We start from the raw sequence: 230,686 nt of genomic DNA, 5'->3' as shown, positions 1-230,686 counted from the left end.
GGTATTAAAGAGGCTATTATTTCTAAAAAAATAACTGTAGGAGAAAAACTGCCTTCAAAAAGAAAATTAGCTGATTTTTTAAACATTTCCCAAACAACAATTGAAATTGCCTATGCTCAGCTATTAGCTGAAGGCTATATTATGTCCAAATCACGTATTGGCTATTTTGTAGAAGAAATAGATGAACTGCCCTACATTCAACAAGATACTATGGCATCCATTAATGAATATCCTAAGAAAAAGTCTTACAAAATCGATTTTAATCCAGGATCTATTGATATCGATGCTTTTCCATTTCAAACATGGAGAAAGTATGCAAAAGAGCTTTTTGACGATACCTCAAAGGAGCTATTATTAACAGGGGAACCACAAGGTGAACTGTCTTTACGCACAGAGATTGCTAATTATTTATATCAATCCCGTGGTGTTGTATGTCACCCTGAACAAATTGTTATTGGTTCAGGGACGGAGCAGCTCCTCCCTATGATTCTCCGTCTTTTTAGTGAGGACACTAGCTTTGCATTAGAAAACCCAGGATACCCTGCCGTCCATCGAATGTTTTCCCAGCATAAACGAAAAGTTTACCCAATTGCAGTTGATGAAGAGGGCATAATTATTCATGATCTTGAAAAAACAAATGCGAATGTTGTGTATATTACACCCTCACATCAATTCCCAACTGGGGCTGTATTATCTGCTACAAGACGAGCACAGGCTTTAAATTGGGCAGCACAAAGCACCTCTCGCTATATTATTGAGGATGATTATGATTCGGAATTTCGTTATGCTGGAAAACCAATTCCTGCCCTACACGCATTAGATCGAAACGATAAAGTGATTTACATGAGTACTTTTACCAAATCTTTAATGCCATCCTTGCGAGTAGCTTATTTTGTACTTCCACCTAAACTACTTGCCACTTATAACGATGTCTTTAATTATTACTCTTCCACTGTGCCTCGTTTTGATCAGCATATTGTAGCAAATTTTATGGGTGATGGGCATTTTGCAAAGCACCTCAATCGTATGCGTAAAATTTATCGTAAAAAACATGATAAATTAACTTCTATTTTAGAAAAATATTCATCATCCATTAACATTACTGGTGAACAAGCGGGTATGCATATTTTATTAGAGGTTCAACACACATTTTCAGAAAAACAATTACAACAGCTCGCCTCTCAAGCAGAGATCGGTATTTATCCATTATCAGCCTATAGACTAGATCATTATGAATCTTCACAAGCTCAATTTTTATTAGGTTTTGGAGGGATTCCCGTACAAGCAATCGAATCATCCATTGAGCAGTTGATGGATTGCTGGAGCATACAAAAAAATGACCCATCTACGTAGATGGGTCATTTTATATTAAGTCTCAATTAATTGAATTTGATAATGCTCAAACCAAGTATGAATTTGCCCTAGATAAGCTAAAAGCTGGGGACCTGCCATTAACTGCCCATACCATGGAACCTTAAAAGAGCTACCTCCCGATTCAATTAACTCCGCAAGCTTTTGTCGTTCAAATAGTTCATGCAAGATTGAATTTTTATCATGTAGAATTTCCTTCAACCATTTTTGCACTCCTGCTGTATAGACAGGATGATATGTTTTTGGATAAGGATTTTTTTTACGATATAACACTTCATTCGGCAATAGATGTGCCATTGATTTTCGAAGTAATCCTTTTTCTATTCCATCCAAATTCTTCATTTCCCACGGAATATTCCAGGCATATTCTACAAGCCGATGATCTGCAAAAGGGACACGTACCTCTAAACTTGCCCCCATACTCATACGATCCTTCCGCTCTAATAATGTTTGCATAAACCATAGCATATTTAAGTAGGACATTTCGCGATGCTTTGCCTCTGCTAGACCTTCTCCATCTAACAAAGGAACTTCAGCTATTGTTTGTGTATATAGTTGTTGTGCATAGGCTTCAATTTTTAATTTGTTGTTCCACTTCTCTTGGAGTAATGCACTTCTTTCAGACAATGAACGTATCCAAGGGAAACCAGTAGTCCTATCTTTAAACCATGGATAACCACCAAAAATTTCATCTGCACACTCTCCTGATAGCGCTACAGTAAATTCCCTTTTTATTTCCCGACAAAACCATAATAACGAGGAATCCACATCTGCCATACCTGGGGAATCGCGAACAATGACCGATTCTACTAATAAATCAATTAACTGTTGCTGGGTGATTTCCTCTGCGTGGTGAGCTGTCTTGAAAGTTTCTGTCATTTTTTGAATCCAGTACGTATCTGTGGAGGTTTGGAAAGAATGTGGGTTAAAGAAGCGCTCATTGTCTTCATAATCAATAGAATACGTATGCAATTGCTGGCTTTGCTGTTGGAATCTATTTGCTGCTATGCCTGTGATAATACTGGAATCTAGTCCTCCTGAAAGAAACGTACAAATGGGTACATCCGAAACTAGCTGACGTTCAATAGCATCCGTTAACAAAAAACCAACATGTTCAATCGTTTCTCCTAATGTTTCTTCATGTCTACGGCTTTGTAGCTGCCAATACGGCCAACTTCTTAAACCTCCTTCTCTAGAGAATCGCATAGCATAGCCAGGTCGTAATTCTTTAATATTTTGAAAAAGGGTTTTACCTGGCTCTCTAGAAGGCCCTACAGCCATCATACTTGCCAACCCTTCAACATTTACACATGCTTGAACCGTAGGGTGTGCTAGCAGAGCCTTCACTTCAGATGCAAAAAGTACACCATCTTGTTGCTCTGTATAATACAAGGGTTTTACGCCTAGTCGGTCTCGACACAAAAATAAAGACTGCGTTTGCTCATCCCAAACACCGAAGGCAAAAATACCATTTAGAAATTCTACACACTGCTCTTTCCATTCAATATAGGCAGTTAATAGTACTTCAGTATCCGATTGTGTTGTAAAGCTGTGCCCTCTTTTTTGAAGTTCCTTACGTAGCTCCTCTGTATTATAAAGTTCGCCATTATATGTAATGACATAGTTCAAACCATCATGGATTTTTTTCATTGGCTGTTTGCCACCGATTAAATCAATAACAGCCAACCGTCGATGGCCAAATGCAATATGCTCACTACACCAAATATTTTCATCATCTGGCCCTCTCTTATTTAATGTTTGCGTCATCGATTTTACTATTGTGTCACTTGTTCTTAAGTCCTTTTGAAAACTAGCCCAGCCTGTAATACCACACATTTAGCCACATCCTTTCGCCTATTAGCGTATGCTATAGCGTGTAAAAATGTGAAAAAGCACATGAATGCTTACGTACATTCATGTGCTCGTATTTAAATATTAAAACAATCCACCAACAAAGTCTGTAATGCCACCCCATAAATTACCGAAGAAGTTACCTACACCTTGGAAGAACAATGAGATACCGCTAGCACGCTCTACAGCCTCTGTTGTGACAACATCGGATGAAATATCCTTGCCATCGATAAAGCCGTAATCTGTGCCTTCTGTGCGTTCAATAACGACCTTTCCTACAACAGTGCCTTTTTTAACGTCTGCCTCTAAACTCTTTTTATCTAAAACCAATGTAGGTTTATATAAGTCTTTATCAGAAGACTTAATCATAAATGAAATTGGTTCTTTTACTGCAATCGATACTTTGTCTTCTTTACCTTTTGTCACTTTAACTGTTTTTTGATCTTTGAATGTATAGTTCCCTGGTAAAATTTCTTGCTTTGAGAATTGTGAAAAGCCGTAGTTAAATAATTTCGCTGTGGCATCAAAGCGAGCTTCATAGGACCCTTGTCCATTTGCATCAACAGCCTTCATTACAACTGCAATCAAACGAGTACCATTGCGCTCTGCAGTACCTGTGAAGCAGTGACCTGCAAAGTTTGTTGTACCTGTCTTTAATCCATCTACACCTTGATATTCATACACTAACCCCGGTAACATAAAGTTCCAGTTAGACATTTTAATTGCATCTTCTGTCCCTTCACGGAATGTCTTTTTTGCAATTTTAGATGTCTCTAATACCTTTGGGTGATCTTTTAATAAATGATATGCTAATTTTGCTACAGATTTTGCAGGCATCACATTTTCATCTTCTGGTCCTGTGCCTGATGGATGCATACCAAATAAATCAGCATTATTAAGACCAGTAGCATTGACAAATTTATAGCCCTCTAAACCAAGTTCTTCTGCTTTTTTATTCATTAACTTTAAAAATTCAGTTTCAGAACCTGCGATCGTTTCAGCAATGGCTACGGTTGCTGCATTTGCTGAATAGATTGCCATTGCCTCGTATAGCTCACGAATCGTATAAGTGCCATCTCTACGTAAAGGTACATTACTTAATGCACGATTTTGAGACATACGATACGTATAATCTGTTACGTGATATTCTTGATCCCACTTAACTGTCCCTGCATCAATCGCGTCCAATAACAGGTATTCAGTCATCATCTTTGTCATACTTGCAATACCTAGTGAAGTATCTGCATTTTGTTCAAATAAAATTTTCCCTGAATCTGCATCAATTAAAATCGCAGCATCCACTGTTAATCCTAAATCTGTTTCCGCATTTGCATTGGCAGGAATACCTGCAAAAATACTAAATAATAAAACAGGAATTAGGAGTAAGCGTAATACGGTGTTCATTTTCTTTTTCACCTTTAAAGCCCTCCAAAAAATAATCTTGTCCTCGACATTTTATCATAGATAACAACAAACGTGTTGACTCTCTACCATAAAAAAATGCTCTCGCGCCATCTTTGTAGACGATGCGAAAGCATAAAAGTTGCAAGTAATATATTACATGGAATAGTTTGGTGATTCTTTTGTAATCTGTACATCATGTGGATGTGATTCACGTAGACCAGCACCTGTCATTCTAACAAATTGTGCATTCTCGCGTAGGTGCTCAAGATGTGGAGCTCCACAATAACCCATACCAGCGCGAATACCACCAATCAGTTGGTAGATTGTATCAGCTAATGGTCCTTTATAAGGAAGACGGCCTTCAATACCTTCAGGTACTAATTTTTTTGCATCCTCTTGGAAGTAACGATCTTTAGAGCCTTTTTCCATTGCGCCGATAGAACCCATACCACGATAAACTTTAAAGCGACGTCCTTGGAAGATTTCTGTTTCTCCAGGAGATTCAGATGTACCTGCTAGAAGTGAACCAAGCATTACAACGTTGCCTCCAGCTGCTAGAGCTTTGACGATATCACCAGAGTATTTAATACCACCATCAGCAATTATTGTTTTACCTAGCTCACGAGCTACTGTAGCACATTCATATACTGCTGTAATTTGTGGTACACCTACACCTGCTACAACACGTGTAGTACAAATAGAACCAGGACCGATACCTACTTTAACAACATCTGCTCCTGCTTCAAATAATGCACGTGCGCCTTCTCCTGTAGCAACATTACCAGCGATGATTTCTAGCTCAGGGTAAGTCTCACGGATTGAGCGAATTGTTTGTAATACGCCTTCTGAATGACCATGGGCTGTATCGATTACAACAATGTCAACTTGTGCTTCTACAAGCTTCTCAATACGTACCATCGTATCTTTTGATACACCAACTGCTGCGCCTACTAGTAAACGGCCATGTGTATCTTTCGCAGCATTCGGGAATTCAATCACTTTCTCGATATCCTTAATTGTAATAAGTCCAGTTAATCTACCTTCTTCATCTACAATTGGAAGCTTTTCGATTTTATATTGTTGAAGAATTTTTTCAGCATCCTCTAAAGTCGTTCCAACTGGAGCTGTAATCAAATCTTCTTTCGTCATTACATCTTCAATTTTTAAAGAGTAGTCAGAGATAAAACGTAAATCACGGTTTGTAATAATTCCTACTAGCTTTTGATTTTCCATACTATCAACAATAGGAACACCAGAGATTCGGTATTTACCCATTAGATGCTCAGCATCGAAAACTTGATGTGTCGGAGTTAAGAAGAATGGGTTTGTAATAACACCATTTTCAGAACGTTTTACTTTTTCTACTTGTTCAGCTTGCTCATCAATCCCCATATTTTTATGGATAATACCGATACCGCCTTGACGTGCCATAGCAATCGCCATTTTAGACTCTGTAACTGTATCCATACCTGCGCTGACCATTGGGATGTTTAATTTAATCTTTGGTGTTAATTGAACAGATAAATCAACATCTTTCGGTAGTACTTCGGAATGAGCTGGTACTAATAATACATCATCAAAAGTTAAACCTTCTTTGGCAAATTTAGTCTCCCACATTTTCGTAACTTCCTCCTATAGTTAAAAGAATATTAATTGTAAGATTAACAACGTGGACTGCTACTGTCAAGGAACTTATAAAAGAAAGACAATTCAGATTTTTAACAAACAACAATTAAGATAAACAATACAAATAATTAACTACATTTTCGAGGCATTTATTTGCATTTTTTAAATTCAAAAACACATTAGAACAAACTCTTTAGTAAAGTTAAAAGTTATCAAGAGAAAATAAAAAACAGTCAGCACACAGCTGACTGTTTTGTTTGCCTAGCGACGTCCTACTCTCACAGGGGGAAGCCCCCAACTACCATCGGCGCTAAAGAGCTTAACTTCCGTGTTCGGTATGGGAACGGGTGTGACCTCTTTGCCATCATCACTAGACTTCATCCATTTTTTCATTTTTCCACCTCTGGTGACTTTATCCGTAAATAATTTAACCCACTCCACAAAAAGGCTCAACAGGTTGGTGGTTCTCACCACCAAAAGCACCACACCCCACGCAAAAACAAGTTTTTGCTGATTTGTGTTTTAAATCATGTAATTAATGAACTGTATTTATATTATATAATTTTGAATTATATTGCAGAGATTCGTGATAGATTCGATAGTGAATCTATCACGAATTGTCAATGATTCAGTAATGACTATTTTTTTTGAAAACATCTATTTACTTGGCGCGTGAATCTATATTAGATTCGTCATTTGATGATTGCTGATTCGTATAGTGAATCGTGATTTTAGTATGATGAATCTAATGGCGATTCGTCATAAGGTGCAGAATAGAGAGCACGAAAATATATTGTTTGTTTAGGAAGGTGAATAAGGTGTGTTATGGCCAAAATTCAGGTTTATGTTAATGACCATGTGTCTGAAAAAATAAATGCTATTGCTGTGCAAAGGCGAGCAGAGGGAGCAAAAGAGAAAGATGTTAGTTATTCAAGCATTGCCTCTATGTTGCTTGAGTTAGGATTGCGAGTTTATGAAGCGCAGATGGAACGAAAAGAATCAGCGTTTAATCAGGCAGAGTTTAATAAACTTCTTCTTGAGTGTGTTGTAAAAACGCAGTCAACGGTGGCAAAGATTTTAGGTATTGAGTCTCTTAGCCCTCATGTTTCCGGAAAACCGAAGTTTGAATATGCCAATATGGTTGAAGATATCAGAGAGAAGGTGTCGGTTGAGATGGAAAGGTTCTTTCCAAAAAATGATGATGAATAAAGTGAAATAAATTTTGACTTTGTTCAAATATCATGGTTTTTGATGGTATCAAACTGATGACAATAATCAGAATAATTAGTATATTGATTATGTGGTTAATGCCACGTTAAAAATTGAAACTGAAAATCGCCGATGCAGGGAGCAGCCACTCCCTGCATCGACTGTCCATAGAATCCTTAGAGGAGGTTCCTATGTGTGCGATGGATCGTAGAGAAAGAGCACTCATCAGTCAATTGCATTTCCCTCATAGTCTTGGAGAGGCTATTTCGTTTTTAAAATATCCAGTATGTGTCCGCTTCGAGGATGGTTCTTTTATTCAGGAAAATAACCGCTTTGAAAAACTTATCAGATCGTCATTTAATTCATGTGATGAATGGTTTGATAGTTTAACGTTGGAATGTAAATTACAGTTATCCAGAGCAGAGATTGAATCATGCTCTTCAGTTTATGGTGTAAATTGTAATAATGACATATTACTTAATAATATGTTATGGAGTGTGATCATAGAAAGTGTTATCACACCATGCGGCTATTTCTTTATCTGGAGATTTATTTGGGTAGCAAATGATAATCTGTCATCGTTTGTTGTGTCTAAATACACCAATGAATTAATTGTACTATCTGATGAATATGTAGGCATTGAGCCATATCTGATAGGGTTTAGCCATCATTATTCATCAGCAAAGATGAACATCACTGTGTCTAAATCAAAGAAGAAAACCATGAAATTATTTAAACGACATGGATTTAGTTCTAGAGATCTCTGGTTGGATGAAATGATTAGAACAGAAAAGATACTTCCTTTATATGCTAAAGTAAAAGAAATATTGGGAAGATAGGCTGTTAACTTATTGTTACTTTGCGGGAACCATTGGTTCCCGTTTTTGTTAATATAATTTACTCTATTTTTGTTTTCATTAAAGATGATTTATATGATTATATTTTATTATCTCAAGTAATTATGCGGAGGAAACGTGAGCAGAGGGAGAACCAGAGCCGCACCGGGTAACAAAGTCTTATTAATACTGGATGAGACAACTAATCAGAAACTTTTAGCAGCTAGAGATCGTAGCGGAAGAACAAAAACTAATGAGGTGTTCATTAGACTAAAAGATCATCTCAATCGTTTTCCAGACTTTTATAATGCATCTTTAGTAAAGGAGGAAGCTGAAAGCATAGACGATATATAAAGAGTTTTATTTTTCACTATCAATATTAAACAGAGGAATCATATGGACGCCGTTTTAAGTGTTCAGGGTGTTTCTGCGCCCGTCAAAAAGAAGTCGTTTTTTTCTAAATTCACTCGTCTGAATATGCTTCGCCTGGCTCGCGCTGTGATCCCGGCTGCTGTTCTGATGATGTTCTTCCCGCAGCTGGCGATGGCCGCCGGCAGCAGTGGTCAGGACCTGATGGCAAGTGGTAACACCACGGTTAAGGCGACCTTCGGTAAGGACTCCAGTGTTGTTAAATGGGTTGTTCTGGCTGAAGTTCTGGTCGGTGCGGTCATGTACATGATGACCAAAAACGTCAAGTTCCTGGCCGGTTTTGCCATCATCTCTGTATTTATTGCTGTGGGTATGGCCGTCGTTGGCCTCTGACAGGAAATAAAACGATGTCGGGAGACGAGAATAAACTTAAGAAAAAAAGAAATTTGATTAGCTCAAATTGTTTTGCTGGCATCATGTTTGATGTCCAAAATTTTTGTTTTGTTCACTAACCGAAGCTAGTTACTTAAAACTTTATTGATTACGTTTTGCTTGTTCAGTTTTCAAGGTTCATGTTTCTTTATTTCGTTGTCACCTCTTGGCGACTTATACATAATAACATCGATTATTCATGAAAGTCAACACTAAATCATAAGTTTTTTTAAAGAGATTCATTTTTTATTTTAAATTTTAGAAACGAGGTTATCATTATGGTCCGTAAAACGTTGATTTCACTGCTTTTAATCGTAACGCTCTTTGCCTTTTTAAAGCCTATAAATTCAACGATGATTTCTGTATTTAATATTGCGAATGCACCAGTAGTGGTCACGAAGGGACATTATGGCACATCTCTTATTGTAGAGATTTCTTTCTCTGATGACTCTCTATTAGAATGGCTCCAAACGGTGAAGGAGCCTTATCCACTTCTACTTTTAGATGCTGATTGGATAAAACGGTCACCCGATCATTTAAAAATTATCCAACAACGCAAATTGCCTACAGGATTACTTGGGCCTGATGATTCAGTAGAAGAACCCGTTGACATTGCGCTCATCCAAAAGGATATTGATACTTATGAAAAATATTTAAAAGAAAGACCTTTATGGTTTGCTACCCGAAATCACCAATATTCACAGGATTTACAGAAAGCCTTATTCCAACAACAAATGAATTTATTATCTCCTTCTCTTATTTGGCAAGGTGAGAAAACTCCAAAATTACAAAAAGGTGATTTTGTCTTTTTCCCGCTCCATCAAAATAATCAAATATCCTTTAAAGAGCTTAACATGCTAATACAACAGCATAAGTTTATGTCGATTGAAGAAAATATATTCGGTTATAAGGTTCAAACTAAAAAAGCGCCATAAAAAAATTGCCTCCACTTCAGTGAGGCAATTCTTTTTTTTCCTTATGCATTTTTAGCCTGTTCACGACGAGCTTTACGTCGTGCTTCTAATTTTTGACGATCTTCATCGGATTTTGCATTATATTTAGGTAATACTAATAATTGATACGCATTAACCGCCAATAATGGGAATAATAAAAGCGCAACATACTCATTAATATTTTCGTCGCGACCCATCAATGCAATTGTCCATTCCAACGTTGTAATGACAATCATAAAGAATAGTGCCGAAATCATTACATGTTTTTTCCCTGTTAATTTTACTTTTTGAACAGCTGTTGCTATTGCCCCAAATATGAGGACAATTAATAATCCTACATAGAACAACCAGCTTTGCCCATCCTTCACACCAGGAATAAAGCGGAAGAAAATTATATCGAAAATCGTTATGGCAATTAATACCAGCTGTACCCAATTCCATAATGTCAGTGTTCTAAAAATATTAACACCTACCTGATGAAGTGTTAAATAAGCAAAAAAGCCAGCTTGCGCTATAACACTCATTGTAAACCCTAAGAAAACCATCCATAAAAGTCCAGCGAAAAACTCACCCCATTGACCGTTTGCTATGTATGGTTGGAAGAATTCCCAGCGAATAAATAAACTAAAAACTCCGTTGACTGCACCACCAACGAGCATTGCAAAGAAGAAAAACTTTGCCCAATTTCGTATCGTCACAACTAAAAGTCCCCCAATTTCTCAATATATCTGTCCTTATTTTATCAATGCCTTGTTAAAAAAGCTATTTCTCATCCTAACCAATACATAAAGTCCTGAGAAATGTGAACAATAATTGAAAGAGTCTATCTAGAGAAAGGACTGATTGTCGATGCGAAAATTCACCTTATTACTGATTCTAATGCTTTTTCTTTCTGCCTGTTCACAAGATAAAACCTCTACCATGTCCTATGATGAAATAAAAAAAATCATGATTGACTCTTTACAAACAGAGGATGGTAAAAAGGCATTGCGACAGCTTTTAGAAGAGCCGAGTTTCCGTGAGCTCTTGATTTTAGAGCATGATGAAGTGAAAAAGGCTACCGAGGAAACTTTACTTTCCAAGGAAGCAGAAGACTTTTGGAAAAAAACCTTTGAAGATCCAAAGTTTAAAGAAACTGTTGCGAAAAGTATGCAAAAACAGCAACAGGATATTATGAAGAACTTAATAAAAGATCCGACTTTCCAAAAGGATATGGAGGCATTTTTCGGGCAACCCGATATGCAAAAGCAGTTGGAGACTATCCTTAAATCATCCAATATGCGCAAGCAAATGGAGGAAGTTGTAAAGGAAACGATCGAAAGCCCTTTAATGCAATCTAAATGGCAGGAACTTATTAAGAAAAGTGGCGAAGCAGGTTCATCAGGAAGTGGCGATAAGAAAGAAGCGAGTGGCGATAGTGGTGGCGGATCGGATAAGGGACAAAAAAGTACCGAGTAACCTTGGTAATGTAAAAACGGATTTCCCCATAAAACTGGTGGAAATCCGTTTTTTATTATTTATTTAATTTATCGATGATTTTCGTCGCGATGTCTAAATAAATTTGTCCTGTTGTATGTTTTTCAGCGTATACAGAAGGAGCAAAATCTTCATCTGTCCAATCTGGTTGCCCAAGCGGGATTTGTCCAAGCAACTCTGTACGTAGTTCGTCAGCTAGCTTTGGTCCTCCTCCTTGCCCAAAGACAAATTCTCGGTCACCTGATTTAGATTCAAACCAAGCCATGTTTTCGATAACTCCTAAAATTTCATGGTCTGTTTGAAGCGCCATTGCCCCTGCACGAGCTGCAACAAATGCTGCTGTTGGGTGTGGAGTTGTTACAACAATTTCTTTTGATGATGGCAACATTTGATGGATATCTAATGCAACGTCACCTGTGCCAGGAGGTAAATCTAATAATAGATAATCTAATTCACCCCACTCAACATCACGGAAGAATTGATCTAATACTTTACCAAGCATGGGTCCGCGCCATACGATCGGTGCGTTATTTTCTACAAAGAAGCCCATTGAAATCATTTTTACCCCAAAGCGATCTACTGGGAAAATACGATTATCGACTACCTTAGGCATATCCGTTACACCCATCATATCAGGTACACTAAATCCATAAATATCTGCGTCAATTAAGCCGACTTTCTTTCCTAGACGAGCTAAAGCAACAGCTAAGTTAACTGATACTGTCGATTTACCAACTCCACCTTTACCAGAAGCAATTGAAATTACTTGGACTGTGCTTAATGGAGATAAAATATCTTGTGCTTCCGACTCTGTTGCTGTGCCACGGAAGCTTTGCAATTTTTCTGTTGATAGTTCTTCAAAACGAATACCAACCGTGTTTACACCTGCTTCTTTCAACACCTCAACAACTTTCATTTGTAGTTGTAATTGTTCCGGTGTATTCAGTTTAGCAATGGCAATTTTTACACTGACATGATTTTTTTCTTCTTTTATTGCTACGTTCGTAATACCATCTGTTTCTGCAAGCGATTTATGTAAAAATGGATCTTGTAGTTGTCCCAGTATTTCTCGTACTTGTTGTTCAGTAATCACGACGAACACTCCCCTTATATTGTCTCAATATTAGTATATCATAATGATTTGATTTACGTTGTAGATGTTGCTCTACTCAATTTTGGCTAATAAATAGTCTTCTATACCTTCAACTATGGCATCTGCCATTTTTTCTTGATAGTTTTTGTCCACTAATAATGCTCGTTCCTCATCATTACTAATAAAACCAGTCTCCACTAAAGCTGCAGGTACTTCCGCTTTCTTCAATAAATAGATTTGCTTAATAGACAATGCTTCACGGTCTGTATTTTTTAAATTAGTGCGAATGGATTGTTGAATACTCTTGGCAAGAATCTCTCCGTCAGCATGTCCTTCCTTATGGTAAAATACCTGTGCGCCACGCCATTTTGTTTCAGGTATGGCATTTGCATGAATCGTTATAAATACATCAGGCTTTTCCTTTTCCACGATATCCTTTCTTAGGAAGATATCTTGCTTTTTCCGTTCTCTCATTGTTCCATATTTTTCTGATGGCGCATGCTCATCGATTACATCACCATTTTTTGTTCGTGTCATTATAACCGTTGCGCCTTTTTTCTTTAATTGCTTCTCTACATGCTGAGCAATTGCAAGTGTAATATCCTTTTCAATCACTTCGCCCTTTGAAGCTCCTCCGTCCTCACCACCATGCCCTGCATCAATGACAATTTTTATGCCACCAAGTGGGTCCGGTAAGAAGAAGTTACGGTCCGAAGCATTTGTTTCATATGCCACGACCACTATACTCATAAGCATAATTACTCCTAGTGCAAGCCAGCGCTTCACCCATATACACCACCCTTTTACATTTAGTGTACGAAATTAGTGGATGAACTATGCCAGAAAGTAAAAAAAACTCCCAAGTCACAAACTTGAGAGTTTTCAATTTCTTCTATATTAAGGGAGGAAGAACAATTTTATTGGTTTGTAAAAGTAGGTTTGAATTCACCTGTATATGGCTCATGCTCTACAAATACAGTTATATCATTGCCATCTTTGTCTTTACCTGTTCGTTTATACGTGAACTTCTTATCGTTGATTTCTGTAATTTCAAGAGCTACACCATACTTATTATCACCGACAGAAACATGCGCTCTTATTTTATTATCATGAATGACATTAAAGTAACCATAGTCTCCACGACTTTCACCTGTTTCAGGATTAAAGAACTCATATTTATTTGTATTTGCGTCATACTTTGCAATGCTGATGAAATTTGAATTGAATTCTGTTACATCATTACCCGCTTCATCTAACACAACGGTTCCATGCCACAGTGTATCAGCGAGAATTTTATCTCCGTCAACGTCTGTAACAATTTGACCTGTAGAAGCATCTAACGTTTTATCGGAATCAGTAAATGCCAGTTCTTTTTCTTTATATGGAATATGTTCCACGAATACTTCTACATCATTGCCTGCAGCATCTTTACCCATTCTCTTATAAGTAAAGATACTATCGTTGAGCTCAGTGATCTCGACAACTGCTTGGTAGTTTTTTGATTCGGAAATTAATATTCTTTGTTTCCCATCATTTGTGATAAAGAATGTCCCTTTATCCTCACGGCTTTTACCTGTAGCCACGTCAAAGAATTCATAATGACCTGTCTGGGCATCATATTTTGCTAAGCCAATGAAGTTTGCGTTCTCCGCAGTTAAATCATTGTTAGCTTGATCATAAACTTTTGTACCTTGCCAATTCGTACTATTTAGAATGTTAGCCATTTCTTGTCCCTTTGTTAATTGCTCTTTGGTAGTATTATCTGTTGCAGCACTTTCTGTTTTAACTTCCTCACTATTCGTCGTATTGCCTTTTGCAGGTTCCTTATCTTGACATGCTGCAAGTAATGCAATTGCTGCAACAGATACTATTAATAATTTTTTCATACCTACTTACCTCCGTCGGTTAGTTTATATTTTGAGTTACTTCAAACCCATAATGACCATTTTTTAAAATGAAAGGTTTGTTGTACCTTCTAAAAACTATATTAAAGTGGAGTGTTAAACTCCCTCTAAATAATTTCTTAAAAAAACATAAACTTATACGAAAATATTTTTAATATATATTAAATCTGCACACTAATAGTGAGTTTTGTAAAAAAGATACTTATTTTTTTACATATACTTAATTTATAGGTGAACGACACTTCTCACAAACGAGTATCTCAACATTATTAATTATAGGAAAAAGCTAAGCCTAGCTATCTTTTTAATAGTACTCGTACAATTCACTCCGTGTTACCATATTTGTATAAACGGAAAAGTAGGCTACAGTGATATACCACTAGTCATTTGGCCTTTTAACTAAAGAAAAGAGGGTGGAAAAATGAATGATCAATTAATACTTTCAGCAGCGAACGGTGATACTGATAAAGTATTAGTACTTCTGCAAAATGGCATCAATATTAATACAACGGATCGGTATGGAAGAACCCCTGTCTTAGCTGCAACTTATAATAATCAGGTGGATACTGTGAAGGTGCTCATTCAACATGGTGCTGATATTAATATTAGAGATAATAACCTTGAGAACGTACTTTTACATGCAGGGGCATCAGGCTATTTAGAAATCGTTAAACTTGCTATATCTGCAGGGGCAGATACAAAGCTAACTAATCGCTTTGGTGGAATTGCCATTATCCCTGCATCCGAACGGGGACATGTTGAGGTGGTCCGAGAGCTACTTAATCATTCAGACATTCATGTCAATCACATTAATAATTTGCATTGGACAGCTCTATTGGAGGCAGTCATACTAGGCAATGGCGGGGAGAAACATCAAGAAATTGTACAATTATTGGTGGATCATGGTGCTGATATAACTATTGGAGATCGAGATGGTGTTACACCATTACAGCATGCAATAAAACTAGGCTTTTATGAGATTGAGCAAATTTTAAAAGAAGCAGCATCCGAACGAAATAACAGTTAACACTATAGGAGGTTTTTTCATACTTTTCTAGATGTCCTCACTTCGGAATTAGCTGTTTCATAAGAAATAACGTTAAGCAATCTTTGAGGTTACTTCACAGATTGCTTTTTATGATGGAATGACAAAAAGACTCTTTCCTCGAAAGTAGAAAGAGTCTTGGGGTAGATGTTTAAGTTTAAGTTTAAGTTTAAGTTTAAGTTCAAGTTTAAGTTCAAGTTCTGAAAGGGGCGTGCTTGAAGGATTTTATAATGTTTCATATAGTTTTTTCAGTTAGCACGTTTTCAAACATAAAAAAACCCTGTCCCATAAAAATGGGGCAGGGTTTGAAAATGCTGATATTAACGTTTTGAGAACTGAGGTGCACGACGAGCGCCGCGAAGACCTGGCTTTTTACGTTCTTTCATACGTGAATCACGAGTAAGTAATCCAGCTGATTTTAATGCAGCACGGAAATCTGGGTCTACTTGAAGTAGAGCGCGAGCGATACCGTGACGAACAGCACCAGCTTGACCAGTGTATCCACCACCATTAACGTTTACGTGGATATCATAGCTTCCTGTAGTTTCAGTAGCTACTAATGGTTGTTTAATTACTTCGCGTAATGCAGCGAATGGTACGTATTCTTCGATTTCACGTTTGTTGATAACAATTTTACCTGTACCTGGTACTAAACGTACGCGAGCTACAGAGCTTTTACGGCGACCAGTGCCGATGTATTGAACTTGTGCCAAAGTAATATCCTCCTCTTAATTTATATTATCCGCGAAGCTCGTATGCTTCTGGTTTTTGTGCAGCATGTGGATGCTCTGTTCCAGTGTAAACATTAAGTTTAGTGAACATTTTGCGACCTAAAGAGTTTTTAGGAAGCATTCCTTTAACTGCTAATTCGATCATTCTTGTTGGGTACTTATCTAGCATTTCACCAGCAGTACGTGTTTTTAAACCACCCGCAAATTGAGTGTGGTGACGGTATAATTTACCCTCTAATTTGTTACCAGTTAAATGGATTTTGTCAGCGTTGATGATGATTACGTGATCACCTGTGTCAACGTTTGGTGTGAATGTTGGTTTATGTTTACCACGTAAGATTGCAGCTACTTCAGAAGCTAAACGTCCAAGAGTTTGGCCTTCTGCATCAACTACTAACCATTTACGGTCTACTTCGTGACCTTTAGCCATGAATGTTGTACGCATGTATATATCCTCCTAATCGATTCGATTACCGTTATTTTTCATTAGACTACACTATAAGTTTCGGGGCTTATTTGTGGTGGTAATGAAAATACCATCTGTTATCATATAATGAATGACTTTTAAAGTCAAGCAATTTCATTAAACACCTGGTGAAGTTGTTCAGAATTGTAGAACGCCACTAATAGAACACTTTTTCTAAGTATAGCCCTTGTGGTGGAGCGGTTTTTCCCGCCTTATCACGATTACCTGAAGCAACTACCTGGGACACATTGTCAATCTTACGTCGACCTATCCCAACCTCCCAAAGAGTACCTGCAATAATACGTACCATATTATATAAGAAGCCATTCCCTTCAATCACCATATGTAGCTCTTCGCCATGCCATTCAAATTGTAACGATGTTACTGTGCGTACTTTATCTTTCACGCTTGTATTCGCCGCGCAAAAACAAGAAAAGTCATGTGTACCAATAATAGCCTTAGCTGCCTCTTGCATCGCCTCTACGTTAGGTTTGACCCCATTTGTCTCCACAGTATAATATCTGCGGAATGGACTTTGGATAGGCTCACAAGACCAAATATAGCGATATCTTTTTCCAGCCACGTCGTAGCGTGCATGAAAGTCATGTGCCACTTCCTCAACCGATAATACTCGAATATCTCTTGGCAGCTGCACATTCAAAGCCTTACTATATTTTTCTGCTGGAATGGCAAGAGGTGTGTCGAAATGCACTGTTTGCCCTGTCGCATGTACCTTAGCATCTGTACGACCACTTGCAGTTACCTTAACCTGTTCTCCCTTATGCATAATGGCTAGAACACGCTCAAGCTCAGCCTGCACTGTGCGTTCCCCTGGCTGTACCTGATAGCCCGAAAAAAGTGTACCATCATAGCTTATAATTACTTTTAATCGTCGCATATAGCCTACTCCTTTAACTTCTATAGAAGAATAGCAATACGCCTATTGCTACTAATAACACAATCGCAAATGTGTCCCCCATATCCCATTTTAACCTACGGTACCTAGTGCGTCCTTCACCACCGCGATAGCCTCTTACTTCCATCGCTGTTGCTAAATCCTCAGCTCGTTTAAATGCACTGACAAAGAGAGGCACAAGTAATGGTACTACTGCCTTTATACGGTCCTTAATTGGTCCAGATGATAAATCAGAGCCCCTTGCCATTTGTGCCTTCATAATTTTATCCGTCTCATCCATTAAGGTTGGAATAAAGCGTAATGAGATGGACATCATTAAAGCCAATTCATGTACAGGTACTTTTATTGCTTTTAATGGATTCAGTAGAACCTCGATACCATCAGTAATAGAAATCGGTGATGTAGTTAACGTTAAGATTGACGTCATAAATACTAATACTAGAAAACGAATTGAGATAAATATTCCTCGCCTAATCCCTTCGTCATAAATCGTAATGAATTTAGATTCAAACACAGGGACGCCTTCCTTCGTCATAAAAATATGGAGAAGGAATGTGAAGGCCATCAAAAAGAGTACTGGTTTGAGTCCATTTATTAAAAAATATAGACGAATGCGCGATACTAATACAATCAGTAGTGTGAATGCGAGTAACATAGCATATGTCACGGTATTATTGGCTAAAAACACAATAATAATAAAGGCGAACACAAAGATCAGCTTTGACCGCGGATCAAGCTTGTGAACGGGTGAATCACCAGGTAAGAAGCGACCAAAGATCATTTTTTCCATCATGACTCTGCACGCTCCTCTCTAAGTGCTTGAGCAATTTCCACAGCAAGCTCTTCCTCTGTTAAGCAAACTTTAGAAAAGGAATGCCCCATCATATGCTCAATCTTTTGTTGGAAGCGGACAATACGTGGTGGCTCTAAACGGAAATTCTTTAATGTTGCAATATCTTTAAAAATAACCCGTGGTGATCCACTTAAGACATTCTTTCCTTCATGCATGATCACAATATTATCTGCATATCGAGCTGCATCCTCCATACTATGGGTTACTAGAATGGTTGTAAGATGACGTTCTTGATGGAGCTGATAAAACATATCCATTATTTCCTTTTGACCTCGTGGATCAAGACCTGCTGTGGGTTCATCTAAGACAATAACCTCAGGGTCCATTGCCAAAACACCTGCAATCGCTACTCGACGCATTTGACCACCTGATAAATCAAACGGTGATTTATCCAAAACGTTATCTGGTAAACCGACTAAGTTGACAAGTTCTCTAGCACGAGCTTCGGCCTCCTCCTCTGATATACCAAAGTTCATTGGGCCAAACATAATGTCCTTCAACACGGTTTCTTCAAATAGTTGATGCTCTGGAAATTGAAAGACAATACCGACCTTTTGTCTTACAGCTTTTAAATCCTTTGCTTTTTTCCCAGCTACAATAAGACGATCTCCTATATGTACTTCTCCTGAAGTAGGTCTTAGAAGCGCGTTAAAATGCTGCAAAATCGTTGATTTTCCAGAACCCGTATGGCCAATTATCGCTTGATAAGTATGAGATGGAATGCCAAAATCCACATCGAATAATGCCCGTTTTTCAAAGGGTGTACCTTGTGCATAGGCATAGCTTACTTGTTGAAGTTTGATGTCCATAAATCATTCACCAACTCTTGTTCTGTCATATGTTGCCCCATTAATGGAACACCTTCCTTTTGCAATAGCTTTGATAACTTCAAGGCAAATGGCAAATCTAGTCCAAAATCAACTAGCTTGTCCCCAAGTGCAAAGATTTCAGCAGGTGTACCTTCTGCAAATTTCTTACCATCATTCATAAAAAGAATACGATCCGCTAACATTGCCTCTTCTAAATCATGGGTAATAGATAAAACTGTTAATCCTGTTTCTGCACGTAATGTTTGAACCGTTTGTAACACCTCTGCACGCCCCTGAGGATCTAACATGGATGTAGCCTCATCTAAAATTAAAAGCTTCGGCTTTAATGCAAGTGCGCCAGCAATGGCTACACGCTGTTTTTGTCCACCAGATAAATGATGTGGCTCATGGTCTAAAAACTGACTCATTTTTACCTGTTCGAGTGCTGCATGTACACGTTTCACCATTTCTTCAAAGGGGATCCCGTTGTTTTCTAAAGCAAATGCTACATCATCCTGTACCGTTGCTCCAACGAATTGATTGTCAGGGTTTTGAAAGACCATTCCCATTAAGGAGCGAGATTCCCAAAGATTTTCTTCATTCAAGGGTTCTCGCAATATTCGTACATCTCCCTGTTGAGGAAACAATAAACCATTCATCAGCTTGGCAATAGTGGACTTACCAGAACCATTATGTCCTACTATAGCAATCCACTCACCTTCTTCCACAGCAAAGCTAACATTTTCAACAGCATTACGACTATTTGGATTTTCTGGTGTATATGAAAAAGTTACATTATTTAAAGATAAAATTTCAGGCATATCTAGAACTCCTCTCCCTACGCTCAGCTCTACTAATTAACTTACACTTTTTTATGTATGAATTCTACTACAATCCGTATGTCGATAAAAGAAAAATACTACAATAACAACTCAAATTGATATTGGTTTAATAAATAACAAAATAACACCCATATATTAAAAAAAGCACCACAAATTGGCGCCATCTAATCTAATAAAAAAGCGCGCACCTCATTCGATAGAAATGCGCTAGTCGTTACATTTACAAGAAATATGGGTGCTCAAGCCCTTATTTCTCTTGAATGAGGTGCGGAGAGCTAAACGAGACGCCACACTAATAAGTGTCCGCTCATCATAACGCTCAGCTTAATTATTTGTCGTATAAATCATTTATAAAGAAAGAGGGTGGTGATTCCCACCCTCTTCACCACAAGTTTTCTCTTATGATTAAACTAGTTCAATCACAACAACAGGTGCACCGTCGCCACGACGAGGACCTACTTTAAGAATACGAGTGTAACCACCTTGACGCTCAGCATAACGTGGTGCAACATCATCAAATAACTTTTGAAGTGCAAATGATGTTGATTCGTTACCTTCTGCATCAGTCGTTGTTACTAGTTCACGACGGATAAATGCAGCAGCTTGACGGCGTGCATGTAAATCTCCGCGTTTACCTAAAGTAATCATTTTTTCAACAGCTTTACGTACTTCTTTAGCGCGAGCCTCAGTAGTTTCGATACGCTCGTTGATGATTAAATCAGTAGCTAAGTCACGTAACATCGCTTTACGTTGAGAACTTGTACGACCAAGTTTTCTGTAACCCATGGATGTTTCCCTCCTTTATAGAAAAAAATCTGATCTTGTTAGTTGTGTTTAAATCGCTTAGTCTTCTTTGCGTAATCCTAAACCAAGCTCTTCTAACTTCGCTTTTACTTCTTCTAATGACTTGCGTCCAAGGTTACGAACTTTCATCATGTCGTCTTCTGATTTATTCGCAAGTTCTAGTACTGTATTAATACCAGCGCGTTTTAAACAGTTATAAGAACGAACAGAAAGATCAAGCTCTTCGATAGTCATCTCTAAAACTTTTTCTTTTTGATCTTCTTCTTTTTCGACCATGATTTCAGCAGTTTGTGCCTCATCTGTCATGCCAACGAAGATGTTAAGATGCTCGGTTAAAATTTTTGCTCCGAGCGAAATCGCCTCTTTCGGACCGATGCTGCCATCTGTCCACACATCAAGAGAAAGTTTGTCGTAGTCAGAAGACTGACCAACACGAGTATTTTCCACTTGGAAATTGACGCGTGATACTGGAGTGTAAATAGAGTCGATCGGGATCACGCCGATAGGAAGATCCTCACGTTTGTTTTGATCAGCAGGAGTGTAACCACGGCCGCGTTGTGCATACATACGCATACGTAAATGACCGTTTTTAGCGATTGTTGCAATATATAGATCTGGGTTTAAAATTTCTACGTCACTGTCATGTGTAATGTCAGCAGCCGTAACTGTACCATCGCCTTTAACATCAATCTCAATAACTTTTTCTTCGTCAGAGTAGATTTTAAGAGCTAGTTTTTTCACGTTCAAAATGATTGAAGCTACATCTTCTACTACGCCTTCTACAGTTGAGAATTCGTGAAGAACACCATCAATTTGAATTGAAGTGACAGCAGCTCCTGGTAATGAAGACAGAAGGATACGACGTAAAGAATTACCCAAAGTGTTTCCATATCCGCGTTCAAGCGGTTCTACAACAAACTTTCCATATTTGGAATCTTCGCTGATCTCCACCGTTTCAATCTTTGGTTTTTCAATTTCGATCATTTTATTTACCCTCCTTCAAAACATCGAATGTATAGGTTCTTTCCATCATAGATTCGATCGTCAATGACGTATCGTTTATTATCTGCACAAGACAGTCTGTACAAAAAATGATGTTCTCATACAATATGAGACGCACCCATTACACGCGACGACGTTTTGGCGGACGGCAACCATTATGAGGAACTGGAGTAACGTCTTTAATAGCAGTTACTTCTAAACCAGCAGCTTGAAGTGCACGAATAGCAGCTTCACGACCAGCACCAGGACCTTTAACAGTTACTTCCAACGTTTTCAGACCATGTTCAAGGGATGTTTTAGCAGCAGTTTCTGCAGCCATTTGAGCAGCGAATGGTGTAGATTTACGTGAACCACGGAAACCAAGAGCACCAGCACTTGACCAAGATACAGCGTTACCTTGCATATCTGTAATCGTTACGATTGTATTGTTAAATGTAGAACGAATGTGTGCGATACCAGATTCGATATTCTTTTTCACACGACGTTTACGAGTTTGTTGTTTACGAGCCATGTTAAGAAGGAACCTCCTTTACCAATTATTTTTTCTTGTTCGCAACTGTTTTACGAGGACCTTTACGCGTACGCGCATTGTTCTTCGTATTTTGACCACGAACAGGTAAGCCACGACGGTGACGGATACCACGGAATGAACCGATTTCCATCAGACGTTTAATATTTAATGAAGTTTCGCGACGTAAGTCACCTTCAAGTTTGTAAGAATCTAATTGTTCACGGATTTTGTTTAACTCATCTTCAGTTAAGTCGCGTACGCGTGTATCTTCTGAAATACCTGCATCAGCTAGTACTTTCTGAGCTGTAGTTTTACCAATACCGAAAATGTACGTTAATGAAATTACCACGCGTTTGTCGCGAGGAATATCAACACCAGCAATACGTGCCATGTACGTTGTGCACCTCCTTTAGAATTAACCTTGTTTTTGTTTATGTTTAGGATTTTCACAGATTACCATTACTTTACCGCGTCGGCGAATTACTTTACATTTTTCGCAGATCGGTTTCACAGATGGTCTCACTTTCATCTAACCTAACCTCCTTAGTAGTCCGGAGCGCAAAAGATTATTTAAAACGGTATGTGATACGACCGCGAGTTAAATCATAAGGAGATAACTCAATAGTAACCTTATCTCCAGGTAGAATACGGATAAAGTGCATACGAATCTTACCAGATACGTGTGCTAGAATCACATGTCCATTTTCTAATTCTACCTTAAACATCGCGTTTGGCAAAGTCTCAACAACTGTCCCTTCGACTTCAATTACATCATCTTTCGCCATCTACTCTGTCTCCTCTCTATATGCAAATTAAAGTTCTCATCGTTACATCAAACGGATATCTGCTGCAACTTTAGAAGCAACCTCGTTTCAACATATGTTTGGATTGTATGAGAGATGTTTGAAAGACGCTCGTCTGGTTTCGCTTCACACAATCCACGGAATATACAGAACCAGTAAGGGCACTGAATCTCCCATGTTTACACGAATACCGGAATGTCTTGGATGAGATATTCATACCCGTTACACAGATGCTTCCACGAAACCCATTATACTCCTCCAAAAGGTATGTTGCACTTTTAAGAAGAAATATATACCGGGCACAATATGCTTTTGCAACTCTCAAAAAAATTATGTTTCGTTGTTGCTCCCGCATGCCTCCCGCGGAAGCAGTACTCTGCGCCCGGAGCCGGGTATCAGCTGCGGCTGCTCTGTAATAGAGCATCAAGATCAGCAAACACTTTGTTAATATCTTGCTGTCCATCTATATTAGTTAACACGCCTTTAGCTTGATAGAAATCAAGTAGAGGTTGTGCTTGTTTCATATTTACTTCCAGACGGTTCGCAACCGTTTCAGGATTATCATCTGCACGTGTATAAAGCTCGCCACCATCTTTATCACATTTTCCTTCCTCAGCAGGAGGATTGAAAATTAAATGATAGGATGTACCACAAGTTTTACAAATACGTCTACCTGAAAGACGAGCAATTAACTCATCCTTTTCAACTTGAATGTTTAATGTATGCTCAATAGCTTTACCTAGGTCAGCAAGAATGCTATCTAAGGCTTCAGCTTGAGGAACAGTACGTGGGAAACCATCTAATAAGAATCCTTTTTCACAATCAGGTTTAGCCAGTCGCTCACGAACAATACCAATCGTCACTTCATCAGGTACAAGTGCACCTTGATCCATAAACGACTTAGCTTGTAAGCCTAGTTCAGTACCTTCTTTAATTGCAGCACGGAACATATCGCCTGTAGAAATATGAGGAATTGCGTACTTCTCAACAATTTTATCTGCCTGCGTACCTTTACCAGCACCTGGCAGACCCATTAAAACGATATTCATTAGGAAATATTCCTCCCACAAAAGGTTTGCTGATTAAAGGAAACGATGGAACGTTCCCTAAAAACCAACATTATTTCATAAAGCCTTTGTAGTGACGTTTAACAAGTTGAGATTCTAGCTGCTTCATCGTTTCGAGCGCTACGCCGACTACGATAATAATACTAGTACCACCGATCTGCACTGAGGCAGGTAGATTCATAAAGTTTATGAATATAACCGGCATTACTGAAATAACAGTTAAGAAAATCGCGCCGACAAAAGTCAGACGATATAACACGCTTGTTAAATACGTTTGAGTGTTTTCACCAGGACGAATACCTGGAATATAAGCACCTTGCTTTTTCAAGTTATCTGCCACATTTTCTGGATTCACTTGTACGAATGCATAGAAATATGTGAATGCGATGATTAATGCCACATAAATAATCATTCCAACAGGTTTTGTATGATCAAACGTGTTGTTAATGAATGTTGTAACATTATTTTCACCGAAGAACGGAACTAACGTACGAGGTGTCATCAGAAACGCTGAAGCAAAGATTACAGGAATAACCCCTGCAGCATTTACTTTTAACGGTAAATGCGTTTGTTGACCACCAGTTTGTTGATTTCGCCCAGTAACTCGTTTTGCATATTGAATTGGAATTTTACGTAGTGCTTGTTGCACATAGATAACTCCAATAACAACCGCAAGCAAGATTAAAACAAGTAGACCAAGGATAATTAGGTTGATAAATAGCTTATCACCCGCACCCTCGATTTGTTGTGCATAGATTTGGTTGATACCTGTAGGTAATGCCGCAACGATACCTGCGAAGATTACAACAGAAATACCATTACCAACGCCATGCGCAGTAATTTGATCAGCAAGCCATACTAGGAATGCTGTACCCGCTGTTAATACAATAGAGATTATAACATATGTTAAAACCCCTTCTTCCTTAATCAATGACCCACCATACATTCTATTAAAACCAAATGACATCGCGAATGATTGAATAAAAGCAAGAATAATAGTAAAGTAGCGTGTAAATTGCGCAAGTTTACGTCTTCCGACTTCACCTTGCTTTGCCCACTCAGCAAATTTCGGTACTACGTCCATTTGCAATAACTGAACAATAATTGAGGCTGTGATGTAAGGCATAATCCCCATTGCAAAGATGGAGAAGTTCTTTAAAGCACCACCGCCAAAAGTATTGAGGAAACCAACGAGGTTAAACTCATCAGTTGCCTTTAATACATTAGCGTCAACGTTAGGTACTGGAATGAAAGTTCCAATACGAAAAACGATTAACATTAAAAGTGTGAAAATGATTTTATTTCTTATATCTCGAACACGCATAAAGTTAGAGATTGTCTGAAACATTAAATCACCTCAGTAGTTCCGCCGGCATTCTCGATTGCTTCTTTCGCTGAAGCTGAGAATTTATGAGCTTTGACAGTAAGCTTTTTATTAAGAGTTCCGTTGCCTAGAACTTTAATTCCAGCTTTTTCATTGCTCACGAGACCAGTTTCAAGTAATAATGCAGCAGTTACCTCTGCACCGTCTTCGAAACGGTTTAAAGCATCAAGGTTAACGATCGCGTATTCTTTACGGTTAATGTTCGTAAAGCCACGTTTTGGTAAACGACGGAATAATGGGTTCTGACCGCCTTCAAAGCCTGGGCGAACACCGCCACCAGAACGAGCGTTTTGACCTTTATGACCTTTACCTGCTGTTTTACCGTTACCAGAACCGATACCACGACCAACGCGGTTGCGTTGCTTACGAGAACCTTCTGCTGGTTTTAACTCATGCAGTTTCATAGTGGGTGGCACCTCCTTGTTCAATAATTGGAAATTAAATTTCTTTTACAGTAACTAAGTGAGCTACTTTATCAAGCATACCGCGAGTAGCTGCGTTATCAGCTTTCTCTACAGTTTGGTGTAATTTACGTAAACCTAAAGCTTCAACAGTTTTGCGTTGTGCAGGTTTAGTACCAATCACAGATTTAGTAAGGGTGATTTCTAATTTGTTAGCCATTATCTTTCCCCCCTTATCCTAATAGTTCTTCCACTGATTTACCACGTAATTTAGCTACGTCCTCTACGCGTTTTAATTCAGTTAAACCTTGAATTGTTGCACGCACCATGTTAATTGGTGTGTTAGATCCAAGTGATTTTGAAAGAATATCAGTAATACCAGCAAGTTCTAGTACAGCACGTACTGGACCACCAGCGATAACCCCTGTACCAGGAGCAGCAGGTTTGATTAGGATTTCTCCTGCACCAAAGCGACCTTGCACTAAGTGTGGAGTTGTTCCACCTACGCGTGGCACTTCGATTAAGTTTTTCTTCGCATCTTCAACAGCTTTGCGGATAGCATCTGGCACCTCTTGAGCTTTACCAGTACCGAAACCTACATGACCGTTTCTATCGCCAACTACAACTAATGCTGTGAAGCGGAAGCGACGTCCACCTTTAACAACTTTAGCAACGCGGTTAATAGTAACTACGCGTTCTTCAAGTTCTCCAAGTTTGTTTGCGTCAATACGACTCATGAAATGTGTCCCTCCTTCTTATTAAAATTCTAAACCGTTCTCACGTGCAGCTTCAGCTAAAGCTTTAACACGTCCATGATATAAGTAACCACCACGGTCAAATACTACAGCAGTAATATTTTTTTCCGCAGCGCGTTTTGCGATTGTTTCACCGACTTTAGTTGCTGCGTCAACATTGCTACCAGCACCTTCGAAACCATTTTCTTGAGAAGATGCGCTAACAATTGTTACGCCTGCTACGTCATCGATAAGTTGCGCGTAAATGTTCTTGTTAGAACGGAATACGTTTAAGCGTGGACGCTGAGCAGTACCCGAAATTTTAGAACGAACGCGAGCATGACGTTTTTTACGAACCTGATTTTTATCTTGTTTCGTAATCACAAGGGTCACTCCTTTCTAATGCTTAAGCTGCATTATTTACCTGTTTTACCTTCTTTACGACGAACATATTCGCCTTCATAACGAATACCTTTACCTTTATAAGGCTCTGGTGGACGAACGTCACGGATGTTAGATGCAAGAGCACCAACGCGTTCTTTGCTGATACCTTTAACAATGATCTTTGTATTTGAAGGAACTTCAATTTGTAGACCATCTTCAGGTGTGAACTCTACTGGATGAGAGTAACCTACGTTAAGTACAAGTTTATTACCTTGTAATTGCGCACGGTAACCAACACCGATAAGTTCTAAAGCTTTTTCGAAACCTGCAGAAACACCAGTAACCATGTTCGCAAGAAGCGCACGAGTAGTACCGTGGTTTGTGCGGTGTTCTTTTGAATCAGAAGGACGTACTACAGTGATTACGTTACCTTCTTGCTCAATTTTCATATCTTGGTGGAAAGAACGAACAAGTTCGCCTTTAGGACCTTTAACAGTAACAGTGTTGTTTGCATCAACAGTAACAGTTACGTTAGCAGGTACCTCGATAATTTTTTTACCTACACGAGACATTTAGCTGCACCTCCATTCATTTATTGCTAATTACCAAACGTATGCTAGAATTTCTCCGCCAACTTGTTTAGCGCGAGCTTCTTTATCTGTTAATAAACCTTGTGAAGTTGACACTAAAGCGATACCAAGACCGTTCAATACTTTAGGTACTTCATTTGTTTTAGCATATACACGTAAACCAGGTTTAGAAATACGTTTTAAGCCAGTGATAACGCGCTCGTTATCTTTTCCATATTTTAAGAAAATACGGATGATACCTTGTTTGTTGTCTTCCACGTATTCTACGTCACGTACGAAACCTTCACGCTTTAAAATTTCAGCGATTTCTTTTTTCACGTTGGAAGCTGGTACTTCTAACTTCTCGTGACGAACCATGTTCGCATTACGAATGCGAGTAAGCATATCTGCAATCGGATCAGTCATTGTCATTACATTTACCTCCTTCCCAAATTAGGGGATTACCAGCTGGCTTTTTTCACGCCAGGAATTTGTCCCTTATATGCAAGTTCTCGGAAACAAATACGGCAAAGTTTGAATTTGCGATATACTGAATGTGGACGACCACAGCGTTCACAACGTGTATACTCTTGCACTTTAAACTTTTGCTTACGTTGTTGTTTAACGATCATAGATTTTTTAGCCACGTTTTCGCCCTCCTTGTTTGATTACTTTTGGAACGGCATACCGAATTGTGTCAATAACTCGCGAGCTTCTTCGTCAGAGTTCGCTGTCGTTACGATCACGATGTCCATACCGCGTACTTTTGAAACTTTATCGTAATCGATTTCTGGGAAAATTAATTGTTCTTTAACACCTAGAGTGTAGTTACCGCGACCATCGAATGCTTTTTTAGAAACACCACGGAAGTCACGTACACGAGGTAGTGAGATAGAGATTAATTTGTCCAAGAATTCATACATACGCTCACCGCGTAATGTAACTTTAGCACCGATAGGCATACCTTCACGAAGACGGAAACCTGCGATCGATTTTTTAGCTTTAGTTACTACTGGTTTTTGACCAGTGATAATTGTTAATTCTTCAACAGCTGCATCTAACGCTTTAGAGTTTTGAACTGCATCACCAACACCCATGTTGATAACGATTTTCTCAACTTTCGGTAGTTGCATAACTGATTTATATCCAAATTTGCTCATAAGAGCTGGAGAAACTTCATTTAAATATTTTTCTTTTAGGCGGCTCATGTGTGTACCTCCCTTCTATTTATACTAATTAGTCGATTACTGCACCTGATTTTTTTGCTACACGAACTTTTTTACCGTTTTCGATTTTATAACCTACACGAGTCGGCTCGCCAGATTTAGGATCGATTAGCATTACGTTCGAAACGTGAATTGCAGCCTCTTGGCTAACAATACCACCTTGTGGATTCAATTGGTTAGGTTTAACGTGTTTTTTCACGATATTCACACCTTCAACAAGAACGCGATCTTGTTTTGGGAAAGCAGCAAGGATTACGCCTTCTTTGCCTTTATCCTTACCAGTGATTACCTTAACCTTGTCACCTTTTTTTACATGCATGCTGTCGCACCTCCTTGATTGGCACTGTCATGAAATTAAAGAACTTCTGGAGCTAGAGAAACGATTTTCATGAAGTTGCTGTCACGTAGTTCACGTGCAACAGGTCCGAAAATACGAGTTCCGCGTGGTGATTTATCATCACGAATAATTACACAAGCATTTTCATCAAATTTGATGTACGTGCCGTCTTTACGACGAACGCCTGATTTAGTACGAACGATAACAGCTTTAACAACGTCACCCTTCTTGACAACGCCACCTGGTGTTGCTTTCTTAACTGTACAAACAACGATATCACCGATGTTAGCAGTTTTACGGCCAGAGCCACCAAGCACTTTAATTGTAAGAACTTCACGTGCACCTGAGTTGTCAGCAACTTTCATACGACTTTCTTGTTGGATCACTTAGGTTACCTCCCTTCGGAAATTGGTTGTTCCGAAATAGTTATTAAATAATAACCGCTTTTTCTACAACTTCTACTAGACGGAAACGTTTAGTAGCTGATAGCGGGCGAGTTTCCATGATACGTACGATATCACCGATTTTCGCTGTGTTTAACTCATCATGAGCTTTAAACTTTTTAGAGTATTTTACACGCTTACCATAAAGCTTGTGCTTTTTGTAAGTTTCAACTAAAACAGTAACAGTTTTGTCCATTTTATCTGAAACAACGCGGCCCGTGTAAACTTTGCGTTGATTGCGCTCAGTCATACTTGAAAACCTCCTTTATCAGTTATTTGCACTGATTTCTCTTTCACGAATAACAGTTTTCATACGCGCGATTGCTTTACGCACTTCACGAATACGAGCTGTGTTTTCTAATTGACCAGTCGCCAATTGGAAGCGAAGGTTGAAAAGCTCTTCTTTCAGTGATTTCACTTTTAATTCTATTTCAGAAGTAGCAAGGTCACGGATTTCATTAGCTTTCATTAGATTCACCACCAGTTTCTTGACGTTTTACGATCTTACATTTAACAGGAAGTTTGTGTGATGCTAAACGAAGTGCTTCACGTGCAACTTCTTCAGATACGCCAGCAATTTCGAACATTACTTTTCCTGGTTTAACTACTGCTACCCAACCTTCAGGAGAACCTTTACCAGAACCCATGCGGACTTCTAGAGGTTTTTTAGTGTAAGGTTTATGTGGGAAGATTTTAATCCAAACTTTACCGCCACGTTTCATGTAACGAGTCATCGCGATACGAGCAGATTCGATTTGACGGTTAGTAATCCAGCTAGCAGTTTGAGCTTGTAAGCCCCATTCGCCGAAAGTTACTTCTTTACCGCCTTTCGCTTCGCCACGCATGTTGCCGCGGTGTTCACGACGGTATTTAACGCGTTTAGGCAATAACATATTATTTGCCTCCTTCCACAGATTTCTTCGTAGGAAGAACTTCACCACGGTAGATCCATACTTTAACGCCTAATTTACCGTAAGTAGTATCAGCTTCTGCGTGTGCATAATCGATGTCAGCACGTAGAGTATGAAGTGGAACAGTTCCTTCACTATAGTGTTCAGCACGCGCGATATCAGCGCCACCTAAACGACCAGATACTTGTGTTTTAATTCCTTTTGCACCAGCGCGGATTGTGCGTTGGATCGCTTGCTTTTGCGCACGACGGAATGATACACGATTTTCTAATTGACGAGCGATGTTTTCAGCTACTAGACGAGCGTCAAGATCTGCACGTTTGATTTCAATGATGTTGATGTGTACACGTTTACCAGTTAAATCGCTAAGGTATTTACGAAGATTTTCAACTTCAGTACCACCTTTACCGATTACCATACCTGGTTTCGCAGTGTGAATTGTAATGTTTACACGGTTTGCAGCACGTTCGATTTCTACTTTAGAAACTGAAGCGTCTTTAAGAGCCGTTTCAATATATTTACGCACTTTGATGTCTTCGTGAAGTAGAGTTGCATAGTCTTTTTCAGCGTACCATTTTGACTCCCAGTCACGAATAATACCAACGCGTAGTCCTATTGGATGTACTTTTTGACCCACGGATTAACCCTCCTTCTTCTCAGATACCACTAGAGTAATGTGGCTTGTGCGTTTGTTAATTGCGCTTGCACGTCCTTGTGCACGTGGACGGAAACGTTTTAAAGTTGGACCTTCGTCAACGAATACTTCAGAAACTACTAAAGAGTTGATGTCAAGATCGTAGTTGTGCTCAGCGTTAGCAACTGCAGATTTTAATACTTTCTCAACGACTGGAGACGCCGCTTTTGGAGTATGACGTAAAATTGCAACTGCTTCACCAACTTGCTTACCTCGGATTAAGTCTACAACTAGACGTACTTTGCGAGGAGCAATGCGTACTGTACGAGCGATAGCTTTAGCTTGTGTCATTAGGATTTACCTCCTCTCAAAATTAGCGTCTTGTTTTCTTGTCGTCTGCACCGTGACCTTTATAAGTACGTGTCGGTGCGAACTCACCAAGTTTATGGCCTACCATATCTTCTGTTACGTATACAGGAACATGTTTACGTCCATCATATACAGCAATCGTTAAACCGATGAAGTTCGGGAAGATTGTAGAACGGCGTGACCAAGTTTTGATAACTTGTTTTTTCTCAGAAGCCTCTTGCGCTTCCACTTTTTTCATTAAGTGGTCATCGACAAAAGGTCCTTTTTTCAAGCTGCGACCCATGTAGGAACCTCCCTCCGTGATTCCACCACGGCTCTCACATAGAACCGTAGTTTAACCACTTTATTTTTTACGACTACGGATGATAAATTTATCCGATTTGTTTTTCTTCTTGCGAGTTTTGTAACCAAGTGCTGGTTTACCCCAAGGAGTCATTGGTGATTTACGTCCGATTGGAGAACGTCCTTCACCACCACCGTGTGGGTGATCGTTAGGGTTCATTACAGAACCACGAACTTCTGGGCGTTTACCTAACCAACGGCTACGACCTGCTTTACCGATGTGTACAAGTTCGTGTTGTTCGTTACCAACTTGACCGATTGTAGCGCGGCAAGTAGCTAAAACTAAACGTACTTCACCAGATTGTAAACGAACGATAACGTACTTATCTTCACGACCAAGTACTTGCGCAGAAGTACCAGCTGAACGTACTAATTGTCCGCCTTTACCAGGTTTTAACTCGATGTTATGGATTGTAGTACCCATTGGAATGTTTGCTAATGGTAATGTGTTACCTACTTTAATATCAGCATCTGGACCAGAAACGATTGTTTGACCAACCTCTAGACCTTTTGGTGCTAAGATGTAAGCTTTTGCTCCATCAGCGTAGTTGATTAATGCGATATTCGCAGAACGGTTTGGATCATATTCAATAGTAGCAACTTTTGCCGGAATGCCATCTTTAACACGTTTGAAATCGATAACACGGTATTGCTTCTTATGACCACCACCATGATGACGAACAGTGATTTTACCTTGGTTGTTACGACCAGCTTTGCGTTTAGTTGGTTCAAGCAATGATTTCTCAGGCTTGTTAGTTGTAATTTCCGCAAAGTCTAATGACGTCATGTTACGACGACCATTAGAGGTAGGTTTATACTTTTTAATCGCCATTGTGTTTTCCCTCCTTCTTGAGTGTTCAAATCATAAATCCGTTAGGATTACATTTCGAATAATTCAATTTCTTTGCTATCAGCAGTTAGTTTAACGATCGCTTTACGACGTTTGTTAGTGTAACCACCGTAACGGCCTACGCGTTTGAATTTACCTTTGTAGTTAAGAACGTTTACTTTCTCAACTTTTACGCCAAAGATTTCTTCTACAGCGTCTTTTACTTGAGTTTTGTTAGCGCGAGTGTCTACTTCGAAAGTATACTTTTTCTCTGCCATAAGTTCTGAAGAACGCTCAGTAATGACCGGACGTTTTAAAATATCACGTGCTTCCATTATCCAAGCACCTCCTCAACTTTTTCTACTGCAGACTTAGTGAATACAACTTTATCATGACCTAATAGATCAAGAACGTTGATTCCGTTTGCAGTTAAAACTGTTACACCAGGGATGTTACGAGCAGATAATGCTACGTTTTCATCTAGGTCAGCAGTTACGAATAAAGATTTTTTCTCTAAAGAAAGATCTTTAAGGATTTTTGTGAATTCTTTTGTTTTTGGTGCTGCTAGAGTTAGAGCATCAAGAACTAAGAAGTTTTGTTCTACTACTTTAGCTGATAAAGCAGATTTAAGAGCTAAACGACGAACTTTTTTAGGTAATTTATAAGAATAGCTACGTGGAGTAGGACCGAATACGATACCACCGCCGCGCCATTGTGGAGAACGGATAGAACCTTGACGAGCACGACCAGTTCCTTTTTGACGCCATGGTTTACGACCACCACCAGCAACTTCAGAACGGTTTTTAACCTTGTGATTACCTTGACGAAGAGAAGCGCGTTGAGCAACTACTGCGTCGAATAATACTGCTTCATTTGGCTCGATTCCGAAGATCGCATCGTTTAATTCGATTTCACCAACTGAAGCACCTGTTTGACTAAGTACAGATACTTTTGTCATTCCTGTTTCCTCCTTTCCTTAAGTGATTACTTAGCTTTAATTGCAGTTTTTACTGTAACTAGAGCTTTTTTAGAACCAGGAACATTACCTTTAACAAGTAGTAAGTTACGATCTGTGTCAACTTTCACGATTTCTAAGTTTTGGATTGTAACTACATTGCCACCCATTTGACCAGGTAATTTCTTTTGTTTGAATACGCGGTTCGGAGCAACTGGACCCATTGAACCAGGACGACGGTGGTAACGAGAACCGTGGGCCATAGGACCACGAGATTGTCCGTGGCGTTTGATAACACCTTGGAAACCTTTACCTTTAGTAACTCCTGTTACATCGATTACATCGCCTTCTGCGAAAATTTCTACTTTGACTTCTTGACCAACTTCGTATTCTTCCACGTTCACGTTGCGGAATTCACGAATGAAGCGCTTAGGAGCAGTGTTCGCTTTTGCTACGTGACCTTGTTCTGGTTTGTTAGAAAGCTTAACGCGCTTGTCTTCGAAACCAACTTGAATTGCTTCGTAGCCGTCTGTTTCAACAGTTTTCTTTTGAAGAACTACGTTTGGAGTAGCTTCGATAACTGTTACCGGGATTAAATCGCCGTTTTCAGCGAAAACTTGTGTCATACCAATTTTTCTACCTAAGATTCCTTTAGCCATTTGTCACACCTCCTGTAAGTTTTAAAAGTTATATTGTTTTTACCATTAAAGTTTGATTTCGATATCAACGCCAGATGGTAAATCAAGTTTCATTAACGCGTCAACAGTTTGTGGTGTTGGGTTAACGATATCGATCAGACGTTTATGCGTACGCATTTCGAATTGTTCACGAGAATCTTTGTACTTGTGAACCGCACGAAGAATTGTGTACACAGACTTCTCAGTTGGAAGTGGAATCGGACCTGATACACTTGCACCTGAACGTTTTGCAGTTTCCACAATTTTCTCAGCAGATTGATCTAAAATACGGTGATCATACGCTTTTAAACGAATACGAATCTTTTGTTTTGCCATTATTTTCCCTCCTTCTCGCCTATTTTCTAGACATTCTCCACGAAAATTTTCCCACACACCGCCATGGCAAAGCGGCCGGGTGTGTCGGCAACCTCTCGCTTCATCGCAGTCAAAGACCAACATTCAACATTATATACAATAAAAAAAGAATAAGCAAGTCTTTTCGCTAAATTCTTTTAAATGTTGCAGATATTCTTAGTACTACTATTTCTTCGCTTTATTAAGCCGTTTATTAGTATATAAAATTTCTATACATATTGCAACACTTAAGGTTGTCATATCAACATTTTCGCACATTTCAAATAACTCTAAAAGAAAAGTAGTTTCTATTTAAATAGAAACTACCTCCTTATTATAGAAAGAACACACAGGCAATCCAACCAAACAGGATTAGTGGTATGTTAATGAAAATAAACGTAGGAACACAGGTATCCCAAATATGATGATGCTGGCCGTCAACATTTAGGCCTGCTGTTGGTCCTAATGTAGAATCGGATGCTGGTGAACCTGCGTCTCCTAAAGCACCTGATGTACCGATTAAGCATAATATCGCTAAAGGACTCATATCTAAACCTTGTGCTAGCGGAACAAATAGTGTAGCGATAATAGGCACTGTTGCGAAGGACGAACCAATCCCCATCGTTACAACTAATCCTATGACTAACATGATGAAGACAGCAAGACTTCTATTTCCTTCTAATAAGGTGAGTGAATTAGTAATTAAGCTGTCCACATCACCTGTTGCATTGATTACCGCCGCAAAACCATTTGCAGCAATCATAACAAAGCCAATAAAGGCCATCATCTTCATTCCCTCAGAAAGAATATCATCGGCTTCTTTCCATTTAAGGGCACCTGTAAAATACATAATCATAATACCTGCAAACGACCCTACAATCATTGAATCCGTTAACACTTGAGCGCATAGTGATACTACTAATGCCAGAGCTGTAGAAAACATAATAAATTTGCTGACGTTTATATTTAAAGATTCCGTCTCTACTTCTCTATGCTTATAATGTCTTGGCTTGCGGTATACAGCAAAAGCAATTATCAATCCGATTAGCATTCCTAATACGGGCATACCCATTGCTACAGGGACATCACGAGAAGATACAGCCATTCCTGCCTCTGACACTTGTGTAGCAACGATATCTTGAAAGATTGCTCCAAAACCAGCAGATACAAAACTATAAGTACCAATTAAGCCTACTGCAATCAACGTTGCGATTATACGTCGGTCGACTTCTAGCATATTTAAAATCTTTAAAATAGGAGGAATTAATAATGGAATGAAGGCAATATGAATAGGAATGACATTTTGAGATAAAATAGACATCACAAAAATAAGGAAGAAAATTAATACCTTCACAAGTCCTTTTCTATTACTTTCACCCTTTAATATTTTTAACACCCCCGCTATCATTAATTCGGGTATTCCTGTTTTGGCAATGGCGATTGCAAAACCACCAAGTAAGCCATAACTTAATGCAATGGTTGCTCCTGCCCCTAATCCTTCCGTAAATGATTGGACTGTTGACTCAATGCCCATCCCACTAGTTAGACCGCCTACAAATGCTCCTAAAACTAACGAGAGAACTACATTGATACGAAGCAAGCTTAATATTAACATAACGGCAACAGCCGCAATTACTGCATTCATTGTCACACTCTACTTTCATACACTAAATTACTAACATGTTAAACTTTATTATTCTGATAATTGAAAGTCAAGGTTTTTTGTAATTTCTATATTTTTGCACTAAAAAACAGTGTAATGATAACCACCACACTGTTTCCGAGTTTCTTCTTATTTAATTTTACAACGATTGACGTACAACCTTTTTATAATAGCCTACCGATAGAATGGCAAAAATCGTATATAAGGCTATATAACAGCACATTGCAATCCACAAGGGGGTTGTTAACTCTGTCCCAAATAAAAACCATCCTGACTTAACAGCAAAGTAGCTATGCAATAACCCAATAACTAATGGAACACCGAAATTAAAGGCCTGTTTCATATAAATACCCTTCATGATATCTTTTTCAGCAAAACCAATCTTTCGCAGGATTGTATAGGAATCACGTTCTTCCTCTGCCTCAGACATTTGTTTAAAGTATAGAATACTACCTGTGGTCATTAAGAACGCAAGCCCTAAAAATGCTGTTGTAAAGATGGTAAGACCCAATGATTCAATATTGTCTTTACGTTTTCCTTCATAGGATGATTGTGTATATTGCTTTGTCTCCCCTTTATCATCTACAGCCGTAATAATACCTGCATTTGATTGAATATATAATTTTTCTGCTGTTGCAATATCTTCTTTCGATTTTAAAGTTATTGTTGTTTGATGATGCCAAGGATAAAGAGCTGCCTGTGTAGTTAAACTTTTAAACATATCATCTGTCACAACAAAGATAGGTCCACCACCCCCAGCCGTTACAATACCACTTATCACACTTTTATCGTGGATATCAACGACATGAAAAGTTTCTTCAAGTTCTCCTGCAGATACTACTAAATCATGATCTTTCTCTAACGGGAACATTTCAGCCATATAACCACCATAGTTTGTTAAGATAACCTCATTTCCTGATAGCTTAGCCTCTGGAACACTCTGCTGATAATCTGAAAGCGGAATGGTATAAATTGTGCCTTCCATTGTATATAAAGGGTTATCCTGCTGTTTTTTAGACATCAATTGACCTACAGCAGCAGTTACTCCCTGAAGACGGTAGTCAATTTTATCATAAGCAATATTATTTTCCTCTAACTTCTCTAAAAACTCCTCCCCTTGCTCTTCAAGCAATATGAAATCACCTGGTACTTGGCTATATGCAGATGCTTCCGAGGAGTAGTAGGCGATATAGGAAAGCGTCGTCACGCCTAGAGAAACGCCTGTTAACACAGTGATTAGCGTTAATGACTTTGCATTGCTCTTCATGCGATGCATGATGGGCGTTAATGCTAATACATCCTTTATGGATAAATGCCCTGTTTTCTTTAGACGAATAGTATTCATAATAAACGCTACAGAGAAACGAAAAACAAGGAATGTTCCACCAATTGTAGTAGCTAAAATAATAATCATATTAATAAATAAATTACCAGCAGATTCGATATCGAACAGCTTTGTCGATGCATAGTAGCCATAAGCAATCAGTATAAGACCCAAAAAGCCAATAACCATCTGGAACGCACTAAAGCGTCTTACACGCTCATCTGCTTGTTTTGCTGCACTAAATAATGATAACAATGAAACATGATGAATCATCCAAGCCATCTGTATAAGAACGATGATCAATAAGATAGTAAATACAATCATCGACTGCAGTAAAGCTTGTGTACTAAAAGTCATGGTTACGAGAGCTTCTTTTTCAAGCACTCGAAGCAAAATCATTGCAAAGACACGAGAACTAAAGAAGCCTGCCAACATACCTATAATAACGGCTCCAACAAATAAGAGAATGTTTTCAATCGCTAATAAACGCACGATTAGCCCCTTAGTCATGCCAATCAGTTGGTACAAACCTATTTCCTTACTACGACGCTTCATAAATAAATGGTTTGCATACAGAACGAAGAACAAAACGATAAAATAAAGAATATAAGTTGCTGCCTTAAATCCTGCCGTAGCTGTTCCACTCATTTGAACAGCAGCCCACACCTCCGTATTATTTTGCAAGGTGACGAACGAAAAGTATAAGGTAACACTAAAAATAAGTGCAAAGAAATATAGATAGTAGTGCTTCATATTTTTCTTCATACTTCGAAGTACTAACTTACTAAGACTCATACCCGTCACCGCCTAGCACACTTTGTGTATGCATGATTTCTTTGAAAAAGGCCTGCCTTGTTTTATCGCCCTTATAAAGTTCACTATAGATAAGGCCATCCTTTAGAAATAACACACGTGTACAGAAACTTGCGGCTACAGCATCGTGTGTAACCATCATAATTGTCGCTTCTTTTGTTTCATTTATATTTTGTAGATTTTGAAGCAGGGCTGTAGCTGATTTAGAATCTAGTGCCCCAGTGGGCTCGTCTGCAAATACCAATGACGGATTGGTAATAAGTGCACGTGCAGCAGAGGTACGCTGTTTTTGTCCACCTGATATTTCGTTGGGATATTTATTTAAAATTTCCGTGATTCCCAACAAAGAAGTGAGTTCCTTCACTCGACTTTCGGCAACAGCTTTTGGTAACTTACTGATGGCTAACGGTAGAAGAATATTTTCTTTTACTGTCAAGGTATCTAATAAATTATAGTCTTGAAATATAAATCCTAGCTGCTCTCTTCGGAAGTTTGCTAAAGCCTTTTCTTTCATACCACGTAAACTATGACCGTTTATCTCAATAACACCTTCTGTCGCAAAGTCAATTGAGCATAAGACATTTAAAAGCGTTGTTTTACCAGAGCCAGAAGGTCCCATAATACCTACAAATTCTCCTCTATTCACTTCTACATCAATACCCTTTAATACTTCCTGAGCCGTTGATTTTTTTCCATACACTTTCTTTATTTTACGTCCTATTAAAACTGTCACTTCATAACGCCCCTTTCTATAGTTCAAGTGTACCCTGTCAAACCTAAACATTCGTGCGTTTTACATGACAATATAAAAAGGTAGGTGACATTTTCGTCATCTACCTGTTAGTTTCGCATATTCATTTTGTAAGGGGAAACGTAGTGTAAATAGCGAGCCTTCCCCTACTTTAGATTGAACATTAATACGAATACCAATTTTATGGGCTACATTAGATGCTAAATAGAGACCCATACCTGTTGATTGAGAGGATTCCCTTCCCGCTGTTCCTGTATAAGATTTTTGAAAAATTCTAGGTAAATCGTCTAAAGGTATACCCCTACCTATATCTTTAATATGTAGTAATGTAGCACCTGTAGAATCATATTCTGTAAAGATTGTTATCTCAGAATTTACTGGGCTATACTTGATGGCATTCGAAAGAATTTGTCGAATAATAAAAGCTAACCACTTGCCATCTGTCATAACCGTCTCTGTCAGTTCACCAATTTCAAAGCCAATGCCTTTTTCAAGACACCAAGCTTGCATCGCTCTGATTTCTTTATAAACAATGGGCTTCAGTTCAATCTCATTTAAATAATTATCTTTTTCAATAGCGTATAATCTTGTTTGATGCAGTTGTTGATCAACCAAAAGATGTAGTCTTAGCCATTCATTCTCTAATTTTCGACGTAGCTGTAAATCCTCAATATGTTCAAACATTAAATTAATGGCAGTTAAAGGTGCTTTTACTTCATGGACCCAAGCTAATAGCTCATCAGAATGCTCCTGTAATTGCACTTTGGCTTGATTTAACTCTAAATTCTTTTCAAAGAAGGCATCCTCCATTTTTTGAAAGTATACTTCTTGAAAAGGAGATAAAGCTAAACTATTTCTATGTGCATCATCAAGGTGGCTATCCATATTTCCCAGGAAATCTTTTAATTTCCCAACTTCGATGACATAGCGACACCAAAAAAAGAGTGTAAAACTTACAAGTAAACTAACGTTTACATACCCAATAGAAATTCCATTTAAACCAACATCTAAAGAAAATAGTACATTTAGAATTATCAGAGTAAAAATAAAAAATCCTATCCAAGCAAAGCGTTCTCTAATAAATAATAATAGCAACTTCCCTCACATCCCTCAGCTTACTGCCATATAACCAAGTCCTTTTTTCGTTAGTATTACCTCATGTAAACCAATATCCTCTAGCTTTGCACGTAACCGATTAACGTTTACAGACAAAGTATTATCGTTTACGAAACGTTCGTCATCCCATAGTTTTCTCATTAGCTCGTCTCTTGAAACGATATGATTAGCCTGCTCCACTAATATTCTTAAAATAAAAAGTTCATTTTTTGTTAAAGAAGCAATGGCACCATTATACATAATTTCACTTCTCGCATAATCAATTATGGCATCGTTAAAACGTGTAACATCCATTTTTTCTTCAACGTAATCATAGGTTCTACGTAAAATAGCCTGTGCTTTTGCGAGTAAAACTTCCATATGAAAAGGCTTTTGAATAAAATCATCAGCCCCCATTTGCATAGCCATCACCATATCCATCGGGTGATCTCGGGAAGAAAGAAAAAGGATTGGCACTTTGGATAAATGACGAATTTCACGACACCAATGAAAGCCATCATAGGCAGGCAATTGAATATCAATTAGCACGAGATGGGGCTTCTCCTCTATAAAGTCATCCATCACCTTCTGAAAATTTTTAGGTCCAACCACGTTTAGTGACCACTGCTCAAAACGTTCTTGAATCATGCTAAAAATAGAAGGATCATCTTCAATCAGCAAAATTTTCATGTCCATACTTAGTTCCCCTTTCCCTTTAATTATTTACGCTAGAGGACATGCTTGTTGTTATGTACACATACACTAATTAAAACTCTAATTTTCCTTTATTTTAACACAAAAAACCAATCTGTAGGCGTCCCTACAGATTGGTTAGAAATTAGCGAAAGCTAAAATTATTTTTGGATAGAAGCAACTACGCCAGCGCCTACAGTACGGCCACCCTCACGGATAGAGAATTTAGTACCTTCTTCAAGAGCGATTGGAGCGATAAGTTCAACTGTCATTTCGATGTTATCACCAGGCATTACCATTTCAACGCCTTCTGGTAAGTTACAGATACCTGTTACGTCAGTTGTACGGAAGTAGAACTGAGGACGGTAGTTAGAGAAGAATGGAGTATGACGGCCACCCTCTTCTTTTGATAAAACGTAAACTTCAGCTTTGAAGTTAGTGTGTGGAGTAATTGAACCTGGTTTAGCTAATACTTGACCACGTTGGATTTCTTCACGAGCAACACCACGTAGTAAAGCACCGATGTTGTCACCAGCTTCAGCATAGTCTAATAATTTACGGAACATTTCTACACCAGTTACAGTAGTAGATTTAGCTTCTTCAGCGATACCGATGATTTCAACTACGTCACCAACTTTAACTTGACCACGTTCAACACGGCCAGTTGCAACTGTACCACGACCAGTAATAGAGAATACGTCCTCTACTGGCATCATGAATGGTTTGTCAGTTTGACGTTCTGGAGTTGGGATGTAAGAATCTACAGCGTCCATTAATTCAACGATTTTTTCTTCCCATTCTGGTTCACCTTCAAGAGCTTTAAGAGCAGAACCTTTGATTACAGGAATATCGTCACCTGGGAAGTCATATTCAGATAGTAGGTCACGGATTTCCATTTCTACTAATTCTAATAATTCTTCGTCGTCAACCATATCACATTTGTTCATGAATACTACTAAGTATGGAACACCTACTTGACGAGATAAAAGAATATGTTCACGAGTTTGTGGCATTGGGCCGTCAGCAGCAGATACTACTAAGATACCGCCGTCCATTTGAGCAGCACCAGTGATCATGTTTTTAACATAGTCAGCGTGTCCTGGGCAGTCAACGTGTGCATAGTGACGAGTTTCAGTTTCGTATTCTACGTGAGAAGTATTGATTGTGATACCACGTTCTTTTTCTTCTGGAGCGTTATCGATATCAGCGTAAGATTTAGCTGTACCACCCATTTTTTTAGAAAGAACTGTAGCGATTGCAGCAGTTAAAGTAGTTTTACCATGGTCAACGTGTCCGATTGTACCAATGTTAGCATGCGTTTTAGAACGGTCAAATTTTTCTTTAGCCATTAGAGATTGCCTCCTCAAAATTGTATGTTTTAGATTTAAAATTTATAGAATGAATGCTGATAGAGAACGGGCCCATCCCCTATCCTGCAATCATAGCTTACAAATTAGTTATACTTTATGCAAGATGAAATTTCAATTATTCACCTTTATTTTTTTTGATGATATCTTCAGAGATTGATTTTGGTACTTCTTCATAATGATCGAATACCATTGAGAATACACCACGACCTTGCGTTGCAGAACGTAAAGTTGTTGCATATCCAAACATTTCTGATAGTGGAACCATCGCACGAACAACTTGAGCGTTACCGCGAGCTTCCATACCTTCTACGCGACCACGGCGAGAAGTGATGTTACCCATGATATCACCAAGATATTCTTCTGGAATTACAACTTCAACTTTCATCATAGGCTCTAAAAGAACTGGACTACATTTTGATGCAGCAGCTTTAAGTGCCATAGATGCAGCGATTTTAAATGCCATTTCGTTTGAGTCAACATCATGGTAAGAACCATCGAATAATTTCGCTTTGATGTCGATTAATGGGTAACCAGCGATTACACCGCGGTCAAGCGAGTCACGAAGACCTGCTTCTACAGCTGGAATATATTCACGTGGTACTACACCACCAACGATAGCATTTTCGAATTCAAAGCCTTTACCCTCTTCATTTGGAGAGAACTCGATCCATACGTCACCGTACTGACCACGACCACCAGATTGACGAGTGAATTTACCTTGAACTTGAGCAGAGCCACGGAATGTTTCACGGTAAGATACCATTGGAGCACCTACGTTAGCTTCTACTTTAAATTCACGGCGCATACGATCAACTAAGATATCAAGGTGAAGCTCACCCATACCTGAGATAATTGTTTGACCAGTTTCTTGGTCTGTATGTGCACGGAATGTTGGATCTTCTTCTTGTAGTTTTTGTAAAGCTTGACCCATTTTATCTTGGTCAGCTTTTGATTTTGGTTCTACAGAAAGAGAGATAACTGGTTCTGGGAACTCCATAGACTCAAGGATAACAAGGTTTTTCTCTTCACAAAGAGTGTCACCAGTTGTTGTATCTTTAAGACCTACAGCAGCTGCGATATCACCAGCAAATACTTTTGAAATCTCTTCACGGCTGTTAGCGTGCATTTGTAGGATACGACCTACACGTTCACGTTTGCCTTTTGAAGAGTTTTGTACGTATGAACCTGATTCAAGAACACCAGAGTACACACGGAAGAACGTTAATTTACCTACGAATGGGTCAGTCATAACTTTAAATGCTAAAGCTGCGAATGGCGCTTCGTCTGATGATGGACGTTCAGTTTCATCACCATCTGGAGTTGTACCTTTAATAGCAGGTACATCAACTGGTGATGGTAAGTAGTCGATAACTGCGTCAAGCATTTTACGAACACCTTTGTGTTTGAATGCTGTACCACAGATTACTGGATAGAATTCTACAGCGATTGTCGCTTTACGGATAGCCGTTTTAAGCTCTTCTTTTGTAATTTCTTCACCAGCAAAGTATTTTTCCATGATTTCTTCGTTAACTTCAGCGATTGCTTCGATTAACTTCTCACGGTATTCTTCAGCTTGCGCTTGGAATTCTTCAGGAATTGGTTGACCTTCACGTAATGCTGTACCTTCTTCGTTATCGTAGTAAGTTACATCCATTTCAACTAGGTCAATAATTGCTTTGAACTCATCTTCCGCACCAATTGGTAATTGGATTGGATGAGCATTTGCTTGTAAACGCTCGTGTAAAGTACCTACAGAATATAGGAAATCTGCACCCATTTTATCCATTTTGTTAATGAATACGATACGTGGTACACCGTAAGTTGTAGCTTGACGCCATACAGTTTCTGTTTGAGGTTCAACACCAGATTGAGCATCAAGTACAGTTACTGCGCCGTCAAGTACACGTAAAGAACGTTCTACTTCTACAGTGAAGTCTACGTGTCCAGGAGTATCGATGATGTTTACGCGGTTGCCTTTCCATTGAGCTGTTGTCGCAGCAGAAGTGATTGTGATACCACGTTCTTGCTCTTGCTCCATCCAGTCCATTTGAGAAGCGCCTTCATGAGTTTCACCGATTTTGTGAATCTTACCTGTGTAATAAAGGATACGCTCAGTTGTTGTTGTTTTACCAGCATCAATGTGAGCCATGATCCCAATATTACGAGTATTCTCTAGTGAGAATTCGCGTTTCATTAGGTATTTCTCCTTCCATATTGGGCTTATGCTATGTTTAGATTACCAACGGTAGTGAGCGAATGCTTTGTTCGCTTCTGCCATTTTGTGCATATCTTCACGTTTCTTAACTGATGCACCAGTGTTGTTAGAAGCATCAAGGATTTCGTTAGCTAAACGCTCTTCCATAGTTTTTTCACCACGAAGACGAGAATAGTTAACTAGGTAACGAAGACCTAAAGTTGTACGACGTTCTGGGCGTACTTCAACTGGTACTTGGTAGTTAGAACCACCAACACGGCGAGCACGTACTTCAAGAACTGGCATTACGTTATTTAGAGCAGCTTCGAATACTTCGATTGGATCTTGACCAGAACGTTCTTTAACTAGTTCGAACGCACCGTATAAAATCTTTTGAGAAGTACCTCTTTTACCATCAATCATCATTTTATTGATTAAACGAGTTACTAGTTTTGAATTATAAATTGGATCTGGTAACACGTCACGTTTGGAAACAGGACCTTTACGAGGCATGTGTTTTCCTCCTTTCATTGAGTAAATATATTGTGGGATTTAAATTATTTTTTTTCTTTAGGGCGTTTTGTACCGTATAAAGAACGTGATTGCATACGACCGTTTACACCAGCAGTATCAAGAGCACCACGAACGATATGGTAACGAACACCCGGTAAGTCTTTTACACGACCGCCACGGATAAGAACAACACTGTGCTCTTGTAAGTTGTGGCCTTCACCAGGAATGTACGCTGTAACCTCGATTTGGTTAGTTAAACGTACACGAGCGTATTTACGTAACGCTGAGTTTGGTTTTTTAGGCGTCATTGTACCTACACGAGTACAAACACCACGTTTTTGTGGAGATTTAACATCAGTTAAAGATTTTTTAAATGAGTTATATCCTTTGTTTAACGCTGGTGAATTTGATTTCGTGATTTTAGATTTACGAGGCTTACGTACCAATTGGTTAATTGTAGGCATCGATTTTTCCTCCCTTCATTCCTTCTTTTTTTAATACCACACATCCAGGTGGTTCATTTTTTGGGTAAAAACAAAGTCTTTGTGCATTTTACACAAAAACTACTCTACAGTAATCGCAACTACCGCAGCTCCAACGTGGATTCCACAGGCTTTGCCCAGTTCCTTTTTGGACTCAACAAGAATAACTGGTATACCGATTTCTCTCGCGAAAGATATGGCCGAATCGGTTACCCAATTGTCTGCATCAAGTGCCACAAAAAGTTCTTTCACTGAACCAGCTCGCATTGCTTTTACTGCTTGCTTTGTACCTATGATTGTTTGACTAGCCCTTACTTTATCATAAGACATTTACATATCCTCCGAAGTACAGACAGTTAACTATCAACCTTCAATATATTATCATTACTCATTTACACTGTCAACTAATATCTTGAAAAAGTCCGAAGAGATGATGAAAATATGCATCTCTTCGGCCTAATTTAATGTTTATTCAGCAGAAACGACTTCTGTGTCAAGCTCATCTTTTTCGATGCGGATTTGACGATAACGTTGCATACCAGTACCTGCAGGAACAAGTTTACCAATAATTACGTTCTCTTTTAATCCAAGAAGCTCGTCACGTTTACCCTTAATTGCTGCATCTGTTAACACACGTGTTGTTTCTTGGAACGATGCTGCAGATAAGAATGATTCTGTTTCAAGAGAAGCTTTTGTAATACCAAGGATAACAGGACGACAAGTTGCAGGGTTTTTGCCATTCATCACAGCGTCTACGTTTGCCTCTGTGAATTGGTGGATGTCTAATAATGAGCCAGGTAGTAATTCTGTATCTCCAGCTTCAATTACACGCACTTTACGAAGCATTTGGCGAACCATTACCTCAATGTGTTTATCCCCAATTTCTACACCTTGCATACGGTATACTTTTTGAACTTCTTTTAATAAATATTCTTGAACAGTTGAAACGTCTTTGACTTTTAGCAATTGTTTTGGATCGATAGAACCTTCTGTTAAAACTTGACCACGTTCTACATTATCACCTTCGATAACTTTCAAACGTGCGTTATAAGGTGCTTGATACTTACGAGTTTCTACGTCACCTTGAATTGTAATTTCTTTTAAGCCTTCACGAATTTCTGTGATATCTGAAACCGTACCAGCAATTTCTGAAATAACAGATTGACCTTTTGGATTACGTGCTTCAAAGATCTCTTGGATACGTGGAAGACCTTGTGTAATATCATCACCGGCAACCCCACCTGTATGGAATGTACGCATTGTTAACTGTGTACCTGGTTCACCGATTGATTGAGCCGCAATAATACCAACTGCTTCCCCAACTTCAACCTTCTCACCTGTCGCCAAGTTCATGCCGTAACATTTTTTACAAACGCCGTGTTTTGTATTACATGTAAATGCTGAACGGATTGTCACTTCTTCAATACCCGCCTCGATAATTGCACGAGCGATATCTTGGTCGATTAAACCGTCTTTTGCAAGAATTACTTCACCAGTTTCAGGGTGGAAGATAGTTTTCTTCGTATGACGACCAACAATACGTTCATCTAGAGCTTCAATTAACTCTGTGCCTTCCATTAATGCACCAATCGTTAAGCCACGGTCAGTACCACAGTCATCTTCACGAACGATAACATCTTGTGCAACGTCAACAAGACGACGCGTTAAGTAACCTGAATCGGCAGTTTTTAGGGCTGTATCGGCAAGACCTTTACGAGCACCGTGAGTTGAGATGAAGTACTCTAATACTGTTAAACCTTCACGGAATGAAGATTTGATTGGAAGTTCGATAATACGACCAGCCGGGTTGGCCATCAGACCACGCATACCAGCTAGCTGAGTAAAGTTAGATGCATTACCACGGGCACCTGAATCAGACATCATGAAAATTGGGTTTGTTTTCTCAAGTGACTTCATCAGCTTCGCTTGAATTTCATCTTTTGCAGCACTCCAGCTTGAAATAACGCGATCATAACGCTCATCCTCAGTAATGAAACCACGACGGAATTGCGCTTGAACTTTATCTACTTTCTCTTGAGCTTCTGCTAAAATTTCACCTTTATCAGGTAATACCACGATATCAGATACACCTACAGTAATACCTGCACGTGTTGAATATTTGAAACCTAGGTTTTTCATACGGTCAAGCATTTTAGATGTTTCCGTAATGTGGAAACGTTTAAATACTTCAGCAATGATATTTCCTAAGAATTTCTTACGGAATGGGTTTACAACAGGTACTGATGCAAAGTATTTACGCAATACAGCTGTACGTTGTGCATCAATTTTCCCTTTTTCATCTAAATTATTATAAGCACTATCTGATTCAAGCTCTTTAAGTGTTTCTTCATCAATTGTTAACTTAGCAAAGTATTTTTCTGGTGTTACTTGCTCTAAGTTGAAATCAGTTGGCTCATTAATATAAGGGAATGATTCTGGCAAGATTTCATTAAAGATTACTTTACCGACAGTTGTTAATAAGAACATATTATTTTGTTCTTCAGTGAATGTCGGATTATTTAATGAACTTGCTTTAATTGCGATACGTGTATGCAAGTGTACATGACCTGTATCATAGGCAATTAAAACTTCATTTGGACCATAGAAAACAGTACCTTCACCGCGTGCGCCTTCACGTTCAAGTGTTAAGTAGTAGTTTCCTAATACCATATCTTGAGAAGGTGTTACAACAGGTTTACCGTCTTTTGGATTCAAGATGTTTTGTGCAGCAAGCATTAGAAGACGAGCTTCAGCTTGAGCTTCAGCTGATAATGGTACGTGAACCGCCATTTGGTCACCATCAAAGTCAGCATTATAGGCTGTACATACTAATGGGTGAAGACGAATAGCACGACCTTCAACTAGTGTTGGTTCAAATGCTTGAATTCCAAGACGGTGAAGCGTTGGTGCACGGTTTAATAATACTGGATGCTCACGGATAACATCTTCTAAAACGTCCCATACGTCGTTATTTAAACGCTCGATTTTACGTTTAGCAGATTTAATGTTATGAGCAAGACCACGCTCTACTAATTCTTTCATAACGAATGGCTTGAATAATTCGATAGCCATTTCTTTTGGTAAGCCACATTGGTACATTTTTAAGTTTGGACCTACTACGATAACCGAACGACCAGAGTAGTCAACACGTTTACCAAGTAGATTTTGACGGAAACGACCTTGTTTACCTTTCAACATATGTGAAAGGGATTTTAATGGACGGTTACCAGGACCTGTTACAGGACGTCCACGACGACCATTATCGATTAATGCATCAACAGCTTCTTGTAACATACGTTTTTCATTTTGTACGATGATGCTTGGAGCACCTAAATCTAATAAACGTTTTAAACGGTTATTACGATTAATTACACGACGGTATAAATCGTTTAAATCTGAAGTCGCGAAACGACCACCATCTAATTGCACCATTGGACGAAGCTCTGGTGGAATAACAGGTAGTACATCTAGAATCATCCATTCAGGTGAGTTTCCTGAGTTACGGAAAGATTCAACAACTTCTAGACGTTTAATGGCACGAGTACGTCTTTGACCTTGAGCAGATTTTAACTCCTCTTTTAAAGATTGTGTTTCATCTTCTAGGTCGATTTTACCTAATAATTTTTTGATTGCTTCTGCACCCATTGATGCTTCGAATGTATTACCGAATTTTTCACGGTATGCACGATACTCTTTTTCAGAAAGTAATTGTTTACTTTCTAAATTAGTAGCACCTGCATCGATCACAACGTATGAAGCGAAATAGATAACTTCTTCAAGAGCACGAGGTGACATATCTAAAATTAGACCCATACGGCTAGGAATACCTTTGAAGTACCAGATATGAGAAACTGGTGCTGCTAATTCGATATGTCCCATACGTTCACGACGAACTTTAGCACGTGTTACTTCAACGCCACAGCGATCACAAACTACGCCTTTATAGCGTACACGTTTATATTTCCCACAGTGACACTCCCAGTCCTTAGTTGGACCAAAAATACGCTCACAGAATAAACCATCTTTTTCTGGTTTTAGTGTACGGTAGTTAATTGTTTCAGGTTTTTTAACCTCTCCATATGACCAAGAACGAATCTTGTCAGGTGATGCTAAACCAATTTTCATATATTCAAATTCATTAACGTCTATCAAGGAGCCTACCTCCCTCTAGTATAGGTCTTTATAAAGACTCTTTTACGCAGCTCGATAATCGTTTGCAAAGATTGCCTCTTTGGCAAAGGATTAGAAATAGAATGATTTATTAAAAGAAAAAGCCAGGCAGGGCGTTAAATCCTGCCCGGCTAATTTGAAAAATAAGTTTGACCAGATTCACATTTGTGAATTTGGTTTTCCATTATTCAAAAGACTCTACTGGCTCTTCTTCTGTATCTGGCTGTGGTGCAATGTTAAGTGCATCAGCTGGCTGAAGATCGTCTTCTTCGTCTAAATCGCGAAGCTCTACTTCTTCATCATTAACTGTTAACATCTTAACATCCATACCAAGAGATTGAAGTTCTTTAATCAATACTTTGAATGACTCAGGAACACCTGGCTCTGGTACACTTTCACCTTTAACGATGGCTTCATATGTTTTCACACGACCAACAACGTCATCAGATTTAACCGTTAAGATTTCTTGAAGTGTATACGCAGCACCATAAGCTTCAAGTGCCCATACCTCCATCTCACCAAAACGTTGTCCACCAAATTGCGCTTTACCACCAAGTGGTTGTTGCGTAACAAGTGAGTAAGGACCAGTTGAACGTGCATGAAGTTTATCATCAACCATGTGAGCTAGTTTGATCATATACATGATACCTACTGATACACGGTTATCGAATGGTTCACCAGAACGTCCATCATACAGGATTGTTTTACCGTCACGGTTCATGCCAGCCTCTTCCATTGTTTCCCAAACGTCTTCTTCATTAGCACCATCAAATACTGGTGTTGCCATGTGAACGCCTAGGTAACGAGAAGCCATACCTAAGTGTAACTCTAAAACTTGTCCGATATTCATACGGGAAGGTACACCAAGTGGATTTAACATGATATCAACAGGCGTGCCATCTGGCATGAATGGCATATCTTCTTCTGGTAAGATACGAGAGATAACCCCTTTGTTACCATGACGTCCGGCCATTTTGTCCCCAACACGAATTTTACGTTTTTGAACAATGTAAGCACGAACTAATTGGTTAACACCTGGTGGTAATTCATCGCCATCTTCACGGTTAAATACTTTAACATCAAGAATGATACCGCCAGCACCGTGTGGTACACGTAATGAAGTATCACGAACCTCACGAGCCTTTTCACCGAAGATTGCATGTAATAAACGCTCTTCAGCCGTTAATTCTGTAACCCCTTTAGGCGTTACTTTCCCTACAAGAATATCACCGTCACGTACTTCCGCACCGATACGGATAATACCACGTTCGTCTAGGTTACGAAGTGCATCTTCTCCGACGTTTGGAATATCACGAGTGATTTCTTCTGGTCCAAGCTTTGTATCACGAGATTCTGATTCATATTCTTCAATATGAACAGATGTATAGACATCGTCTTTTACAAGGCGCTCACTCATAATAACAGCATCCTCATAGTTAAAGCCGTTCCAAGTCATGAAGGCAACCAGTACGTTACGTCCAAGAGCTAGTTCGCCTTTTTCCATTGATGGACCATCTGCTAAAATGTCACGAGGTTTCACACGTTCGCCTACTTTTACAAGTGGGCGTTGGTTATATGAAGTACCTTGGTTAGAACGAATGAACTTCTGTAATTTATATTTTGTTAAATCGCCTTTAACCTCTTTGCCGTCTACAACTTCAATGCGGCGTACATGGATAGAGCGAGCTTCAACATGCTCAACAATACCATCATACTTCGCTACTACAGCTGCACCTGAATCACGCGCATCAACATGTTCCATACCAGTACCAACGAATGGTGCTTCTGGGTTAAGTAGTGGAACTGCTTGACGTTGCATGTTGGCACCCATAAGTGCACGGTTCGAGTCATCGTTTTCTAAGAACGGTATACATGCAGTCGCTGCAGAAACAACTTGTTTAGGAGATACATCCATGTAGTCCATTTGTGCTTTATTGAATACCGTGTTATCACCACGGAAACGACCTACTACTTCATCATTTGCAAAAGTACCATCTGGATTTAACGGTGAATTTGCTTGTGCTACATAGTAGTTATCTTCTTCATCAGCTGTTAAATAATCAATTTGCTCCGTTACTCGACCTGTTTCGTGGTCAATACGACGATAAGGTGTCTCAATGAAGCCAAATTTATTTACTTTGGCAAATGAAGATAATGAGTTAATTAACCCAATGTTTGGACCCTCTGGTGTCTCGATTGGACACATACGACCATAGTGAGAGTAGTGAACGTCACGTACTTCGAAGCCAGCGCGCTCACGCGTTAAACCACCAGGACCTAATGCAGATAGACGACGTTTATGCGTTAACTCTGCTAATGGATTTGTTTGGTCCATGAATTGTGATAATTGAGAGCTTCCGAAGAACTCTTTAATGGACGCAATCACTGGACGAATATTGATTAATTGTTGTGGTACGATCGCAGCTGTGTCATTAATTGACATACGCTCGCGTACTACACGTTCCATACGAGACAAACCGATACGGAATTGGTTTTGTAGTAACTCACCAACAGAACGTAGGCGACGGTTACCTAAATGGTCAATATCATCTGTTGCACCTACTTGATAAAGTAAGTTAAAGAAATAGCTTACTGAAGATAAAACATCAGCAGGTGTAATATTCTTCACTTCTTCATCAATGTACGCATTACCAATAATATTGATTTCTTTTTGCGCTTCATCCTTTGGAGCATAAATCTTAATAGATTGGATGGTTACATCATCTTCAAGTACTCCACCGACTTGTGATAAAGTGCGGTAACCAATACCTTTTGATGAATCTTCTAGGTAAGGTAGAATTTTATCTAAAGTACGACGATCTAGTACTGTACCTTTTTCTACTAAAATTTCGCCTGTTTCTGGATCTACAAGCGTTTCAGCAATCGTTTGGTTGAATAAACGATTTTTAATGTGAAGCTTTTTATTCATTTTGTAGCGACCAACATTCGCTAAATCATAGCGTTTAGCGTCGAAGAAACGAGAGTATAATAAACTCTTCGCACTTTCTACTGTTGGTGGCTCACCTGGACGTAAACGTTCGTAGATTTCTAAAAGCGCTTTTTCTGTACTTTCAGAGTTATCTTTTTCTAACGTATTACGTAGATACTCGTTATCACCGATAATATCGATAATTTCTTGATCTGAACCAAAACCTAATGCGCGTAGTAACACTGTTACTGGTAGCTTACGAGTACGATCAATTCGCACATAAACTACGTCTTTCGCATCAGTTTCATACTCTAACCAAGCACCACGGTTTGGAATAACTGTAGCTCCAAAGCCCTTTTTACCGTTTTTATCAGTTTTATCATGGAAATACACACTTGGTGAACGAACTAATTGTGAAACGATAACACGTTCAGCACCGTTGATAATGAACGTACCTGTTTCTGTCATTAACGGGAAATCACCCATGAAGACATCTTGTTCTTTCACTTCGTCTGTTTCTTTGTTGTAAAGACGTACTTTCACACGTAATGGAGCTGCGTAAGTAACATCTCGCTCTTTACACTCATCAACATCATATTTAGGCTCACCTAATGAATAATCGATGAATTCTAATGAAAGATTACCTGTAAAGTCCTCGATCGGCGAAATGTCACGGAACATTTCACGTAAACCTTCTTCAAGGAACCACTCGTAAGACGCCGTTTGAATCTCAATCAGATTTGGAAGCTCAAGCACCTCTTTAATACGCGCAAAGCTTCTACGCTGGCGGTGTTGTCCGTACTGAACTAGTTGACCTGTCAACTCATTCACCCCTCAATAAAGCGATATTAGGTCTTTGCAAAATCATACAAATAGTGTATGATTTCGAAAGACAAAAAGAAAACGAGTCTTCAAAAAGATCTCATTTTCGGTTAACTAAACTTATCTTGGCAAGTATACCCATATTAAAACAATTCTATACAAAAAGGGCATACGACCTCAAAATAATATTTTTGCATTGTATCATATTATCATAGCCGATTTGTCAAGTCAATAAATTATACATATTTCATTTATTTTTTTGCGCGTACTATCCAGTACCCTTTTTTCTTTTCTACTACATCGACTTCTGAAAACTTTTCTTCTAAGTAACTTACTGTCGATGGCGCTCCTTGTTTCTTCTGAATGACTACCCAGAGCTCACCCGAAGACACTAGCCGATCGTAAGCTCCATCGTAAAAGCGGAAAATCGTTTCCTTCCCCGCACGAATTGGTGGATTCGTTAAGATAGCTGCTGCATCTACATCTTTATCAACCATCGATAGGCCGTCACTCACAAATATTCGCACATTTTGAACACCGTTCACTTGCGCATTTTTTTGCGAAAGCGCAACTGCACGTTCATTAATATCCATCATAAAAACGGTACGGTCTGGATTAGCTTTGGCAATCGATAACCCTATCGGCCCGTATCCACAACCTACATCAAAAATCGCACCATCAATATCAGGCATTTGAAAAGCGTCTATTAAAACACGGGATCCAAAATCTACTTCGCTTTTACTAAATACACCAGCATCCGTTTCAAATGAAAACGTATGCCCTAGTAACTTGAATGTCCAGTGACGTGGTTTACTTTCAGTTTGAGGCTTACTTGTATAATAGTGATCTGACATTTTCACGCCTCCTCAGAATGAAGAAAAAAGCTCGCCAAAATGACGAGCTTTCCTTTTGTTAAAAAGTAACGCGAGATTACTTAACTTCTACAGATGCGCCAACTTCTTCAAGTTTAGCTTTGATTTCTTCAGCTTCATCTTTAGAAACGCCTTCTTTAAGAGCTTTAGGAGCGTTATCTACTACTTCTTTAGCTTCTTTAAGACCTAAACCAGTGATTTCACGAACCACTTTGATTACTTTGATTTTTTCTGCACCAGCAGATGCTAATACTACGTCAAATTCTGTTTTTTCTTCAGCTGCAGCAGCACCGCCAGCAACTACTGCTACTGGAGCAGCAGCTGTTACACCGAATTCTTCTTCGATAGCTTTTACTAAATCGTTTAATTCAAGAACTGTCATAGCTTTGATAGCTTCTAAGATTTGCTCTTTATTCATTATAATTTCCTCCTAATTGGATAATGTTTTATTTTTTTGCGATCAGGCCGCAGAAGTATTAGTGCGTACTAAATTACGCGCCTTGTTCTTCTTTTTGTTCTGCAACAGCTTTTGTTGCAAGTGCGAAGTTACGCACTGGAGCTTGAAGTACAGATAAAAGCATAGAAAGTAGACCTTCGCGTGATGGAAGTTCTGCAAGTGCTTTAACATCTTCAACAGAAGAGATAGTACCTTCAATAATACCAGCTTTAATTTCTAAAGCTTCGTTTTTCTTAGCGAACTCGTTGATGATTTTAGCAGGCGCTACAACATCTTCATTTGAGAACGCAATTGCGTTAGGACCAACTAATACGTCGTTGATTCCTTCAAGGCCAGCAGCTTCAGCAGCACGACGAGTTAAAGTGTTTTTGTAAACTTTGAACTCAACGCCAGCTTCACGAAGTTGTTTACGAAGCTCTGTTACTTGTGCAACATTAAGACCACGGTAATCCACAACTACTACAGAAGCAGCGCCTTGGAATTTTTCAGTAATCTCTTGAACTTGTACTTGTTTGTTTTCGATTGCTTTGCTCATGATGACACCTCCTATTAGAATGGGTCATTTATACCGACAAAAGAAAAGCCTCCGAGTCAAATAGACACAGAGGCTGAAAGTCATCATCTTTAAATAAGAATCTGAATTCCGATGTCCTCGGTAGGAACATTAAGTGACAAGTCACTCCTACTGTCTACGGTACAAATGGATAATTCACAACAGCAACTATAGTATCACGTATAGCCACTATCGTCAATACATATATATAAATTATTTTACTACTACGTTAGAAGCGTCAATTTTAACCGCTGGACCCATTGTAGTTGTAACATTTACAGATTTCATGTAAGTACCTTTAGCTGCAGCAGGTTTTGCTTTTTGTACTACATCAAAAACAGCTAAGAAGTTTTCTACTAATTTTTCTGCTGAGAAAGAAACTTTACCGATAGGAGCGTGGATAATACCAGCTTTATCAGCACGGTATTCTACTTTACCAGCTTTGATTTCTTCGATAGCTTTTGTTACATCGAAAGTAACTGTACCAGTTTTAGGGTTTGGCATTAAACCTTTAGGTCCTAATACACGACCAAGTTTACCAACTTCACCCATCATGTCAGGAGTTGCTACGATTACATCGAAGTCAAACCAACCTTGTTGGATTTTTTGGATGTATTCTGCATCGCCTACATAGTCAGCACCAGCTGCTTCAGCTTCTTTAAGTTTTTCACCTTTTGCAAATACTAATACACGTTGAGTTTTACCAGTACCGTTTGGTAGCACTACTGCACCACGGATTTGTTGGTCGTTTTTACGAGTATCAATACCTAAGCGGAAAGCAACTTCTACAGTAGCGTCGAAGTTTACTGTGCTAGTTTTTTGAGCAAGTTCGATTGCTTCTTGTGCAGTGTATAGTGCGTTACGATCAATTAATTTCGCTGCATCTTGCAGTTTTTTACCTTTTTTAGCCATTATATATTTCCTCCTTGATTGTGGTTATAGCGGATTTTACCTCCCACGAATAAAGGTTGCGTGTTCACAAAGAAACTTCGCAACCTTCCAAAAAACAAAACATCAAGTAAATGGGATTAGTCTTCGATAACAATACCCATGCTTCGTGCAGTACCTTCAACCATTAACATAGCAGCTTCTACTGAAGCAGCGTTAAGGTCTGGCATTTTAGTTTCAGCGATTTCGCGAACTTTATCACGTTTAACCGTTGCCACTTTTTTACGGTTTGGTTCACCAGATCCAGATTGGATACCAGCTGCTACTTTAAGTAGAACTGCTGCAGGTGGAGTTTTTGTAATGAAAGTGAAAGAACGATCCTCGAATACTGAAATTTCAACTGGGATAATAAGACCAGCTTGATCAGCAGTACGCGCATTAAATTCTTTACAGAATCCCATGATGTTCACACCCGCTTGACCTAATGCAGGACCAACCGGTGGAGCTGGGTTAGCTTTACCAGCAGGGATTTGAAGTTTAACAACTTTAATAACTTTTTTAGCCACGAGACACACCTCCTTAAGTCCGTGATGTGGTAATTGGGTTGCCCCTCCCACTCAATATCTGTCTGTCAGCTAAGTGCCGATAACATTAAAATTATCATTACAGACGTCAAACAAAAGTATGACAGTCTGACCTATGAAATGATACCACTTTTAATTTTTTTAAGCAAGTAGTAATTAACAAAATCTGCGAAACATCTACCAATTTGCATGTAAAGTTCTATTCTTAGAACTATAATTTTTGAACTTGTTCGAAATCTAGCTCCATAATCGTTTCGCGACCAAACATATCAACCGTCACTTTAATTTTACCTTTTTCTGTGTCAATTTCTTCAACACGCCCTTGGAAATGAGCAAACGGCCCTTCTAATACTTCTACTGCTTCACCAACAGTAATGTCCACTTCAACAACTTTATCAGTCATACCCATTTGTTGCAGTAAACGATCTGCTTCTTCAGGTAATAACGGTGTTGGTTTTGCTCCTCCACCTGATGAACCGATAAAGCCCGTAACACCAGGCGTATTTCGAACTACATACCAAGAGTCATCTGTCATGATTAACTCTACTAACACATAACCAGGGAAAACTTTACGCATCATTGTACGTTTTTTTCCATCTTTCATTTCTGTTTCTTCATGCTCAGGAACAATCACACGGAAGATTTTATCTTGCATTCCCATTGTTTCTACACGTTTCTCTAGGTTTGCTTTTACACGGTTTTCATACCCTGAATACGTATGAACAACATACCAATTTTTCTCCATAACTACTAGGACTCCTCGTCCGTCCCTCCCTTACAAATAAAAGTGAAAATGAATCGCGATACGCTCAATGCATTTTTACTCTTTTCACAAACATCTCATTAGAAAAATATAGCTTTCGCTAATTGCTTGCGAAAGCTCGATGATGTATACCGAAACTAGCATAGTCATCTATCGCTACTATCATACTCTCCTAGTAGTATTTATCATAATGAGGAGATTTTACTGCTTTGCGCTTCACTTCACCCATCTCATCGATCCAATTTAGATGGAGTTTTCTGCTGAATGAAGATAAAACAAACGAAAAAACCCGTTATTGCAATGGACGGGCTATTTCAAAAATATGCTATTTACTAAATTATAAATCTAAGTACCAGCGGAATAATGATGAAATACCTAAGTCAACTAACACAAAAAATAAAGCCATAATGACAACAGTTGAAATTACAACGACTGTATACTTCGTCAGTTCTTTACTTTTCGGCCAGCTTGTTTTGCGCATTTCTGACATTACATCGCTGAAAAAGCTTTTGATCTTGCCCATTCTAGCTTAACCTCCGAATCAATCAAATCTGTCTATTTACATATCATTTTATAGCGTTTGTTTATGCATTGTATGTTCATTGCAGTGTGAGCAAAATTTCTTTAATTCGAGACGTACAGTTGAACCTTCTTTAGCTGGGAACGTGTAATTTCTCGAACCACATTTCTCACAATTTAGCACGACTTTTTTTGCCATATAATCACCTTTTTCGGCACTTTGTCTTTTTAAGACTAACACCTATATTTGTCAATGTCAATAAAGGCCTATATAGGCTAAGACATTTCCTCAAGGACTAAATGACGTTCTAATTTACGTTTAACCCGCTGCAATGCATTATCGATAGATTTCACATGACGATTTAATTTGGCGGAAATTTCATGATAAGACTGACCGTCTAGATATAAGGCTAAAACTTGTAGCTCTAATTCACTTAAAATCTCACTCATCTTTTCTTCTAAATATCCAAACTCTTCTCTATGAATCATCAATTCTTCTGGATCATCCATAATAGCACCCGTTAGTACATCCATAAGCGTTCGGTCTGACTCTTCGTCGAATATAGGCTTGTCCAAAGAGATATAGGAATTTAGAGGTATATGCTTTTGCCTAGTAGCTGTTTTAATAGCTGTGATAATCTGTCTTGTAATACATAACTCTGCAAAAGCCCTGAATGATGCAAGCTTATCTCCTTTAAAATCACGAATCGCTTTATATAAGCCTATCATGCCCTCTTGTACGATGTCTTCCTTATCTGCTCCGATTAAAAAATAGGATCTTGCCTTCGCTCTTACTAACAAACGGTATTTCGTAATTAAATAATCCAACGCATCTGTATTACCTTGATGCACCATTTCAATAAGCTCTTCATCATTGAATCGTTCAAAATCTTGTGTCACTTGTACAATGCTATTTTTAAACATGGTATCACCTCAGCCACAACAGATAATTAGAAACAGTATAACGGAATTGGAAAATATGCGTCAATCAATCATTTCAACCCTCGTCGCCATTTTTCAAAGGCGAGCGCAACATCTGGCTTTAATTCTATACGAGAAGGCGGCTTACTTTCTTGCTTCCGCTTCACATCATGGGTAATTTTATGTTGGATAATACTTGTATCAATTTCTAGCTCTCTTGCCGATTTCCTTAAGGCACCATTCCCAAATATAACACTTTGCTCTGCCATATCAGAAGTTGCTACATGAATTTGTACATTTCTTGCCTTTAATTCATGTGTCATTTTTTCAATACGTTCATCTGCTGTTTCATTTTTTCGTGTATAAATGACTTCTACATCATTTTCTATATAAGATTGCTCTACTCCTGGTACAAGATGTGCGTCAAAAACAATAATTACACGCCAACCCATTGCTGCTTTATATTCAGCCATGAGTTCTATCAACCTTCTTCGCGCATCCTCAAAATTCGTATCACGCAATGGTCGCAGCTCTTTCCAAGATCCAATCATATTATAGCCATCAACAAGCAAAATGTTTTTCATTGTTACTCAATCGCTTCTTGACGTTTACGATACACTTCGTACATTAATAAAGCCGCTGCTACTGATGCGTTCAGTGATGTGACATGCCCAACCATCGGTAAGTGATATAAAAAATCGCATTTTTCTTTTAATAAACGCCCCATCCCTTTGCCTTCACTACCGATAATGATAGCTAATGGTAATGTTGCATCCATTTTTCGATAATCTGCAGATCCCTTTGCATCCGTCCCTGCAATCCATATACCGCGTTCTTTTAATTCATCTATTGTTTGAGCAAGATTGTTTACACGTACAACTGGAACATGTTCAATCGCTCCTGTAGATGCCTTAGCCACTACCGCTGTTAAACTCACTGATCGGCGCTTAGGAATAATAATACCATGTGCTCCTATAGCATCAGCCGTTCTCATAATAGACCCTAGATTATGAGGATCCTCTAACTCATCTAAGATTAAGAAAAAAGGATCTTCCTGTTTATGAGCTGCTGCTGCAAATAAATCCTCAAGTTCAGCATACTTATAAGCGGCAACAGAAGCAACGATTCCTTGATGATTAGCACTTGTTAATTGATCAACTTTCTTTTTTGGAACAAATTGAACGATGACACCACGTTCGCGGGCTAGATCTAGCAGTTCATTGACGCCAGACTTTTTTACTCCTTCTGCAATCCATACTTTATTCATATCGCGGCCTGAACGAAGTGCTTCTAACACTGGGTTTTTACCGGCAATAATTTCACCATTCTGTTCTGCCATTATTTAGACACTCCTTTTGATTCCTCGATTATTTGAATAGCATATGCAATGATTTCGTAGACGCGTTCTAGTTCATTCAATAAATATAAACTACCAAGCACCGCCTCAAAGCCTGAGCTATTACGATAGGTTTGGACATCCGTATTTTTTGGTACAGAGCCGGATTTGGCATTGCGTCCACGACGGAACACAGCCAATTCCTCCTCTGTTAAATAATTTTCATCCATCATGCGATGAACGATCATCGATTGCGCTTTTGCTGAGACGTAGCGAGTTGCCTCTCGATGTAGTGTGTTAGGTTTAACACGACCAGAGCGTAGCAAGTATTCTCGGACCTTTTGTTCCAATACGGCATCACCCATATAGGCTAACGCCAGCGCTTTTAATTGTTTAACATCTTCATTGCGAAGTTTATCCAACTTAATTACCCTCGTTTCCATCTAGTTCCTTGTCGTGTATCTTCTAAAATGATACCTTGGGCTTGCAAATGGTCACGGATTTCATCAGATCGAGCAAAATCACGATTTTTACGTGCCTCGACGCGCTCTTGTAGTAATGCTTCAATTTCTTCGTCTAATAGTTCTTCTTCTTTTGCAAATTCAATACCTAAGACGTCACCTAATACTTCAAAGGTTTCAATAAAGGTTTCTAATACCTTCTTGCAAGTATTGGCTTCATTTAAGTAAATATTAGCAATACGAGCTACTTCAAATAATACAGAAATAGCGTTGGCTGTATTAAAATCATCATCCATTGCCTCTTCAAAATGCGCTTTTTGTTCCGCAATTTTGTTCAGCCATTCTTCTGAATGATCACCTAAGCTTACAGTAGTCGTAAGGCGATGCTTCGCATTGTTGTATGCTGTACGAATGCGCTCTAAACCTGACGCAGCAGCTTCTACTAGGTCCTTCGCAAAGTTAATTGGATGACGATAATGGACAGATAACATGAAGAAACGTAATATCTGCGGGTCAATTTGTTTACGGATATCATTCACAAGAATGAAATTCCCAAGAGATTTGGACATCTTTTCATTATCAATATTAATATACCCGTTATGCATCCAATAACGCGCAAATGTTTTATCATTGTGTGCCTCTGATTGAGCAATTTCATTTTCGTGGTGAGGGAAAGTTAAATCCTGCCCACCAGCATGAATATCAATAGTATCTCCTAAATGTTCACGAGCCATTACAGAACACTCAATATGCCACCCTGGACGACCATCTCCCCATGGGCTTTCCCAGAATATCTCACCTGGCTTAGCAGCTTTCCATAAAGCAAAATCTAGCGCATCATCTTTTTTCTCGCCCGCTTCAATACGAGCACCGATTTTTAAATCGTCAACTGATTGGTGTGATAATTTACCGTAGCCATCAAATTTACGAGTACGGTAATACACATCTCCAGCAGACTCATAAGCGTAGCCCTTTTCAATTAGCACTTGAATAAATTGAATGATATCGTTCATATGCTCTGTCACGCGTGGATGAACATCCGCTTTTTTGCATCCCAGTGCTGTAACATCTTCAAAATAGGCTGCAATAAAACGCTCAGTTAATTCATGCACTTCTTCACCTAGCTCGTTTGCTGCTTTAATAATTTTATCGTCTACATCCGTAAAATTGGAAACAAACTTTACATCATAGCCTTTATACTGAAAATAACGACGTACTGTATCATAAACAATTACAGGGCGTGAATTCCCAATATGGATATAGTTATAAACCGTAGGACCGCAGACATACATTTTTACCTTGCCCTCTTCTAGCGGTACAAAGGTTTCTTTTTGTCGTGTTAATGAGTTAAAAATTTGAATACCCATTGTATTTCACTCTCCTTTTCTGTTGAATAAAAAAGCGCCCCTATCACTCCTAAAAGGAATGACAGAGACGCTCGATTTGCGTGGTTCCACTCTGATTGAAGACAAAAAGCCTTCCACTTTGGACATCCATTAACGGGGATGACTCGATAAAGCCTACTCTCGTTCAGCTTTATGCTCAAAGGTGCATTTCAGTTTTGCCTAGGCTCAGACCACTTTCAGCCGATGATGGTCCTCTCTTAAGAGCATGCGCCACTTACTTCTCCTTATCAACGCTTTTTCAATGTAAATACATTTTACAACGAACGAATGAATTGTCAATAAATTTATCTTTATTGTGCAAATTTTTCTACACGGTCAATTGCTTTCTCTTTACCAATTAAACAAATGGCGTTCGGCAACTCTGGCCCATGTGTTTCACCTGTTGTTACAACACGGATTGGCATGAACAGATTTTTACCTTTATGACCAGTTGTCTTTTGTACAGCTTTAATCGCAGCTTTTACTGCATCTGGTGTAAACTCTTCTAGCTCTTCCAATTGTGCTTTAAATGCCGCCATTACTTCAGGTACTTGCTCTCCTGCTAAAACCTCTTTTGCTTCTTCATCATATTCAATATGGTCGTTAAAGAATAGGCTAGATAATTCGACAATTTCTGCACCAAAGCTCATTTGGTCGTGATAAAGCGCGATTAAATCCGTCGCCCAAGCATGTTGCTCTGCAGTAAGCTCTTCAGGTAATAAGCCTGCTTTTTGTAGGTGTGGTAAAGATAATGCTACCACTTCTTCCAAAGACAATTTTTTAATATATTGATTATTCATCCATGTTAGCTTTTGTTTATCAAACATAGATGGTGATTTTGAAAGACGTTTTTCATCAAACATTTTGATAAATTCTTCTTTTGAGAAAATCTCTTCTTCTCCCTCTGGAGACCAACCAAGTAGCGCAAAGAAGTTAAACATCGCTTCAGGAAGATAACCTAAATCTTTATATTGCGTAACAAATTGAATAATCGATTCATCACGCTTAGATAGTTTTTTACGGTTTTCGTTAATAATTAAGGTCATATGACCAAAGCGTGGATATTCCCAACCAAATGCATCAAAAATCATCATTTGCTTTGGTGTATTTGATAAATGCTCCTCACCGCGGAAAACGTGAGAGATTTCCATAAAGTGATCATCTAAAACAACTGCATAGTTATATGTTGGAATACCATTTGCTTTTACAAGTACCCAATCACCAATATCTTTAGACTCAAATGTAACTTGTCCACGAACTAAATCTTCAAATTCATATGTTACATTTTCAGGTACACGCATACGGATTGTGTATGGCTCACCTGCTGCTTCTTTAGCAGTGATTTCATCTGCTGATAAGTGGCGACATGTACCATCATAAGTAGGAGCAGCTACACCTCTTGCTTTTTGTTCTTCACGAGATGCTTCAAGCTTTTCAGAAGAACAGAAACACTTATAGGCTACACCTTGCTCTAATAGTTTTTCAGCGTGTTCTTTATAAATATCAAGACGTTCCATTTGACGATAAGGCGCATAAGGTCCACCAATATCAATGGACTCATCATATTCAATACCTAACCATTTTAGGTTATCTAGCTGAGATGCTTCTCCGCCCTCTACATTACGTTCAATATCCGTATCTTCAATACGTACAATGAATTTACCGTTATGATGTTTTGCATATAAATAATTGAATAATGCTGTACGCGCTCCACCGATATGTAAATAACCTGTTGGAGATGGCGCGTAACGAACGCGAACTTCTTTCGTCATAATTAAAAGCCTCCTAAATTTTCGATCAAAAATTGACTTTGTTCATTTTACCACTCTGTTACAGGAAATAAAAGCGGGGTTCATCCACATTTATTTCTTGATCAATAGAATTGTTGCCATTGCCGCAATACCTTCCTCGCGACCTGTAAAACCTAATCGTTCAGTTGTAGTTGCTTTAACATTTACCTGTGAAGGCTCTGCATGTAATAATTCAGCGATACGTTGTTGCATCTGTCCAATATAGGGGGCCATTTTAGGACGCTGTGCCATAATGGTACAATCGACATTCCCTAGAGAATAACCCTTATCCTCAACAATCTTCCAAATGTACGCTAATAATTTTGCTGAGTCTGCGTCCTTAAATGCAGGGTCTGTATCTGGAAAATGACGGCCAATATCTCCTTCTCCAATTGCTCCTAGAGCTGCATCTGTGACAGTGTGTAAGAGAACATCCGCATCTGAATGTCCTACTAGTCCTTTTTCATGCGGAATGGTAATGCCACCAATAATTAATGGACGACCTTCTTCAAATGCATGTACGTCAAAACCTTGTCCAATTCGAAACATATTCATCTTCCTTTAATTAATATTTAACATTATCATATCAAAATTTGTCCTAGGTTGTTTGAAAAGCGCTTTAATAATTATCCTCCTATAGCAGTAATGGGCAGTTTAGAAAGCTTCACTCTCTAGACTGCCCCACATTCTTTAAATATGATACTCTATATTTTTCATTTGACTGTTGCTAATATTCGGAGATGGCTGTGAATTATAGACACGTGAATAAGGGGGAACAGAGTGTGTTAGCCAAATATTACTCCCTAAGACGGAATCGTGCCCAATCGTCGTCTCGCCCCCTAAAATAGTAGCACCAGCATAAATGACAACATTGTCAGCAATATTTGGATGACGCTTAATGCCCTTAATTGGATTACCATTTTCATCTAATGGGAAGCTTAGTGCCCCTAATGTTACACCTTGATAAATTTTTACATTCTTACCGATAGTACAAGTTTCACCGATAACGACACCTGTTCCGTGGTCAATAAAGAATGATTCTCCTATTGTAGCCCCTGGATGAATATCGATACCCGTTAATCGGTGCGCATATTCTGACATAATTCGAGGCACAATTTGTACGCCCATTTCGTATAATTCATGTGCGATGCGATGAATATAAATAGCCACAATAGATGGATAGCTTAGCAAAATTTCCTCTGTGGAAAGAGCTGCTGGGTCACCATTATACGCCGCTTGAATATCTGTTTGTAGCACTTGGCGAATGGCAGGAAATCGATTAATCAAATTCATAACAATTTTGTCTGCTTGTTCACGGCAATACTTCTCGCAATTGGCAGGATCACTGTCCTCCATATTATAAAATAATACTTTTTCGATAATATCCCGCAAATCTAATGCTGTTTCACGCAGCTTATTACTGCAAACTACGTTCACCCTTGTTTCATCAATAGGTCTTTTCATATAAATGCCAGGAAACAGCACCTCATGGAAATTATCGATTATTTTTATAACCCGATCCCGTCCATCAAAGCCTATTGAGTTGTCAACGTCGATGTACTGTTTATTTATACTAGTTAATGAACCTGTAATTTCTGGAACCTTTTGATTTAACCAATCATTTAATGACACAATAAACACCCCTCACATCTTTTCATCTATTCTATTACCTTATTAATCATATATCCACTATTTCATTTTACACGTAAAACGATCACAAATGGATAAACCCACTTTATTGGAGCTATTCCAACTTTTTATTCTCTTCCTAAGCCTTCGCTTCTAATTCGACTAGCAAAATGTCATTAGTATCATACATATATGGATGAACAGATTTGGCATTGTGACCATACAATTTTCCCCAACCAAAACAAATAAAAAAGACTATCCATTCTCAAAAAACTACGAATGAATAGCCTCATAAATAATATTTCTTAATGATTGTATGAGCCACGCTTACGCAAGATTGCCTCACCAAATACTAAGTCTTCTTGTGTTGTCATTTTTACATTTTCATAACTACTTTCTACGATGTGTACCTGATGTCCGAGACGCTCCATTAGCATTGCCTCATCTGTCCCAAGAAAGCCTACTTTTTCAGCTACGTCCTCTGCTTCCATAATTAATTCAAAACGGAATGCTTGTGGAGTTTGCACCATCCAAAGGCTTTCTCGATCAACCGTTTCCTCTATAATGCCATTCATTGATACTTTTTTCATCGTATCTTTCGCACGAACCCCTGCAATTGCTGCACCGTGATGATGCGCGTTCTGTACAAGCTTTGCAATGATATCATGCGTAATAAACGGGCGAGCTGCGTCATGGACAAGCACAATATCTACCTGTTGCATCTCTTTCATGCACGAATGAACCGAATGCTGTCGCTCAGCACCCCCATCAGGTAAACCCTTCACTTTGGTAATTCTATAGTCTTCTAGCATTTTTTGAATAAATCCACGTTCTTCTGGTTTTACAGCGAGCCAAATACCTGTGCAAGCGGGATCATGTTGAAACACTTCTAGCGTGTGTACCAGAATAGGTTTCTCTAAAAGCTTTAAAAATAATTTATTTTGCCCTGCACCCATACGCTTCCCACTTCCGGCAGCAGGTAGAACCACTTCATATTGCATTTTCCCACATCCTAATCGTCCTTCGGCTTAGCAAATATCATACGACCTGCCGATGTTTGCAGCACACTAGTAACTGTAACTGTAATTGCCTGTCCGATATAACTACGACCACCTTCAACCACAATCATCGTACCATCATCTAAATAGGCAACTCCTTGGTTATGCTCTTTACCATCCTTTATAACCACAACCTGCATATCTTCACCTGGTATAACTACAGGTTTCACTGCATTCGCTAAATCATTGATATTTAACACTTTTACATGATGGAGCTCACAGACTTTATTCAGGTTAAAATCGTTCGTAACAATGCATGTATCATTGCCCATTTTTTTTGCAAGACGAACAAGCTTTAAATCTACCTCTTGTACATCTTCAAAATCCTCGTCCGTAATTTCAACTTTTGTCTTACGCTCATCTTGTAATTTTTTTAAAATATCTAAACCACGCCGACCTCTTGTGCGCTTTAAGGTATCGGAAGAATCAGCTATATGCTGAAGCTCTGTGAGCACAAATTGAGGTACAACTAATATACCCTCAATGAAGCCTGTTTCAGAAATATCAGCAATTCGACCATCGATAATTACACTTGTATCTAGCAGTTTGTAGCTTCCACGAACCTCCTGAGCTTCAGCACCTTCAGCAGCTTTTTTCTTCGTATTGGTACTACGTAATGTAAAAAGCTGTATGAGCTCATCTCTTTTTCTAAAACCTAGACGGAACCCTAAATAGCCTAATACAAATGACAGGATAATAGGGAGGACTTCCGTAATAACAGGGAATTTTACACTATCAATAGCAAAGCCTAAAAAGTAAGCGACAATCAACCCAATTATTAAACCAAACGTTCCAAATAATAAATCTCCGATAGGAACCTTAAACAGAACTTCTTCCATCCAGCTAATGAGCCTTACAAAGTAATCGGAAAATGCAAAAGATAGTGTAAACAGTAAAAGTGCGCCTAGAGCTACTGATACATAAGGATTATCTAGCCAAGGATTAGATGATAAATGAAGCAATTCGTATAATGGCGGTAAGAAAACAAGGCCCAATGCTCCTCCAATCAGTAAAAACGCAATTTGAACAAATTTTTTCACAAGCTGTCACCTCCTAATTGTTAGTTAAGATTATACATAGTTTACGGTAGAAAATCTTTCATGAGCTCAGTCAAAATCTCATTATTTTTGATGTTGTGAAACAAGGATAAGATAGTTATACAAAATTTTACAAACTTCTATTTTGTTCGTACTAGATGAAATCCTTTATTCATTCATCAGCTATTATTTAGGACGTTTATTCTTTTATATGAGTTTCCGATATTAGCATTAAAAATGAAGGAAAATGCATGTCAGAATAATATCCAACATGCACAACCTCCTTTATAACTCTCTAAAGCATGCATTTAGTGCATCTTTAATCGTTTCTACACCAACAATTTCAATTCCCTGCGGAAATTCCCAACCACCAATATTCGAAGAAGGAATGAAAGCTCTTTTAAATCCAAGCTTCGCCGCTTCAATGACTCGCTGTTCTATACGTGATACCCGACGGACCTCACCTGTCAGTCCGACCTCACCAATAAAGCAATCCGTTGCACGCACTGCCTGATCCTTAAAACTAGATACAATGCTTGTCAACACCGCTAAATCTATTGCTGGCTCATCCAGCTTGACACCACCAGCAACTTTAATATATGCATCCTGAGCTTGTAGCATGAGACCCATACGCTTTTCTAGTACAGCCATTAGCAATTGTACTCGATTTTGATCGACACCTGTGGCCATACGTTTAGGATAGTTAAAGCTTGTAGGCGTAACTAAGGATTGAATTTCAACAAGAATTGGCCTTGTCCCCTCCATTGAGGCTACAATAGTTGACCCCGCCGCACCTTGTGACCGCTCCTGTAAAAATAACTCAGAAGGGTTTAGCACTTCCTTTAACCCACCTTGAAGCATTTCAAATATAGCAATTTCATTTGTAGATCCGAATCGGTTTTTTTGGCTTCTTAAAATACGATGATTATGATGTCTCTCCCCTTCAAAGTACAGTACAGTATCCACCATATGCTCTAAAATACGTGGCCCTGCAATTTGTCCCTCTTTTGTGACATGTCCTACTAGAAAAATAGCAATGCCTTTTGTTTTAGCGATTCGCATCAGCTCAGCTGTACATTCACGAACCTGTGAGACACTACCTGGGGCGCTTGTTACTTCTGGATGAAAGACGGTTTGTATGGAATCGACAATGACAAATTTAGGTTGTACTTCATCAATAGTTTGGTTTAAAAACTCTAGGTTTGTTTCGGAGTATATGTAAAGCTCTTGAGAAATCACTCCTAAACGCTCTGCTCGTAATTTCGTTTGACGAATAGATTCCTCTCCAGATATATAAAGTACGCGATGCCCTTTATTCGAGAGTAATGCGGAGACCTGTAATAGTAATGTTGATTTCCCTATTCCAGGATCGCCCCCAATTAATACTAGAGAACCAGGTACAATGCCACCGCCTAATACGCGATTGAGTTCGCCCATTTCTGTTGCTACACGCGATTCTTCAGTAGCTTCCACTTGGTTAATCGGGATTGCCTTTTGAGTAACTGTAGCAGAATGTTGAAAAGCTCCACGTGGACCTTTAGCAACCATTTCTACTTCTTCCACCATTTTATTCCATTCACCACACCCAGGGCATCTTCCCATCCATTTAGCAGATTCATAGCCACAGCCTGAACATACAAATTTCGTTTTTTTCTTTGCCAAATTGCTTTCACCTCGAATATTTGTTCTTATCCTTAATTGTACAGAAAAAAAGACAGCTTGGCACTTAAAGCCTTACTGTCTTTCCTTGAAATTATTTAGAGATGGATACTCCCTCTTTTTTCTTTACAACAAACTCATCGTTTACGTAATCAATGACAACCTGATTACCCTTTTCTACATTACCTTTTAGTAATTCTTCTGATAATCGATCCTCTACTTGTTTTTGTAATGCACGACGTAGTGGACGAGCACCATATTGAGGGTCATAGCCTTCTTCAGCAATTTTTTCAAGTGCTGCGTCAGTCAGCTCTAACGAAATGTCTTGCTCTTTCAAGCGTTTTGTTAAAGCATTGCCCATCATTGCAATGATTTCTTTTAAGTGCTCTTTTTCTAATGCGTGGAAGACAATCATTTCATCGATACGGTTTAAGAATTCTGGACGGAATGCTTTTTTCAATTCTTCTAACATCGTACCCTTCATGTCTTTATGTTTAGACTCTGCACCGCCTACATTAAAACCAAGGCTCTTTTGGTATTTTAATGCATCCGCACCAACGTTTGAAGTCATAATGACCACTGTATTGCGGAAGTCTACTACACGTCCCTTAGAGTCTGTTAAACGACCATCTTCAAGCACCTGCAATAGAATATTGAATACATCAGGGTGTGCCTTTTCAATTTCATCTAATAAAACGACTGAATATGGCTTACGGCGAACTTTCTCTGTCAGTTGGCCACCATCATCGAAGCCTACATAGCCTGGAGGTGAACCTACCAAACGAGAAGTCGAATGTTTCTCCATATACTCGGACATATCAACACGAATCATCGCATCCTCATCGCCAAACATTACTTCAGCAAGTGCTCTTGCAAGCTCTGTTTTACCAACGCCTGTAGGTCCTAAGAAGATAAATGAACCAATTGGTCGTTTTGGATCTTTTAAGCCTGCTCTTGCACGACGTATTGCACGAGAAATCGCTTCTACTGCTTCTCCTTGCCCTACTACACGTTTGTGTAACTCTTCTTCAAGCTGTAATAACTTCGAAGATTCTTCAGAAGCAATTTTAGCTACTGGGATTCCTGTCCACATTGAGACAACTGCTGCTACATCATCCACAGTCACTTTAGATTCGGCTTTACCTTGCTCTTCTTTCCAATTTTTTCGAGTAGCTTCAATTTCATCCTTCAGCTTTTGCTCTGTATCTCTTAGCGCTGCTGCCTTTTCAAATTCTTGACCTGATACGGCTGCATTTTTTTCAGAACGAACATTTTCAAGCTTATCCTCAAGCGCCTTTAAGTTTGGTGGTACTGCGAATGAGCGTAAGCGTACTTTAGAACCTGCTTCATCGATTAAGTCAATCGCTTTATCTGGTAAGAATCGATCAGAAATATATCTATCACTCATTTTTGCCGCTGCTTCAATCGCTTCATCTGTAATTTTCACACGGTGATGCGCTTCATAACGATCGCGTAAGCCTTGAATAATTAGAATAGCCTCTTCCACTGTCGGCTCATCCACTTGGATTGGTTGGAAACGACGCTCTAAGGCTGCATCCTTTTCAATGTACTTGCGGTACTCATCAAGTGTTGTGGCACCAATACATTGAAGCTCCCCACGTGCTAAAGATGGTTTTAAGATATTTGATGCATCAATCGCACCTTCAGCACCACCCGCACCAATTAATGTATGCAATTCGTCAATAAATAAAATGATGTTGCCTGCTTGGCGAATTTCATCCATCACTTTTTTCAAACGATCTTCAAATTCTCCACGATATTTTGTACCTGCCACAACTGTCCCCATATCTAGTGTCATTACACGTTTGTCACGAAGGATTTCTGGCACTTCGTTATTAATAATTTGCTGTGCCAATCCTTCAGCAATCGCTGTTTTACCAACACCTGGCTCACCAATCAATACAGGGTTATTTTTCGTACGACGCGATAAAACTTCAATAACTCGTGTAATTTCCTTGCTTCGACCAATAACAGGGTCTAATGTACCTTCACGTGCAATTTGGGTTAAATCACGTGCTAGGCTATCTAATGTAGGTGTATTGGCAGCTTGAGCTGCTTGTTGGCCAGATTGTGCATTATCATTATTACCTAATAGCAATAATACTTGCTGGCGAGCTTTATTTAAACCGACTCCCGCATTGTTTAAAACGCGAGCTGCCACGCCCTCACCCTCACGTATAAGCGCCAATAATAAATGCTCTGTGCCGATATAGGAGTGACCTAATTTACGTGACTCATCAACAGATAATTCAATTACCTTTTTAGCTCTTGGCGTATAATGAACGATTGGACCGACATCTTCTTTGCCCTTACCCACTAATTCTTCAATGCCAGCTTCAATCATTTGAGGACTAATATCAATGGCTTCTAACGCTTTCGCAGCAATACCGCCGCCTTCACGTATAAGCCCTAATAGAATATGCTCTGTACCGATAGATTCGTGCTTCCAACGAATAGCCTCTTCCTGAGCAAGCTGTAATACTTTTTGCGCGCGTTGTGTAAAACGATTAAACATCATATAAATCCTCTCCTTTTTCCCCATTTATAGGCTTATTCGCATGTTCTTGAGATAATGTCTCACGAAGCATCTCCGCTCGTACACGATCCCGTTCAGCAGGTGGTAATGCCTCACCTGCATAGTGCTGTAAAAAACCTGGTTGCATACTAACAACACATTCATTTAAAGTCGTTGCTTGTATACCATCAATCAATTGTAAATCTACTCCTAAACGAACATTAGATAGGCAAGTAGCAGCTTCCTCACTTGTTAAAATTCTTGCATGTGTAAGGGTGCCTAAAGCTCGATATACGCGATCTTCTAGCGCAAGCTCTGCCTTTTCCATTAATTTACCTCTTGCATGCCGCTCTTTTTGAATAATCTTTTCGGCGACACTTTGTATATCTGCTAAAATATCTTCCTCTGTCTTCCCAAGTGTAATTTGGTTAGACACTTGATAAACATTCCCTAAATTTTCGCTTCCTTCACCATATATACCTCTTACAGTCATTCCTAAGCGTGTCATGGCATTTATAATTTGATTCATTTGCCCAGTTAATGTAAGGGCGGGTAAATGCATCATGACGGATGCTCGTAGACCCGTACCAATATTCGTTGGACAGCTTGTTAAATAACCAAAAGTATCTCGAAAAGCATACGGTAATACTTTCTCTAGGATACGATCAATCTTATTTGCTTGTTCATAGGCACTTTGAAGTTGAAAACTTGCTGTCATACATTGAATGCGTAAATGATCCTCTTCATTCACCATAATGCTAACGGATTCGTCTTCAGAGAGTAGTATAGAGCCCACTTGCTCTTTTTTAGCCAGTTGCGGGCTAATCAAATGCTTTTCTACAAGAATTTGACGCTGTAAAGGGGTTAAATCCTTTATAGCAAAATAAGCATAATCATTTTGAAGAGTTGGGCTATCGCTGATTGCATGTGTAACGGCCTGTTCCACTTGCAGTGCCTCATTTTCTGAAAACGCTAATGGAAAACGATAGCCATCTAAATTTCGTGCAAGGCGGATCCGTGTACTAATGACGATATCTGAGTAATCATCTTTGATATGCATCCAAGTTGGTGTCGCACGCTCTAAAAACGATTCAATCATCATGTCACATCACCACCTTCAAATTGTAGATGCTTCTCTAGCTCTTTGACTTCATCACGTAGCTTCGCCGCTTCTTCAAACTGTTCTTCATCTACGGCGGATTTCATACGCTTGCGGATATCTTCTATTTGCTTTTTAATAACATACACATTACTGCGAGCACCAGGCATTTTTCCAATGTGTTGTGGACCTGCCTGAATACGATTAAAAAGCTTTGGCAAATGATCTCCAAATGTGTCATAACAGCTTGGGCACCCGAATTTTCCTTCTTTTAAAAATTGCTTATACGAAAATCCACATTGTGGGCATGTTTGCTGTTGTGGTTGTACCTGTTGTTTTTCCCCCACCTTTTGCCATGTAGGAGAGCCAAACCAGTTAGACAATAACTGTTGAATAGATACTGGCTCTTGTTTAAACTCTGCATGAAATGGATGGAATTGTGAGGCGCAGACGTCACAATAATGATGCTCTACTTTTTGCCCACTTTGAACTTGTGTTACTGTAACTGTCGCATTACGTTGTTTACAATGTTCGCATATCATTTCCATCACCTCACTATTTTTGTTGTTCGTATTTTATTGTTGTCAGCATTGCTCGCAATATTTTTGATCGAATGACATCTCTTAATGGGAGATGCAAGTCGATCGTGGAGCGATCAATTGCTGCTAACATTAATTTCGCTTCTCGCTTGGAAATTACCTGCTCATCAATGAGTCGATAAACCAAATCTTCTGCCATTGTTTGTGATGCCCCACCTTCAATTTGCCTGAGAACATCGTCGATTAAATCAATCTGTGAATTCGCGCGGACACGTAAAATTCGAATGTATCCACCACCACCACGTTTGCTCTCAACAAGGTAACCCCGCTCGGCAGTAAATCTTGTATTAATAACATAATTTATTTGTGATGGTACACATTGAAATTTATCAGCGATTTCACTACGTTTAATTTCAATATGCCCTTCTCCACCTAATTCAAGTACTTGCTTTAAGTAACCCTCTATGATGTCTGATATATTACGCATTTTAGGAATACACCTCGCTTGCTTCACTGACTTTGACTATCTTTGACTTTCTTTGAGTATATTATACAAAACGCTTGAAAAAAATTGCAATGATTTCGCCCATAGAAAAGTGGAAAGTCTTGAAAAAGGCTTTTTAAGAGCCGAAAAGAGCCCTTTTTCGATTATTTGTTTACGGTTTAATAATTTCCTTATACACCTAATGTACCCTTATTCGTCATAGAAAAAACGCAAGCATATGCAACTAGCATATACTTGCGTCTATGAAAATTATACCCAGCGACCAACAATTGGATAACGCCAAGGTTCATCAGACAATGCTTTTACGATACCGATGATCGGTACCACAAATACCATAATGCCGAAAATGATTAAAAATGGTAAGCCAATAAGGACAAAGCTTAAACCAACAGAGATAGCAATTAAAACACCCATGACAATTTGGAATAGCAGTGCTTGAATAGAAATTGCCTTTACTTCCTCATCCGAACTAATTAAAAAGAAAATAATGGGCACTAACCATGGCGCAAAAAATGCACTTGCGTGTATGATTACTTTAGACCATTTAGTCTCCATCTATATCAACCCTTTCTTTGAACTTTATTCTATGTTTTATGTACTACTATTTACGGAACTATACCCGCAATAGTTTCACATTAAGAAAGATTTTTTAAAATTTTTTTGAAAGGCTGTGAGGAGCGTTGGAATTTAACAACACATTAGCAAATGAATATGAAAAGGGTATTCGCCGTACATTGCCTAGTTATGATGCCATGCTACGTTTAATACAAACTTTTTATCATTCTAGGCTATCAGAAAATGCTAACATGCTAGTCGTGGGAGCAGGAAGTGGCAATGAAATTATACAGCTTGCAGAAGGAAGACCTCACTGGTCATTCACTGGCATTGATCCATCAGAATCCATGCTTACTATAGCTAAAGAGCGTTTACTCACTCTTCCTAATGATATGTCATTCCATCAGGCTACAATACTTGATGCTTCGCTGCCTTCTACTCAGTATGATGCGGCAAGTTGTGTTCTCGTCTTGCATTTTATTCATGATTATAAAGAAAAGCTCGAAACAATAACAGAAATAGCAAGACATTTGAAACCTGGAGCACCATTTGTCCTTGTTTCAAAATATGGTCAGCTAGGCTCTTTAGAAACAGAACTACAATTTGATTTATGGCGTTCTTATTGGCTACAGCATACTAGACTTTCTTTATCCGATGTAGCAGAGATGGAAAAATCCATTCGTTCCCTTTCTTTTATGAGTGAAGAGGAAATTTTAACACTTTTACAAAGTGCGGGTTTTACTAAACCTTCTAGATTTTTTGCCACTACTTTGTTCGGTGGTTGGGTATGCTTTAAAGAGGAGCGCTAACAATTTTGTAGTAAATAATTTGAGGTGAAAACCGTGATAAGCACCATTGGCATTACAAAGCAACAACAATTGTTAAAGGATTTTCCATTAGAAGAGATACATCAGCAAGAATTTGAATGGTATTGGGTTGATTTTAATTGTCCTACAGCCGAGGAGGAATCATTGTTGGATACATTTTTCCACTTTCACCCTCTCGCTATTGAAGATTGCTTAATGAGGTTGCAGCGTCCTAAGCTCGATTTTTATGATGATTTTCATTTCTTTGTCATTCATCGGGTAAACGAAGAGACGTTAGCTGCGGAGGAGGTTAATATTTTTGCCTCCAATAAATTCATCATAACCTTCCATAAAAATCCTGTCCCTGAGATAGAGAAGGTGCAAAAGATGCTGGAAAACCAACCGAAGAATTGGGAGCGAGGTACTGTATACCTAACGTATCAAACTATCGATAAAATTGTTGACAGTTATTTTCCACTCGTTTACAAAATTGAAGATCATCTAAATGCTTTAGAAGGTGAACTTACATACCAAAGTAATGTAAATGCCATGAAAATTGTCTTCGAGTTCCGTAGTGACTTGCTTGACTTAAGACGTACTATTTTACCAATGCGTGATCTTTTATATCGCATTCTCAATTCTTACCGTTTCTCACTAAAAAAATCGGAGAGAGCTTATTTTGGAGATATCTACGACCATCTACTTAAGCTAACAGAGATGGTTGAATCTAATCGAGAGCTTACAGCAGACATGCGGGATAGTTATATGGCTATGAGTTCTAGCCGCATGAATGGCATTATGATGACTTTAACAATTGTATCTACTATCTTTATACCACTTACCTTCATTGCTGGTGTGTATGGGATGAATTTCGATAACATGCCTGAGCTACATGGGCAATACAGTTATTTTATTGTACTTGGGATTATGATAATTATCGTTATCTTTATGTTGGCTGTCTTTAAACATAAAGGCTGGTTTAAACTGTTTAAACCATAAAAAGACTGCTCGTTTTAATGAAAACGAGCAGTTTTTTTAATCTATTAATACGGTCCTCTGTCATCAATCTTATTATCACCCTGCTGTGGAAATAAAAAGTAGGCTAATACCCCTGATCCCAAAGCTGCACATATAGTAATTAATAATTGCTCAATATCTGGTACCTCAGCATGGTAGTTTCGTAGCATATAAACAGAACCAATGGCAACAATCACCATGACAGGAATAACAAATTTAAAACGTTTTTTCTCCATACCACCCCTCCTTCCATTTTTATTTTCGTACGATTTTTAGATTGCTAAACAGTTCGTATTTTACAGGTTTCCTATTTTAAATTCAAATTTACATCGCTTCACCATTTGGACTAACAATAAAGTAAAAAAATAAAGAAATATCCAATTTTTTAACCAAATATTCAGCAAATAATAGTAAAATAGATTTAATCCCATTTATTTATTAAATATACAAACCTAACAAATTTCAAAAGTGCTTATTTACTTACAATTTATTATGGATATTAAGAATGGAGCAAATAATAATGAGTTGGTTTTCAAAAAATAGTAGTTCTAGCTACGCAATTACATTAACACCTGAAAATTTTAAGAGCGGTGTACAGTTAGATGTATTGAACCACCCCAATCTTCAAAAACAATTACAACTTTTAAATTTAACACTTGAGGATTTAGCTATCATTAAGCAGCTACAGCCTTTAGCTAAAGACTTAATTCCTGAAATGGTGGAGAAATTTTATGCAGCCATTAGTTTGAGCCAAGATTTACTTGATATTATTAATAGAACATCACATATTGATCGTTTAAAAATCACGTTACATAAACATTTAAGTGACATTTTTGAAAGTCATATTAATGATGCCTACATTGCTGAACGAAAAGCCATTGCTGAGGCTCACGTTCGAATTGGCTTGCAGTCAAAGTGGTATATTGCCTCATTCCAGTCACTCACTACTACTTTTGCAAACTTTGTGAATGAGGTGGATATTTCTAAAACAGATGCTATTCGTGCTATAAACGCATTTTGTAAAATTATTAATTTTGAGCAACAACTCGTGATTGAGGCATATGAAAAAGAGGAAGAACGTATTCGCTCAGCAGCAGATGCAACAAAAAATTCCCTTGTAACGACGATCCAAAGTACTGCAGAGGAGCTTAATGCCATAAGTGAAGAAACAGCCGCATCATTATTAGTGATTTCCTCACAAACAGATGATATTGCTGTAGCGACCAAGCAAGGATTGAGCTTCGTAGCAGATACACAAGAAAAATCAAGACGGGGCCAACAGCAATTGAAAGAACAAAATGATTTAATCCAAGTTATTTTGCAAAGTGTCAATGGTCTTGAGGTAACGATGAACCAACTACGTACCTCTTCTCAAAAAATTTCTGAAATTGTTGGACTAGTTACAGGCATTGCTGATCAAACCAATTTATTAGCATTAAATGCTTCTATTGAGGCTGCACGAGCTGGCGAACATGGGAAAGGTTTTGCAGTAGTAGCTGAGGAAGTTCGTAAGCTTGCTGAGGAAACAAAAAATGCCGTCCAAAATGTTTCACATCTTATTAAGGAAACAGAAAGTAATATTACGACTATGGCTAATTCAGTTATTAATGTTGATCAAAAAATTCAACATAGTGTCAATACACAAGAAAGTTTATCCAAGTCATTTAATGATATTGCAGATGCAGTTTCTGGCATTCAGCAGCAATACGTAAATACATCTAGAGATATTTCTGCCATTTCCAATTTAATCACTGAATTATCACAGGGCGCTACGCTAGTCTCTTCTTCTTCCGACTCGCTCATTAATGTTGTCAATGAACTAAATATGTAAAATAAAAAAGGGAACTCATTTGGAGTTCCCTTTTTCCTTAATGCGGCAATGCACGTTTTTGTTTACGGTGCTCTCGTCTTGCTGGCCCAGTTTCAAATAAACGCTTCTCTTCATCTGTTTCAGGATAGATTGAGGGAACTGGTACGGGTTTCCCTTCCTCATTTACTGCAACCATCGTGACAAATGATTCTGTCGTTAATTTTTCCTCGCCAGTCTCAATATTGCGAGAAACAACGCGAACATAAACCTCCATTGAAGAACGTCCTGTAGACGAAACAATACTCTCGATTTCAAGAATATCTCCTACATGTGCAGCGGATAAAAAATCAACCGAATCAATAGAAGCTGTCACTACAAGGCCTTTCGCATGTTTCATTGCTGTAATAGCAGCAATTTCATCAATATAAGCTAACACTCTTCCACCGAAAATAGAATTGTGATTATTTGTGTCTGGGGGTAATACGAGACGCGATTGAACCGTACGTGATTGGCTCATGGGTACAGCGTTGTTTGGCATAATTCTTGCAACTTCCCTTCTCATGTTGTTCTTTCGTCATCGTATCGCAGAAAAAGAGCTGATGCAAATTTAGAACGATTTTTTCATCGAAATAAATTTCATATCAGTCATTTCTTCTATAGCCCACTTAATTCCTTCACGTCCATAACCACTCATCTTTACTCCACCATATGGCATGTTATCTACTCGGAATGTCGGAATATCATTAATAATGACAGCACCAGCCTGTAATTCATCTGCTGCATATAAAGCATCTGACAATATATTCGTGTAAATACCTGCATTTAGGCCAAGGTCCGACTCATTTACAAGTCGAATTGCGTCGTCTAATGTTTCATATGAAACAATTGAGACGATTGGTGCGAATGTTTCCTGACAAACAATTTTCATACCAGCTGACACATTCGTCATAACTGTTGGCGTTAAAGTACGTTCAGTAAATACGCCTCCAGTTGCAATCATAGCCCCCTGTTCTTGTGCCTCCTCAATCCATTCCCTAATACGTTCCACTTCATTTGGATTTATCATGGCACTAACATCTGTTGTCTTCTCTAATGGATCTCCTACTATAAGCTTTTCTGTTTCTGCAACAAATGCTTTAGTAAATTCATCAATAATGGAGGAATGCACATATATACGTTGTAACGAAATGCATACTTGTCCCGCAAAGTTAAAAGCACCGCTTACACAACGACTGATAATTTTATTTATCGGCGTAGATGGTTCGACAATTACTGCTGCATTAGAACCTAGCTCTAAAGTTACTTTACGTAAGCCTATTTTTTCTTTAATTTTCAAACCAACCTTACCACTACCTGTAAAGGTTACTTTTTTGACGTATGGATGTGTGACAAGCGTATCACTAAGCTCGCCTCCACTTCCTGTCACAATTTGTAATGCCCCATCAGGTAATCCTGCCTCTCGGAAAATTTCAGCCATAACGATAGCACTTAGTGGCGTTTGTGTTGCTGGCTTTAATACAACTGTATTGCCTACTGCAAATGCTGGACCTAACTTGTGTGCCACTAAATTGAATGGAAAATTAAATGGCGTAATGGCAGATATTACACCTAAAGGTTCTCTTTTTGTCCAGCCTATTCGATCCCCTGCTCCAGGGGCTGCATCCATTGGAACCGTCTCACCTTTTGCCTGTTTAGCTCCCTCAGCCGCAAATTGATAGGTTGCGATTGTACGGTCAATTTCAGCTAAACCTGCAACAATAGGTTTTCCAGCCTCCAAGGCTAAAATCTCTGCAAGTTCTTCTTTTCTTTGTCGCATCATATCAACAACTTTATATAATATTTCGGCACGTTCGTAGGCTGTTGTCTTTTTAAACGATTGGAATGCCTGCTGCGCACCTTCGATAGCTTTCTCTACATCTTGAATAGATGCTTTAGCTACATGAGCAATAACCTCACCGCTATATGGAGAAGCTAGCTCATAGCTTTCCTCTGCATCATGCCACTGACCATTAATCCAAAGTTTTGTATCCTTCATCCTTCAAATGCACCTCCAAATAATCATGTTCTTCTTTATTCTATCACGAAGAACTTGAACTAGACGCAATGGCAGCTGCACTAACCGCTGCAATCATTGCTGCTTGCTGTGCTTGGATTAATAGCTCAATAGAAGACATAATGGTCATGGACAAAGACTTTTGTACCTTTGCCATATCATAAATAGCAAATTGTACAGCCATAAAGAGCACAAATTCACGATGCCATTTTAATAACTTCATGTCTTTTAATTCATGGTATAAATCAATCAACCCTTGAAGTTGTGCTTTATCCAGGTTAAGTATGGCTAAAAAGCCAAGTAAAGGATAATGCATAGCCTTGACTTTAACGTTTTGCTTTTTGAGCCCATCACGAAGGGTTACAACATCGGGTACTAGCTGACCATCAAATTTGGGTGATAAAAATGTTAATACCTGTGAAAGCCATTGGAGCTCATTGCCAGCATTAAAATTATATGTTCTTAGTTCTTTATAGTATCGATTCATGGTATCCGCGCGCAATTCAACATCATCAGATGGACTGCTTAATAATATGGCATAAGGAATGTCCTCATAGGAGGTTAAAAATGGATGATGTTTACGTATAGCATCAAATAAGGCTCTTGCCACCTGTGCATGCGTCTTTTTATCCTGTTCATCCTCCGTCAAGAATTGTGCTCCGATATAGCTAAAATTGCCGCTTCTGAATTTCGCTTCCTTTAAGATGCTCACATTTGTAAGTAAATTCTTCACTGCCTTTTCTGCATCATCTTGCTCCATGAGATTGGCAGCAATACTATATCCAACGGTTGTCCGTAAAGGAGAAAGCCATGAAGATTGCTTCTTCATCTCTTGTAAAACATTTTTATACTTCATTGCATCAAAAGTTTTTCCTGAGGCTACAAATGTACTAGCAATAGCTAACACAATTTTACGGTCCACCGTCCAGCCTGCAGCCTTTGATACCTCCTCTACTGTATTGGCAAATTCATTTTCAATCATCACATAATCCATATTTATCACACTCCTTTACCCGTTTTACGTAACATAATGTGAGAAAGATTCACCCTCTTTGTAACAATTAACATAAAAAGTAAACATAATTTAATGTATGTTACTTACTTTATTTGATTTAATAGAAAATATTAACAACCTATAAAGGAGATATGGCCGATGTTAGCAAAAACCACAAAGAAACTATTATTTACCATGACCTTAAAGGATCGATTAAATCTATTCCTTTTCCTAAAAAATTCATCCAATAATATCGCTTTACATACTCTTTTCCATAAAAATTAATATCAAAACACTTGAACGCCCAAAATCAATATTCATCATTCCTATAAGAAAAGAGTCATGTGTCCTAAAGCCTCCCTTTCCATACAATAACTTTTCTACTTCCAGATAAAAAAACAGCGGCAGAAAAACTTTGCCGCTGTACAGATAATCTGTTAAATTAATCCTAGCTCTTGCAGCTCTTCAGATTTGAAGGCTCTTGACCTTGTTAGGAAACGTTTTCCTTCTACGCCCTCGAGTGAAAACATGCCGCCTCTGCCGTCCACCACATCCAATATGATTTGTGTATGCTTCCAGTAATCATATTGATTTTTGTGCATATAGAAAGGAGCACCACCCACTACACCAAGGCACACATCCTGATCTCCTATTAGCAAATCCCCTTCTGGATAACACATTGGTGAGGAGCCATCACAGCATCCGCCTGATTGATGAAACATAACGGGCCCATGTTTCCCTTTTAATAGATCGATTAGTGCTAGCGCTTCTTCCGTAGCTAATACACGTTCAACCACGCTCATGCACCTCCCTACGAATTAGAAGAAACCAAGTTTGTTTTCGCTATAGCTTACTAATAAGTTTTTCGTTTGTTGGTAATGCGCTAACATCATTTTATGATTTTCACGACCAACACCCGACATTTTGTAGCCACCGAATGCAGCATGTGCAGGATATGCGTGGTAACAGTTTGTCCAAACACGACCAGCTTGAATTTCACGACCGAAGCGATATGCCGTATTAATATCTCTCGTCCAAACACCTGATCCTAAACCATATAATGTATCATTCGCAATTTCCAATGCTTCCTCTTTCGTTTTAAATGTCGTGACAGCAACTACTGGTCCAAAAATTTCTTCTTGGAATATACGCATTTTATTATGTCCTTTGAAAACAGTTGGTTTAATGTAGTAGCCATTTTCGAAGCCTTCACCCACATTATTTTTGTCTCCTCCAATTAGACATTCTGCACCTTCTTGCTTACCAATATCTAAATAAGAAAGAATTTTTTCCATTTGCTCACTAGATGCCTGTGCACCCATCATTGTGTTTGGATCAAGTGGGTTGCCAACTTTAATGGCTTCTACTCGCTGTAATACGCGCTCCATAAATTTATCGTAAATAGATTCCTGAATCAGTGCACGGGAAGGACAAGTACATACTTCCCCTTGATTTAGAGCGAATAGCACAAAGCCTTCAACAGCTTTATCTAAAAAGGCATCATCTTTATCCATAATATCTTCAAAGAAAATGTTTGGCGACTTACCACCCAGTTCTAATGTTACTGGAATAAGATTTTGAGAAGCGTATTGCATAATTAAACGCCCTGTTGTTGTCTCACCTGTAAAGGCAATCTTACCAATGCGTGGATTTGATGCAAGCGGTTTCCCTGCTTCTAAGCCAAATCCATTCACAACATTAATGACACCTGGTGGTAGTAAATCTTCTATTAATTCTAAAAGCACCATAATAGATGCTGGTGTTTGTTCTGCAGGTTTTAATACGACACAGTTTCCAGCTGCAAGTGCTGGTGCAAGCTTCCATACAGCCATTAATAACGGGAAGTTCCAAGGTATAATTTGGCCAACTACGCCAATTGGCTCGTGGAAATGATAAGCAACTGTATCGTTATCTATTTGGCTTACTGAGCCCTCTTGAGCACGTAATACCCCAGCAAAATAACGAAAATGATCAATTGCAAGAGGGATGTCTGCATTTAATGTTTCGCGTACCGCTTTACCGTTATCCCATGTTTCAGCAACGGCTAGCTTTTCTAAATTTTGCTCAATACGGTCCGCAATTTTAAGTAAAATGTTTGCGCGTTCTGTTGGTGATGTTTTGCCCCATGCATCCTTAGCAGCATGTGCCGCATCTAATGCATGTTCAATATCCTCAGCTGTGGAACGTGCTATTTGTGTAAAAACTTGTCCAGTAACAGGAGTAACGTTATCAAAGTATTGACCCTTCACTGGGGGTGTCCATTCGCCACCGATATAATTATCATATTTCTCTTTGAATTGAACTACCGATCCTTCAGTGTTTGGAAATGCATAAACCATTTTACTTCTCCCCTTTACACAATTTAATGAGAACTATCTACAAAAAACGTTATTTTATATCGGAATAACAATATTTTCATAGAAACCCTCTCACCTAATATATTGTCAGAAACATAAAATAATTTCAACTTTTTCAAAAACTTTTCCAACTAATTTATTTTTGCTAGAAAAGCTTCTAGCATTCACTGTAAGTGCAACGTTAAGGTATACTTAAAAATAATATAAAATATAGGAGAACAATATGCGTATTAATAAATATTTAAGTGAAACAGGCATCATATCTCGTCGTGGCGCTGATAAATGGATAGCAGAAGGAAAGGTAACAATTAACGGAGAAGTGGCAACAGTTGGTAGTCAAGTTGAAACAGGAGACATTGTTTGCGTGGATGGAAAAGAGGTAAAGAAAGAACAACAGCTTGTTTACATTGCTCTAAATAAACCTGTCGGCATTACAAGTACGACAGAGCGTCATATAAAAGGCAATGTTGTTGATTTTGTCAATCATCCTCTACGTATTTTTCATATCGGGCGTCTTGATAAGGAATCAGAGGGGCTATTGTTATTAACGAATGATGGTGATATCGTCAATAAAATTCTACGTGCTGAAAATCATCATGAAAAAGAATACATTGTTCAAGTTGATAAGCCTATAACTGCTCAATTCATCCAAAAAATGGGTGCAGGTGTCGATATTTTAGATACAACAACCCTACCATGCCATGTGGAAAAGATTTCAGATAAAGTATTTAAAATCATTTTAGAGCAAGGCTTAAACCGCCAAATTCGTCGAATGTGCTCAGCACTAGGGTATTCCGTTAAGCGTCTACAACGCATTCGTATTATGAATATTAAGCTTGGTAATTTAAAGGTAGGGCAATGGCGTGATTTAACGGAGAAGGAACGAACAGAACTATTCAAACTACTCAATTACACACCAAAATAGATACATCCAAGGGGAGGGACGAGGACTATGATATCCATTCAAAGCACAGAACAACTAACAGGGGTAAGAATTAGCGCGGATTATTGGGATTTAAATGAACTAATTAATGCTATTTATAAAGTAACTGGTGACGAAAATAAATACTATGATTATCAGGGTCCTCGACTACGTATTTTAAGCGTTTGCTATAAACTAAGACATGCTATGCTTGGTGAGCATCACCTAGAGTTTGTTAGTAATGGACTTAATAAGAGCGTTCTAACACAACATGAACTCATCTTTCCAAATAAGAATGTCTATTTTTCAACAGACATTCTTTGGCCAGAAATTATCTTTAGTGCAATCGCATTAAATGATTTTATTGAACTGCACCAAAAATTAAACAATGCTTCTATATGGAATCATGAGATAGCTATTATACGCAAATTTCAAGCGGCTATTGCTGAATGTTTAGAGCAGGAGATAAGTGACGAAGATTATGGTGTGTTTTTAAAAATGTTACATGCTAAAAATCCCTTAACTTTCCGTTTTGCAACTCAATACGTGGATATTCTAAATCTAGAATATATTGAATTAAGTAAAGAGGAACGTCAGGCACATTTAGCTGCATTTGCTGTGCGATTACTGGTAGAGGACCATGAATATGTAGCATTAAAATCCCATCTAATGGAAGCAGCTATTGCAACGAAACAAGCATTACATGATATTCAAATTCAACTTAATTATCCTGAAGAAATATTGTGGTGAACGAATCATGCCGTCTCAAAATAATCGAGACGGCTGTTATTCTATTCAATTGTTTTGTAGGCCATTTTATAAATAACTTCCTGGTGCTGAGGATAATCTGCTAAAAGCTCTTCCTGTGTGAACAATTCAAAGTCCTCAAAGTCAAAGCCTGGCGCCACCATACATCCGACTAAACTAAACGTTTCAGATTCCTCCACCGACGAGCCGAAAATTGTATGCTTTGGTACTGCAAGCTGAGGGACTTCACCCGCTTCTATATTCAAGCCAAGCTTCTTCGCTTCATATGTCCCATCTGGGAAAATCATATGAACGGTTAGAGGGCTTCCTGCGTGATAATACCATAGCTCGTCCGATTGTAGACGATGAAAATGTGAGATATCCTGTGAGCGCAGGAGGAAATATATACTAGTATAAATTGGTCTCTGTACATCTCTCACTGCTATATCGTCCGATGCACGAAACGATGAAATGTAATAGCCCCCTTCAGGATGTTCGGCTAACTTTAAATGTTCAATAAAATATTGTGCTGAATACTTCAAAAAGCATCACTCCTTTTTTCAACCTTACCAAAAAGTAAAGTGGAAATGCTACCTCTGATTTTCTTTCAACATACAAGCCAAAAAGGACATCTCAGCATGAGATGTCCTACCATTTTTATAATCCGCCTAAATAAGCTGCCTTTACTTGCTCGCTCTCTTGTAGCTCTTTTGCTGAACCAGATAAAACAATACGCCCTGTTTCCAGTACATATGCACGGTTAGCGACAGATAATGCCATATTAGCATTTTGCTCTACAAGTAATACGGTTGTTCCTTCTTTATTAACCTGCTCAATAATATTGAAGATATTTTTCACCATCAACGGTGCAAGACCCATCGAAGGTTCATCCATTAATAACAGTTTTGGTTTTGCCATTAAGGCGCGCCCCATCGCCAGCATCTGCTGTTCCCCACCAGACAATGTACCTGACTGCTGTTTTCGGCGCTCTAATAATCGTGGAAATAACTCGAAAACATGATCCATATCTTTCTTAATACCTGCTTTATCATTACGCAGATACGCACCAAGCTCTAAGTTTTCCTCAACTGACATATTGGCAAAAACACGGCGTCCTTCTGGAACGTGAGAAATCCCTGATTTAACAATAGTCTGTGCCGCTTTCCCAGCTATCGAAAAGCCTTCGTATTCAATAATGCCACCTTTTGGCTTTAATAAACCTGACAATGTCTTTAAGAGCGTGCTTTTTCCAGCACCGTTTGCACCGATTAACGTTACAATTTCACCCTCGTTTACTTCTAAAGAGAGGCCCTTTAATGCTTGGATGTTGCCATAAAAAACATCGATATTTTGTACTTTTAGCATTAGCCGATAACCTCCTCACCAAGGTACGCTTCTATTACCTTTGGATTGTTGCGAATTTCTTCTGGTGTTCCGTCAGCGATTAATTGTCCGTGATCAAGTACGTAAATGCGCTCACAAATACCCATAACTAAGCTCATATCATGCTCAATCAGCAATATTGTTAAGCCGAACTCTTTACGAATAAATGCAATTAGCTCCATTAAATCATGGGTTTCTTGTGGGTTCATCCCTGCTGCTGGTTCATCCAATAAAAGCAGTTTGGGATTTGCCGCTAACGCACGAGCAATCTCTAAACGACGTTGCATCCCGTATGGCAAATTCTTAGCTAGCTCGTCTTTATAGACATCTAAGCCAAAGATTTTTAAGAACTCAATGGACTGTTGCTCCATTTCGGCCTCACCTTTGAAATGCATAGGTAAACGAAAAATAGAAGCCCACATAGAATGCTTTGCAAGTGAATGATTGGCTACCTTTACATTGTCAAGAACAGATAGCTCTTTAAATAATCGAATATTTTGGAACGTACGGCTGATCCCTTTCTGTGTAACCTGATAGGGTGCAAGTCCATTCAATTTCAGACCATTAAAAGTAATTGTACCTTCCGTAGGTGTATATACCCCTGTTAACATATTAAAGCTAGTTGTTTTCCCAGCTCCGTTTGGCCCAATAAGTCCTACCAACTCGCCTTGGTTAAGGTACATATTAACACCCTGTACTGCCTTTAAACCACCAAATTGAATACCCATATTTTCAACATTGATAAGAAGGTTTCCAGTCATTATTTCGTACCTCCCTTTTTACCAAACTTAAATAATTGTGTTATCTCTTTCGTTCCCATTAAGCCTGTTGGACGATAAAGCATCACGATAATTAATACTAAACTGTAAATAATCATACGCGTTTCTGGGAAGTTTGCTAGATAAGTAGACACGACTGTTAGGAAAATCGCTGCAATCACTGAACCAGAAAGACTTCCTAAACCACCAAGTACAACGTAAATTAAAATATCAAATGATTTTAAGAAACCGAATGTTGTCGGTTGGATAATGTAAAAGTTATGTGCAAAAATGGCTCCCGCTAGACCTGCGAAGAAAGACCCAATAGCGAATGCAACAACTTTATAGTAAGTTGTGTTAATACCCATCGCATCTGCTGCTATTTCATCTTCTCGAATGGAAATACACGCACGCCCATGACGAGAATTTGTAAAGTTTGAGATCACTAGAATCGTTAACACTACGCCAAAGAATGCGTATGTCCAGTTCGATAAATATTTAACCTGCATCCCTGCGGCGCCACCAACATAATCCGTATTTAAAAAGATAATACGAATAATCTCTGCAAATCCAAGTGTAGCAATCGCTAAGTAATCCCCTTTTAAACGAAGCGTTGGAATCCCTACGATTAAACCAGCAACTGCTGCTGCTACAGCCCCTAATAGGATGGCCAATGGGAATGGTAACATTAACTTTGTTGTAATAATAGCTGATACATATGCTCCCACTGCAAGGAATCCAGCATGCCCAATTGAAAACTGTCCAGTAACACCAATAACAATATGCAAGCTGACAGCCAACATGATGTTAATACACATTGTGATCAACATATTTTTATAGTACAAATCAATTACTTCTGTTGTAATCAACAATTGTACAACTGCATAGATGACTAGCGCTATTACGGCATAGCCCCAGAAAACTTTAGACTTTTTCATAAAACCGCTCACCTACACTTTCTCACGGGCGTTTTTACCAAAGATACCCGATGGTCTGAAGATTAAGATTAAAATTAAAATAACGAATGCCGCTGCATCACGCCATAACGAGAAGCCAAGTGCACTTACTAAGGACTCTACAACACCTAGTAACATACCACCAACCATAGCGCCTGGGATGATACCAATACCACCAAGAACAGCTGCGATAAATGCTTTAACCCCAGGAATAACACCCATTAACGGGTCAATTTTTGTATAATAAACCCCAAAGATAACACCTGCTGCGCCAGCTAAAGCTGAACCAATCGCAAACGTTGCAGAGATTGTATTGTCAACGTTAATACCCATTAAGCGAGCTGCATCTGCATCGTGGGAAACAGCACGCATCGCTTTACCGATTTTCGTTTTATGTACGATGAATTGTAAAAGAATCATCAGTACAACTGCGACTGATAAAATTAAGATGGAAGTACTACTGATTTGAACGCCAAAAATATCGAATGATTTATTTTTGAAAACTTCAGGATATGCTGCTGGTTGAGCACCTCTGAAGAAAATCGTTGTATATTCAATTAATAGCGATACACCTATCGCTGTAATTAAAGCTGCAATACGTGTCGCATTTCGTAAACGTTTATAGGCAATACGTTCAATTAATACACCAAAAATTGCACAAACTAACATCGCCAATAATAATGCTGGGAAGAAACCAAGCTCCCATTTAGCAATAGCGTAAAAGCCAATAAATGACCCAATCATGAAGACATCACCATGAGCAAAGTTAATCAGCTTGATAATACCGTATACCATCGTATACCCTAACGCTATTAACGCGTAGATACTTCCAAGTGAAATACCGTTCACAAGTTGCTGTATCCATTCCATGCGCATTCACTCCTTTAAATTTTCTGAAAATTGAAAAATAAGTACATAGATCGATACTAAAAGTTATGTTTTGCTCTACGATTCTAGTTATCTAACACACAAAAAAGGAAGGCGTGTTTACCCGCCTCCCCCTTGCTTACAAAACATTAAGGATTAACTTTAGAGTTGAACACTTGTTTACCGTCTTTAAATTCAAGAACTGTTGCTGTTTTAATTGGGTTATGATTTTCGTCAACTGAGAAAGTACCTGTTACTAAAGAAAGATCTTTTGTTGCAGCTAATTCATTTTTAATTGCTTCCCCATCTGTAGAGCCTGCACGTTTAATTGCATCAGCAATGTAGTAAATTGTGTCATAACCAAGTGCGTTGAATGCATCAGGCGCTTTGTCACCATTTGCCGCTTTAAATGCCTTTACGAAATCTTGAATTTTTTGATCTGGATCTTCAGCAGAATAGTGGTTTGTGATGAATGTGTTATTCAATGCATCCGCGCCAGCTAATTCAATTAAAGTTGGAGAATCCCAACCATCAGCACCCATCAGAGGTACATCAATGCCCATTTCGCGTGCTTGTTTAACAATCAAACCTACTTCTTCATAATATCCAGGGATAAAGATAAAGTCTGGATTTGCCGCTTTAATATTTGTTAATTGTGTACGGAAATCTGTATCCTTCGCTACATAAGCTTCTTCTTTTACAACTTTTCCGCCACTCTTCGTAATCGTTTCTTTAAAGGATTTTGCTAAGCCTTTTGCATAGTCTGATGCATTGTCTGCAAAAATAGCTACATTTTTCGCATCTAGCTCACCTGAAGCAAAATTAGCTGCTACAATCCCCTGGAATGGGTCAATAAAGCATGTACGGAAAGCATATTCATTAACACTGCCATCCTCGTTTACCGTGATATTCGGTGCTGTACCAGAACCCGTAACAATAGGAATTTTATTATCATTTGCAATTTGAACAGTTGCTACTGTATTACCTGAAGTTGCAGGTGCTAGCATTGCTACTACTTTATCCTGCGTTGCTAGTTTAATAGCAGCTGAAGTTGCTTCAGAGTTCTCTGATTTATTATCTACTTTAATCAGTTCAATTTTCTTACCATCAATACCGCCAGCATCATTAATTTCTTTTACAGCCAGTTCTGCACCTAGCCCAATAGAGGAACCATAAGATGCTACATTCCCTGAAAGCTCTAAGTTGGCACCGATTTTAATTGTATCGCCATCAGATGAACCTCCGCCTGATGATGAGCCTCCGCCAGAACTTGAATCGTCTCCGTTACCGCAACCAGCAAGAACACCAGCAAGTAATGAAGATGCTACTAAAAGTGAACCGAACTTCTTAAGCTTTTTGCTCTCTCTCATAATTAAATTCCCCCTGAAAATTTCTCAAATATTAGATATTTCTGATAATTATAAACAATTAAATTCATTTACTCAATAGCCAAAATAATTATTTATAACTATCTAAAAACAAAAGAAAATATTATTCATATAAGCCTTTTTCATTGTAAAACATTCTTTATATTTAGTCTAGAGTGATTTTTCAGTATAATTAGTTATTTGTGAATTATCTTTTAATTCAAACTATATACTAGTACAAAACTATCAGATGAAATTGTTTTTTCAACATAAAGTCTGCATAATTTATAGAACCTCTTCCTCTATTACAATTATTTCCCTGAAAATAATCAAAAGAATACGAATAACTAATTGCTTATATCTGTACTGCTAACAGGAAAAAGCTTAGAGTGGGTTTCCCCTTACTCTAAGCTTTTTTTAATTCAAAGACACAAAGGCGCTCATTAATATTTGTTTCATTTTCTAACTGCACTTCATGAAGCAACTCAAATGGTGTTCCATGATGTAAAAATTGTAAATAATCGTAAGGCGGATAATATAAAATTATATGAATATCTCTCATTCGTTGCTCATAGGATTTCCAAATATTATGAATGACCGCGCGAAAAATATGGATGGAAAAGGGATTAAAAAAGAAAAACACATTATCACGGGACTTTATTTCATATGATTCGGCTATTGTATGAATAAACTTAATAGGGGCATGTGCTCTCATTTTTTGAAGATAACTACGTTTATTTTCTTCAGCCTCCGTATAAAACCCTGCATCCATTTCTATCCCAATGGTTGGTATATGGAACTTATGATGCACATAAATAGGAACTCGCCCTTTTCCGCACCCCATATCAATAAATACTGGATTGTCAGGCATCTGATACGCAGCGAATAATTGCTCCAATCCACTGTAGGGTGTAGGCTCATAACGATGATAGTGTGCAAGCTTAGGAAAGCCATATTGCTCTCCCACTGTGTTTATATGCAAATGTTTATCAAATTGCTGTTCATTCATATGAAAGGACTCCTCAGAAAAGAATGATTTATTTTAACACGATAAAAAGCAAAAACCATACCCAAAGATATTGGATATGGTTATTTTCTAACGACCTCTACGTTTAAATTTAACAACAAAGAGAAGTGCAAGAAGGAGTAGCACTAGGCATGTAATGGCTGTAAACATTGTATTTTTATCAATAACAGGCTCGAGATTCGCAGCTTCACTATTCGCCCCAGGCATTCCCATTGGGGCTCCATTTCCATCAGGAGGTTGCATTTGTTCTCCATTTTGTCCATTTCTCGGACCCTCGCCCTCTCTATTAAAAGGTGGGCTCTTTGATGGATCAAAGTCCTCTGGTAGCTGACTTGGATCAAAATCATCTGGCATCCAATCCATTTCACCATTTTCACTTGGTATTGGCATACCCATATTGCCCTGAGAAGACGTAGATGCTTCCACAACAAGCTCCCCAGACAGTTGCTTTAATATAGATTCTGAGCGCTGATTGGCAAATTCCGGCAAGCTATTTTCACCTTCAACTGCTTCTAAAAACTGCTCCGTAGTAGAGAATTTGGTTGGATCCGCCTCCACATAAGTAGTTAATAAGACAGCTAACTTTTTAGTAATGGATTGCACATACTCTTCTGTTAAATAAGTTGTCGCTAGTTCTTCTAAATAACCTTCATATTTGTCACGATATTCATCATTCGAAAGCAATGCCTTCAAGAGTGGCCGCTCCTCTAATGTTGTGCCAGAAACAGGCGTTGTCACACTAAAATTAATAGCACTATCATTTAATAGATTGCCCGACATGCCCATTCCCATGTCAACGCCGCCACCTCGTTGTTGCTGCATACCCCTATCACCAGTTTGATCGGGTTGTTCATTGTTTTGTGCCACTGGTTTTTCCATATTAGTAGTAGCGTCAGCTTGATTGTCACCGTTTCCTCCTGCTATTCTACCGCCTCCAGCCCCAAAGCCACCAAAGGACATGTTGTAATCCCAAGGAATAATAGAAAACACACCGTTCTGTTCATATAAATAATAGTTATGTTTCATATTCCCTTGATAACTATCTAAATTCACAAGTGCTGTGTTGACGGCAAAATAACGTAACATTTCATCCACATCGATATACTTTTCTATGTCTCCACCATTATTAATTGCGTCTAGCATTTCAACTAATTTGGATTGATTAATAGTACCTTCATTTGTTTTTAATCCGATACCTGTATAGTCTTCGATATCGTCGCTTATATATTTTAAATCGCTGCCTGTCCCATCTGGCTTAAATAAAAAACCATCATTAGAGCCGTAATTATTAGCCAGGAATGTCTCATCCACAGCTTCTACCCCTAAGAACAAACCCCGCTCCTCACCATTCACTGTGACATACATATAGGAGTGTGCTGGTGTTGGTAAACCCATTTGCTCCATCAGTTCATAGGAGATATACTCTCTCATTAATGTAGCGTCACTATAATTATTATTTAAATTTAATTTTTTTAAGCCATACAAGCTTTGTGTATCATCATAATAATCAAAATCGATTTTTAAGCTATAGCGATCTGAGTCACTATTGACAACCGATCGTAATGATAGATTGCCCTTTGTACGAATAGCAACATTCTCAATTTTCTTGCCGTTTACTGTAATATCTGCTTGTTTTAATTCTTCAGCAGAAGCATTTTCGAGCATGTCAGCCCAATCTTCCTCAGCAATTTCAATATCAACTCTTGTTACTTTATTTTTATTAAATACTATATTCTCATAGGAGAACTCAGAATTTTTCGTTTCAATGCCTACATTCGGAAGTACAGCATATATCACGACAAAGAGAAGGAGTAAAATCACCATGCATAGATAGACAATTCGTGTTTTAATCATAGCCGTCACCTCTCATCGTAGTTCTATTTGTTAATGAGGTCATTACGCTGTGAAATTCCCATCATAGCTCAGCATAATAGCTGATTTTACACCAGCTACCTTTGTTAGTTCATCCATCAATTTTGCATCATTTTGTTTTACACGAATTTCATAAGTTGTTTCGATTTCATTCTGTTGCATAATGGATTTCGATTTGAGAGCGAATTTTTTCGTTTGCGCAGCAATAATTCGCTCAATTTCAGCATTAGCCAATTCCTCTTCAAACTTTACAATCAGTAAATACGGATTTTCTACCGTTATTTTATTAACGAATATTAGCAATACAAGTCCGATTAAAACAGCACCAATAATCACTAATGGAATAAAGCCAGCACCACATAAAATACCTGAAACAATTGCCCAGAAAATATAGACTAAATCCATGGGATCCTTAATAGGTGTACGGAAACGTACAATAGATAAGGCACCAACCATACCAAGTGACAGCAGAACATTTGAACTGATTCCCATAATCACTAGTGCTGTTGCCATTGTCATTATAAGCAGTGAGATATTGAAGGAATGTGAGTAAATGACTCCATTAAAGGTCTTCTTATAAACAGCATAAATGAAAAGCCCAATAAAAAACGCGACTACTAAACCAATAATTGAATCGATTAATGAAAACGAGGTTGTTTTTTCTAAAAAGTTAGATTTAAAAATATCACTAAATTTAATTGTATCCATTGTTCATTCTCCTTTATTATTAGCCATACATACGACTAAGTTGATATTTTGAATAGGCCTCCGCACGAGTATCCACTGACTGTAGTAAATATTTGATGATGTCTGGTAGATATTCATCGTACTTTACCTCTAAAATTACAAGATTAGGCTCCAGCACATCGACCATAGGCAAGTTTTGATTAAACATATCCGTGTTGCGTAGACTCGATTGCACCTTACTATCAAATGTCACACGCACATTGCCAAACGGATAGATATAGGCTTCTCGCTCGTAATCCACTACCGTAGTAGGTCGCAACTGGTTGTAATTCATCTCATGATATAAATCTCGAATTAGCGCTCGGTCATCATTCTCCATCCATGCTATCTCGCCAATACGTAGTTTTTCATACTCAGCTTGAGATATTGAACATTTTGTTTTAAAGGTCACATTGTTACGCTTACTCTTCCGCTCAAGATTTATAACATCACTAGACTTGCCGTATATGCGTACTCGATATTTATCTCGATTAATAAAGCCTTCTTTTTTCTCATTTAACACTTTATTAGCAAAATTATCGAAGTACGTACTACGAATCAAATATTTACCGTCTAACCCAGCATGATGATCTCGCTGCATAACATGCTGAAGCCTGACTTTTAATAATGCATAATCTGGATAGGAGATCGCTTGTTTTATTTCTTGGCGACCATTTGGATTAAATGAAGTAACTATTGGCATTTCATCACTCTCCCTACTTGTATTAGTGTCAGACTGACGAACCTTTAATGCTGCTCGTCCCTTTGTTCATTTCCCGTCTCCATCGTTTACTATAAAGGGCTTTTGTGTCAGGCAGATGTCAGCTTTACAAATTCTTCAACTCTCTTTTACAAAACAAAGCAGATTTCTGGGAGACGGATTAAACCAACACTAAGAAGGCTACTACGCTCTTATAGCGTAGTAGCCTTTTGCAATACTAATTCAAAATGTGTTCCAGAGGGATTGCTTTCAATTAATCGCAAATCGCCCCCAAGAGATTGGGCCATCATTTTACTAAGTGGTAATCCTAAACCCAAGCCGCGAACAGTATATTTTTTATTTTCCCCTCTATAAAAGCGCTCAAAAATAAATGACTGATCCTCTAGAGGGATTCCTTGTCCTGTGTCCTTCACCATCACTGACAGAGCCTCGCCATGTTCTATCAACCTCAAGGTTATTGTTCCTTTGTCCATCGCCTGTTTAGCATTGGTTAATAGGTTTGTAATGATCTGTTGGATACGAACAATATCTATCTGTACAAGCACAGGTTTTTCTAACAAATGTAAACGGACTTTTACATGTTCATCTTCCTGCATGACTTCCCACTGTGCCACCGCCTCTCGTAGTAGCTGATTAACATCTACTGACTCTATCTGCACAGGAATAGCATCGACAGCAAAATGGTTAAAGGCAAGTAAGTCACCAACCATTGTTTTCATTTTTGTCGTTTCGACCATAGCCATTTCAATGAATTCTATAGCATCCTGTCCCGTTACAACACCATCTTTTACAGCCTGTAATAAACCACTTATAGAGGTGACAGGTGTTTTCAATTCATGGGTGACACCTGCTAGTAATTCCGTTCGAGTTTTCTCCAGCTGTTCTAATTTATTTGCCATATTTTTGAAGGAGGAAACAAGCTCATAGATCTCCTTTTCCTTACTATATTGAGGCAAATCAATTGCATAATTGCCTTCCTGTACATGCTTGGCAGCCTCAGCTACTTGTTTAATGGGATGGGCCAAACGCTTTGACAGAAAGTAAATAGCGATCCAGCCTAATAATGCTAGTGCTCCAATTAATATGGCAAGCTGTCCATATGCTTGGTTAACTCTTGTTAAATTCTCCTTCTTCTCCATCACCAGGGCCCAGCCCAATAACTCATGATTATTTTCTATCTTTCTTTTCACTATATATTCAGGTTCAAGTCCATCCTTTATTTCCTTAGTACCTTCTTTTCCATCTAACATTTCAGCTACATTTTTAGCACTACCAGGGGGTACAGGACGGTTGCTAGTCAGTATATTTCCCTCTGTATCTACAACATACAAAATCGGATCGATCTCTTTCATATTAAAACGCTGACGATCCCCTATGAAACCTGGAATACCATTTATAGGTCCATTATTAGGATTTGTTGTATCCGTTAAACGATAGACCGTCTCGTCTGCTAAAAACTCCATTAATTCTAATCGATTTTCAAATGTTGTATGTCGAATCCACGCTGCTGAGATTAAAGATATAATAGCTAAGCCTATAAAAAGTGTCAGTAAATATCGGCTCGTCCAATATTGAAGTAAGGATATTCGCTTATTTTTTTTGAACACTTAGCTGATACCCCAATCCACGTAGTGTCTTTATTTCTCCTTCCGCTTCATCCCATTCTTTTAAAGCCTTCCTAAGCCTCTTTATAGCTAAATCTACAGCACGATCACTACCCTCATACTCCCATCCCCAAACTTGATCTATAAGCTGATCCCGGGTAAACGTTTGATTGGGGTGGTCAGCTAAAAACATGAGCACTGATAAATCCCTTGGCGTTAATACAATCTCTTCTCCACCCAAAAGCACTTTATGCGCTTTACAATCAATCACTAGAGACCCATACTGCTTACTAGTAGCTGAATCAGAACTACCTACAGCACGTCTTAAAACAGCCCTCACTCTTGCAACAACTTCATCTGCGATAAAAGGCTTGGCAATATAATCATCTGCCCCATGATCAAACCCCTCTAGACGGTAATTAACCTCACCTAATGCTGTTAACATGATAACTGGGCAAGTACTTCGTTCTCTTATTTCTTTTAAAATGGACCAACCATTTTTTTCTGGTAACATAATATCTAGCAACACTAGATCTGGCTGTGTTTCACGAAACATGACCAAGGCTTGACCACCATTGAAACATTGTGTCACACTATAACCCACTTTTTGTAAATACACCTTTAAAACCTGGCTTATTGGATATTCGTCTTCTATTACTAGAATGTTTGCCAAAGTCAATCACCTCGCTACTAGTTCACTCTTATATTCATTATAGCACTGGATTATGTCAGTTAAATGTCAGCCTATCCATTACCCATAAACTACTAGCACAGATTATATAGAGGACATCTATTGACAATGTCTTCCTCAGCCACTTATCATTGAGTGCGAATGATAATCAATGATAATTCATTCAAAAACCTAGTAAATGAAATTAAGGGGGGTAAAAGCATGATTATTGTAACGAATCGTATTCAAGTAAAACCCGGTTTTGCTGCGAGAATGGCACCAAATTTTACAAAGCCAGGGCCTCTGCAACAGTTTGAAGGCTTTCATAAAGTAGAGGTATTAATTTCAACTGATGATCCTACTTATGATGAAATGAGTGTTAATATGTATTGGGAATCTAAGGAGCATTTCCAAGCATGGCGTAATAGCGATGCATTCGCTGCAGCCCATCAACGCCCAAATTCGGGCTCTGAGGGAGAAAAGGCTGACAGTCCAATTATCGGCAGCAAAATAGTGGTGGCGGAATTAGCTTCTTCTATTGAAGCCTTAAATTAATAAACGACGATTAAATTACTTATACATTATCTTCTGATTCTATCTAAAAAGCCCTGCATGTTGAACGATCATGCAGGGTCTTTTTTTTTGATATAAGAAACATTGATTAAATCAATATAAAAGAATGACTAGTATATAGCCCAACACGGATAGACAGACCGAGCCAATTAAACCTGCAATAAATGCCTTTACACCTAGCTCCTTAAATGTTTTCATCTCAACATTTAGCCCTAGACCAGCCATTGCCATCGCAATTAAGATATAAGCAATATTTACAAATGCTTGCGATACATTTGTCGGTATAATCCCTAAAGAGTTGATAGCACTCATCGCTAAAAATCCTAAAATAAACCACGGTATGATGGATAAAGAAAATGCCTTTTTCTCTTCACTTTTGTCCATTCTTCGATAGAAAATACCAATAACAATTGCTACAGGTACAAGTAGGGCCACTCGTGTTAATTTCACGATGACGGCTATATCAATTGCTTCATTTCCACCAGCAGATGCAGCTGCAATTACATGCGCAATTTCATGTAATGTCCCCCCTGCGAAAATACCATACGCAGTAGGTGTTAAATCGATGATGGAATAAAGTACCGTATAAATAAGTGTAAAAATAGTCCCCAATAACGCAACTATCGCTGCCCCTACCGCCGTTTCCTTTTCATTTGCTTTAATTTGAGGTGCAATTGCCACTACTGCAGCAGCTCCGCAAATGGCAGTCCCGCAAGCCGTTAATATCCCTAGCTTTTGATCGACTTTAAATATTTTTGTTAGGCCGTACACAACCATTAAGGCAAATAGCAAATTAATGACTGCAATTAAAAAAACGTTAGCACCCGCATGATAAATATCTGCCAAATTTAAGCGCATACCCAATAAAATAATACCAAAGCGTAATAGCTTCTTGCTGGAAAATGAAATACCTACTTGCCAAGAATCTTGTACTTTAAATGTTGCTCGCCAGGTCATCCCTAATATAATGGCAATAACCAACTGTCCCAATATTGAAAAGAAAGGAAATGTGGCAATATATTTCGCTACTAAAGCAATAAGAAGCGTTAACAATATCCCCTTCAAGAAATTTGGATTAAGAGTAGATTTTAATTTATGCTGTCTATTAACCATGATGTTCACTTCTTTCTCCCTTGTTGATTATTACTTTAATAAAGAGTGCACTATTAGTAAAATACATATATATAATTATTATTATTAATATTTCTAATAATAGGGGTGAAGATATGCAATTGGATGCTTTAAAAACGTTTATCACACTGGTTGAGGTCAATAATTTTACAAAGACCTCTGAAATACTTCATATTTCACAACCAAGTGTTAGCTTACACATTAAGAATCTAGAGCAAGAATTACAAACAACCTTATTTATTCGCTCCCCAAAATCGGTGCAAATTACACCAACTGGTGAAATTCTTTATAAACGAGCAAAGCAAATCATGGCGATAGCTGAAGCTGCAAAAGAAGATATCGCTGCCTATCATCAAGAGGTACAAGGTACGCTAGTCATTGGGGCAAGCTTTACAATTGGCGAATATATATTACCTCCCATTATTGCAAGCTTACAGCAACAATTCCCACAACTTGAACTTCAAATTATTATTGGCAATACAAAAGAAATCATTCAATATACAAAATTACTGCAAGTCGATATAGGTCTAATTGAAGGACAGGCTCATGATAATGAACTAGTCATTAAGCCATTTATGCAAGATGAGTTATTTATTGTTAGCGACAGTAAACATCCTCTTACAAAGCAACAACCTCTGACTGCTGATAAACTCCAGCAGCAAAGCTGGGTTGCGCGTGAAGAAGGCTCTGGAACACGTTATTATCTGGATCATTTATTCAGAGCAAATGGTTTACAGATTCATTCGCTTTTGACTATTAGCAGTAATCAGGGCGTGAAGGAGAGTGTAATGCAGGGACTTGGTCTTTCTTTATTGTCTGCCTGTGTGATAGAACGTGAATTAAAAAATGGAGATATGACTATTCTGCGCCTTGAAGGACAGCACTTTATGCGAACATTTTCTTATCTTTGCTCACCTACCATGAAAAATAAGCGCAATGTCGACATACTGATTGATATCTTAATAAAAAAAGCATAGCGATTTTTTTCTCGTCGCTAAGCTCTTTTTATGGTTCTTCTCGTATTAAAATGTTTACTTTCAATGATTTCAACAAATTTCATTGCTGCTCTAGAAAGGGGTACTGACTTCAAATAACACATACCAATACTTCTCGTAGGAATACTTTCCCTTAAAGTTAATTCATAAAGAAGTCCACGTTGAAGATAGTCCTTTGAAAATTCCTTTGTTACACATGCAATGCCAAGGTTACTACGCGCAAATTCGAGTACCAAATCATGTGAGCCTAGCTCAAACTCTGGCTCTATGTGAACGCCTCTTGCAAAAAGATAATCTTCCACATACTTCCTTGAATTCGATTTTTTCTCTAGAAAGATAAGTGGAAATTTTAAAAGGTCCTCATAGCTTAAACTTTTAGATGAAAGTGTTTTATATTTTTCCCCACAGACAAAAATATCCTGAATATCTGTACATACCGTTAACTGTAATGTTGAATCTTCAATTGGAAAATTACAAAACCCTATATCTACTTCACCCGATTTAATAAAATTACAAATTTCAGAGGTTGTGCCATTTAGCATTTGCAATTTAATATTCGGATACATTGTATGGAATGCTTCTAAATAAGGCATTAAAAAGAAGCGTGAGATCGTATCACCTACACCTATTTTTAATTGCCCTGTTGTTAAATTTTTAAATTCAAGTAACTTTTCTTCACCAGCATCTAAAAGCCCTAAAGCAGAATTAGTATATTCAAAAAGTAGGCTACCCTCTGTTGTTAATGTCACACCTTTAGGCGTTCGATTAAAAAGACGTGTGCCAAGCTCATTTTCTAATTGCATCATTGCCTGACTTACAGCTGGCTGTGTCATATATAAATCTTTTGCCGCACTAGAAAAGCTATTATTTTTTGCTACAACACTAAAAACACGATATAAATCTAATTTCCCTATCATATAAGCACCTCTTATAGCTATTATATGAACTATTAATTTTACTTATATCATTAACGAGCCTTATAGTAAAATCATATGGTTTTTATATCACTTTACGCTAGATAGAATGAGGAGAGATTAAATTGGAACGTGTAATCGGTACAGTTGTAAGAGGTCTTCGTGGTCCTATTATTAATGAAGGCGATAATATTGAACAAATTGTTGTAGATACAGTGTTAAATGCTGCACATATTGAAGGATATACAATAGAGGATCGTGATATTGTGACAGTAACTGAATCTGTCGTGGCACGTGCACAAGGAAACTATGCTACGATTGATGATATTGCCATAGATGTAGCGGCTAAGTTTGGAGATGATACGGTAGGCGTTATTTTCCCCATCTTAAGTCGAAACCGCTTCGCCAATTGTTTACGAGGCATCGCTAAAGGTGTAAAAAAGGTAGTATTAATGTTAAGCTACCCATCTGATGAAGTGGGTAATCATCTTGTAGATATTGATGAGCTCGATGTAAAAGGCATTAACCCATGGACAGATACGCTCAATGAGGTTGAATTCCGCGAGCATTTTGGCTATAAAAAACACACATTTACTGGTGTAGATTATATTGAATACTATAAAGAGTTAATCGAAGCAGAAGGGGCTACGTGTGAGGTCATCTTCTCAAATAATCCAAAAACAATTTTAAATTACACAAAGAGTATCTTAACGTGTGATATTCATTCACGCTTCCGCACAAAACGTATTCTAACAGCGAACGGTGCAGAAAAAGTTTACAGCCTTGATAATATTTTAGCTGAATCAATTAATGGCTCTGGTTTCAATGCTGAGTATGGTCTACTTGGCTCGAACAAAGCAACAGAGGATAGTGTTAAATTATTCCCACATACTTGCCAACCCATTGTTGATGGAATCCAAGCAAAAATTAAAGAAGCTACAGGAAAAACAGTAGAAGTTATGATTTATGGTGACGGCGCATTCAAAGATCCTGTGGGTAAAATTTGGGAGCTTGCAGATCCTGTTGTATCCCCAGCATTCACCGCTGGATTACATGGAACACCGAACGAGGTTAAATTAAAATATTTAGCGGACAATGATTTTGCAGACCTTCGAGGCGAAGAACTAAAGGCTGCTATTTCTGAATACATCCAAAATAAAGATGAAGATTTAACAGGTCAAATGGCTGCACAAGGAACAACACCGCGTCGTTTAACAGACCTTATCGGTTCCTTATCTGACCTTACATCTGGTTCGGGTGACAAAGGAACACCAATGATTTACATTCAAGGCTACTTCGATAATTACACTAAATAAACAAACAAAAATGAACTCTCGTCCTAATGAAGAGAGTTCATTTTTTTTATGGCGAGGATAACAGGAATCGAACCCGTACTCCCATTGGAAAGGGATATGCACTCCTTGCACCTACCTCGTAATAGATGATTATTGAATGCTTGCTATAGTATTACATTGTGCTCAGTCCCTTCTCTTCTTAATTGGTTAGGATTTTAATTTATTTGGAATAATTTCTTCTTGTAGCCAATGCTCACTTGTTTGAACATGTTGCGGTCTCACAAATTTCCCTAAATTATAGCGGAAATCTTCGTAATGGAATGAGCTAGTATTTCTAATGACATACCCCTCTTGTTCCCCTTCAAAGAATGATTTTCCAGTGAATGTACGTTTTATCTGTTCTTCGTCAAAAATCCCTCGGTATAAAACGGGCACTGTTTCTATCCCTAACTCTGCTGCAATGGCCACGGTTTCATCCCAGCTCAAACAAATATTTTCTTCATTCCAAATGCTAAACAAATAGAAATAGCTTGTTAATCCTTGATAATAAATAGAATGCTTGGCATAAACATTTTCACCACATAAGCGCCAGTCCTTTGGAATCCGATACGCAAAATTCGCGTGAAATGTTTTTACCCAATGTCTAGAAGGATGGTTGGCTGAATGAATACTTCTAGCATGCATATAGTCTCTGTAAAGTGTTGTCCCTTCTCCATCTAACTTTTCAGTGACAACAACCTCCTTTCCAATAAAATGATTCACATTTCTAGCAACTTTATCATCATCGGAATAACCCCTGCTCCATGGTAAATGAAAACTTCTTGGGTATTTCATTAATTTCGTCATATTTTCACCTTCCTTTCCTAAAGTTTACTTGGCAAATTGATCTGCCTCACGGAAAAAGTAAAGCCTTGTTAATAAATCACCATCTAATAAATGATAAATTTGGCTTCCACCTCTATCTCCCCCATACTGAATTAACATATGAAATTGCACTAAATGAACAACCTTTAATACAAATTCCTTTTCAAAGCCCAACTCTAATAGAAAATGGCAAACCAGTTGAGCAGAGACATTTTCATGCCCAAAATAACCATAACGCTGTTGCAAAGGTTTATATTTTTTACAGGCTGGTTTACCGACATCATGAAACAATGCAGCTATTTGTAGAGCTAGTTTATCGCTTTCTAAATAGTACTCATTGATATACGCGTACACAAAATACGTATGCTGACACAGTAAAAATTGATGGAATGGGTTTTCTTGATCGAATTGATAAATTTCTTTGAAAAGTGGGACTGCTTGAAGTGTTTGAAAAAGCTCTTCATAGGTGGGGTGGCCTTGTATGAGTGAAACAAATTGTTGTCGAGAAAGATCATAGGGACTTGATTCATGAATAATATGCAATTCATTAAACCCTTCTCCTACTGTCGGGAACTCTAAATGCTTTCTCATTTTTTCCATCACGATTAATGGTACATGTCTTTTCCTTTGCTGGTTTCTGGCTACACAGATTGAATAAGGTGTATCAAAGTAATAACATACCTTCTGCACTGTACTTGGTATTTTACGAAGTGCAAACATCCTGCGCTCTCGTTCAATATTGGTTGCATCCACAATGACAGAAAACCCTTTTGCCACTAAGTCATTAAGACGTTCATATAATGTACGAAAGACTATACGTGATTTTTGCCTTGTTGAATCCCCAAATAACTCCTGACGTATAGCGTCGCTTGATAGGACAATTGCATTTTCATTTTTAGCTAACTGTTTCACAAATGTACTTTTCCCACTACCAGGCAACCCCACTGTAAAGATTACCTTCATTCTTTTCACCTCCCTTCAAGTTTCTTTATCGTATGGCATGCCACATTCTTTAGTGTCTCAATAGCATTTCATCCAATTATTTTTAATAACAATTTATGATAATCAGTCATAATATGAAGCAATATTACATATAAAAAAGACGGCTCCACCTTTTTGTAGAGCTGTCTCTGTATATCAATATCTTATTACCTTATACATTTATTGTATCATAAATTTACAATAATTTCTAGACTATACTTCTTTCCGAAGTAGATGTATGATAAATTTCCTGCTTCAATCCGAACAGATCACCTGCATTGGATACCTTCACTATATTCAAATTTGTGGTTGGACAAACAGTTAAAAAAGCAGCACAATTACCCTCTTCTCACCATCTATTGAGGTGAGGGTTACTGTCAAAGGAAGCAAATAACTATGGAGAGGAATGTGAGTAAACGTTGGAAAATCAAAAAGAATGGCTAGAAGAAAAGCATCACCTTGAGGATTCTTTAAACATTATTGTTCATAAGATAAAAGAGTTAGAGCATAAAGAAAAAGGCTTCAAAGAAAATGCTGTTGCCTTAAAGAAATCCTTTTGGAACGATGTGAGAGTCAATCTAGATACCGCTGAGGATGTAGACGAAACCTTTTTTGCAATTAAGCAGCAGGCAGAGCTTTTATCTGACTCAGAGCTTGCACAGGAACGTGCAATTCGTAATGTAAAGGTATATGAACGTTTACAACAGTCACCCTATTTTGCTCGTATTGACTTTTTACAAGATGGTCAACAAGACCCTTTAAAAATTTATATCGGTGTAGCCACATTATTGGATAAACAGGATGAAAATATCGTCATTTTTGATTGGCGAGCGCCTATATCGAGTATGTATTATGATTACACACCTGGTGATGCATCCTACGAAACATTAGGTGAAGAAATTCATGGAGAAATGCTGTTAAAACGGCAATTTATTATTAAAAATGGTCAACTACAATCCATGTTTAATACAGGTCTTACAATTGGTGATGACCTATTGCTCGATATCCTTGCACAAAATGCAAATGAGCATATTCGTAGTATTGTTGCGACAATCCAAGCAGAGCAAAATAAAATTATTCGCCATGTCAATTCTCGCTGTCTTATTGTTGAAGGCGTTGCAGGTAGTGGCAAAACAGCTGTAGCCTTACAGCGGGTAGCTTATCTACTTTATCGTTATCGTGATGAAATGACTGCCGATCAAATTCTGCTAATTACACCTAACCAACTTTTTAATCAATATGTTCATTCAGTCTTACCTGATTTGGGTGAAGATAACATGCAGCAGTTAACGTTTATAGAATATGCTGAAAAACGATTAGGAAAACAGTTTCAATTGGAATATCCTTATGAGCAGCTTGAAGATCTGTTGACAGAAAAGGATGATGATCAGTATCAAACAAAATTAAGCATCATTTCATTTAAAGCGGGCCTCACTTATAAAGATTTGATAGATCAGTATGTTCGTTACTTATCCGATAAAGGCTTGTTATTTAAAAATATCGTTTTTCGTGGTGAACGAATTATTACTGCACAGGAAATTACCGAATACTTCTATTCTTTCCCTTCTACTATATCGATACCAGATCGTCTACAATTAGTAAAAGAATGGCTTTTGCAACGACTAACGAAATTGGAAAAGGCTGAGCGTACAAAGGAGTGGGTAGAAGAAGCTACTGAGCTATTAGATAAAGAAGACTACTCCAAATCATATAGTGAGCTTTTATACGAGGGGCGCTATACTGAAAACTCTTTTGATGATTTTGATCAAGAACGCTATAAACTAGCGAGACAAATTGTCAAAAAACATTTTAAACCATTACGTAACTCCGTTAACCAGCTAAAGTTTGTCCATATGTTGGGTACATATCGACAGCTCTTTGATTTGAATAGTTCTATTAACAGGGATTTACAACACCTTATGCCAGACAATTGGGAGGACATTTGTCTACAAACACTCCCTAATTTAGCAAAGCGTTTGATTGCCTATGAGGATGCTGCACCATTTTTATATTTACAGGACAAAATTGAAGGACAACAGATCAATAGGATGATCCGTCATGTATTAATTGATGAAGCACAGGATTATTCGCCATTCCAACTTACTGTATTACAGCAGTTATTCCCAAAAGCACGTATGACCATTTTAGGCGATGGCCATCAAACGATTCATCCACATACCTTTAATAATCCTTCTCTACTCGACACTCAATTATATGGTGAGCAGGCAGAAAAAATGATATTAACAAAAAGCTATCGTTCGACAAAACAAATCATACAACTCACTTCCACAATTTTAAATGATGGTAGTGAAGTAGAAGCTTTTAATCGAACTGGCCCCGAACCATCGATTACTATTGTGCCAAATGAATTGGAATTAATGGATCAAATTATTCAAAACATCAACCATTTATCTATTGAATTCGAAACAATTGCTATCATCTGTAAAACGGCAGCCGAGTGTTCTGCTGTTTACAAGCAATTAAACAATCGAGTAGATATTCAATTGATTAACCATCATACAAAGCAGTTTAAAAAGGGTATTTTATTACTTCCAGCTTATATGGCGAAAGGCATCGAATTTGATGCGGTAATCATCTATAATGCATCTGCTGCTAATTACTCAAGAGAAAGCGAACGGTACTATTTTTATACGGCGTGTACGAGAGCTATGCATGAACTGCACATTTATTCCATTAACAAATTAACGTATTTCCTTCAATAATAGGTAACAGGAGAATCTGTAAATTACAGATTCTCCTGTCTTAGTGTTAAAAAACAAAACAGTCAATTGAAGGGTAGAAATGGATTTTCGTTGCAGGCTATTGCTTTCCTGTGGGCGAGCATCAAGCCGCTTCTCCCGCTAGCGCTCCGTTTAGTGGCTCGCCTGTCTCGCTATCCATGGGGGTCAAGTAGCCTTCCACTCCAACCTACAAAAGTATTATCTTTTTAGCAAAGGTTTTCAAATAAAGTGAAGGTGTTCACTACTTGTCACTCATTACTGCTCTCCATTGAAAATAAGAGCTTATCCCCTCTATGAATACAGATAAAAAAAAGTAAAGCAACTTTGCAGAACAGAAATCAACCTCTACCCTGCAAAGTTGCTTTTTGTGCAATTGACCTCACCTTAGTTGCTGTTTTATATATAGAATGTATAGTCTTCTGGAATGACACGTTTTAAAAATTTCTTCGTTCGTTCCTCTTTTGGGCTGACGAAAATATCATGAGGGCTACCTTCCTCTACAACCACTCCTCCATCCATGAAAATTACGCGATTGGCAACATCTTTGGCAAAGCCCATTTCGTGTGTTACTACAAGCATTGTTGTACCCTCCGCCGCAATATTTTTCATGACCTGTAGAACCTCACCTACCAATTCAGGGTCAAGTGCGGACGTTGGTTCATCAAATAAAATAATATCAGGATTCAAAGCTACTGCTCGTGCAATACCAACACGTTGCTGTTGACCTCCTGACAACTGACTTGGATAGGCATTATATTTGTCTGATAAACCTACTTTATCAAGTGCCTTTTTACCAATTTCCACAGCCTGTGCTTTAGGAATTTTACGACCAATGATTAACCCTTCCGTTACATTTTCTAATGCTGTTTTATTAGTGAATAGATTATAGTTTTGAAAGACAAATGCGACACGCTGGCGAATTGCATGCACGTCTTTTTTCTTTACATGTTGAAAATCAACCTGAATATCACCAAATGTCGCATGGCCTTGATCAGCCTTCTCTAAAAAATTGATACAACGTAATAATGTTGTTTTTCCTGAACCACTGGGACCTAAAATAACAACAACGTCCCCTTTATCAATGGCTAAATCAACACCCTTCAAGATTTCATTGCCACCAAATGATTTATGAATATTTTTAATTTCTAACATGCTAATTCACCCCTTAGACATTTGCCATTTTGTATTTACTTAAATATTTCTCATAACGCTTAAACAAGTATTCAACCGTACTACATAAAATTAAGTACACAATAAAGATATCCATATAGGCCTCTACATAATTGTAGCCAACGTTTGCCGCTACTTTTGCCTTCAGTGTAATTTCAGGAAGCGACATTGCATAGCCTAGCGATGTCGCTTTAATGAGATTAACTGTAGCTGTGCAAATATTCGGCAATGCCACTACTAATGCCTGTGGAATGATGATGCGTGTATATGCTTGGAATGTTGATAAACCTACTGAGTGTGCAGCCTCTAGTTGCCCCTTTTCAATGGTACTTAATGCCGATCGAAAGACCTCAATTAAAATGGCTGTTGAGCTGAATGCAAATACAATAAACGCATACCAAATTGGATTGATTTTATAAATATCATACGCAATATGATATTTTTCAAAAATAATTTTCAACATTAAAGGTATACTGCTATAGATAATAAAAATTTGTATAATAATCGGCGTTCCTCGAACAAAAGAAACATAGATCTTCGCTAGATGATGGATAACTGGAATTTTATTGATCCTAGTTAGTGCTAATAAAAACCCCAGTGGCAAAGCTATCACCAAAGCAACAACTGTGACTAGGAGCGCGATAGGAACACCAGACAAAGCTACGAAAAATGTTTCAAGTAAAAATTGATAATTCACCTTCACGCCTCCTTAAGTTGTTTCTAGGGTCTTCTTACCCTTACCAAATATTTTTTCTAATATAGTAAATATTTTTTCTATAAAAATAGATAACACCCAATAAATAATAGCCAATGCAATATAAATTTCTAAGGCATGAGCATTGATGTTACTTGCAATAATTAGATTTGCCTTACCTACAATATCAATTAGACCAATAGTATAAGCGAGTGCACCTTCCTGTAATAAAGCAATCACGCCATTTCCAAAGTTTGGTAAAGCAACAACCAGTGCCTGCGGGAAAATAATTCGACGATAGGCTTGGAATGGTGTTAGCCCAACACTAACGGCTGCTTCAAACTGCCCTTTTGGGATGGCTAAGTAGGCAGACCGTATCACCTCTGACATGATTGCTGCGAATTGTAAGGTGAATGTTACGACAACAAATATGGCCGTTTCAATTGAATGGAGATTAAGACCAACATTTTCTGCTAATGCTGGGACGCCATAATAGACAAGAAATAACAAAACAATGGAGGGTGTACAACGCATAATCGTTGTATACAGATTGGCGAATTTAGTTAGCCACTTGACTGAAGATAGCTTAGCTGCCGCCAGCAATAAGCCGAATAGGGTACCTAAGATAATGGAGGACCCTGCAACTAAGAACGTAATTTTTAAAAATGGCAATAACACTGGGATTGCGTTCCAAATGTAGGTTGCGTCAAAATATTTATCCATTTCCTCACCAACTTTTGTTTTTATGAATAAAGACTGCTGAGCATTACTGACTCAACAGCCTTACTATTCGTTCCGATTTAAACTAACGATTTACGTTTTCCAGTACTTCAAATAAATCACGGCCATAGAATTTTGTACTTAATTCATTTGTTTTCTTTTGTTCTTTAACCTGAGCTATTGCTTTATCATAAGCGTCAGCAAATTCCTGCTCTTTTTTATTGAACAGTGGCCATGTTTTTATAACAGCAAATTCGTTATAGACAACGTCATCTTTTAGGTTATAATATGGACCATCTTCTGCAAGTACTTGTTGTTTAAATGGGCCTTCAATCATGACACCACCATCAACACGACCTTCATTTACCCACTGCACTACATCGACAGTAAAGGCGTCACCAGCCTCAAGTTTTACTTTATTATCTGGATTTGCCGTATTATATTCATCGATAATTGTATATTGAGCATTATTTGCAGCAATTGGTGCTAAAGAATAGCCCTTTTTGGCAAAATCCGCTAATGTTTTCACACCTTCATCTTCTTTACGCAAAACTAAACCTGCGCTACTTAAACCTAAGAATTCCTTCGGGAAAATAAATTTCTCTGTACGTTCCTGAGTAAAGAATGCGTTTTTAACCCCTACTTGATATTTCCCTTGCTCCACACCAATTAATAAATCATCACTTGTTGTACCTACATACTCAAATTGATAGTCAGGTAACAATTCATCTACTAATTTCATTACTTCTACATCATAACCAGTTGGATTTCCATTATCGTCAATGTAACTAATAGGCTTTGACGCTTGATCGTAGGCTACTTTTACTGTACGTACCTTTTCACCATCACCCGCATCTTTATCTGCAGACTCTCCTGAATTACAACCTGCTAATAATGCTATAGAGGCCAAACCAATTGCAGCAAATTGAAAAATCTTATTCTTCTTCATATGTCATTTCTCCTTATTTTTCACGTGATTTAATGCTTGATGTTCACATAATTTCTGCTGTTCAATAGCGGCAGTCGCTAATTTAATTATCGTCATATCATCCATCGGTGGATTATGAAGCCCTGCACGAACATTGCGGTAATAACGCTGTAATGGATTGGATAGTTGCAAGCTTTTTGCCCCCACTACACGCATCGCTTTATCGACTATATCTATTGCCATGTTTGTTATCGTGTGTTTAGCAATTGCCATTTCATTTGTTATTAGTCCACGTCTAGCAGGATCATCGTAAGCCTCAGCCACTCCGTATAAGACAAAACGAGCTTGATGGAGCTTTAATTCAATATCCCCTAAAAGCTGTTGTACGTTTGGCAACGTACAAATTGGCGCATTCAGGCTATTCGGTTGATGGTGATTAGCAAAATGAATAGCATAATCACGGGCTGCTTGTGCAATACCTAAGTAAGTTGCTGGGATATGGAGTATCCAGCCATTTATTTTGCCACCACTCGGATGACTTGGTAACTCTACTAAATGTTCAGTTGCAACAAGCACATCCTTTAATACAAGGTCGTGGCTGCTTGTGCCTCGCATTGCAGACATCTCCCAATTCTCCTCAATGGATAGACCTGCTGCATCCTTATGAATGAGGAAGAAGCCAACTTGCTGTTTTTCTTCAATCCAAGCGGAGGTAAGGAAATAATCGAGCACCGGAGACGCAGTCGTAAAAATCTTGCGCCCATTTATTAGCCAGCCTCCTTTAGTAGAAATGGCATTTGTCCCTGGCCGCCCTCCTCGCGTTGGACTACCTGTTGCCGCCTCACTAACCGCTCTATTAATCATGGCCCCTCTCTTTATTTCTTCAGCAAAAGCTATTAATAGATCATCAGTCCATAGTTTAGTTTCATAAATTTCACCGACAACACCTAATGTCCACCCAAGGGAAAGAGAGGCATTTTCGTCATAGCTTGCTAGCGTCTCTTGTACGAGGACCATATCATAGACAGATAACCCTTCTCCGCCATATTGTTTCGGTAAAGTAAGTTGAGGATAGCCAATTTGTAAAAGTAACCGATGTGCTTCGAACGGAAAACGAGATTGCTCATCTACCTCAACAGCCTCTGCCTTGATTGGCTCAGCTATAGCAGCTAGCTGATCTAGCCAATATCGTTGTCGCTCTGTTTTTACAAATAAATTCTTCAAATGAATCTCCTTCTTCCCAATATATATAAATCGTATAAATTTACTAAGGATTGATAATGAAAAAAAATCTCTTGCTACATGAATGTAGTGAGATACTATTTGGTACTGAATTTTCTGATTCGTTGACACTTATAATACTTTTCGCATTAGAAAATGTCAATGGGTGATATTCAAGTTTTTTTGTAAGTTTAATATGTATTACAAAGTTTCAACTTTTACCTTTGATTTATGCACCAAGCTTTTCTTACAACATATGCTAAGACTAATGAAAGAGGTGCATATATGACCAATAATTTAAATTCACCACTAAACGGTGGAATCATAACCCATTCTGCTCCACAAGTTATTCAAACTAAGTTTGGAGATATTAACGGGGATGGTTTTTTTGAAACCATTTTTTTAATGGGCACTAAACAGCCTGATAGTCCTTTCTGGAGAAATCTAACACTGTCTATTTTTGATGGTCAAACACGACAAATGGAGCAAATTCCATTGAAACAAAATATGGGCTATAATCCGACTATTTTCTTGGGCGATTTTACTGGTAATCATATTGAGGATATTCTGGTTGTGTCTGATACAGGAGGTAGCGGCGGAATTGTAAATGGTGAGATTTTTTCCTCCATCAACAATCAAGTTCGTTCCATCTTTGATGCAGAATCTTTTAATAATAAACTTAAATATAAGGTCAATTATGTAGATCATTATAAGGCTGTTGTTCAGAGTTTTAATCCTGCTATTAAATACACAATTGATTTACAGTATAAAGGAGCCGACTACTTAGCTGAAATTTATAATCCAGATGGCACCTTGAAGCAACCGATTGAAGGCTGGGTAGATCCTTTTGGAGGACTATATCCTGTTGATTACGACCGAGATGGAACGTATGAAATTTTAGGATATCAAGAAATTGCAGGTAGATATCATGCTGATGGATTAGGCTATGTAGAAAATATTTTAAAATGGAATGGCCATGAATTTGTAATAGATCGACAAACGGTTGGTATTTTTGGTGAAGATTTATCATAGACCACAAATCTAGCTATTAAATAAGCTAAAACAGGAATCTGCTCATTTTTACTTAACTCTAACAAAAAACAAGCAGATTCCGTTATTTACTTTTTCTTTTCAACCAAGGCAAAGTAGTTATTTTCAGGGTCAGCAAAATTAAAAACCCTACCCATTGGCATCATGACTAGATCTCCTACTTTAACGCCCTTTGCCTGAAAATCTTGATACATCTCTTCAATTTTATCAGCGTAAAACATAATAGAAGGTGTTCCTAAATTTAGATCAGGTTGCATTTTAGCAATAATTTCTTTGTTGTGAAGCACAAAGGATGTTTGAGCTTCCTTAGTTGGTGCAATTTCAATCCAGCGTATGCCTGCCTCTTCCTGTTCAGAAATGACAACAAACCCCACTTTTTCTGTCCAAAATTTCACAATTGCATCTTGATCATTAACATATAACATTACCTGTCCAATTTGATGAATCATGTCTTCATTCCCTCCTCTTTTGAGCATTAGTATACATCAAAAAGCGGCTTTATATAGCTTCTAATGCCATCAATTTAGGGAAATTTCGAAAAATTGATAATGATATACATTACTAAGAAATAATTAATTCAAAGTACTTAACTTTTCTTTTATTTCTGATAGAATGAGTATTATTTACCTTTAAGGGAAAAGTATAGAATAAAATATTATGTGAGGATAATACAATTGAAACAACTAAGTTTAAGAAAAAAGCTTATTTTTTCGTTTTTAGCCATGCTTCTCATTCCAACACTATTGATTGGAATAGTATCTTACCAAAGTGCTGAACAGCAAATTTCAGAGGAACAACGGGCAAGTGCGACTGAAAGTGTGCGCATTCTAAATTCTAATATTACAAACATGATTGAACCCAAATTGAAAGATGTACAATATTTTTCACAAAAATTTAGTGAAACTTACTTTCAAGACGAGAGTACTTTAGAACTAAAGTCATTATTAAGTGAATATGTAAACATGCACCCTGAAGTAGATCTGATATATATTGGAACTGCTGAAGGCAAACTATTTGATCAGCCTGTTCAAGAGTATCCTGATGGCTTCGATCCTCGGACAAGGCCTTGGTATAAGCAGGCTTTAGCTAATAATGGGAAGACCTCAATTACTGCACCATATGTTACACAATCTACAGGTGACATTGTCATTACAATTACTCAGGCATTACCAGATGGTTCCGGTGTATTAGGATTAGATCTAAATATTTCTACATTAAGTGACATTACGAATAATATACGTATTGGAGAAACGGGCTTCGCTTCTCTTTTAGATAAAAATCAAATTTACATTGCTCAGCCAGATAAAGAAAGTGGTACAGAGGCAACGGAAAGCTACATTACAAAAATTTATGAGCAGGAAAGCGGTACGATCATTGAAAAAGACCGTCACTTACAATTTATTACGAATGAGTTAACTGGGTGGAAGGTAATTGGTACGATGTTTACTGCGGAAGCTGCAAAAGCTGCGGCATCCACATTAAATATAAATTTAATTATCATTATTGTTTCCATTCTCGTTGGCGTTATTTTCATGCTCTTCATGATAAAGTCTATTGTTAACCCAATTAATCAATTGAAGCAAAGCGCATTAAAAATTAGCGACGGTAATTTAACGGAGTTTATTGAAATCCATTCTAAAGATGAAATTGGTCAGCTTGGAGAAGCCTTTATCTCTATGAAGGTGAGCTTAAAAAAATTAATTCGTAATGTTGATCAAAGCTCACAACATGTCCAAACAGCCGCTCAAAATTTATCTGCTAATGCAGAACAAAACATCGCTACCTCAGAGCAAGTTGCTGATGCCATGCACCAAATGGCAATTAGTACAGAAAAACAAACTACAGGTATTGATCAGAATGCCATTTCAGTTGAAGAAATTGCTAAAGGCGTTGTTGAAGTAGCAGACAGTTCCATGCAGGTTTCTGACCTATCTAGCCATGCTATCCAATTGGCAGAAGAAGGTGGACAATCTGTCAAACAAACTGTACAGCAAATGAATTCTATCCATAATTCTGTAACGCAATCAGATACAATGATTAAAGCACTATATGATCGCACGAAAGAAATCGGGTCCATTTTAGAAATGATTAGTGCTATATCAGATCAAACGAATTTATTAGCACTTAATGCAGCTATAGAAGCTGCTAGAGCAGGAGAACATGGCAAAGGCTTCGCGGTAGTGGCTGATGAAGTACGTAAATTAGCAGAGCAATCTCATCAATCAGCAGAGCAAATTTCTGCGCTCATTACTACTATTCAGCAAGATACAGCAAAATCTGTAGAGACAATGGTCAAAGCATCGACAGATGTTCAAGAGGGCTTACAATTGACAGAAGATACAAGTAGAAAATTCGCGAGTATTATCGAAAGTCTTCGAAACATCGCGCCGAAAATGGAGGATATTTCAGCATCTGCTCAAGAAATGTCTGCCGTTGTAGAAGAAGTATCAGCGACCGCTATTGAACTTTCCGATCACGCAAAATTAAATGCTGCTGCTACAGAAGAAGTTGCCGCTTCCACGGAACAAACTTTATCTTCTATGCAAGATATGGCTTCGTCTGCCAAAACCCTACTCGATATGGCGGATGAATTGCAGGGTTATGTCAATCGTTTTAAATATTAATTATTTAACTGCTAAATCTGAGTTCAAGATAGTATTGAACTCAGATTTTTTTTATTCCAAAAAGATAGAAAATTACAAAATAGGATATTTTTCTACAAATAATAGCGTTACATAACTTTATTTTACAGATTTTTCGGAAAATTGTGTTGATTATTATTCATTTTCCTCTTAGAATCAGATTAAACATTTGAACGACTTAGGAGACTACTAGTGTAATAAAACCAATCAAGTAGTTAGTTGTATTACACTTCAATATTGTCGTTTAAGGAGGAATACTATATGAAACGAATTAGTTTAAGAAAGAAACTCATCTTTGCATTTTTAGTCATACTTCTCATTCCCGCACTTTTAATCGGGTATACCTCCTTTAAAAGTACCAAAAATCAAATACTCGCAGAGCAGCAAGCAAGCGCCAAGGAAAGTGTGCGTATGCTTAATAGTAATATTACTAATACAATTGCTCCTAGAGTTCATGATATCGAATATTTTGCCAAGAAAATAAATCAGTCTTATTTACAAGATGATAAAAAAGCTGAATTAAAAGGTCTTTTTCAGGAATATATAAATACACACCCAGAAGTCGAGCTAGTATACATAGGGACTGCTGATGGGCGAATCATTGATGAACCTGTCCATGACTATGCAAGTGATTATGATCCTCGTAAACGTCCTTGGTATATAGAAGCCATTGATAATAAAGGGCATGTATCCATCACTTCTCCATATATCTCAAAATCAACCAATAACATCGTTGTGACAATTATGCAAGCTCTTCCTGATGATTCTGGCGTAATTGCCTTAGATTTAAATATCTCTCTTCTAAGTGCACTGACAGATCAAACACGTATTGGAGAAACGGGCTTTGCCTCTCTGTTAGATAATAATAAGTTATATATTGCTCAAAAAGATAAGGAAAGCGGCACAGAGGCAACGGAAAATTATGTTTCAAAAATTTACGAAAAGCAGGAAGGTATTATTACTGAAGGTGACCGTCATTTACGCTTTGAAACAAATGAAATCACAGGCTGGAAGATAATTGGTACAATGTTCATTGCAGAGGCTACTAACGCTGCTACCTCAACCTTTACTATTACATTACTCATTATTGGTATTTCTATTATTGTTGGTATTATCTTTATGCTCTCAATGATTAAATCTATTGTTAACCCAATTAAACAACTACAGCAAAGTGCTCTTAAAATTAGTGAAGGTGATTTGACAGAGTATATTGATATTCATACGAAAGATGAAATAGGACAGCTTGCTGAAGCATTTGTCTCAATGAAAGTTAGCTTAAAAAGACTGATCCGCAATGTTGATCAAAGCTCACAACATGTTCAAACCTCGGCACAAGGTCTTTCAGCGAATGCTGAGCAAAATATCGCTGCATCTGAGCAAGTGACAGAGGCTATGCAACAGGTAGCGATTAGTACGGAAAAACAAACAACGGGAATCGATCAAAATGCTGTTTCTATTGAGGAGATTGCAAAGGGTGTTGTAGAGGTAGCAGATAGTGCTCTACAAGTTTCAGACCTATCCAGCCAGGCCATCCAATTAGCGGAGGAAGGTAGTCAATCTGTTGAGCACACTGTTAATCAAATGGTATCCATTCATGATTCTGTGGCTCAATCCGATACGATGATTAAATCCTTATTTGATCGTACAAAAGAAATTGGCTCCATTATAGAAATTATTAGCGCAATTTCAGACCAAACAAACCTTCTTGCTCTTAATGCTGCTATTGAAGCAGCACGAGCAGGTGAACACGGTAAAGGCTTTGCAGTTGTAGCAGATGAAGTACGTAAACTAGCGGAGCAATCTCATCAATCAGCAGAGCAAATTTCTACTCTAATTACAGGTATACAACAAGATACCGCTAAATCTGTACAAACGATGACGAAAGCTTCTGCAGACGTTCAAGAAGGTTTACAGCTATCCGAGGATACGAAAAAGAAATTTTCAAGTATCGTTGGAAGTCTTCGTGAAATTGCTCCTAAAATGGAGGATATATCAGCTTCAGCACAAGAAATGTCTGCCGTTGTAGAGGAGGTATCCGCAACTGCTATTGAACTGTCAGACCATGCCAAACTAAACGCAGCTGCATCTGAAGAGGTTGCCGCTTCAACGGAACAAACATTATCTTCCATGCAGGAAATCGCCTCTTCTGCTAAAACATTGCTTGATATGGCAGATGAATTACAAGGCTATGTAGACCGTTTTAATTACTAAATAATACAGCACGATGATACTTGGTTTAGCCCCATCATCGTGCTTTTATCATGTTATTTCATTATTCATTTACCTCATGGCTAAATTGCCATTCAACGCCAAATTTATCTGTAAGTGAGCCGTAACATTTGCTCCAAAATGTTTCTTGAAGCTCCATTCTCACGTTACCACCTTCTTTAAGCTTATCAAATGCTTGACGCATTTGCTCTTCATCATCGGATACAACAGCTAATGTGACATTATTCCCTGTGGAAAATGGCATGCCTGGAAATGTATCTGAGAACATAATTCTACTACCGAATACAATAAGTCGTGTATGCATGACAAGATCTTTTGCTTCTTCTGGTAATGGATAGTCTGGATTTTGTGGTGTCTCTCCAAACGTCATAATTTCAGCCTTGTCCGTATTAAAAACGTCTTCGTAAAACGCAACTGCCTCTCGACAATTTCCATTAAAATTCAAATAAACCTCTACTGCCATTTTCAACACTCCTTTGTCATTTTTTGAAACAATTCTATTGTACATGGATTACAAAACATAACACAAATTATAACTAGAATATTTCATCTTCAAAGTAAGTTTGCTCCTTTCTTTTTAAATTTTTTATTTATTTTCACAAAAGCTTTGACATTTACTCAAAAATCATGTAAATTACCAAATGGCGAACAATTTAAATTAAATCTTAAAAAATATTCGTATTTTAGGAGTGTATATAATGGATAACGTATTTGACTATGAGGATATTCAACTTATTCCCGCAAAATGTATTGTAGAAAGTCGTTCAGAATGTGATACTTCTGTTACTTTAGGTGGTCACACTTTTAAACTGCCAGTAGTACCTGCAAATATGCAAACAATTATCGATGAAAATCTTGCTAAGAAACTTGCTGAAAACGGTTACTTTTACATCATGCACCGTTTCCAACCAGAAACTCGTCGAAACTTTATTCTAGAAATGCAAGGAAATGGCTTAATTGCTTCTATTAGCGTTGGTGTAAAAGAAGAGGAATATACATTTATCGAAGAATTAGCAGCTGCTAATTTAGTACCTGATTTTATTACAATTGATATTGCACACGGTCATTCAAATGCTGTTATTCGTATGATTCAGCATATTAAAAAGCATTTACCAAAAAGCTTTGTCATTGCAGGTAATGTAGGGACACCTGAAGCGGTGCGTGAGCTTGAAAATGCTGGTGCAGATGCAACAAAAGTTGGGATTGGACCAGGTAAAGTATGTATTACTAAAATCAAAACAGGTTTTGGTACTGGCGGCTGGCAACTAGCTGCACTACGTTGGTGTGCAAAGGCTGCTACAAAGCCAATTATTGCTGATGGTGGCATTCGTACACATGGAGATATCGCTAAATCTGTACGGTTTGGTGCTTCAATGGTAATGATCGGTTCATTATTCGCTGGTCATGAAGAGTCACCTGGTGAAACAATCGAAATCGAAGGTAGAACAGTGAAGGAATACTTCGGCTCTGCTTCTGAATTCCAAAAAGGCGAACGTAAAAACGTCGAAGGTAAGAAAATGTACGTTGAACATAAAGGTAGCATCAAAGATACATTAATCGAGATGCAACAAGATTTACAGTCATCTATTTCATATGCTGGTGGCACAAAGCTAGAGGCTATTCGCAATGTTGATTATGTGATCGTGAAGAATTCTATTTTCAATGGAGACAAAGTATACTAATCGATGTAAATCCGCTATATTAAGCTTCAACATCACCCCAATTAAGAGCTGCTTTTTACTCTTGGTTGGGGTGATTTTTTTGGGACTCTTCACTTAAAAGACAATATTTATTTTCAGAATTTTCTATTTTATTAAAAAATTATATATTATAATAGAACTATATTGAAGGAATGAAGGAACGGGGGTTGTATCTTATGAAATCAGTACGTAATAAACTTGTTAGTCTCGCTATTATCGTTATTCTACTATCAACAGGCCTAGTTGGAACCGTCAATTATATGGTCGTGAAAGGAGAACTCGATCAGGTAGGTAGAGATAGTCTTAAAAACGGCACACTTGGCATACTTGAACTTATTGCACAGTTAGATACTCAAGTTCAAAATGGGAAATTAACGCTAGAGGAAGCTCAGGAAAGTGCTAGAACACAGATCGTTGGTCATAAAAATGAAGATAACAAAAGATCCATTGATAATCCCGTTAAATATGGAGATAATTTTTATTTCTATGCTTTCCAAGATAGTGGTATGGTTGAAACCCACCCCTCTCTAGAAGGACAAAATATCTCAGATTTACAAACAGAGGATGGGCGCTATTTTGTACGAGAAATGATTGAAGCAGCAAATGCTGGAGGAGGATATGTACGTTATGATTGGGCCCTTCCCTCAAATCCTGAAATTGTTGCGCCTAAGATTACTTATGTAGAAAAGGACAAGCATTGGGGCTGGATTATAGCAGCTGGTACATACGAAATGGACTTTAATGCGGGTACAAATAATGTTTTATATTACACACTAGGCATGACCTTCCTTGCAACGATTATTGGTGTATCACTCTTCTGGTTCTTCTCTGGACGAATGACAACCTATATACGAAAAATTATGGTCATTACATCTGATATTGCTAAAGGCAAGCTAACTGGTGATGACATACCTGTTACTACAGAAGATGAACTCGGTATACTAGCTAGTAACGTGAATAATATGAAACGTAGCTTATACGAAATGGTCAACAATACAAAGGATAGCGCGTCCCAAATGCGCGTTTCTTCAGAAATGCTGAGTGCCATTACTGAGGAGACGACTGCCTCTGCTGATGAAATTCATCAAGCCATCAATGATATATCTAAGGGAGCTGTAGTACAAGCTGAGGAAGCAGAAATGGCCATTAGTAAAGTAGAAACATTGTCCTCACTTATCTCAAATGCTACAGATAAATATAGTGAGATTACAGAAAATATGAATATCATTAATCAATCTCAAGAAAACGGTAGACAAAAAGTAGATGTATTACTTCAAAATTCAAGTGAGTTTACGCAAGTGATTGAGGAATTGAGAACAACTTTTTCAAGTTTGACGAGCCAAATGAAAGAAATTCATCAAGTCGTACAAACAATTACATCCATTTCTGAACAAACAAATCTATTAGCACTAAATGCAAGTATTGAAGCAGCCCGTGCAGGTGAACATGGCAAAGGGTTTGCTGTCGTAGCTGAGGAAGTCCGTCATTTATCTGAGGATACGAATGAAGCCACGAATCGGGTTAGAAATCTATTACAGCGTATTGAGGTCGATACCGCTAATTCAGATTCAAAAATGATACACACGCTCCAACTGTCACAAAATCAGGCAATGTCGATTACGGAAGTAAAGGGAGCCTTTACTTTCCTAGCAGACTCCATTCATGACATTACAAAGCACCTTGTTTCTTTAGACAAAGGAATGAATGACATGGCGGAAAATCGAATAGTCGTGATGAACGCCATCAATGAAATAGCAAGTGTCGCTACACAATCTGCCGCAGCTACTGAACAAATTAATGCTTCTATTGACGAACAAAAGTCAGCGGTGACATCTATCATGCACTCCTCTATGGAGCTTCATACAGAGGCAGAGCGTATGTACGACTTGGTAGAACGCTTTACATGATAAAATACTATATAAAAAAGAATGCTACGCATATCCGTAGCATTCCTCTTTTACATTATAGTTTGTTAATTACTGCGTGGATTGTTTCCTTAAGCTCTGCATCGTGATCTGCTAGATCTACAAGGTTTCCTAGACGTTCACGTAATACAGGACGCTCAATTACTAGCTTTTCATCAAGTACTTGTACCAGTAGCTCGATAATAAGTCGATCACGAACATTTAACGCTTCTTCTAAACGTTCTGGTGTAATTTTCGCATCAGTTTTTGCAGCTTTTGCCATTTTAAAAACCCCTTTTATATTTTATATTCATGCACATCTATTTTAGCATACCACTAAATTATTTTGAAAACTTTCTTTCATTAAAATATACCAAAACTTTACAAAATCATAAGAAAAGATTTACGACAAATTGTTATATTTATATCATAATACACAGCTACTCGACCATATGATGATGTATTTACAAAACTCGATTGGAGGAATGGGATGAATCAAAAAAATACGACTTATTTACAGCTCATTAAAGTTGTGCCAAAATCTCTACAGCTCTTTCTCAATGTTTGCCTTGTACTATTAGCACTCATTCTCTGTTTTTTGTTATTTAAGGAGCTAATTGAATTTCTTAAAATATTACTATTCGCTAAGGAAGCTGGTGATTATAAACTATTCCTTGCCAATATTCTTATTTTCTTTTTATATTTCGAATTCATCACAATGATCATTAAATATTTTAAGGAGGATTACCATTTTCCACTTCGATATTTTATCTATATAGGTATCACAGCGATGATTCGATTAATTATTGTGGAGCATGATCATCCTCTAAATACGTTAATTTATTCATTAATTATCCTCATACTAATCATAAGCTACTTTATTATCAATATAACGCCACTTGAAAGGCCAACACGTTCTTCCATTCTCATCAAAAAAGATTAAAAGCCCTCACGCCCATTCTAAAATGCCGATATACATGTGGGCTTTTCAAACACATAGAAGAATTGCTGTAAAGCCTGTAAATACTGATTATCGCTAATCTGTATTCGACTCAGCATAAATAGCTCTTGGACCGTTACGACGCCCATTACTAGTGATGAAAGCTCAGCTACATCTATCGTTACTTCAACATCATAGCTATCACTTTCTAGCAATTTAATTGTACCGTTAACAGCCTCAACAATAAGTTGCTGATTATTTTTTGCCAGTAACGAATCCATAACATTCAATTTAAATGTCAAAGTGACACCGTTAAAATTGCGTGTTAGGAGCTCATCAAAAAAGCCCTTCACATTTATGATACGGTACATTAGACCAACTCCTGACACGGCACTTGCGTGATATACACTTGGAATTAAATGATTTGTACCATTTCTTACATCCTCTAAAAAGAAATGGACATTTTCTTCTTGTGTATTCCATTCGATTCGGGTTACTTGATCCGCTTGACTGTTTAAAAATGTACTAAGCTCTAGCAAAGCCTCAGGAGTTTCATAGATCCACTCTTTAATGACCAAATTATTGAGCATAAAATTACTATCGCTTTGTTTATTAAAAGAAAAGGCAATATAGCCCTGAACTGTACCTTCCTGTTCCATTGCAATCACATAGTTATCTGGATTATTAAAAATAAAAGATAGTTCCGATTGTGTTTTAAGAAACATCCCATGTTTTTTTGCTACTACCCTGTTGTAGCAATCTACTAGCTGTTGTTGATCTTCAACTGTCAAATATTTAAGGTGCTTTTTGGTTGGTCCTTTAGGGAAGCTCGAAGGCTCAACCAAGTATTGATAGATTTTCGGTCCATAGCCAAAACCCATTTTCTTATAAAAATCTGGTCTAAACGGATACAAAGCCACAAAATGAATATTTTTTTCTAAAAAGATGTTAAAGAAATGTTGGATTAATTCTTTTGCAGCCTTCTCTTTTTTATGTAATAAATCAACTGCAACAAGTCCTACCCCACCAATTGGTAACATTTTAGAGAACAGATTCATTTGAAAGTCATGTAGTCGCATACCACCAATGAGTTTGTCCTTTTCCCAAAGTCCATAATAATGAAGAGATTCATCGTTGCTCTGATTTTGCATAAAATGCTTTTTCAGCTCTTCTTTTGTTGTATGTGTACCATTCAATCTTCCTGGATATGCACCTACAACGATATTTACAAAGGCTACAAAATCTTGCTCTTTTAATAATTTCTCTACAACCCTCATTATGTCCCCTCCATTTTCAAATTGTTGCATGTTGTTCACGAATTTTTCATATTAATTTTTATACCCCATAATAACATATATTACCACGACCAATTAATGAGTACTGAAAATGATTAAAGGAGGAAAATGTATGACTTTAATTGATTCATATATTCACGAAGTGACTAAAAGGCTACATAAAAATAAACGTGAGATAATCAAGGTTGAACTAAAGGCTACTATTGAGGATATGTTGCCAGAGCAATATACAGAATCTGAGGTGAAGGAAGTACTTAGGAAGCTTGGAAGCCCTTCAGAAGTTGCTGCAAGCTATCAGGTTACTCCCCACTTTTTAATTGGTCCAAAGAATTTTGAACAATATACAAGAACCATCAAGCTAATTATTCCTTGGGCAATTCTTATTACGATCATTGTTCAAATAATAGAGAAGATGGTTCTCTATTCTGGAGAAGAAGCACTTCTCACAACCATTATTACAGCATTTATAGGGATTATTGTTGCAATTATTGCTGTGTTATTTCAAGTTTTGTTTTGGGTTACGGTTATTTTTATTATTAAGGACCGTTCTGGGGCTGAAAAGTTTTCGATCCCTTTTCTGAGAGATACCAAGCCATGGTCACCTGATGATTTAATACAAATTAAAAAGATTCCCAAAGATAAAATCATTCCTATAAGTGATACGATTTTTAGCCTTTTAGGAATACTTATTTTTTCTTTTGTTTACTGGAATGCCTATCGTCTTTTAGGTATTTATACAACGAATGACAACGGCAGCTTGAAATTTGTTATGCCTATCTTTAATCAAAATATTTTACAAGCGTTTGTTCCCATGGTCTTACTATGTATTATCCTAAGTCTAACTTTAACCTTATTAAAATGGCGTGCAGGACAGTGGACAATGCCTATCGCCATCACTAATGCAATACTTCAAAGTGTAGGAACAATTGTGTTTATTTTAATAGCGATACACCAAGATTTTATTCACAGCGCCTCTATTCCTTATATTGCGGCTATAACAGAAACAACCTCAGCTAAAGTTGCCTTCACTATTGATAAAATCCTACTTGTCAGTATAATTATTGCTGTTTTAGCAAATGCATTTGATATCTACCAAGGATTTAAAAAAGCGAAAATATAAATTCCTTTTAATTCATGTATTTAGTAAATCACACATTCAAATCGCCAAAATACCTTTATTCTTTGATGTTTTGTATAATGATAAAGTTGAAAGTATTTTATATACATGAAAAATAATCTGCACAATTCAATCAGAGTAAGGGGAAAGTACTATGACCATTCTTCTAGTTGATGACAATCAAGTCAATTTATTTGTCATTGAGAAAATACTAAAAAATGCAGGTTATGAAAACTGTGTTTCTCTTTCATCTGCTTATGAGCTATTTGATTATTTACAATTAGATGCACCCAATCCGACAGGAAATTCAGTAGATTTAATTTTGTTAGATATTATGATGCCGGAAGTAGATGGTATTGAGGCCTGCAAACGCATTAAGCAAAATGAGAGATTAAAAGATATTCAAATCATTTTTGTTACAGCACTTGAGGATAAAAACAAACTGGCAGAAGCCCTAGACATTGGTGGTGTAGATTATATTACTAAACCAATTAATAAAACAGAGTTGCTTGCCAGAATGCGTGTTGCCTTACGTTTAAAGGCAGAATTAGACTGGCACACACAGCATGAAAAGAAAATACAATATGAACTAGATTTAGCAACCCATGTACAAAGGAGTCTTCTTAGCCCACCGTTAAATGAGAAGGACATCCGTATTGAAGTTTCTTATTTACCATCCTCTAATTTGGCAGGAGATATGTATTATTGGTACAAAATAGACGATCATCGTTATGCCATTATATTATTGGATATGATGGGTCACGGTATATCGGCAGCGTTGGTTTGTATGTTCATCTCTTCTGTTCTAAGAGAGGCGGTTAAGCAATTGGTGGAACCTGAACTTGTCATCCAAGAACTGAATCGTTATATGACGCTATTACAAGATGGGAAAGAGAATAATCTTTATTATTTTACAGCGATTTATTTAATCATTGATACAGAGCAAAAAACAGTCGAGTACATAAATGCTGGCCATCCTCCTGGATATGCACTAATCGATGAAAAATCATGTATTCCATTAGATCAGGGTAGCTGTGCAGTCGGTTTCTTCGATGAAATAAAAGTAAAAAAGCAATCTATTCAATATGAGCATGACATTCAAATCGTGTTATTTACAGACGGTGTATTAGAGGCAATGGGACCCTGTGAATTAGAATCAGAAAAGCATTTGCAAACGCTAACATCCTCCAAGTGGGATTATTCACAATGCCTAATCGATAACCTTTTGCCTAAGGATAAACAAGAGAATCAGCCTGATGACATGTGTGTTTTAATGATTCAAGCTAGCACTAAAACTATATAAAAAAGCAGAGGCTATCCGTTAAAGATAGCCTCTTACTCATTAATACATTTTTTGATAAATTCTTTCGTTTCCAGAAATCTCCTTATACTTTGAAATAACCTCTTCAAATCGCAATGTTTCTTTATCCCCTAAGCATAAAAAACCTTTGTCACTTAGACTTTCATAAAATAATTGATGTACCTGGCTCTGCAGCTTAGGTGAAAAATAAATAAGAACATTTCTGCACAGAACAACATGAAATTCATTAAATGAATGATCTGTTACTAAATTATGTTGAGCAAAAATAATATTTTTCAATAATGTTGGATGAAAGTAAGCATATTGATAATCTGTTTGATAGTATTCTGAAAAAGCATGGGCACCTCCAGCAAGCATATAGTTTTTTGTATATGCCTGCATTTTATGAATTGGAAAGGCCCCCTTCTTAGCTTTTTCCAATACTTGCTCGTTCATATCTGTTGCATAAATTACAGATCTCTCTATTAGCCCCTCTTCTTGAAGCAAGATAGCCATAGAATATACTTCTTCACCTGTTGCACAACCTGCATGCCAAATACGGATTTCTGGATATTCTCGTAAAACAGGGATGACCGTTTCACGAAAGGCCTTAAAAAAGCTTGGGTTGCGGAACATCTCTGTTACATTTATCGAAAAATCGTTTAATATCTGCTCTAAAAATTCTTTATCATGAATGACCTTTTCTTGTACACGTGAAATCGTTGGGATGTTATTTATCCCCATCCTATTGTAGATTCTGCGCGAAATGGATGAACGATTATATTGACGAAAATCATAGCCCGATAAACGATAAATAGCCTCTAGTAACAAATCAATTTCTAAATTTGTATGCTTATTTAATTGTATATTTTGCTCCAAAGGCTGAAATTGTTCCATGTTCATTAACTCCCCTTAGAAACTAACCATACTCTTAAAACTGATATTAATTGATCTAAATTTAATGGCTTACTAATATAATCAGATGCACCTGCCTGCAATGATTTATCACGGTCATTTTTCATCGCTTTAGCAGTCAATGCAATGATTGGCAAATCGATACGTTTCATTTGCTGACGAATAATAGTCATCGCTTCATAGCCATCCATATTAGGCATCATTATATCCATCAGAACAAGATCGATATCTGGATTAGCCTGCAAGACCTCTAAACATTCTAGCCCATCTTTGGCAACTAAAATGTGCATGCCTCTTTTTTCTAATGCCGTTTTTAACGCATAAATATTACGGTTATCATCATCAACTATTAAAATATTTTTCCCTTGAAACACCTCAACCTCAAGTTGAAGGGCTTCTTCCATTGCTACTGGCTGCTCTTTGATTTGTTCCTCTTCCACCGTCGTAACAGCCACTTCGTTCATGGCAAGCTTTTGGCAGTGCTCCTCTTCAATTCCATTTGGTAGGCTCGGAAGCGTTAACGTAAAACTACTACCTTGCCCTTCAGTACTTTGTAAAGTAATCCAGCCACCAAGTAATTTGGCAAATTCCTTACAAATAGAAAGACCAAGACCCGTTCCACCATATTTTCGGACCGTAGCTCCATCTGCTTGCTGGAATGATTCAAAAATCAGCTGGTGTTTGTCTTTTGGAATACCTATTCCTGTATCTGAAACTGTAATTTCTAACCAATCAGTACTTATATCCTGCATATTGTTTGTTAGTTGTTCTGGTGTAAGCTGGTTAATGTCTAATGTGACAGAACCCTGCTCAGTAAATTTAAAGGCATTCGATAATAAATTCTTTAAGATTTGCTGGAATCTCTTCTCATCCGTATAGAATACATCCACTACATGATCTGCCTTTGAAATATGGAATGCTAAGTTTTTCTTCCTCGCAACTGGTGAGAAGGTATGTTCAATTTGTACAGGTACTTCGCTCATATTCACTTCGTTAAAAATAATATCAAGCTTCCCTGCCTCGACTTTAGATAAATCTAATATGTCATTGATTAAAGCAAGTAAGTCCTCTCCTGAAGAATGAATAACTTTAGCAAACTCTGCTTCCTCGTCTGTTAGATTGTGTTGGCTATTTTCTGCTAGCATTTCCGATAATATTAATATGCTGTTTAAAGGTGTTCTTAATTCATGTGACATATTCGCTAAAAATTCGGATTTGTAATTGGAATTAAGGATAAGCTGCTCTGCACTTTCTTCTAATTCCTTCTTCGCTTTCTCTAGCTCTCTTGATTTGGACTCTGCCTCTTTCGTGCGTTCCTCAAGCTGTTCATTAATCATTGTCAGCTCTTCCGTCTGCATTTGTAATTCCTCAGATTGTGTCTGAAGCTCCTCTGATTGAACCTGTAATTCCTCAGTCATTGCTCTTGATTCATTCAATAGACGAACAATTTCCATACGCCCTAAAACGCTATTCACTGTTAGCCCAAAGGTTTCAGTGACCTGTCTCACGAGTTCTTGCTGTAACTTACTGAACTTAGCCATTGTTGCTATTTCAACAACCGCTATAACTTCATTTTCAAAAATGACAGGAATCAATAAAATATTTTGTGGTCTAATCTCACCTAATCCCGTTTTGATTAAACGATAGTCTCTCGGAATATTATCATAGAATAGTACTCTTTTTTCTAATGCACATTGACCGATTAACCCTTGTCCTATTTTGAAACTCTCCATACCAACACCATCTTCCGTGTCAGCAAAAGCAGCCTTTTTCACAAACTGTACTTGGTTCTCTGTAACTTCCCGAACATAAAATGCGCCAAGGGATGCTTGGGTTTTTTGTGCTACTTCTGATAGGAAAGTCTCCGCTAATTTTGTAATTGCTGAAATACCTTGATAATTTGTCACGATTTCAGCTACATTGCTTTGTAGCCACTCTCTTTTTTCAACTGACTCTAAAAGTGTATTCGTTGCATTAGCAAGTTCATTCACTTCATCATTTGTATTCACATGAATTCTTCTTGTGAAATCACCTTTTGTAGCTGCTATTTCTTGAATTGTTTGTGTTACTTCCGTTATCGTTTTTACAATTGAACGGGAAATGCCACTAGCGATGGCAATGGCTATTGTAGAAACTAAAATTAAGATCCCAAATAAAGCACTAGTTAATTTACTATTTCGCTTGTCTAACTGACTAGCCTTCGCCTGTGTATAAGCATTTTCAGTGGCACGGAATGAATCGAATAATTTGCGCATTTTTTCCATATCCTGACGACCATTATCCACTTTAAAAAAATCATTTACTGCTTCTACATCATTATCCTTTTTATATTGAATAGTTGGTTCCCCTGACGTTGCAATCCAATGTTCAATTGTTTCCTCTATCTCTTTAAGTTTGTCCTGCTGAGCTGGTTTATCTTTCATTTGTTGATAGAGTTCATTAAAATCTATTTTCCAATTTTCAGCTGCATTATCGTAGGGTTCCAAATAACTTTGCTTACCCGTAATGATGAAAGCTCGCTGACTTGATTCCATATCCAATATATATTTTTCAATTTCATTCGTTAAAGTTAGAACATTGGAATCGTACTTAATAATAAAATTTCTTTCCTTCTGCAAAGATGTAATTTGATTATTTAATATGACAACCGTCGCAAGTAGGCAAAGAATGATTACGATATAACCTAATGAAATCTTTGAGCGTATACCCAATTTTAATCTATTTAACATTTGGTTTTCCTACCTTTACCTTTCTTTTACTTTAGTATGATTACTAGTATACATGTAAAAATAACTAATTATCTCCTATTTTAGATTCTTAATAAAGAAGTTTTGCTGAATTTGTATCAATAAGTCTATGCATTTATCATATACATTTTATATTGAACCATTTCTAATTTAATTAAGGAGAGAAAACATGTGGATATTATCGTAAGACCAGGAGATTCACTTTGGCATTTCAGTGAGGTATTTAAAATTCCTCTTCAACTCATTTTAGATTCTAATGAAAATATAAATCCCCAATTTTTAAGAGTTGGACAACGGGTTCGTATTCCTGGTTTTGTGACCAACAACTATCAAATTAAACAAGGAGACTCTTTTTGGCAGATTGCCCAGAGCCGAAACCTTCCCCTAGTCGCCCTCTTGCTTGTTAATCCTGAGTTCAGTCCAAATCGATTACAAATCGGTCAAATGATTCGCATACCTCAACGTATCACATGGCGTTTAGTTGAAGGTAAGCAAAATTACACGTATACCCATATGATGAACGATCTCAAAAAGCTCCTTGACGCATATCCTTTTCTTCATAGCTCAAACATTGGCAGCTCCGTTTTAGGGAAAGAGCTACCTGAGCTGTCAATTGGCCATGGTGCAAAACGTGTACACTATAATGGCTCATTCCATGCAAACGAATGGATTACTACACCTATTATTCTAACATTTTTAAATGACTATTTGCTTGCCCTCACCAATCAAAGTAGTATTCGCGGAATTTCTCCATTTTCTCTTTATCAGCAAACATTCCTTTCTATCGTTCCAATGGTAAATCCTGATGGCGTAGATTTAGTAATACAAGGTCCACCAAATGATGAAGCATTAAGAAATCAACTAATTGCATGGAATAATGATAACGCTGATTTTTCTGGCTGGAAAGCAAATATTCATGGAATTGATTTGAATGACCAATTCCCTGCCAAATGGGAGCTGGAAAGTGCCCGTAATCCAAAAACACCAGGGCCAAGAGATTATGGTGGTGAAAGACCACTATCTGAACCTGAAGCCATTGCAATGGCTGATTTGACCAAGCAACGTGATTTTTCAAGAGTATTAGCCTTTCATACACAGGGACGTGTCATATATTGGGGCTTTGAAAATCTAGAGCCCCCAGAATCAGAGGTGCTTGTAAATGAATTTAGTAGAGTAAGTGGCTATGAGCCCGTTCAATCTGCTGGAAGCTATGCTGGTTATAAGGATTGGTTTATTCAAGATTGGCGTAGACCAGGCTTCACTGTTGAATTAGGAAGTGGTACAAATCCTTTACCATTCAGCCAGTTTGATGACATTTACGAGGAGTCTTTAGGGATTTTCCTTGCTGCATTGTATATGTAAAAAGAGTACTCGAACTCCATTCGCTATGAAATAGTCCTTTTGGGCTTTTCAGCGAATGGTTTTTTTTATTGAAAATCTCATCATCATTGTAAAAAAAGGGGAATAAATTACTTTGACAGGCAGAGTAATGTTTGCTACTATTACTCTGACAGATAGAGCAATAAAAAAAGTAGGTGACTTATGGTTCGCAGTGATATTATCCGAGGACATTTGGATTCGATTATTTTACGGTTAATTTCAGAAAAAGACCGTTATGGCTACGAAATTTCTCAGGAAATAAGTCTCCGTACAAACAATCGGTTTCAAATCAAGGAAGCAACTTTATATGCAGTTTTTCAACGTCTCGAAAAAAAAGAAATTATTGAAGCCTATTATGGAGATGTCTCACATGGAGGCAAAAGAAAGTATTACCGTATTACATCATTAGGTAAGGCCTATTTAAATGAGCTAGTGAAAGAATGGTCGGAAGTAAAGGAAATAATCGATTTATTTATGGAGGGCTTAGAATGAAAAGAATAAAAAACCATATTGATGAGCTTTTTAAAGACATTCCTCGAACTAACGAAACGGAAATGGTTAAACAGGAAATCATTGAAAATCTTGAAGAAAAAGTATTTTATTTGATGGACCAAGGTAAAGAACAAGAGGATGCCATTAATAAAGCCATTGTAGAATTTGGAGATATCGAAGACTTAAAGCAAGAGTTAGGTGTTAAAGAACCAGCAAAAAAAAACATGGCCAAATTAAACTTAGAATTTTCAATTTGGGGTAGTGGCTTAATCATTGCATTTTTTATTTTTATTAATCTTTATTACACACCACATACTATTTGGGCAATCTATCCGATTTTCGCCATTCTTTGGTGGCCTTTATCGATGTACTTTGTGTGGTCTCGTAAGAAATGGGGTGAATAAACATGAGGAATTTTATTAACTTTTCTATAGTGGGGAGCTTGATGACAATGATTTTTTTAGGGGCTGTTAATTATACGACATCTCCTCAAACAATGTGGTTTGTATATCCATGCTTATTGCTACTGCTTTGGCCTATTACGTTATTCTTTATGGCTAAAAAATTGTATAAACAATACTCAATTGTTTGTAGTGCCTTAATTATTACATTTCTAATAGTTGAAAATTATATTTACGCACCAGATCATTTATGGTTTGTCTATGCGATTTATCCTATTATCTGGTGGCCAATCCTCATGTACTTAGATGAAAAGGCAAAAACGTTAAAAACAGCCCTAATTGGATGTGCTTCTACCATCATCTATTACTCTATATTGAATATGATTGTATCTCCTCAATACCCTTGGGCAATTTATCCTGCTTTTTTAGTGATATGGTGGCCTCTAGCTTTATATCACGCGCAACGAAAAACCTTTGTAGCATTCTCCGTTACAGCTACGATACTAATTAGTATCTTTTTCATTACAGTAAATGTTGTTTCTTCACCAAGCGTTATATGGGCGATTTACCCTATTTTTGTGACACTTTGGTGGCCTCTGAGTATGTATTTTTATGTGTATAAAAGAAAAATGTACCATGCTAGCTTTATGAAACGCATGTAAAGTAGGTATTGTATGAAAAGGATTAAAAAGTTCATTAAATATCTTGTCTTGATTATGACCTCCTTACTATTATTAGCACTTGTATTTCCAACATGGACATCATCTATAGAAGACATGAACAGCATCAGTACGCTAGAACAGGTAGAAATTAACGGCAGTGATCATGAAATCATGATACGGGGCCATAACAAAAATAATCCTGTCATCATCTTTGTCCATGGCGGACCAGGTTGCTCTGAAATACCCTACGCTAAAAAATATCAAGATTTATTGGAAACCGAATTTACAGTGGTAAATTATGATCAAAGGGCTAGTGGGAAGTCTTATCATTTTTTTGAGGACTACTCAAATCTTTCATCTGATTTGCTTGTGGAGGATTTACTAGCACTGACTGACTATATTGCTAATCATCTAGATAAAGAAAAAATTATCTTAATTGGTCATTCCTACGGTACCTATATTGCCACACAAGCAGCTGCTAAAGCTCCTGATAAATATGAGGCCTATGTAGGGATTGGTCAAATGAGTAATACCGTTGAAAGTGAGATGGACAGTTTACACTTTACGATCAAACAGGCTCAGCTTAAGAGTAACACAGAGGATGTTGCACATTTACAGAGGTTAATGGAGGAAATTAGTAGTGGTAAAACATTTACGCCTCGTCATTTAGTGAGCAAATACGGTGGAGCTACAAGACTTATTACTAACCCTGATGGAAATATGTTAGGGATGCTTTTTAGTACCGAATATAATTTGTTAGATATTATTCGATATAGCAAGGGGATATCCCTATCCCAAGAAGTTTTAGTAAACGAAGTCCTACAGTCCCCACTTCCTGCGAAAGTCAATTCACTGACTCTTCCTTTCTATTTTGTAATGGGGGATTATGATTATCAAACATCATCGAATAGCGCTAAAAAGTACTTCGACCAAATTATCGCGAAGAAAAAAGAATTCATAGCATATGAACAATCTGCTCACTACCCCCAGTTCGAAGAAAAAGAGAGATTTTTCGAATGGATGCGTATGACTTTTAAAAAATAAATATTTCTTAAAGTAATTCTACACTTGGTAGCATTTATTTAATTGCTATATAATTTAATTATTAAATATTTTAGCGGACGTGATTATATGCCAGAAAATCTAAACAATGTAGAAATTATTATGAAAGAAATGCTGGAAATACAGCAGAAGTCGAAAATGTTTGTTGATCTTTTATCTGAAGGAGAAGCGTTATCACAAAACCAATTAATATTACTCCTACAGCTAAAAATAAATAATGGGATGAAGGCAACAGAAATTGCTGAATTCTTTAGTGTAACACCCGGAGCTGTAACTTCCATGTGCGATAAACTGGAAAAACTCGAACTCATACAAAGAATTAGAGAAAATAATGATCGACGTGTGGTCAAAATGGCTTTAACCAATATTGGTGACATGAAAGTTCAAGAAATCTTTTTAAAGTTTTCTCAGGATAAACTCATAGACATGGCCAATATCTTACGCGAAGTAAACCAATTAATGAATAAAATTTTTTAGGATTTCAACAAATTGAAATCCTTTTTTTATTGTTTAATTTAAGCAGTGCTTTTGTTCTTGACAAATGGAAGTAGCATATAATTTAATTAATATATATTTTAATTATTAAAATATATATTAATTAAATTATAATGAGGTGACTTTATGTTTCAAAAACTCCGTACCCTTACACAAACGAATGGCACAGTTAAACATTTGGATGCTAATTATGAACAATTAAACATTCGAGGAGCTGTATCGTTACAACAAGAAGTACACTTAATAAAAGTGTCCACTCATGGTCATAGCTCCTTCTATTATCCAGTTACAGCGCAGATATTTAATAGCTCTGGCTCGTGTAAGTTAAAGGATTTTTGTCAAATCGGAGAACTCTCAAATGCTGGGAATATTAAAATACGTAATGGTTTTATCCAAAAAATCAATAGTTCTGGAAAGCTAATGGTTGAAGAGAAATTACAGAGCGAGCAATTTGATGCCATTGGAATAGTCAAGGCTGAGGAAATAGTCGCTAATCACTTTCATTTGAAGTTATCGGGAGAAAGCGGAATTGACAGGTTAAGGGCTGAAAATGTGGTAATAGAAAAGGATAGGATAACTCTTCTTCCGTTATTTAAAAAAATATTACGTTGTCACACAATTAGTGGAAAACACCTACAATTATCTAATACAAATGCAGAGTTTGTGGAAGGGGAAGTCGTCCATGTTGGGGAAAATAGTGTGATTGGGACACTTTACTATACGGATGATTATTCGATAGCTTCGAATTCAAAGGTGCACCACATTATACGGAGGGAAAAAGAATGATACTTCTAAAAATGCTAAAGACTTTTTTTTGCTCATTAGCTTTAGTGGTATTATCTGTACTTTATGTTGGATTACTTTTAAGCGCTGGCTTATCCATACTCGCTGGTTTTTTACGAACATTCGGAGTCAATCAAATTAAAATGGGCCTTTGGTATGGCGTAGAACTTCCTGTTATGTTCAGCATCCCCTTCGCCCTATTAATAGCTCTTCTATTGTTCTTTTGTACCACATATATTAAACGTTCTATTGTTTTTTGTTTGTCAAATCTTCGAATATAAAGCAATAAAAAAGTAAGCATATTTTTTAAATAGAATATGCTTACTCTCAACGACTTTAAATAAGTTGCTTCACAATTTTATCAGCAGTTTTAAGCATTGCTAAAGCTCTCCTTCAAGAAAACGGATAAGGTATACTTCAGGTCTACCAATAAATTCTTTAAAACTACATAAGTTAGCATATTCCTCATGCTCCACATCATAGCACCCTATTTGGCCTTCTCCTTTTGGATTCCAGACTATTTGCAAATCAGAGTAATTGTCGATATTTGCGGAAAGAAGGAGGAGCTTTCGATGACCTAGCTTCATCTCAATTGTATCAGTTAGTTTGAAAAAATCGATAAAGTGAATGTCATAATCATTTGGTGCAAGCTCAAGATGCAGTCGATCTCCTGTCAGAAAATTAATCAATTCATCTGGTAACTTGTATTTTTTCAATGTCTCTTTTTTGTTTTCAATAGTATGGAGTTCTATTGGTTCTAGAGCCTTTAAGTAATTTGCTAGTTCCATATTTTTCATACGTACAGCAATTGTATAAGCTCTCTCACCATCTTTCTCCGCTAAAGTGACGTTTGCACCTCGTTCAATCAAATAGTTCACCATAGCTATATTTCCCATTCTTGTTGCAACTGTTAATGGTGTTGCTTCATAGGGATAGACCATATCAGGCATTTGATAATTAATATCTACTCCTTGATCAAGTAAATAAGTGACTGTTTTTTTATCAAAATTCGACACAGCCTGACGCAATACAGGACCTCCATGCTGCTTTATATCAAGCCCAAGTTCATGAATAAGAGGGATATTTCTTTTATTGCCATAGTAGGCCTGAGAATAGGCTCCAGAGCCCACTTGGTTATAGCCATCTAATTTTGCTCCTTGTTCAACAAGGTAACGTACTATATTTTCTTTACAATATCGAACAGCTCTTAAAAAAGAAGGATTTTTTTCCACATTTAAATTAACCCCATATCCAACTAATAATTTTACTACATCCAATCTTTGTGCAATCAACGCTAAATCCAATGGGCTTAATGATGTATGCTGACTTAAACATATCTCTTCTTCAATATTCCAGCCTTTATCCCTCGCAACTCGCAAAGCTGTAATATTGCCAGTATAGATATACATTGCAAGCTCTGGTAGTGCTGAAAATGTTCCAATATCTTGTAGCTTAATCATCTATAGATTGGCTCCCTTCTTATTGTATATACAAAGTATAGAAAACTACCATCTTTATCACAATGGGACATAAAGCTATAGTGTTATAAAATAAAGGGCAAGATTTATAGCAAATTTGATGGTTCTTTTATTAAAAAGAAGGCAATTGAATTTAAAATTTCCCAGGAAAGAATTTATTCAAATTAAAAAGAGCTCTCAATCAGAATAGATTGAGAGCTCTTTCTTAAACGCTTACCATGACTTATTTTTATTTTAAGCCAAGTGCTTTATCTGTTGTTGCATTTATTTCTTTTAGAAGCTCAGGGTTTTCTGCTAATGATAGACCATAAGATGGAATCATTTCTTTAATTTTTGGTTCCCACTCCTTGATATGTTGAGGGAAACATTTATTAAGAACCTCAAGCATAACATGTACAGCCGTAGATGCACCTGGTGAAGCTCCTAGTAAAGCTGCAATCGAGCCATCAGAAGCACTTACAACTTCTGTACCGAATTGAAGTGTTCCTTTACCGCCAGCTTCTGTATCTTTAATTACTTGTACACGTTGTCCAGCTACGATAATATCCCAATCATCACTTTTTGCATTTGGAATGAACTCACGTAACTCTTCCATACGTTGTTCTTTTGAAAGCATAAGCTGTTGGATTAAATACTTTGTTAAGCCCATCTCTTTCACGCCCGCAGCTAATAAAGTTGTGATATTATGCGGTTTTACAGAAGCAAATAAATCCATATTTGAACCTGTTTTTAAGAACTTAGGAGAGAAACCTGCGAACGGTCCAAATAGTAATGATTTCTTGTTATCAATATAACGTGTGTCAAGATGCGGAACCGACATTGGTGGAGCACCAACTTTTGCTTTTCCGTATACTTTTGCATGATGTTGTTCAGCTATTTCTGGATTATTACATGCTAAGAATAAACCGCTAATTGGGAATCCACCAATATGTTTCCCTTCAGGAATACCTGATTTTTGTAGTAATTCTAAGCTTCCTCCACCAGCTCCAAGGAAGACAAATTTTGCTGAATGATATTCCATTTTACAGCCATCTAAATCGTGCACACGTACTTCCCATGTACCATCACTAGCTTGTTTTAAACTTTCAACACTATGATTATAGTTAACATCTACATCTTTCGCTTTTAAGTGATCAATTAACATACGTGTTAAAGCACCAAAGTTAACATCTGTACCAGTGTCAATTTTCGTTGCAGCAATGTCTTCACCAGCAGGACGATTTTCCATAATAAGTGGAATCCATTTTTTTAGTGTTTCAGGGTCATTAGAAAATTCCATTCCTTCAAATAAAGGATTTTTTGTCATCGTTTCATGACGTTTCTTTAGAAACTCAACATTTTCTTTCCCTTGTACTAAACTCATATGTGGTAAAGGCATAATGAAGTCTTGTGGATTATTGATCAGCTTATTGTTTACAAGATACGACCAAAACTGTCTTGAAACATGGAACTGTTCATTAACATTAATCGCTTTTTTGATATCGATTGATCCGTCTTTTTTCTCTGATGTGTAGTTCAGCTCACATAATGCAGCATGTCCAGTTCCCGCATTGTTTAATTCGTGAGAACTTTCCTCGCCTGCTTTTTCAAGCTTTTCAAACACTGTAATTTTCCAATCTGGTGCTAATTCTTTGAGTAATGTTCCCAAAGTTGCACTCATGATTCCGGCACCAATTAAGATAACATCTGATTTAATTTGTCTGTTACTCATTTTTACCTTCCTTATATGTTAAGATTTGCAGAAAGGATGTAAGCACTCCCACTTTAGAAGTACTGTAGCCATGGAGCAACCTCGGAGCACACCATTTCTGTATCAATTATTACCTTATTGCAGTTTATCACAATTAGTTCAAGAATAAAATATCAACTATTTATATGAGAGTTATCAGCTTTTTTCGAGCCTTTCCAATCATAATTCAAGCAAAAAAATCACTTTTTGTTCTAGATAAAAATTGAATTATTTAAGCTTATTGGAATAATCGGCCTAAAAATGGTTGACATTTTCATAAAAAATAGGTTCTTTTTATTATTATATCTGTATAATAACATATAAATATGAAGCTGGTCTTGTATCTGAACTAACTTTCAATTTTCCACAGATTAACTTTCGATTGGGCTTTTTATATGCCAGCCATCTATATGAAAACCACCCATTTGTATGAGCACATACTCTACTACTGCTTCATATGACGCCATCATCTTTTCAGCATTGTCCTCATGCATTGCTCTCATAAAAATTTCTCTAAAGTCCTCATCTGGAAATGCTGACTTACTATATTTTTGCAGGTAAATTGGATCTTCAAGATAGGCATAGATTTGATAAAAGGGTATCGTTTCTAGATTTAAAAACTGACAGTACACCAAAAATAAATTGGCTAATGAGTTATGGTAGGTAAAGGAAAAATCCATTTTATCTTGCTCATAACAATCCTTTAAATTATCTAGTGTATCCCACAATTCATATTTTTTTATTTCTAAGACCGTTTTATTCATTGTTTTATACTTTTCTTTGAGCCATTCCTCTGCTTCAAATTTTAAATCTTTTATTATTCCAGTATAATCAAATAAAATTCTACCTGTTTTAAATTGGACCATCGACATGGTTCTTCTTTTGTTAAAATCATCTTGGAAATACCCACGAATTTGACTTGGTGGATTCGCAAAGTATTCAATTAAAAAACCATCAATAACACGATTCCCTCTTTCCCTCCATCCCACATTATCTGCCAAAATAATATGGACATCGATATCAGAGCGCTTAGAAGGATTTCCAGTAATATAGCTCCCACATACGAGCGCTCCTACAACTTCCTCTTTATCTTGCCATTCTTTCAGGAACGTTTCTAAGGCTATTTTCCATTTTGCCATTGATCATTCACTCCCTTTTTAATTGATTTATTTCTATAATACTATTGAAAAAACAGAAAACCTCTAATACGTTTTCTGTTTTTATCTACTTCTTATTTAATTTCTTTAACAGTTAATTTCTTTTGGCTAACTTCATAAGTGACTACCACGTTTTTAATAATCGCCGTATCATCATAGGAGAGACTAGCTTCAAATTCTATGGTAGCATCTCCCTTCCATCTAAGATGATCCACATAGCTATAGTTTTCATGATCTGTTCGAATCCAAGTATCTAACCCTTGCTCAGCACCATATTTAACCCTTGAAGATTCTACTAACTCTGGGCTTACCATTCGCTCTTCCACATTGATGACTTCAACAAATTCACTTTTATTAGAGTTCGTGACAATAGTAATTAATTTCTGATCAGGTGAAGGAATTATCTCTTTAATATACATTGATGGACTGGAGAAGCTAGAATATGCCTCTAGCACATCATCTTTTATACGCCAAAGAACATTTTGGCTTCCGTAATCTGAATAATTATTGAATAAAGTAAAGAAGACGCTCCCATCTGCTAATTTATATACCTGCTGACTTTTAAAGCTTCCCGATAAAATATCGACAGCAAAAATAGCCGAATTTGCAATTTTTTTGTTATCACTTTGTATAAATGGCTGAATAGCCTTTAACGCCTTATTTCTCAACTTTTCATCATTATAGCTCTCTACTAGTCTATTTATTGCAATATAGATATACTCCTCTTTGTCACTATCTAGAGCTTTTAGAAATTTATCTGCATCATATTTTGTAGCTGGCATTAGTTCCATATCCTCTGCTGATAAATAACGAATATAAAGCTCATTATTTTGATGTTTATAGTAAGCTGCTGCTATTGTGGCAGTAGAAACTGAGCTTACGATCATCATACTTATTACCACAGCGAGCCATTTTTTAGAAAAACTTTTCTTCTTTACTTCATAGTTGGCGGCTTCAATTAATTCTTCCTCTATAAATCCAATTTCACGATATAACTCCTCTTTTTTCATATATATAATCCCTCGCTTTCCAAATAAAATCTTAGTTTATTACGTGTCCTAAATAAGTTGGACTTAACTTTACTACTACTCATTTGAAAGTGTAAGGAAATATCTTTTATAGTATAGGAGTACCAATATCGTTGAATAAATATATTTCTAGATTGTTCATCTAAGGTATATAAAAATCGGCTAATGTATTGAGCAAATTCACCCGCTTCATAGGATGTTTCTACCGTATGAGAAGAAGCTAGACATTCTTCCAGCTCTGTGAGAATGACCTCAAACTCATTGTTTCTCTTTTTGGCTGTATTATAGCTATGCTTATCAAGTGCAATATTACGTATGATTCTCCCTAAAAAAATAGATAGTTTTCTTGGTATCTGTGGAGGGATTGTGTTCCATGCAGCTAGGTAGGCATCATTCTCACATTCTTCAACATCCCTCAAATTTGCCAAGATTCTTCTTGCTATTACTCTACAATATGCTCCATATTTTTTCCTTGTTTCCAAAATAGCCTGCTGTGAGCGTTGTATATATAAAGCAACTATTTTTTCATCGTCCATTTGCATTTTCTCCTTTTATATACTCTTACTTATAAAGTAGATAATCCAAACAATTGGTTGCATGTTGTGGCAAAAATTCTGCTAATGAAAAAACCGCACTCTTTTAGGTACGGTTCTCCACATTTCAAAATAAATTAGATAAAAATATTTGTATTGATGTAGGTAATAGCTGAAAGAATAATCCCTCATATTTAATATCCAGTATACCAGCGACGACAATAACAACAAAAATTAACAATAGAAAGATTTTCTTATTTTTAGAAATCCAATTCAATAGATGCCACTCCTCTGATCTAATCGTTAGCATGTTAAGTATAAGTCGATTGCTATCAAATAGCATCCTATTAATTGTCTGTCACCTAATTTTACAATGCTACATAAATTAAAATGATACGCTAAAAACGAGAAATATGTAAGAAGGGAATGGGTATGGTCAATTTTAAATCTTTTCGAGGTGTTATCACTCAAATCAATGATTTTCCTGTTGGACAAAACGGAGATAAGAACGGTTGTTATAAAATAATGACCTTAGAAGATGGTGCTGGTGGGGTCGTCAATTTTATTATTTCTCCCTCCACCTATTTTGTTAATCGTGAAATTGTCACAACTGGTGAATGGGTAACAGGATATTATGATGGAGATGCACCTGTACCGATGATTTACCCGCCACAATACCGTGCTTTAATTATTGTAAAAGAAAGCAACTATCATAATGTAAAGGTAGATTTCTTTAATCAACAATTACTGAGTAGTGATGGACAATTACAATTAAACCTTTCTCCTACTACGATTATTTCACTTAAAAATGGGCAGCCTTTTACCAATAGTCCTGCCAATCGAAACCTCATTGTTGTTTATGGCCCTACCACTAGGAGTATTCCTGCTCAAACTACTCCCTACGAAATCATTGTTTGGTGTTAATTTAATCACATTTAAACAACGGCTTAAACCTCACTACGTGAATTTAAGCCGTTGTTGACTGTTATTCATTATCATTTTTCATTTCATGTAATTGTTGTTTAATCTGCTCTAGATATTCTTTATTTTGCTGAACAATATCCAAATGCTCACCATATTGTTCTGCATTGAAACGTGCATTTTCAGCATGCTTAATTTGATTAAATGCATGTTCTATTGCTATTTCCTCTGGATGTGATTTTGCATGCTTTAATAGACGATCCGCCTTTTGCACGGAGTTACTAAACAATGTGCTAGGATGATCCTGCTTCCAACTTGTATCGGAGTGCTTAGCCAATGTATATATCTTCCCTTCTTAAAAATGTTTTCATTGTTCTAGATGTAGTATTATGAAATGCTCTGATAATATGTATGGAAGAAAATAAACACAATATTTCCCAGGCTATAATCAAAGAACTAAGGCATATGCCTTAGTCCTTCTCTCAATGTCATGAATAGTTGTCAAATATAAATTAGTGCCATGCAGTCCTCTCACTGACTGGTTGCTTGATACCCGTTTTTCCTTTGGTTTCAGCAAAGTTATTGATTTGTGCTGAAGCTGAATCAAGCTCAAATTCAGCACCAAACTCCTCACGATGAAGTGTCTGACGCTGTTGATTTGTTTTATTTGCACTTTTCGTACCATTTGATCTGTTACGATTTGTATCCATATTTGACATAACCATCCTTCATCGATTATTTGAAAAGCTATAAAACCTTGTATAAGCTTTACGAACTTTTCATTCTAAAGTTTGTCCAAGGAGGAAAAAAGAATGTGCATTAATTATTATTTTTAGCTAAGTATAGAGTTGAGGAATTTTCAATTTTTGATTGTTAGTAAGTCGCTTGCAATCTTATTTTCTTTCTGACTATAATACTTGTATACAAGTATACTCAAAATCAAAAAGGGTGATATTATGAGCGAATATAATGATTATTTATATCCACAAAAATGGCTTTCTAAGGCTTCTACAGGTGATCGCGTAGCCTATGAACTTAGAATGCGTATTATTTCAGGTTTAATTGAAAGCGGTACCATTCTTTCAGAAAACAAACTGGCAGCTGATTTTGAAGTAAGCCGTTCACCCATTCGTGAAGCCTTAAGAATATTAGCTTCTGAAAATATCATTCGATTAGAGAAAATGGGTGCTGTTGTCATTGGTTTATCTGAAAAAGAGATTGAAGAAATTTATGATGTTCGATTGCTGATTGAAACATTTGTGTTTGAACGTCTCATAAAAATGGATACAACTAGCTTAGCACTAGAACTTAGCAAAACATTAGAAATGATGAAAGTTGCCATTAAGTATAACGATGCAGACGAATTTTCTTATCAGGATGTTATGTTCCATGAGACAATTATTCGTTCCATCGGACATTCCTATATCACCATGATTTGGAATAATTTAAAGCCAGTAATGGAAGGCTTGATTTTACTATCTATGCGCATGCGCTTTAAAGAGAAATATGAGGATTTTACTCGTATTGTGAAAAATCATGAGCTCTATATTGACGCTATTAGAGCCAAAGATCGAGAGCTTATGATTCAATCCTTACATGAAAATTTTGATGATGTTCAAGGCAAAGTAGAAGATTTATGGCGGTCACAGCAAATGCTATCTAAAGGGGTTGAGCCACAAAATGACTAACTATATGTTAGGTGTTGATATAGGGACTACTAGCACTAAGGCCGTATTATTTAGTCAACATGGGAAGGTTATTCAACAAGAAAATATTGGGTATCCATTATATACACCGGATATTTCGACAGCAGAACAAAATCCAGAAGAAATCTTTCAAGCTGTACTACAAGCCATTACCAACATTATGAAAGTCCATTCAGATAAACCATTACTATTTGTTTCCTTTAGTAGTGCTATGCATAGTGTGATCGCTATGGACGAAAATGATCAACCGTTAACACCTGTCATCACTTGGGCGGATAATCGTAGTGAAGCATGGGCACATAAAATTAAAACTGACTGGAATGGCCATGAAATTTATAAAAGAACAGGTACACCTATTCATCCAATGTCACCACTAAGCAAAATTACTTGGCTTGTGCATGAACATCCTGAAATTGCGCGCAAAACGAAGAAATATATCGGTATTAAAGAATACATTTTTAAAAAGTTTTTTGATCAATATGTCGTCGATTATTCATTAGCTTCGTGTATGGGTATGATGAATCTCCATACATTAGATTGGGACGAAGAAGCTTTAGCTGTTGCAGGTATTGCGAAAGCACAATTATCCACACTCGTACCAACAACTCAACTATTTTTAAATTGCAATGACCTTTTAGCTAAGCAAATGGGTATTGACCCACAAACACCTTTTGTCATTGGTGCAAGTGATGGCGTGCTCTCTAATCTAGGTGTGAACGCCATTCGAGAAGGCGAAATTGCTGTCACTATTGGGACAAGCGGTGCTATCCGTACCATAATTGATAGGCCCAAAACAGATGTAAAGGGTAGAATTTTTTGCTATGCACTAACAGAAAACCATTGGGTCATTGGTGGACCCGTAAACAATGGTGGTATGGTATTACGCTGGATTCGCGATGAGTTTGCCTCTTCTGAGATTGAAACAGCTAAAAGACTAGGTATTGATCCATATGAAGTGTTAACGAAAATTGCTGAACGTGTTAGACCTGGTGCTGATGGGCTGCTATTCCATCCCTATCTATCAGGTGAACGTGCGCCTTTATGGAATCCAGATGTCCGCGGTTCATTTTTTGGTTTAACCATGTCTCATAAAAAAGAACATATGATACGAGCTGCCCTCGAAGGGGTTATCTACAATTTATATACTGTCTATTTAGCATTACTGGAGTGTATGGAAAGCCCTGTCACTCGTATTCAAGCAACAGGCGGGTTTTCACGCTCTGAGATTTGGAGACAAATGATGGCGGATATTTTTGAATCCGAAGTGGTAGTACCTGAAAGCTATGAAAGCTCCTGTCTAGGCGCTTGTATTTTAGGCTTATATGCTACAGGAAAAATTGATTCCTTTGACGTTGTCGCTGATATGGTTGGTGACACTTATAAACATACGCCAATCGAAGAAGCAGCCAAAGAATATAGACAGCTACTCCCAATTTTCATTCGTTTATCTAGAGTTTTAGCAGATGACTATACGTCAATTGCTCAGTATCAAAGGAGCTTAATTAAGCCCGACTAAAGAGGAGGAGAATACATGCCATTAGTTATTGTAGGTATTGGTATTATTGCGCTGTTAATTTTAATAATGGGCTTTAAATTAAATACGTTTATTTCATTAATCATTGTTTCATTCGGTGTTGCTTTAGCTCTTGGGATGCCTTTAGATATTATCGTAAAAACGATTGAAGCAGGGTTAGGCGGAACATTAGGTCACTTGGCCTTAATATTTGGTCTTGGAGCGATGCTAGGAAAATTAATTGCCGATTCTGGGGGTGCACAGCGTATTGCCATGACCCTTGTGAATAAATTTGGAGAAAAGAACATTCAATGGGCAGTCGTAGCAGCATCCTTTATTATCGGTATCGCACTTTTCTTTGAAGTAGGTCTTGTGCTATTAATCCCAATTGTCTTCGCTATTTCAAGACAATTAAAGGTTTCTATTTTATATTTAGGAATTCCAATGACCGCAGCCTTATCTGTCACACATGGATTTTTACCACCACATCCTGGACCAACTGTTATTGCTGGCGAATTTGGGGCAAATATTGGTGAGGTGTTGCTTTATGGCTTTATCATCGCCATTCCGACTGTTATTTTAGCAGGACCATTATTTACAAAATTAGCGAAAAGGTTAGTGCCTGAATCATTCAACAAAACTGGAAATATTGCTTCTCTCGGTGAACAAAAAACATTTGAACTAGAGGACACACCGAGTTTTGGAATAAGTGTTTTTACTGCACTATTACCCGTTATTTTAATGTCCATTGCTACTATTATTACACTGTTACAAAAAACAATTGGCTTTGAAGACAATGGCTTCTTAGCAGGTATCCGCTTCATCGGTGAAGCTGGTACATCCATGTTAATTTCCTTATTAGTTGCCATCTATACAATGGGTATCGCAAGGAAAATTCCTATTAAGCAAGTAATGGAGTCATGTACAACAGCAATATCCCATATCGGTATGATGCTCTTAATTATTGGGGGCGGTGGTGCCTTCAAACAAGTTTTAATTGATGGTGGTGTCGGTGATTATGTAGCTGAACTCTTCCATGGAACTACCTTATCGCCAATTTTACTAGCATGGATTATTGCGGCTATTTTACGCATTTCATTAGGGTCAGCTACGGTTGCTGCTTTAACAACAGCTGGGTTAGTCATTCCAATGTTAGGTCAAAGTGATGTAAACCTTGCCTTGGTCGTGTTGGCAACAGGTGCAGGAAGCTTAATTGCTTCACATGTTAATGATGCAGGTTTCTGGATGTTTAAAGAATATTTTGGATTGAGCATGAAGGAAACATTCGCTACTTGGACCTTGCTAGAAACAATTGTATCTGTGGCTGGTTTAGGGTTTATTTTATTACTTAGTTTATTTGTTTAAAAAATGTTTAAAAAGGAGCAAGTACAATGTTAAATACAATTGGCGTTATTGGATTAGGTGTTATGGGCAGTAATATCGCTTTAAACATGGCTAATAAGGGCGAGCAAGTAGCCGTTTATAATTACACACGAGATTTAACCGACAAACTTCTACAAAAAGTTGAAGGACAAGCGCTTACTCCTTACTATGAAATAGAAGAGTTTGTACAAGCTTTAGAAAAACCAAGAAAGATTTTTTTGATGGTGACAGCTGGAAATGCTATTGATTCAGTTATTCAATCAGTAGTGCCTTTCCTTGAAAAGGGCGATGTCATTATGGATGGCGGCAACTCTCATTATAAAGATACAGAGCGTAGATACGATGAACTTAAAGCTTTAGGAATTGGGTATTTAGGGATTGGTATTTCTGGTGGTGAAGAAGGAGCTTTGACAGGACCATCTATTATGCCTGGTGGTGATCAAGAGGTCTATAACAAAGTAGCACCTATACTGACAAAGATTGCAGCACAAGTGAATGATACACCATGCTGTACGTATATTGGTCCCAAGGGCGCAGGACACTTCGTCAAAATGGTACACAATGGAATCGAGTATGCAGATATGCAACTCATTGCGGAGGCTTATACGTTTTTAAGAAAAAATATAGGATTATCCGTTGAGGAAATTGCTACTATCTTTGAAACATGGAATCAGGGCGAATTGAAAAGCTATTTAATCGAAATAACAGCTGAAATCTTAAGGAAAAAAGATGAGATAACAGGATTACCACTCATTGATATGATACTTGATAAAGCTGGTCAAAAAGGTACTGGGAAATGGACAAGCCTGCAATCTATAGACAATGGTATTCCTACATCAATTATTACGGAGGCCTTATTCGCTCGCTATATTTCATCATTAAAAGAGGAACGAATTCAAGCAGAGGCAATACTATCTGGACCAAATTATAAACAGCAAAATTTAGATAGAGATGTCTGGATTGAATACGTCCGCCAAGCGCTATATATGGGGAAAATATGTGCTTATGCGCAAGGATTTACACAATATAAAATGACATCAGAGCTTTATGAATGGCGTTTACCATTAAAAGAAATTGCATTAATTTTCCGTAGTGGTTGTATTATTCGAGCAGAATTTTTAAATGTTATTAGTGAAGCCTATCAAAAGCAACCTTCGCTAAATAATTTATTAATTGACCCATACTTTGCAGAAAAGACGATGGACTATCAAAATGGATTAAGAAAAATAGTTTGTGAAGGCATCCAAGCAGGAAACGCGTTCCCTTGCTTAAGTGCTTCTCTCACATATTACGATAGTTATCGAACAGGTTCATCTAATGCTAATATGTTACAGGCACAACGTGATTATTTCGGTGCGCATACGTATGAACGAATTGATGCACAAGGTGTTTTCCATACAAATTGGTAAGTAAAAAGCTAACATATACATCATTGCCTCAATGATTGTATATGTTAGCTTTTTTATTCTAGAAAAACATGTACTCGGTTACGTCCTGCTTGTTTTGCCGCATACAGTGCTTTGTCCGCATTGTTTAATAGCTGATACAGTGTCTCTTGTCCCTTTGTACCTTCTGCTACACCACAGCTAATAGTAGTACGAATTGCTCCCTCAGTAGTCATAAGTGGCTGGGATTCTACGCTATTACAGAGCAAATTAGCTAATGCTTGCCCCTCTAATAATGTAGAGTCCTTGAGTGCAAGAACAAATTCCTCACCGCCATACCGTGCAAACAGTTCTCCTTTTTTCAACACACTCTGACAAACCTTTACGACATGAACTAGTAATTGATCACCGATAGCATGCCCATACGTATCATTGACGTTTTTAAAATGATCGATGTCCATTAAAATGACAGTAAAAGCTGAGGATGATTCTCTTGCCTCGCTGTAAGCCTGATTACATTGTTGAAAAAAAGCTCGACGATTATAAATTTGTGTAAGTTCATCGTAAAAAGCGAGTTGCTCTAACTGTCTTTGTAGCTCCTTCAACTCTGTTATATCAGTGAAAATAAGTAATAACCCCTTACCATGATTAACATGTTGCAGCTCTGTAACACGCACTTGATAAGTATGATCAGAAAGCACCATCTCGATGTCTTGCGTATTCACCACTGCCTCCAATGTAAATGGCATCAATTGTCCAGTTACTTCAATCCATGTTTCCCCAATATCCCTACCAATCATGAATCTAGTTAGCTGAGGAAATACCTTGCTGCAGGCTTGATTAAACTCTATTAATCGAGCAGATTCATCTAACACAATAACCCCATCATTGATACTATGAAATATTGCATCCTTGGCAACAGGCATCACCCTAAATAATCGTGAGGAATTAATAGACCATAAATATAAAAATGAAGAAGCCCATAATACCATAGGAACAGGATCAACTCCTTGAGGTGTTAAGCCCAATAAATAGATGAATGCTGTTATCATAGGAATAAGTTGACCACACATTAAGGCAATTAATTGTTGCCGGTAGGCCTTAGTAGTCTCTTTCCAATGGATTAATACTAATAAGAAGGATACGAACATACAGCCAAAAGTAAATATGCCATGAATGATATACCATATACCAATTTCCTGATGAACATAAGGTGCCCCTAATATAGGATCTATTTCAAATACTCTATAATGAAAATGGTGTATATCATTTGTAGCAACCATGATTAAGCTAATAAATGGAATGGCAAGAAGAGCCATTATCTTTTTCCTTGTCAGATGAAAGCCTAGGTATTGCATGATAAACAATAATCCGAGAGGCGTTGAAAAAGCCATACCTACATATTGGATGGCCGTCCAAACCTTTATGGCACTCAATGTTGTAGCGATTAAACCAAAAGCAGAGGCAAAACAATATACCGCAATTAATGCGGTATAACTAATAAACAATTGAGCAATTTTTGTATAATTGTAGCGTTTTAGAAATACGTATAAACATAAATACAAATTTAGTACACCTGATGTACAGCTAAGAGTAATGAAAGCAGTCAATTGCGAATTCATGTCTATGTACCTCTTTATATTTTTAATTTTAATGTAGCATACATATAAAATTTTGTGGATTTATTTATCGATTAATTTTTTAAGGAGTAACGAATATGATCAATAAGAATAACTCAGAAATCATTTTCTTTTCTGATCCAGTTGAAAATCTAACCCACCCCTTTTATAACAAACAAATTGTATTCACAGGCGCCCTTTCTACCATGACACGATCCGAAGCCGCCAAACAAGTAAAAGCCTATGGAGGGTATTTACAGGGAGCTGTTACACAACATACTGATTTCGTTGTTCTTGGTAATAAACGTAGGGGTATAAGCGCCAAGCAGCATAAAGCTGAGCAGCTAATTCATCAGGGGCAAGACATTCAAATATTAATAGAAGATGATTTTTTATGGCTTATTTCGATCCCAAAGAAAGATGATAAGTAAAAAGAGTATGTAAGGTTGTTCTTCTTACATACTCTTTAAATTTTTTACTTTATCGGAACGGTACAGCAATAGGCTTTAATGTATATGGCTCTTTTATCGGTTCTAATGCCCCTGTACTATCCTTAATTTTGTATAGACCTACTACAGGGGTAATCATAATCGAGGTAGCTTGTTCATCAAATTTGTTTACAACAATACGTGGAAAATTTTCACGCCCTTTGAAATCTGTAGTATGACTAGTTCCTCTAAAATGAATGACATTATAATCATTCCCTAAATCATCTGTCACAATATAGTCAATGAAAACTCCTCGCCAAGCTTCATTTTCTTTTCCCACCAAGACTTCTTCGGAAAGATAAAATGTTGTAGCGATAGGTGTTTTCGTTATTTTAAAAGCTTCAATTTTTATACCTTCCCCTTCTGTTTTCATACTATCCTTTTCCACCCTTATTGTTTTACTTTCAAGCTTCTCTAAAGTAAATTCAAATGCCCAGTCCCCTGCTACTGAATTATTTACATTATTTAAATCAACAATTTGATTTCCTTGAAAATTAATGTGAACTTCCTCGGGCTTAGAGCCTCTAATGAGTTCAAAAATATACAATACTGCATACTCATTGCTGTTTATCTTTTGAACCATATAATTTGTTGAAGAGCCTCCATATCGATACCTATTTCCAAATTCCTTAGCAGTTAGTTCACGATTGTCACCATATAAAACTGGCCTTTCTCCTAAATCCTTTTCACTTTTAATAGTGTAAGCAATAGTAATATTTTCGCCATCATATACAGCATCTGTGACAGTGACTTCAACTTCATTACTTTCTTGGCTCACTCCGACACTTGTAGAATACTGATCATAATTGTTAAATACATACCTTTCATCATCAATAAACAATTCGAATATACTTCCGATAAACGGTAAATTTGCAGCAAATGTAGGAAACGTATAACCAAGTGTCATGCTGGATGCAATAAAAAAAGTAGCTGCAACAATAAAATTTTTAATGAAATGCCTTTTCTTTTTGACCCTCATGACATTTCTTTTCACTCTCTCTTTTTCAAGCGAGCTCACTTCCATCGGCTCTATATTTATATCAAGATTTAAATCATTAAATTGTTTATACAGCTTTTTCATGTCATACTTCCCCCCAAACGAATTTGCTGTAATCGTTTTTTCCCACGATATAATCGATTATCAATAGCGGCTTTTGTTAAACCACAATGAGTAGCAATTTCTTCGTTTTTCATATTTAAAAAGTATTTCATCGTAAAAATATCACGGTCTAATTGCTCTAATTGCGTCATCATGATGAGCACTTCCTCCGTTGTTGTCTTGATTAAGTATTCCTCTTCAGCCGATATTGCGACTTCACCTGTTTCATTTAGCTCATAAAAATATGGCGTTTTAGACAACCTTCTTTGTTTCGAAATGGCTTTAAACTTTGCTATCGTGCAAATCCATCTTCTAAAATCCTCTTTATCGCCTCTAAATTGTTTAGCATTTTCATAAGCCCCTAGAAATGTATCACTAATACATTCCTCTATTATTTGAGGATCATTATAGGATTTTAGAGCATTATAAATAATCGCTTTGATAATCCCCATATATTCATCAATGACATATTGAAGTGCTTCTTCTCGTTTTTTCTTAAGATGTTTTATAAAATTTTCATCTGTTACCCTCATGCAAACACCCTTTCTTCCACAAACATAAAGGATCCTTTATATAAAACATCGCTCAATCTTAAATTTCTTCTCATATTACTCAAAAATATTTATAATTTCAATTTTTTAACAAATATAAAAGGCTAAATCTCATTGATTTAGCCTTTTTAATGTTTATAGTATAGATTTTAACCAATAGCATTGGGACGAAAACTATTTGTTTACCTTAGGTGCTGGATAATCAAAGCCCTTTGTATCCACCTCTACCTTTTTCATCTGCTGATCTTCTAGTGGTTTATTTGTAGCATCTCGCTCTGCTCCAACAATGGCATCAACTGTTTCCATACCTGCAATCACCTTGCCAAAAGCAGCATATTTCCCATCAAGATGTGATGCTTCCTTTACCATAATGAAAAATTGTGAGCCTGCTGAGTTTGGATCATCTGAACGAGCCATCGAAATAACACCACGTTCATGCTTCATATTATTTTCAAATCCATTTGAGGTAAACTCACCATCAATCGAATAATCAGGTCCTCCAGTACCATTCCCTTTAGGATCTCCACCCTGAATCATAAAATCAGGAATAACTCGATGGAAAATAAGACCATCATAGAATCCATCTTTTACTAAAGCAATAAAGTTAGCCACTGTATTTGGTGCTACAGTAGGCTCCAATTCAATAACAATTTTTTCATCATTGCTCATCGTAATCGTCACAATTGGATTTTCCCTCACTTTTGACGCATAATCCACTGCTTCTTGTGTTTCTTTAGCTGTGTTTCCCTCAGTTTTCTCACTATCCTTAGCTGTACCACAGCCTGTCAAAACAACAATAATGGCTAGCAGAGATAGCATAAAATACAAACCTTTATTACGTACGAACATATCCTTTCAACTCCTCTTGTTAAGCATCCATTCATTATAAAACTATCCAAACTGTAGGACAAATCCAAGAGAGACAATGACAGAATATTCCTACCATTGTCTCTTTTTATTTCTACTATATTAATTTCGTAGGTTGCTATTAATTCACATTATTTTTAATAAATCATAATACCCTTGTCTAATACAGATTGATTTTGTACCTGATTCCCTAAAATATATAGCTTTTTTAAGTTAGGCAAATTCACTAAAGGTTCTACATTCGAAATAGCATTATTTTCTAAATGAAGCACCTCTATTTGTTGCCAATTTCCCAAGAAATTTAACGATTGTAGTGAATTATCTTGTAAAGTGAATGAACGTAAATTTGTAAAGCCAGCAAAGTAAGGCATGATCTTATCTACTTCTTGCACCCATTCCCCATTACCAATTTGAATGGAAACATCATTTAAAGTTAAATGCTCCAGCACGTTGTTCGTAAATGGCTTGCTATTCACCTGAAAATTACATTCATGACAGTTTAGCATTTTTACATGCTGTAAATTGAATAAGTCATTGGTTTCATAAAAGAGAGTCTCATTTAAATTGATTGCTTGCAAATGAGGTAGGTCATTTAATGAACGAATACCATTAAGAGTTCCATACTCCATGACTGTAAGCTGTTCTAGCTGTGGATATTTCAGTAGCTCTGCACCATTCAATTGCGAATCCGATCCACTTATAGAAACCGTCAAATCTCTTAAAGCGGGTGCCTCTAGCTTTGGTAAAAATGAACTCTTCAGCTCTGCCTTTTTCAAATGGGGCGCTACAATCGATGAAATATCACCATGATAGCCAGTTAACGATAACTCCGTCAATGACGTTAGACTGTTAACCATATCCAACAATTCCACTTGACCAGGAGAAGCTAAACGTAGCTTTGTTAAAGATGACATATTTCTAAGTCTATCTAAATTGATGATATTCATGTTTTCAAGATCTAAAGATTGTAGTTTAGGCATGTTTTGTATAAAATCAAGCGTTTTTAAATTTCTTACTGACGTAAGCTTCAATTCTTGTAATTGAGTCAATGAGTAAAGTGGGCTAAAATCCGTAGCTTCACTAATGTCTATTGCTAACGATTCTAGATTAGTTAGTGTAGACAGCCACTTTAAATCATTAATTGATTTTAAGGAAAGTGATTTCAGCGATAATTTATTTAGAATCTGAAAATCTGTCACCTCTTCAGCCACATAAGATAGTTCTAGCGATTGAAGATTGGGGAACTCTAATAATAAAGCAAGTTCATCATTACTTCTAATTTGGATAGAGAACTCTTTAACATTTGACTTATCACTAAAATATCCTGCGATTTTACTAAATGATTCATTAAAACTACCTGTATAACTTTTTAAGTTTTCAAGATGTTGGAAGCTTACTTTTTCACTTTGTGATATTTCATAATCATTCATGAGCTTTAAAACCGTTAATCCAGTAAAGGCCTCAAAGTCCTTTTGTTCAATTTTTTGCGTATTTAATAATTTATCCATAATGATATAAGTAGAAATTTTAGCTTCCTTATTTGTAAAAGGATCTTCTAGACTATAATCAAAATGCCATTGATCATCAGAATAGTAGGCAGCCAAATATCGAATACTTGCAATCTCTTCTTTTGCTGGCATCGTCTCACCTTTATCAAAAATATCTTTTAAAAAGAACAGAAGAACTTCACTTTCAGGCATTGTTCGAACGGATAGTTCTTCACGGTTTCCATCCTCTGTTTGATTACTACTTAAAAGGAAATACCCAAGGAATACACACATCATGACAATTGGTATCATAAAGAGCAGTTTTAAATTTGTTTTTGGACGGGATGTTGTATTCGGAGAAGCTGTTCCATAATAATTATTAATCGTTTGATCAACATAATAAATTTTATTCTCTTTCAACATGATTTCCGTGTCACAAAAAGGACATTTGAATGTTTGCTCTTCTTTATATTCAATTTTCCCATTACAATTTGGACAATTTAATTTAATAAATTCCACTGGCAGCCCCCCAGCACTATTTTTCCATTAAGCTTAGTTGTCTAAAAAATAAATGTCAATATTTACGAAATATAGGCAAGCAATCTAAAACTAAATTTTAAGTGCCTAGTCAGCTTTTTGAATTCTCCATAACAGCAGAATTGGAAACATCTAACTAAATTTACAATAACCCTATACTTGGATTATTAAAGTTTGCCCAGGCTATATCACTGTTAATGTACCTAACCATTCTATAGGCTACTGGCTTAAAACCGCACTTAGGCCAAAATGTCGATGCAGCAAGATTAGTTATTCTCCAATCTGTAATGATATTCTCATAGCCCGCCTCTTTCATCCTTCTATAGCCTTCATTCATCAGCTTTTTTCCCACGCCTCTTCCCATTTGAGAAGAGTAAGTACCTGCAATCGTTAGCTCTATTGCATGCTCAGGTGTCATCAAATCTGAATGTATAGGATAATATTTTTGAAATCCTAATTCCTGCCCATCCTTTACTGCAACGAAACATGTATCATCATTCTCCTCTACTATATTTTTATATGAGTCTTTTATGCTCATGACAACCTCAGGGAATACAGGCTCAAATGTAGGTGCGGAATTTTGATACGATTGAATGATCTTAGACATTTTCCCCAGCATTTCACTATCCATTTTATTTGCAACCCTAATCTCTGCATTACATATATTCTCAAATGGTTTATAATCCCCAATGTTCATGACCCCATGTACTTGTTGTATAGAAAAGCTTAATCGTTGGTAGGCATCATAGTAAGCCTGATTTCCAAGAGGGATGATCGTGTAATGCATAAAGCAACCTTGCTCTAGCCATACCACTGAAATCTCTGCATATAATTTTCTAATAAGCTCAGCGGATTGATCCTTTCTGATTGCCAATCCTTCATAGGGTACCCATACATGTCTGCCTCTTAGAGAGTCATTCTTGATGACTCCGATTAAATATCCTACTAGGTCATCTTTAATAAATGCTCCAACCCCCTTAATAGTATGATGAGCAAATAAGTTTTCAAGCATATTTGTTATATGTTCAGCATGAAGACAGCTGTTGTTTAGAAATGGATATACTTCACCTTCAAGGCTCTGTCTATTTACCAGTAATTCAGCCATTGTGGGTATATCATTCATACCGATTGTTTTATATTCATATTTTCCCACTTCAACTCTCCCCCTAAATTTCTACATTATATTACATATTATATCATTATAGATAATACAGGATTTTTTGGCCTTTTATGATTACTTTCTAATCTAAGAGAGCCTAAGTCTACTTACAATGATGTATTTCTATCCTTAAGCTAAGCCAATTAACTATGTAGAAATAAAGTAAATATGATATCTTTTTGCAAGGTAGTATTTTGGAAAGAGAGGATTTTTAGCAATGAATCAAAAAAATTTCTGGCTTGATTTACCACGGCCATTCTTCATTTTAGCTCCAATGGAGGATGTGACAGATGTTGTATTTCGTCATGTCATTCAAGAAGCAGGGAGACCCGATGTATATTTTACGGAATTCACCAATACGACGAGCTATTGTCATCCAGATGGGTTAGATAATGTGCGTAACCGCTTAGCTTTTACAGAAGATGAACAGCCTATTGTTGCACATATTTGGGGGGACAACCCTGAACATTTTCGTCAAATGAGTATTGGTATGAAGGAACTAGGCTTTAAGGGAATTGATATTAATATGGGCTGCCCAGTTGATAATGTAGCAGAAAGAGGTAAAGGAGCTGGATTAATTCTTTATCCTGAACGAGCCGCAGATATTATTCAAGCAGCCAAAGCAGGGGGCTTACCCGTTAGTGTCAAAACAAGACTTGGCTTTACAGATGTAGCAGAATGGCGTGAGTGGCTTACACATATTTTAAAACAGGATATCGCCAATCTTTCTATTCATCTCCGTACACGGGAAGAGATGAGCAAGGTCGCTGCACATTGGGAATTAATTGGAGATATCAAAAAACTACGTGATGAAGTTGCTCCCAACACATTACTGACGATCAACGGTGATATTCCTGATCGTTTAACAGGTCTAAAACTAGTTGAGCAATACGGTATCGATGGTGTAATGATTGGGCGCGGGGTGTTTTCAAACCCATTTGCCTTTGAAAAGGAACCTAAAGAGCATAGTGCCAAAGAATACCTTAATTTACTATACTTACACCTTAATCTTCATGACCACTATTCCAAGGAATTCGAAACACGTTCATTTAAAGCATTACAACGTTTCTTTAAAATATATGTACGTGGCTTCAAAGGGGCTAGTCAATTGAGAGTTCAATTACTGGGTGCACATTCTACGGATGAAGTCCGTGAATTACTAGCTACGTATATTGCCCACGAACTAAAGGAGAAAAAATAAGAGGAGATTGGCTATCGCCACTCTCCTTTTTATTTGCTTTTACTTGTAATCAAATCCTTCTTTAGAGGAGAATTGTCTAAAACAAACACTAGCATATAGGGAAAACTAATCTAATTTCTCATAAAAACATTTTATGATATGATGTTTAAATTGTGTGTCTACTAAGTAACACCGTTATATTCATCAAAGAAAGAGGTATTTATGCATCATACACAGTTATCCAAACAACATTGGTTACTTATCTTAACACTTGCATTATTAACATTTGTTCTCGGGACAAGCGAATTTGTTATTGTTGGGATCTTAACTGAAATTTCTTCAAGCCTTCATATGACAAATGCAAAAGCAGGCACACTCGTTTCTGCGTTCGCCATCACATTTGCCATCGCTACACCACTCGTGATGTCAGCAACAAGCCATTTTCCAAAGCGTAAATGGATGTTGTTTTTGATAGGTTCCTTCATTGCCTTTAATGCTCTGTGTGTAATTTCAACGAGCTATATTATGCTCCTTATACTTCGAGTTATGACCGCGATTGTAACAGGTGTATTGATCTCTCTAGCCATGATTGTTGCAAGCGAAACCATGCCGATTAATAAACGCGGCCTTGCTATATCATTTGTTTTCGGTGGTTTTACACTGGCCAATGTAGTTGGAGTACCCATTGGAATTGTAATCGCTGAATGGTACGGCTGGAATGCCACTTTTATGTTAACCACTCTTCTCGGAGGGTTGGCGTTTGCGGCATCTTTTTTCGTCTTACCTACTCGACTCAGCCAAGTACGAAGCTCAATACGGGATCAATTTTCTTTAATAATTCAGCCTCGAATTTTAATTGCCTTTTTCATTCCTGCTCTCGGGTTTGGTGCAACCTATGCAGTCTTTACGTACCTTGTTCCTATTTTAAAGGGAATGGGTGCACCAAATAATTCTATAAGTTTAATCTTATTCGGCTACGGCTTTCTTTCGATTTTCAGCAACATTCTTGCCGGTAAAATTGCCACTCACAATGCCATCGGCCGACTTCGGTTTGTCTTTCTCGCACAAGCTATTGTATTGACAAGCTTATTTTGGACAACAAACCATTTTATTTTAGGTTTAGCGAACATCGGACTAATGTCACTAATGGCCATCCTCTTAACAACATCTACTCAACTTTATTTAATAGATTTGGCCGAAATTTATAAACCAGATGCTAAAGGACTCGCTGCTTCTCTTATGCCCGTGGCAAGTAACGTAGGCATCGCTTTTGGGTCTGCATTAGGCGGCATTGTATATCATCAAGGAAATTTGATGAATGTCACATGGGTCGGTGGTATAGTTGCCGTCAGTGCAAGTCTACTAACTTTCTTTAGTTATCATTTAGACCTTAAACAAAAGAAAACAGCATAAAAAATGCAAGAGGTACCTTAGAAAGAATATAAATCAAACAGACCCATTCGAATAAAGCGAATGGGTCTGCTTACATGTAATCCGTATCTTCATAATAAGGAATAATTATTCTGAAATAATATATTCCCCTTTCATTGGACCAATTTTATTTAAAATAATTGCACCAATCATTTGTATAATTGTCTTCACAATAATTTGCCCCAAAATGGCGGCAGGTACCGCTTCCCATGGCAATATATTGGCACCAAGTGGACTTAAGCCGATTACTACGAAAATTGCAGAATCTAGAAATCCTCCAACAATACCACTGTAGAACACACGCCAAGCCATTGGTAATTTTAATCGAGTATAAATTTCAGTATCAGCCGTTTCAGCGACAACAAATGATAGTGCTGAGGCTACCACAATTAAAAGTGTATCACCTAGTAGGAATGACACCACAGCTGATAAAATTAAAGCTGTAATAATAAATAAATACGTCTTTTTTCTACCATATTTATTTTGTACTAGATCCCGAAAAATAAAGGTTGCCCCAATTAAAAGCGTTCCCATTGGGACAATAAACATACCAAAATGGAATGGTGCAAATGCTGCCGTTACCACATTAGCAATAACAATAGATAATAAATAAAATAATATTCTCAAACTATTACTCCTCAAGTAAATTTAATTTTTGTAAGAGCACCCTACACGCCTCTTTTATTTCCCCAAACAAGGGCATGTAACTGTGGCAGTACCTTAACATCTCTTAAATCCTCATCCTTCATTACTCTATCAATTAGTGCACGATATTTATCCAATAAATGCATTATTAATAGTGAATCATCAGTTGTCGTGAGATTATCATTACCGACTTGAAGATAAAAGGGAATCATGGGATATCGATGGTGAATTTGTTTAGCATAATCGTAATCCTCTTGATTAAAAACGACTATTTTAAGGGATACATGGTGATTATTGTTTCGATATTCAAGTTTTTCGAAGATATAAGAAAGCACCGAGTAATCTGTGGTCATCCCAGAGCTAGGTGGTTTTGGTGAAATTGTCAGTTCATCAACCTCATACATCCATTTTTGCCACCTACTCCCCTGTGTTTCCACCCCAATTTGTATATCATTTTCTTTTAAAATGGCAATAAGCTCTGCTAGATTCGGATTGAGTGCAGGATTACCCCCTGAAATCGTAACAAATGAAAAACCATTGCCTCCAAGCCGCTTCAGCTCAGACCAAATCTCTTCCGCTGTCATTTGGACAATAAGGTGCTTTCCACTGCCATCCCACGTAAACGATGAATCACACCAAGAACAGGAATAATCGCAGCCCGCAGTTCTTACAAACATTGTCTTCTGGCCAACGATCATACCCTCTCCTTGAATCGTTGGCCCAAAAATCTCGATAACAGGTACTTTACTCAACTTCCATCCACTCCCTTCTAGCTTCTGCATAGCTTGTTGGAGTCTCGTAAAGCCTGATAAACTCTACACGTACACCGTTATATCCTTCATCACGCAAGGCCTCAGTCAACTTTTCGTAAATCCAAACAACAATGTTCTCTGCCGTCGTATTCATGAGTGGAAGCGTTTCATTTAAATAACGGTGATCCAAATGAATCTCTATTTTTTGTTTCCATATTTCTTTTATATCGCCGAAATCGATCATCAAACCACGTTCATCAGTGTAGCCACTCAGTCCTAATATGACTCGATAGGTATGCCCGTGTAGATTTTTACATTTCCCTTCATAATGATGTAGATGATGGGCAGCATCGAAGGTAAATTCTTTGCTTATGAGAACACGCTTTGCATGATATTTCAATTGATTTCTTTGAATATCCACATCAATTCTCTGGAGTCTCTCAACGATTTTAAAATCTGACATGCCTTAAGACTCCTTCCTATAACTTAAATACTCATCAAGCCCTTTATTTCGTAATTTACATGCTGGGCATTCACCACATCCATCTGCTATAACACCGTTATAGCAAGTCAACGTTCTTTGTCGTACAAACTCAAGTGCCCCAAGCTGATCAGCTAATTCCCATGTTTGTGCCTTATTCAGCCACATCAAGGGTGTATCAATCACAAAGGAATCATCCATCGATAAATTTAACGTTACATTTAAGGATTTAATAAAGACATCTCGGCAATCCGGATAGCCACTAAAATCAGTTTCACAAACACCTGTTACAATATGCTTTGCCCCTACTTGGCTCGCTAAAACGCCCGCAAATGAAAGAAAAAGGAGATTGCGGCCAGGCACAAAAGTCGATGGGAGCTCACCATTTTCTCCGTCCTTCACCTTTATGTCTTGTCGTGTCAATGCATTCGGAGCAAGTTGATTCAGGAGAGACATATCAAGTATGTGATGCTTGATACCAAGCTCCTCTGTTATCACCTTCGCACAGTCAATTTCAAGACGGTGCCTTTGACCATAATCGAAAGTTACTGCCTCAATCTCTTCAAAGCGTTCTTTTGCCCAGAACAAACAAGTTGTGCTGTCCTGACCTCCACTAAATACTACAATTGCTTTTTCCTTTTTCATCTATAAAAACTCCCTTATATCGAAAAAACAGCACTCTAAGAAAAAGTGCTGCTTTCTTCTTAGTTTTTTTAAGAGGGTAGCTAAAAACCTCTGTCTTGCTTCATTTATCGATTATCAATTTTTTCTGGGTTAAGATCGTGGTTCATTAAACGATAATTGGCGATTTCTTCGTATTTAGTTCCTGGCTTCCCATAGTTACACCATGGATCAATCGAGATACCCCCACGTGGAGTAAATTTCCCCCAAACCTCTATATATCTTGGATCAAGTAATGCAATTAAATCATTCATAATGATATTCACGCAATCTTCATGGAAATCGCCGTGATTTCTAAAACTGAATAAATACAACTTTAGAGATTTACTTTCAACAATTTTTTTATCTGGGATATATGAAATGTACATCGTAGCAAAATCCGGCTGATTTGTAAGCGGACATAAACTAGTAAACTCTGGGCAATTAAACTTAACAAAATAATCTCGATTAGCATGAAGATTATCCACTGCCTCTAATACCTCAGGTGCATAATCATAGGAATACTTTGTACCTTGATTACCTAATAGGGTCAAATCCTTTAATCCTTCTTCATGACTTCTGCCAGACATAAAAAAACCTCCTTGTAAAATGTTTCCCAACACTTTTCAAGAGAGGCATCACCAATCATTCTATTTAAAACATAAGTAAACAGATAAAAAAAAGCCACGTCCGATATGGACATGGCCTATTGTCATGTTTCCATAGTTTTTTATAGAGGGTATCAGCTATGAACCTCTCCCGTTCTAGTCCGGGCATTCTTTTCTTCAATATCGTACAAAAAATAATACAGGACGTCAAATAGATTTTTTATAAAACTCTTAAATGATAAAAAGTACGAATTACTGTAAGTCTATACTCATTTGAAAGTTCTACTTTTTTATTAAATTACTAGGAAAATAGAATTAATCCATTTTTGACAAAGTAATACTAATTATCAATATTTTGAGATTTTTCAATATTCCGATATTCGAATTATCTCACCTGTGATAAATTGGAAATATCACATTAAACTGAAAAGTGTGATAATTAAGAGCGGAGGGAGAAATGAGATTTGAAAAAGTTTAAGTTTACGAAGTTTTTAAGTAGTATGATAGCTTTCTTTATGGTGCTTTTTCTATTGGTTCCATTATCGAGTGCTAATGCTGAAGATTCGAAGCCATTCAAGCAGGATAGCCAAAGTGAAAGTATACTTCAATTAAAGGCGGCTATCGCTGAACAGCTAAGCTTGTCTAAAGATGGTCCAACTCTTCACGAAAGCTTACAAAATGTATCAGGCAATCAAGAAGTTGCAGTCATCGTACATTTATCTGAAAAGCCTGTGGCACTAGAGCAAGGAATGAGCCAATTGAAAGGCCAAAAGTTCTCTAATGCGCGAGCAAATGAAGTTCGATCAAATGTAAAATCTCAACAAGCACAAGTTAAGAAAGAATTAGCTACTAAAAATGTTCAAATGACTCAAGGCTACACATTTGATACTGTTTTAAACGGTTTTGCAGCAACTGTGAAAGCAAATGATCTCCCAAAGCTGCTTTCAATAGAAGGAATAACATTAATTGAACCTGATGCAATTGTTTACGCATCTGAAGATAATACAATGAAATCATCAGAACTGATTAAGGAAGATCAATTAGAGGCTCAAATGAATACAAGTATTTCTTTCCTCGGCATCGAACAGCTTTGGAATGAAGGAATTGAAGGACAAGGTATAAAGGTAGCAGTATTAGATACTGGTATTGACACAGATCACCCTGAGTTCGCCGGAATTTACAAGGGTGGGAAAAACTTCATTCCAAATTCATCAACTTACACAAAGCCTCGGGCAGATGACGATGCATCGGAAACCTTGCCTTCTGAGCGTCCTGCTGGAACACCTGAATTTAATGAAAAGGGAAGCTCGTTCTATACTTCTCACGGTACTCATGTTGCTGGAACTATTGCAGCAATTGGAGCTAACAATTTCGGCATTAAAGGAATTGCTCCAAAAGTAGACCTTTATGCTTACCGTGTTCTTGGTGCATATGGAAGTGGGGCTACATCTGGTATTGTTAAAGCAATTGAAACGGCTGTCACAGAAAAAATGGACATAATCAACCTTTCTCTTGGTGGGGGGGCTAACTCTGAAACGGACGCTGGTTCATTTGCTATTAATAATGCAATGATGGCTGGAACAATCGGAGTAATTGCAACAGGGAACTCCGGCCCAAATCGAGGAACAATGGGCACGCCTGCAACCGCTCGTTTAGGAATTGCTGTGGGTAACACAACAAATCCAGAAACAATGTATAACGGTGAAGTGAATGTTACAGTTGGTGACTACAACTTAACAAAACAGCTCCCATTAATGGGAACAACTTTTGGAAGGGATTTAGCAACACAGCTTCAAGGAGAATTTGACCTAGTTGCTATTCCTGGAAACGGAGAAGTAAAAGACTATGAGGGAATCGATGTAGAAGGTAAAGTGGCATTAATCTCTCGTGGCAGTATCGCATTTGTTGATAAAATTGCGAATGCAAAGGCAAATGGAGCAGTCGCCACAATTATTCATAACTTTGCTGGTGGAACAAATGCACCTAATATTTCAGGTACATTCCTGGGTGATTCTTTTGCTTTTCTACCAACATTTGATATGTCCCAAACGGATGGCAATGCAATTCGTGCTGCATTAGCCGGTGGAACTGGAAAAGTTAGCTTTAGTCAATTTACTTCCACAAAGACACTGGGAGATGAAGTAAACGATTCAAGTTCCCGTGGCCCATCTACGCCAAACTTTGATATTAAACCAGATGTAAGTGCACCTGGAACAAACATTATGTCAACGATTCCAATGTATAAAAAGGATTTCCCTGATGCTGATTACGCAGAGGCATATGATCGTAAAACAGGAACCTCTATGGCAACACCGCATATTACAGGTATTGTTGCATTACTTAAACAAGCAAATCCTGATTGGAACGCGTTCGACATAAAAGTGGCGCTTTCTAATACAGCAAAGGTTTTAGATAAAACAAAATACGATGTGTTCTCTCAAGGTGCAGGTCGTGTAAATGCTTATGCTGCAGCACATCCAGAAATTCTTGCCTATGCATTGGATAGTGCAATTTTAGATGGAACAGGAGCTGTTTCAGAAAACTTAAAAGGGACAGTTACTTTTGGTCCACAATCACTTAAAGACCAGGATATTTCCGTAACAAAACAAGTTTTAGTAAAAGATATAAAGGGGAACGGCGGTAATTATAATGTATCAATTGATGTGACAAAATCATTTGGTGATGCAACTGTTACAGTCGACCAGCCAACATTTAATCTAGTTGGTGAGCAAGTGTTAAATCTTACATTAACGGCTTCACAAGCTACAGCTCCAAACGGCTCGGAAATACTGGGGTATATTCACATCAGCGGTGGTGCTACAGAAATTTCATTGCCATTCGCAGCTGACTTTGGAAGCGAGGCAGTAACTGAAATTAAAGATTTAAAGATTACAGAAACAGATCTATCCTTTAATGGAGATGGCGTGAAGGATTCAGCTGTACTTTCATTTACATTAACTGGCGATGTAACAACTAACTATATCGAGCTATGGGATATTATGAATCCTCAAGGTGGAGAATATGGTGATGGCTACATCGGTTATCTACATGCAGGTACTGCGCTAGGAAAAGGCTCTTATACGCTGAATATCGCTGGGCAATACAAACCATGGGGAACAGAACCTGCCACAACAATTCCAGATGGTCTCTATACTATTGACTTTACTGGTCTTGCGGCATCAGGGGTAGTTTCCGATTATGTTGGACCAATTATCGTGAAAACAACTAAACCAGAAATTACTGGTTCAGTAGCTGAAGGTGTCGCTACAGGAAAGGTAACAGATAAGTATATCGACTACAATGAAGAGTTATATTTATATGGTTTAAACTACAATTTAAATGATAAATTAAAAGCTTCCTATATTGCGACTGTGAATGGCGAAATACAAGCGCCAGTTCCTTTTGAATTAAATCAAGACGGTAGCTTCACATTCCCAGTAACAACAGAAACTAATGCTGTATCAGTAAAAATTGAAGACGCTGCAGGGAATGTTGGTGAAGCATTAATATTTGAAAAAGATGTAGTTGAACCAAAAGTAACACTTTCTGTCAATCCAACTGAGCTAGACCTAACAGCTGGGGAATCTGCACAACTTACAGTAACAGAGACAACTACTCCTCCAGAAGGTGAAGCAACAGAGGAAGATGTAACTTCAAAAGCTACTTATGTTGTGGGAGATGAAAATGTTGCAACAATAGCAAATGGATTAGTAACTGCTATAGGTGAGGGCACGACTACGATTACTATTTCATATGGTGATCATGAAGTTACGGTAAATGTTACAGTAAAAGCACCTGTTGTAGAAACACCAATCGTAACACTAGAAATTGACCAAGCTCAGGTTGAAACTAGAATAGGTAAAGAGGTTATGGTTAAGATTACTGAAGTAACTACTTTTGAGGGTAGAACAACAGAAAAAGATGTTACTACGCTTGCAACCTACGAAGTAGCAAATGATAAAATAGCTACTGTAAAAGCAGGGGCTGTAAAAGGTAAAGGTCAAGGTACTACGACAATTACAGCAACGTATGGTGACCACACATTAACATTTGATGTATTAGTTGAAAAGCCGGGCAATGGTAACGGCAATGGCAATGGCAATGGCAATGGCAATGGCAACGGCAATGGCAACGGCAATGGCAATGGCAACGGCAACGGCAATGGCAATGGTAATAATGAAGTTACCGAAGTTGAGTTATAATTAAACAAGTACCGTTCCAGCAAAAAGAGAAATTGCGCTTTGCAATTTCTCCTTTTGCTATTTAAATTTCACTTACTCATGATAAGGTTGGCTGTAACGAGTCTATGTGCAGTTTTTCTGTACAAGCTTTATCTAGTAATCATATATTTAATGCAAACCCATAAGAGATCCAAACCTTACCATTCAGAACCTTTTAGTTTTATTTAAGCATTGTCGCAGTTAAAAATTCTCGTGTTCTCTCCTCTTTTGGATGATTGAAAAATTGTTCAGGTGTGCCGCGTTCAATAATTCTCCCATCATGCATATAGACAATCCAATCAGCTACCTCTTTTGCGAATCCCATTTCATGGGTTACAACAACCATAGTCATTCCTTCTTCAGCCAAATCTTTCATGGTTGTTAAAACCTCTCCCACAAGCTCAGGATCGAGTGCCGATGTTGGCTCATCAAAAAGCATAATGTCTGGTTCCATCGCAAGTGCTCTAGCAATCGCCACCCGTTGCTTTTGCCCCCCTGATAGTTTACTAGGATAGACATCCGACTTATCCTCCAAACCTACTTTTTTCAGTAATTGTTTTGCTTTGATGATAGCTTTTTCTTTGTCTACACCCTTTACCATAACAGGTGCTTCAATAATATTTTCTAAAACCGTTTTATGTGGGAATAAGTTGAAATTTTGAAACACCATCCCAACCTTTTCTCTAATCTTGTTAAGATCATCTGTCCGTGGATTGACTTCATTTCCCTCAATTATAATATTGCCATTATCTTTTCTTTCTAAAAAGTTCAAGCAGCGAAGGAGGGTGCTTTTTCCTGACCCACTCGATCCTATTAGACAAACAACATCGCTCTCGTAGACTGTCATGTCGATATTTTTCAATACATGTAAGTCTCCAAACGATTTATTCAATTGACTTATTTTAATCATTTCCTTAGTGTCCAATTTTTTCAGCTCCTATCTGTCGCTTACTGCTAATTTTAGTTCAGTTCGGTTCACTACAAATGTCATCAACGCTACCAGCAATAAATAGTAGACTGCTACAATGAGTAAGTAGGTCATTTCATCGAAATTATTCGACCCAAGTGTTGTCGCCACATTAAACAGCTCATTCATGGAGATAAATGCGGCTAACGATGAATCTTTTAAACTGATGATAAATTGATTGCCTAAAGGCGGCAACGCTCTACGGAATGCCTGTGGGAGAATAATCCTTCTTAATGTCAGTGTCTTTGTCATTCCCAACGAGCGTCCTGCTTCAAATTGGCCATTATCGACTGACTGAATTGCTCCACGAAGGATTTCAGAAATATAAGCTCCATTATGTAGCGCTAGAGCAAGTGAAGCAGCCCAAAAATCAGGAAGAAGGAAAATCCCGCTAATTCCGAAGTAGAGGATAAATATTTGAACAATCAGTGGTGTTCCTCGAACCAAATAGACATATATATCTGAAATAAGTTCTAAAATTTTTATATTAGAAATTTTTAATAAGGCAAAGACTAGTCCGATGATGATTCCCAGTAAGATAGAAACCACCGTCAGCTCTAATGTTAAAAGCATAGCTTTAAAGAATACACCTTTTGTTTCGATTAGTATTTGAAAAAAATGCGAAAAACTTGGCAAAGTACTACTTCCTTTCTTTTATAGCATTGGTTTATTCTGATTTTTTGGTAATGTCCTCACCAAAATATTTGATACTGATTTGAGTCAATGTTCCATTTTCCCGAAGTTGTTCCAAAGATTCATTAACTCGCTTCACTAGCTTTGGATTATCCTGAGGCAACACAATCGCTTGTTCACTGCGATTAATTAATTGCTGTCCCTTAATCTTAAAACCTTCCTTTTCAGCAGTTTTTCCTGTAACAAAATCTGTGATTACTGCATCATGACGCCCACTACTCAACGCCTTTAATGCCGTAATATCGCTGTCATATGTTTTGATGTTGTCTGTATACTTGGAAGCTGTATCGGCATATGTTGATCCTTTTGCAACAGCTACTTCCTTTCCCTCTAAATCTTCAACAGTCCTAATTTTACTATCCGGTCTGGTGAAAATTTTCGGTCCTGAATAATAATAGGGGGTAGAGAAAGAAACATGTTTACTCCGCTGCGGGTTAATCGTGTGACTTGCAACGGCTGCATCCGCTCTTCCTGTTTTCACCCCTTCCACAATTCCTTTGAACTTGATTCGTTTCTGAACCGGCTCAAGGCCCATTTCCTTTGCAATCGCTTCTCCAACCTCAATATCAAAGCCCGACATTGTAAGATCGTCATTTATATAACTAAATGGCTTAAATTCACCAGAAGTAGCAAAAACAAATTGATTTTTATTGATCAGTTCAGATCCATCTTCAAGCTTCTGCTTCTCTCCACAACCAGATAACAAGCAGACTACGATTGTGCTAAAGACCAATAGTAACTTTTTACTCAACAACATGTTGCTATAACTCCTTTCTCTTTCGTTTATTCCTACAATACCTCTTGCTATATAACTTGCTTATGCTAGTTAATACCCAATCCACTCCCAATAAAACAAAAAAGTATCAGGCACTTTTAATAGTGCCTGGTACTTTTTCTACAAAGTTCGCATTTCAGTGTGGTCGTTTTTACTCTCCAAGCCGGAAATAAAAAATGGGAAATTACGTTAAAATATATGCGTAAGTAGTTAAACAAAGGTAGTAATCAACCACTTTTTACTATATCCTGTGGCTTGTGCAACAACGATGATTAATTCTTTATAAAACGCTCTCTCCTTGAATTTTACGTAGATCCCTTTTGAATCGAGGACTTTAATTAAGAAAAGTACATTTTCAGACCGATTTTGTGTCGTCTCAATTACGACCACTTCATCGGATAAAATAGATGGATTTTCGGGTAACGCAAACGAGTAACAGAAAAATACCCTTCCTCTGTCATTGGATTAAACCGTTCGTAATCTAAGTAGCCACGGCCAAAGATGGACATGCATTCTTTGTCATCAATGAATACTTCTAAATGATGGTGGTTATTTTCGATGGCATTTGTCAGTACGGCTTAATCCGGATAACAATACCCTTTTTCCATATAGGCAAGGCGTAAATGAAGCTTCACACCAGATTTCGTTTTACGAAATTTTCGCCTACGGATAATTCGTTAAATTTAAATGTAATGATAAGATGAATTTTTTTATCTATCTACCTAATTGGGAGCATATCAAGAATAGCTGTCTGTTTTTCATAATAATACTTTTTAAACAGTTATTTATAGTAGAATTAATAATAACGTTATTGCAAGAAATGGAGTGAATAAAATTGGGAAGGGAAGAAAAGAAACGACAAACTAAATTAGCTATAACAAACGCTGCCTTCAAATTATTTTCGGAAAACGGATATGAGTCGACAAGGGTTGAAGATATTGTGAAATTAGCTGGAGTTTCTAAGGGTACTTTTTTTAATTATTTTCCGACAAAAGAGGCAGTCATAGAAGATTTTGAAAGATTTTCAATCTATTCGGAAGCTGAAAAATTAATGAATATCACAAGTCCAGTAGTACCTAAACTACTCTCTTCGTTAATTAATATCGTACATAATTTAAACTATACAAGGTCATTAAGAAGAGCAACTTTAATGGCAACTCTCTCAAGTGCTAATAATTTAAATAATCACATAGATAATATGAATAATCTTCGTGCTTTATTGATTCCGATTTTTAAGTACGGACAGGAAACAGGGGAATTTACACAAAAATTATCCCCTGAAACACTGGCAGACTTAACTATTCAAATGTTTATTGGTGTATTAACCCACTGGTGTCTTGGTGGTGGCGAAGATGATCTTATTACACAACTTATGATGAGTTTTGATGTTTTCTTTAAAGGAATATCATCATAAAGATCCTGTTGATTTCCAAAGTAATCCTGCGAGAATAGCCTGTGTTATAAAAACTCGCAGGGATGTTGTCAAAGAGAGAATTGGAGACAAGCAGAGAACTAATATATACTCTTCTTATTAAATTTATTCACTAAACCTTGAGAACGTCTATGATTTGTCCCAGAGAATAGTAGACTAATAACCGGTAATTTTTGAATAATAAAATACGATATTAAATGGCTAAATACGATCCCCAATAGTGATGCTAATACGAATTTTATATAGCCTGAAACAGGTACACTAATTAAAATATATTGAATTCCAATTAAAACCGGAATATGAATAATATAAACACAAAAGGAATTTTTAGATAAAGCCTCAATCCATTTTGATTTTCTATTTAATTTACGTTGAAATAATTCAATTAAACCAATTGAAAGTCCTGTACATAAAAAGGTCTCATAGATTGTATAAATAAGTGAACTATTATCCCATCCACCCCTTGAATGTGGTACAAACCCAATTACATTTAAAGCAATTAATAAAACTCCTATAAATAACCATAAATTACCAACACTTTTAGGGATATGATAAATCCAGTTATTATTAGCAGCTGTTATTCCCAAAACTACAAATGCTAAATATTGAGGAAAGTGTGCATACTCCATTTGGATAAAACCTAGAACACCAATCCATTCATCAATCGAATAACTTGTTCGAACTAAAAAAGTGATTAACGATATGATAATAACAAATATAAAAATATGTTTATGTGTTGGGGAAATTAAAATTTTTGGTAAATTAATTTTTTTAAAAAGATTCATTAATACTAGATATATCAGTGAATAAATAAGAAGATGTTCAATAAACCAAAGATGGCCAAAATTTAAGTCTGGCCAAGATGGTCCTGCCCAATTCAATGGCTTTTCACTAAATCCTAGATAAATATTTTTATAGTATTCATATAACGATAGGTGAGGGTAACCACGAAATTCATTATAATAAAAGTACATTATTAAAGGAATTATTACTATAAATCCAAATAATAAAGGTATACCAATTCTCTTCAATCGATCTTTCAAAAAACCTATACTCCCTTTGTGTTTATACGCAAGAGGTATAAAATAAGCAGAAAGAAAAAAATAAAGACTCATATTAAAGGCCGAATTTATCCCAAAAAAAACGCCCAAGTCAGAATCGACACCCAAATCTCGTACATACCAAAAACCATTTGCCCCGCCATAAGGTTGACCTGCATGGTGGACAATTACAGTGCAAGAAAGAAACACTTTTAAAAAATCCATAAAATGTATACGTGTATTAGACAACTCACATTTCCCCTTTTTGGAAATAACTTCTAAACTATTTATAATACTTTTTATACTCGCGGTCAATATTTATCTTATTATATTATTGATTAAATTTTAGAATATTTATTTTATGATTATTAATTATGACTACAGGTCAATTTATATATGGTTGATTACGTGGAATTTCACATTAATATAAAATGTTTAGGGAAAAATAAAAAAGGAGCAGATTGTAAGTGGAAATTCTAGTAGTTATAGGTCCTTTAAAACGTAAAAAAATATCATTGTCCGTACCCTTCTAATTGGAAAAAAAGTCGATTAAGAGGAATGGAAAGGATACTTACAATAATACAAGTTCATCTTATCAAATTTTTGTATTAGGAGAAGGGTTATTCGTTACGGAAAATAGCAAATGAAACGGGACCTGATTTTAAAACCGTACAAAATACGTGGAGCAACAGGATTTTTAATCTGAAACTAGGGAAGCGTAAAACCGTGTCAAAAAGATAGATGTATATACAGCTTTCTCTATTAATTATGAAGCAAAATAAATGACTAATCATCTTGATAATGATTAGTCGTTTATTCAAAAAGCCCTTATTTATGATACGGTTCTCCCTGATGGGCCTAAGTGCGGTTTAATACTTTTTATATTTAAATCTTCAAATCTAAATTTGTTTAGATACATACTCATAGAAATCTTCGAATAAGAAAATATTTATTTGATATTCAGAGTTAAAAGTATTATCTAAATAATGTGGATTTTTATTAACCAAATACAGCTCTACTGAATCAAATCTTTCTCCTAAAATTCCATCAAAAATAGATCTATGTTTGAGTAAAAACAAACGACGTTCATTCATTTTTATCATATGTTCTTTAGCTTTTGACAAACTTTGGCATATCCCATATAAACTATTATCTATATCTCTATTTTTTAATTCCATTAAGTATAAGGTATTATTCTTTATGTAAAAAAAATCTATTTCCTGTGAAATTGAAGGGTTTGATTTAAATAACTCTTTACATTCTTTAAATTTATTTAAATCAAAATTCACATGTCCTATAATATCTTCTTTTTCCAAAAGTGACTTTAACCTTTTTAAATCATATTCATCATAATTTTTTTCCACTAATCTTTTAGTCTTTTTATCTAACCCTTTGTTTAAATGGTTTTTTAAAATCCTCTGTCTAAAATACTGTGCTGATTCTACAAAAGTATAAAAAGGTAAAATATAATAATCTTTAACTTCTATAAGTGGAGTTCTAAATAATCTATTATCATCACTAAATGTAGATTTTATAAAATTTGTTTTTGAACATTTTTTTAAAACTAAATCATCTAACATGAATCTAATAGCAACTTTATCTCTACCAGTTTTACGATAGATATCCTCTACTAAAGCTTCCTTTTCTATAAATGAAATTATAGTTCTGGTTTCTAAGAACTTTTCATTATATTCATAAATATACTCCTCTAAAATAAACGGAGAATACCCTCTTCTCGCTTCAAAAGATTGGTAAACTTCTTCTAACTCTTTATTATAAAGATTCTTTTTAAAAGCCTCTGTAGATTTGAAATATTTTCTGATTTTTCTTTCAAATGATTCCTCAATTTTTAATAATCCATCTTCTATACTCATAATGCTGCCATTCTCATATAAATATTCAATGTATTTCTTCTTTTGTTCAACATTTAGAAGTAAATTAGTTACATATAAAAGATTTTTTATATTTAGTATACTATTTGATTTTTCTTTAAAGTCAATTTCACTGTTCAATACATAATGAATTAAATATTCAAAAACTTTTTTATCGGCACCAAAAAAAACCTTAAATCACTTATTTTAAATTTCTCAAGAATATGTAATGTTTCTGAAATAAGGTTCATTCTATTTTTATCTATATAACCATCAGAACTCCATTCATAGGATTGCATGCCAATATAACTAATCGTATTTGCATATGCCACAAAAATTTTTATTAGCTCTTCTCTAGAAAAATTAACTAGTATATTTCTTATTGAATAACCATATTGATTCGAAAGACTATTTAATATTGCATAAGCATCTTTTTTGTTAGGTAAACTCCTAGAATCAGAAAGATACAACTGTTTCATCGTTTCTTTTTCTAGTTCTATTAATTCTATATCCATATCAATAGTCATTATGGTTTCCATATTCAATATTCTTTCATACTTTTGAGCAATTTTAGCTACTTCTAAATAGATATTCTGATTTTCTGATAGTGCTGTAAGATTAAGCGCTCTTGAATACAAAAAATTAAAATATTCATCCATATGTTTTTCCAGAAAGATGTTTTTCATATTGTTATAATCCATATTTCTTTGCCAACGAGGTATTCCTTCTGTAAACTTTTCAAAAGATAGAACATTATTAAAATCAGACATGTAATATATCTCTCCTATCTTGGGGCCTATGTAGAAACTAAAATTTCATCAAACTCTTTTACAATATCCATTTATACAGCTTCTTAATTGTCTGCTATATTCAAACTATCATATATTATACTAAAATTTTCATAAATTGTTAAAATCCATTTTTATTTCTCTCTTCTATAATAGCCAACTAAAATAAATTAGCTTAAGCTCCGTTATTAAAAATTTTCTTTAGTATATGTTGTGCCTTATCCCACTCTATCTGCAAATTCTTGCTTCTATGCAAATAAAAATAAACCATCAACTACAATAAAACTACTGTAATTGATGATTTATTAAAAACCTCACTTACTTATGATAAGGTTCCCCCTTCATAATCCTAAAACTACGGTAAATCTGCTCGACTAGCACAAGCTTCATGAGCTGGTGAGGAAGTGTCATCTTACCAAAAGATTGTTGCTCATCTGCACGCTTTAACACATCATCATGCAGACCGAGGGAGCCGCCGATGACGAAGGCAATTTTGCTTTTGCCGTAGGTCATGAGGGATTCGATGTCGGCAGCCATTTGTTCGGAGGTTTTCATTTTGCCGTTGATGGCTAGGGCGATTACGTAAGCATCTGGGCTAATTTTCGCCAGGATGCGTTCGCCCTCTTTTTTCTTGACGATATCCATTTCAGCTTCACTTAGTTGTTCAGGTGCCTTTTCGTCTGGCACTTCAACCAAATCCATTTTTGCATAGCCGCCAAGACGTTTTACGTACTCATCGATCCCCATTTTTAAGTACTTTTCTTTTAGCTTGCCGACTGATACAATCGTTATATTCACACGTTATCCACCTTTACAATTCATTTACAAACAAATTATCCACAAAAGTTATCAACATATCCACATGTCATTTCTATATATTGTGTAAAGTTATTTACTTGATACAATATATTCTGCTGCCTGTTCACAGTAGCTACACTTTGTGGATAACTTTTTATCCTCTTCGATTTTATCCATAATTGGGAACACTTTTTGTTCTGCTACAAACATGTCTAAAGCGTGATCTATATGGCTTTCACAGCTGTACTTTTCCATTTTTTGATGTCTCCTTATTTTCCGAAATTTCCACAAACTTATTCACAAATCAGTCTATGTTATCCACAATCTATTGTAACAAAGTAATAGCAGGTATGGAAGAAGTGCCTTTTACTCCCGATTTGCTGTGCGGAAATAGTATTCACAATTTTCTAGTTATCCACAATATTTCATAAAAGTATTTTCTCCATCCTCATAAAAAAGCGATGAAGACCGATTAGATCTCCATCGCTTTTCATATTCTTTACAATGTATTACCGTTTGTTAATGTTAGTGATAGCTCGACTAATTTACCTTGACGGTACACTTTTAATGTTAGCTTATCACCAATTTTTTTGTCATTATATAAATGCTTGCGTAAATCAATGGTTGTTTCAATTTTTTGACCATCCATCTCTACAATAACATCGTATTGTTGAACCCCTGCTTTTAAGGCTGGTGAGTTATTCATGACATCTGTTACAACAACACCTGTTGTCACTTCTGCAGGTAATTTTAATGTTTGTTGTTGATAGAATGATGGCACATCTGTTAAATCTGCAAGTGAAACTCCCATTGTTGGACGTTTCATTTCTCCATTTTTCTCTAGCTCCTCGATAATTGGAATAGCTGAATTAATTGGAATAGAGAACCCTAAACCTTCAACTGAGGATTCAGCGATTTTCATGGAGTTAATTCCTACTAATTCTCCAGCTAAGTTTACAAGTGCTCCACCACTATTCCCTGGGTTAATCGCAGCATCTGTTTGCAAGACTTCTTGTTGCCAATCTTCTGTGCCATCACCATTTAAGTCTACTGGTACAGAACGGTCTTTACCTGAAACAACACCAGTTGTCACAGAACCATAGAAGTCTAAACCAAGTGGGTTACCAATGGCAATCACTGTTTCACCTTGTTTTAATACATCCGAATTCCCGAATGTCGCAACTGTTTTAACATTTTTAGAGTTAATAGAAATAACTGCAAGGTCCGTCCAAACATCGTGACCCACTAATTGTGCAGGTTCTTTTGTTCCGTCTGGCATTGTGACCTCTAACTGCTTTGCCCCTTCAATAACATGGTTATTTGTGATGATAAAGGCTTTGTCACCTTCAATTTTATAAACAACACCTGAACCGCTTCCTGCTTCTTTTGTTGTCGTTGATGGTGGGCTCCAAAAACCTCCGCTTGTGACTTCTTGAATATTTGTGATACCGACAACTGCTTGTGAGGCTTTATCAACTGCAGTTGTCACATCTGTTGTTACTTCTGTAGCTACCTGATTAATTGTTGTGTTATTTTTTCCTGTATTACTTGTTGTTGTTCCAGGCATTTGATTGACAAGTCCTGGTAGCATAAGCCACACAAGTAAAGCACCTATAATGACACCGACCAGACCACTAAAGAAATAGCCGCCTTTACCTCCTCCACCTTTCTTTTTCATGCGCTTAGTCTGCATTTCTTGCTCCTCGCGCTCTAGTCTTTCTTGAAGAGGTGATTTCGGTACTTCATCCTTTTTAAGGAAATCACTGTTTTTATCATCATCTTGGAAATAGCTCATGTTCGTCATCCTTTCCTTTGAGTGCTATCTAATTAGTTGTTACCCTAATCTTACGATTCAAACATTAAAATCAGATGAAAAACAAATAAAATAGGCATAAAAAAAGCTGCTCAATGCATTTTTTTATGCGTTGAACAGCTTCAAATTTTATCTAAATAGCCTATGATTAAACCGTCACCAATTTTGTTGGTTCTTCTGCATCCGTATCAAATAGATGAACATGCTCACCAACAAGGATGCCACAAGATTGTAAGGTTTGTGCGACACTCATACGTGCTAGCTCTTTCATATTATTATCTTTACTTAAATGTGAAAGATAAATATTGGTCGTCTTATCAAATACAACCTCACTCATTGCAATTGCTGCATCCTCATTAGACACATGTCCTACATCACTTAAAATACGACGTTTAATAGACCAAGGATAGCGTCCCATTTGTAGCATATTGACATCATGATTACTTTCAAAGACAAAAGAATCAGCGCCTCGAATAATTCCTTTCATACGATCACTGACATAGCCTGTATCTGTAATAATAACAAGCTTGCGATCATTTTCATGAAAAGTATAGAACATTGGATCTGCTGCATCGTGTGAAACAGCAAAGGATTCAACAGCTAAAGAACCAAAATGCTTCACTGTATCCATTTCAAATTCAAAACGTTGCTCTACTGGAATGTCCCCAATAAGCCCATCCATTGCCTGCCACGTTTTGGCATTTGCATAAATTGGTACATTATATTTCCGTGATAGTACACCAATTCCTTTAATATGATCACTATGCTCATGTGTAACAAAGATACCACTGAGCTGCTTCATATTACGGTCGATTTTTGTAAATAACTGCTCCATCTTTTTCCCACTAAGACCCGCATCAACGATAAAAGCATGATCGTCATTCTCTACATAAATCGAATTCCCTGTACTGCCACTTGCTAAAACACTAAATCGCATTATTCAACTCCCCAGTCTTCTTCTTCGCTCTCTTGCTTGTCCTCCTGGATTTCGATGACTTTACCTTCTACTGCATTCACAAAGTACTCCTCTTTTGTTCCATCAGATAATTTCACTTGAACTTCCCATGTTGGCACCAATACCTGAGTTCGTGTCAATTTAACAAGCGTTGAGTAACCTAGTTTCATTTGTGTAATGCGAGAATCTGGCTTGAGCGGTCCCTTTGCATACAAAGTTTGAATTATTTGAAGTGGTGGAATAACTGTTTCCTGCTGTTCCATTTCTTCAATATTATCAATCATTGTTTGTTCATACATTGTTACTTCGTTATTAGCATTCCATTTTATTTTTAATGAACCACTATAATAGAACATTCGATTGTTTGTCTTTTGGAAAAAAATCGCGACTCGTTCTTCGCGGTCTACTTTCCATAAAGCATAAGATGCACCTTCAATGATGTTTGCCAGGGCAAAATCTGTAAAGCTTGCATCATCACTTACATTACGTAATTTAACAGGCCTCATAAAAATAACACGAGCCTTTGTATTATTATCATCCTTAAATTTAACTTGCTGGTTACTATTACTAAATTCGTCTGGTGTGAATTTATGCACTTGAGCTGTCATATACGAAGCAGATTCAATATTATTTGGTAATGTACCATACGTAATATTATCATCCTTTAAACGGGCTTCTATTGTTCTTTCACCTGGTACCTCAATATCTTTCGCTTCATTATAGCGATTGACATAAAGTGAATACAAGAAGATGTTCAGTATTAAAAAAACGAATATAAAAATAGATTTTGTTCTATTCCAATCCATTTTTAACACCTCCTAATACTTCAGGAGTCAGTTTAGTCCATGTACCATTACGAATAACAAACCAACAAGGTTCAAATATAAATATATTCTGTTCTTGATTTTGTGTTAAATAATAGCCTAAGACGATTTCGTCGATATCAGACAGAGGAATACTGTTAGCGCTTTTTAATCTCTCTGCGATCTCCGCACCTGATGCTAATTCTTTGATTTCTTTCTCCAATGATATATCCATATCCAATGAGAAGTATGGACGCTTATAATGGAAAATTCGACTATCTCCCCAAATCGTTGTCATTCGTGTAATAACATGATTGCTATAGACAGGGAAACCTTGCAAATACATTTGATAGTCTATTTGATTTTTATTGGTATTGGATGCAGCATAGCGGAAATCTGCCGTAAATCCTCCATGCTCATTAATAAATTCAAAGCTATCCTTTAAAAGCTTGGATGGCTCGACTCTAATACTACTTTCTGCAGCAGGATAAACATAGTTTAATGATTTAAGATTTGTTTCTAAGGTCATTAACGACATACCATCTGTATATTTTTCAGAGGATGCACTTTCCACATTCCGCTGCACAATATTTGGATCTGGGAATAATACATTTTTAAATAGTTCTGGCGTAATATCCTCAATAAAATACGTATATTTTACAGATTCAATATTACTGTTCGCCAAATAAAGAGATGTATAGCCTTCTCTTTCTACTTCTTTAAAAACCTCATATTTTTTGGCAGGCTCTATGACTTCCTGTATAAATTGATTCATGTTTGGCACACTGACATGTGAGCGGAATAATGATTGGTTATTACCACTAATGTAATACAACATCAATTCTTTACTATTGTAATTACTCCAATCTATAATCATACGATTGAACGTTGTTTCTGGTAATTCCTTATCAGTGAACTGAAAGGTTGTGTTAAAAGCTGAAAAAGGAATCTCTCCTGTAAAAAATATTGTCATTCGATGATCTGCGCCAATAATTTGATTCACATAGTTTGCAGAAAGATTATTGTTTACAGACACCAAATCTAAAACATTCCAGCCTTTAAATACTTTCATCATGTCTTTCATAGCTGCATTAGAAACTGTGCCTGTAAACTCTTCTTCAGATCGGAAAATAGCCTTGTATGGTCGAATAATATCCTCCATATCCTTTTGCGGCTTAATTAAAATTTCCTCGCCCTCTGTTTTTTCAATATATTTATAATCAGGTGTATAGGTCCAAATTAAAAAAGTTAAAATCACACTCAGCATAACAAGTAGAAATAATACAACAGATTTAACTGGCTCTATATATTTCATTCCCACTCACCTGCCTCACCCAATTCATCTGCATCATATGGTAATGTGAAGAAAATTGTTGTACCCTGTCCTTCTTCACTTTCAGCCCAAATCTTACCGCCGTGTGCTTCAATCATTTCCCGCGCAATAGCTAATCCCAAGCCTGTTCCTCCCATAGAACGAGCACGGGCACGATCCACACGATAGAAGCGATCAAAAATACGGCCAACATTTTCTTTAGGAATACCCATGCCATCATCTGAAATCATGACTTTCAACATGTCATCCTGTCCCGTAAAGCCAAAGCGAATATTGCCACCATCTGGAGAATATTTAATAGCATTGGAAATGATATTATCAATAACCTGTGTGATTTTATCCGTATCAATTTCTACATAAAAGGAGGTTTCAGGGAATAATCGTTTAAAATGTACCTTGTCAGACTTAGACATTTCAAATCTGTCTATAATGCGGTTAAAGAATGAATTAAATAAGACAATATCTTTATTCAACTCGTAATCTGAACTATCCATTCTTGATAACTGCAGTAAATCATTTACTAGACGAATCATACGCTCTGTTTCGGTTTGTGTCACATTTAAAAACGTAGGAGCAATATTTTCATCTTTCCATGCACCATCTGCAAGTGCCTCTAAATAACTGCGCATTGTTGTTAATGGCGTTCTTAACTCATGTGATACATTCGATACGAATTCCCGACGATCCATTTCAATCTTTTCTTGCTCTGTTATATCGTGCAAAACAGTAATCAGACCATTAATAAAGCCTGTTTCTTTTTGAATAACAGAGAAATTAGCACGAAGTATATAGGGAGCATCCGCTGTACTGAAGTTTAAATTCACGGCATCATTCATATGAATTAAGTCTTCAAAACTATATTCCTGATCAATCCCCAATACAGAGGCGATAGGACGCCCTAATGTAATATCTCTTGAAATATGCAGTAATTCCAATGCAGGGTCATTAATGAGAATAATACGTCCCTTACGATCTGTTGCAATTACACCATCTGTCATATTACTTAGAACTGAATCGAGCTTTCGACGTTCAGCTTCTGTGGTCGATTGTGCTTCCTGCAAACGATTGGTTAGATGATTAAAGGTGATGGCTAGCTGGCCGATTTCATCTGTACCATATACACGTACCTTTCGAGAGTAGTTCCCCTTCGCCATTGCCTGAGCCTGCTTTCGCATATCAGCAATAGGCTGTGTAATCGTTCTTGCCACAAGAATACCTAAGAAGATGGTAATGACCAAGGACATTGCCGTACCACCAAGGAAAATCTGATTAATATCATTCATTTGTTCAAAAACTGATTCAATATTGGCTTCAATATAGAGTACACCAATGATTTCATCGTCTGGTCCTGCACCCGCACGAATGGGATTCGCTAATACCCACACACGATTTCTCGTCTTATTGTCCAGCTTAATAATATCAAACAATGTTTCGGCAGATATCGCTCGACGTACAAGGTCAGTATTAGAGCGCTGACCTATTAAATTTTGGTTTTCAAGCTCAGATGTTGCAAGTATTCTTTGTCTATTGTCAATGACACGAATTTCTAAAATATCACCATTTGAAACATCCCTTAAACCAGTAGAAAACTCCATAACAATTGACTTTAGGCTCTCCTCTAGTTTAGGCATGCTTTCATCGCGTTCCTTTAAAATTTCCTCACGAAGACTATATTGCATCAAGTCAACTCGCTGAAAAATGGAATCTTGGAAGTTGCTCTTCAAATTTCTTTCTAATTCACGAGCGAAATAGATACCGATAATTTGTAAAGCAAGCAATATTAATAAAATATAAATCAGCACTAGTTTGACATGAATGGATTTAAAGAAGCTCACTTTCTGCATTCCTATTACTCCTGTTCAGGATTTCGTAAATAATAACCTACACCACGTCGTGTGACAATCCAAGCGGGATGACTAGGATTATCCTCAATTTTTTCACGTAAACGGCGAATTGTTACATCAACAGTTCGTACATCACCAAAGTAATCATAGCCCCATACTGTTTGTAGGAGATGCTCCCGTGTCATTACTTGTCCAATATGTTTCCCTAAATAATGAAGTAACTCAAATTCTCGATGTGTCAATTCAATTGCTTCATCACGCTTCATTACTAAATAAGCATCTGGTTGAATAACAAGTGAACCTACGACAATCTCATTCGACTCTTCCTCAGCCTCTTCTGCTGTTGGAGCGACTACTTGTAAACGGCGCATATTGGCCTTTACACGTGCAATCAGCTCTCTTGTACTAAATGGCTTTGTAACATAATCATCTGCACCCATCTCTAATCCTAATACTTTATCAATCTCAGAGCCTTTAGCTGTTAGCATAATAATCGGAAAATCGTATTTTTTACGTACTTCTCTACAAACTTCCATTCCATCACGCTTTGGCAGCATAATATCTAAAAGCATTAAATCTGGTTGCTCTTCCTCTACTTTCTTTAATGCCTCATCACCATCATAAGCACAAATAACTTTATAGCCTTCTTTTATTAAATTAAATTGCAAAATATCTGCGATTGGTTTCTCATCATCAACAACTAAAATTGTTTTATTCATACATACTCTCCCTTTCGCTTCTTATCTATTCTTAAACAATGTGTATTTGTAAATTCACTACTCTTAACTCTATCATGCTTTCGGATTCTATGCATTAATCGATATTCAATCCCTCTAATACTGTGACAAAAAGCGATGTAATTCAACAATTATTTCTCGGGAAATAATAGAAAAAGACAGTCCATTATTCGGACTGCCTTCTATTCAACATGTTTTATCGGCCTACATAAGATAACGGATTTTCTAATGAACCGTTCTTTTCAACTTCAAAGTGCAAATGTGTACCTGTCGAATTTCCAGTGGAACCCATAATACCAATCACAGAACCTTTTTCCACTACTTGTCCGACTTCAACATTAATTGAAGATAAATGTCCATAAAGTGTTGTAAAACCATTATTGTGATTAATAACAATACGATTACCATAGGTGCCAGAAGTGCCAGCAGCAACAACTACACCATTATCAGCAGCTAAAATATTATAGTTACTTGGTCGAGCGATATCGATACCACGATGGAAGGCTCCCCAACGTTCACCCATACCACTTGAAATATAACCCCCGACTGCTGGCCATGCAAATTCTCCAGTTCCACGTGAAGAAATAACCTTTGTACCAACTACTTCAATTTCATCTACTGGTTGTTGAAGTATTTTTTCCTCTAAGGCAACTTTTGATGTCTGTGTACCATTTTCAGATGTTAATGCATAAGTTGTTTCTTTTTTTCCATTAACACCTTCTTGCTTGATGACCTTTTCACCTTTATACATTGTAGGATCTTCTTCAATTACTTTTTTAAACGGAATGACTTCCGCAACTTTCTTTTCCTTTTTTACTTCAAGTGTTACAAATGGCTTTGCCACAGTAACATTTATTTCTTGTCCAATTTGTAAAACTGTATCTACAGTAATACCAGGATTTAGAGCTAGTAGTTCACTTGTTGTTAAATTATGTTTTTTAGCAACTGACCCTAACACGTCTCCTGATTCAATTTTATATGTTTCTTGCTCAAGATAGCCTGTCATTAAAAACTTCACGGCTTGCTCAGGTGATAATATATCAGTTGGTGTCACTTTTTGTGATAACCCTGAAACGCCTTGTTTAAAGGAAACATTTAGAAGTCTAGCCTCACCATCTTTTAATTCTGGTAGATTATTGCTAGCTTGGCGTTTTGATAAGTTATCTAATTCTTGCTGAGAAACATATTGTAGCTTTAACATTTGAACAGTTTTCTCATAAGCTTCCGTATTCTTTAGTGATACTACTGGTTTATGATTTACTAATAATGTAAAGGCATCTGATTTGGCCACTAAAGATTGCTTAAGTTTTGATAATGTTTCTGCATCTTTTGTTTCATTTGTAAATACTTGTTCTGGGATTATTTTAACAGCTGAGCTAGCATCAATGGATAAACCTTTGAATTGCTGACTTGCCATTTTCTCTTTTGATGCAATTATTTCTTGAATTGCTTTCTCATCAGATACTGCACCAATATATTCATTCCCCACATAGACGTGGTAAATTTTATTTAAGTTTTCTTTGTTATATTCCTTAGCAAATCCCATGTTAATTGTTAGGCTTGTCATTAAAACTACAACGATTGAAGCCTTTTTAAAAGAAGAAAAATTGTAGGTGAATCTATTGTTTTCTTCTTTTCTCTTCCAAAACGAATTCATCAATAAAGCCCCTTCCAACTTTACCCTACTGTAGGATGATTTACCCACAAGGATTTTTTGCACCCCTATAATGTACCATAAAGAAAATGACGTTTGAACGATTTCACTCTTTTGTAATGTAAATGTATTATTTATCTACTTATTGTTACATAGAATATATTTTATATAGTTTATAAATACTGTAATTTTATTCATATATTGGTTCTCAAAATTAATTTAACTATCATCTGTATACTATTCTCAAATTTTTTCAAGTGAATTTTGACTTAATACTTTTTACTTTTTTAATATTCCGATAAAATATATATAGAAGGTACACTATTTGATTGGAGCGATTAAATTGAGTGATTCACAAACCTCTGAGATCACAACAAAAGTGTTGAGACCTCAGAAAAATAGCATGCGTAAAGTTTTTGCAAGAATTATTATGGTTTCGCTAGGCGCGATTATAATGGCATTGGGCTTGGAACTGTTTTTAGTACCCAACCACATTATGGATGGTGGTATCGTGGGTGTTTCCATTATCACATCTCATTTATTAAAATTACCCCTTGGTATTTTCATCTTCATTTTAAACTTACCTTTTATTTTTTTAGGCTATAAACAAATTGGTAAAACCTTTGCATTGTCCACAGGTCTAGGTATTACCGTACTTTCATTTTCAACACTTGCCTTACATAATATCCATCCATTTACGGAAGACACATTATTGGCAACAGTTTTTGGAGGAATGATTTTAGGAGTTGGTGTCGGTATTGTCATTCGTTATGGAGGTTCATTGGATGGAACTGAAATATTAGCTATTTTAGCTAATAGCAAAACACCTTTTTCAGTTGGAGAAATCATCATGTTCTTCAATATCATTATTTTTACGGTGGCAGGATTTATTTTTAATTGGGAGCAAGCCATGTACTCCATCATTGCATACTATATTGCCTATAAAATGATTGATATTGTTATTCAAGGATTGGAAGAATCTAAATCTGTGTATATCATAAGTGATGACATTGATGAAATTGGACAAACGATTATGGATCGACTTGGTCGTGGCGTTACTTTCCTTCACGGAGAAGGAGCTTATACGGGGAATGACAAGAAAGTCATATTTACCGTTATTACTCGTTTAGAAGAATCTAAATTGAAAACAATCGTCGCTGAAATAGATGACAATGCTTTTCTAGCCATCGGTAATATCGCCGAGGTAAAAGGTGGTCGCTTTAAGAAGAAAGATATTCACTAAAAAAGGGCATGCCGCATTTGGCACGCCCTTTCATTTTATTTCATTATGCTTCCCAAACGTCCACTAACACGTTTGTTTGCTCACGTGCAGGTCCAACAGAGAAAGTAGCAATTTGAATGCCCGTTAGTTCGCTGATACGCTCCACATAGCGGCGTGCATTTTCAGGTAGCTCTTCTAAAGTTCTGCAGCTTGTTACATCCTCAGACCAGCCTGGAAGCTCCTCATAAATCGGCTCACATTGTTCAATGATATGAAGATTTGCTGGATACTCTGTGATTGTTTCACCTTTATAGTTATAGGCTGTACAAATTTTCACTGTTTCTAAGCCCGATAAAACATCGATAGAGTTAAGAGCAAGATGAGTAATGCCACTTACACGGCGTGAGTGACGTACAACGACTGTGTCGAACCAGCCTACACGACGTGGACGACCTGTTGTTGTACCATATTCGCGACCAACCTCACGAATTTGTTGACCTACTTCATCGAACAACTCCGTTGGGAATGGTCCATCTCCTACTCGAGATGTATAGGCCTTAGATACACCAATAACGCTTGTTACGCGTGATGGCCCAACACCTGCACCAATTGCTACTCCCCCAGCAACAGGATTTGAAGATGTTACATATGGATACGTACCTTGATCGACATCAAGTAAAATTCCTTGTGCACCTTCGAATAGCACTTTACCGCCCTCATCAAGGACATCGTTCAAAATTTTAGACGTGTCCGTAACATACTTAGCAATTTCTTGTCCGTAACCATAGTATTCCTCGAAAATTTCTTCGAATGTTACGCCTTCAACTTCATAGAATTTCTCAAATAACTTATTTTTAATGGCTAAATTATGACGTAGTTTTTCCTCAAAGATTTCCTTATCAAGTAAGTCAGCCATACGGATCCCAATACGTGCTACTTTATCTTGATAACAAGGTCCAATACCTTTACAAGTTGTGCCGATTTTATTGTCTCCACGACTTTCTTCATCCGCAATATCTTGTTTAATATGATAAGGCAAAATCACATGTGCACGATTAGAAATACGTAGATTATCTGTATTAATACCACGCTCTTGTAAACCTTTAAGCTCTGTTACTAATGATTTTGGATTCACAACTAATCCATTACCAATTACTGAAGTTTTATCTTTATAGAAGATCCCTGATGGAATTAAATGTAATTTATAAGTTTCACCATCAATTTTAATGGTATGTCCTGCATTATCTCCACCGGCAAAACGAGCGATGGCATCGGCTTTGTGCGAAAGGAAATCTGTAATTTTACCTTTTCCTTCGTCTCCCCACTGTGTTCCTACAACTACTACTGATGTCATAATCAGCACCTCCGTTAGATACCTTTGTATCTCAATTTTCAAGCCTCAATTATTGTAACAATGATAGAAACAACTCGTCAATAAAAAATAGCGAAAAAACACGAACATAAAATCAAAAAATCTGATTCAACGTTCGTGTTTAATAACAGAATGGTATGAATATTATCGAACATTCAGATTAATTTATTCTAAGGGTAATATTTCATTACTAATAGGCAACTTATCTGAATGACGAGTAACTTGACTAATCACGTGGCGGTGGCGGTGGCATTTGTGACCAATCCACATTAATGAATTTATTGAATTCTTTTTTAAAGGCCAATGTAACGGTTCCTGTTGGACCATTACGTTGTTTCGCAATGATAATTTCGATCATATTTTTATTCTCAGATTCTTTATCGTAATAATCATCACGGTATAAAAACGCAACAATATCAGCATCTTGCTCAATACTTCCCGATTCACGTAAGTCACTCATCATTGGCCGTTTATCCTGTCGTTGCTCAACACCACGAGACAACTGTGATAACGCAATAACAGGTACCTTTAATTCACGGGCTAATCCCTTTAAGGAACGAGAAATCTCTGATACCTCTTGCTGACGGTTTTCTCCTGGCTTGCCGCTCCCCTGAATCAACTGTAAATAATCAATTAAGATCATTCCTAGTCCATTCTCCTGAGCTAAACGACGACATTTTGCACGGATTTCATTGATACGTACACCTGGAGTATCATCAATAAAAATCCCTGAATTCGATAAACTACCCATTGCCATAGTTAGTTTACCCCAATCTTCTGTAGTTAAAGCACCTGTACGTAAAACTTGTGCATCTATATTTCCTTCTGCACAAAGCATACGCATGACCAGTTGCTCTGCACCCATCTCTAAAGAAAAGATTGCAACATTTTCACGAGCTTGTACAGCAACACTTTGCGCGACATTCAATGCAAAGGCTGTTTTCCCTACAGATGGACGAGCAGCAACAATGATTAAATCGTTGCGTTGAAAGCCTGCAGTAATGTTATCTAAATCACGGAAGCCAGTCGGGATACCCGTTACTTCTCCCTTTTGTGATTGCAGTTGCTCAATATTATCGAAAGTTTCCACTAGCACATCTTTAACATGCTTAAAGTCACCTGCATTCTTTCGATTGGCAACCTCCATCATTTTCTTCTCTGCCTCGCCTAATAATGCCTCTACTTCGTCTTCACGCGTATAGCCGTCCTCGACAATTTTCGTTGCCACTCGAATCAATCGTCGTAAGAGGGCCTTTTCCTCAACGATTTTGGCATAATGAGCGACATTGGCAGCTGTAGGGACAGCATTGGCGAGCTCTAGTAAATAAGAAAGCCCGCCAACGTCCTCAATCTCTTTTTTAGCTGATAATTCTTCTGTAACTGTTACAACATCTATCGCTTTTCCTTGATCACTCAAGCGCAACATCGTTTCGAAAATTTTCTTATGGGCATTTAAATAAAAATCATCTGCCAATAAAATTTCTGATGCTGTTATTAATGCCTGTGGCTCAAGGAAGATAGCACCGATAACCGATTGCTCCGCCTCCCGGTTATGCGGTGGAACGCGGTCCATCATCGGTTCACTCATGGATTGTCGCTCCTTATTCTTCCGTTACATGTACTTTTAACGTTGCTGATACTTCATGATGTAGTTTTACAGGAACATTTGTAAAGCCAAGTGAACGAATCCCATCAGGTAAAGTCATTTTACGTTTGTCAATTTTAATGCCGTGCACTTTTTGTAATGCATCAGCAATTTGCTTTGTAGATACTGAGCCAAATAAGCGGCCACCATCACCTGATTTTGCTTTTAGCTCAACTGTTAGTGCTTCTACTTTTTCCTTTAATGCTTGTGCTTCAGCTAATTCGGCAGCAGCATTTTTGGCCTCTAATTTCTTTTGCCCCTCTATTTGGCTTAAAGCTTGCGCATTTGCTTCCGCTGCATAGCCATTCTTGATTAGGAAATTTTGTGCATAGCCATCAGCTACGTTTTTAATTTCACCTTTTTTTCCTTTTCCTTTAACGTCTTTTAAAAATACTACTTTCATTAGTCAGAACTCCCTTCAAAGACCTCATTTATGGCCTCTTCTAAATGTTTTTTCACACCATCGATGGATTTAGCATCTATTTGGCAGGCAGCATTCGTTAAATGTCCACCACCGCCAAGCCTCTCCATAATTAGCTGTACATTGACCTCACCAAGTGAGCGTGCACTTATACCAATTTTGCCATCTGCCCGATGTGCAATGACAAAGGATGCACTAACATCCTTCATCGTTAGTAAAATATCTGCTGTTTGCGCAATTAAGACAGAGTCATACACTTTTGATTCCTCACCTACAGCAACAGCTACTCCTGGTTTTACGAACTTAACTGTTTGCACAATTTTGGAGCGCTCTATATATGTGTCCACGTCCTCCTTCAAGAGACGTTGGACCAATACTGTATCGGCACCATTTGTTCGTAAGTAAGAAGCTGCTTCAAATGTACGTGCTCCTGTTCGAAGTGTAAAGCTTTTGGTATCAACGATAATACCCGCTAGTAATGCAGTAGCTTCTAGCATATTAATTTTTGCACGCTTCGGCTGATATTCTAGTAACTCTGTCACTAGCTCTGCTGTGGACGACGCATATGGCTCCATATAAACGAGTGTAGGATTTTCGATAAAGTCCTCACTTCGACGATGATGGTCGATTACAACCACCTTTTCAGCTAATTTCAATAGGTGTGCATCAATTACTAAATTCGGCTTATGTGTATCAACAATAACGAGCAACGATTTCTCAGTCATTTTACCAGCGGCTTCCTCTGGTGTAAGGAAATTTTCATAGAAATCTGATTTACTCTCTATTTCATTCATTAATCGTGTAACGCTACCATTTAATTCATCAAAATTGATAATGACATAGCCCTTTACATCATTCATTTGTGCCATTTTCCGTACACCTACAGAAGCACCAATGGAGTCCATGTCAGGATTTTTATGTCCCATAACAAACACTTGGTCACTGTCTTGAATTAAATCGCGTAATGCATGTGAAATAACGCGCGCTCTAACACGTGTACGTTTTTCGACTGGATTTGTTTTTCCACCATAGAATTTAAGTTTTCCAGTAGGTTGCTTTATCGCCACTTGGTCTCCACCACGTCCTAATACAAGATCAAGACTTGATTGTGCCAACTCACCAAGCTCCACTAATGAGGATGAACCAGCTCCTACCCCAATACTTAATGTTAATGATAAATTCTTTTGAGCTGTTTTTTCTCGAATGGTATCTAATATAGCAAATTTTTTCTTTTCTAGCTCCGTTAAAATGGATTCATTTAATACTGCTAAGAAGCGATCAGATGATATTCGTTTGACAAACACACCATGCTCTGCAGCCCATTCATTGACAATTGAAGTAACCATTGTGTTGGTTAAACTACGTGGTTGATCGTCCATGGCTTGCGTAATTTCATCGTAATTATCGACAAACAATATAGCGATTACTGTACGGTCTGCATAGTATTGCTTTTCAATGGCAATCTGTTCAGTTATATCAAAGAAATACAGTAGTCGTTCCTCTTTTTTATAATAAACACGATATTTCCGATCACGTAGTGTAATCGTCGCCTCATTAGTCTCCTCGGTCTTCATTAATACATAGATGTCATCCGATATATTTACAATACCTTCTCCAACTAATGATTCCATATTTAAAATGCCTTGCATATATGGATTAGACCATTCGATTTCATACTGCTCATTAACCAGCAGTATCCCTATTGGCATTTCAAGCAGTGCCTCTTCCCCTACTTTTTTCATACGGAAGGAGATAGATTCAATGTGCTTTTCTGTTTCCTCAAAAGCTATCTTCTCTACTTTCCATGTGTAGGCCATCAGTAAAACAAAACCTACACCATAACCGATGCCTATCCCGATATTCCAAATACATAGAAGCACGAACGTCACAGTTCCAAATATGGAAAGAACAAAAAGCGGATAGCGAATTGGTCGTTTTCTAAATGTCCCCATTACAATCAGCCCCTTATTCTTTAGTCTTCCCCTTTACAAGTGAACGTACGTCAAAACCTAAATCAACAATACCGAGTAAGATCATAAAGGATGATAATGGAATTGCTAATAAAGTGGCTACCCATTTAACTCCATTTGGCATCCCCTTTTTAGAGATAAAATAATGGATAAAAGATATTCCTTGTAAAATCAGTAACAACCATAAAATATAAGAAACATTTAATACAATAATATCTAGTGTAGAGCCAGCCTCAGGACGCATGAATAAATTAATACATAAAACAATCATGTAATACCATAAAATAGAGCGTGGTAATCTCATATTTTGGAATGGAGCAAATTTTGGAACATCTACCCCTAGTCGTTTTAGAGCTGGTAAATTGACTGTAATGATAATAAATGCAGCAAAAAATGCTGAGATTGTTATCGTTGCAGGCATAGTCAGTTCAATTGTTTTAAACATTGCCTCAAGCTGCTCTGGATTAATGGCTACTTGGCCTGTGACATTCTTCGCAAATTCATTAGATTGCTCATAATTTTTACGTGCCATCTCTAAACTCATGCTGATGAAGTCAATCCCTGAAAGCTTTACATAAGCAACATAAACAATTGCCATTGAAAGGAGATTAGCAATCCCCGTTGACATAAATAAATAAAGCTTACTCTTCTTCAAATAAATGGCGTTACCCATAACGACACCTACTAACCCTAAAATAAAGGCAAATGGCAGCATGGATATTCCACTCGTTATAGTGGTTAGGATACAGCCTACTATTGCTACGAGTATGGATGTGGAACGCTTGTAATTTGCGCTATACCAAGCAATCGGTAGTGGAGCGAATAATAAAGCTACTATAAAGATGAATGGTACATATGCAGAAATTAACATTAAGATTGTAAAAAGTGCAACCATCATTGAGCCTTGTACAAGCGCTTTTGTTTGATTATTCGGCATTGAAAACCTTCCTTTTTTTCAGTCAAACTTACTACCCTTTATTGTACCATTTTTTCATAGTATTGAACAAAAATCACTTAGATCACTATGTACATTGTCATTATTTTTTCAATTTTAATTCGAACTTTTACCTAAGTAGCTGATAATTTTCTTTTTAACCATAACAAAAAACCAGCATACCCGATACGAATATCGTAATATGCTGGTAGTTAAAATTGATGTAAGATCAGTTACCTTAATGTCATCAATCTTATTTATCTTCTGCTACGAATGGAAGTAATCCCATGATACTAACTAATTTAACTAAATTCAACATAAATTCCGTACCCAACAATACTACCAAGAGTAATTAGTATCCTCGTCAATGTTTGGTTTCTAATCTATCCTATAGATTTTTCTACTAGTTTTTCTTTTCTCTAGTTAACTTGGTTCTTTGTACAGTAGTATTATCATCTCGATTATTTTAATTAAGCTTTAATGAAATAGAATTTGATTCTTGAGTTACAACAATATCTTGTTGTTCAGAGCTTCCATCTGTATATTTTACAATTACTTTGATTATTATGTCGTCATCTATTACCAAATTGCCATCATGAGGAATTGCAAGTGAATATTTATATTTATCCTGTTCATTATACTTAACCGTATAGGTATTTCCAATTTCCTTTGTACCATTGTATATATCTGAACCAGGCGAACTTCCAATCATAAATATCTTTTCTGATAATAACCAGTCTTTGTCTGTATATTCTTTAGCTGTAAGTGTAACATCCTCTATAAACTTGCCTTTGCTAATGGTATAAGTGATTGAGTCGATATGTTCTCCACTTATATTTAGCATAAGCTTTGTAAAGATTAAATTACCTACATCTCCAGTTATATCAGTTGTACTACCTCTAGCTTCAGTTGATAATTCAAAAGTAGCTTTATCTGATGAAAGTTTGGTATTAGGCTGATTCGCATTATCACTCAATGCATAAGCTGTGATTGTAAAATTTGCGACTCGAAAGTTTTCGTTATTATCTAAAAATGGAATACCTATCATAATTAACAATAGGAATCCAAATGCACAAGCTACAGAAATCCGCCCTTTAAAATTTTTCTTTTCTATAATATTGCAATTCTTTTTCACACGATTTTTCATAGTTTTTGACATTTCAATAGAATTAACAGCTTCTTTAATCTTATCAAAGTTCATATTTCATTCTCCTTTCGATATCTTTCTCGAATAAGCTCTCTTCCACGTTGTAATCGCTTTTTAACTGCTGAAGTAGTAATGGCAAGTATTTTTGCTATTTCATCTACTTTATAGCCCTCTACATAATAAAGTAACAATACAATCTTATGTTTATTTGGCAATCTCATAAGATGTTCGATTAAACCATAGTTTTCATCATCCTTACAATATAGTTGCAAATCATTGATATCCATATGTTTACGAATAATATTGTACCTTCTCATATTTTTGCAACGATTTGTAGCAATAGTAATCAACCATGCTTTCTCATGTTCTGAATCGTTAAATGGTGTAGATTTAGTTAGATAGGTAATAAAAGTGTCTTGTACGACATCCTCTGCGTCATTCTCATTGCATAGAATAACAAGACACATTCTAAAAAGCATATTTCCATATTTATCAACAATTCGTTCTATATCTAGTTCGTTCGACCAAACTAATTGTTGCAACATCCATCAACTCCTTTCACTTATAACACACATGAAATTACCATTTGGTGACATTTTATATAAAATAATTTTAGAAAATAATCTTACCTAAAAACTGATCGATGCATAAAAATTGGAAAAATATTTTCCAATAGTCTTCTATCCGAATCTAATCTTATTATATTGTGTAATTAAGAATGTCATTTTAGGTACCTATCGTTGATCCTTTGCCATATCTATCGTTCCTTAAATAAAACAAGCCCACCGAATAGGTGAGCTTGAAATAATTTTACATTTGATAATTTATTCAACCCAAGCAGAAACTGTTCCCCTGTAATGTCCTCTCCAAGTGCCATTTGTAAGCTTTTCCGTTTTGTGAAGATTTATCCAATTTTTATACCATTAACATATATTCTAGGGGGTAAATATATGTTAATGATTAGATGAAAATCATTGAGTTGCGTATGCAGCTCTTTTTTCTTATTGAACTAACCTGGTGCTTTAAGTTCAATAACGATCTTCAACAATCGTGCACGATTGTTGAATAATCCTAACTTTCCTTTATAGCAACAATATTTGAGAAAACAGTATAAATAAAAAAAAGCACCACAAAGGTTATGAAAACCTTGTTGTGCTTTTATTAATAAATAAATTTTATTTATCTTCTGCTACGAATGGAAGTAATCCCATGATACGAGATACTTTGATAGCTGAAGTTAATTTACGTTGGTACTTAGCGCTAGTGCCAGTTACGCGACGTGGTAAAATTTTACCGCGCTCAGAGATGAATTTTTTTAATAAATCTACATCTTTATAGTCGATATGCGTAATGTTATTAGCAGTGAAGTAGCAAACTTTACGGCGTTTGCGGCCTCCGCGACGTGGTGCCATAGTGTGTCTCCTCCTTATCTTTTTTTATCATTTAGAAGCATTAGAATGGAAGATCATCCTCAGATACTTCTATTGGCCCTTTGCTATTCGCAAATGGATCCTCATCTACACGTGTATAATTCGGCTGATTCATAGGTGGTTGATTTTGCTGATACGAATCGCCGCCATAGGAACCCTGCCCTGGCATAGCGCCACCAAACTGTTGTTGTGGTTGACCACCGCCATATGACGGTTGGTTATTACCGTAAGTTTGTCCACCATATTGAGGAGCAGGAGCACCGCTACCATTACGGGGTTCTAAAAACTGTACGCTATCCGCCACGACATCTGTTGTGTATACGCGCTTACCATCTTGTCCTTCATAACTGCCTGTCTGGATACGACCTTCTACCCCAATTAAACTTCCTTTTCGCATGAAGTTCGCTAGGTTTTCAGCCTGTTTACGCCAAGCAACACAGCTAATGAAATCAGCTTCGCGTTCACCTTGTTGATTTGAGAATGCACGGTTTACAGCTACTGTAAATCTTGTAGACGCAACTCCATTCGGTGTATAACGTAGCTCAGGATCTTTTGTTAGTCTTCCAACTAATACGACACGGTTAATCATCAGAATACAACCTCCTTTTCAGCGTTTTGTAAAAAATTAATTATTAAGCTTCTTCGCGAACTGCAATGTGGCGAATGATGTCTTCGCTGATGTTAGCAAGACGTGTATACTCGTTGATTGCATCTGAAGTAGCGTTTACTTTTACGATTTGGTAGTAACCTTCGCGGAAGTCTTGAATTTCATAAGCTAAGCGGCGTTTGCCCCACTCTTTTGATTCGATGACTTCTGCACCGTTAGAAGTTAACATTTCGTTGAAACGTTCAACTAAAGCTTTCTTCGCTTCGTCTTCAATGTTCGGACGTACGATGTACATTAATTCGTATTTTCTCATCTGTTTACACCTCCTTATGGACTTAGGCTCTCCTAATTAAGGGAGCAAGGAGCAAGTAATTAATTATTACTCACATCAATGAATTGTAACATATAGGTACATGTCTTTCAAGTCACAAACTAATAATTCGTTATATAATGGCAGTATATTTCATTATCTATGAAAGGAGTGCCTTCATGTTAACCAACGATAAGGAGCCTATCGTTATCGAATTAGATTTAAAGAAGTTAATGATTGACAATCTTGTGATGACAAGTGGTCTTGTCATATTATTTATTGCCATCCAATATATTTGCTTTAAAGATTTCCATTTTTCTTTTTGGAAGATGATTGGTGGCACAGCACTATTTGTTGTGCTGTATATAATTTTTATTATCCTACACGAGGCTTTTCATTTAATTGGCTTTATGATTTTTGGCAAAGTTCCCTTTAAAGCTTTGAAATATGGCGTAAATTTAGAGCAAGGTATTGCCTATGCAACTACTGAGCAACCTCTCCCCAACCATGCTATGAAAAAAGCTTTATTACTGCCATTCTGGATGACTGGAGTACTCCCAACCATTGTTGGGTTTTATCTTAACAGTACTGTTTTAATATTGATAGGGGCGGTGTTAATAGCTGGAGCTGTAGGCGATTTTGCCATGTATAAAGAGCTACGCAAATATCCACGTAATGCTATCGTACAGGATGATCCTAAATTACCAAAGCTGTATGTTTATCTATTGCAGGAAAAGGATCATCATTAAAGTAAGACTACATAATTAAATAGAATCTGTAGATTAGAAATGAACAACTACAGATTCTATTTATACTTTAAGGAGTTAAAAATCCATGCTGGGCTGCTGTATATAAGTTTCTCCAAATACGGTTAATCGTAGATGTTTCTGTAATGGCATCCATACCGAGACTGCGTATTAAATTATTCGCTATCTCTAAGCATGCAGTAGCTATATCCTTAGCCAATTGAGTAAATTGTGATAATTCCTCTTCCGTTAATTGTTCACCTTTTTGATGCTGTTGCCAAAAGACAGATAATGTTGCATAAAACTGTTCCTCGCATTGCTTGAAACGTTTATGCTGCTGCATCCATAAAAATTGGAAGGCTCCAATTCGTTCAGTTCTGCTTCCATCATGATTTCGTTGCTTCATTAAAGCAAAAGCTTCTTCTAAAAAATTCTCTGTCATCCCAAGACAAACGCCTAAAAAAGAAGCCTCTGCAAAAGTGGTAAATGGAAAGCTATGTACTGAATTGCTATAATCATTTCTGATGACCCCTAATTGAAAAGTAGCTTCCTGTGGTACCCAAACATTGTTTACACGGATTGTATGACTAGCTGTTGCCTTTAAACCCATTGCAGACCAATCATTCAAAATTTCTACATCATGTGGATTTACTGAGCAGCTAATAATTTTTTCGGTTTTGATACCATCTTCTTCAATTAAACAATTCATCGTAAATGTTGATGCATAATTAGAACCACTACAATACTTCCATTGCCCTGTTACATAATAGCCTCCAATTGTTTTTACAGCTATCCCTGTTGGATATCCACTCCCTGCTATAACTGCTTCTTTAGGAGAATAGATTTTTTCACAAATTTCCTTACTGAATGTTGGAATAAATGCGTTTCCACCTGTACCAATAGTAATGAGCCATCCAAAATTGCCATCAAGTGCAGACATCTGTTGAAATATCTTTACACCTTCTACTAAATTTAAATCCATACCACCTAATTCTCTTGGCGTGAACAATTTGAATAATCGTTGTTCATAAATATAATCTAAGACATCTTGTGGTAGCATCCCCAGCTGCTCAAACTCTAAACCACGTTCCTTAATTTGCACAGGATTCATTCATAAGTCGCCTCCATACATTAAAAATTCTGATAACGATGCAATCGAAAAAGGGCAACCATTTTAGATTGCCCTTGTAAGTTTTTTATACATTAAAGCGGAATAACATAATATCGCCATCTTGTACTTCATATTCTTTACCTTCAAGACGTACTTTACCAGCTTCCTTAGCCGCTGCTTGAGAACCTGCCTCAAGAAGATCATCATATGCCACTGTTTCTGCACGAATAAAGCCGCGTTCAAAGTCAGTATGAATAATACCTGCACATTGAGGTGCCTTCATTCCTTTACGGAACGTCCAGGCACGTACCTCCTGTACACCTGCAGTGAAGTAAGTAGCTAGACCTAATAAGTCATAAGAAGTACGAATTAGTTGATCTAAACCAGATTCTTTAATTCCTAATTCTTCTAAGAACATAGCTTTTTCTTCATCATCTAACTCAGAAATTTCTTCTTCAATTTTTGCACAAATAGTAATGACCTGTGCACCTTCAGCGGATGCATACTCACGTACTTTTTTCACATACTCGTTGTTGTCTGCATCTGCTACTTCATCTTCTGAAACGTTTGCTACATAAAGCATTGGTTTAATTGTTAGCAGATGAAGACCTTTAATTACCTTCAATTCATCATCTGATAACTCAGCTGCTCTAGCTGGTTTACCGTTTTCTAGTTGCTCTTTAATTTTTAGAAGCACTGGCTCCTCTAGCATAGCCTCTTTATCTTTTTGTTTCGCCATTTTGCTAACTCGTTGTAAACGTTTATCCACAGATTCTAAGTCAGCTAGTGCAAGCTCTAGATTAATAACTTCAATATCGTCAATTGGATCTACTGCACCAGAAACGTGAGTAATGTTTTCGTCTACAAAACAACGTACTACCTGACAAATTGCGTCTACTTCACGAATATGAGCTAGGAACTTATTTCCTAATCCTTCACCCTTGGAGGCACCTTTAACAATTCCAGCGATATCTGTAAATTCAAATGCAGTTGGCACAGTTTTTTTCGGTACCACTAATTCTGTTAATTTATCTAAACGTGCATCAGGTACTTCAACTATACCAACGTTTGGATCGATCGTTGCGAATGGATAGTTTGCAGCCAATGCGCCCGCTTTTGTTATTGCGTTAAATAATGTTGATTTTCCAACGTTAGGTAAACCAACGATTCCAGCTGTTAATGCCATGGATGGACACAACCTTTCTATACTCAGTTCAAATTTTCTCTCATATAACCTTATCTATTATATTGATTCACCCAGAAAAAGTCTAATATGCCTGATGTTACGACTCTTCCGCAGAAAATAAAACCTTTTTCATTTTTTTCTCAAATTCACGACGTGGAATCATGACACTATGCTGACATCCTTCGCATTTGATACGTACATCCGCCCCCATACGAATAATTTTCCATTTGTTGGTACCGCATGGATGTTGTTTTTTCATTTCAACAATATCATTTAAACCAAATTTTTTTGCCTCCATCTTACACACTTCTCCCCTCATCTTTGCCATAGAACATCATTTTTGGATAGACCATTGGTATATTATTTTCTTCAAAGAGTTTCGTAATATCGCGGCGTATGGTACGTGCTACTCCATATTGTTGCTGCGGTAATGTTTCAGCAACTATACGAATGGTTACTTCTGTCCCTTTAACATTTTGCACACCTAGAAATACTGGAGCTGCAATTAATTCTTTATGCATCTTAGGCAATGTCTCTAAATACTTATTAATAATCCCTTCTGCTTTCTCAAAGTCAGCATCCGTGGCCATTTGTAAATCTATAAAAATTTTGGAGTTGTTAACAGAATAATTGACGACTTCGCCTATGGCACCATTGGGAATGATGAACTGTTCACCAGTAGCACCATTAATTTTTGTTGTACGTAAGCCAATTTCTACAACTGTACCTTCTGCAGCATTTATTTTTATATAATCGCCTACACCAAACTGGTCTTCAAAAATAATAAAGAATCCAGTAATAACATCCTTTACTAAGCTTTGAGCTCCAAAACCTATTGCTAAACCAACAATTCCTGCACCCGCTAATAAACCTGCTACCTTAATATTTAAGGAAGAAAGTATACCAATGATTGCAGAGAAATAAACGACATACGAAATCACACTTTGTAATAATCTTGAAATTGTTCGTTGGCGTCGGTCTGAGTGGCTCAATGGTGAACGCATACGGATTAAAAACACTTTTTTAATAAATTTTTTACCTAATTTTACAGCGATCCACGATACTAATAGAATGAGCAAAATTTCTATAGATGCATCAATAACCTTTTCCCAAAGATCCTCAGATGTGAGCTTGTCCCAGTATTTCTCCATTAACTTTTTATTCTTTTCCATCATTACCACCTCTTGAATAACTTGCTAAAAATTTGCGTATACTGCATAAAAATTGAGCACTTCTAAAAATAAAAAGAAAGTGAGTTTTTTTATGAATACTATACCAAATTTGTTACTACCTTATTCCCTTCATCATGAGAGTAAAAATGCTGTTTGGCAATTAAGTACATTATTTTTAGAACATATACCGTTTCATCATGAAAGACTAATTTTTTGTTGTATTGGCAGTGACCGATGTACGGGAGATACACTTGGTCCATTAACTGGTAGCTTTTTAAAAAAATCTGTTAGCTTTCCTTATGAAATTGTAGGTTCCTTAGAAGATCCTTTACATGCTCTAAACCTAGATTCTACAATGCAACAGCTACACAATCATACTACAAAACCATTCATTATTGCGATTGATGCCTGTCTCGGCAGTGAGCAAAATGTTGGTCATATTTCAGTTCAAAGTGGACCCATTTTTCCTGGAAAAGCTGTAAAAAAAGAATTACCCCCAATTGGAGACATTTCCGTGAAAGGAATCGTCAATATTGGAGGCTTTATGGAAATGCTTGTTTTACAAAATACCAGACTTCATATTTCTTATGCAATGGCTGAAAAGCTTTCAAGAGCATTATTACTAGCTGCTCATCGTTATTCACTAAAAAATGTAGAAGATAGCCACCATAATACCAACAATAACGATACCTGGCAGCAAGTTAGCAGCTTTGATCTTAGCTAAACCTGCAATGTTTAACCCTATTGCCATAATCATAACCCCGCCAACAGCCGTCATTTCTGTAATGAACATTTGTAGTGCTGCATCAGGGATAAAGGAACTTATAACACCTGCAAAAAGAGCTATTAATCCTTGATAAACAAAGACAGGTACAGCGGATAGCATTACACCTATACCTAATGTCGATGCTAGAATAATGGATGTAAATCCATCTATTAATCCTTTAGTAATGAGTACATTATGATCATTACGAAGACCACTATCAAGAGCACCTATAACAGCCATTGATCCTACAACAAAAATTAGTGAGGCAGTGACAAAGCCCTCTGCTATGCTAATTTGATTTTGGTCATCCCGTTTTGTACGAAATAAACTCTCTACCCATTTACCAAGACGATTCATTTGTTTATCTAAATCTAACCACTCACCTACTACTGTACCTACCACTAAACTTACTACCAATATAATAAAATTATCACTTTCAAAGCCCATTTTTATCCCTAATAATGTGACGGCTAAACCAATAATAGAAAGAACCGTAGATTTCATAGATTCAGGGATATTTTTAAAAATGCGCCCTACTAATGCTCCTACTATAATTAACACAGCATTTATCAATGCCCCTAGTAATACCACACTTAAGCCTTCTTTCTCTCTAAAAAATAGAGAGCGCCTATTTGCTTGGCGCTCTGATTAAGTTATAGAAATATTATTTTATTCTTCCTGTATGTTTAATATTTCCAATATTCGCTCTAAATCATCTTCAGAATAAAATTCAATTTCTATTTTCCCTTTATTGCTTGTTTTCTTTATTTGAACATTTGTTCCAAAGTAGTCTCGTAATTGAGACTCCTTTGCAGTTACAAAGATATCTTTTTTCTTAGGAGGGATTGTTTCACGTGAAACTTCTTCATTTAAGTTTTGCACTAATAATTCAACTTGACGTACATTCAATCCTAGATTTATTACCTTATTAGCCACTTCTGATATTCTTCTTTTATTTTTTAAGCCGAGTAATGCCCGTCCCTGCCCCATCGATAAAGTTCCATCATTCATCAATTTACGTACATCTTCTGGTAATGCCAGTAGCCGAACGTGATTGGCAATATGTGGTCTACTTTTTCCTAATCGCTTCGATAACTCCTCCTGAGTTAAATGTAAGTTTTCCATTAAACTCTGATAGGCTTCTGCTTCTTCAATAACAGTTAAATCCTCACGTTGGAGGTTTTCTAAAATAGCAAGCTCCATCATTTGTGCATCTGATAGCTCTTTTATAATGACAGGAATAACCTCGAGGCCAGCTAATAGACAAGCTCTGTAACGACGCTCTCCCGCAACAATTTCAAACTTGCGTGCTTTTTTACGTACAGCAATTGGCTGCAAAATTCCATGTTCTTTAATAGAATCAGCTAATTCTTGTAAACTTTCTTCATCAAAAATTTTACGTGGCTGAAATGGGTTCGCAACAATTAAATCTAATTGGATTTCTTCCACTTGACCACTGTGTTCTAAAGACTCTCCTGGAAATAATGCCCCAATACCCTTTCCTAGACCTTTAGCCATTTTTAATCACTTCCCTCGCCATCTCTAAATAAACTTCTGCACCTCTAGATTTTGCATCATAAGTGATGATTGGTTGACCATGACTTGGTGCCTCACTTAATCGCACATTACGGGGGATTATTGTTTTATATACTTTATCTTGGAAATATTTTTTCACTTCCTCAATAACTTGTAAGCCTAAGTTTGTGCGTGCATCTAGCATTGTTAATAAAACGCCATCGATGTAAAGCTGTTGATTCAAATGCTTTTGAACGAGGCGAACTGTTGATAGTAATTGACTTAACCCTTCCAATGCATAATATTCACATTGTACAGGAATAATAAGCGCATCTGAAGCTGTTAACGCATTGATTGTTAAAAGCCCTAAAGATGGTGGACAGTCAATAATTATATAATCGAAATCCTCTTTCACATTTTGTAAGGCATGTTTTAAACGTACTTCTCGGGAAATAGTCGAAACCAATTCAATTTCTGCACCTGCAAGTGAGATTGTTGCTGGCACGATAGATAAATTTTCTACATTTGTTTTTTGAATGACATTTTGAACATCTTCATCATCAATGAGCACATCATAAATGCAACCCTGTATTTCCCCTTTATTAATACCAAGTCCACTTGTTGTATTCCCCTGCGGATCAGTATCAATTAAAAGCACTTTCTTACCTAAGTATGCTAGGCAAGCGCTCAAATTGACCGAAGTTGTTGTTTTACCTACGCCACCCTTTTGATTGGCGATTGCTATAATTCTACCCATTTAAAAGCACCTGCTTTCATCTATCAAAGTTTACTTTGACAAATCATTTGTAAAATCACTATTTAATCCGCTATCTAACTTTCATTCTATCAAAAAATTTGAAGAGAGTTGTATAAAATATTAAGAATAAATACAAAAAAGGAGATATCTCTATAAACCTTCTGAGATATCTCCCTTGTACAGTGATAAATTTGATCATAAATTATTTTTCCAAAATAATTTATTACACTTTTTTCTTTTTAGGAATCTTCACTGTAATTTGATAGTATTCTTCTGTATCTTCTTCTTCTGTTTTCACCGTAATCCCACTTTTCGTTACCATCGTTAACGACTGTTTGATGGTATTCAAAGCAATACGCACATCTTTACTTATAGCTTTACGTTTCGGCCTAGCTTTCTTTGGAATGGATTCTTCCTGCTCATCAGCTACAGGATGTAATATAGCTTGGATTTGCTCCTCTAACTGTCGCACATTCCAATCATTTTCAATTGCTAGCTGTAAAATTTCTAGTTGCAATGGTTGATCTTTAATAGCAATTAATGCACGTGCATGTCGTTCAGATATTTTCCGCTTCAAAATAGCTTGCTGTACTTCATCTGGCAGCCTTAATAAACGTAATTTGTTGGCTACAGTGGATTGTCCTTTTCCAAGTCTTTGGGCAAGTGCTTCCTGTGTTAGCTCATGAAGCTCTAATAATTTTTGATAGGCTACCGCTTCTTCAATTGCAGTTAACTCTTCACGCTGCAAGTTCTCTATTAACGCAATAGATGCTGTTTCCTTATCAGTTAAATTACGTACAATAGCAGGGACCTCTGTCCATTGTAGCTTTTTCATCGCTCGATAACGACGCTCACCAGCAATAATTTCATATTGATTGTCTGATGTTTTACGTACAACAATTGGCTGAATCACACCATGTGTATGAATGGTTCTTGATAATTCTTCAATTTTTTCATCATCAAAAATAGTACGTGGCTGAAAACGGTTAGGTACAATTTGATCAATAGGCAACTTTATGACTTCTTCCGCTGCATGAACCGCCTCTGCTTGTTCTACTTCATTTTTCACAATAGGCTCTGTTTTACTTCCGCCTCCAAAAAAACGTGAAAAAGGACTTTTCATCCAAGTGGCACCACCTTTAAGTAACTATCTTGCTCTGTGTCATTCTATTATTATTTATTATATTTCTTTAAATGTATATAGTTCATAGATGTCTTTTGCGTGAACCATCCATAACTAGTATGTATGCTCAAAATAGAAAAAATATTTTCCACTTTGAGAAGTTTCACATGAAACACTAATTATTGAATCGGTGTTTTATTTGGTACACCTGGCTTACGCGGATATTTTTTCGGTGTTCCTTTTATTTTATCAAATATATATAAAATGCGTTCACTTTCTTCAACAGGTAGCTTGAAAGAAAATTCCTCTCTCAGTTTAACACCTAATGTTGTTAAAGCTTTTTTAGCATCCTTTAGTTCTTCTGCCCCAGCTGCGGCTTTTAAAGCAACAAAATATCCATCTTGTTTTGCTAAAGGTACACATAACTCTGCTAGAACTGATAAACGAGCTACAGCACGTGCTGTTACTACATCAAATTGTTCACGGTAATTTAAATTTTGGCCAAACTCTTCCGCTCGAGCATGTACAAAATGCATATTCTCTAATTGTAACTCATCACTTAAATGATTTAAAAAGGTAATTCTTTTATTTAAAGAGTCGACAATTGTAACTTGTAAATGTGGGAAACAGATTTTAATTGGGATACTTGGGAAACCAGCTCCTGCCCCAACATCACAAACAGTTATGACTTTTGAAAAATCAAAGTAAAATGAAGGACTAATCGAATCGAAGAAATGCTTTAAATACACGCCTTCTAAATCTGTAATGGCAGTTAAATTCATCTTTTCATTCCACTCAACAAGTAATTCAAAATACTTTTTAAATTGAGCAATCTGTATATCAGAAAGTTCGATACCTTTCTCTTTCAGAGCCTCAATAAATTGTTGTTCGTTCATGTAAAGTCTCCTTTGTTGATCTAGCTATACAACTCCAACTAATAGTATAGCCTTAAAAATAGGAAGCGGGCACAATGGTATGCCCGCCTCTTATTCACTTTACTGTTGTTGATGATCAGCTGCTTACTTTCGCAATTTTACCTTGTTCAATATAAACAAGCAGAATTGAAATATCAGCTGGATTAACACCAGAAATACGAGAGGCTTGCGCAATAGACAGTGGTGTAACTTGTTTTAATTTTTGACGCGCTTCTGTTGCTAAACCTGAAATAGCATCGTAATCAATATTCTCAGGAATTTTTTTGTTTTCCATTTTGTGTAGTTTCTCTACCTGTTGCAATGCTTTTTCGATATAGCCTTCATATTTAAGCTGAATTTCAATTTGTTCTTTCACTTCATCCGCTAATTCGATTTCTGCCGGAATTAAAGAAGCAATTAACTCATAATGCATTTCAGGGCGTTTTAATAGATCTGCACCACGAATACCGTCTTTTAATTCACTACCACCAACAGAGCGAATAACAGATTGTGTCGCTTCATTTGGCTTAATAATGACTTCACGAAGACGTGCAATTTCATTTTCAATCAGCTCTTTTTTCTCATTGAAACTAGCATATCTTTCTTGTGGAATCATCCCCATATGATAAGCTAACTCTACTAATCGTAGATCTGCATTATCGTGACGTAATAGTAAACGATACTCTGCACGAGATGTTAATAAACGATATGGCTCATTTGTTCCTTTAGTCACTAGGTCATCGATCAAAACGCCAATATAAGCATCCGAACGGCTTAAAATTAATTCGTCTTTACCTAGTACATTAGCAGCAGCATTCATGCCCGCCATTAAGCCTTGTGCGGCAGCTTCTTCATAGCCAGATGTACCGTTAATTTGACCTGCTGTATATAAGCCTTTAATACGTTTGGTTTCTAAAGTTGGCCATAATTGTGTTGGCACAATTGAATCGTACTCAATAGCATAACCAGCACGCATCATTTCCGCATTCTCTAAGCCAGGTATAGATTTTAGTAAACGTGTTTGAACATGCTCTGGTAGGCTTGTTGACAAACCTTGAACATAAACCTCACGTGTATTGCGGCCTTCTGGCTCTAAGAAGATTTGGTGTCTTGGCTTATCATTAAAACGTACAACTTTATCTTCAATAGATGGGCAATAACGTGGACCTGTCCCTTTAATCATCCCTGAATACATCGGTGAAAGATGTAAATTTGCTTCAATAATTTCATGAGTTTCAGGGCTTGTGTATGTTAACCAGCAAGGTAGCTGATCCATGATGAATTCAGTTGTTTCAAAACTAAATGCACGTGGAACATCATCTCCTGGTTGAATCTCTGTTTTGTCATAATTTATTGTACGATTATTCACACGTGGTGGTGTACCTGTTTTAAATCGAACTAGATCAAAACCTAGCTCTTTTAAATTATCAGCTAAGCGAATTGACGGTTGTTGGTTATTAGGTCCACTTGAATATTTAATATCACCAATAATGATTTCACCACGTAGGAAAGTACCTGTTGTCACGACAACTGTTTTAGCACGATAAACGGCACCAATTTGTGTAATGACCCCTTTTACTTCCCCATCCTCAATAATTAACTCTTCAACCATTCCTTGATGGATTGTTAAGTTTGGTGTTTCCTCTAATACTCGTTTCATTTCTTGTTGATACAAAACTTTGTCCGCTTGAGCGCGCAATGCACGTACAGCTGGGCCTTTCCCTGTATTCAACATTCGCATTTGAATATGCGTTTTATCTATCACTTTCCCCATGACGCCTCCTAAAGCGTCAATCTCACGTACGACAATTCCTTTGGCAGGACCACCAATAGATGGATTACATGGCATAAATGCAATCATATCTAAATTGATTGTTAGCATTAATGTGTTAGCACCCATTTTAGCTGCGGCATGTGCAGCTTCTGAACCTGCATGACCAGCACCAATCACAATCACATCAAACGTGCCTGCCTCATATTTTGTTGGCATGCTCGTACCTTCCTTTCTTTCTGAAAATTATTTTCCTAAACAGAACTGAGAAAATAGTTGATTGATGAGGCTTTCTTGAACAGTATCACCAATGATTTCGCCAAGTATTTCCCATGTTCTTGTTACATCAATTTGTACCATATCAACTGGTACACCGTTCTGTGCAGCTGCTATTGCATCTTCTACCGTTGCTTGTGCTTGGTGTAGAAGGGCAATGTGTCTTGCGTTTGAAACATATGTTAAATCGCCCGCTTCGATTTGTCCCTCAAAGAACAATGCAGCAATGGCTTCTTCTAGCTCTGTAATACCTTCCTCTTGTAGCAGAGAAGTTGTTACAATGCGATGCTCACCAGCTAATTCTTTGACACGAGCCAAATCAATTTTTTGCGGTAAATCTGTTTTATTGACAATAACGATGTAATCCATCGCTTCAATTGTTTCGAATAGACGCTCATCCTCAGCAGTTAATTCATCTGCATAGTTTAATACAAACAGAATTAAATCAGCTCCACGAAGAGCTTCCCGTGAGCGTTCTACTCCAATTCGTTCAACAATATCTTCTGTTTCCCGAATACCCGCTGTATCCACTAAACGAAGTGGAACACCTCGGACATTGACGTACTCCTCTATAATATCACGAGTAGTCCCTGCAATATCTGTCACTATGGCCTTATTTTCTTGTACTAAGCTATTTAATAGTGAAGATTTTCCTACATTCGGACGACCTAAAATAACTGTTGATAATCCCTCACGTAAAATTTTTCCTTGAGAAGATGTTTGCAAAAGTTTTATAATTTCATTTTTTACCCATGTACATTTCTCTACTAATACAGGTACAGTCATTTCTTCTACATCATCATACTCTGGATAATCTATATTAACCTCTACTTGGGCTAATGTCTCTAGTAAAGCTTGGCGCAAATCACCAATAAGTCTCGATAATTTTCCATCCATTTGACCCAGCGCCACATTCATCGCACGATCTGTTTTAGCTCTTATCAAATCCATTACTGCTTCAGCCTGTGATAAATCAATACGTCCATTTAAAAAGGCACGTTTTGTGAATTCACCTGGCTCAGCTAATCTTGCTCCATTTGTTAAAGCAAGTTGCAACACGCGTTTGACTGAAACTAATCCACCATGACAGTTTATTTCAACTACATCCTCACGTGTGAATGTTTTTGGCCCACGCATCAGTGATAGCATTACTTCCTCTACTACCTCATTAGACTTAGGATCGACTAAATGTCCATAATGAATAGTGTGCGAATCTTTCGTTGTTAAACTTTTACCCCCGGGTGATTTGAATATTTTGTCTGCAATCGTCACAGCCTCGTCTCCGCTTAAACGAACGATGGCTATGGCACCTTCACCCATCGGTGTGGATATCGCAGCAATTGTATCGAACTCCATTTAATGACCTCCTCAACGTTATCCACATGTGGATAATCAAAACCGACCAATACTTACTAACACCTTAGACTAACATATTTTCAGCAAAATCTAAAGTAAGGATCATTTCCAAATGTGGATAAAATCAATTTTTCGCTAATCCTATTTTCGACAAAATTTGCTATGTTTCATTAAAAAAGGTCATTTTATCTAAAAGATAAAATGACCTTTCAAAATATATTGTCTGTATGATTATGTGAAACCGTCTAATTATTTTTTACTGGTTCTATTACTAAATAACGATTAGGCTCCGTACCTTCTGAATACGTTTCAAGATCTAGACGATTTGCTAATTGATTATGAATTATCTTCCGTTCGTAAGACGGCATTGGTTCAAATGCCACACGTTGATTTAAGCGTAATGCTTTATCCGCCATTCGATCCGCAAGTAATTCTAAAGCTACTTGTCGACGCTCGCGATAGTTTTCTACATCTAGTTTCACCATTAAGAACTGCTTTGCGCTTTTATTTAATACGAGTTGCGTTAATTGCTGTAAGGAATTTAATGTTTGACCTCGTTTCCCTATAAGCAGGGCAGCTTTCTCGCTTTTTAGTTGAAATAATACATATTTCCCTTCGCGTGTCGTAGCAATTTCAAGATCATGAATAGCCAATTGTTCAGCGATACTACTTAAATAAGCCTTTGCCTCTTCAATTGGATTTGCGGAGTCTCCATCCTCAGCTTGTTCTTTAACGACTTGTTGAACTTCTTCCATTTCACTTGGTTGTTCAGAAACTTGTGAACTTAGTGTTTCAACATCATCTAATTCTATTGGTTCATATAATTGAGTTACTACCTGCAATTGCGCATTGTCGCTTTCAATTGTCGGAACCTGAACTTCTTTTACTGTTACACGTACCTCTGCAGAACGTGCCCCAAAACCTAAAAATCCTTTTTTACCTTCTTGTAAAACTTCAACATCTACTTGTTCACGGGTTTTGCCAAGTTTCTGTAACGCCAATGAGATCGCTTCTTGTGTTGTTGCGCCTATTTGCGTAAGTTGTTTCACTTTTTAGCCCCTCCATTTTGAGCAGGTTGTGTTTTATCTTTATTCCAAGGTTTATAAATGTACAAGTTTTGGAAAATCGAAATAATGTTTCCGATTACCCAGTATAATGATAATGCAGCTGGTAAGGCCATACCAAAACCAATAATCATGAATGGCATAATATACATCATAATTTTCATTTGAGGATTATCCATGGCTGGTCCTGTACGTAATACGATAAATTGCATTAAGCCAGCTGTAATAGCTAATGCAGGTGCAGGATCTGCTAGCGGGAAGATAAAGAAATTCCCTAAATCAAATGTTGATGTTGCATTCATACGGCTAATTGCATGATAGAAACCAATTAAGATTGGCATTTGAATGATTACTGGTAAGCATCCTGCAAGAGGATTTACTCCAGATTCACTCATTAACTTCATCATTTCTTGCTGATATTGTTGTTGTGTCTGAGCATCCTTAGAAGCATACTTCTTTTGCAGTTCCTTCAATTTTGGTTGAATTTCTTGCATCTTTTTAGAACTCTTTGTTTGTTTGATCATCAATGGCAAAATTGCTAAACGAATAATAATCGTTACGGCAATGATCCCCCATGCATACGTACCTAGTAGATCAGCAAAGTATTTTATTGCTGATACCAACGGCCAAACAATGAATTCATTCCAGAAGCCTGTGCTATCTTTGGAAATTGGTTCATTGAATTCTGTACAACCAGAAAGTAGTAAGGCTACCGATACTAGTGACAAAATTACCCAATGTTGTTTTTTCAACCTTCTTCCCCCTACAATTACTATTCACTTTTTCTTATTCTATATGCTTCTTTTTTGTACCGACAGTTTCCTATCACATAATCGGTTAAATGTCAGTAGCCTTATCTTTATTTCAGTCCACTTTTGAGAGTCCAAGATGAAGATAAAGTTATCAGTTATTTTATCATGCCAATAACATTCACTCTACTAAATATTCTAACTGCACACACTTATTCCTAAGATAAGTTGTGAATTTTACATATTTTTAAGTGAAAACTCCCGCCTTAAATACCCCCATGTGTATAATTCCCTTATATATAATTTTATGCAAAATTATATATTATCTACTCTATTGCTAACAGTACAGGCGTAATTTCACCACTTGGTTGCATACATTACACTTTTTTCATTACCTTTGCGATTCGTAGTACATGCTGCAAACTTTGTTTCACTTCATGAAAATCCATAGTGGCCGCCGGATGTCTGGCGATAATAACATAATCCATATTCGGCTTTAGCTCATCTTTTAATTCATGAATACTTTGTCGAATATAGCGTTTTACTTGGTTGCGTGTTACCGCATTCCCAAGCTTCTTACTAACTGATAAACCTACACGAAATTCCGTTTGTCCCTCTTTTACTAAAAAATAAACAACAAACTGACGATTAGCGAAAGATTTACCTTTTTTAAACACCTTTTGAAAATCATCATTCTTCTTCACTCGTTGGCGTTTTTTCATTTCTTTCACCTGCTATTAGATAATATCTTTTGATCCTCATTTCTAGGTTTACCAAAAATAAAGAAAAAAAAGACCACTGATGTGGCTCAGTGGACTTATTTTATGCTGATAAAACTTTTCTTCCTTTACGACGACGAGCAGCAAGAACTTTGCGACCGTTTTTCGTGCTCATACGTGCGCGGAAACCGTGTACTTTGCTGTGCTTACGTTTTTTTGGTTGGTAAGTACGTTTCATTTATATAGACACCTCCTGATATGAGTTGAATTTTTCAACATACAGACTCGAATATTATATAAAGTATCTAGTTATTTTGTCAATGAATTTCACAAATTTCTTTTAATCGGTCGAACTATCTATATATTCTTTCTCAATTTCCTAGTGTTCGGATCTCTACTAGAAATAATTTTTCTACATAAACATAAAAAATATTTATCCACAGAGTACTTGTTTTTTTCACACAGAGTTGTGTATAGTATTTTTTGCATTATTTTTTATCCACAACATTTATCTACAGGTTTCTCACATAAGCAGTGCTTGTGGACAACTATAAAGTGCATAACTGCAAGCTATGTGGATAAGTTTCACAAACTATTGAAATAGCTTTGTTTTTCTGATACGATTACTGTGCTTCACTTTGTTGAAAACTAAAACGAACATTTTAATTATCCACAACTGTTAATATGCTGTGGATAATTTTCATCACAGCCTTTGGTTAACTTTTATCCACAACTTGTGATTATGTGGACGAGTTATAAAATGAACGTATTTACAATTCTATAAATGCGATTTTTTTTTGTATTGAACACTGTAAAGGAGATTAGCAGCTTGGAACATTTAGAAGAACTATGGAACAATGTCCTGGCTCAAGTTGAACAAAAAATTTCTAAACCAAGCTTCGAAACGTGGCTAAAGTCTACGAAGTTACTATCTTACAATGGTAGTGGGTCCACTGTGACAATTGCTGCGCCAAATTCGTTTGCTCGAGACTGGCTTGAAAATCATTATATTCATTTGATTACAGGTATATTAACGGAGCTAACAGGCGAAGACTTGCTTATTAAATTTGTTGTTCAAAAAAACCAGGATTCGGACGATTTTGATTTGCCAGCGCCGATTATCCAAGCAAAAAATAATGAACATCATGATATTTCACCAGGTATGTTAAACCCGAAATATACTTTTGATACGTTTGTTATTGGCTCTGGTAACCGCTTTGCACATGCAGCTTCGCTAGCTGTAGCTGAAGCACCTGCTAAGGCATACAATCCATTCTTTATTTATGGGGGAGTAGGGCTAGGTAAAACGCACTTAATGCATGCTATTGGTCATTATGTATTAGAGCATAATCCAAATGCAAAAGTAGTGTACTTATCATCCGAGAAATTTACAAATGAATTTATTAACTCAATTCGTGATAACAAAGCACTTGATTTTCGCAATAAGTACCGCAACGTGGATGTACTGCTAATTGATGATATTCAATTCCTTGCTGGAAAAGAATCAACTCAAGAAGAATTTTTCCACACTTTTAATACTTTACATGAAGAATCCAAACAAATTGTTATTTCAAGTGACCGACCTCCTAAGGAGATCCCAACTTTAGAAGATCGGCTCCGTTCACGTTTCGAGTGGGGGTTAATAACTGATATTGCGCCACCCGATTTGGAAACACGTATCGCTATTTTGCGTAAAAAAGCAAAAGCAGACGGTCTAGAGGTACCAAATGAAGTAATGCTTTATATTGCGAACCAGATTGACTCCAATATTAGGGAGCTTGAAGGTGCGCTTATTCGCGTCGTTGCCTACTCATCACTTGTAAACAAAGATATTACAGCGACATTAGCTGCCGAGGCATTGAAGGATATCATTCCAAATTCAAAACCGCGAACAGTGACAATATTAGATATTCAAAATGCAGTAGGGGAACATTTTAGTATACGATTGGAAGATTTCGCTGCCAAAAAACGTACTAAATTAATTGCTTTTCCACGTCAAATCGCTATGTACTTATCACGCGAGTTGACAGATTTTTCGCTGCCCAAAATTGGCGAAGAATTTGGTGGCCGTGATCATACAACTGTCATCCATGCGCACGAAAAAATATCTTCTATGTTGAAAAATGACGTTCAACTTCAACAAGATGTTAAACAAATTCGTAGTATGCTAGGCAAGTAATTGCTGTGGACAAACTAACTATTTAAACACAAACTTATACACAGTCTATCTACATGTGGATAGACTGATTTTATTCATAAAAATACACTTATCCACAAATCCACAGGACCTATTACTATATCTTTTTATTTTATATAAATAAATAATATAAATATGTGAGGGAAAACGAATGAAATTTGATATTTTACGTGACCGTTTATTAGAAGGTTTAAATGATGTCATGAAAGCAGTAAGTTCAAAAACAACTATTCCGATTTTAACTGGGATTAAAATTGACGTAACAGAGGAAGGTATCCGCTTAACTGGTAGTGATGCAGATATAACTATTCAAACATTTATTCCAGTAGAGGAAGATGGACAGCAAATTATTCACATTACAGAAACAGGCTCAATTGTTGTACAAGCACGTATGTTTAATGAAATCGTACGTAAATTACCAACAAACGATGTTGAAATACAAGTAACACCTGGTTTCCAAACGCATATTCGTTCAGGGAAATCGGAATTCCATTTAATTGGCTCAGATGCAGCAGAGTATCCTTTATTACCAGAGCTTACAGAAGATCAAAAATTTACTATTCCTGCTGATCTCTTAAAAACAATTATCCGTGAAACAGTATTCGCTGTTGCCACTTCAGAAAGTAGACCCGTGTTGACAGGTGTAAACTGGCAGATCAAAAATGAAACATTAATCTGTGTTGCAACAGATAGTCATCGTTTAGCAAGACGAAAAGTACAACTCGAAAATTTACCAGAAGTTGAACATAGTGTAGTAATTCCAGGGAAAAGTTTGAATGAATTAAATAAAGTACTTGAAGATTCTACAAATCTTGTCCAAATCGTTATTACAAGTCAGCAAGTATTATTTAAAACTGGTGATGTATTATTCTTCTCTCGCTTACTGGAAGGAAATTATCCTGACACAACTCGTTTAATTCCTGAAGAGTATCAAACAAATGTAACAATTAATGGTAAATCATTATTGCAAGCTATTGACCGTGCATCACTTGTTGCACGAGGAGATCGTAATAATGTTGTCCGTTTTGAAATCCTAGATAACCAAGCAGTTGAGGTTTCTTCTAATTCCCCTGAAATCGGTAAAGTACAAGAAGAAATTCCTGTGGAAGCATTAGAAGGGGATGGTTTGAAAATCTCATTCAGTGCAAAATATATGATGGAAGCATTAAAAGCAATAGATGGACAAGACGTGGTTATTCAATTTACTGGGGCAATGAGACCGTTTATTTTACGTTCCGTTCATGATGATGCTATTTTACAATTAATTTTACCTGTACGAACTTACTAAAGAATATAAGATCTGTTAAGATAGTCGCTCATAGTGACTATCTTTTTTTACTTATGACGTAATTTTAGGTATGATAGAGAGATAGACAGTCTGTATTCGGAGGGGAACACACTATGCAGGACATTAAAATTGATGAGGAGTTCATCACGTTAGGGCAACTTTTAAAAATTACTGATGCCATTAGTTCAGGTGGAATGGCCAAGTGGTTTTTACAAGAACATGCTGTATATGTAAATGGAGAAGTAGACGATCGTCGAGGTCGGAAATTACGTAATGGAGATATTATAAATATTCCTGGATGTGGTCGTTTTCAAATTATAGGACCAACTGGACAATAAATTATGTATATTGAGCAATTAAAACTTACAAATTACCGTAACTATGATGCCTTAGCTTTAAACTTCTCTCCAAAAATTAATGTTTTCATTGGTGAAAATGCACAAGGAAAAACAAATGTTATGGAGTCCATCTATGTTTTAGCAATGGCTAAGTCCCATCGAACAACGAACGATAAAGAATTGATACGTTGGGATTCAGACTATGGTAAAATAGAAGGGGCCGTTAAAAAAAGGCATGGTATTTTACCGATCGAACTTACGATTACAAAGAAAGGTAAAAAGGGCAAGATAAATCATATAGAGCAAAGTCGCCTTAGTCATTATATTGGTCAAATGAATGTCGTTATGTTTGCGCCAGAGGATTTGAACGTTGTAAAGGGAAGTCCGCAAATACGTCGACGTTTTATTGATATGGAGATTGGGCAAATTTCGCCTGTCTATTTACATGATTTATTAACCTTTCAAAAAGTTTTAAAACAACGTAACCATTTTTTAAAAATGAACCAAGGGAAGTCCATGTCCAATGATGTGATGTATGAGGTCTACAATGAACAATATATTCACGCTGCTACCCAAATTATTCGTAAAAGATTTCAATTTATGGATTTATTGCAGGAGTGGGCGGAACCCATACACGCAGGTATATCGCAAGGTAAGGAAACACTGGTTATAAAATATCGTACGGTAGCTGGTATTGAAAAAGAGCACTCTACTAGTGAAATTGAAAATACTTTACATCAAAAATTAATTGAAGCGAGAGAACGTGAATTTGATAGAGGCGTGACATTAGTTGGTCCACACCGAGATGATTTACAGTTTTTAGTGAATGGCTATGATGTACAAACTTATGGTTCACAAGGACAGCAGCGTACTACTGCATTGTCTTTAAAGCTTGCTGAAATTGAATTAATTAAACAAGAAATAAATGAAACACCCATACTACTTTTAGATGATGTTTTATCGGAACTCGATGATTATCGCCAATCGCATTTATTAAATACCATTCAGGGTGAAGTCCAAACCTTTGTTACAACCACTAGTGTGGAGGGAATTCATCATGAAACGATGGAACAGGCTCAACTGTTCCACGTGAAACAAGGTGCGATTGAAAGAAGTTAGCCAGGGTAGTTTTTTAGATTACAAAAAGAATGGTAATAGTCAGCTCGGTTGACTGTTCATTCATTTACACACAATGATGTTATGAAGGAGTAGATGAAAGCCGTGGCTATAGAGAACGAAGGTTTACAAAACCAAGCTTATGAGGCCGATCAGATACAGGTATTAGAAGGTTTAGAAGCAGTACGTAAAAGACCAGGGATGTATATCGGTTCAACTAGCTCTAAAGGGCTTCACCATTTAGTATGGGAAATTGTTGATAATAGTATCGATGAAGCACTTGCAGGATTTTGTACAGATATCAAAGTAACAATTGAAAAAGAAAACTGGATTCGTGTAGAAGATAACGGTCGTGGTATTCCCGTCAGTATTCAAGAAAAAATGGGTAAGCCAGCTGTTGAAGTTATTATGACTGTTTTACATGCTGGTGGTAAATTTGGCGGTGGAGGCTATAAAGTTTCTGGAGGGCTTCATGGAGTTGGAGCATCAGTAGTAAATGCACTTTCTGTTGAAACAATTGTCCAAGTACATCGTGAAGGTCATATCCATGAAATAAAATTTGAACGTGGAAAAACAGTTCAAGAGTTAACAGTTATCGGTGATACAGATCATAATGGTACAACAACGCGTTTTAAAGCTGACCCAGAAATATTTAAGGAAACAACTGTTTATGAATATGATATTTTAGCTCATCGTATTAGAGAATTGGCTTATTTAAATCGTGGTATTAAGATTACGATTGCTGATGAACGTGAAGAAGAGATTCGCTCAACAACATACCACTATGAAGGTGGTATTCGTTCTTATGTTGAACATTTAAATCAATCTAAAGAGCCAATCCATGATCCAATTGATGTTCTTGGAGAGAAGGATGGTATCACAGTAGAAATTGCTATGCAATATAACGCTGGATTCTCTTCTAATATTTTTTCATTTGCCAATAACATTAATACGTATGAGGGCGGTACACATGAGTCAGGATTTAAAACAGCCCTTACACGCGTTATTAATGACTATGCACGAAAAAGTGGATTACTAAAAGAATCTGACGCTAATCTTACAGGTGAGGATGTACGAGAAGGGTTAACAGCTATCGTTTCTGTTAAACACCCAGATCCGCAATTTGAAGGACAAACAAAAACAAAGTTAGGGAATTCAGAAGTAAGTCAAATTACCAATTCTTTGTTCTCAGATGGCTTTGAGCGTTTTATGCTAGAAAATCCAACGGTTGCACGAAAGATTGTGGAAAAAGGACTGATGGCAGCCCGTGCTCGTGTAGCTGCGAAAAAAGCACGTGAGTTTACTCGTCGTAAAAATGCGCTCGAAGTATCAAGCTTACCAGGTAAATTAGCAGATTGTTCTTCTACTAACCCAGCTGATTGTGAAATTTATATTGTTGAGGGTGATTCTGCCGGCGGTTCGGCTAAATCTGGACGTGATCGACACTTCCAAGCAATTTTACCTTTACGTGGTAAAATCCTTAACGTTGAGAAAGCTCGACTAGATAAAATTTTATCGAATGCGGAAATCCGTGCGATGATAACAGCATTTGGCACTGGGATTGGTGAGGAGTTTAATTTAGAGAAAGCTCGTTATCATAAAATCATTATCATGACAGATGCCGATGTCGATGGGGCACATATTCGTACATTACTTTTAACATTCTTCTTCCGTTTCCTTCGACCACTTATAGAAGCAGGCTATATTTATATTGCACAGCCACCACTTTATCAAGTGAAACAAGGTAAACATATTGAGTATTGCTATGATGAAGAGACATTAAAAGAAATTTTAGAACGGCTACCAAAAATGCCAAAGCCAAATGTGCAGCGTTATAAAGGTCTTGGTGAAATGAACGCTGAGCAGCTTTGGGAAACAACAATGGATCCTGAGTACCGCACATTATTACAAGTAGAATTAGATGATGCAATTAAAGCAAACCAAGCATTTGAACGTTTAATGGGCGATGAAGTTGAACCTCGTCGTCAATTTATAGAGGAAAATGCCGTATACGCTAATTTAGATATCTAATTTTTCTTGAGAGGAGGTCTACACTTTGTCAGAACAAGAACGCTCCGGTGTTAAAGGAGTTAATATCACAGAAGAAATTGAAACATCCTTTCTTGATTATGCAATGAGTGTAATTGTATCACGTGCATTACCTGATGTACGTGATGGATTAAAACCAGTTCATCGTCGTATTTTATATGGGATGCAGGAATTAGGTAATACAGCAGATAAAGCCTACAAAAAGTCAGCGCGTATCGTTGGGGATGTCATGGGTAAGTATCATCCACATGGTGACTCTTCCATCTATGATGCAATGGTACGTATGGCACAAGATTTTAGCTATCGCTATATGCTTGTTGATGGTCACGGAAACTTCGGTTCTGTTGATGGTGATGGCGCAGCAGCCATGCGTTATACAGAATCACGTATGTCTAAAATAGCAATGGAAATGCTCCGTGATATTAATAAAGATACAATTGACTATACAGACAACTATGATGGATCAGAAAAAGAACCAATAGTTTTACCAAGTCGCTATCCAAATCTTTTAGTCAACGGTGCTGCAGGGATTGCTGTAGGTATGGCAACAAATATTCCTCCGCATCAATTGGGCGAAACAATTGATGCTGTTATAGCACTTTCTGAAAATCCAGCCATTACGACTGAAGAGCTGATGGAAATCATTCCTGGTCCTGATTTTCCCACTGGAGGATTAATTTTAGGACGTAGTGGTATTCGTAGAGCCTATGAAACTGGTCGAGGTTCCATTATCATCCGGGCGAAAGTGGAAATTGAGCAAAAAGCAAATGGTAAGGAAACAATTCTTATTCATGAATTGCCTTACCAAGTGAATAAGGCTAAGCTCATTGAAAAAATTGCAGAGCTTGTACGTGATAAAAAAATAGATGGAATCACAAATTTACGTGATGAATCAGACCGTCGTGGTATGCGTGTAGTGATTGAAGTTCGTAAAGATGCAAATGCTAATGTTGTACTAAATAATTTATATAAACAAACAGCTATGCAATCTAGCTTCGGTATCAATATGCTATCTTTAGTAAATGGTCAGCCTAAAGTATTAGGCTTAAAAGAAATGCTATACCATTATTTAGAACACCAAAAAGTAATTATTCGTCGTCGTACAGAGTTTGATCTTCGAAAAGCTGAAGACCGCGCTCACATTTTAGAGGGCTTACGAATCGCACTCGATCATATTGATGAAATAATCGCTATTATACGTGGTTCACGTAGTGGTGAAGAAGCAAAACCTCAATTAATGGAACGCTTTAGCTTATCGGAGCGTCAGGCTCAAGCTATTTTAGATATGCGCCTCGTTCGATTAAGTGGCTTAGAACGTGAAAAAATTGAAGCAGAATATCAAGAGCTTCAAGTTCTTATAGCTGAATTAAAGGCAATATTAGCAGATGAAGAGAAAATTGTAGATATTATTCGTACTGAAATCTTAGAGTTGAAAGAACGTTTTAATGATACGCGCCGTACTGAGATTACATCAGGTGGAATTGAAATGATTGAGGATGAGGATTTAATTCCTGTTGAAAACTCAGTTGTTACTTTAACACATAATGGCTATATCAAGCGTTTAGCTGCGAATACATATCGTAGTCAAAAGCGTGGTGGTCGTGGTGTACAAGGAATGGGTACAAATGAAGACGACTTTGTAGAGCATCTAATGAATACTTCTACCCACGATACAATTTTATTCTTCACGTCTAAAGGTAAAGTATTTAGAGCAAAAGGATATGAAATTCCTGAGTTCGGTCGTACTGCTAAAGGGTTACCAATCGTAAACTTGCTTAATATAGAAAAAGGCGAAAAAGTAACAGCTATGATTCGTGTTGCGTCGTTTGATGAAGATGCTTACTTTATCTTTACCACAAAAACAGGTATTACAAAACGTACCCCTGTATCACAATTTGCTAACATCCGAACAAATGGTTTAATCGCAATCAGCTTGAGAGAAGACGACGATCTTATTTCGGTACGTCTTACAGATGGAGAGAAACAAGTGATTATTGGTACTCGCGATGGTATGCTCGTTCGTTTCCAAGAAGACGACATTCGATCTATGGGCCGTACAGCTGGTGGTGTTCGAGGCATTAAGCTACGAGATGGTGATGAAGTAGTTGGTATGGAGATTGTTGAACCAGGGCAAGAAATTTTAGTAGTAACTGAAAAAGGTTATGGTAAACGTACTTCTGAAGAGGACTATCGTTTACAAAGTCGTGGTGGAGTAGGACTGAAAACTATCCAGATTACAGATAAGAATGGTCCAATGGTGGCTGTAAAAACCGTCGATGGTTCTGAGGATTTAATGCTTATAACTATTAATGGTATGCTTATCCGTATGGATGTGAATGATATTTCATTAATTGGGCGCAGTACGCAAGGTGTACGTTTAATTCGACTTGGAGATGACGAATTGGTTGCAACTGTCGCTAAAGTGGAAAAAGCGGAAGAATCTTTAGAAGACGAAGAGGAAGTCGAAGAATAATATAATCCGATGATGACATTATTGAATGTCGTCATCGGTTTTTTTACGTAAATAATGAAAAATAAGTAATTATTTTGAATTCCATGATAAAATGGAAATACCTTATTTTGAAGCAAGAAATAGTGGAGAGGTGTTCATTCTGTGGAAACTATACATGTTCCAATTTCAGAGCTAGGTGTTGGCAAGGTAATTTCTGAAGATATATTTGCTAATACACAGTATCCGATTATTTTTAAAGATACAATGATTTCATATGTACACTTGCAAGTTTTTCACGCATTTAATATTTTCACCGTCCCCGTTTACAAAAGTGAAAATGATATTCGTGTAGAAAAGAATGAGAGCGATGTCGAAGTTACAATAGAAGAAATTCCAACTTTCAGGAAAATCTATAATCATTCTGTTGAACAGTTTAAAAAAGAATTTAAAAACTGGGAAGCGGGAGCTAAGGTAGATATTGCAAAGGCCAGAACAATTATTTTACCTTTAGTAGAGATGGTACTAGAAGACCGTACTATTATTTTTGATTTAAATGAGTATTCAAATCCTAAAGACTACCTGTATCATCATTGTGTAGCAACTGGTTTGATTGCCTCAGTTATTGCTCAAAAACTTAGTTATGATAGAGGAACTACTATTCAAGTAGCCATCGGTGGTTTATTGGCTGATTGTGGTATGGCTAAAGTACATCCTCGTATCAGGGATAAGAAGACACCATTAACAGAGCAAGAATATGATGAGATTTATAAACATCCGATTTATAGCCATAGTATGGTGAAAGATTTGACCATTTTAAAAGAAACGATGAAAGAAGCAATCTTTCAACACCATGAACGTTTAAATGGTAGTGGATATCCGAAGAACGAAAAGATCGCTAATATTTCTATATTTGCACAAATCATTGCTGTTGCAGACGTTTTTCATGCTATGACATGTGAACGAGTATATAGAACGAAGCAATCTTCATTTAAAGTAATAGAAATGATTAATGAATCTGAGTTTGGTAAATTTGATATTAAAGTTGTACGTGCGTTAATTGATATTGTTGCAGATCTACCGATAGGTACAATTGTAGAACTTTCTAATTTAGAACGTGGAGAAGTAATGTTTGTAAATAAATTTGCTCCAACACGACCACTTATTAAATTAATTCATTCAGGGGAAATTTTTGATTTAGGGAAAAATCGCAGCTTTTATATTTCACGTATCATAACTAATTAATAGATAGACAGGCAAACTATATTATGTAGTTTGCCTATTTTTTTAAGGTAAGAGATGTACGCTACGCAAAGTGCTATATTTTGCTTTTATAAATAGGTGATATTTTAGAAACACTTCGCAATATTAATCAATTAAATAGTGAGCATTTTAACCATAATTGTGTTTTGAAACATTTATATATATTGTATTAAAATATTTTTGGAGAAAGTGTTGACTTTGTTTTAGAATCTTGATATTATAAATGAGTCGCCAAGAGATGACGACGAAATAAAGAACATGAACCTTGAAAACTGAACAAGCAAAACGTAATCAATAAAGTTTTAAGTAGCTAGTTTCACTAGTGAACGAAACACAATTTTGGACATCAAACATGATGCCAGCAAAACAATTTGAGCTAATCAAATTTCTTTTATGGAGAGTTTGATCCTGGCTCAGGACGAACGCTGGCGGCGTGCCTAATACATGCAAGTCGAGCGAACAAATAGGTAAAAAGATTTGTATTTTTGTTTAGTTTTCATTATATAAGTGGTAGAAACTGTTCATTTGAGACCCATATACTAGTTGAAAAGGCATTTTAACCTATGATATTGTAAATGGTATAGATAATGGTAATTATATTTTTTAAATATAATTAAGTCGTTTAATCTCCATCGAAACTGATGTACGCTAGATCACTTTAGACATGCCTATGAAATATAAAAGCCTCTATCAGCAAAACGTATTGTTATACGTTTATCAGAATAGCGCAGTCCTATGGAAGAAGGAGGGAGTCACATAGTGCTTAGTACATTGCGTATGTGGCAAAATATATGCTACGAAAAGTAACCTTAAGTATTCATGAAGTTGAAGCAAATGATATATTAGCAGAAGATATTTTTTCAGAGTATCGTTTATTGGCTAAAAAGGATCTAGTTTTAACGGAGCGAATTATTGCCTTACTTAAACTTCGTAAAGTAGATGAATTATCTGTCTATTTGCCATCTGATTCAGTTCGAATTGTCCATGATTTAAGTGCTCAACGAACAAGAGAATATGAAGATCTATTTGCCCCATTAATTGAAAAAAGAGATCCTGTGGATGATTATAAAGAGACAGTTAGTCAGCTTTTTATGACAACGCTGGAGAATGTCGTGCACGAATTACGCTATGGACAAATTCTTAAAAGCATACAGGATACGGCTTATGTAAGAGGTGTTTTTGAAAAGATTTTGGAGAAAAAACATCGCTATGAGCTACTTATGCGTTTAAAGGAATGGGACGAGTATTCATTTGTCCATTCATTTGATGTGTTTGTATTAGGTACGATTTTTGCTAGATACCTAGGTTTAACAGATATTGAAACATTAGCTAGGGGCTACCTGTTCCATGATATCGGGAAGGTTTTTATACCCCAAGAAATATTAAATCTGAAACGTAAACTCTCTGAAGATGAGTTCGATATTGTAAAGACGCACACAACAAAAGGCTACGAGCTACTCATGGAACATAACGAGAAAGACATTGCCTACTTGGCACGAGATCATCATGAACGTTTTGCGGGAAAGGGCTATCCAAATCAACTTTGTGCGGATGATATGAGTGAGGGTGTACAATTATTACAAATTGTTGATGTATATTCAGCGATGACATCCAAGAGAGTCTATCATGTTGGCTATGGTGCTACAGATGCCTTAGCTGTCTTATACAGAGATCGACATTTATATAATGAGAGCTTTATGCATAAATTTGTAGAATGTTTAGGGATTTACCCAGTAAACTCTGTTGTTATGTTATCCGATAATCGCAGTGCACAAGTAGAGCTTGTTTATGATTTATTTCCTACATTACCAAAAGTAAGATTGTTAGATGAGCAAAAATCAATGAACTTACCTTTGAACTATAGTGTGAAAATTACGAAAATGATCGACTATCGAGCGAATAGCTTTGAAGAGATATTCAACTTATTTGTAGAGCAATTAATCCGCTGTGACGAAAATAATCTGAGAATTCATTTTAATAAATTAATTGACCATTTACATCCTAAAGAAATTGTCTTAAAAATTTTTCTGCCAGCCTTTCGTATTTTACGTTTACTAACAAGGGAAATCCAAACGGATATGACAAAGTATCGCAATTCTATTGGTATTTTAAAAACGCTACTAGAGGAGCAATTAAACGTTTTATATATGGATTATCAACATGAGCAAACGACCATATTAGTTGTGGAGACATCGTTGCGTGAAAATTTCTTCATTAAGCTTGTTCAAAGTATTTTGTATATTGATAAAATTGTGCCATTCTTTATAAACCCAGGTGATGATCAACGTATTACACAATTGATGGAACATTGTGATGTTAATGTCGCTTACTTTATTGAAGATGAACTAACTTTTGACAAACGGGTTCGTCCAATGCGAGAAGGTACATTCCTTTATTACTCACTAGCGGATATTGAGGAGCTATTAGTGAGCTTAATAGGTTTGAGCATGAAAAAGTTTTCATTCGAGGAAAAAATGCAAGAGCGCTTATTTTCAACATTTAAAGCATAAGAAAGAGGGAGTTGCCTGCTGGCTACCCCCTCTTTTTTGAGCATTTAAGTGATTAGAATTGTAGGTGTTTTTCAATATATGCTTTTACTTCAGCAATAGGCATACGAACTTGTGTCATAGAGTCACGATGACGTACTGTTACTTGGCCATCCTCTTTTGAATCAAAATCATATGTGATACAGAATGGTGTACCAATTTCATCTTGACGACGGTAACGTTTACCAATTGATTGTGATTCATCAAAATCAACAGGGAAGGCTTTACGCAGTTCAGCCCAAACATCTGTAGCTTCATCAGATAATTTTTTAGAAAGTGGTAGTACAGCAGCTTTAAATGGAGCCAGAGCAGGGTGGAAACGTAAAACCGTACGTTTATCATCACCTTCTAGTTCCTCTTCATCATAGGCATCACACAGGAAAGCTAATGTTACACGATCAGCTCCTAATGATGGTTCAATACAATAAGGAACATAACGTTCATTTGATACAGGATCAATGTAAGTGAAATCTTCACCAGAGTGTTCCATATGTTGTTTTAAGTCGTAATCTGTACGATCTGCAACACCCCAAAGCTCTCCCCAGCCAAATGGGAATTTGAATTCGATATCTGTTGTAGCGTTAGAGTAGTGAGATAGCTCATCATCCTCATGGTCACGAAGGCGCATCGAATCTTCTTTCATGCCTAGGTTTAGTAACCAATTTTTACAGAATTCTTTCCAATATGCATGCCATTCAAGGTCTTCGCCAGGTTTACAGAAGAATTCAAGCTCCATTTGTTCGAATTCACGTGTACGGAATGTGAAGTTACCCGGTGTAATTTCGTTACGGAAAGATTTACCGATTTGTGCGATACCAAATGGTGTACGTTTACGCATAGAACGTTGAACGTTTTTAAAGTTCACGAAAATACCTTGTGCCGTTTCTGGGCGTAAATAAATTTCATTTGTAGAGGATTCCGTTACACCTTGGAATGTTTTAAACATGAGGTTGAATTGGCGAATATCTGTGAAATCAGCCTTTCCGCAATCAGGGCATACTACGTCATATTTAATCATTGTTTCTTTCATTTGGTCGAATGTCATACCATCAACAATGATTTCATCGCCTTTCGCTAATGCAGCGTCTTCGATAATTTTATCTGCACGGTGGCGGGCCTTACATGATTTACAGTCGATCATTGGGTCATTGAAGTTTCCTACGTGACCAGAAGCAACCCAAGCTTTTGGATTCATCAAAATAGCAGCATCAATACCTACATTGTATTCAGATTCCTGAACAAACTTTTGCCACCATGCTTTTTTAATATTATTTTTTAATTCGACACCTAGTGGACCATAATCCCACGTGTTTGCTAAACCTCCGTAGATTTCAGAACCAGGGAAGACAAAGCCTCGATGCTTCGCTAAAGATACGATGGTTTCCATTGATTTGTTAACCATAAAATAGCCTCCTTTAAATTTTTAATACGTTGTTTTAGCGGTAAAAACGCCATAGTTTTTTCATTCAGTTGCAACTAAATGAAAATAGCACCCGTCTCCGGGCACATTGTATGCCCAGGGACGAGTGCTAATACCCGCGGTTCCACCCTGATTGTTTTAAACGAGTAGTTTAAAACCTCTTTTCAAAAAGTTAGCTCAGGGAGTGCCTTTTCTCTGTTGCTGTGTAGACTTTCACCATCTTCTACTCGCTATAGAATGGAACAGATACTTTTTTCCCATCATCGCCTGTATAACGCAATTTGCTCGAAAATACAGATAGAGCAAGCGTATGTGTCAATATTGTAGCATGTAGTTCTTTAATTCGCAATAATTATTAAAATAGTATATAATAATTGAGCATAAGTATAACACTATTAGATTTGAGGCGGTGAGTCCAATCGAACTCAATAAACGTCAGGAAGACATATTACAAATTGTGAAAGAAAATGGCCCTATTACGGGGGAACATATTGCCGAACGTCTCAATCTGACAAGAGCAACTCTAAGACCGGATTTAGCAATCCTAACAATGGCAGGATTTCTGGATGCAAGACCAAGGGTTGGTTATTTTTATTCAGGTAAGAAGGCATCTGTTACATTAATAGATAGTATTCACAATTTAAAAGTGAAGGATTTTCATTCAGGGCCAGTAGTTGTCCCTGAAACAATGACGGTTTATGATGCAATTTGCTTTATGTTTTCAGAAGATGTTGGTACACTCTTTGTCGTAGATAAGAATGAGTTTTTGACAGGCGTACTATCTCGCAAAGATTTACTGCGTACAAGTATTGGCACGCAGGATTTGAATAAAATTCCAGTACATATTATTATGACGCGTATGCCAAATATTTCGTACTGTGAAAGATCAGATTCTTTAATTGTTGCAGCGAACAAACTTATTGAACGTGAGGTTGATTCACTACCAGTAGTTGAACCGCAAGAGGGTGGTTTAACGATTGTTGGTCGTCTTACAAAAACAACGATTACACGGGCTTTCTTATCTCTTGCACAAAATGTCTAAATGAAGGAGAGCTGCATGAAAAGACTACGCGTATTTGTTGTATCTGATTCTGTCGGTGAAACTGGTGATCAAGTTGCAAAAGCGGTTATTAGCCAGTTCCGACCGGGTCTTGAAAATACTGTGATTCGTCGATTTCCACATATTCAATCAGAGGAGCTTATCCGTAAAATTGTTTTTCTTGCTTCGCAACAGCGAGCGTTTATTGTTTATACACTTGTTCGCCAAGAAATGCGTAAATTATTACATGATTTATGTGAACAAGAAAAAATTCAGGCTGTTGATATTTTAGGGCCAGCCTTACAATCAATGGCAGCTTTTATGGAAGAAAATCCATTAGAAACGCCTGGTATTGTTCATCTGCTGGATGATGATTATTTCAAAAAAATTGAAGCGATTGAATTTGCGGTAAAATATGATGATGGTAGAGATCCAAGAGGATTATTACAGGCTGATATTGTACTAGTTGGTGTATCACGAACTTCTAAAACACCACTATCACAATATTTAGCCCATAAAAAATATAAAGTGGCGAATGTACCTTTAGTGCCAGAGGTAGAACCACCAGAAGAGCTATTACAGATAGACCCTAAAAAATGCTTTGGATTGATTATTTCCCCTGAGAAGTTAAACTCAATTCGGAAAGAAAGATTAATGTCTCTCGGCTTGAATGATGATGCTATCTATGCACAGCATGAAAGAATTCTTGATGAGATTCAGCATTTTGAAAAAATTGTCGGTAGAATAGGTTGTCAAGTTATCGATGTGACAAATAAAGCTGTTGAAGAGACAGCAAATACGATTATCGAACATATTTTGACCTGTAAATAAGGATAGAATTTTAAACCACCTCGGTTAGCAGAGGCGGTTTTTTTGAGTGGATTTTGAAAATGGTATAGATAAAAACTAATTTTTGTTTTATAATAATAAAATTGTGGTAAAAATATTTATAAGAGAAAAATCCTAATTTTTTGTCGAGAAATAAAGGAATTTTAAAACGAATAGCGAATTGTGTTTCTAGAACGCAAATATTAAAGATGGTGATGGATTTGGCAGGGAAGATTCCAGAAGAAGTAATTGAGCAGATTCGCACACAATCAGATATCGTTGATGTTATTAGTGAATACATGCAGCTTACTAAGCGTGGGCGAAATTGGTTTGGTCTCTGTCCATTTCATGGAGAGCAAACACCGTCTTTTTCTGTATCTACAGACAAGCAAATTTTTCATTGCTTTGGTTGTGGTGCAGGGGGCAATGCCATTACTTTTGTAATGGATATTGAAGGCATTTCTTTTCCTGATGCAGTTGTGAAACTTGGGGAACGTGTTGGCATACACTTAGATGTTGAGCCAAGTTTCCCTGGAGGAACGAAAAAGATATCTAAAGCGGAAGAAAGGATGAAAGAAGCACACGCTTTTGCAGCAGATTTTTTTCATCATTTACTGTTGAATACAGAAGATGGTGAAGAACCTTTAAATTATTTGCTAGAAAGAGGATTTACAAGGGAACTTATCGAATCTAATAACATTGGTTGGTCTCTCCCAAGCTTTGATGCATTAACAATATTGCTTGAAAGAAAAGGTTATAACTTACAAGAAATTGCCGAAAGTGGCTTAATCATCAAAAGAGAGGGAGAAGAGCGTTATTTTGATCGTTTTAGAGGACGTATCATGTTTCCTATTCGAGATGAGAATGGTAAAATTATTGCCTTCTCAGGACGTATCCTTTCATCCAATGGTGAGGAAGCAAAATATTTAAATAGTCCAGAATCACCAATTTTCCAAAAAAGTGAAGTGCTGTATAACCTAGATAAAGCACGAACTTCTATCAGAAAAAATCGTCAAGTAGTATTGATGGAAGGATTTATGGACGTTTTAGCAGCCAACTCTGTAGGTGTCATGAATGTTGTTGCGACAATGGGTACTTCGTTAACAAATCAGCATATCACAAAGCTAAAGCGCTTAGTAGAGCAAATTACGATTTGCTATGATGGTGATAATGCTGGATTTGATGCAGCGAAACGAGCGGCGCAGCTACTGCATACAGAGCGAATGAAAGTTGATATTGCCGTGTTGCCAGAAAAATTAGATCCTGATGAATACATTCACACTTTAGGTGGACAAGCATTTAAGGAACAAATTTTGGAAAAACCTCATGCGTATATTGCTTTTATGATGATGCATGCTAGACGCAATAAGAACTTTCAATTTGAAAACGATACGCTTCAATATATTCAAGAAGTTCTTGAGCAGCTAGTGGGAAGATCTTCACCAGTTGAACGAGATTTGTATATACGACAGCTATCAAATGAAACAAACATCTCGGAAGAAGCCATTTATGCCCAATTCCGAAAACTGGAGGCTAATCAGGTACGTTCTGCTAAAGTAGAAATGCCTACACAGATACCTTCAATGCCAGTCACGCAACAACAAAAGCCTATGGACGCAGCCGAACGTGCCGAACGTTTATTACTGGCTCATATGCTTCATAATATAGATGTAGTGGACAGGGTATTACGTAGTGAGCAAAAAGAGCCATTTGTACGAGATGCCTATATGGCAGTTTTTGTTCGCTTAGTTGGATTTTATGAGGAGTATGGTCATCCTGATTATCAACGTTTTGTGGAAATTTTGGATGACGCTGAATTACGAAAAATTGTCATGGAAGCGGCTTTAGTTGAGCGAGATCCTGATCAAGCAGAGGCAGAGGTTATGGACTCTATCCGTCAGCTTCAAAAATATAGAATTGAGCAAGAAATTTATCAAAAGATGCATGAGTCAAAGGAAGCGGAGAAGATGCATGAGTATGCACGTGCACTTGAAATCGCCCAACAGATTATTCATTTAAGAAAATCGTTATCGGCGATTTAACCCGATTCGGTTGTTTAGAAGGAGGAAGGTTTATGGCGGACAAGTCAGAACGTTCAAAAGAGATAGAAGTAGAAATTACATTAGATGATGCAAAAAAATTCCTACAAGAAAAAGCAAAAACAGAGGGTGAAATTTCAATGAAAGAAATTTCAGAGAAACTAACACCTTATGAATTGGAAAATGAAGAAATTTTCCATTTTGCTGAGGATCTTGAAAAGCATAAAGATATTCAAATCATTGGAAAAGAAGAATTTGAAGAAGAAAGTCTAATGAAAGAAGAAGCGAACGAAGAAACTTTCGACTTAAATGATTTGAGTGTGCCACCAGGTGTTAAAATCAATGACCCTGTACGTATGTATTTAAAAGAAATCGGCCGAGTAGATTTATTATCTGCTGAGCAAGAAATTGCACTTGCTGAACGTATTGAGCAAGGGGACGAGGAAGCACGTAAACGCCTTGCGGAAGCGAACTTACGTCTAGTAGTATCGATTGCAAAACGCTATGTTGGTCGTGGAATGCTATTCCTTGACTTAATTCAAGAAGGAAATATGGGTCTTATTAAGGCTGTTGAAAAATTCGATTACCGTAAAGGATTTAAGTTCTCGACTTACGCTACATGGTGGATTCGTCAGGCGATTACACGTGCCATCGCTGACCAAGCGCGTACGATTCGTATTCCTGTCCATATGGTCGAAACCATTAATAAATTAATACGTGTACAACGTCAACTTTTACAAGATTTAGGTCGTGAGCCTTCTCCAGAGGAAATTGGAGAGGAAATGGATTTAACACCTGAAAAAGTACGTGAAATTTTAAAAATTGCACAAGAACCAGTATCTCTTGAAACACCAATTGGAGAAGAAGATGATTCCCATTTAGGAGACTTTATCGAGGACTCAGAAGCACAATCTCCTTCCGACCATGCAGCCTATGAACTGTTAAAAGAACAATTAGAAGATGTACTAGATACGTTAACAGACCGTGAGGAAAACGTACTTCGTTTACGTTTTGGGTTAGACGATGGTCGCACACGTACATTAGAAGAGGTTGGGAAAGTCTTTGGCGTAACGCGTGAACGTATCCGTCAGATCGAGGCGAAAGCTCTAAGAAAATTACGCCATCCTTCTCGTAGTAAACGTTTAAAAGATTTCTTAGAATAAAATTTAAAATAGCTGGAGCTATCCAAGTAGTGAGAAAATGACTAATTGGTATAGCTCCTTTTTTATAGAATTGAAAAGTCAACAAAAAGAAATTAGCCCTGCTATTCACCTATCGATGTTAGGCAATCATAGATAATTAGAATGAGGGAAATGCTAGATTTGCGACTTTATACAGATGTGTTTTCAAATAGTGTGAGATAAAATTGTAATACAACCATTATTAAGCAATGTTTGGAGCTAACACTATGACAAATCCTCGAAAAAAAATAATCCTTAATGAAATTTTGTTTTGGAAGCAAAATAAACTTTTACCTGAGCACTATTGTGACTTTTTAGCAGCTCTTTATACAGAGGGGGCTGACATAGAGGAGTTAGAACCAGTGCAACATCCTAAACAAGCGGTCTTGCCATCAGAAAAAAGAAAAATGATCCTATTGGTAGTGGGTCTATGTATCGCCATAATGGCTGTTTTGGCACTCTATTTTACAATGCAATCTTTCACATTGATTTTTACAGTAATCGTGGGAGTAGGTGCATGCATCTTATTTATTGCTGCCTGGCAAATGGCTCGAAAAAAACATCTACTAGCTCCCATTTTTCATGTACTAGCGGCCATCCTGTTATTTAGTATGTCGATCCGAATTTGTACTACATATTTTAGTGGAAATAATACGGTTTTATTTTGCTTGATTGCAGCAAATTGTGTCATTTGGCTTTTGTCAGGTATTAAAATGAAACTTCTATATTTCACAGTCTCAGGTGCTTTAGGATTAATAGCACTAGTTGGATACTATATCATAAATTTATCCTGATTTAGCAAATGGTATTTCTATCGATGTACAAGGAACTCCATCTACTAAATCAGGTTAGAAACTTAATTGAACTTTAGTGTTTATATAAAACCATAATTTGTGACAATTTATCTATAATAGGGTCAGTATCATGTTAAAGTTTTTACCTCAGAAGATTCAAAATCTGTACGCTCATTAAAAACGTACAGATTTTTTAATTTTGGGTATATCAATGAGTGAAAAGGGTATGATAACAGCATAAATATAATGAAAAAGAAATTGTATAAAAGGATAAATTTGACCAATTTTGGATGTTGGCAAGACATATTTTATCCAATAGATACAGAAATGTCGAATTTGTTACAAACAAAGGAAAACTTAGCGAATAGGGCTTTTCGTTTCTTTGTTAATGAAGTACAATATTAGATGTTGACTGATTCTATATTATAATAGAAGTAGACTTAAAATGAGGAGGGGAAACTTATGAAAAACAATCCAGTCGTTCCTTACATCTTAATTCTGGCATTTGGTATTGGTCTTATTTTCTTCATGTCTTTACAAGGTGCAGATAACAAGAAAGAAATTGCTGCTGAACATGAGGGTGGTGGCGAAACTACTACAGAAACAACAGATGCAGAAGCTGATGGTTCAGCACTAGTACAATCTTGTATCGGTTGTCATGGTGGTGACTTAACTGGTAGTATGGGTCCAAATCTACATGGCTTAGATGAAGCACATATCGTAGAAGTTTTAACAAAGGGTATCGAAGGTACTCCAATGCAACCAAACATGAAAACTGAAGAGGAAGCAAAAGCAATCGCTGAATACATTTCTACTTTAGAATAGTAAAACTGACAAGTAGCTGTACTGAA

Annotated in this window: 229 protein-coding genes, 1 rRNA gene, 4 pseudogenes, 1 riboswitch and 2 other annotated features (1 of these 237 cut by a window edge); of the genes and pseudogenes, 60 read left to right on the top strand and 174 right to left on the bottom strand. The window is 37.0% G+C overall.

Features of this window, described 5'->3' with window-relative positions; translation table 11 throughout:
* Positions 1 to 1,353, top strand: partial view of a MocR-like pyridoxine biosynthesis transcription factor PdxR gene (gene pdxR, locus QH639_RS17575; RefSeq protein WP_082148118.1) — the 3' portion only. 66 nt of this gene lie to the left of the window's left edge; only the last 1,353 of its 1,419 coding nucleotides appear in the window; its start codon lies beyond the left edge, outside the window; it ends in the stop codon at positions 1,351 to 1,353.
* 15 nt (positions 1,354 to 1,368) lie between these two features.
* Here the strand turns inward: pdxR and asnB are convergent, their stop codons facing one another.
* From asnB to rrf, 4 genes are all read right to left on the bottom strand, one after another.
* Positions 1,369 to 3,207, bottom strand: a complete 1,839-nt coding sequence (gene asnB, locus QH639_RS17570; RefSeq protein WP_131522627.1) for an asparagine synthase (glutamine-hydrolyzing) — start codon at positions 3,205 to 3,207, stop codon at positions 1,369 to 1,371.
* A gap of 99 nt (positions 3,208 to 3,306) precedes the next feature.
* Positions 3,307 to 4,638 (bottom strand): D-alanyl-D-alanine carboxypeptidase family protein, encoded by a 1,332-nt coding sequence (locus tag QH639_RS17565; protein WP_131522626.1) that lies wholly within the window; start codon positions 4,636 to 4,638, stop codon positions 3,307 to 3,309.
* 141 nt (positions 4,639 to 4,779) lie between these two features.
* Positions 4,780 to 6,243 carry an IMP dehydrogenase gene (gene guaB / locus QH639_RS17560; protein WP_281114859.1) on the bottom strand — a complete coding sequence of 488 codons (1,464 nt, stop codon included), beginning with the start codon at positions 6,241 to 6,243 and terminating at the stop codon, positions 4,780 to 4,782.
* 268 nt (positions 6,244 to 6,511) lie between these two features.
* A 5S ribosomal RNA gene (gene rrf, locus QH639_RS17555) occupies positions 6,512 to 6,627 on the bottom strand.
* A gap of 450 nt (positions 6,628 to 7,077) precedes the next feature.
* On the opposite strand from rrf, the gene traM reads away from it, so the two are divergent.
* From traM to QH639_RS17535, 5 genes are all read left to right on the top strand, one after another.
* Positions 7,078 to 7,461, top strand: a complete 384-nt coding sequence (gene traM, locus QH639_RS17550) for a conjugal transfer relaxosome DNA-binding protein TraM (RefSeq protein ID WP_001063020.1) — start codon at positions 7,078 to 7,080, stop codon at positions 7,459 to 7,461.
* A 200-nt stretch (positions 7,462 to 7,661) separates the two neighbouring features.
* Positions 7,662 to 8,300: a conjugal transfer transcriptional regulator TraJ gene (traJ, locus tag QH639_RS17545; RefSeq protein WP_242647605.1), complete on the top strand. Its 639-nt coding sequence runs from the start codon at positions 7,662 to 7,664 to the stop codon at positions 8,298 to 8,300.
* 135 nt (positions 8,301 to 8,435) lie between these two features.
* Positions 8,436 to 8,651 (top strand): conjugal transfer relaxosome protein TraY, encoded by a 216-nt coding sequence (gene traY, locus QH639_RS26535; RefSeq protein ID WP_001352842.1) that lies wholly within the window; start codon positions 8,436 to 8,438, stop codon positions 8,649 to 8,651.
* A gap of 42 nt (positions 8,652 to 8,693) precedes the next feature.
* Entirely contained in the window at positions 8,694 to 9,059 is a 366-nt protein-coding gene (traA, locus tag QH639_RS17540) for a type IV conjugative transfer system pilin TraA (RefSeq protein ID WP_000340282.1), read from the top strand.
* A gap of 317 nt (positions 9,060 to 9,376) precedes the next feature.
* Positions 9,377 to 10,033, top strand: a complete 657-nt coding sequence (locus QH639_RS17535) for a hypothetical protein (protein WP_131521827.1) — start codon at positions 9,377 to 9,379, stop codon at positions 10,031 to 10,033.
* 41 nt (positions 10,034 to 10,074) lie between these two features.
* Here the strand turns inward: QH639_RS17535 and QH639_RS17530 are convergent, their stop codons facing one another.
* Complete coding sequence (locus QH639_RS17530; RefSeq protein ID WP_131521826.1) at positions 10,075 to 10,749, bottom strand: KinB-signaling pathway activation protein; 675 nt, start codon at positions 10,747 to 10,749, stop codon at positions 10,075 to 10,077.
* Positions 10,750 to 10,900: 151 nt separating this feature from the next.
* Between QH639_RS17530 and gerD the strand changes: the two genes are divergently transcribed.
* Entirely contained in the window at positions 10,901 to 11,509 is a 609-nt protein-coding gene (gene gerD / locus QH639_RS17525) for a spore germination lipoprotein GerD (protein WP_131521825.1), read from the top strand.
* Between the two features lie 55 nt (positions 11,510 to 11,564).
* Here gerD and QH639_RS17520 read toward each other — a convergent pair whose 3' ends face one another.
* The 3 genes and pseudogenes from QH639_RS17520 to QH639_RS17510 all read right to left on the bottom strand — a co-directional run.
* Positions 11,565 to 12,620 carry a P-loop NTPase gene (locus QH639_RS17520; RefSeq protein ID WP_004233758.1) on the bottom strand — a complete coding sequence of 352 codons (1,056 nt, stop codon included), beginning with the start codon at positions 12,618 to 12,620 and terminating at the stop codon, positions 11,565 to 11,567.
* A 72-nt stretch (positions 12,621 to 12,692) separates the two neighbouring features.
* The gene (locus QH639_RS17515) at positions 12,693 to 13,406 is read right to left on the bottom strand and encodes an N-acetylmuramoyl-L-alanine amidase (protein WP_004233756.1); all 714 of its coding nucleotides are present in this window, start codon (positions 13,404 to 13,406) and stop codon (positions 12,693 to 12,695) included.
* Positions 13,407 to 13,537: 131 nt separating this feature from the next.
* Positions 13,538 to 14,404, bottom strand: a pseudogene (locus tag QH639_RS17510) (DUF4822 domain-containing protein); the annotation flags it as partial.
* Positions 14,405 to 14,945: 541 nt separating this feature from the next.
* Between QH639_RS17510 and QH639_RS17505 the strand changes: the two are divergent.
* Positions 14,946 to 15,551, top strand: a complete 606-nt coding sequence (locus QH639_RS17505; RefSeq protein ID WP_237898895.1) for an ankyrin repeat domain-containing protein — start codon at positions 14,946 to 14,948, stop codon at positions 15,549 to 15,551.
* 338 nt (positions 15,552 to 15,889) lie between these two features.
* Here the strand turns inward: QH639_RS17505 and rpsI are convergent, their stop codons facing one another.
* From rpsI to QH639_RS17145, 72 genes and pseudogenes are all read right to left on the bottom strand, one after another.
* Complete coding sequence (gene rpsI, locus QH639_RS17500) at positions 15,890 to 16,282, bottom strand: 30S ribosomal protein S9 (RefSeq protein ID WP_004233744.1); 393 nt, start codon at positions 16,280 to 16,282, stop codon at positions 15,890 to 15,892.
* A 25-nt stretch (positions 16,283 to 16,307) separates the two neighbouring features.
* A complete protein-coding gene (gene rplM, locus QH639_RS17495) occupies positions 16,308 to 16,745 on the bottom strand; it encodes a 50S ribosomal protein L13 (protein ID WP_004233742.1) in 438 nt (145 codons plus the stop codon).
* Between the two features lie 178 nt (positions 16,746 to 16,923).
* Positions 16,924 to 17,664 carry a tRNA pseudouridine(38-40) synthase TruA gene (truA, locus tag QH639_RS17490; RefSeq protein WP_131521822.1) on the bottom strand — a complete coding sequence of 247 codons (741 nt, stop codon included), beginning with the start codon at positions 17,662 to 17,664 and terminating at the stop codon, positions 16,924 to 16,926.
* Between the two features lie 13 nt (positions 17,665 to 17,677).
* The gene (locus tag QH639_RS17485) at positions 17,678 to 18,475 is read right to left on the bottom strand and encodes an energy-coupling factor transporter transmembrane component T family protein (protein ID WP_004233739.1); all 798 of its coding nucleotides are present in this window, start codon (positions 18,473 to 18,475) and stop codon (positions 17,678 to 17,680) included.
* A complete protein-coding gene (locus tag QH639_RS17480) occupies positions 18,472 to 19,344 on the bottom strand; it encodes an energy-coupling factor ABC transporter ATP-binding protein (protein WP_131521821.1) in 873 nt (290 codons plus the stop codon). The genes QH639_RS17485 and QH639_RS17480 overlap by 4 nt, the downstream gene beginning before the upstream one ends.
* Complete coding sequence (locus QH639_RS17475; protein ID WP_281114858.1) at positions 19,320 to 20,165, bottom strand: energy-coupling factor ABC transporter ATP-binding protein; 846 nt, start codon at positions 20,163 to 20,165, stop codon at positions 19,320 to 19,322. Before QH639_RS17475 ends, QH639_RS17480 begins: the two co-directional genes overlap by 25 nt.
* A 426-nt stretch (positions 20,166 to 20,591) precedes the next feature.
* On the bottom strand, positions 20,592 to 20,972 hold the full coding sequence (rplQ, locus tag QH639_RS17470; protein ID WP_008181938.1) for a 50S ribosomal protein L17: 381 nt from the start codon (positions 20,970 to 20,972) through the stop codon (positions 20,592 to 20,594).
* A gap of 57 nt (positions 20,973 to 21,029) precedes the next feature.
* The gene (locus tag QH639_RS17465; RefSeq protein ID WP_004233733.1) at positions 21,030 to 21,974 is read right to left on the bottom strand and encodes a DNA-directed RNA polymerase subunit alpha; all 945 of its coding nucleotides are present in this window, start codon (positions 21,972 to 21,974) and stop codon (positions 21,030 to 21,032) included.
* A 139-nt stretch (positions 21,975 to 22,113) separates the two neighbouring features.
* Complete coding sequence (rpsK, locus tag QH639_RS17460; protein ID WP_004233731.1) at positions 22,114 to 22,503, bottom strand: 30S ribosomal protein S11; 390 nt, start codon at positions 22,501 to 22,503, stop codon at positions 22,114 to 22,116.
* Between the two features lie 25 nt (positions 22,504 to 22,528).
* Positions 22,529 to 22,894: a 30S ribosomal protein S13 gene (rpsM, locus tag QH639_RS17455; protein WP_004233729.1), complete on the bottom strand. Its 366-nt coding sequence runs from the start codon at positions 22,892 to 22,894 to the stop codon at positions 22,529 to 22,531.
* A gap of 24 nt (positions 22,895 to 22,918) precedes the next feature.
* Entirely contained in the window at positions 22,919 to 23,032 is a 114-nt protein-coding gene (gene rpmJ, locus QH639_RS17450) for a 50S ribosomal protein L36 (protein ID WP_000868344.1), read from the bottom strand.
* A 37-nt stretch (positions 23,033 to 23,069) separates the two neighbouring features.
* Positions 23,070 to 23,288: a translation initiation factor IF-1 gene (gene infA / locus QH639_RS17445; RefSeq protein ID WP_004233690.1), complete on the bottom strand. Its 219-nt coding sequence runs from the start codon at positions 23,286 to 23,288 to the stop codon at positions 23,070 to 23,072.
* A gap of 86 nt (positions 23,289 to 23,374) precedes the next feature.
* Positions 23,375 to 23,452: pseudogene (locus QH639_RS17440) on the bottom strand (type I methionyl aminopeptidase); the annotation flags it as partial.
* A gap of 249 nt (positions 23,453 to 23,701) precedes the next feature.
* Positions 23,702 to 24,355: an adenylate kinase gene (locus QH639_RS17435; RefSeq protein ID WP_004233689.1), complete on the bottom strand. Its 654-nt coding sequence runs from the start codon at positions 24,353 to 24,355 to the stop codon at positions 23,702 to 23,704.
* 70 nt (positions 24,356 to 24,425) lie between these two features.
* Positions 24,426 to 25,721: a preprotein translocase subunit SecY gene (secY, locus tag QH639_RS17430; RefSeq protein WP_004233672.1), complete on the bottom strand. Its 1,296-nt coding sequence runs from the start codon at positions 25,719 to 25,721 to the stop codon at positions 24,426 to 24,428.
* Entirely contained in the window at positions 25,721 to 26,161 is a 441-nt protein-coding gene (rplO, locus tag QH639_RS17425; RefSeq protein WP_004233670.1) for a 50S ribosomal protein L15, read from the bottom strand. Before rplO ends, secY begins: the two co-directional genes overlap by 1 nt.
* 34 nt (positions 26,162 to 26,195) lie before the next feature.
* Entirely contained in the window at positions 26,196 to 26,378 is a 183-nt protein-coding gene (gene rpmD / locus QH639_RS17420) for a 50S ribosomal protein L30 (RefSeq protein ID WP_004233668.1), read from the bottom strand.
* 13 nt (positions 26,379 to 26,391) lie between these two features.
* Positions 26,392 to 26,895, bottom strand: a complete 504-nt coding sequence (gene rpsE / locus QH639_RS17415; protein WP_004233664.1) for a 30S ribosomal protein S5 — start codon at positions 26,893 to 26,895, stop codon at positions 26,392 to 26,394.
* 21 nt (positions 26,896 to 26,916) lie between these two features.
* A complete protein-coding gene (rplR, locus tag QH639_RS17410; RefSeq protein ID WP_004233662.1) occupies positions 26,917 to 27,276 on the bottom strand; it encodes a 50S ribosomal protein L18 in 360 nt (119 codons plus the stop codon).
* Positions 27,277 to 27,308: 32 nt separating this feature from the next.
* Positions 27,309 to 27,848 (bottom strand): 50S ribosomal protein L6, encoded by a 540-nt coding sequence (rplF, locus tag QH639_RS17405; protein ID WP_004233660.1) that lies wholly within the window; start codon positions 27,846 to 27,848, stop codon positions 27,309 to 27,311.
* A 30-nt stretch (positions 27,849 to 27,878) separates the two neighbouring features.
* Positions 27,879 to 28,277 carry a 30S ribosomal protein S8 gene (rpsH, locus tag QH639_RS17400; RefSeq protein WP_004233658.1) on the bottom strand — a complete coding sequence of 133 codons (399 nt, stop codon included), beginning with the start codon at positions 28,275 to 28,277 and terminating at the stop codon, positions 27,879 to 27,881.
* 29 nt (positions 28,278 to 28,306) lie between these two features.
* Positions 28,307 to 28,492 (bottom strand): type Z 30S ribosomal protein S14, encoded by a 186-nt coding sequence (locus tag QH639_RS17395; protein ID WP_004233656.1) that lies wholly within the window; start codon positions 28,490 to 28,492, stop codon positions 28,307 to 28,309.
* A 21-nt stretch (positions 28,493 to 28,513) separates the two neighbouring features.
* Positions 28,514 to 29,053, bottom strand: coding sequence for a 50S ribosomal protein L5 (gene rplE, locus QH639_RS17390; protein ID WP_004233654.1), 540 nt, complete (start codon positions 29,051 to 29,053; stop codon positions 28,514 to 28,516).
* Positions 29,054 to 29,081: 28 nt separating this feature from the next.
* Positions 29,082 to 29,390 carry a 50S ribosomal protein L24 gene (rplX, locus tag QH639_RS17385; RefSeq protein ID WP_004233652.1) on the bottom strand — a complete coding sequence of 103 codons (309 nt, stop codon included), beginning with the start codon at positions 29,388 to 29,390 and terminating at the stop codon, positions 29,082 to 29,084.
* A 35-nt stretch (positions 29,391 to 29,425) separates the two neighbouring features.
* The gene (gene rplN / locus QH639_RS17380) at positions 29,426 to 29,794 is read right to left on the bottom strand and encodes a 50S ribosomal protein L14 (protein ID WP_004233650.1); all 369 of its coding nucleotides are present in this window, start codon (positions 29,792 to 29,794) and stop codon (positions 29,426 to 29,428) included.
* Between the two features lie 43 nt (positions 29,795 to 29,837).
* A complete protein-coding gene (rpsQ, locus tag QH639_RS17375; protein WP_004233648.1) occupies positions 29,838 to 30,101 on the bottom strand; it encodes a 30S ribosomal protein S17 in 264 nt (87 codons plus the stop codon).
* Between the two features lie 18 nt (positions 30,102 to 30,119).
* A complete protein-coding gene (gene rpmC, locus QH639_RS17370; RefSeq protein ID WP_004233646.1) occupies positions 30,120 to 30,320 on the bottom strand; it encodes a 50S ribosomal protein L29 in 201 nt (66 codons plus the stop codon).
* The gene (gene rplP, locus QH639_RS17365) at positions 30,310 to 30,744 is read right to left on the bottom strand and encodes a 50S ribosomal protein L16 (protein WP_004233644.1); all 435 of its coding nucleotides are present in this window, start codon (positions 30,742 to 30,744) and stop codon (positions 30,310 to 30,312) included. Before rplP ends, rpmC begins: the two co-directional genes overlap by 11 nt.
* Before the next feature lies 1 nt (position 30,745).
* A complete protein-coding gene (rpsC, locus tag QH639_RS17360; protein ID WP_004233642.1) occupies positions 30,746 to 31,399 on the bottom strand; it encodes a 30S ribosomal protein S3 in 654 nt (217 codons plus the stop codon).
* A 3-nt stretch (positions 31,400 to 31,402) separates the two neighbouring features.
* Complete coding sequence (rplV, locus tag QH639_RS17355; RefSeq protein WP_004233639.1) at positions 31,403 to 31,747, bottom strand: 50S ribosomal protein L22; 345 nt, start codon at positions 31,745 to 31,747, stop codon at positions 31,403 to 31,405.
* 22 nt (positions 31,748 to 31,769) lie between these two features.
* Positions 31,770 to 32,048 carry a 30S ribosomal protein S19 gene (rpsS, locus tag QH639_RS17350; protein WP_004233637.1) on the bottom strand — a complete coding sequence of 93 codons (279 nt, stop codon included), beginning with the start codon at positions 32,046 to 32,048 and terminating at the stop codon, positions 31,770 to 31,772.
* Positions 32,049 to 32,108: 60 nt separating this feature from the next.
* Entirely contained in the window at positions 32,109 to 32,939 is an 831-nt protein-coding gene (rplB, locus tag QH639_RS17345) for a 50S ribosomal protein L2 (protein WP_009373990.1), read from the bottom strand.
* 47 nt (positions 32,940 to 32,986) lie between these two features.
* Positions 32,987 to 33,271, bottom strand: coding sequence for a 50S ribosomal protein L23 (rplW, locus tag QH639_RS17340; RefSeq protein ID WP_004233628.1), 285 nt, complete (start codon positions 33,269 to 33,271; stop codon positions 32,987 to 32,989).
* Positions 33,271 to 33,894: a 50S ribosomal protein L4 gene (gene rplD, locus QH639_RS17335; protein ID WP_004233626.1), complete on the bottom strand. Its 624-nt coding sequence runs from the start codon at positions 33,892 to 33,894 to the stop codon at positions 33,271 to 33,273. Before rplD ends, rplW begins: the two co-directional genes overlap by 1 nt.
* Positions 33,895 to 33,920: 26 nt before the next feature.
* Positions 33,921 to 34,550, bottom strand: coding sequence for a 50S ribosomal protein L3 (gene rplC / locus QH639_RS17330; protein ID WP_004233625.1), 630 nt, complete (start codon positions 34,548 to 34,550; stop codon positions 33,921 to 33,923).
* A gap of 45 nt (positions 34,551 to 34,595) precedes the next feature.
* Positions 34,596 to 34,904 (bottom strand): 30S ribosomal protein S10, encoded by a 309-nt coding sequence (gene rpsJ, locus QH639_RS17325; RefSeq protein WP_004233624.1) that lies wholly within the window; start codon positions 34,902 to 34,904, stop codon positions 34,596 to 34,598.
* A gap of 352 nt (positions 34,905 to 35,256) precedes the next feature.
* Positions 35,257 to 36,567, bottom strand: a complete 1,311-nt coding sequence (locus QH639_RS17320; RefSeq protein ID WP_281114857.1) for a Na+/H+ antiporter family protein — start codon at positions 36,565 to 36,567, stop codon at positions 35,257 to 35,259.
* Positions 36,568 to 36,724: 157 nt separating this feature from the next.
* A complete protein-coding gene (locus QH639_RS17315; RefSeq protein WP_281114856.1) occupies positions 36,725 to 38,704 on the bottom strand; it encodes an FtsX-like permease family protein in 1,980 nt (659 codons plus the stop codon).
* Positions 38,694 to 39,455, bottom strand: a complete 762-nt coding sequence (locus QH639_RS17310) for an ABC transporter ATP-binding protein (RefSeq protein WP_048395566.1) — start codon at positions 39,453 to 39,455, stop codon at positions 38,694 to 38,696. Before QH639_RS17310 ends, QH639_RS17315 begins: the two co-directional genes overlap by 11 nt.
* A 96-nt stretch (positions 39,456 to 39,551) precedes the next feature.
* Positions 39,552 to 40,568: a sensor histidine kinase gene (locus tag QH639_RS17305; protein WP_281114855.1), complete on the bottom strand. Its 1,017-nt coding sequence runs from the start codon at positions 40,566 to 40,568 to the stop codon at positions 39,552 to 39,554.
* A 15-nt stretch (positions 40,569 to 40,583) separates the two neighbouring features.
* Entirely contained in the window at positions 40,584 to 41,264 is a 681-nt protein-coding gene (locus QH639_RS17300; protein ID WP_082148187.1) for a response regulator transcription factor, read from the bottom strand.
* 158 nt (positions 41,265 to 41,422) lie between these two features.
* Positions 41,423 to 42,610: an elongation factor Tu gene (gene tuf / locus QH639_RS17295; RefSeq protein WP_004233614.1), complete on the bottom strand. Its 1,188-nt coding sequence runs from the start codon at positions 42,608 to 42,610 to the stop codon at positions 41,423 to 41,425.
* Between the two features lie 136 nt (positions 42,611 to 42,746).
* A complete protein-coding gene (fusA, locus tag QH639_RS17290) occupies positions 42,747 to 44,825 on the bottom strand; it encodes an elongation factor G (protein ID WP_131521816.1) in 2,079 nt (692 codons plus the stop codon).
* Positions 44,826 to 44,867: 42 nt separating this feature from the next.
* Complete coding sequence (gene rpsG, locus QH639_RS17285) at positions 44,868 to 45,338, bottom strand: 30S ribosomal protein S7 (RefSeq protein ID WP_004233610.1); 471 nt, start codon at positions 45,336 to 45,338, stop codon at positions 44,868 to 44,870.
* 44 nt (positions 45,339 to 45,382) lie between these two features.
* Positions 45,383 to 45,802: a 30S ribosomal protein S12 gene (gene rpsL / locus QH639_RS17280; protein WP_004233609.1), complete on the bottom strand. Its 420-nt coding sequence runs from the start codon at positions 45,800 to 45,802 to the stop codon at positions 45,383 to 45,385.
* A gap of 99 nt (positions 45,803 to 45,901) precedes the next feature.
* On the bottom strand, positions 45,902 to 46,150 hold the full coding sequence (locus QH639_RS17275; RefSeq protein WP_004233607.1) for a ribosomal L7Ae/L30e/S12e/Gadd45 family protein: 249 nt from the start codon (positions 46,148 to 46,150) through the stop codon (positions 45,902 to 45,904).
* Between the two features lie 138 nt (positions 46,151 to 46,288).
* Positions 46,289 to 49,972, bottom strand: a complete 3,684-nt coding sequence (gene rpoC, locus QH639_RS17270; protein ID WP_131521815.1) for a DNA-directed RNA polymerase subunit beta' — start codon at positions 49,970 to 49,972, stop codon at positions 46,289 to 46,291.
* Positions 49,973 to 50,174: 202 nt separating this feature from the next.
* Positions 50,175 to 53,750 carry a DNA-directed RNA polymerase subunit beta gene (gene rpoB, locus QH639_RS17265; RefSeq protein ID WP_176408505.1) on the bottom strand — a complete coding sequence of 1,192 codons (3,576 nt, stop codon included), beginning with the start codon at positions 53,748 to 53,750 and terminating at the stop codon, positions 50,175 to 50,177.
* Between the two features lie 242 nt (positions 53,751 to 53,992).
* On the bottom strand, positions 53,993 to 54,595 hold the full coding sequence (locus QH639_RS17260) for a class I SAM-dependent methyltransferase (RefSeq protein ID WP_131521814.1): 603 nt from the start codon (positions 54,593 to 54,595) through the stop codon (positions 53,993 to 53,995).
* Between the two features lie 76 nt (positions 54,596 to 54,671).
* Positions 54,672 to 55,031 (bottom strand): 50S ribosomal protein L7/L12, encoded by a 360-nt coding sequence (gene rplL / locus QH639_RS17255; RefSeq protein WP_004233598.1) that lies wholly within the window; start codon positions 55,029 to 55,031, stop codon positions 54,672 to 54,674.
* Positions 55,032 to 55,104: 73 nt separating this feature from the next.
* The gene (rplJ, locus tag QH639_RS17250; protein WP_004233596.1) at positions 55,105 to 55,605 is read right to left on the bottom strand and encodes a 50S ribosomal protein L10; all 501 of its coding nucleotides are present in this window, start codon (positions 55,603 to 55,605) and stop codon (positions 55,105 to 55,107) included.
* A gap of 32 nt (positions 55,606 to 55,637) precedes the next feature.
* Positions 55,638 to 55,783 (bottom strand) — a sequence feature (ribosomal protein L10 leader region).
* 53 nt (positions 55,784 to 55,836) lie between these two features.
* The gene (gene rplA / locus QH639_RS17245) at positions 55,837 to 56,535 is read right to left on the bottom strand and encodes a 50S ribosomal protein L1 (protein ID WP_004233594.1); all 699 of its coding nucleotides are present in this window, start codon (positions 56,533 to 56,535) and stop codon (positions 55,837 to 55,839) included.
* Positions 56,536 to 56,651: 116 nt separating this feature from the next.
* Entirely contained in the window at positions 56,652 to 57,077 is a 426-nt protein-coding gene (rplK, locus tag QH639_RS17240; protein WP_004233593.1) for a 50S ribosomal protein L11, read from the bottom strand.
* Between the two features lie 229 nt (positions 57,078 to 57,306).
* Positions 57,307 to 57,840: a transcription termination/antitermination protein NusG gene (nusG, locus tag QH639_RS17235; protein ID WP_004233590.1), complete on the bottom strand. Its 534-nt coding sequence runs from the start codon at positions 57,838 to 57,840 to the stop codon at positions 57,307 to 57,309.
* A 355-nt stretch (positions 57,841 to 58,195) separates the two neighbouring features.
* Positions 58,196 to 58,381 (bottom strand): preprotein translocase subunit SecE, encoded by a 186-nt coding sequence (gene secE, locus QH639_RS17230; protein ID WP_004233589.1) that lies wholly within the window; start codon positions 58,379 to 58,381, stop codon positions 58,196 to 58,198.
* A 48-nt stretch (positions 58,382 to 58,429) separates the two neighbouring features.
* Positions 58,430 to 58,576: a 50S ribosomal protein L33 gene (gene rpmG / locus QH639_RS17225; RefSeq protein WP_004233588.1), complete on the bottom strand. Its 147-nt coding sequence runs from the start codon at positions 58,574 to 58,576 to the stop codon at positions 58,430 to 58,432.
* Positions 58,577 to 58,653: 77 nt separating this feature from the next.
* A complete protein-coding gene (gene sigH / locus QH639_RS17220) occupies positions 58,654 to 59,301 on the bottom strand; it encodes an RNA polymerase sporulation sigma factor SigH (protein WP_004233587.1) in 648 nt (215 codons plus the stop codon).
* A gap of 68 nt (positions 59,302 to 59,369) precedes the next feature.
* Positions 59,370 to 59,882 (bottom strand): NYN domain-containing protein, encoded by a 513-nt coding sequence (locus QH639_RS17215; RefSeq protein ID WP_054548958.1) that lies wholly within the window; start codon positions 59,880 to 59,882, stop codon positions 59,370 to 59,372.
* Between the two features lie 2 nt (positions 59,883 to 59,884).
* Positions 59,885 to 60,637, bottom strand: a complete 753-nt coding sequence (rlmB, locus tag QH639_RS17210) for a 23S rRNA (guanosine(2251)-2'-O)-methyltransferase RlmB (RefSeq protein ID WP_131521813.1) — start codon at positions 60,635 to 60,637, stop codon at positions 59,885 to 59,887.
* On the bottom strand, positions 60,637 to 61,077 hold the full coding sequence (locus QH639_RS17205; protein ID WP_175400791.1) for a Mini-ribonuclease 3: 441 nt from the start codon (positions 61,075 to 61,077) through the stop codon (positions 60,637 to 60,639). The genes rlmB and QH639_RS17205 overlap by 1 nt, the downstream gene beginning before the upstream one ends.
* Positions 61,062 to 62,462, bottom strand: a complete 1,401-nt coding sequence (cysS, locus tag QH639_RS17200; RefSeq protein WP_131521812.1) for a cysteine--tRNA ligase — start codon at positions 62,460 to 62,462, stop codon at positions 61,062 to 61,064. The genes QH639_RS17205 and cysS overlap by 16 nt, the downstream gene beginning before the upstream one ends.
* Before the next feature lie 60 nt (positions 62,463 to 62,522).
* Positions 62,523 to 62,741: a binding site (T-box leader), on the bottom strand.
* A 50-nt stretch (positions 62,742 to 62,791) separates the two neighbouring features.
* Positions 62,792 to 64,252, bottom strand: coding sequence for a glutamate--tRNA ligase (gene gltX / locus QH639_RS17195; RefSeq protein ID WP_131521811.1), 1,461 nt, complete (start codon positions 64,250 to 64,252; stop codon positions 62,792 to 62,794).
* 90 nt (positions 64,253 to 64,342) lie between these two features.
* Entirely contained in the window at positions 64,343 to 64,819 is a 477-nt protein-coding gene (ispF, locus tag QH639_RS17190; RefSeq protein WP_131521810.1) for a 2-C-methyl-D-erythritol 2,4-cyclodiphosphate synthase, read from the bottom strand.
* Positions 64,820 to 64,960: 141 nt separating this feature from the next.
* Positions 64,961 to 65,902, bottom strand: coding sequence for a serine O-acetyltransferase EpsC (gene epsC / locus QH639_RS17185; protein WP_131521809.1), 942 nt, complete (start codon positions 65,900 to 65,902; stop codon positions 64,961 to 64,963).
* A 302-nt stretch (positions 65,903 to 66,204) separates the two neighbouring features.
* On the bottom strand, positions 66,205 to 66,900 hold the full coding sequence (gene ispD, locus QH639_RS17180) for a 2-C-methyl-D-erythritol 4-phosphate cytidylyltransferase (RefSeq protein ID WP_131521808.1): 696 nt from the start codon (positions 66,898 to 66,900) through the stop codon (positions 66,205 to 66,207).
* A gap of 11 nt (positions 66,901 to 66,911) precedes the next feature.
* Positions 66,912 to 67,997, bottom strand: coding sequence for a PIN/TRAM domain-containing protein (locus QH639_RS17175; RefSeq protein ID WP_131521807.1), 1,086 nt, complete (start codon positions 67,995 to 67,997; stop codon positions 66,912 to 66,914).
* 282 nt (positions 67,998 to 68,279) lie between these two features.
* Complete coding sequence (gene radA / locus QH639_RS17170) at positions 68,280 to 69,656, bottom strand: DNA repair protein RadA (protein ID WP_281114854.1); 1,377 nt, start codon at positions 69,654 to 69,656, stop codon at positions 68,280 to 68,282.
* Positions 69,657 to 69,747: 91 nt separating this feature from the next.
* Entirely contained in the window at positions 69,748 to 72,192 is a 2,445-nt protein-coding gene (locus tag QH639_RS17165) for an ATP-dependent Clp protease ATP-binding subunit (RefSeq protein ID WP_016992144.1), read from the bottom strand.
* Positions 72,182 to 73,291, bottom strand: a complete 1,110-nt coding sequence (mcsB, locus tag QH639_RS17160; protein WP_131521806.1) for a protein-arginine kinase McsB — start codon at positions 73,289 to 73,291, stop codon at positions 72,182 to 72,184. The genes QH639_RS17165 and mcsB overlap by 11 nt, the downstream gene beginning before the upstream one ends.
* The gene (locus QH639_RS17155) at positions 73,288 to 73,830 is read right to left on the bottom strand and encodes a UvrB/UvrC motif-containing protein (protein WP_004233574.1); all 543 of its coding nucleotides are present in this window, start codon (positions 73,828 to 73,830) and stop codon (positions 73,288 to 73,290) included. The genes mcsB and QH639_RS17155 overlap by 4 nt, the downstream gene beginning before the upstream one ends.
* Before the next feature lie 13 nt (positions 73,831 to 73,843).
* On the bottom strand, positions 73,844 to 74,314 hold the full coding sequence (locus QH639_RS17150; RefSeq protein ID WP_004233573.1) for a CtsR family transcriptional regulator: 471 nt from the start codon (positions 74,312 to 74,314) through the stop codon (positions 73,844 to 73,846).
* Positions 74,315 to 74,581: 267 nt separating this feature from the next.
* A complete protein-coding gene (locus tag QH639_RS17145; RefSeq protein WP_048395538.1) occupies positions 74,582 to 74,887 on the bottom strand; it encodes a DUF4870 domain-containing protein in 306 nt (101 codons plus the stop codon).
* A 125-nt stretch (positions 74,888 to 75,012) separates the two neighbouring features.
* Here QH639_RS17145 and QH639_RS17140 point away from each other — a divergent pair, with 125 nt between their 5' ends.
* Both QH639_RS17140 and corA read left to right on the top strand, forming a co-directional pair.
* Positions 75,013 to 75,696 (top strand): class I SAM-dependent methyltransferase, encoded by a 684-nt coding sequence (locus QH639_RS17140; RefSeq protein ID WP_131521805.1) that lies wholly within the window; start codon positions 75,013 to 75,015, stop codon positions 75,694 to 75,696.
* Positions 75,697 to 75,729: 33 nt separating this feature from the next.
* Complete coding sequence (corA, locus tag QH639_RS17135) at positions 75,730 to 76,692, top strand: magnesium/cobalt transporter CorA (protein WP_048395530.1); 963 nt, start codon at positions 75,730 to 75,732, stop codon at positions 76,690 to 76,692.
* Between the two features lie 44 nt (positions 76,693 to 76,736).
* Here the strand turns inward: corA and QH639_RS17130 are convergent, their stop codons facing one another.
* Positions 76,737 to 76,946: a hypothetical protein gene (locus tag QH639_RS17130; RefSeq protein ID WP_066038316.1), complete on the bottom strand. Its 210-nt coding sequence runs from the start codon at positions 76,944 to 76,946 to the stop codon at positions 76,737 to 76,739.
* Positions 76,947 to 77,215: 269 nt separating this feature from the next.
* On the opposite strand from QH639_RS17130, the pseudogene QH639_RS26530 reads away from it, so the two are divergent.
* Both QH639_RS26530 and QH639_RS26525 read left to right on the top strand, forming a co-directional pair.
* Positions 77,216 to 77,776, top strand: a pseudogene (locus tag QH639_RS26530) (protoglobin domain-containing protein); the annotation flags it as partial.
* The gene (locus QH639_RS26525; protein ID WP_481817330.1) at positions 77,759 to 78,541 is read left to right on the top strand and encodes a methyl-accepting chemotaxis protein; all 783 of its coding nucleotides are present in this window, start codon (positions 77,759 to 77,761) and stop codon (positions 78,539 to 78,541) included. The pseudogene QH639_RS26530 and the gene QH639_RS26525, both read left to right, overlap by 18 nt.
* Positions 78,542 to 78,578: 37 nt before the next feature.
* Here the strand turns inward: QH639_RS26525 and QH639_RS17120 are convergent, their stop codons facing one another.
* The 5 genes from QH639_RS17120 to adh form a co-directional block, all read right to left on the bottom strand.
* Entirely contained in the window at positions 78,579 to 79,058 is a 480-nt protein-coding gene (locus QH639_RS17120; protein ID WP_004233566.1) for an acyl-CoA thioesterase, read from the bottom strand.
* A 69-nt stretch (positions 79,059 to 79,127) separates the two neighbouring features.
* Complete coding sequence (locus QH639_RS17115; RefSeq protein ID WP_237898902.1) at positions 79,128 to 80,555, bottom strand: aldehyde dehydrogenase family protein; 1,428 nt, start codon at positions 80,553 to 80,555, stop codon at positions 79,128 to 79,130.
* Positions 80,556 to 80,598: 43 nt separating this feature from the next.
* Positions 80,599 to 81,567: a DUF4003 family protein gene (locus tag QH639_RS17110; RefSeq protein ID WP_131521801.1), complete on the bottom strand. Its 969-nt coding sequence runs from the start codon at positions 81,565 to 81,567 to the stop codon at positions 80,599 to 80,601.
* A gap of 437 nt (positions 81,568 to 82,004) precedes the next feature.
* Entirely contained in the window at positions 82,005 to 82,364 is a 360-nt protein-coding gene (locus QH639_RS17105) for a DUF779 domain-containing protein (protein WP_237898903.1), read from the bottom strand.
* Between the two features lie 21 nt (positions 82,365 to 82,385).
* The gene (gene adh / locus QH639_RS17100) at positions 82,386 to 83,906 is read right to left on the bottom strand and encodes an aldehyde dehydrogenase (protein ID WP_004233561.1); all 1,521 of its coding nucleotides are present in this window, start codon (positions 83,904 to 83,906) and stop codon (positions 82,386 to 82,388) included.
* 241 nt (positions 83,907 to 84,147) lie between these two features.
* On the opposite strand from adh, the gene rluF reads away from it, so the two are divergent.
* Together rluF and QH639_RS17090 are read left to right on the top strand one after the other, a co-directional pair.
* Positions 84,148 to 84,849 carry a 23S rRNA pseudouridine(2604) synthase RluF gene (gene rluF, locus QH639_RS17095; protein WP_131521799.1) on the top strand — a complete coding sequence of 234 codons (702 nt, stop codon included), beginning with the start codon at positions 84,148 to 84,150 and terminating at the stop codon, positions 84,847 to 84,849.
* Between the two features lie 27 nt (positions 84,850 to 84,876).
* On the top strand, positions 84,877 to 85,596 hold the full coding sequence (locus QH639_RS17090; RefSeq protein ID WP_237898904.1) for a DUF6904 family protein: 720 nt from the start codon (positions 84,877 to 84,879) through the stop codon (positions 85,594 to 85,596).
* 41 nt (positions 85,597 to 85,637) lie between these two features.
* On the opposite strand, the gene QH639_RS17085 is transcribed toward QH639_RS17090, so the two are convergent.
* The 12 genes from QH639_RS17085 to QH639_RS17030 form a co-directional block, all read right to left on the bottom strand.
* Positions 85,638 to 86,135 (bottom strand): cupin domain-containing protein, encoded by a 498-nt coding sequence (locus QH639_RS17085; protein ID WP_131521797.1) that lies wholly within the window; start codon positions 86,133 to 86,135, stop codon positions 85,638 to 85,640.
* Between the two features lie 115 nt (positions 86,136 to 86,250).
* Positions 86,251 to 86,958: an ABC transporter ATP-binding protein gene (locus QH639_RS17080; protein WP_048395515.1), complete on the bottom strand. Its 708-nt coding sequence runs from the start codon at positions 86,956 to 86,958 to the stop codon at positions 86,251 to 86,253.
* A complete protein-coding gene (locus QH639_RS17075; protein WP_131521796.1) occupies positions 86,958 to 87,737 on the bottom strand; it encodes an ABC transporter ATP-binding protein in 780 nt (259 codons plus the stop codon). Before QH639_RS17075 ends, QH639_RS17080 begins: the two co-directional genes overlap by 1 nt.
* A complete protein-coding gene (locus tag QH639_RS17070; RefSeq protein WP_016992163.1) occupies positions 87,737 to 88,672 on the bottom strand; it encodes a branched-chain amino acid ABC transporter permease in 936 nt (311 codons plus the stop codon). Before QH639_RS17070 ends, QH639_RS17075 begins: the two co-directional genes overlap by 1 nt.
* 12 nt (positions 88,673 to 88,684) lie before the next feature.
* On the bottom strand, positions 88,685 to 89,560 hold the full coding sequence (locus tag QH639_RS17065) for a branched-chain amino acid ABC transporter permease (protein ID WP_131521795.1): 876 nt from the start codon (positions 89,558 to 89,560) through the stop codon (positions 88,685 to 88,687).
* Between the two features lie 146 nt (positions 89,561 to 89,706).
* Positions 89,707 to 90,927, bottom strand: a complete 1,221-nt coding sequence (locus QH639_RS17060) for an ABC transporter substrate-binding protein (RefSeq protein WP_016992165.1) — start codon at positions 90,925 to 90,927, stop codon at positions 89,707 to 89,709.
* Positions 90,928 to 91,330: 403 nt separating this feature from the next.
* Positions 91,331 to 91,933 carry a class I SAM-dependent methyltransferase gene (locus QH639_RS17055; protein WP_237898905.1) on the bottom strand — a complete coding sequence of 201 codons (603 nt, stop codon included), beginning with the start codon at positions 91,931 to 91,933 and terminating at the stop codon, positions 91,331 to 91,333.
* Between the two features lie 87 nt (positions 91,934 to 92,020).
* Positions 92,021 to 93,805, bottom strand: coding sequence for a CotH kinase family protein (locus tag QH639_RS17050; protein ID WP_237898907.1), 1,785 nt, complete (start codon positions 93,803 to 93,805; stop codon positions 92,021 to 92,023).
* 42 nt (positions 93,806 to 93,847) lie between these two features.
* A complete protein-coding gene (locus QH639_RS17045) occupies positions 93,848 to 94,531 on the bottom strand; it encodes a DUF4956 domain-containing protein (protein ID WP_131521792.1) in 684 nt (227 codons plus the stop codon).
* A 19-nt stretch (positions 94,532 to 94,550) separates the two neighbouring features.
* The gene (locus tag QH639_RS17040; RefSeq protein WP_131521791.1) at positions 94,551 to 95,252 is read right to left on the bottom strand and encodes a polyphosphate polymerase domain-containing protein; all 702 of its coding nucleotides are present in this window, start codon (positions 95,250 to 95,252) and stop codon (positions 94,551 to 94,553) included.
* A gap of 209 nt (positions 95,253 to 95,461) precedes the next feature.
* A complete protein-coding gene (locus tag QH639_RS17035; protein WP_237898909.1) occupies positions 95,462 to 96,877 on the bottom strand; it encodes a sensor histidine kinase in 1,416 nt (471 codons plus the stop codon).
* The gene (locus tag QH639_RS17030) at positions 96,861 to 97,547 is read right to left on the bottom strand and encodes a response regulator transcription factor (protein ID WP_103119010.1); all 687 of its coding nucleotides are present in this window, start codon (positions 97,545 to 97,547) and stop codon (positions 96,861 to 96,863) included. The genes QH639_RS17035 and QH639_RS17030 overlap by 17 nt, the downstream gene beginning before the upstream one ends.
* A 219-nt stretch (positions 97,548 to 97,766) precedes the next feature.
* Here QH639_RS17030 and QH639_RS17025 point away from each other — a divergent pair, with 219 nt between their 5' ends.
* Complete coding sequence (locus tag QH639_RS17025) at positions 97,767 to 98,099, top strand: heme oxygenase (RefSeq protein ID WP_048395499.1); 333 nt, start codon at positions 97,767 to 97,769, stop codon at positions 98,097 to 98,099.
* A gap of 111 nt (positions 98,100 to 98,210) precedes the next feature.
* Here the strand turns inward: QH639_RS17025 and QH639_RS17020 are convergent, their stop codons facing one another.
* The gene (locus QH639_RS17020; protein WP_131521789.1) at positions 98,211 to 99,230 is read right to left on the bottom strand and encodes a YeiH family protein; all 1,020 of its coding nucleotides are present in this window, start codon (positions 99,228 to 99,230) and stop codon (positions 98,211 to 98,213) included.
* 113 nt (positions 99,231 to 99,343) lie between these two features.
* Here QH639_RS17020 and QH639_RS17015 point away from each other — a divergent pair, with 113 nt between their 5' ends.
* Entirely contained in the window at positions 99,344 to 100,225 is an 882-nt protein-coding gene (locus QH639_RS17015; RefSeq protein ID WP_054548523.1) for a LysR family transcriptional regulator, read from the top strand.
* A 17-nt stretch (positions 100,226 to 100,242) separates the two neighbouring features.
* On the opposite strand, the gene QH639_RS17010 is transcribed toward QH639_RS17015, so the two are convergent.
* Positions 100,243 to 101,160, bottom strand: coding sequence for a LysR family transcriptional regulator (locus tag QH639_RS17010; protein WP_048395493.1), 918 nt, complete (start codon positions 101,158 to 101,160; stop codon positions 100,243 to 100,245).
* Positions 101,161 to 101,282: 122 nt separating this feature from the next.
* Between QH639_RS17010 and QH639_RS17005 the strand changes: the two genes are divergently transcribed.
* Positions 101,283 to 102,473, top strand: coding sequence for a coenzyme F420-0:L-glutamate ligase (locus tag QH639_RS17005; protein ID WP_054548521.1), 1,191 nt, complete (start codon positions 101,283 to 101,285; stop codon positions 102,471 to 102,473).
* Positions 102,474 to 102,659: 186 nt separating this feature from the next.
* Here the strand turns inward: QH639_RS17005 and QH639_RS17000 are convergent, their stop codons facing one another.
* The gene (locus tag QH639_RS17000; protein WP_237898911.1) at positions 102,660 to 103,298 is read right to left on the bottom strand and encodes an RNA ligase family protein; all 639 of its coding nucleotides are present in this window, start codon (positions 103,296 to 103,298) and stop codon (positions 102,660 to 102,662) included.
* Between the two features lie 24 nt (positions 103,299 to 103,322).
* The gene (locus QH639_RS16995) at positions 103,323 to 104,279 is read right to left on the bottom strand and encodes an AAA family ATPase (RefSeq protein WP_131521787.1); all 957 of its coding nucleotides are present in this window, start codon (positions 104,277 to 104,279) and stop codon (positions 103,323 to 103,325) included.
* Positions 104,280 to 104,716: 437 nt separating this feature from the next.
* Between QH639_RS16995 and helD the strand changes: the two genes are divergently transcribed.
* Positions 104,717 to 107,020, top strand: a complete 2,304-nt coding sequence (helD, locus tag QH639_RS16990) for an RNA polymerase recycling motor HelD (protein ID WP_281114852.1) — start codon at positions 104,717 to 104,719, stop codon at positions 107,018 to 107,020.
* 414 nt (positions 107,021 to 107,434) lie between these two features.
* Here helD and QH639_RS16985 read toward each other — a convergent pair whose 3' ends face one another.
* The 5 genes from QH639_RS16985 to QH639_RS16965 form a co-directional block, all read right to left on the bottom strand.
* Positions 107,435 to 108,190 carry an amino acid ABC transporter ATP-binding protein gene (locus tag QH639_RS16985; RefSeq protein ID WP_237898913.1) on the bottom strand — a complete coding sequence of 252 codons (756 nt, stop codon included), beginning with the start codon at positions 108,188 to 108,190 and terminating at the stop codon, positions 107,435 to 107,437.
* Between the two features lie 13 nt (positions 108,191 to 108,203).
* Positions 108,204 to 108,905 (bottom strand): amino acid ABC transporter permease, encoded by a 702-nt coding sequence (locus QH639_RS16980; RefSeq protein WP_131521784.1) that lies wholly within the window; start codon positions 108,903 to 108,905, stop codon positions 108,204 to 108,206.
* Between the two features lie 12 nt (positions 108,906 to 108,917).
* On the bottom strand, positions 108,918 to 109,625 hold the full coding sequence (locus QH639_RS16975) for an amino acid ABC transporter permease (protein WP_131521783.1): 708 nt from the start codon (positions 109,623 to 109,625) through the stop codon (positions 108,918 to 108,920).
* An 82-nt stretch (positions 109,626 to 109,707) separates the two neighbouring features.
* Positions 109,708 to 110,571: a transporter substrate-binding domain-containing protein gene (locus QH639_RS16970; protein ID WP_004233511.1), complete on the bottom strand. Its 864-nt coding sequence runs from the start codon at positions 110,569 to 110,571 to the stop codon at positions 109,708 to 109,710.
* Positions 110,572 to 110,574: 3 nt separating this feature from the next.
* Positions 110,575 to 111,774, bottom strand: a complete 1,200-nt coding sequence (locus QH639_RS16965; protein WP_237898914.1) for an acyl-CoA dehydrogenase family protein — start codon at positions 111,772 to 111,774, stop codon at positions 110,575 to 110,577.
* A 282-nt stretch (positions 111,775 to 112,056) separates the two neighbouring features.
* Here QH639_RS16965 and QH639_RS16960 point away from each other — a divergent pair, with 282 nt between their 5' ends.
* Positions 112,057 to 112,803, top strand: coding sequence for a hypothetical protein (locus tag QH639_RS16960; RefSeq protein WP_131521780.1), 747 nt, complete (start codon positions 112,057 to 112,059; stop codon positions 112,801 to 112,803).
* Positions 112,804 to 112,889: 86 nt separating this feature from the next.
* Here the strand turns inward: QH639_RS16960 and QH639_RS16955 are convergent, their stop codons facing one another.
* The gene (locus QH639_RS16955; protein WP_131521779.1) at positions 112,890 to 113,270 is read right to left on the bottom strand and encodes a VOC family protein; all 381 of its coding nucleotides are present in this window, start codon (positions 113,268 to 113,270) and stop codon (positions 112,890 to 112,892) included.
* A 225-nt stretch (positions 113,271 to 113,495) separates the two neighbouring features.
* On the opposite strand from QH639_RS16955, the gene QH639_RS16950 reads away from it, so the two are divergent.
* The gene (locus QH639_RS16950) at positions 113,496 to 115,445 is read left to right on the top strand and encodes a methyl-accepting chemotaxis protein (RefSeq protein WP_281114851.1); all 1,950 of its coding nucleotides are present in this window, start codon (positions 113,496 to 113,498) and stop codon (positions 115,443 to 115,445) included.
* Between the two features lie 279 nt (positions 115,446 to 115,724).
* Positions 115,725 to 117,674, top strand: a complete 1,950-nt coding sequence (locus QH639_RS16945; RefSeq protein ID WP_131521777.1) for a methyl-accepting chemotaxis protein — start codon at positions 115,725 to 115,727, stop codon at positions 117,672 to 117,674.
* Positions 117,675 to 117,735: 61 nt separating this feature from the next.
* Here QH639_RS16945 and QH639_RS16940 read toward each other — a convergent pair whose 3' ends face one another.
* Positions 117,736 to 118,155, bottom strand: coding sequence for a VOC family protein (locus QH639_RS16940; protein ID WP_016992246.1), 420 nt, complete (start codon positions 118,153 to 118,155; stop codon positions 117,736 to 117,738).
* A gap of 235 nt (positions 118,156 to 118,390) precedes the next feature.
* On the opposite strand from QH639_RS16940, the gene guaC reads away from it, so the two are divergent.
* Both guaC and QH639_RS16930 read left to right on the top strand, forming a co-directional pair.
* Positions 118,391 to 119,374 (top strand): GMP reductase, encoded by a 984-nt coding sequence (gene guaC / locus QH639_RS16935; RefSeq protein ID WP_004233490.1) that lies wholly within the window; start codon positions 118,391 to 118,393, stop codon positions 119,372 to 119,374.
* A 194-nt stretch (positions 119,375 to 119,568) separates the two neighbouring features.
* Positions 119,569 to 121,299, top strand: a complete 1,731-nt coding sequence (locus QH639_RS16930; protein WP_281114850.1) for a methyl-accepting chemotaxis protein — start codon at positions 119,569 to 119,571, stop codon at positions 121,297 to 121,299.
* A gap of 55 nt (positions 121,300 to 121,354) precedes the next feature.
* Here QH639_RS16930 and QH639_RS16925 read toward each other — a convergent pair whose 3' ends face one another.
* Positions 121,355 to 121,579, bottom strand: coding sequence for a hypothetical protein (locus QH639_RS16925; RefSeq protein WP_004233486.1), 225 nt, complete (start codon positions 121,577 to 121,579; stop codon positions 121,355 to 121,357).
* A 207-nt stretch (positions 121,580 to 121,786) separates the two neighbouring features.
* Here QH639_RS16925 and psiE point away from each other — a divergent pair, with 207 nt between their 5' ends.
* A complete protein-coding gene (gene psiE / locus QH639_RS16920) occupies positions 121,787 to 122,239 on the top strand; it encodes a phosphate-starvation-inducible protein PsiE (protein ID WP_281114849.1) in 453 nt (150 codons plus the stop codon).
* A 17-nt stretch (positions 122,240 to 122,256) separates the two neighbouring features.
* Here psiE and QH639_RS16915 read toward each other — a convergent pair whose 3' ends face one another.
* The gene (locus QH639_RS16915; RefSeq protein WP_131521774.1) at positions 122,257 to 123,513 is read right to left on the bottom strand and encodes a GNAT family N-acetyltransferase; all 1,257 of its coding nucleotides are present in this window, start codon (positions 123,511 to 123,513) and stop codon (positions 122,257 to 122,259) included.
* A gap of 130 nt (positions 123,514 to 123,643) precedes the next feature.
* Here QH639_RS16915 and QH639_RS16910 point away from each other — a divergent pair, with 130 nt between their 5' ends.
* Both QH639_RS16910 and QH639_RS16905 read left to right on the top strand, forming a co-directional pair.
* Positions 123,644 to 124,651, top strand: a complete 1,008-nt coding sequence (locus tag QH639_RS16910; RefSeq protein ID WP_281114848.1) for an HAAS signaling domain-containing protein — start codon at positions 123,644 to 123,646, stop codon at positions 124,649 to 124,651.
* Positions 124,652 to 124,802: 151 nt separating this feature from the next.
* Positions 124,803 to 125,951: a SpoIIE family protein phosphatase gene (locus QH639_RS16905; RefSeq protein ID WP_131521772.1), complete on the top strand. Its 1,149-nt coding sequence runs from the start codon at positions 124,803 to 124,805 to the stop codon at positions 125,949 to 125,951.
* Between the two features lie 39 nt (positions 125,952 to 125,990).
* On the opposite strand, the gene QH639_RS16900 is transcribed toward QH639_RS16905, so the two are convergent.
* Together QH639_RS16900 and QH639_RS16895 are read right to left on the bottom strand one after the other, a co-directional pair.
* On the bottom strand, positions 125,991 to 126,845 hold the full coding sequence (locus tag QH639_RS16900; protein ID WP_131521771.1) for a CheR family methyltransferase: 855 nt from the start codon (positions 126,843 to 126,845) through the stop codon (positions 125,991 to 125,993).
* Positions 126,846 to 126,850: 5 nt separating this feature from the next.
* Positions 126,851 to 129,592, bottom strand: coding sequence for an ATP-binding protein (locus QH639_RS16895; protein ID WP_281114847.1), 2,742 nt, complete (start codon positions 129,590 to 129,592; stop codon positions 126,851 to 126,853).
* A 189-nt stretch (positions 129,593 to 129,781) separates the two neighbouring features.
* On the opposite strand from QH639_RS16895, the gene QH639_RS16890 reads away from it, so the two are divergent.
* From QH639_RS16890 to QH639_RS16860, 7 genes are all read left to right on the top strand, one after another.
* Complete coding sequence (locus QH639_RS16890; protein WP_281114846.1) at positions 129,782 to 130,972, top strand: M14 family metallopeptidase; 1,191 nt, start codon at positions 129,782 to 129,784, stop codon at positions 130,970 to 130,972.
* A gap of 180 nt (positions 130,973 to 131,152) precedes the next feature.
* Positions 131,153 to 131,482, top strand: a complete 330-nt coding sequence (locus QH639_RS16885; protein WP_004233468.1) for a PadR family transcriptional regulator — start codon at positions 131,153 to 131,155, stop codon at positions 131,480 to 131,482.
* Entirely contained in the window at positions 131,479 to 131,886 is a 408-nt protein-coding gene (locus tag QH639_RS16880) for a permease prefix domain 1-containing protein (protein ID WP_048395459.1), read from the top strand. The genes QH639_RS16885 and QH639_RS16880 overlap by 4 nt, the downstream gene beginning before the upstream one ends.
* 41 nt (positions 131,887 to 131,927) lie before the next feature.
* On the top strand, positions 131,928 to 132,545 hold the full coding sequence (locus QH639_RS16875; protein ID WP_281114845.1) for a hypothetical protein: 618 nt from the start codon (positions 131,928 to 131,930) through the stop codon (positions 132,543 to 132,545).
* Positions 132,546 to 132,557: 12 nt separating this feature from the next.
* Positions 132,558 to 133,589 (top strand): alpha/beta hydrolase, encoded by a 1,032-nt coding sequence (locus QH639_RS16870; protein ID WP_281114844.1) that lies wholly within the window; start codon positions 132,558 to 132,560, stop codon positions 133,587 to 133,589.
* A gap of 87 nt (positions 133,590 to 133,676) precedes the next feature.
* Positions 133,677 to 134,084, top strand: a complete 408-nt coding sequence (locus QH639_RS16865; RefSeq protein WP_054548503.1) for a MarR family transcriptional regulator — start codon at positions 133,677 to 133,679, stop codon at positions 134,082 to 134,084.
* A gap of 144 nt (positions 134,085 to 134,228) precedes the next feature.
* Positions 134,229 to 134,888 (top strand): hypothetical protein, encoded by a 660-nt coding sequence (locus QH639_RS16860; RefSeq protein WP_281114843.1) that lies wholly within the window; start codon positions 134,229 to 134,231, stop codon positions 134,886 to 134,888.
* Between the two features lie 377 nt (positions 134,889 to 135,265).
* On the opposite strand, the gene QH639_RS16855 is transcribed toward QH639_RS16860, so the two are convergent.
* The 6 genes from QH639_RS16855 to QH639_RS16830 all read right to left on the bottom strand — a co-directional run bounded on the left by QH639_RS16855 (position 135,266) and on the right by QH639_RS16830 (position 141,087).
* Positions 135,266 to 136,345: an ankyrin repeat domain-containing protein gene (locus tag QH639_RS16855; protein ID WP_237898930.1), complete on the bottom strand. Its 1,080-nt coding sequence runs from the start codon at positions 136,343 to 136,345 to the stop codon at positions 135,266 to 135,268.
* 247 nt (positions 136,346 to 136,592) lie between these two features.
* Positions 136,593 to 138,074 carry a malate:quinone oxidoreductase gene (locus tag QH639_RS16850; RefSeq protein WP_004233452.1) on the bottom strand — a complete coding sequence of 494 codons (1,482 nt, stop codon included), beginning with the start codon at positions 138,072 to 138,074 and terminating at the stop codon, positions 136,593 to 136,595.
* A gap of 389 nt (positions 138,075 to 138,463) precedes the next feature.
* On the bottom strand, positions 138,464 to 139,231 hold the full coding sequence (locus tag QH639_RS16845) for a nucleotidyltransferase domain-containing protein (RefSeq protein WP_281114842.1): 768 nt from the start codon (positions 139,229 to 139,231) through the stop codon (positions 138,464 to 138,466).
* 92 nt (positions 139,232 to 139,323) lie between these two features.
* Positions 139,324 to 140,259: a hypothetical protein gene (locus QH639_RS16840; RefSeq protein ID WP_131521762.1), complete on the bottom strand. Its 936-nt coding sequence runs from the start codon at positions 140,257 to 140,259 to the stop codon at positions 139,324 to 139,326.
* Positions 140,256 to 140,813 carry an RNA polymerase sigma factor gene (locus tag QH639_RS16835; protein ID WP_131521761.1) on the bottom strand — a complete coding sequence of 186 codons (558 nt, stop codon included), beginning with the start codon at positions 140,811 to 140,813 and terminating at the stop codon, positions 140,256 to 140,258. The genes QH639_RS16840 and QH639_RS16835 overlap by 4 nt, the downstream gene beginning before the upstream one ends.
* A gap of 124 nt (positions 140,814 to 140,937) precedes the next feature.
* Positions 140,938 to 141,087 (bottom strand): hypothetical protein, encoded by a 150-nt coding sequence (locus QH639_RS16830; protein WP_227744973.1) that lies wholly within the window; start codon positions 141,085 to 141,087, stop codon positions 140,938 to 140,940.
* Between the two features lie 155 nt (positions 141,088 to 141,242).
* On the opposite strand from QH639_RS16830, the gene QH639_RS16825 reads away from it, so the two are divergent.
* On the top strand, positions 141,243 to 141,734 hold the full coding sequence (locus QH639_RS16825; protein WP_131521759.1) for a hypothetical protein: 492 nt from the start codon (positions 141,243 to 141,245) through the stop codon (positions 141,732 to 141,734).
* Positions 141,735 to 141,795: 61 nt separating this feature from the next.
* On the opposite strand, the gene QH639_RS16820 is transcribed toward QH639_RS16825, so the two are convergent.
* Together QH639_RS16820 and QH639_RS16815 are read right to left on the bottom strand one after the other, a co-directional pair.
* The gene (locus tag QH639_RS16820) at positions 141,796 to 142,068 is read right to left on the bottom strand and encodes a hypothetical protein (protein WP_281114841.1); all 273 of its coding nucleotides are present in this window, start codon (positions 142,066 to 142,068) and stop codon (positions 141,796 to 141,798) included.
* 175 nt (positions 142,069 to 142,243) lie between these two features.
* On the bottom strand, positions 142,244 to 142,450 hold the full coding sequence (locus QH639_RS16815; RefSeq protein WP_131521757.1) for a hypothetical protein: 207 nt from the start codon (positions 142,448 to 142,450) through the stop codon (positions 142,244 to 142,246).
* A gap of 237 nt (positions 142,451 to 142,687) precedes the next feature.
* On the opposite strand from QH639_RS16815, the gene QH639_RS16810 reads away from it, so the two are divergent.
* From QH639_RS16810 to gnd, 4 genes are read left to right on the top strand one after another with little or no spacing between them, the layout of a single operon-like run.
* The gene (locus tag QH639_RS16810) at positions 142,688 to 143,419 is read left to right on the top strand and encodes a GntR family transcriptional regulator (protein WP_131521756.1); all 732 of its coding nucleotides are present in this window, start codon (positions 142,688 to 142,690) and stop codon (positions 143,417 to 143,419) included.
* A complete protein-coding gene (gntK, locus tag QH639_RS16805; RefSeq protein ID WP_131521755.1) occupies positions 143,412 to 144,953 on the top strand; it encodes a gluconokinase in 1,542 nt (513 codons plus the stop codon). Before QH639_RS16810 ends, gntK begins: the two co-directional genes overlap by 8 nt.
* Positions 144,954 to 144,968: 15 nt before the next feature.
* The gene (locus QH639_RS16800; protein ID WP_131521754.1) at positions 144,969 to 146,315 is read left to right on the top strand and encodes a GntP family permease; all 1,347 of its coding nucleotides are present in this window, start codon (positions 144,969 to 144,971) and stop codon (positions 146,313 to 146,315) included.
* A gap of 26 nt (positions 146,316 to 146,341) precedes the next feature.
* Positions 146,342 to 147,742 (top strand): decarboxylating NADP(+)-dependent phosphogluconate dehydrogenase, encoded by a 1,401-nt coding sequence (gene gnd / locus QH639_RS16795; RefSeq protein WP_131521753.1) that lies wholly within the window; start codon positions 146,342 to 146,344, stop codon positions 147,740 to 147,742.
* Between the two features lie 53 nt (positions 147,743 to 147,795).
* Here the strand turns inward: gnd and QH639_RS16790 are convergent, their stop codons facing one another.
* Positions 147,796 to 149,340: a histidine kinase N-terminal 7TM domain-containing diguanylate cyclase gene (locus QH639_RS16790; RefSeq protein WP_237898939.1), complete on the bottom strand. Its 1,545-nt coding sequence runs from the start codon at positions 149,338 to 149,340 to the stop codon at positions 147,796 to 147,798.
* Positions 149,341 to 149,435: 95 nt separating this feature from the next.
* Between QH639_RS16790 and QH639_RS16785 the strand changes: the two genes are divergently transcribed.
* The gene (locus QH639_RS16785) at positions 149,436 to 149,768 is read left to right on the top strand and encodes a BRCT domain-containing protein (RefSeq protein WP_131521751.1); all 333 of its coding nucleotides are present in this window, start codon (positions 149,436 to 149,438) and stop codon (positions 149,766 to 149,768) included.
* A 49-nt stretch (positions 149,769 to 149,817) separates the two neighbouring features.
* On the opposite strand, the gene QH639_RS16780 is transcribed toward QH639_RS16785, so the two are convergent.
* The 5 genes from QH639_RS16780 to QH639_RS16760 all read right to left on the bottom strand — a co-directional run bounded on the left by QH639_RS16780 (position 149,818) and on the right by QH639_RS16760 (position 155,519).
* The gene (locus tag QH639_RS16780) at positions 149,818 to 150,906 is read right to left on the bottom strand and encodes a DUF4179 domain-containing protein (RefSeq protein WP_131521750.1); all 1,089 of its coding nucleotides are present in this window, start codon (positions 150,904 to 150,906) and stop codon (positions 149,818 to 149,820) included.
* On the bottom strand, positions 150,903 to 151,457 hold the full coding sequence (locus QH639_RS16775; RefSeq protein WP_131521749.1) for a sigma-70 family RNA polymerase sigma factor: 555 nt from the start codon (positions 151,455 to 151,457) through the stop codon (positions 150,903 to 150,905). Before QH639_RS16775 ends, QH639_RS16780 begins: the two co-directional genes overlap by 4 nt.
* 192 nt (positions 151,458 to 151,649) lie before the next feature.
* Entirely contained in the window at positions 151,650 to 152,324 is a 675-nt protein-coding gene (locus QH639_RS16770) for a peptidylprolyl isomerase (protein WP_281114840.1), read from the bottom strand.
* Positions 152,325 to 152,479: 155 nt separating this feature from the next.
* Positions 152,480 to 154,348 (bottom strand): leucine-rich repeat domain-containing protein, encoded by a 1,869-nt coding sequence (locus QH639_RS16765; RefSeq protein WP_237898941.1) that lies wholly within the window; start codon positions 154,346 to 154,348, stop codon positions 152,480 to 152,482.
* Between the two features lie 160 nt (positions 154,349 to 154,508).
* Positions 154,509 to 155,519, bottom strand: coding sequence for a GNAT family N-acetyltransferase (locus QH639_RS16760; protein ID WP_281114839.1), 1,011 nt, complete (start codon positions 155,517 to 155,519; stop codon positions 154,509 to 154,511).
* A 223-nt stretch (positions 155,520 to 155,742) separates the two neighbouring features.
* Here QH639_RS16760 and QH639_RS16755 point away from each other — a divergent pair, with 223 nt between their 5' ends.
* On the top strand, positions 155,743 to 156,726 hold the full coding sequence (locus QH639_RS16755) for a tRNA dihydrouridine synthase (protein WP_281114838.1): 984 nt from the start codon (positions 155,743 to 155,745) through the stop codon (positions 156,724 to 156,726).
* Positions 156,727 to 156,927: 201 nt separating this feature from the next.
* Entirely contained in the window at positions 156,928 to 158,118 is a 1,191-nt protein-coding gene (locus QH639_RS16750) for an MFS transporter (protein WP_281114837.1), read from the top strand.
* A gap of 105 nt (positions 158,119 to 158,223) precedes the next feature.
* Here QH639_RS16750 and QH639_RS16745 read toward each other — a convergent pair whose 3' ends face one another.
* From QH639_RS16745 to queF, 5 genes are all read right to left on the bottom strand, one after another.
* The gene (locus QH639_RS16745; protein ID WP_131521743.1) at positions 158,224 to 158,763 is read right to left on the bottom strand and encodes a VUT family protein; all 540 of its coding nucleotides are present in this window, start codon (positions 158,761 to 158,763) and stop codon (positions 158,224 to 158,226) included.
* Positions 158,764 to 158,804: 41 nt separating this feature from the next.
* Positions 158,805 to 159,533, bottom strand: a complete 729-nt coding sequence (queE, locus tag QH639_RS16740; protein ID WP_237898955.1) for a 7-carboxy-7-deazaguanine synthase QueE — start codon at positions 159,531 to 159,533, stop codon at positions 158,805 to 158,807.
* The gene (queD, locus tag QH639_RS16735) at positions 159,526 to 159,996 is read right to left on the bottom strand and encodes a 6-carboxytetrahydropterin synthase QueD (RefSeq protein WP_237898959.1); all 471 of its coding nucleotides are present in this window, start codon (positions 159,994 to 159,996) and stop codon (positions 159,526 to 159,528) included. Before queD ends, queE begins: the two co-directional genes overlap by 8 nt.
* Before the next feature lie 3 nt (positions 159,997 to 159,999).
* Positions 160,000 to 160,659: a 7-cyano-7-deazaguanine synthase QueC gene (gene queC, locus QH639_RS16730; RefSeq protein ID WP_054548829.1), complete on the bottom strand. Its 660-nt coding sequence runs from the start codon at positions 160,657 to 160,659 to the stop codon at positions 160,000 to 160,002.
* A 104-nt stretch (positions 160,660 to 160,763) separates the two neighbouring features.
* Complete coding sequence (gene queF, locus QH639_RS16725; RefSeq protein WP_004233404.1) at positions 160,764 to 161,264, bottom strand: preQ(1) synthase; 501 nt, start codon at positions 161,262 to 161,264, stop codon at positions 160,764 to 160,766.
* A gap of 126 nt (positions 161,265 to 161,390) precedes the next feature.
* Positions 161,391 to 161,437: riboswitch (PreQ1 riboswitch) on the bottom strand.
* A gap of 309 nt (positions 161,438 to 161,746) precedes the next feature.
* Between queF and QH639_RS16720 the strand changes: the two genes are divergently transcribed.
* On the top strand, positions 161,747 to 165,484 hold the full coding sequence (locus QH639_RS16720) for a S8 family serine peptidase (RefSeq protein ID WP_281114836.1): 3,738 nt from the start codon (positions 161,747 to 161,749) through the stop codon (positions 165,482 to 165,484).
* Between the two features lie 199 nt (positions 165,485 to 165,683).
* Here QH639_RS16720 and QH639_RS16715 read toward each other — a convergent pair whose 3' ends face one another.
* The 4 genes and pseudogenes from QH639_RS16715 to QH639_RS16700 form a co-directional block, all read right to left on the bottom strand.
* Positions 165,684 to 166,412, bottom strand: a complete 729-nt coding sequence (locus QH639_RS16715) for an amino acid ABC transporter ATP-binding protein (protein ID WP_167444822.1) — start codon at positions 166,410 to 166,412, stop codon at positions 165,684 to 165,686.
* Between the two features lie 27 nt (positions 166,413 to 166,439).
* Entirely contained in the window at positions 166,440 to 167,105 is a 666-nt protein-coding gene (locus QH639_RS16710; protein WP_036077909.1) for an amino acid ABC transporter permease, read from the bottom strand.
* Between the two features lie 31 nt (positions 167,106 to 167,136).
* Complete coding sequence (locus QH639_RS16705; RefSeq protein WP_131521737.1) at positions 167,137 to 167,919, bottom strand: transporter substrate-binding domain-containing protein; 783 nt, start codon at positions 167,917 to 167,919, stop codon at positions 167,137 to 167,139.
* A 333-nt stretch (positions 167,920 to 168,252) separates the two neighbouring features.
* Positions 168,253 to 168,596: pseudogene (locus QH639_RS16700) on the bottom strand (IS4 family transposase); the annotation flags it as partial.
* A 176-nt stretch (positions 168,597 to 168,772) separates the two neighbouring features.
* Here QH639_RS16700 and QH639_RS16695 point away from each other — a divergent pair.
* Complete coding sequence (locus tag QH639_RS16695) at positions 168,773 to 169,351, top strand: TetR/AcrR family transcriptional regulator (RefSeq protein ID WP_237898965.1); 579 nt, start codon at positions 168,773 to 168,775, stop codon at positions 169,349 to 169,351.
* 98 nt (positions 169,352 to 169,449) lie between these two features.
* Here QH639_RS16695 and QH639_RS16690 read toward each other — a convergent pair whose 3' ends face one another.
* The 12 genes from QH639_RS16690 to QH639_RS16635 form a co-directional block, all read right to left on the bottom strand.
* A complete protein-coding gene (locus QH639_RS16690; RefSeq protein ID WP_281114835.1) occupies positions 169,450 to 170,658 on the bottom strand; it encodes an acyltransferase family protein in 1,209 nt (402 codons plus the stop codon).
* A 650-nt stretch (positions 170,659 to 171,308) separates the two neighbouring features.
* Complete coding sequence (locus tag QH639_RS16685; protein WP_281114834.1) at positions 171,309 to 172,283, bottom strand: hypothetical protein; 975 nt, start codon at positions 172,281 to 172,283, stop codon at positions 171,309 to 171,311.
* A 149-nt stretch (positions 172,284 to 172,432) separates the two neighbouring features.
* The gene (locus QH639_RS16680) at positions 172,433 to 173,050 is read right to left on the bottom strand and encodes a hypothetical protein (protein ID WP_281114833.1); all 618 of its coding nucleotides are present in this window, start codon (positions 173,048 to 173,050) and stop codon (positions 172,433 to 172,435) included.
* Positions 173,051 to 173,386: 336 nt separating this feature from the next.
* A complete protein-coding gene (gene rlmH / locus QH639_RS16675) occupies positions 173,387 to 173,866 on the bottom strand; it encodes a 23S rRNA (pseudouridine(1915)-N(3))-methyltransferase RlmH (RefSeq protein WP_016992305.1) in 480 nt (159 codons plus the stop codon).
* 90 nt (positions 173,867 to 173,956) lie between these two features.
* The gene (locus tag QH639_RS16670; RefSeq protein WP_004233391.1) at positions 173,957 to 174,121 is read right to left on the bottom strand and encodes a CxxH/CxxC protein; all 165 of its coding nucleotides are present in this window, start codon (positions 174,119 to 174,121) and stop codon (positions 173,957 to 173,959) included.
* A 244-nt stretch (positions 174,122 to 174,365) separates the two neighbouring features.
* A complete protein-coding gene (locus QH639_RS16665; protein ID WP_131521735.1) occupies positions 174,366 to 175,661 on the bottom strand; it encodes a S1C family serine protease in 1,296 nt (431 codons plus the stop codon).
* A gap of 166 nt (positions 175,662 to 175,827) precedes the next feature.
* Positions 175,828 to 176,616: an MBL fold metallo-hydrolase gene (locus QH639_RS16660; protein WP_131521734.1), complete on the bottom strand. Its 789-nt coding sequence runs from the start codon at positions 176,614 to 176,616 to the stop codon at positions 175,828 to 175,830.
* A complete protein-coding gene (locus QH639_RS16655; protein WP_004233387.1) occupies positions 176,616 to 177,440 on the bottom strand; it encodes a two-component system regulatory protein YycI in 825 nt (274 codons plus the stop codon). The genes QH639_RS16660 and QH639_RS16655 overlap by 1 nt, the downstream gene beginning before the upstream one ends.
* Positions 177,427 to 178,752, bottom strand: a complete 1,326-nt coding sequence (locus tag QH639_RS16650; RefSeq protein ID WP_131521733.1) for a YycH family regulatory protein — start codon at positions 178,750 to 178,752, stop codon at positions 177,427 to 177,429. The genes QH639_RS16655 and QH639_RS16650 overlap by 14 nt, the downstream gene beginning before the upstream one ends.
* Positions 178,749 to 180,614 (bottom strand): cell wall metabolism sensor histidine kinase WalK, encoded by a 1,866-nt coding sequence (gene walK, locus QH639_RS16645; protein WP_281114832.1) that lies wholly within the window; start codon positions 180,612 to 180,614, stop codon positions 178,749 to 178,751. Before walK ends, QH639_RS16650 begins: the two co-directional genes overlap by 4 nt.
* Positions 180,615 to 180,619: 5 nt before the next feature.
* Positions 180,620 to 181,333 carry a response regulator YycF gene (gene yycF / locus QH639_RS16640; RefSeq protein WP_131521731.1) on the bottom strand — a complete coding sequence of 238 codons (714 nt, stop codon included), beginning with the start codon at positions 181,331 to 181,333 and terminating at the stop codon, positions 180,620 to 180,622.
* 214 nt (positions 181,334 to 181,547) lie between these two features.
* A complete protein-coding gene (locus tag QH639_RS16635; protein ID WP_131521730.1) occupies positions 181,548 to 183,008 on the bottom strand; it encodes a peptidoglycan DD-metalloendopeptidase family protein in 1,461 nt (486 codons plus the stop codon).
* Between the two features lie 400 nt (positions 183,009 to 183,408).
* Here QH639_RS16635 and QH639_RS16630 point away from each other — a divergent pair, with 400 nt between their 5' ends.
* Positions 183,409 to 184,248 (top strand): YitT family protein, encoded by an 840-nt coding sequence (locus QH639_RS16630; RefSeq protein WP_227744975.1) that lies wholly within the window; start codon positions 183,409 to 183,411, stop codon positions 184,246 to 184,248.
* Between the two features lie 43 nt (positions 184,249 to 184,291).
* Here QH639_RS16630 and QH639_RS16625 read toward each other — a convergent pair whose 3' ends face one another.
* The 10 genes from QH639_RS16625 to rpsF all read right to left on the bottom strand — a co-directional run bounded on the left by QH639_RS16625 (position 184,292) and on the right by rpsF (position 194,066).
* Entirely contained in the window at positions 184,292 to 185,581 is a 1,290-nt protein-coding gene (locus tag QH639_RS16625) for an adenylosuccinate synthase (RefSeq protein ID WP_004233375.1), read from the bottom strand.
* Positions 185,582 to 185,825: 244 nt separating this feature from the next.
* Positions 185,826 to 187,187 carry a replicative DNA helicase gene (gene dnaB / locus QH639_RS16620; RefSeq protein ID WP_004233370.1) on the bottom strand — a complete coding sequence of 454 codons (1,362 nt, stop codon included), beginning with the start codon at positions 187,185 to 187,187 and terminating at the stop codon, positions 185,826 to 185,828.
* A 13-nt stretch (positions 187,188 to 187,200) separates the two neighbouring features.
* Positions 187,201 to 187,647, bottom strand: coding sequence for a 50S ribosomal protein L9 (gene rplI, locus QH639_RS16615; RefSeq protein WP_004233368.1), 447 nt, complete (start codon positions 187,645 to 187,647; stop codon positions 187,201 to 187,203).
* Positions 187,647 to 189,617: a DHH family phosphoesterase gene (locus tag QH639_RS16610; RefSeq protein WP_004233367.1), complete on the bottom strand. Its 1,971-nt coding sequence runs from the start codon at positions 189,615 to 189,617 to the stop codon at positions 187,647 to 187,649. Before QH639_RS16610 ends, rplI begins: the two co-directional genes overlap by 1 nt.
* A 13-nt stretch (positions 189,618 to 189,630) precedes the next feature.
* The gene (locus QH639_RS16605) at positions 189,631 to 190,572 is read right to left on the bottom strand and encodes a YybS family protein (protein WP_066038355.1); all 942 of its coding nucleotides are present in this window, start codon (positions 190,570 to 190,572) and stop codon (positions 189,631 to 189,633) included.
* A 463-nt stretch (positions 190,573 to 191,035) separates the two neighbouring features.
* On the bottom strand, positions 191,036 to 191,770 hold the full coding sequence (locus QH639_RS16600; RefSeq protein WP_131521728.1) for a hypothetical protein: 735 nt from the start codon (positions 191,768 to 191,770) through the stop codon (positions 191,036 to 191,038).
* The gene (locus QH639_RS16595) at positions 191,767 to 192,261 is read right to left on the bottom strand and encodes an RNA polymerase sigma factor (protein ID WP_131521727.1); all 495 of its coding nucleotides are present in this window, start codon (positions 192,259 to 192,261) and stop codon (positions 191,767 to 191,769) included. The genes QH639_RS16600 and QH639_RS16595 overlap by 4 nt, the downstream gene beginning before the upstream one ends.
* 630 nt (positions 192,262 to 192,891) lie before the next feature.
* The gene (gene rpsR, locus QH639_RS16590; RefSeq protein WP_012296211.1) at positions 192,892 to 193,128 is read right to left on the bottom strand and encodes a 30S ribosomal protein S18; all 237 of its coding nucleotides are present in this window, start codon (positions 193,126 to 193,128) and stop codon (positions 192,892 to 192,894) included.
* 40 nt (positions 193,129 to 193,168) lie between these two features.
* Positions 193,169 to 193,735 carry a single-stranded DNA-binding protein gene (gene ssb / locus QH639_RS16585; protein WP_048395233.1) on the bottom strand — a complete coding sequence of 189 codons (567 nt, stop codon included), beginning with the start codon at positions 193,733 to 193,735 and terminating at the stop codon, positions 193,169 to 193,171.
* 43 nt (positions 193,736 to 193,778) lie between these two features.
* Positions 193,779 to 194,066 (bottom strand): 30S ribosomal protein S6, encoded by a 288-nt coding sequence (gene rpsF / locus QH639_RS16580; protein WP_016992320.1) that lies wholly within the window; start codon positions 194,064 to 194,066, stop codon positions 193,779 to 193,781.
* A 176-nt stretch (positions 194,067 to 194,242) separates the two neighbouring features.
* On the opposite strand from rpsF, the gene QH639_RS16575 reads away from it, so the two are divergent.
* Complete coding sequence (locus tag QH639_RS16575) at positions 194,243 to 194,812, top strand: DUF3267 domain-containing protein (RefSeq protein ID WP_131521726.1); 570 nt, start codon at positions 194,243 to 194,245, stop codon at positions 194,810 to 194,812.
* A 67-nt stretch (positions 194,813 to 194,879) separates the two neighbouring features.
* Here QH639_RS16575 and QH639_RS16570 read toward each other — a convergent pair whose 3' ends face one another.
* The 4 genes from QH639_RS16570 to QH639_RS16555 all read right to left on the bottom strand — a co-directional run bounded on the left by QH639_RS16570 (position 194,880) and on the right by QH639_RS16555 (position 198,278).
* Positions 194,880 to 195,920 carry an acyl-CoA dehydrogenase family protein gene (locus QH639_RS16570; protein WP_131521725.1) on the bottom strand — a complete coding sequence of 347 codons (1,041 nt, stop codon included), beginning with the start codon at positions 195,918 to 195,920 and terminating at the stop codon, positions 194,880 to 194,882.
* A gap of 85 nt (positions 195,921 to 196,005) precedes the next feature.
* A complete protein-coding gene (ychF, locus tag QH639_RS16565; protein WP_131521724.1) occupies positions 196,006 to 197,106 on the bottom strand; it encodes a redox-regulated ATPase YchF in 1,101 nt (366 codons plus the stop codon).
* A gap of 97 nt (positions 197,107 to 197,203) precedes the next feature.
* Positions 197,204 to 197,404, bottom strand: a complete 201-nt coding sequence (locus QH639_RS16560) for a DUF951 domain-containing protein (RefSeq protein ID WP_048395226.1) — start codon at positions 197,402 to 197,404, stop codon at positions 197,204 to 197,206.
* 1 nt (position 197,405) lies between these two features.
* Positions 197,406 to 198,278: a mechanosensitive ion channel family protein gene (locus QH639_RS16555; RefSeq protein ID WP_131521723.1), complete on the bottom strand. Its 873-nt coding sequence runs from the start codon at positions 198,276 to 198,278 to the stop codon at positions 197,406 to 197,408.
* Between the two features lie 91 nt (positions 198,279 to 198,369).
* Here QH639_RS16555 and yyaC point away from each other — a divergent pair, with 91 nt between their 5' ends.
* Positions 198,370 to 199,002, top strand: coding sequence for a spore protease YyaC (gene yyaC, locus QH639_RS16550; protein ID WP_281114830.1), 633 nt, complete (start codon positions 198,370 to 198,372; stop codon positions 199,000 to 199,002).
* On the opposite strand, the gene QH639_RS16545 is transcribed toward yyaC, so the two are convergent.
* The 11 genes from QH639_RS16545 to rpmH form a co-directional block, all read right to left on the bottom strand.
* Positions 198,922 to 199,635: a DUF554 domain-containing protein gene (locus QH639_RS16545; protein ID WP_259420008.1), complete on the bottom strand. Its 714-nt coding sequence runs from the start codon at positions 199,633 to 199,635 to the stop codon at positions 198,922 to 198,924. The two genes, yyaC and QH639_RS16545, sit on opposite strands and share 81 nt — an antisense overlap.
* 78 nt (positions 199,636 to 199,713) lie before the next feature.
* Complete coding sequence (locus QH639_RS16540; RefSeq protein ID WP_048395218.1) at positions 199,714 to 200,562, bottom strand: ParB/RepB/Spo0J family partition protein; 849 nt, start codon at positions 200,560 to 200,562, stop codon at positions 199,714 to 199,716.
* A complete protein-coding gene (locus tag QH639_RS16535; protein ID WP_048395216.1) occupies positions 200,555 to 201,316 on the bottom strand; it encodes a ParA family protein in 762 nt (253 codons plus the stop codon). The genes QH639_RS16540 and QH639_RS16535 overlap by 8 nt, the downstream gene beginning before the upstream one ends.
* A gap of 223 nt (positions 201,317 to 201,539) precedes the next feature.
* Positions 201,540 to 202,439 (bottom strand): nucleoid occlusion protein, encoded by a 900-nt coding sequence (noc, locus tag QH639_RS16530; RefSeq protein ID WP_131521720.1) that lies wholly within the window; start codon positions 202,437 to 202,439, stop codon positions 201,540 to 201,542.
* A gap of 179 nt (positions 202,440 to 202,618) precedes the next feature.
* Positions 202,619 to 203,335, bottom strand: coding sequence for a 16S rRNA (guanine(527)-N(7))-methyltransferase RsmG (rsmG, locus tag QH639_RS16525; protein ID WP_131521719.1), 717 nt, complete (start codon positions 203,333 to 203,335; stop codon positions 202,619 to 202,621).
* Between the two features lie 115 nt (positions 203,336 to 203,450).
* The gene (mnmG, locus tag QH639_RS16520; RefSeq protein ID WP_259420006.1) at positions 203,451 to 205,343 is read right to left on the bottom strand and encodes a tRNA uridine-5-carboxymethylaminomethyl(34) synthesis enzyme MnmG; all 1,893 of its coding nucleotides are present in this window, start codon (positions 205,341 to 205,343) and stop codon (positions 203,451 to 203,453) included.
* Positions 205,344 to 205,370: 27 nt separating this feature from the next.
* The gene (gene mnmE, locus QH639_RS16515; RefSeq protein ID WP_131521717.1) at positions 205,371 to 206,756 is read right to left on the bottom strand and encodes a tRNA uridine-5-carboxymethylaminomethyl(34) synthesis GTPase MnmE; all 1,386 of its coding nucleotides are present in this window, start codon (positions 206,754 to 206,756) and stop codon (positions 205,371 to 205,373) included.
* 245 nt (positions 206,757 to 207,001) lie between these two features.
* Complete coding sequence (gene jag, locus QH639_RS16510; RefSeq protein ID WP_131521716.1) at positions 207,002 to 207,805, bottom strand: RNA-binding cell elongation regulator Jag/EloR; 804 nt, start codon at positions 207,803 to 207,805, stop codon at positions 207,002 to 207,004.
* Positions 207,802 to 208,572 carry a membrane protein insertase YidC gene (gene yidC / locus QH639_RS16505; RefSeq protein WP_025115704.1) on the bottom strand — a complete coding sequence of 257 codons (771 nt, stop codon included), beginning with the start codon at positions 208,570 to 208,572 and terminating at the stop codon, positions 207,802 to 207,804. The genes jag and yidC overlap by 4 nt, the downstream gene beginning before the upstream one ends.
* Positions 208,573 to 208,946: 374 nt before the next feature.
* On the bottom strand, positions 208,947 to 209,291 hold the full coding sequence (gene rnpA / locus QH639_RS16500; RefSeq protein ID WP_048395204.1) for a ribonuclease P protein component: 345 nt from the start codon (positions 209,289 to 209,291) through the stop codon (positions 208,947 to 208,949).
* A gap of 100 nt (positions 209,292 to 209,391) precedes the next feature.
* On the bottom strand, positions 209,392 to 209,526 hold the full coding sequence (rpmH, locus tag QH639_RS16495; RefSeq protein ID WP_004233310.1) for a 50S ribosomal protein L34: 135 nt from the start codon (positions 209,524 to 209,526) through the stop codon (positions 209,392 to 209,394).
* Positions 209,527 to 210,072: 546 nt separating this feature from the next.
* On the opposite strand from rpmH, the gene dnaA reads away from it, so the two are divergent.
* The 8 genes from dnaA to QH639_RS16455 all read left to right on the top strand — a co-directional run bounded on the left by dnaA (position 210,073) and on the right by QH639_RS16455 (position 222,498).
* Positions 210,073 to 211,467, top strand: a complete 1,395-nt coding sequence (dnaA, locus tag QH639_RS16490; protein WP_369700628.1) for a chromosomal replication initiator protein DnaA — start codon at positions 210,073 to 210,075, stop codon at positions 211,465 to 211,467.
* Between the two features lie 169 nt (positions 211,468 to 211,636).
* Positions 211,637 to 212,773, top strand: a complete 1,137-nt coding sequence (dnaN, locus tag QH639_RS16485) for a DNA polymerase III subunit beta (RefSeq protein ID WP_131521715.1) — start codon at positions 211,637 to 211,639, stop codon at positions 212,771 to 212,773.
* 113 nt (positions 212,774 to 212,886) lie between these two features.
* On the top strand, positions 212,887 to 213,111 hold the full coding sequence (gene yaaA, locus QH639_RS16480; RefSeq protein ID WP_131521714.1) for a S4 domain-containing protein YaaA: 225 nt from the start codon (positions 212,887 to 212,889) through the stop codon (positions 213,109 to 213,111).
* A 3-nt stretch (positions 213,112 to 213,114) separates the two neighbouring features.
* Complete coding sequence (recF, locus tag QH639_RS16475; RefSeq protein ID WP_237898972.1) at positions 213,115 to 214,230, top strand: DNA replication/repair protein RecF; 1,116 nt, start codon at positions 213,115 to 213,117, stop codon at positions 214,228 to 214,230.
* Positions 214,231 to 214,323: 93 nt separating this feature from the next.
* Positions 214,324 to 216,258, top strand: coding sequence for a DNA topoisomerase (ATP-hydrolyzing) subunit B (gyrB, locus tag QH639_RS16470; protein WP_131521712.1), 1,935 nt, complete (start codon positions 214,324 to 214,326; stop codon positions 216,256 to 216,258).
* Between the two features lie 25 nt (positions 216,259 to 216,283).
* Positions 216,284 to 218,749 carry a DNA gyrase subunit A gene (gyrA, locus tag QH639_RS16465; protein WP_131521711.1) on the top strand — a complete coding sequence of 822 codons (2,466 nt, stop codon included), beginning with the start codon at positions 216,284 to 216,286 and terminating at the stop codon, positions 218,747 to 218,749.
* A 141-nt stretch (positions 218,750 to 218,890) separates the two neighbouring features.
* Positions 218,891 to 219,970, top strand: a complete 1,080-nt coding sequence (locus tag QH639_RS16460; protein WP_131521710.1) for an HD-GYP domain-containing protein — start codon at positions 218,891 to 218,893, stop codon at positions 219,968 to 219,970.
* 809 nt (positions 219,971 to 220,779) lie between these two features.
* Positions 220,780 to 222,498: an HD-GYP domain-containing protein gene (locus tag QH639_RS16455; RefSeq protein ID WP_131520561.1), complete on the top strand. Its 1,719-nt coding sequence runs from the start codon at positions 220,780 to 220,782 to the stop codon at positions 222,496 to 222,498.
* 52 nt (positions 222,499 to 222,550) lie between these two features.
* On the opposite strand, the gene QH639_RS16450 is transcribed toward QH639_RS16455, so the two are convergent.
* On the bottom strand, positions 222,551 to 223,936 hold the full coding sequence (locus tag QH639_RS16450) for a glycine--tRNA ligase (protein ID WP_237898268.1): 1,386 nt from the start codon (positions 223,934 to 223,936) through the stop codon (positions 222,551 to 222,553).
* A gap of 427 nt (positions 223,937 to 224,363) precedes the next feature.
* On the opposite strand from QH639_RS16450, the gene ccpN reads away from it, so the two are divergent.
* The 6 genes from ccpN (at position 224,364) to cccA (ending at position 230,660) form a co-directional block, all read left to right on the top strand.
* Entirely contained in the window at positions 224,364 to 224,996 is a 633-nt protein-coding gene (gene ccpN / locus QH639_RS16445; RefSeq protein ID WP_004227151.1) for a transcriptional regulator CcpN, read from the top strand.
* 15 nt (positions 224,997 to 225,011) lie between these two features.
* The gene (locus QH639_RS16440) at positions 225,012 to 225,824 is read left to right on the top strand and encodes a pyruvate, water dikinase regulatory protein (RefSeq protein ID WP_004227157.1); all 813 of its coding nucleotides are present in this window, start codon (positions 225,012 to 225,014) and stop codon (positions 225,822 to 225,824) included.
* Between the two features lie 206 nt (positions 225,825 to 226,030).
* Positions 226,031 to 227,863 carry a DNA primase gene (gene dnaG, locus QH639_RS16435; RefSeq protein ID WP_081011013.1) on the top strand — a complete coding sequence of 611 codons (1,833 nt, stop codon included), beginning with the start codon at positions 226,031 to 226,033 and terminating at the stop codon, positions 227,861 to 227,863.
* 32 nt (positions 227,864 to 227,895) lie between these two features.
* Complete coding sequence (rpoD, locus tag QH639_RS16430; protein ID WP_004227165.1) at positions 227,896 to 229,023, top strand: RNA polymerase sigma factor RpoD; 1,128 nt, start codon at positions 227,896 to 227,898, stop codon at positions 229,021 to 229,023.
* 245 nt (positions 229,024 to 229,268) lie between these two features.
* Positions 229,269 to 229,835, top strand: a complete 567-nt coding sequence (locus QH639_RS16425) for a hypothetical protein (RefSeq protein WP_131520562.1) — start codon at positions 229,269 to 229,271, stop codon at positions 229,833 to 229,835.
* A 462-nt stretch (positions 229,836 to 230,297) separates the two neighbouring features.
* A complete protein-coding gene (gene cccA / locus QH639_RS16420; RefSeq protein WP_016993532.1) occupies positions 230,298 to 230,660 on the top strand; it encodes a cytochrome c550 in 363 nt (120 codons plus the stop codon).
* Positions 230,661 to 230,686: the final 26 nt, after the last annotated feature.

It is taken from the genome of Lysinibacillus sp. 1 U-2021, assembly GCF_029916965.1.
Lineage (GTDB): Bacteria > Bacillota > Bacilli > Bacillales_A > Planococcaceae > Lysinibacillus > Lysinibacillus capsici.
This window is presented reverse-complemented; position numbering and strand designations above follow the sequence as displayed.

Excerpts from the sequence above, each read along its gene's own strand:
- asnB (WP_131522627.1), bottom strand. The coding sequence starts at position 3,207 with ATGTGTGGTATTACAGGCTGGGCTAGTTTTCAAAAGGACTTAAGAACA.
- guaB (WP_281114859.1), bottom strand. The coding sequence starts at position 6,243 with ATGTGGGAGACTAAATTTGCCAAAGAAGGTTTAACTTTTGATGATGTA.
- traM (WP_001063020.1), top strand. The coding sequence starts at position 7,078 with ATGGCCAAAATTCAGGTTTATGTTAATGACCATGTGTCTGAAAAAATA.
- traJ (WP_242647605.1), top strand. The coding sequence starts at position 7,662 with ATGGATCGTAGAGAAAGAGCACTCATCAGTCAATTGCATTTCCCTCAT.
- traA (WP_000340282.1), top strand. The coding sequence starts at position 8,694 with ATGGACGCCGTTTTAAGTGTTCAGGGTGTTTCTGCGCCCGTCAAAAAG.
- QH639_RS17535 (WP_131521827.1), top strand. The coding sequence starts at position 9,377 with ATGGTCCGTAAAACGTTGATTTCACTGCTTTTAATCGTAACGCTCTTT.
- gerD (WP_131521825.1), top strand. The coding sequence starts at position 10,901 with ATGCGAAAATTCACCTTATTACTGATTCTAATGCTTTTTCTTTCTGCC.
- QH639_RS17505 (WP_237898895.1), top strand. The coding sequence starts at position 14,946 with ATGAATGATCAATTAATACTTTCAGCAGCGAACGGTGATACTGATAAA.
- rplM (WP_004233742.1), bottom strand. The coding sequence starts at position 16,745 with ATGCGTACAACATTCATGGCTAAAGGTCACGAAGTAGACCGTAAATGG.
- truA (WP_131521822.1), bottom strand. The coding sequence starts at position 17,664 with ATGCGACGATTAAAAGTAATTATAAGCTATGATGGTACACTTTTTTCG.
- QH639_RS17485 (WP_004233739.1), bottom strand. The coding sequence starts at position 18,475 with ATGATGGAAAAAATGATCTTTGGTCGCTTCTTACCTGGTGATTCACCC.
- QH639_RS17480 (WP_131521821.1), bottom strand. The coding sequence starts at position 19,344 with ATGGACATCAAACTTCAACAAGTAAGCTATGCCTATGCACAAGGTACA.
- QH639_RS17475 (WP_281114858.1), bottom strand. The coding sequence starts at position 20,165 with ATGCCTGAAATTTTATCTTTAAATAATGTAACTTTTTCATATACACCA.
- rplQ (WP_008181938.1), bottom strand. The coding sequence starts at position 20,972 with ATGGGTTACAGAAAACTTGGTCGTACAAGTTCTCAACGTAAAGCGATG.
- QH639_RS17465 (WP_004233733.1), bottom strand. The coding sequence starts at position 21,974 with ATGATCGAAATTGAAAAACCAAAGATTGAAACGGTGGAGATCAGCGAA.
- rpsK (WP_004233731.1), bottom strand. The coding sequence starts at position 22,503 with ATGGCTCGTAAACAACAAACTCGTAAACGTCGTGTGAAAAAGAATATC.
- rpsM (WP_004233729.1), bottom strand. The coding sequence starts at position 22,894 with ATGGCACGTATTGCTGGTGTTGATATTCCTCGCGACAAACGCGTGGTA.
- rpmJ (WP_000868344.1), bottom strand. The coding sequence starts at position 23,032 with ATGAAAGTGAGACCATCTGTGAAACCGATCTGCGAAAAATGTAAAGTA.
- infA (WP_004233690.1), bottom strand. The coding sequence starts at position 23,288 with ATGGCGAAAGATGATGTAATTGAAGTCGAAGGGACAGTTGTTGAGACT.
- QH639_RS17435 (WP_004233689.1), bottom strand. The coding sequence starts at position 24,355 with ATGAATATCGTTTTAATGGGTCTGCCAGGTGCTGGTAAAGGTACGCAG.
- secY (WP_004233672.1), bottom strand. The coding sequence starts at position 25,721 with ATGTTTCAGACAATCTCTAACTTTATGCGTGTTCGAGATATAAGAAAT.
- rplO (WP_004233670.1), bottom strand. The coding sequence starts at position 26,161 with ATGAAACTGCATGAGTTAAAACCAGCAGAAGGTTCTCGTAAGCAACGC.
- rpmD (WP_004233668.1), bottom strand. The coding sequence starts at position 26,378 with ATGGCTAACAAATTAGAAATCACCCTTACTAAATCTGTGATTGGTACT.
- rpsE (WP_004233664.1), bottom strand. The coding sequence starts at position 26,895 with ATGAGTCGTATTGACGCAAACAAACTTGGAGAACTTGAAGAACGCGTA.
- rplF (WP_004233660.1), bottom strand. The coding sequence starts at position 27,848 with ATGTCTCGTGTAGGTAAAAAAATTATCGAGGTACCTGCTAACGTAACT.
- rpsH (WP_004233658.1), bottom strand. The coding sequence starts at position 28,277 with ATGACAATGACTGATCCGATTGCAGATATGCTTACTCGCATTCGTAAT.
- rplE (WP_004233654.1), bottom strand. The coding sequence starts at position 29,053 with ATGAGCCGCCTAAAAGAAAAATATTTAAATGAAGTTTCTCCAGCTCTT.
- rplX (WP_004233652.1), bottom strand. The coding sequence starts at position 29,390 with ATGCATGTAAAAAAAGGTGACAAGGTTAAGGTAATCACTGGTAAGGAT.
- rpsQ (WP_004233648.1), bottom strand. The coding sequence starts at position 30,101 with ATGACTGAGCGCAATCAACGCAAAGTTTACACGGGCCGCGTTGTTTCA.
- rpmC (WP_004233646.1), bottom strand. The coding sequence starts at position 30,320 with ATGAAAGCTAATGAAATCCGTGACCTTGCTACTTCTGAAATAGAATTA.
- rplP (WP_004233644.1), bottom strand. The coding sequence starts at position 30,744 with ATGTTATTGCCTAAACGCGTTAAATACCGTCGTGAACACCGCGGCAAC.
- rplV (WP_004233639.1), bottom strand. The coding sequence starts at position 31,747 with ATGACACAAGCTAAAGCTATCGCTCGTACAGTACGCATTGCTCCTCGC.
- rpsS (WP_004233637.1), bottom strand. The coding sequence starts at position 32,048 with ATGGGTCGCAGCTTGAAAAAAGGACCTTTTGTCGATGACCACTTAATG.
- rplB (WP_009373990.1), bottom strand. The coding sequence starts at position 32,939 with ATGGCGATTAAAAAGTATAAACCTACCTCTAATGGTCGTCGTAACATG.
- rplW (WP_004233628.1), bottom strand. The coding sequence starts at position 33,271 with ATGGAAGCACGTGATATTTTAAAACGTCCGGTCATTACTGAGCGTTCT.
- rplD (WP_004233626.1), bottom strand. The coding sequence starts at position 33,894 with ATGACAAAAGTATCTGTACTTAGTCAAACAGGTGCTTCAGTTGGTGAA.
- rplC (WP_004233625.1), bottom strand. The coding sequence starts at position 34,550 with ATGGCTAAAGGAATCTTAGGTAGAAAAATTGGTATGACACAAGTTTTC.
- rpsJ (WP_004233624.1), bottom strand. The coding sequence starts at position 34,904 with ATGGCAAAACAAAAGATTCGTATTCGTTTAAAAGCGTATGATCACCGT.
- QH639_RS17320 (WP_281114857.1), bottom strand. The coding sequence starts at position 36,567 with ATGAATGCAGTAATTGCGGCTGTTGCCGTTATGTTAATATTAAGCTTG.
- QH639_RS17315 (WP_281114856.1), bottom strand. The coding sequence starts at position 38,704 with ATGAGTCTTAGTAAGTTAGTACTTCGAAGTATGAAGAAAAATATGAAG.
- QH639_RS17300 (WP_082148187.1), bottom strand. The coding sequence starts at position 41,264 with ATGGACATGAAAATTTTGCTGATTGAAGATGATCCTTCTATTTTTAGC.
- tuf (WP_004233614.1), bottom strand. The coding sequence starts at position 42,610 with ATGGCTAAAGAAAAATTTGACCGTTCTAAAACGCATGCTAACATTGGT.
- fusA (WP_131521816.1), bottom strand. The coding sequence starts at position 44,825 with ATGAAACGCGAATTCTCACTAGAGAATACTCGTAATATTGGGATCATG.
- rpsG (WP_004233610.1), bottom strand. The coding sequence starts at position 45,338 with ATGCCTCGTAAAGGTCCTGTTTCCAAACGTGACGTGTTACCAGATCCA.
- rpsL (WP_004233609.1), bottom strand. The coding sequence starts at position 45,802 with ATGCCTACAATTAACCAATTGGTACGTAAGCCTCGTAAATCTAAAATC.
- QH639_RS17275 (WP_004233607.1), bottom strand. The coding sequence starts at position 46,150 with ATGTCTTATGATAAAGTAAGGGCTAGTCAAACAATCATAGGTACAAAG.
- QH639_RS17260 (WP_131521814.1), bottom strand. The coding sequence starts at position 54,595 with ATGTCAGATCACTATTATACAAGTAAGCCTCAAACTGAAAGTAAACCA.
- rplL (WP_004233598.1), bottom strand. The coding sequence starts at position 55,031 with ATGAATAAAGAGCAAATCTTAGAAGCTATCAAAGCTATGACAGTTCTT.
- rplJ (WP_004233596.1), bottom strand. The coding sequence starts at position 55,605 with ATGAGCAAAGCAATCGAAAACAAACAAGTACAAGTTCAAGAGATTACT.
- rplA (WP_004233594.1), bottom strand. The coding sequence starts at position 56,535 with ATGGCTAAAAAAGGTAAAAAACTGCAAGATGCAGCGAAATTAATTGAT.
- nusG (WP_004233590.1), bottom strand. The coding sequence starts at position 57,840 with ATGGAGAAAAATTGGTATGTTGTTCATACGTATTCAGGGTATGAAAAC.
- secE (WP_004233589.1), bottom strand. The coding sequence starts at position 58,381 with ATGGGCAAGATCAAAAGCTTTTTCAGCGATGTAATGTCAGAAATGCGC.
- rpmG (WP_004233588.1), bottom strand. The coding sequence starts at position 58,576 with ATGGCAAAAAAAGTCGTGCTAAATTGTGAGAAATGTGGTTCGAGAAAT.
- sigH (WP_004233587.1), bottom strand. The coding sequence starts at position 59,301 with ATGTTTAAAAATAGCATTGTACAAGTGACACAAGATTTTGAACGATTC.
- QH639_RS17215 (WP_054548958.1), bottom strand. The coding sequence starts at position 59,882 with ATGAAAAACATTTTGCTTGTTGATGGCTATAATATGATTGGATCTTGG.
- rlmB (WP_131521813.1), bottom strand. The coding sequence starts at position 60,637 with ATGGCAGAACAGAATGGTGAAATTATTGCCGGTAAAAACCCAGTGTTA.
- QH639_RS17205 (WP_175400791.1), bottom strand. The coding sequence starts at position 61,077 with ATGGAAACGAGGGTAATTAAGTTGGATAAACTTCGCAATGAAGATGTT.
- cysS (WP_131521812.1), bottom strand. The coding sequence starts at position 62,462 with ATGGGTATTCAAATTTTTAACTCATTAACACGACAAAAAGAAACCTTT.
- gltX (WP_131521811.1), bottom strand. The coding sequence starts at position 64,252 with ATGACGAAAGAAGTTCGCGTTCGTTACGCGCCATCTCCAACAGGTTAT.
- ispF (WP_131521810.1), bottom strand. The coding sequence starts at position 64,819 with ATGTTTCGAATTGGACAAGGTTTTGACGTACATGCATTTGAAGAAGGT.
- ispD (WP_131521808.1), bottom strand. The coding sequence starts at position 66,900 with ATGCAATATGAAGTGGTTCTACCTGCTGCCGGAAGTGGGAAGCGTATG.
- QH639_RS17165 (WP_016992144.1), bottom strand. The coding sequence starts at position 72,192 with ATGATGTTTAATCGTTTTACACAACGCGCGCAAAAAGTATTACAGCTT.
- mcsB (WP_131521806.1), bottom strand. The coding sequence starts at position 73,291 with ATGATGATTGAATCGTTTTTAGAGCGTGCGACACCAACTTGGATGCAT.
- QH639_RS17155 (WP_004233574.1), bottom strand. The coding sequence starts at position 73,830 with ATGATATGCGAACATTGTAAACAACGTAATGCGACAGTTACAGTAACA.
- QH639_RS17150 (WP_004233573.1), bottom strand. The coding sequence starts at position 74,314 with ATGCGTAATATATCAGACATCATAGAGGGTTACTTAAAGCAAGTACTT.
- QH639_RS17145 (WP_048395538.1), bottom strand. The coding sequence starts at position 74,887 with ATGGAGACTAAATGGTCTAAAGTAATCATACACGCAAGTGCATTTTTT.
- QH639_RS17130 (WP_066038316.1), bottom strand. The coding sequence starts at position 76,946 with ATGGAGAAAAAACGTTTTAAATTTGTTATTCCTGTCATGGTGATTGTT.
- QH639_RS17120 (WP_004233566.1), bottom strand. The coding sequence starts at position 79,058 with ATGCCAAACAACGCTGTACCCATGAGCCAATCACGTACGGTTCAATCG.
- QH639_RS17115 (WP_237898902.1), bottom strand. The coding sequence starts at position 80,555 with ATGAAGGATACAAAACTTTGGATTAATGGTCAGTGGCATGATGCAGAG.
- QH639_RS17110 (WP_131521801.1), bottom strand. The coding sequence starts at position 81,567 with ATGGATTATGTGATGATTGAAAATGAATTTGCCAATACAGTAGAGGAG.
- adh (WP_004233561.1), bottom strand. The coding sequence starts at position 83,906 with ATGGTTTATGCATTTCCAAACACTGAAGGATCGGTAGTTCAATTCAAA.
- rluF (WP_131521799.1), top strand. The coding sequence starts at position 84,148 with ATGCGTATTAATAAATATTTAAGTGAAACAGGCATCATATCTCGTCGT.
- QH639_RS17090 (WP_237898904.1), top strand. The coding sequence starts at position 84,877 with ATGATATCCATTCAAAGCACAGAACAACTAACAGGGGTAAGAATTAGC.
- QH639_RS17080 (WP_048395515.1), bottom strand. The coding sequence starts at position 86,958 with ATGCTAAAAGTACAAAATATCGATGTTTTTTATGGCAACATCCAAGCA.
- QH639_RS17075 (WP_131521796.1), bottom strand. The coding sequence starts at position 87,737 with ATGACTGGAAACCTTCTTATCAATGTTGAAAATATGGGTATTCAATTT.
- QH639_RS17070 (WP_016992163.1), bottom strand. The coding sequence starts at position 88,672 with ATGAAAAAGTCTAAAGTTTTCTGGGGCTATGCCGTAATAGCGCTAGTC.
- QH639_RS17065 (WP_131521795.1), bottom strand. The coding sequence starts at position 89,560 with ATGGAATGGATACAGCAACTTGTGAACGGTATTTCACTTGGAAGTATC.
- QH639_RS17060 (WP_016992165.1), bottom strand. The coding sequence starts at position 90,927 with ATGAGAGAGAGCAAAAAGCTTAAGAAGTTCGGTTCACTTTTAGTAGCA.
- QH639_RS17055 (WP_237898905.1), bottom strand. The coding sequence starts at position 91,933 with ATGAATGAACAGCAATTTGATAAACATTTGCATATAAACACAGTGGGA.
- QH639_RS17050 (WP_237898907.1), bottom strand. The coding sequence starts at position 93,805 with ATGATTAAAACACGAATTGTCTATCTATGCATGGTGATTTTACTCCTT.
- QH639_RS17045 (WP_131521792.1), bottom strand. The coding sequence starts at position 94,531 with ATGGATACAATTAAATTTAGTGATATTTTTAAATCTAACTTTTTAGAA.
- QH639_RS17040 (WP_131521791.1), bottom strand. The coding sequence starts at position 95,252 with ATGCCAATAGTTACTTCATTTAATCCAAATGGTCGCCAAGAAATAAAA.
- QH639_RS17025 (WP_048395499.1), top strand. The coding sequence starts at position 97,767 with ATGATTATTGTAACGAATCGTATTCAAGTAAAACCCGGTTTTGCTGCG.
- QH639_RS17020 (WP_131521789.1), bottom strand. The coding sequence starts at position 99,230 with ATGGTTAATAGACAGCATAAATTAAAATCTACTCTTAATCCAAATTTC.
- QH639_RS17015 (WP_054548523.1), top strand. The coding sequence starts at position 99,344 with ATGCAATTGGATGCTTTAAAAACGTTTATCACACTGGTTGAGGTCAAT.
- QH639_RS17010 (WP_048395493.1), bottom strand. The coding sequence starts at position 101,160 with ATGATAGGGAAATTAGATTTATATCGTGTTTTTAGTGTTGTAGCAAAA.
- QH639_RS17000 (WP_237898911.1), bottom strand. The coding sequence starts at position 103,298 with ATGACGAAATTAATGAAATACCCAAGAAGTTTTCATTTACCATGGAGC.
- QH639_RS16995 (WP_131521787.1), bottom strand. The coding sequence starts at position 104,279 with ATGAAGGTAATCTTTACAGTGGGGTTGCCTGGTAGTGGGAAAAGTACA.
- QH639_RS16985 (WP_237898913.1), bottom strand. The coding sequence starts at position 108,190 with ATGTTAGAAATTAAAAATATTCATAAATCATTTGGTGGCAATGAAATC.
- QH639_RS16975 (WP_131521783.1), bottom strand. The coding sequence starts at position 109,625 with ATGGATAAATATTTTGACGCAACCTACATTTGGAACGCAATCCCAGTG.
- QH639_RS16970 (WP_004233511.1), bottom strand. The coding sequence starts at position 110,571 with ATGAAGAAGAATAAGATTTTTCAATTTGCTGCAATTGGTTTGGCCTCT.
- QH639_RS16960 (WP_131521780.1), top strand. The coding sequence starts at position 112,057 with ATGACCAATAATTTAAATTCACCACTAAACGGTGGAATCATAACCCAT.
- QH639_RS16955 (WP_131521779.1), bottom strand. The coding sequence starts at position 113,270 with ATGATTCATCAAATTGGACAGGTAATGTTATATGTTAATGATCAAGAT.
- QH639_RS16945 (WP_131521777.1), top strand. The coding sequence starts at position 115,725 with ATGAAACGAATTAGTTTAAGAAAGAAACTCATCTTTGCATTTTTAGTC.
- QH639_RS16940 (WP_016992246.1), bottom strand. The coding sequence starts at position 118,155 with ATGGCAGTAGAGGTTTATTTGAATTTTAATGGAAATTGTCGAGAGGCA.
- guaC (WP_004233490.1), top strand. The coding sequence starts at position 118,391 with ATGGATAACGTATTTGACTATGAGGATATTCAACTTATTCCCGCAAAA.
- QH639_RS16930 (WP_281114850.1), top strand. The coding sequence starts at position 119,569 with ATGAAATCAGTACGTAATAAACTTGTTAGTCTCGCTATTATCGTTATT.
- QH639_RS16925 (WP_004233486.1), bottom strand. The coding sequence starts at position 121,579 with ATGGCAAAAGCTGCAAAAACTGATGCGAAAATTACACCAGAACGTTTA.
- psiE (WP_281114849.1), top strand. The coding sequence starts at position 121,787 with ATGAATCAAAAAAATACGACTTATTTACAGCTCATTAAAGTTGTGCCA.
- QH639_RS16915 (WP_131521774.1), bottom strand. The coding sequence starts at position 123,513 with ATGAGGGTTGTAGAGAAATTATTAAAAGAGCAAGATTTTGTAGCCTTT.
- QH639_RS16910 (WP_281114848.1), top strand. The coding sequence starts at position 123,644 with ATGACTTTAATTGATTCATATATTCACGAAGTGACTAAAAGGCTACAT.
- QH639_RS16905 (WP_131521772.1), top strand. The coding sequence starts at position 124,803 with ATGACCATTCTTCTAGTTGATGACAATCAAGTCAATTTATTTGTCATT.
- QH639_RS16900 (WP_131521771.1), bottom strand. The coding sequence starts at position 126,845 with ATGGAACAATTTCAGCCTTTGGAGCAAAATATACAATTAAATAAGCAT.
- QH639_RS16895 (WP_281114847.1), bottom strand. The coding sequence starts at position 129,592 with ATGTTAAATAGATTAAAATTGGGTATACGCTCAAAGATTTCATTAGGT.
- QH639_RS16885 (WP_004233468.1), top strand. The coding sequence starts at position 131,153 with ATGGTTCGCAGTGATATTATCCGAGGACATTTGGATTCGATTATTTTA.
- QH639_RS16880 (WP_048395459.1), top strand. The coding sequence starts at position 131,479 with ATGAAAAGAATAAAAAACCATATTGATGAGCTTTTTAAAGACATTCCT.
- QH639_RS16875 (WP_281114845.1), top strand. The coding sequence starts at position 131,928 with ATGACAATGATTTTTTTAGGGGCTGTTAATTATACGACATCTCCTCAA.
- QH639_RS16870 (WP_281114844.1), top strand. The coding sequence starts at position 132,558 with ATGAAAAGGATTAAAAAGTTCATTAAATATCTTGTCTTGATTATGACC.
- QH639_RS16865 (WP_054548503.1), top strand. The coding sequence starts at position 133,677 with ATGCCAGAAAATCTAAACAATGTAGAAATTATTATGAAAGAAATGCTG.
- QH639_RS16860 (WP_281114843.1), top strand. The coding sequence starts at position 134,229 with ATGTTTCAAAAACTCCGTACCCTTACACAAACGAATGGCACAGTTAAA.
- QH639_RS16855 (WP_237898930.1), bottom strand. The coding sequence starts at position 136,345 with ATGATTAAGCTACAAGATATTGGAACATTTTCAGCACTACCAGAGCTT.
- QH639_RS16850 (WP_004233452.1), bottom strand. The coding sequence starts at position 138,074 with ATGAGTAACAGACAAATTAAATCAGATGTTATCTTAATTGGTGCCGGA.
- QH639_RS16845 (WP_281114842.1), bottom strand. The coding sequence starts at position 139,231 with ATGGCAAAATGGAAAATAGCCTTAGAAACGTTCCTGAAAGAATGGCAA.
- QH639_RS16840 (WP_131521762.1), bottom strand. The coding sequence starts at position 140,259 with ATGAAAAAAGAGGAGTTATATCGTGAAATTGGATTTATAGAGGAAGAA.
- QH639_RS16835 (WP_131521761.1), bottom strand. The coding sequence starts at position 140,813 with ATGGACGATGAAAAAATAGTTGCTTTATATATACAACGCTCACAGCAG.
- QH639_RS16825 (WP_131521759.1), top strand. The coding sequence starts at position 141,243 with ATGGTCAATTTTAAATCTTTTCGAGGTGTTATCACTCAAATCAATGAT.
- QH639_RS16815 (WP_131521757.1), bottom strand. The coding sequence starts at position 142,450 with ATGTCAAATATGGATACAAATCGTAACAGATCAAATGGTACGAAAAGT.
- QH639_RS16810 (WP_131521756.1), top strand. The coding sequence starts at position 142,688 with ATGAGCGAATATAATGATTATTTATATCCACAAAAATGGCTTTCTAAG.
- gntK (WP_131521755.1), top strand. The coding sequence starts at position 143,412 with ATGACTAACTATATGTTAGGTGTTGATATAGGGACTACTAGCACTAAG.
- QH639_RS16800 (WP_131521754.1), top strand. The coding sequence starts at position 144,969 with ATGCCATTAGTTATTGTAGGTATTGGTATTATTGCGCTGTTAATTTTA.
- gnd (WP_131521753.1), top strand. The coding sequence starts at position 146,342 with ATGTTAAATACAATTGGCGTTATTGGATTAGGTGTTATGGGCAGTAAT.
- QH639_RS16790 (WP_237898939.1), bottom strand. The coding sequence starts at position 149,340 with ATGAATTCGCAATTGACTGCTTTCATTACTCTTAGCTGTACATCAGGT.
- QH639_RS16785 (WP_131521751.1), top strand. The coding sequence starts at position 149,436 with ATGATCAATAAGAATAACTCAGAAATCATTTTCTTTTCTGATCCAGTT.
- QH639_RS16780 (WP_131521750.1), bottom strand. The coding sequence starts at position 150,906 with ATGAAAAAGCTGTATAAACAATTTAATGATTTAAATCTTGATATAAAT.
- QH639_RS16775 (WP_131521749.1), bottom strand. The coding sequence starts at position 151,457 with ATGAGGGTAACAGATGAAAATTTTATAAAACATCTTAAGAAAAAACGA.
- QH639_RS16770 (WP_281114840.1), bottom strand. The coding sequence starts at position 152,324 with ATGTTCGTACGTAATAAAGGTTTGTATTTTATGCTATCTCTGCTAGCC.
- QH639_RS16755 (WP_281114838.1), top strand. The coding sequence starts at position 155,743 with ATGAATCAAAAAAATTTCTGGCTTGATTTACCACGGCCATTCTTCATT.
- QH639_RS16750 (WP_281114837.1), top strand. The coding sequence starts at position 156,928 with ATGCATCATACACAGTTATCCAAACAACATTGGTTACTTATCTTAACA.
- queD (WP_237898959.1), bottom strand. The coding sequence starts at position 159,996 with ATGTCAGATTTTAAAATCGTTGAGAGACTCCAGAGAATTGATGTGGAT.
- queC (WP_054548829.1), bottom strand. The coding sequence starts at position 160,659 with ATGAAAAAGGAAAAAGCAATTGTAGTATTTAGTGGAGGTCAGGACAGC.
- queF (WP_004233404.1), bottom strand. The coding sequence starts at position 161,264 with ATGTCTGGCAGAAGTCATGAAGAAGGATTAAAGGATTTGACCCTATTA.
- QH639_RS16715 (WP_167444822.1), bottom strand. The coding sequence starts at position 166,412 with ATGATTAAAATAAGTCAATTGAATAAATCGTTTGGAGACTTACATGTA.
- QH639_RS16705 (WP_131521737.1), bottom strand. The coding sequence starts at position 167,919 with ATGTTGTTGAGTAAAAAGTTACTATTGGTCTTTAGCACAATCGTAGTC.
- QH639_RS16685 (WP_281114834.1), bottom strand. The coding sequence starts at position 172,283 with ATGAGTATAGAAGATGGATTATTAAAAATTGAGGAATCATTTGAAAGA.
- QH639_RS16680 (WP_281114833.1), bottom strand. The coding sequence starts at position 173,050 with ATGTCTGATTTTAATAATGTTCTATCTTTTGAAAAGTTTACAGAAGGA.
- QH639_RS16670 (WP_004233391.1), bottom strand. The coding sequence starts at position 174,121 with ATGGAAAAGTACAGCTGTGAAAGCCATATAGATCACGCTTTAGACATG.
- QH639_RS16665 (WP_131521735.1), bottom strand. The coding sequence starts at position 175,661 with ATGAGCTATTTCCAAGATGATGATAAAAACAGTGATTTCCTTAAAAAG.
- QH639_RS16660 (WP_131521734.1), bottom strand. The coding sequence starts at position 176,616 with ATGCGATTTAGTGTTTTAGCAAGTGGCAGTACAGGGAATTCGATTTAT.
- QH639_RS16655 (WP_004233387.1), bottom strand. The coding sequence starts at position 177,440 with ATGGATTGGAATAGAACAAAATCTATTTTTATATTCGTTTTTTTAATA.
- QH639_RS16650 (WP_131521733.1), bottom strand. The coding sequence starts at position 178,752 with ATGAAATATATAGAGCCAGTTAAATCTGTTGTATTATTTCTACTTGTT.
- walK (WP_281114832.1), bottom strand. The coding sequence starts at position 180,614 with ATGCAGAAAGTGAGCTTCTTTAAATCCATTCATGTCAAACTAGTGCTG.
- yycF (WP_131521731.1), bottom strand. The coding sequence starts at position 181,333 with ATGAATAAAACAATTTTAGTTGTTGATGATGAGAAACCAATCGCAGAT.
- QH639_RS16635 (WP_131521730.1), bottom strand. The coding sequence starts at position 183,008 with ATGAATTCGTTTTGGAAGAGAAAAGAAGAAAACAATAGATTCACCTAC.
- QH639_RS16630 (WP_227744975.1), top strand. The coding sequence starts at position 183,409 with ATGCGTAAAGTTTTTGCAAGAATTATTATGGTTTCGCTAGGCGCGATT.
- QH639_RS16625 (WP_004233375.1), bottom strand. The coding sequence starts at position 185,581 with ATGACATCAGTAGTAGTTGTAGGAACACAGTGGGGAGACGAAGGAAAA.
- dnaB (WP_004233370.1), bottom strand. The coding sequence starts at position 187,187 with ATGAGTGAACCGATGATGGACCGCGTTCCACCGCATAACCGGGAGGCG.
- rplI (WP_004233368.1), bottom strand. The coding sequence starts at position 187,647 with ATGAAAGTAGTATTTTTAAAAGACGTTAAAGGAAAAGGAAAAAAAGGT.
- QH639_RS16610 (WP_004233367.1), bottom strand. The coding sequence starts at position 189,617 with ATGGGGACATTTAGAAAACGACCAATTCGCTATCCGCTTTTTGTTCTT.
- QH639_RS16605 (WP_066038355.1), bottom strand. The coding sequence starts at position 190,572 with ATGCCGAATAATCAAACAAAAGCGCTTGTACAAGGCTCAATGATGGTT.
- QH639_RS16600 (WP_131521728.1), bottom strand. The coding sequence starts at position 191,770 with ATGAACTTTGATAAGATTAAAGAAGCTGTTAATTCTATTGAAATGTCA.
- QH639_RS16595 (WP_131521727.1), bottom strand. The coding sequence starts at position 192,261 with ATGTTGCAACAATTAGTTTGGTCGAACGAACTAGATATAGAACGAATT.
- rpsR (WP_012296211.1), bottom strand. The coding sequence starts at position 193,128 with ATGGCACCACGTCGCGGAGGCCGCAAACGCCGTAAAGTTTGCTACTTC.
- ssb (WP_048395233.1), bottom strand. The coding sequence starts at position 193,735 with ATGATTAACCGTGTCGTATTAGTTGGAAGACTAACAAAAGATCCTGAG.
- rpsF (WP_016992320.1), bottom strand. The coding sequence starts at position 194,066 with ATGAGAAAATACGAATTAATGTACATCGTACGTCCGAACATTGAAGAC.
- QH639_RS16575 (WP_131521726.1), top strand. The coding sequence starts at position 194,243 with ATGTTAACCAACGATAAGGAGCCTATCGTTATCGAATTAGATTTAAAG.
- QH639_RS16570 (WP_131521725.1), bottom strand. The coding sequence starts at position 195,920 with ATGAATCCTGTGCAAATTAAGGAACGTGGTTTAGAGTTTGAGCAGCTG.
- ychF (WP_131521724.1), bottom strand. The coding sequence starts at position 197,106 with ATGGCATTAACAGCTGGAATCGTTGGTTTACCTAACGTTGGAAAATCA.
- QH639_RS16560 (WP_048395226.1), bottom strand. The coding sequence starts at position 197,404 with ATGGAGGCAAAAAAATTTGGTTTAAATGATATTGTTGAAATGAAAAAA.
- QH639_RS16555 (WP_131521723.1), bottom strand. The coding sequence starts at position 198,278 with ATGGAAAAGAATAAAAAGTTAATGGAGAAATACTGGGACAAGCTCACA.
- yyaC (WP_281114830.1), top strand. The coding sequence starts at position 198,370 with ATGAATACTATACCAAATTTGTTACTACCTTATTCCCTTCATCATGAG.
- QH639_RS16540 (WP_048395218.1), bottom strand. The coding sequence starts at position 200,562 with ATGGCTAAAGGTCTAGGAAAGGGTATTGGGGCATTATTTCCAGGAGAG.
- QH639_RS16535 (WP_048395216.1), bottom strand. The coding sequence starts at position 201,316 with ATGGGTAGAATTATAGCAATCGCCAATCAAAAGGGTGGCGTAGGTAAA.
- noc (WP_131521720.1), bottom strand. The coding sequence starts at position 202,439 with ATGAAAAGTCCTTTTTCACGTTTTTTTGGAGGCGGAAGTAAAACAGAG.
- rsmG (WP_131521719.1), bottom strand. The coding sequence starts at position 203,335 with ATGAACGAACAACAATTTATTGAGGCTCTGAAAGAGAAAGGTATCGAA.
- mnmG (WP_259420006.1), bottom strand. The coding sequence starts at position 205,343 with ATGCCAACAAAATATGAGGCAGGCACGTTTGATGTGATTGTGATTGGT.
- mnmE (WP_131521717.1), bottom strand. The coding sequence starts at position 206,756 with ATGGAGTTCGATACAATTGCTGCGATATCCACACCGATGGGTGAAGGT.
- rnpA (WP_048395204.1), bottom strand. The coding sequence starts at position 209,291 with ATGAAAAAACGCCAACGAGTGAAGAAGAATGATGATTTTCAAAAGGTG.
- rpmH (WP_004233310.1), bottom strand. The coding sequence starts at position 209,526 with ATGAAACGTACTTACCAACCAAAAAAACGTAAGCACAGCAAAGTACAC.
- dnaA (WP_369700628.1), top strand. The coding sequence starts at position 210,073 with ATGCGATTTTTTTTTGTATTGAACACTGTAAAGGAGATTAGCAGCTTG.
- dnaN (WP_131521715.1), top strand. The coding sequence starts at position 211,637 with ATGAAATTTGATATTTTACGTGACCGTTTATTAGAAGGTTTAAATGAT.
- yaaA (WP_131521714.1), top strand. The coding sequence starts at position 212,887 with ATGCAGGACATTAAAATTGATGAGGAGTTCATCACGTTAGGGCAACTT.
- recF (WP_237898972.1), top strand. The coding sequence starts at position 213,115 with ATGTATATTGAGCAATTAAAACTTACAAATTACCGTAACTATGATGCC.
- gyrB (WP_131521712.1), top strand. The coding sequence starts at position 214,324 with ATGAAAGCCGTGGCTATAGAGAACGAAGGTTTACAAAACCAAGCTTAT.
- QH639_RS16455 (WP_131520561.1), top strand. The coding sequence starts at position 220,780 with ATGCTACGAAAAGTAACCTTAAGTATTCATGAAGTTGAAGCAAATGAT.
- QH639_RS16450 (WP_237898268.1), bottom strand. The coding sequence starts at position 223,936 with ATGGTTAACAAATCAATGGAAACCATCGTATCTTTAGCGAAGCATCGA.
- QH639_RS16440 (WP_004227157.1), top strand. The coding sequence starts at position 225,012 with ATGAAAAGACTACGCGTATTTGTTGTATCTGATTCTGTCGGTGAAACT.
- dnaG (WP_081011013.1), top strand. The coding sequence starts at position 226,031 with ATGGTGATGGATTTGGCAGGGAAGATTCCAGAAGAAGTAATTGAGCAG.
- rpoD (WP_004227165.1), top strand. The coding sequence starts at position 227,896 with ATGGCGGACAAGTCAGAACGTTCAAAAGAGATAGAAGTAGAAATTACA.
- QH639_RS16425 (WP_131520562.1), top strand. The coding sequence starts at position 229,269 with ATGACAAATCCTCGAAAAAAAATAATCCTTAATGAAATTTTGTTTTGG.
- cccA (WP_016993532.1), top strand. The coding sequence starts at position 230,298 with ATGAAAAACAATCCAGTCGTTCCTTACATCTTAATTCTGGCATTTGGT.